This window comes from Allorhizobium sp. DMC15 (genome assembly GCF_056314065.1).
In genome coordinates, this window is record NZ_JBQUZB010000004.1 from 1 (window position 1) to 226,658 (window position 226,658).

At 60.7% G+C, this 226,658-nt stretch carries 211 protein-coding genes, 2 tRNA genes, 1 pseudogene and 3 riboswitches (1 of these 217 running past the window's edge); of the genes and pseudogenes, 105 read left to right on the forward strand and 109 right to left on the reverse strand.

Annotated elements, in window-relative coordinates; translation table 11 throughout:
- The first annotated feature begins 210 nt into the window (after nt 1-210).
- From lhpI to ACT53S_RS17695, 4 genes are all read left to right on the forward strand, one after another.
- Nucleotides 211-1,167 carry a bifunctional Delta(1)-pyrroline-2-carboxylate/Delta(1)-piperideine-2-carboxylate reductase gene (gene lhpI / locus ACT53S_RS17680; RefSeq protein WP_476067949.1) on the forward strand — a complete coding sequence of 319 codons (957 nt, stop codon included), beginning with the start codon at nt 211-213 and terminating at the stop codon, nt 1,165-1,167.
- Nucleotides 1,164-3,635: an ATP-dependent helicase HrpB gene (gene hrpB, locus ACT53S_RS17685; RefSeq protein WP_476067950.1), complete on the forward strand. Its 2,472-nt coding sequence runs from the start codon at nt 1,164-1,166 to the stop codon at nt 3,633-3,635. Before lhpI ends, hrpB begins: the two co-directional genes overlap by 4 nt.
- A 26-nt stretch (nt 3,636-3,661) precedes the next feature.
- Nucleotides 3,662-4,963, forward strand: coding sequence for an ActS/PrrB/RegB family redox-sensitive histidine kinase (locus tag ACT53S_RS17690; RefSeq protein ID WP_113377667.1), 1,302 nt, complete (start codon nt 3,662-3,664; stop codon nt 4,961-4,963).
- 81 nt (nt 4,964-5,044) lie between these two features.
- Nucleotides 5,045-5,641, forward strand: a complete 597-nt coding sequence (locus tag ACT53S_RS17695) for an ActR/PrrA/RegA family redox response regulator transcription factor (protein WP_476067951.1) — start codon at nt 5,045-5,047, stop codon at nt 5,639-5,641.
- A 6-nt stretch (nt 5,642-5,647) separates the two neighbouring features.
- Here ACT53S_RS17695 and ACT53S_RS17700 read toward each other — a convergent pair whose 3' ends face one another.
- Nucleotides 5,648-6,127 carry an MmcB family DNA repair protein gene (locus ACT53S_RS17700; RefSeq protein ID WP_113377669.1) on the reverse strand — a complete coding sequence of 160 codons (480 nt, stop codon included), beginning with the start codon at nt 6,125-6,127 and terminating at the stop codon, nt 5,648-5,650.
- A 176-nt stretch (nt 6,128-6,303) separates the two neighbouring features.
- On the opposite strand from ACT53S_RS17700, the gene ACT53S_RS17705 reads away from it, so the two are divergent.
- Nucleotides 6,304-6,969, forward strand: a complete 666-nt coding sequence (locus ACT53S_RS17705; RefSeq protein ID WP_142072264.1) for a L,D-transpeptidase — start codon at nt 6,304-6,306, stop codon at nt 6,967-6,969.
- An 81-nt stretch (nt 6,970-7,050) separates the two neighbouring features.
- Here the strand turns inward: ACT53S_RS17705 and ACT53S_RS17710 are convergent, their stop codons facing one another.
- The 6 genes from ACT53S_RS17710 to hslV form a co-directional block, all read right to left on the reverse strand.
- Entirely contained in the window at nt 7,051-9,219 is a 2,169-nt protein-coding gene (locus ACT53S_RS17710) for a malate synthase G (protein WP_476067952.1), read from the reverse strand.
- A 103-nt stretch (nt 9,220-9,322) separates the two neighbouring features.
- On the reverse strand, nt 9,323-11,326 hold the full coding sequence (locus tag ACT53S_RS17715; protein ID WP_476067953.1) for a hydantoinase/oxoprolinase N-terminal domain-containing protein: 2,004 nt from the start codon (nt 11,324-11,326) through the stop codon (nt 9,323-9,325).
- Between the two features lie 104 nt (nt 11,327-11,430).
- Entirely contained in the window at nt 11,431-12,828 is a 1,398-nt protein-coding gene (locus ACT53S_RS17720) for a cytochrome P450 (protein WP_476067954.1), read from the reverse strand.
- 39 nt (nt 12,829-12,867) lie between these two features.
- Nucleotides 12,868-13,794 carry a DUF1402 family protein gene (locus tag ACT53S_RS17725; RefSeq protein WP_476068267.1) on the reverse strand — a complete coding sequence of 309 codons (927 nt, stop codon included), beginning with the start codon at nt 13,792-13,794 and terminating at the stop codon, nt 12,868-12,870.
- 188 nt (nt 13,795-13,982) lie between these two features.
- Nucleotides 13,983-15,290, reverse strand: coding sequence for an ATP-dependent protease ATPase subunit HslU (gene hslU / locus ACT53S_RS17730; protein WP_113377672.1), 1,308 nt, complete (start codon nt 15,288-15,290; stop codon nt 13,983-13,985).
- Nucleotides 15,291-15,358: 68 nt separating this feature from the next.
- Entirely contained in the window at nt 15,359-15,886 is a 528-nt protein-coding gene (hslV, locus tag ACT53S_RS17735) for an ATP-dependent protease subunit HslV (protein WP_476067955.1), read from the reverse strand.
- Nucleotides 15,887-16,085: 199 nt separating this feature from the next.
- On the opposite strand from hslV, the gene hisB reads away from it, so the two are divergent.
- From hisB to coaA, 6 genes are all read left to right on the forward strand, one after another.
- Nucleotides 16,086-16,682: an imidazoleglycerol-phosphate dehydratase HisB gene (gene hisB, locus ACT53S_RS17740; protein WP_476067956.1), complete on the forward strand. Its 597-nt coding sequence runs from the start codon at nt 16,086-16,088 to the stop codon at nt 16,680-16,682.
- Between the two features lie 86 nt (nt 16,683-16,768).
- A complete protein-coding gene (gene hisH, locus ACT53S_RS17745) occupies nt 16,769-17,419 on the forward strand; it encodes an imidazole glycerol phosphate synthase subunit HisH (RefSeq protein WP_476067957.1) in 651 nt (216 codons plus the stop codon).
- Nucleotides 17,420-17,436: 17 nt separating this feature from the next.
- The gene (hisA, locus tag ACT53S_RS17750; protein ID WP_476067958.1) at nt 17,437-18,171 is read left to right on the forward strand and encodes a 1-(5-phosphoribosyl)-5-[(5-phosphoribosylamino)methylideneamino]imidazole-4-carboxamide isomerase; all 735 of its coding nucleotides are present in this window, start codon (nt 17,437-17,439) and stop codon (nt 18,169-18,171) included.
- 10 nt (nt 18,172-18,181) lie between these two features.
- Nucleotides 18,182-18,958, forward strand: a complete 777-nt coding sequence (gene hisF / locus ACT53S_RS17755) for an imidazole glycerol phosphate synthase subunit HisF (RefSeq protein ID WP_476067959.1) — start codon at nt 18,182-18,184, stop codon at nt 18,956-18,958.
- Nucleotides 18,959-18,974: 16 nt separating this feature from the next.
- Entirely contained in the window at nt 18,975-19,298 is a 324-nt protein-coding gene (locus ACT53S_RS17760; protein WP_476067960.1) for a phosphoribosyl-ATP diphosphatase, read from the forward strand.
- Nucleotides 19,295-20,290 (forward strand): type I pantothenate kinase, encoded by a 996-nt coding sequence (coaA, locus tag ACT53S_RS17765; RefSeq protein WP_136539070.1) that lies wholly within the window; start codon nt 19,295-19,297, stop codon nt 20,288-20,290. The genes ACT53S_RS17760 and coaA overlap by 4 nt, the downstream gene beginning before the upstream one ends.
- 15 nt (nt 20,291-20,305) lie before the next feature.
- Here coaA and ACT53S_RS17770 read toward each other — a convergent pair whose 3' ends face one another.
- The 3 genes from ACT53S_RS17770 to ACT53S_RS17780 form a co-directional block, all read right to left on the reverse strand.
- Nucleotides 20,306-20,935, reverse strand: coding sequence for an alpha-ketoglutarate-dependent dioxygenase AlkB (locus ACT53S_RS17770; protein ID WP_476067961.1), 630 nt, complete (start codon nt 20,933-20,935; stop codon nt 20,306-20,308).
- A 4-nt stretch (nt 20,936-20,939) separates the two neighbouring features.
- A complete protein-coding gene (arfB, locus tag ACT53S_RS17775) occupies nt 20,940-21,374 on the reverse strand; it encodes an alternative ribosome rescue aminoacyl-tRNA hydrolase ArfB (RefSeq protein WP_113459203.1) in 435 nt (144 codons plus the stop codon).
- A gap of 116 nt (nt 21,375-21,490) precedes the next feature.
- Complete coding sequence (locus ACT53S_RS17780) at nt 21,491-23,101, reverse strand: phosphoenolpyruvate carboxykinase (RefSeq protein WP_476068268.1); 1,611 nt, start codon at nt 23,099-23,101, stop codon at nt 21,491-21,493.
- 344 nt (nt 23,102-23,445) lie between these two features.
- Between ACT53S_RS17780 and ACT53S_RS17785 the strand changes: the two genes are divergently transcribed.
- The 12 genes from ACT53S_RS17785 to trxA (ACT53S_RS17840) all read left to right on the forward strand — a co-directional run bounded on the left by ACT53S_RS17785 (nt 23,446) and on the right by trxA (ACT53S_RS17840) (nt 41,014).
- Nucleotides 23,446-24,174, forward strand: a complete 729-nt coding sequence (locus tag ACT53S_RS17785) for a response regulator transcription factor (RefSeq protein WP_210244125.1) — start codon at nt 23,446-23,448, stop codon at nt 24,172-24,174.
- Nucleotides 24,175-24,223: 49 nt separating this feature from the next.
- Nucleotides 24,224-26,005, forward strand: coding sequence for a stimulus-sensing domain-containing protein (locus ACT53S_RS17790; protein WP_476067962.1), 1,782 nt, complete (start codon nt 24,224-24,226; stop codon nt 26,003-26,005).
- Nucleotides 26,002-26,463, forward strand: a complete 462-nt coding sequence (locus ACT53S_RS17795; RefSeq protein ID WP_476067963.1) for an HPr kinase/phosphorylase — start codon at nt 26,002-26,004, stop codon at nt 26,461-26,463. The genes ACT53S_RS17790 and ACT53S_RS17795 overlap by 4 nt, the downstream gene beginning before the upstream one ends.
- Nucleotides 26,464-26,578: 115 nt before the next feature.
- Nucleotides 26,579-26,980, forward strand: a complete 402-nt coding sequence (locus tag ACT53S_RS17800) for a PTS sugar transporter subunit IIA (RefSeq protein ID WP_113377684.1) — start codon at nt 26,579-26,581, stop codon at nt 26,978-26,980.
- 4 nt (nt 26,981-26,984) lie between these two features.
- Entirely contained in the window at nt 26,985-27,263 is a 279-nt protein-coding gene (locus tag ACT53S_RS17805; protein WP_476067964.1) for an HPr family phosphocarrier protein, read from the forward strand.
- Nucleotides 27,264-27,425: 162 nt separating this feature from the next.
- Entirely contained in the window at nt 27,426-28,823 is a 1,398-nt protein-coding gene (gene ahcY, locus ACT53S_RS17810; RefSeq protein ID WP_476067965.1) for an adenosylhomocysteinase, read from the forward strand.
- 363 nt (nt 28,824-29,186) lie between these two features.
- A complete protein-coding gene (locus ACT53S_RS17815; protein WP_476068269.1) occupies nt 29,187-31,610 on the forward strand; it encodes a PAS domain-containing sensor histidine kinase in 2,424 nt (807 codons plus the stop codon).
- Entirely contained in the window at nt 31,607-33,136 is a 1,530-nt protein-coding gene (gene tsaE / locus ACT53S_RS17820; protein WP_476067966.1) for a tRNA (adenosine(37)-N6)-threonylcarbamoyltransferase complex ATPase subunit type 1 TsaE, read from the forward strand. Before ACT53S_RS17815 ends, tsaE begins: the two co-directional genes overlap by 4 nt.
- A gap of 5 nt (nt 33,137-33,141) precedes the next feature.
- A complete protein-coding gene (locus ACT53S_RS17825; protein WP_476067967.1) occupies nt 33,142-33,876 on the forward strand; it encodes a nucleotidyltransferase family protein in 735 nt (244 codons plus the stop codon).
- Nucleotides 33,877-33,878: 2 nt separating this feature from the next.
- A complete protein-coding gene (gene addB / locus ACT53S_RS17830) occupies nt 33,879-37,064 on the forward strand; it encodes a double-strand break repair protein AddB (protein ID WP_476067968.1) in 3,186 nt (1,061 codons plus the stop codon).
- Nucleotides 37,057-40,620: a double-strand break repair helicase AddA gene (addA, locus tag ACT53S_RS17835; RefSeq protein WP_476067969.1), complete on the forward strand. Its 3,564-nt coding sequence runs from the start codon at nt 37,057-37,059 to the stop codon at nt 40,618-40,620. Before addB ends, addA begins: the two co-directional genes overlap by 8 nt.
- A gap of 73 nt (nt 40,621-40,693) precedes the next feature.
- A complete protein-coding gene (gene trxA, locus ACT53S_RS17840) occupies nt 40,694-41,014 on the forward strand; it encodes a thioredoxin (RefSeq protein ID WP_110791403.1) in 321 nt (106 codons plus the stop codon).
- Nucleotides 41,015-41,066: 52 nt separating this feature from the next.
- On the opposite strand, the gene ACT53S_RS17845 is transcribed toward trxA (ACT53S_RS17840), so the two are convergent.
- The 8 genes from ACT53S_RS17845 to ACT53S_RS17880 all read right to left on the reverse strand — a co-directional run bounded on the left by ACT53S_RS17845 (nt 41,067) and on the right by ACT53S_RS17880 (nt 48,900).
- Complete coding sequence (locus ACT53S_RS17845) at nt 41,067-42,407, reverse strand: bifunctional folylpolyglutamate synthase/dihydrofolate synthase (RefSeq protein WP_476067970.1); 1,341 nt, start codon at nt 42,405-42,407, stop codon at nt 41,067-41,069.
- 39 nt (nt 42,408-42,446) lie between these two features.
- On the reverse strand, nt 42,447-43,343 hold the full coding sequence (accD, locus tag ACT53S_RS17850; RefSeq protein WP_476067971.1) for an acetyl-CoA carboxylase, carboxyltransferase subunit beta: 897 nt from the start codon (nt 43,341-43,343) through the stop codon (nt 42,447-42,449).
- A gap of 38 nt (nt 43,344-43,381) precedes the next feature.
- The gene (gene trpA / locus ACT53S_RS17855) at nt 43,382-44,221 is read right to left on the reverse strand and encodes a tryptophan synthase subunit alpha (protein WP_476067972.1); all 840 of its coding nucleotides are present in this window, start codon (nt 44,219-44,221) and stop codon (nt 43,382-43,384) included.
- A gap of 2 nt (nt 44,222-44,223) precedes the next feature.
- Nucleotides 44,224-45,444, reverse strand: coding sequence for a tryptophan synthase subunit beta (trpB, locus tag ACT53S_RS17860; RefSeq protein WP_476067973.1), 1,221 nt, complete (start codon nt 45,442-45,444; stop codon nt 44,224-44,226).
- The gene (locus ACT53S_RS17865; RefSeq protein ID WP_476067974.1) at nt 45,441-46,115 is read right to left on the reverse strand and encodes a phosphoribosylanthranilate isomerase; all 675 of its coding nucleotides are present in this window, start codon (nt 46,113-46,115) and stop codon (nt 45,441-45,443) included. Before ACT53S_RS17865 ends, trpB begins: the two co-directional genes overlap by 4 nt.
- Before the next feature lie 74 nt (nt 46,116-46,189).
- The gene (locus ACT53S_RS17870; RefSeq protein WP_476067975.1) at nt 46,190-46,948 is read right to left on the reverse strand and encodes a M48 family metallopeptidase; all 759 of its coding nucleotides are present in this window, start codon (nt 46,946-46,948) and stop codon (nt 46,190-46,192) included.
- Between the two features lie 93 nt (nt 46,949-47,041).
- Nucleotides 47,042-47,473, reverse strand: a complete 432-nt coding sequence (locus ACT53S_RS17875) for a DUF2852 domain-containing protein (RefSeq protein WP_476067976.1) — start codon at nt 47,471-47,473, stop codon at nt 47,042-47,044.
- Nucleotides 47,474-47,616: 143 nt separating this feature from the next.
- A complete protein-coding gene (locus tag ACT53S_RS17880) occupies nt 47,617-48,900 on the reverse strand; it encodes a polyhydroxyalkanoate depolymerase (protein WP_476067977.1) in 1,284 nt (427 codons plus the stop codon).
- A gap of 277 nt (nt 48,901-49,177) precedes the next feature.
- Here ACT53S_RS17880 and ACT53S_RS17885 point away from each other — a divergent pair, with 277 nt between their 5' ends.
- Nucleotides 49,178-49,768, forward strand: coding sequence for a nitroreductase family protein (locus ACT53S_RS17885; RefSeq protein ID WP_476067978.1), 591 nt, complete (start codon nt 49,178-49,180; stop codon nt 49,766-49,768).
- 119 nt (nt 49,769-49,887) lie between these two features.
- Here ACT53S_RS17885 and gyrB read toward each other — a convergent pair whose 3' ends face one another.
- From gyrB to ACT53S_RS17910, 5 genes are all read right to left on the reverse strand, one after another.
- The gene (gene gyrB, locus ACT53S_RS17890; RefSeq protein ID WP_476067979.1) at nt 49,888-52,323 is read right to left on the reverse strand and encodes a DNA topoisomerase (ATP-hydrolyzing) subunit B; all 2,436 of its coding nucleotides are present in this window, start codon (nt 52,321-52,323) and stop codon (nt 49,888-49,890) included.
- Nucleotides 52,324-52,463: 140 nt separating this feature from the next.
- A complete protein-coding gene (locus ACT53S_RS17895; RefSeq protein ID WP_142072701.1) occupies nt 52,464-52,829 on the reverse strand; it encodes a helix-turn-helix domain-containing protein in 366 nt (121 codons plus the stop codon).
- Nucleotides 52,826-53,389, reverse strand: coding sequence for a Smr/MutS family protein (locus ACT53S_RS17900; protein ID WP_476067980.1), 564 nt, complete (start codon nt 53,387-53,389; stop codon nt 52,826-52,828). The genes ACT53S_RS17895 and ACT53S_RS17900 overlap by 4 nt, the downstream gene beginning before the upstream one ends.
- A complete protein-coding gene (mltA, locus tag ACT53S_RS17905; RefSeq protein WP_476067981.1) occupies nt 53,390-54,505 on the reverse strand; it encodes a murein transglycosylase A in 1,116 nt (371 codons plus the stop codon). It abuts the gene before it with no gap.
- Nucleotides 54,502-55,200 (reverse strand): Tim44/TimA family putative adaptor protein, encoded by a 699-nt coding sequence (locus ACT53S_RS17910; RefSeq protein ID WP_476068270.1) that lies wholly within the window; start codon nt 55,198-55,200, stop codon nt 54,502-54,504. The genes mltA and ACT53S_RS17910 overlap by 4 nt, the downstream gene beginning before the upstream one ends.
- Nucleotides 55,201-55,348: 148 nt before the next feature.
- Between ACT53S_RS17910 and ACT53S_RS17915 the strand changes: the two genes are divergently transcribed.
- Nucleotides 55,349-55,837, forward strand: a complete 489-nt coding sequence (locus ACT53S_RS17915; protein ID WP_476067982.1) for an FxsA family protein — start codon at nt 55,349-55,351, stop codon at nt 55,835-55,837.
- Between the two features lie 84 nt (nt 55,838-55,921).
- Nucleotides 55,922-56,398: a protein-export chaperone SecB gene (secB, locus tag ACT53S_RS17920; RefSeq protein ID WP_113377705.1), complete on the forward strand. Its 477-nt coding sequence runs from the start codon at nt 55,922-55,924 to the stop codon at nt 56,396-56,398.
- 48 nt (nt 56,399-56,446) lie between these two features.
- Here secB and dnaQ read toward each other — a convergent pair whose 3' ends face one another.
- Genes dnaQ through ACT53S_RS17945 form a run of 5 tightly spaced genes read right to left on the reverse strand, consistent with a single transcriptional unit; the run spans nt 56,447 to nt 60,055 of the window.
- Complete coding sequence (gene dnaQ / locus ACT53S_RS17925; protein ID WP_476067983.1) at nt 56,447-57,148, reverse strand: DNA polymerase III subunit epsilon; 702 nt, start codon at nt 57,146-57,148, stop codon at nt 56,447-56,449.
- Nucleotides 57,141-57,755, reverse strand: coding sequence for a dephospho-CoA kinase (gene coaE, locus ACT53S_RS17930; RefSeq protein WP_476067984.1), 615 nt, complete (start codon nt 57,753-57,755; stop codon nt 57,141-57,143). The genes dnaQ and coaE overlap by 8 nt, the downstream gene beginning before the upstream one ends.
- A complete protein-coding gene (locus ACT53S_RS17935) occupies nt 57,752-58,609 on the reverse strand; it encodes a shikimate dehydrogenase (RefSeq protein WP_476067985.1) in 858 nt (285 codons plus the stop codon). The genes coaE and ACT53S_RS17935 overlap by 4 nt, the downstream gene beginning before the upstream one ends.
- The gene (locus ACT53S_RS17940) at nt 58,602-59,201 is read right to left on the reverse strand and encodes a Maf-like protein (protein ID WP_476067986.1); all 600 of its coding nucleotides are present in this window, start codon (nt 59,199-59,201) and stop codon (nt 58,602-58,604) included. The genes ACT53S_RS17935 and ACT53S_RS17940 overlap by 8 nt, the downstream gene beginning before the upstream one ends.
- Before the next feature lie 32 nt (nt 59,202-59,233).
- Complete coding sequence (locus ACT53S_RS17945) at nt 59,234-60,055, reverse strand: pyruvate, water dikinase regulatory protein (protein WP_142072717.1); 822 nt, start codon at nt 60,053-60,055, stop codon at nt 59,234-59,236.
- A gap of 404 nt (nt 60,056-60,459) precedes the next feature.
- Between ACT53S_RS17945 and hemE the strand changes: the two genes are divergently transcribed.
- From hemE to ACT53S_RS17985, 8 genes are all read left to right on the forward strand, one after another.
- Entirely contained in the window at nt 60,460-61,488 is a 1,029-nt protein-coding gene (gene hemE / locus ACT53S_RS17950; RefSeq protein WP_476067987.1) for a uroporphyrinogen decarboxylase, read from the forward strand.
- Nucleotides 61,481-62,029, forward strand: a complete 549-nt coding sequence (hemJ, locus tag ACT53S_RS17955) for a protoporphyrinogen oxidase HemJ (protein ID WP_476067988.1) — start codon at nt 61,481-61,483, stop codon at nt 62,027-62,029. The genes hemE and hemJ overlap by 8 nt, the downstream gene beginning before the upstream one ends.
- A 192-nt stretch (nt 62,030-62,221) precedes the next feature.
- Complete coding sequence (rho, locus tag ACT53S_RS17960; RefSeq protein ID WP_110791477.1) at nt 62,222-63,487, forward strand: transcription termination factor Rho; 1,266 nt, start codon at nt 62,222-62,224, stop codon at nt 63,485-63,487.
- Between the two features lie 53 nt (nt 63,488-63,540).
- The gene (gene mnmE / locus ACT53S_RS17965; RefSeq protein ID WP_476067989.1) at nt 63,541-64,872 is read left to right on the forward strand and encodes a tRNA uridine-5-carboxymethylaminomethyl(34) synthesis GTPase MnmE; all 1,332 of its coding nucleotides are present in this window, start codon (nt 63,541-63,543) and stop codon (nt 64,870-64,872) included.
- Between the two features lie 30 nt (nt 64,873-64,902).
- Nucleotides 64,903-66,771, forward strand: coding sequence for a tRNA uridine-5-carboxymethylaminomethyl(34) synthesis enzyme MnmG (mnmG, locus tag ACT53S_RS17970; protein ID WP_476067990.1), 1,869 nt, complete (start codon nt 64,903-64,905; stop codon nt 66,769-66,771).
- Nucleotides 66,768-67,394, forward strand: a complete 627-nt coding sequence (gene rsmG / locus ACT53S_RS17975) for a 16S rRNA (guanine(527)-N(7))-methyltransferase RsmG (protein WP_476067991.1) — start codon at nt 66,768-66,770, stop codon at nt 67,392-67,394. The genes mnmG and rsmG overlap by 4 nt, the downstream gene beginning before the upstream one ends.
- A gap of 15 nt (nt 67,395-67,409) precedes the next feature.
- Nucleotides 67,410-68,204, forward strand: a complete 795-nt coding sequence (locus tag ACT53S_RS17980) for a ParA family protein (protein WP_476067992.1) — start codon at nt 67,410-67,412, stop codon at nt 68,202-68,204.
- Between the two features lie 32 nt (nt 68,205-68,236).
- A complete protein-coding gene (locus ACT53S_RS17985) occupies nt 68,237-69,121 on the forward strand; it encodes a ParB/RepB/Spo0J family partition protein (protein ID WP_476068271.1) in 885 nt (294 codons plus the stop codon).
- Here the strand turns inward: ACT53S_RS17985 and holA are convergent.
- From holA to leuS, 3 genes are read right to left on the reverse strand one after another with little or no spacing between them, the layout of a single operon-like run.
- On the reverse strand, nt 69,118-70,164 hold the full coding sequence (holA, locus tag ACT53S_RS17990; RefSeq protein WP_476067993.1) for a DNA polymerase III subunit delta: 1,047 nt from the start codon (nt 70,162-70,164) through the stop codon (nt 69,118-69,120). The two genes, ACT53S_RS17985 and holA, sit on opposite strands and share 4 nt — an antisense overlap.
- Before the next feature lie 9 nt (nt 70,165-70,173).
- Nucleotides 70,174-70,668, reverse strand: coding sequence for a hypothetical protein (locus tag ACT53S_RS17995; RefSeq protein ID WP_476067994.1), 495 nt, complete (start codon nt 70,666-70,668; stop codon nt 70,174-70,176).
- Between the two features lie 16 nt (nt 70,669-70,684).
- Nucleotides 70,685-73,306 carry a leucine--tRNA ligase gene (leuS, locus tag ACT53S_RS18000; protein ID WP_476067995.1) on the reverse strand — a complete coding sequence of 874 codons (2,622 nt, stop codon included), beginning with the start codon at nt 73,304-73,306 and terminating at the stop codon, nt 70,685-70,687.
- A 187-nt stretch (nt 73,307-73,493) separates the two neighbouring features.
- Here leuS and ACT53S_RS18005 point away from each other — a divergent pair, with 187 nt between their 5' ends.
- The gene (locus tag ACT53S_RS18005) at nt 73,494-74,153 is read left to right on the forward strand and encodes a YggS family pyridoxal phosphate-dependent enzyme (protein WP_476067996.1); all 660 of its coding nucleotides are present in this window, start codon (nt 73,494-73,496) and stop codon (nt 74,151-74,153) included.
- A 111-nt stretch (nt 74,154-74,264) separates the two neighbouring features.
- Nucleotides 74,265-76,199 (forward strand): propionyl-CoA synthetase, encoded by a 1,935-nt coding sequence (locus ACT53S_RS18010; RefSeq protein ID WP_476067997.1) that lies wholly within the window; start codon nt 74,265-74,267, stop codon nt 76,197-76,199.
- A gap of 78 nt (nt 76,200-76,277) precedes the next feature.
- On the opposite strand, the gene ACT53S_RS18015 is transcribed toward ACT53S_RS18010, so the two are convergent.
- The gene (locus tag ACT53S_RS18015; protein WP_476067998.1) at nt 76,278-76,985 is read right to left on the reverse strand and encodes a DUF1013 domain-containing protein; all 708 of its coding nucleotides are present in this window, start codon (nt 76,983-76,985) and stop codon (nt 76,278-76,280) included.
- A gap of 232 nt (nt 76,986-77,217) precedes the next feature.
- Here ACT53S_RS18015 and acs point away from each other — a divergent pair, with 232 nt between their 5' ends.
- On the forward strand, nt 77,218-79,170 hold the full coding sequence (gene acs, locus ACT53S_RS18020) for an acetate--CoA ligase (RefSeq protein WP_113377723.1): 1,953 nt from the start codon (nt 77,218-77,220) through the stop codon (nt 79,168-79,170).
- Nucleotides 79,171-79,305: 135 nt separating this feature from the next.
- On the opposite strand, the gene bfr is transcribed toward acs, so the two are convergent.
- From bfr to ACT53S_RS18045, 5 genes are all read right to left on the reverse strand, one after another.
- Nucleotides 79,306-79,791, reverse strand: a complete 486-nt coding sequence (bfr, locus tag ACT53S_RS18025; protein WP_113377724.1) for a bacterioferritin — start codon at nt 79,789-79,791, stop codon at nt 79,306-79,308.
- A 205-nt stretch (nt 79,792-79,996) separates the two neighbouring features.
- A complete protein-coding gene (locus ACT53S_RS18030; protein WP_113377725.1) occupies nt 79,997-80,317 on the reverse strand; it encodes a (2Fe-2S)-binding protein in 321 nt (106 codons plus the stop codon).
- A gap of 99 nt (nt 80,318-80,416) precedes the next feature.
- Nucleotides 80,417-83,794 (reverse strand): error-prone DNA polymerase, encoded by a 3,378-nt coding sequence (locus tag ACT53S_RS18035; RefSeq protein WP_476067999.1) that lies wholly within the window; start codon nt 83,792-83,794, stop codon nt 80,417-80,419.
- Nucleotides 83,791-85,221 (reverse strand): Y-family DNA polymerase, encoded by a 1,431-nt coding sequence (locus tag ACT53S_RS18040; protein ID WP_476068000.1) that lies wholly within the window; start codon nt 85,219-85,221, stop codon nt 83,791-83,793. The genes ACT53S_RS18035 and ACT53S_RS18040 overlap by 4 nt, the downstream gene beginning before the upstream one ends.
- 40 nt (nt 85,222-85,261) lie before the next feature.
- Nucleotides 85,262-86,203: a hypothetical protein gene (locus ACT53S_RS18045; protein WP_476068001.1), complete on the reverse strand. Its 942-nt coding sequence runs from the start codon at nt 86,201-86,203 to the stop codon at nt 85,262-85,264.
- 160 nt (nt 86,204-86,363) lie between these two features.
- Here ACT53S_RS18045 and ACT53S_RS18050 point away from each other — a divergent pair, with 160 nt between their 5' ends.
- On the forward strand, nt 86,364-86,807 hold the full coding sequence (locus ACT53S_RS18050) for a metallopeptidase family protein (RefSeq protein WP_062281683.1): 444 nt from the start codon (nt 86,364-86,366) through the stop codon (nt 86,805-86,807).
- 123 nt (nt 86,808-86,930) lie between these two features.
- Nucleotides 86,931-87,680, forward strand: coding sequence for an SDR family oxidoreductase (locus ACT53S_RS18055; RefSeq protein WP_113377728.1), 750 nt, complete (start codon nt 86,931-86,933; stop codon nt 87,678-87,680).
- 32 nt (nt 87,681-87,712) lie between these two features.
- Here the strand turns inward: ACT53S_RS18055 and ftrA are convergent, their stop codons facing one another.
- Nucleotides 87,713-88,711 (reverse strand): transcriptional regulator FtrA, encoded by a 999-nt coding sequence (ftrA, locus tag ACT53S_RS18060; RefSeq protein ID WP_476068002.1) that lies wholly within the window; start codon nt 88,709-88,711, stop codon nt 87,713-87,715.
- Between the two features lie 92 nt (nt 88,712-88,803).
- Here ftrA and ACT53S_RS18065 point away from each other — a divergent pair, with 92 nt between their 5' ends.
- A complete protein-coding gene (locus tag ACT53S_RS18065) occupies nt 88,804-89,214 on the forward strand; it encodes a rhodanese-like domain-containing protein (RefSeq protein WP_476068003.1) in 411 nt (136 codons plus the stop codon).
- 49 nt (nt 89,215-89,263) lie between these two features.
- On the opposite strand, the gene ACT53S_RS18070 is transcribed toward ACT53S_RS18065, so the two are convergent.
- Together ACT53S_RS18070 and ACT53S_RS18075 are read right to left on the reverse strand one after the other, a co-directional pair.
- On the reverse strand, nt 89,264-89,518 hold the full coding sequence (locus ACT53S_RS18070; protein ID WP_476068004.1) for an Atu4866 domain-containing protein: 255 nt from the start codon (nt 89,516-89,518) through the stop codon (nt 89,264-89,266).
- Nucleotides 89,515-90,093 carry a hypothetical protein gene (locus ACT53S_RS18075; RefSeq protein ID WP_476068005.1) on the reverse strand — a complete coding sequence of 193 codons (579 nt, stop codon included), beginning with the start codon at nt 90,091-90,093 and terminating at the stop codon, nt 89,515-89,517. The genes ACT53S_RS18070 and ACT53S_RS18075 overlap by 4 nt, the downstream gene beginning before the upstream one ends.
- Nucleotides 90,094-90,213: 120 nt before the next feature.
- On the opposite strand from ACT53S_RS18075, the gene ACT53S_RS18080 reads away from it, so the two are divergent.
- Nucleotides 90,214-91,119 (forward strand): LysR family transcriptional regulator, encoded by a 906-nt coding sequence (locus tag ACT53S_RS18080; protein WP_476068006.1) that lies wholly within the window; start codon nt 90,214-90,216, stop codon nt 91,117-91,119.
- 8 nt (nt 91,120-91,127) lie between these two features.
- Here the strand turns inward: ACT53S_RS18080 and ACT53S_RS18085 are convergent, their stop codons facing one another.
- The 10 genes from ACT53S_RS18085 to obgE all read right to left on the reverse strand — a co-directional run bounded on the left by ACT53S_RS18085 (nt 91,128) and on the right by obgE (nt 101,075).
- Nucleotides 91,128-91,661, reverse strand: coding sequence for an RNA pyrophosphohydrolase (locus tag ACT53S_RS18085; RefSeq protein WP_476068007.1), 534 nt, complete (start codon nt 91,659-91,661; stop codon nt 91,128-91,130).
- Between the two features lie 7 nt (nt 91,662-91,668).
- Nucleotides 91,669-92,844 carry a divergent polysaccharide deacetylase family protein gene (locus tag ACT53S_RS18090; protein ID WP_476068008.1) on the reverse strand — a complete coding sequence of 392 codons (1,176 nt, stop codon included), beginning with the start codon at nt 92,842-92,844 and terminating at the stop codon, nt 91,669-91,671.
- A gap of 81 nt (nt 92,845-92,925) precedes the next feature.
- Nucleotides 92,926-94,245, reverse strand: coding sequence for a S41 family peptidase (locus tag ACT53S_RS18095; RefSeq protein WP_142072755.1), 1,320 nt, complete (start codon nt 94,243-94,245; stop codon nt 92,926-92,928).
- Entirely contained in the window at nt 94,235-95,602 is a 1,368-nt protein-coding gene (locus tag ACT53S_RS18100; protein WP_476068272.1) for a murein hydrolase activator EnvC family protein, read from the reverse strand. The genes ACT53S_RS18095 and ACT53S_RS18100 overlap by 11 nt, the downstream gene beginning before the upstream one ends.
- A 184-nt stretch (nt 95,603-95,786) precedes the next feature.
- Nucleotides 95,787-96,269 carry a 23S rRNA (pseudouridine(1915)-N(3))-methyltransferase RlmH gene (gene rlmH, locus ACT53S_RS18105; protein WP_113377736.1) on the reverse strand — a complete coding sequence of 161 codons (483 nt, stop codon included), beginning with the start codon at nt 96,267-96,269 and terminating at the stop codon, nt 95,787-95,789.
- A gap of 104 nt (nt 96,270-96,373) precedes the next feature.
- Nucleotides 96,374-96,805 carry a ribosome silencing factor gene (rsfS, locus tag ACT53S_RS18110; RefSeq protein ID WP_113377737.1) on the reverse strand — a complete coding sequence of 144 codons (432 nt, stop codon included), beginning with the start codon at nt 96,803-96,805 and terminating at the stop codon, nt 96,374-96,376.
- Between the two features lie 114 nt (nt 96,806-96,919).
- Nucleotides 96,920-97,510, reverse strand: a complete 591-nt coding sequence (locus tag ACT53S_RS18115) for a nicotinate-nucleotide adenylyltransferase (RefSeq protein WP_476068273.1) — start codon at nt 97,508-97,510, stop codon at nt 96,920-96,922.
- A gap of 37 nt (nt 97,511-97,547) precedes the next feature.
- Nucleotides 97,548-98,831: a glutamate-5-semialdehyde dehydrogenase gene (locus ACT53S_RS18120; RefSeq protein WP_142072761.1), complete on the reverse strand. Its 1,284-nt coding sequence runs from the start codon at nt 98,829-98,831 to the stop codon at nt 97,548-97,550.
- On the reverse strand, nt 98,824-99,999 hold the full coding sequence (proB, locus tag ACT53S_RS18125; protein WP_476068009.1) for a glutamate 5-kinase: 1,176 nt from the start codon (nt 99,997-99,999) through the stop codon (nt 98,824-98,826). Before proB ends, ACT53S_RS18120 begins: the two co-directional genes overlap by 8 nt.
- Entirely contained in the window at nt 99,999-101,075 is a 1,077-nt protein-coding gene (gene obgE, locus ACT53S_RS18130; protein WP_113377741.1) for a GTPase ObgE, read from the reverse strand. The genes proB and obgE overlap by 1 nt, the downstream gene beginning before the upstream one ends.
- A gap of 85 nt (nt 101,076-101,160) precedes the next feature.
- Here obgE and ACT53S_RS18135 point away from each other — a divergent pair, with 85 nt between their 5' ends.
- Nucleotides 101,161-102,024 (forward strand): endonuclease/exonuclease/phosphatase family protein, encoded by an 864-nt coding sequence (locus ACT53S_RS18135; protein ID WP_476068010.1) that lies wholly within the window; start codon nt 101,161-101,163, stop codon nt 102,022-102,024.
- A gap of 33 nt (nt 102,025-102,057) precedes the next feature.
- Here the strand turns inward: ACT53S_RS18135 and ACT53S_RS18140 are convergent, their stop codons facing one another.
- The 4 genes from ACT53S_RS18140 to rplU form a co-directional block, all read right to left on the reverse strand.
- On the reverse strand, nt 102,058-102,645 hold the full coding sequence (locus ACT53S_RS18140) for a GNAT family N-acetyltransferase (RefSeq protein ID WP_476068011.1): 588 nt from the start codon (nt 102,643-102,645) through the stop codon (nt 102,058-102,060).
- A complete protein-coding gene (locus ACT53S_RS18145) occupies nt 102,642-103,280 on the reverse strand; it encodes a GNAT family N-acetyltransferase (protein ID WP_113459026.1) in 639 nt (212 codons plus the stop codon). The genes ACT53S_RS18140 and ACT53S_RS18145 overlap by 4 nt, the downstream gene beginning before the upstream one ends.
- Before the next feature lie 127 nt (nt 103,281-103,407).
- Entirely contained in the window at nt 103,408-103,677 is a 270-nt protein-coding gene (rpmA, locus tag ACT53S_RS18150) for a 50S ribosomal protein L27 (RefSeq protein WP_110791351.1), read from the reverse strand.
- A gap of 36 nt (nt 103,678-103,713) precedes the next feature.
- Nucleotides 103,714-104,028, reverse strand: coding sequence for a 50S ribosomal protein L21 (rplU, locus tag ACT53S_RS18155; RefSeq protein WP_113377745.1), 315 nt, complete (start codon nt 104,026-104,028; stop codon nt 103,714-103,716).
- 275 nt (nt 104,029-104,303) lie between these two features.
- On the opposite strand from rplU, the gene ACT53S_RS18160 reads away from it, so the two are divergent.
- Nucleotides 104,304-104,393: transfer RNA gene (locus ACT53S_RS18160), tRNA-Ser, on the forward strand.
- 517 nt (nt 104,394-104,910) lie between these two features.
- Here the strand turns inward: ACT53S_RS18160 and ACT53S_RS18165 are convergent.
- From ACT53S_RS18165 to ACT53S_RS18195, 7 genes are read right to left on the reverse strand one after another with little or no spacing between them, the layout of a single operon-like run.
- Nucleotides 104,911-105,600 (reverse strand): response regulator, encoded by a 690-nt coding sequence (locus ACT53S_RS18165; protein ID WP_113377762.1) that lies wholly within the window; start codon nt 105,598-105,600, stop codon nt 104,911-104,913.
- Nucleotides 105,597-108,284: an ATP-binding protein gene (locus tag ACT53S_RS18170; RefSeq protein WP_476068012.1), complete on the reverse strand. Its 2,688-nt coding sequence runs from the start codon at nt 108,282-108,284 to the stop codon at nt 105,597-105,599. The genes ACT53S_RS18165 and ACT53S_RS18170 overlap by 4 nt, the downstream gene beginning before the upstream one ends.
- Nucleotides 108,285-108,291: 7 nt before the next feature.
- Nucleotides 108,292-108,861, reverse strand: a complete 570-nt coding sequence (kdpC, locus tag ACT53S_RS18175) for a potassium-transporting ATPase subunit KdpC (RefSeq protein ID WP_476068013.1) — start codon at nt 108,859-108,861, stop codon at nt 108,292-108,294.
- A 2-nt stretch (nt 108,862-108,863) separates the two neighbouring features.
- Nucleotides 108,864-110,900: a potassium-transporting ATPase subunit KdpB gene (gene kdpB / locus ACT53S_RS18180; protein WP_476068014.1), complete on the reverse strand. Its 2,037-nt coding sequence runs from the start codon at nt 110,898-110,900 to the stop codon at nt 108,864-108,866.
- A 9-nt stretch (nt 110,901-110,909) separates the two neighbouring features.
- A complete protein-coding gene (gene kdpA, locus ACT53S_RS18185; RefSeq protein WP_476068015.1) occupies nt 110,910-112,619 on the reverse strand; it encodes a potassium-transporting ATPase subunit KdpA in 1,710 nt (569 codons plus the stop codon).
- A gap of 14 nt (nt 112,620-112,633) precedes the next feature.
- Entirely contained in the window at nt 112,634-112,720 is an 87-nt protein-coding gene (gene kdpF / locus ACT53S_RS18190; RefSeq protein ID WP_113377767.1) for a K(+)-transporting ATPase subunit F, read from the reverse strand.
- 10 nt (nt 112,721-112,730) lie between these two features.
- Nucleotides 112,731-112,994 (reverse strand): hypothetical protein, encoded by a 264-nt coding sequence (locus tag ACT53S_RS18195; RefSeq protein WP_476068289.1) that lies wholly within the window; start codon nt 112,992-112,994, stop codon nt 112,731-112,733.
- A gap of 200 nt (nt 112,995-113,194) precedes the next feature.
- Between ACT53S_RS18195 and ACT53S_RS18200 the strand changes: the two genes are divergently transcribed.
- Nucleotides 113,195-114,091 carry a helix-turn-helix transcriptional regulator gene (locus tag ACT53S_RS18200; protein ID WP_113377768.1) on the forward strand — a complete coding sequence of 299 codons (897 nt, stop codon included), beginning with the start codon at nt 113,195-113,197 and terminating at the stop codon, nt 114,089-114,091.
- A 43-nt stretch (nt 114,092-114,134) separates the two neighbouring features.
- On the opposite strand, the gene ACT53S_RS18205 is transcribed toward ACT53S_RS18200, so the two are convergent.
- On the reverse strand, nt 114,135-116,276 hold the full coding sequence (locus ACT53S_RS18205; protein ID WP_476068016.1) for a TonB-dependent siderophore receptor: 2,142 nt from the start codon (nt 116,274-116,276) through the stop codon (nt 114,135-114,137).
- A gap of 311 nt (nt 116,277-116,587) precedes the next feature.
- Here ACT53S_RS18205 and ACT53S_RS18210 point away from each other — a divergent pair, with 311 nt between their 5' ends.
- The 5 genes from ACT53S_RS18210 to ACT53S_RS18230 are packed head-to-tail and all read left to right on the forward strand — an operon-like array spanning nt 116,588 to nt 121,554.
- Entirely contained in the window at nt 116,588-117,583 is a 996-nt protein-coding gene (locus ACT53S_RS18210; protein WP_476068017.1) for an iron-siderophore ABC transporter substrate-binding protein, read from the forward strand.
- A gap of 11 nt (nt 117,584-117,594) precedes the next feature.
- Complete coding sequence (locus tag ACT53S_RS18215; protein ID WP_476068274.1) at nt 117,595-118,623, forward strand: FecCD family ABC transporter permease; 1,029 nt, start codon at nt 117,595-117,597, stop codon at nt 118,621-118,623.
- 26 nt (nt 118,624-118,649) lie between these two features.
- A complete protein-coding gene (locus tag ACT53S_RS18220) occupies nt 118,650-119,666 on the forward strand; it encodes a FecCD family ABC transporter permease (protein ID WP_476068018.1) in 1,017 nt (338 codons plus the stop codon).
- Nucleotides 119,663-120,493 carry an ABC transporter ATP-binding protein gene (locus ACT53S_RS18225; protein ID WP_476068019.1) on the forward strand — a complete coding sequence of 277 codons (831 nt, stop codon included), beginning with the start codon at nt 119,663-119,665 and terminating at the stop codon, nt 120,491-120,493. The genes ACT53S_RS18220 and ACT53S_RS18225 overlap by 4 nt, the downstream gene beginning before the upstream one ends.
- Nucleotides 120,490-121,554 (forward strand): DUF2218 domain-containing protein, encoded by a 1,065-nt coding sequence (locus tag ACT53S_RS18230; protein WP_476068020.1) that lies wholly within the window; start codon nt 120,490-120,492, stop codon nt 121,552-121,554. The genes ACT53S_RS18225 and ACT53S_RS18230 overlap by 4 nt, the downstream gene beginning before the upstream one ends.
- Before the next feature lie 125 nt (nt 121,555-121,679).
- Here ACT53S_RS18230 and ACT53S_RS18235 read toward each other — a convergent pair whose 3' ends face one another.
- From ACT53S_RS18235 to ACT53S_RS18260, 6 genes are all read right to left on the reverse strand, one after another.
- Nucleotides 121,680-122,306: an isochorismatase family protein gene (locus tag ACT53S_RS18235; RefSeq protein ID WP_476068021.1), complete on the reverse strand. Its 627-nt coding sequence runs from the start codon at nt 122,304-122,306 to the stop codon at nt 121,680-121,682.
- A 3-nt stretch (nt 122,307-122,309) separates the two neighbouring features.
- Nucleotides 122,310-123,176: an isocitrate lyase/PEP mutase family protein gene (locus tag ACT53S_RS18240; RefSeq protein WP_476068022.1), complete on the reverse strand. Its 867-nt coding sequence runs from the start codon at nt 123,174-123,176 to the stop codon at nt 122,310-122,312.
- 16 nt (nt 123,177-123,192) lie between these two features.
- Complete coding sequence (locus tag ACT53S_RS18245) at nt 123,193-124,494, reverse strand: amidase (protein WP_476068023.1); 1,302 nt, start codon at nt 124,492-124,494, stop codon at nt 123,193-123,195.
- Nucleotides 124,495-124,496: 2 nt separating this feature from the next.
- Nucleotides 124,497-126,056 carry an amidase gene (locus tag ACT53S_RS18250; protein ID WP_476068024.1) on the reverse strand — a complete coding sequence of 520 codons (1,560 nt, stop codon included), beginning with the start codon at nt 126,054-126,056 and terminating at the stop codon, nt 124,497-124,499.
- Nucleotide 126,057: 1 nt separating this feature from the next.
- Nucleotides 126,058-127,140, reverse strand: a complete 1,083-nt coding sequence (gene rutA / locus ACT53S_RS18255; RefSeq protein ID WP_142072804.1) for a pyrimidine utilization protein A — start codon at nt 127,138-127,140, stop codon at nt 126,058-126,060.
- A gap of 267 nt (nt 127,141-127,407) precedes the next feature.
- Nucleotides 127,408-128,166 (reverse strand): GntR family transcriptional regulator, encoded by a 759-nt coding sequence (locus tag ACT53S_RS18260; protein WP_476068025.1) that lies wholly within the window; start codon nt 128,164-128,166, stop codon nt 127,408-127,410.
- 180 nt (nt 128,167-128,346) lie between these two features.
- Between ACT53S_RS18260 and ACT53S_RS18265 the strand changes: the two genes are divergently transcribed.
- From ACT53S_RS18265 to ACT53S_RS18315, 11 genes are all read left to right on the forward strand, one after another.
- Nucleotides 128,347-129,564 carry an MFS transporter gene (locus ACT53S_RS18265; RefSeq protein ID WP_476068026.1) on the forward strand — a complete coding sequence of 406 codons (1,218 nt, stop codon included), beginning with the start codon at nt 128,347-128,349 and terminating at the stop codon, nt 129,562-129,564.
- A 280-nt stretch (nt 129,565-129,844) separates the two neighbouring features.
- Nucleotides 129,845-130,945 (forward strand): sugar ABC transporter substrate-binding protein, encoded by a 1,101-nt coding sequence (locus ACT53S_RS18270; protein ID WP_476068027.1) that lies wholly within the window; start codon nt 129,845-129,847, stop codon nt 130,943-130,945.
- Nucleotides 130,946-130,970: 25 nt separating this feature from the next.
- Nucleotides 130,971-132,518, forward strand: coding sequence for a sugar ABC transporter ATP-binding protein (locus ACT53S_RS18275; RefSeq protein ID WP_476068028.1), 1,548 nt, complete (start codon nt 130,971-130,973; stop codon nt 132,516-132,518).
- Nucleotides 132,515-133,525 (forward strand): ABC transporter permease, encoded by a 1,011-nt coding sequence (locus ACT53S_RS18280; RefSeq protein WP_476068029.1) that lies wholly within the window; start codon nt 132,515-132,517, stop codon nt 133,523-133,525. Before ACT53S_RS18275 ends, ACT53S_RS18280 begins: the two co-directional genes overlap by 4 nt.
- Nucleotides 133,525-133,728, forward strand: coding sequence for a hypothetical protein (locus ACT53S_RS18285; protein WP_113377785.1), 204 nt, complete (start codon nt 133,525-133,527; stop codon nt 133,726-133,728). Before ACT53S_RS18280 ends, ACT53S_RS18285 begins: the two co-directional genes overlap by 1 nt.
- The gene (locus ACT53S_RS18290) at nt 133,725-135,143 is read left to right on the forward strand and encodes an amidase (RefSeq protein ID WP_476068030.1); all 1,419 of its coding nucleotides are present in this window, start codon (nt 133,725-133,727) and stop codon (nt 135,141-135,143) included. Before ACT53S_RS18285 ends, ACT53S_RS18290 begins: the two co-directional genes overlap by 4 nt.
- A gap of 40 nt (nt 135,144-135,183) precedes the next feature.
- On the forward strand, nt 135,184-135,714 hold the full coding sequence (locus tag ACT53S_RS18295) for a flavin reductase (protein ID WP_476068275.1): 531 nt from the start codon (nt 135,184-135,186) through the stop codon (nt 135,712-135,714).
- A gap of 361 nt (nt 135,715-136,075) precedes the next feature.
- A complete protein-coding gene (locus ACT53S_RS18300; protein ID WP_476068031.1) occupies nt 136,076-137,428 on the forward strand; it encodes an LLM class flavin-dependent oxidoreductase in 1,353 nt (450 codons plus the stop codon).
- Between the two features lie 8 nt (nt 137,429-137,436).
- Entirely contained in the window at nt 137,437-138,276 is an 840-nt protein-coding gene (locus ACT53S_RS18305; RefSeq protein WP_476068032.1) for an ABC transporter permease, read from the forward strand.
- Between the two features lie 44 nt (nt 138,277-138,320).
- On the forward strand, nt 138,321-139,298 hold the full coding sequence (locus tag ACT53S_RS18310; RefSeq protein WP_476068033.1) for an ABC transporter substrate-binding protein: 978 nt from the start codon (nt 138,321-138,323) through the stop codon (nt 139,296-139,298).
- Between the two features lie 3 nt (nt 139,299-139,301).
- Nucleotides 139,302-140,075, forward strand: coding sequence for an ABC transporter ATP-binding protein (locus ACT53S_RS18315; protein WP_476068034.1), 774 nt, complete (start codon nt 139,302-139,304; stop codon nt 140,073-140,075).
- 36 nt (nt 140,076-140,111) lie between these two features.
- Here ACT53S_RS18315 and ACT53S_RS18320 read toward each other — a convergent pair whose 3' ends face one another.
- Nucleotides 140,112-140,951: an AAA family ATPase gene (locus tag ACT53S_RS18320; RefSeq protein ID WP_476068035.1), complete on the reverse strand. Its 840-nt coding sequence runs from the start codon at nt 140,949-140,951 to the stop codon at nt 140,112-140,114.
- Nucleotides 140,952-141,125: 174 nt separating this feature from the next.
- Here ACT53S_RS18320 and ACT53S_RS18325 point away from each other — a divergent pair, with 174 nt between their 5' ends.
- Together ACT53S_RS18325 and ACT53S_RS18330 are read left to right on the forward strand one after the other, a co-directional pair.
- Nucleotides 141,126-141,779 carry a thiamine diphosphokinase gene (locus tag ACT53S_RS18325; RefSeq protein WP_476068036.1) on the forward strand — a complete coding sequence of 218 codons (654 nt, stop codon included), beginning with the start codon at nt 141,126-141,128 and terminating at the stop codon, nt 141,777-141,779.
- 4 nt (nt 141,780-141,783) lie between these two features.
- Nucleotides 141,784-143,616, forward strand: coding sequence for an ABC-F family ATP-binding cassette domain-containing protein (locus tag ACT53S_RS18330; protein WP_113377794.1), 1,833 nt, complete (start codon nt 141,784-141,786; stop codon nt 143,614-143,616).
- On the opposite strand, the gene ACT53S_RS18335 is transcribed toward ACT53S_RS18330, so the two are convergent.
- Complete coding sequence (locus ACT53S_RS18335; protein ID WP_476068037.1) at nt 143,613-145,403, reverse strand: ABC transporter ATP-binding protein/permease; 1,791 nt, start codon at nt 145,401-145,403, stop codon at nt 143,613-143,615. The two genes, ACT53S_RS18330 and ACT53S_RS18335, sit on opposite strands and share 4 nt — an antisense overlap.
- A 133-nt stretch (nt 145,404-145,536) precedes the next feature.
- Nucleotides 145,537-145,651: riboswitch (TPP riboswitch) on the forward strand.
- Nucleotides 145,652-145,743: 92 nt separating this feature from the next.
- Here ACT53S_RS18335 and thiB point away from each other — a divergent pair.
- From thiB to ACT53S_RS18355, 4 genes are all read left to right on the forward strand, one after another.
- Nucleotides 145,744-146,721, forward strand: coding sequence for a thiamine ABC transporter substrate binding subunit (gene thiB, locus ACT53S_RS18340; protein WP_476068276.1), 978 nt, complete (start codon nt 145,744-145,746; stop codon nt 146,719-146,721).
- A gap of 7 nt (nt 146,722-146,728) precedes the next feature.
- Nucleotides 146,729-148,387 (forward strand): thiamine/thiamine pyrophosphate ABC transporter permease ThiP, encoded by a 1,659-nt coding sequence (locus ACT53S_RS18345; protein WP_476068038.1) that lies wholly within the window; start codon nt 146,729-146,731, stop codon nt 148,385-148,387.
- A complete protein-coding gene (locus ACT53S_RS18350; protein WP_113377798.1) occupies nt 148,377-149,120 on the forward strand; it encodes an ATP-binding cassette domain-containing protein in 744 nt (247 codons plus the stop codon). Before ACT53S_RS18345 ends, ACT53S_RS18350 begins: the two co-directional genes overlap by 11 nt.
- Nucleotides 149,121-149,367: 247 nt before the next feature.
- Entirely contained in the window at nt 149,368-150,867 is a 1,500-nt protein-coding gene (locus ACT53S_RS18355; protein ID WP_476068039.1) for a M48 family metalloprotease, read from the forward strand.
- A 64-nt stretch (nt 150,868-150,931) separates the two neighbouring features.
- Here the strand turns inward: ACT53S_RS18355 and ACT53S_RS18360 are convergent, their stop codons facing one another.
- Both ACT53S_RS18360 and leuB read right to left on the reverse strand, forming a co-directional pair.
- Nucleotides 150,932-151,804, reverse strand: a complete 873-nt coding sequence (locus tag ACT53S_RS18360; RefSeq protein ID WP_476068040.1) for an RNA polymerase factor sigma-32 — start codon at nt 151,802-151,804, stop codon at nt 150,932-150,934.
- Nucleotides 151,805-152,107: 303 nt separating this feature from the next.
- Nucleotides 152,108-153,220 (reverse strand): 3-isopropylmalate dehydrogenase, encoded by a 1,113-nt coding sequence (leuB, locus tag ACT53S_RS18365; protein ID WP_476068041.1) that lies wholly within the window; start codon nt 153,218-153,220, stop codon nt 152,108-152,110.
- A 181-nt stretch (nt 153,221-153,401) separates the two neighbouring features.
- On the opposite strand from leuB, the gene ACT53S_RS18370 reads away from it, so the two are divergent.
- Entirely contained in the window at nt 153,402-154,334 is a 933-nt protein-coding gene (locus ACT53S_RS18370) for a pyridoxal-phosphate dependent enzyme (protein ID WP_476068042.1), read from the forward strand.
- A 58-nt stretch (nt 154,335-154,392) separates the two neighbouring features.
- On the opposite strand, the gene leuD is transcribed toward ACT53S_RS18370, so the two are convergent.
- Nucleotides 154,393-154,998 carry a 3-isopropylmalate dehydratase small subunit gene (leuD, locus tag ACT53S_RS18375; protein ID WP_476068043.1) on the reverse strand — a complete coding sequence of 202 codons (606 nt, stop codon included), beginning with the start codon at nt 154,996-154,998 and terminating at the stop codon, nt 154,393-154,395.
- A 174-nt stretch (nt 154,999-155,172) separates the two neighbouring features.
- On the reverse strand, nt 155,173-155,403 hold the full coding sequence (locus ACT53S_RS18380; RefSeq protein ID WP_476068044.1) for a hypothetical protein: 231 nt from the start codon (nt 155,401-155,403) through the stop codon (nt 155,173-155,175).
- Between the two features lie 110 nt (nt 155,404-155,513).
- Between ACT53S_RS18380 and ACT53S_RS18385 the strand changes: the two genes are divergently transcribed.
- The 4 genes and pseudogenes from ACT53S_RS18385 (at nt 155,514) to ACT53S_RS18400 (ending at nt 159,248) form a co-directional block, all read left to right on the forward strand.
- The gene (locus ACT53S_RS18385) at nt 155,514-156,434 is read left to right on the forward strand and encodes an HpcH/HpaI aldolase/citrate lyase family protein (protein WP_476068045.1); all 921 of its coding nucleotides are present in this window, start codon (nt 155,514-155,516) and stop codon (nt 156,432-156,434) included.
- Nucleotides 156,431-156,637 carry a DUF1737 domain-containing protein gene (locus ACT53S_RS18390; RefSeq protein WP_113459052.1) on the forward strand — a complete coding sequence of 69 codons (207 nt, stop codon included), beginning with the start codon at nt 156,431-156,433 and terminating at the stop codon, nt 156,635-156,637. The genes ACT53S_RS18385 and ACT53S_RS18390 overlap by 4 nt, the downstream gene beginning before the upstream one ends.
- A gap of 175 nt (nt 156,638-156,812) precedes the next feature.
- Nucleotides 156,813-157,261 (forward strand): annotated as a pseudogene (locus ACT53S_RS18395) (sugar transferase).
- A gap of 130 nt (nt 157,262-157,391) precedes the next feature.
- Entirely contained in the window at nt 157,392-159,248 is a 1,857-nt protein-coding gene (locus ACT53S_RS18400; protein ID WP_476068046.1) for a polysaccharide biosynthesis protein, read from the forward strand.
- Nucleotides 159,249-159,290: 42 nt separating this feature from the next.
- Here ACT53S_RS18400 and ACT53S_RS18405 read toward each other — a convergent pair whose 3' ends face one another.
- From ACT53S_RS18405 to ACT53S_RS18445, 9 genes are all read right to left on the reverse strand, one after another.
- A complete protein-coding gene (locus tag ACT53S_RS18405) occupies nt 159,291-160,184 on the reverse strand; it encodes an intradiol ring-cleavage dioxygenase (protein ID WP_476068047.1) in 894 nt (297 codons plus the stop codon).
- Nucleotides 160,185-160,193: 9 nt separating this feature from the next.
- Complete coding sequence (locus ACT53S_RS18410; RefSeq protein ID WP_113377808.1) at nt 160,194-161,948, reverse strand: FAD-dependent oxidoreductase; 1,755 nt, start codon at nt 161,946-161,948, stop codon at nt 160,194-160,196.
- The gene (locus ACT53S_RS18415; protein ID WP_476068048.1) at nt 161,941-163,056 is read right to left on the reverse strand and encodes a branched-chain amino acid ABC transporter permease; all 1,116 of its coding nucleotides are present in this window, start codon (nt 163,054-163,056) and stop codon (nt 161,941-161,943) included. The genes ACT53S_RS18410 and ACT53S_RS18415 overlap by 8 nt, the downstream gene beginning before the upstream one ends.
- A gap of 7 nt (nt 163,057-163,063) precedes the next feature.
- Complete coding sequence (locus ACT53S_RS18420) at nt 163,064-163,927, reverse strand: branched-chain amino acid ABC transporter permease (protein WP_476068049.1); 864 nt, start codon at nt 163,925-163,927, stop codon at nt 163,064-163,066.
- Nucleotides 163,914-164,633 (reverse strand): ABC transporter ATP-binding protein, encoded by a 720-nt coding sequence (locus ACT53S_RS18425; protein WP_476068050.1) that lies wholly within the window; start codon nt 164,631-164,633, stop codon nt 163,914-163,916. The genes ACT53S_RS18420 and ACT53S_RS18425 overlap by 14 nt, the downstream gene beginning before the upstream one ends.
- 3 nt (nt 164,634-164,636) lie before the next feature.
- Nucleotides 164,637-165,356 carry an ABC transporter ATP-binding protein gene (locus tag ACT53S_RS18430; protein WP_476068277.1) on the reverse strand — a complete coding sequence of 240 codons (720 nt, stop codon included), beginning with the start codon at nt 165,354-165,356 and terminating at the stop codon, nt 164,637-164,639.
- A 219-nt stretch (nt 165,357-165,575) separates the two neighbouring features.
- Nucleotides 165,576-166,856, reverse strand: a complete 1,281-nt coding sequence (locus ACT53S_RS18435; protein ID WP_476068051.1) for an ABC transporter substrate-binding protein — start codon at nt 166,854-166,856, stop codon at nt 165,576-165,578.
- Between the two features lie 61 nt (nt 166,857-166,917).
- Nucleotides 166,918-167,973 (reverse strand): maleylacetate reductase, encoded by a 1,056-nt coding sequence (locus ACT53S_RS18440; protein ID WP_476068052.1) that lies wholly within the window; start codon nt 167,971-167,973, stop codon nt 166,918-166,920.
- Complete coding sequence (locus tag ACT53S_RS18445) at nt 167,970-168,842, reverse strand: dioxygenase family protein (RefSeq protein ID WP_476068053.1); 873 nt, start codon at nt 168,840-168,842, stop codon at nt 167,970-167,972. The genes ACT53S_RS18440 and ACT53S_RS18445 overlap by 4 nt, the downstream gene beginning before the upstream one ends.
- Before the next feature lie 98 nt (nt 168,843-168,940).
- Between ACT53S_RS18445 and ACT53S_RS18450 the strand changes: the two genes are divergently transcribed.
- The 4 genes from ACT53S_RS18450 (at nt 168,941) to ACT53S_RS18465 (ending at nt 173,398) form a co-directional block, all read left to right on the forward strand.
- Nucleotides 168,941-169,891 carry a LysR family transcriptional regulator gene (locus ACT53S_RS18450; protein ID WP_476068054.1) on the forward strand — a complete coding sequence of 317 codons (951 nt, stop codon included), beginning with the start codon at nt 168,941-168,943 and terminating at the stop codon, nt 169,889-169,891.
- An 81-nt stretch (nt 169,892-169,972) separates the two neighbouring features.
- Nucleotides 169,973-170,050: riboswitch (SAM riboswitch) on the forward strand.
- Between the two features lie 90 nt (nt 170,051-170,140).
- Nucleotides 170,141-171,070 (forward strand): homoserine O-acetyltransferase MetA, encoded by a 930-nt coding sequence (gene metA, locus ACT53S_RS18455; protein ID WP_310242627.1) that lies wholly within the window; start codon nt 170,141-170,143, stop codon nt 171,068-171,070.
- A 93-nt stretch (nt 171,071-171,163) separates the two neighbouring features.
- Nucleotides 171,164-172,348, forward strand: a complete 1,185-nt coding sequence (locus ACT53S_RS18460) for a vWA domain-containing protein (RefSeq protein WP_476068055.1) — start codon at nt 171,164-171,166, stop codon at nt 172,346-172,348.
- A gap of 39 nt (nt 172,349-172,387) precedes the next feature.
- Nucleotides 172,388-173,398: an aldose epimerase family protein gene (locus ACT53S_RS18465; RefSeq protein WP_476068056.1), complete on the forward strand. Its 1,011-nt coding sequence runs from the start codon at nt 172,388-172,390 to the stop codon at nt 173,396-173,398.
- A gap of 2 nt (nt 173,399-173,400) precedes the next feature.
- Here ACT53S_RS18465 and ACT53S_RS18470 read toward each other — a convergent pair whose 3' ends face one another.
- Together ACT53S_RS18470 and ACT53S_RS18475 are read right to left on the reverse strand one after the other, a co-directional pair.
- Nucleotides 173,401-174,168 carry an SDR family NAD(P)-dependent oxidoreductase gene (locus tag ACT53S_RS18470; RefSeq protein ID WP_476068057.1) on the reverse strand — a complete coding sequence of 256 codons (768 nt, stop codon included), beginning with the start codon at nt 174,166-174,168 and terminating at the stop codon, nt 173,401-173,403.
- Nucleotides 174,169-174,252: 84 nt separating this feature from the next.
- A tRNA-Gly gene (locus ACT53S_RS18475) sits at nt 174,253-174,327 on the reverse strand.
- Between the two features lie 277 nt (nt 174,328-174,604).
- Between ACT53S_RS18475 and ACT53S_RS18480 the strand changes: the two genes are divergently transcribed.
- The 4 genes from ACT53S_RS18480 to ACT53S_RS18495 all read left to right on the forward strand — a co-directional run bounded on the left by ACT53S_RS18480 (nt 174,605) and on the right by ACT53S_RS18495 (nt 177,114).
- Nucleotides 174,605-175,108: a prolyl-tRNA synthetase associated domain-containing protein gene (locus tag ACT53S_RS18480; RefSeq protein ID WP_142072878.1), complete on the forward strand. Its 504-nt coding sequence runs from the start codon at nt 174,605-174,607 to the stop codon at nt 175,106-175,108.
- Between the two features lie 63 nt (nt 175,109-175,171).
- Nucleotides 175,172-176,146 carry a thioredoxin gene (gene trxA / locus ACT53S_RS18485; protein WP_476068058.1) on the forward strand — a complete coding sequence of 325 codons (975 nt, stop codon included), beginning with the start codon at nt 175,172-175,174 and terminating at the stop codon, nt 176,144-176,146.
- Between the two features lie 85 nt (nt 176,147-176,231).
- Nucleotides 176,232-176,909: an LON peptidase substrate-binding domain-containing protein gene (locus ACT53S_RS18490; protein WP_113377822.1), complete on the forward strand. Its 678-nt coding sequence runs from the start codon at nt 176,232-176,234 to the stop codon at nt 176,907-176,909.
- A gap of 7 nt (nt 176,910-176,916) precedes the next feature.
- Complete coding sequence (locus ACT53S_RS18495; RefSeq protein ID WP_113377823.1) at nt 176,917-177,114, forward strand: Trm112 family protein; 198 nt, start codon at nt 176,917-176,919, stop codon at nt 177,112-177,114.
- Nucleotides 177,115-177,144: 30 nt separating this feature from the next.
- Here ACT53S_RS18495 and ACT53S_RS18500 read toward each other — a convergent pair whose 3' ends face one another.
- A complete protein-coding gene (locus ACT53S_RS18500) occupies nt 177,145-178,437 on the reverse strand; it encodes a ubiquinone biosynthesis hydroxylase (RefSeq protein WP_476068059.1) in 1,293 nt (430 codons plus the stop codon).
- A gap of 5 nt (nt 178,438-178,442) precedes the next feature.
- Between ACT53S_RS18500 and tesB the strand changes: the two genes are divergently transcribed.
- From tesB to ACT53S_RS18530, 6 genes are all read left to right on the forward strand, one after another.
- On the forward strand, nt 178,443-179,327 hold the full coding sequence (gene tesB / locus ACT53S_RS18505; RefSeq protein WP_476068060.1) for an acyl-CoA thioesterase II: 885 nt from the start codon (nt 178,443-178,445) through the stop codon (nt 179,325-179,327).
- Nucleotides 179,328-179,543: 216 nt separating this feature from the next.
- Complete coding sequence (locus tag ACT53S_RS18510; protein ID WP_162750542.1) at nt 179,544-179,894, forward strand: P-II family nitrogen regulator; 351 nt, start codon at nt 179,544-179,546, stop codon at nt 179,892-179,894.
- A gap of 27 nt (nt 179,895-179,921) precedes the next feature.
- Nucleotides 179,922-181,283 carry an ammonium transporter gene (locus ACT53S_RS18515; RefSeq protein WP_476068061.1) on the forward strand — a complete coding sequence of 454 codons (1,362 nt, stop codon included), beginning with the start codon at nt 179,922-179,924 and terminating at the stop codon, nt 181,281-181,283.
- A 198-nt stretch (nt 181,284-181,481) separates the two neighbouring features.
- Nucleotides 181,482-184,133, forward strand: coding sequence for an FtsK/SpoIIIE family DNA translocase (locus ACT53S_RS18520; protein ID WP_476068062.1), 2,652 nt, complete (start codon nt 181,482-181,484; stop codon nt 184,131-184,133).
- A 129-nt stretch (nt 184,134-184,262) separates the two neighbouring features.
- On the forward strand, nt 184,263-184,919 hold the full coding sequence (locus ACT53S_RS18525) for an outer membrane lipoprotein carrier protein LolA (protein WP_476068063.1): 657 nt from the start codon (nt 184,263-184,265) through the stop codon (nt 184,917-184,919).
- Nucleotides 184,920-185,041: 122 nt separating this feature from the next.
- Nucleotides 185,042-185,860 (forward strand): exodeoxyribonuclease III, encoded by an 819-nt coding sequence (locus tag ACT53S_RS18530; protein ID WP_113377829.1) that lies wholly within the window; start codon nt 185,042-185,044, stop codon nt 185,858-185,860.
- Here the strand turns inward: ACT53S_RS18530 and ACT53S_RS18535 are convergent.
- On the reverse strand, nt 185,854-186,312 hold the full coding sequence (locus tag ACT53S_RS18535) for a cyclic nucleotide-binding domain-containing protein (protein WP_142072892.1): 459 nt from the start codon (nt 186,310-186,312) through the stop codon (nt 185,854-185,856). The two genes, ACT53S_RS18530 and ACT53S_RS18535, sit on opposite strands and share 7 nt — an antisense overlap.
- Before the next feature lie 127 nt (nt 186,313-186,439).
- Complete coding sequence (locus ACT53S_RS18540) at nt 186,440-187,123, reverse strand: response regulator transcription factor (protein ID WP_113377831.1); 684 nt, start codon at nt 187,121-187,123, stop codon at nt 186,440-186,442.
- A 216-nt stretch (nt 187,124-187,339) separates the two neighbouring features.
- Here ACT53S_RS18540 and ACT53S_RS18545 point away from each other — a divergent pair, with 216 nt between their 5' ends.
- Both ACT53S_RS18545 and ACT53S_RS18550 read left to right on the forward strand, forming a co-directional pair.
- On the forward strand, nt 187,340-187,804 hold the full coding sequence (locus tag ACT53S_RS18545; protein ID WP_476068278.1) for a L,D-transpeptidase family protein: 465 nt from the start codon (nt 187,340-187,342) through the stop codon (nt 187,802-187,804).
- A gap of 144 nt (nt 187,805-187,948) precedes the next feature.
- Nucleotides 187,949-188,779 carry an aldo/keto reductase gene (locus ACT53S_RS18550; RefSeq protein ID WP_142072894.1) on the forward strand — a complete coding sequence of 277 codons (831 nt, stop codon included), beginning with the start codon at nt 187,949-187,951 and terminating at the stop codon, nt 188,777-188,779.
- A gap of 59 nt (nt 188,780-188,838) precedes the next feature.
- On the opposite strand, the gene ACT53S_RS18555 is transcribed toward ACT53S_RS18550, so the two are convergent.
- Complete coding sequence (locus ACT53S_RS18555) at nt 188,839-189,345, reverse strand: nuclear transport factor 2 family protein (RefSeq protein ID WP_476068064.1); 507 nt, start codon at nt 189,343-189,345, stop codon at nt 188,839-188,841.
- A gap of 219 nt (nt 189,346-189,564) precedes the next feature.
- Here ACT53S_RS18555 and ACT53S_RS18560 point away from each other — a divergent pair, with 219 nt between their 5' ends.
- Complete coding sequence (locus ACT53S_RS18560; RefSeq protein WP_113377834.1) at nt 189,565-190,362, forward strand: basic amino acid ABC transporter substrate-binding protein; 798 nt, start codon at nt 189,565-189,567, stop codon at nt 190,360-190,362.
- A 37-nt stretch (nt 190,363-190,399) separates the two neighbouring features.
- A complete protein-coding gene (locus tag ACT53S_RS18565; RefSeq protein ID WP_113377835.1) occupies nt 190,400-191,224 on the forward strand; it encodes an amino acid ABC transporter permease in 825 nt (274 codons plus the stop codon).
- A 4-nt stretch (nt 191,225-191,228) separates the two neighbouring features.
- On the opposite strand, the gene ppk2 is transcribed toward ACT53S_RS18565, so the two are convergent.
- On the reverse strand, nt 191,229-192,122 hold the full coding sequence (gene ppk2, locus ACT53S_RS18570) for a polyphosphate kinase 2 (RefSeq protein WP_113377971.1): 894 nt from the start codon (nt 192,120-192,122) through the stop codon (nt 191,229-191,231).
- A 332-nt stretch (nt 192,123-192,454) separates the two neighbouring features.
- On the opposite strand from ppk2, the gene leuC reads away from it, so the two are divergent.
- Nucleotides 192,455-193,864 carry a 3-isopropylmalate dehydratase large subunit gene (leuC, locus tag ACT53S_RS18575; RefSeq protein WP_476068065.1) on the forward strand — a complete coding sequence of 470 codons (1,410 nt, stop codon included), beginning with the start codon at nt 192,455-192,457 and terminating at the stop codon, nt 193,862-193,864.
- A gap of 183 nt (nt 193,865-194,047) precedes the next feature.
- The gene (locus ACT53S_RS18580; RefSeq protein WP_476068066.1) at nt 194,048-194,878 is read left to right on the forward strand and encodes an EamA family transporter; all 831 of its coding nucleotides are present in this window, start codon (nt 194,048-194,050) and stop codon (nt 194,876-194,878) included.
- A gap of 83 nt (nt 194,879-194,961) precedes the next feature.
- Here the strand turns inward: ACT53S_RS18580 and rplS are convergent, their stop codons facing one another.
- Nucleotides 194,962-195,498 carry a 50S ribosomal protein L19 gene (rplS, locus tag ACT53S_RS18585; RefSeq protein WP_476068067.1) on the reverse strand — a complete coding sequence of 179 codons (537 nt, stop codon included), beginning with the start codon at nt 195,496-195,498 and terminating at the stop codon, nt 194,962-194,964.
- 278 nt (nt 195,499-195,776) lie between these two features.
- Here rplS and ACT53S_RS18590 point away from each other — a divergent pair, with 278 nt between their 5' ends.
- Nucleotides 195,777-196,523 (forward strand): sulfite exporter TauE/SafE family protein, encoded by a 747-nt coding sequence (locus ACT53S_RS18590; RefSeq protein WP_476068068.1) that lies wholly within the window; start codon nt 195,777-195,779, stop codon nt 196,521-196,523.
- Here the strand turns inward: ACT53S_RS18590 and trmD are convergent.
- From trmD to ffh, 5 genes are all read right to left on the reverse strand, one after another.
- Complete coding sequence (gene trmD / locus ACT53S_RS18595) at nt 196,505-197,197, reverse strand: tRNA (guanosine(37)-N1)-methyltransferase TrmD (protein ID WP_476068279.1); 693 nt, start codon at nt 197,195-197,197, stop codon at nt 196,505-196,507. The two genes, ACT53S_RS18590 and trmD, sit on opposite strands and share 19 nt — an antisense overlap.
- Nucleotides 197,198-197,203: 6 nt before the next feature.
- On the reverse strand, nt 197,204-197,782 hold the full coding sequence (gene rimM / locus ACT53S_RS18600; protein ID WP_113377841.1) for a ribosome maturation factor RimM: 579 nt from the start codon (nt 197,780-197,782) through the stop codon (nt 197,204-197,206).
- A 123-nt stretch (nt 197,783-197,905) separates the two neighbouring features.
- Nucleotides 197,906-198,280: a 30S ribosomal protein S16 gene (gene rpsP / locus ACT53S_RS18605; protein WP_476068069.1), complete on the reverse strand. Its 375-nt coding sequence runs from the start codon at nt 198,278-198,280 to the stop codon at nt 197,906-197,908.
- 65 nt (nt 198,281-198,345) lie between these two features.
- Nucleotides 198,346-198,666, reverse strand: coding sequence for a chorismate mutase (locus ACT53S_RS18610; protein ID WP_153763279.1), 321 nt, complete (start codon nt 198,664-198,666; stop codon nt 198,346-198,348).
- A gap of 10 nt (nt 198,667-198,676) precedes the next feature.
- On the reverse strand, nt 198,677-200,248 hold the full coding sequence (ffh, locus tag ACT53S_RS18615) for a signal recognition particle protein (protein ID WP_476068070.1): 1,572 nt from the start codon (nt 200,246-200,248) through the stop codon (nt 198,677-198,679).
- 307 nt (nt 200,249-200,555) lie between these two features.
- Between ffh and ACT53S_RS18620 the strand changes: the two genes are divergently transcribed.
- From ACT53S_RS18620 to ACT53S_RS18670, 11 genes are all read left to right on the forward strand, one after another.
- Nucleotides 200,556-201,641 (forward strand): MBL fold metallo-hydrolase, encoded by a 1,086-nt coding sequence (locus ACT53S_RS18620; RefSeq protein WP_476068071.1) that lies wholly within the window; start codon nt 200,556-200,558, stop codon nt 201,639-201,641.
- Between the two features lie 61 nt (nt 201,642-201,702).
- Nucleotides 201,703-201,823: riboswitch (TPP riboswitch) on the forward strand.
- 90 nt (nt 201,824-201,913) lie between these two features.
- Nucleotides 201,914-203,752, forward strand: coding sequence for a phosphomethylpyrimidine synthase ThiC (gene thiC / locus ACT53S_RS18625; protein WP_476068072.1), 1,839 nt, complete (start codon nt 201,914-201,916; stop codon nt 203,750-203,752).
- On the forward strand, nt 203,749-204,732 hold the full coding sequence (gene thiO, locus ACT53S_RS18630; RefSeq protein ID WP_476068073.1) for a glycine oxidase ThiO: 984 nt from the start codon (nt 203,749-203,751) through the stop codon (nt 204,730-204,732). The genes thiC and thiO overlap by 4 nt, the downstream gene beginning before the upstream one ends.
- Entirely contained in the window at nt 204,729-204,926 is a 198-nt protein-coding gene (gene thiS / locus ACT53S_RS18635; protein ID WP_476068074.1) for a sulfur carrier protein ThiS, read from the forward strand. The genes thiO and thiS overlap by 4 nt, the downstream gene beginning before the upstream one ends.
- 1 nt (nt 204,927) lies before the next feature.
- A complete protein-coding gene (locus ACT53S_RS18640) occupies nt 204,928-205,704 on the forward strand; it encodes a thiazole synthase (protein WP_476068075.1) in 777 nt (258 codons plus the stop codon).
- Nucleotides 205,701-206,306, forward strand: coding sequence for a thiamine phosphate synthase (locus ACT53S_RS18645; protein WP_476068076.1), 606 nt, complete (start codon nt 205,701-205,703; stop codon nt 206,304-206,306). Before ACT53S_RS18640 ends, ACT53S_RS18645 begins: the two co-directional genes overlap by 4 nt.
- Nucleotides 206,307-206,393: 87 nt before the next feature.
- Complete coding sequence (gene dapF / locus ACT53S_RS18650; protein ID WP_476068077.1) at nt 206,394-207,302, forward strand: diaminopimelate epimerase; 909 nt, start codon at nt 206,394-206,396, stop codon at nt 207,300-207,302.
- Nucleotides 207,302-208,591, forward strand: a complete 1,290-nt coding sequence (gene mtaB / locus ACT53S_RS18655; RefSeq protein WP_476068280.1) for a tRNA (N(6)-L-threonylcarbamoyladenosine(37)-C(2))-methylthiotransferase MtaB — start codon at nt 207,302-207,304, stop codon at nt 208,589-208,591. Before dapF ends, mtaB begins: the two co-directional genes overlap by 1 nt.
- A gap of 19 nt (nt 208,592-208,610) precedes the next feature.
- Nucleotides 208,611-209,963: a signal recognition particle-docking protein FtsY gene (gene ftsY / locus ACT53S_RS18660; protein ID WP_476068078.1), complete on the forward strand. Its 1,353-nt coding sequence runs from the start codon at nt 208,611-208,613 to the stop codon at nt 209,961-209,963.
- 27 nt (nt 209,964-209,990) lie between these two features.
- Nucleotides 209,991-210,632, forward strand: coding sequence for a septation protein A (locus ACT53S_RS18665; protein WP_476068079.1), 642 nt, complete (start codon nt 209,991-209,993; stop codon nt 210,630-210,632).
- Nucleotides 210,629-211,219, forward strand: coding sequence for a DUF2585 domain-containing protein (locus tag ACT53S_RS18670; RefSeq protein WP_476068080.1), 591 nt, complete (start codon nt 210,629-210,631; stop codon nt 211,217-211,219). The genes ACT53S_RS18665 and ACT53S_RS18670 overlap by 4 nt, the downstream gene beginning before the upstream one ends.
- A gap of 6 nt (nt 211,220-211,225) precedes the next feature.
- On the opposite strand, the gene ACT53S_RS18675 is transcribed toward ACT53S_RS18670, so the two are convergent.
- From ACT53S_RS18675 to ccmA, 5 genes are read right to left on the reverse strand one after another with little or no spacing between them, the layout of a single operon-like run.
- Nucleotides 211,226-211,816 carry a DsbE family thiol:disulfide interchange protein gene (locus ACT53S_RS18675; RefSeq protein ID WP_476068081.1) on the reverse strand — a complete coding sequence of 197 codons (591 nt, stop codon included), beginning with the start codon at nt 211,814-211,816 and terminating at the stop codon, nt 211,226-211,228.
- Entirely contained in the window at nt 211,813-211,986 is a 174-nt protein-coding gene (ccmD, locus tag ACT53S_RS18680) for a heme exporter protein CcmD (RefSeq protein ID WP_476068082.1), read from the reverse strand. The genes ACT53S_RS18675 and ccmD overlap by 4 nt, the downstream gene beginning before the upstream one ends.
- Complete coding sequence (locus tag ACT53S_RS18685; protein WP_113459088.1) at nt 211,983-212,750, reverse strand: heme ABC transporter permease; 768 nt, start codon at nt 212,748-212,750, stop codon at nt 211,983-211,985. Before ACT53S_RS18685 ends, ccmD begins: the two co-directional genes overlap by 4 nt.
- Nucleotides 212,751-212,809: 59 nt before the next feature.
- Nucleotides 212,810-213,469 carry a heme exporter protein CcmB gene (gene ccmB / locus ACT53S_RS18690; protein ID WP_113377858.1) on the reverse strand — a complete coding sequence of 220 codons (660 nt, stop codon included), beginning with the start codon at nt 213,467-213,469 and terminating at the stop codon, nt 212,810-212,812.
- On the reverse strand, nt 213,466-214,113 hold the full coding sequence (gene ccmA / locus ACT53S_RS18695) for a heme ABC exporter ATP-binding protein CcmA (protein WP_476068281.1): 648 nt from the start codon (nt 214,111-214,113) through the stop codon (nt 213,466-213,468). The genes ccmB and ccmA overlap by 4 nt, the downstream gene beginning before the upstream one ends.
- A 273-nt stretch (nt 214,114-214,386) precedes the next feature.
- Between ccmA and acnA the strand changes: the two genes are divergently transcribed.
- Complete coding sequence (acnA, locus tag ACT53S_RS18700) at nt 214,387-217,080, forward strand: aconitate hydratase AcnA (RefSeq protein WP_476068083.1); 2,694 nt, start codon at nt 214,387-214,389, stop codon at nt 217,078-217,080.
- Nucleotides 217,081-217,260: 180 nt separating this feature from the next.
- On the forward strand, nt 217,261-218,034 hold the full coding sequence (locus ACT53S_RS18705; RefSeq protein WP_476068084.1) for a DUF1223 domain-containing protein: 774 nt from the start codon (nt 217,261-217,263) through the stop codon (nt 218,032-218,034).
- Between the two features lie 266 nt (nt 218,035-218,300).
- On the opposite strand, the gene ACT53S_RS18710 is transcribed toward ACT53S_RS18705, so the two are convergent.
- The 8 genes in view from ACT53S_RS18710 to mmsA are tightly spaced (at most 50 nt apart) and all read right to left on the reverse strand, a layout consistent with a single transcriptional unit that may run on beyond the window.
- Nucleotides 218,301-218,933, reverse strand: a complete 633-nt coding sequence (locus tag ACT53S_RS18710; protein WP_113377860.1) for a 2-dehydro-3-deoxy-6-phosphogalactonate aldolase — start codon at nt 218,931-218,933, stop codon at nt 218,301-218,303.
- A 4-nt stretch (nt 218,934-218,937) separates the two neighbouring features.
- Complete coding sequence (locus ACT53S_RS18715; protein WP_476068085.1) at nt 218,938-219,867, reverse strand: 2-dehydro-3-deoxygalactonokinase; 930 nt, start codon at nt 219,865-219,867, stop codon at nt 218,938-218,940.
- Between the two features lie 10 nt (nt 219,868-219,877).
- A complete protein-coding gene (locus tag ACT53S_RS18720; RefSeq protein WP_476068086.1) occupies nt 219,878-221,392 on the reverse strand; it encodes an aldehyde dehydrogenase (NADP(+)) in 1,515 nt (504 codons plus the stop codon).
- Nucleotides 221,393-221,413: 21 nt separating this feature from the next.
- Nucleotides 221,414-222,343 carry a Gfo/Idh/MocA family protein gene (locus ACT53S_RS18725; protein WP_476068087.1) on the reverse strand — a complete coding sequence of 310 codons (930 nt, stop codon included), beginning with the start codon at nt 222,341-222,343 and terminating at the stop codon, nt 221,414-221,416.
- 11 nt (nt 222,344-222,354) lie between these two features.
- Nucleotides 222,355-224,100 (reverse strand): L-arabinonate dehydratase, encoded by a 1,746-nt coding sequence (araD, locus tag ACT53S_RS18730; RefSeq protein ID WP_113377864.1) that lies wholly within the window; start codon nt 224,098-224,100, stop codon nt 222,355-222,357.
- A 50-nt stretch (nt 224,101-224,150) separates the two neighbouring features.
- A complete protein-coding gene (gene araD1 / locus ACT53S_RS18735; RefSeq protein ID WP_476068088.1) occupies nt 224,151-225,116 on the reverse strand; it encodes an AraD1 family protein in 966 nt (321 codons plus the stop codon).
- A gap of 10 nt (nt 225,117-225,126) precedes the next feature.
- Nucleotides 225,127-226,338: a multiple monosaccharide ABC transporter permease gene (gene mmsB / locus ACT53S_RS18740; protein ID WP_113377866.1), complete on the reverse strand. Its 1,212-nt coding sequence runs from the start codon at nt 226,336-226,338 to the stop codon at nt 225,127-225,129.
- Nucleotides 226,338-226,658: the 3' end of a multiple monosaccharide ABC transporter ATP-binding protein gene (gene mmsA, locus ACT53S_RS18745; RefSeq protein ID WP_113377975.1), read on the reverse strand. Its footprint extends 1,215 nt past the window's final position; the window shows 321 of its 1,536 coding nt (coding positions 1,216-1,536); its start codon lies beyond the right edge, outside the window; it ends in the stop codon at nt 226,338-226,340. Before mmsA ends, mmsB begins: the two co-directional genes overlap by 1 nt.

Here is a 226,658-nt window from a genome sequence, read left to right on the forward strand (position 1 = left end):
CCAACACGTCAACAACCAATCGCAACAAAAATACAAAAATCTAACATCTAACTGTTTTTAAAGGATAATTTCGTGAGAGAGCCGGCGCGACGCCATTTTGGGGCCCTTCGAGTTCTCCAAAGCGATCCAGGACCGCCTCTTGCGGCTCGGCGTTTGCAAGGGTGCTCCGGCTTGCTAGTGTCCGCTCCTGTTCTGGAGGTTGCTGATACCATGCTTATTCTCGATCGGGCCGCTACGGCCAAGTCTCTTGCCTTCCCCTCACTGATCGACGCGGTCGCACACATGTTCGCGGGCGCCTGTATCATGCCGGTGCGGCACCATCATTCTGTGGAGGTGCCCGGAGAGCGGCCTGCCACGCTTTTGCTGATGCCGGCCTGGCAGCCGGGGCGCTATATCGGCGTCAAACTGGTGTCTGTCTTTCCCGACAATCATAGACGCGGTTTGCCGGCCATTCACGGCAGCTATCTCCTGTCGTCGGGGGAGACCGGCGAGATGCTCGCCGTCATTGACGGGGGCGAACTGACGGCACGACGCACCGCCGCGACTTCAGCCCTTGCTGCACGATATCTGGCGCGGGACGACGCCTCGAGCCTTCTGGTCGTCGGAACAGGTCGCCTCTCACTCAACCTGATCGAAGCCCATAGTCACGTACGCCCGATCACCTCGGTCCTGATCTGGGGACGCGACATTGCAAAAGCTCAAGCCGTGGCTGCGGAGGCCAAGGCGCTCGGTTATCCCGCGGAGGCGGTCAGCGATCTGGAGACCGCAGCCCGTTCGGCGGACATTATCTCCTGTGCGACGCTGTCCACTGCGCCGCTGATCAAGGGTGCCTGGCTGAAAGCCGGCAGTCATCTCGATCTGGTGGGTGCCTTCAACAAGGATATGCGCGAAAGCGATGATGAAGCCGTGCAGCGAGCGAGCCTCTTCGTTGATACGCGCGCCGGCGCCTTTGCTGAAGCCGGTGATCTGCTCCAGCCGCTTGCGGCCGGGCTGATCACGCGGGAAGATATCGCCGCGGAGCTGACTGAACTCGTAACAGGTGCGCGATCGGGGCGGCAGTCCGCAGACGAGATCACGCTTTTCAAATCGGTGGGAGCGGCACTCGAGGATCTTGCGGGAGCGATCCTCGCTTATGAAACCATGTCGGGCGGTCACGCCCGGACATGAGCCAGCGTCCGCTTCCCTCTCTACCGATCACGCCACAGCTCGAGCCCGTCGGCCGGCATCTGGCGACCGAGAACCGATTGGTGCTGTCAGCACCGCCGGGCGCGGGCAAGACGACGCTGGTGCCGCTGTACCTGCTCGACCAGCCCTGGCGAGGTGACGGGCGGATCATCCTTCTGGAGCCGCGGCGACTTGCAGCACGAGCGGCTGCGGCCCGCATGGCCGACATCATCGGCGAAAGCGTGGGCGCGACCGTCGGATATCGCATGCGGCTCGACAACAAGATCTCGGCAAAAACCCGGATCGAGGTGGTAACCGAAGGCGTCTTCGTCCGGATGATCCTGGAGGATCCCGAACTCTCCGGTATTCGTGCGGTGATCTTCGATGAATTTCACGAGCGATCGCTTGATGCCGATTTCGGTCTGGCGCTCGCACTCGATGTACAATCAGCGCTGCGGCCGGATCTGAAGATCGTCGTGATGTCGGCGACGCTGGATGTGGAGCGGATCTTGGATCTGCTGGACCAGAAGCACGCGGTGGTCAGCGAAGGGCGCAGCTTTCCCGTGGATGTCCGCTATCGCGATCGGTCCGGCGACGAAAGGATCGAGGACGCGGTGACCTCGGCCATTTTGTCCGCACTCTCCAATGAGCCGGGCTCAATCCTCGCCTTTCTTCCCGGGCAGGCAGAAATCCGGCGCGTAGCGGAACGACTGGACGGGCGTGTGGCCGCGGATGTGATGGTGACACCGCTTTACGGCAATCTCAGCCAGACCGAACAGGATGCCGCCATCCGCCCGGCCGCGGCCGGCAAGCGCAAAGTGGTTTTATCGACCTCCATTGCCGAGACCTCCATTACAATCGATGGCGTACGTGTCGTGATCGACAGCGGATTTCAGCGGTTGCCGGTTCATGAAGCGTCAACCGGGATCACACGGCTCGAAACAGTCCGGGTTTCACGCGCGTCCGCGGATCAAAGAGCCGGCCGTGCGGGGCGCACGGAGCCTGGGGTCGCCGTCCGGCTCTGGCATACAGGCCAGACGGCTGCCCTTCCCGCCTTCACGCCGCCGGAGATCCTCGCGACAGACCTTTCCGGACTTGCACTCGACATGGCGCATTGGGGCGTGAGTGATCCGACCCAGCTTTCGCTGCTCGACCAGCCTCCGGCTGCGGCACTCGGCGAAGCCCGACGGTTGCTCATCCAACTCGGGGCATTGGACACGTCCCTGCAGTTAACCCCACGGGGCCGGCAGATGCGGGACTTCGGCCTGCCTGCCCGGCTCGCCGCCATGGTCTTGGCTGCCGCAGAAATGGGTTCAGTGCGGCCCGCAGCGGATCTTGCGGTCATGCTTACCGAGCAGGGTCTGGGCGGGAGCGATGTCGACGTCGAGGAGAGGATGCGCCGGTTCCAGCGGGATAGGGGCGAAAGAGCCACAAGCGCGCGTTCGCTCGCCGGGCGGCTCGTTGCTGCTTTGGGGAAGCAGGCCGTGCAGCGTGACGACCGCGCCGTCACCGCAGGCACTCTTCTTCTGCATGCATTTCCCGATCGCATCGCCAAGCGACGCGGTGGACGCGGTCGCTTTGTCATGGCGAACGGGCGTGGGGCCGAGCTGCCGGAGACCGAGCGGCTCGCCGGGGCTGACATGCTGGTCATTGCCGACCTCACCGGCAAGGCAGCCCAAGCAAGAATTCTCTCCGCCGCAGAGATTACTCGCGCACAGATCGAGGAAAGCCTGCCTGATGTGATCCAGACGCTCGATGAAAGCGGCTTCGACGTGGCGAGCCGTCAGGCGCGGGCGCGGCGGGTGACCCGCATCGGGTCCATCGTGCTGGAGGAGACCCCTTTGCCGAAGCCGAAGGGAGAAGCGGCAGCGCGCGCCCTTGCCGACGGGGCGCGACTGCTCGGACCTTCGGTCCTGCCGTTCTCGAAAGCCAGCGAGCAATTGCGCCAGAGGTTGGGCTTCCTTTTCCGGCTGCATGGCGAGCCATGGCCGGACACCAGCGACGAAGGCCTCGTTGCGCGGCTGGAAGACTGGTTCGTTCCATTCCAGTCCGGCGTCACCGGATTGCAGGACGTGTCGGCGTCTAGCCTCTATGACGGCTTGATGAGCCTTGTTCCGCCTGGGCTTCAGCGTGATCTCGAGCGGGAGGTTCCCACACATTTTACCGCCCCGACGGGGCATGCGCATCCTATTCGGTATGACGGCGCAGAGCCCGTGCTGCAGATCCGCGTCCAGGAACTCTTCGGGCTGCGCACCCATCCGTCGATTGGCGGCGGCAAATTGCCACTGCTCCTGGAGTTGACGTCACCCGCCCATCGACCCATTCAGACGACACGGGATCTGCCTGGTTTCTGGGCAGGGTCGTGGCGGGATGTGCGGGCGGAGATGAGGGGGCGCTATCCCAAACATCCCTGGCCCGAGGACCCGGCATCGGCCGAGCCGACCAGCCGCGCGAAGCCACGCGGCACCTGAATGGTGAAAGAGAGAGGCAGTCACGAATGAACATGGATCTTGCGACCAAATTCGGTCCCTCCAGCCGGCGGCTACGACTGGAGACACTGGTCCGACTGCGCTGGGTCGCTGTTGCCGGGCAATTGCTGACCGTGGTTCTTGTTGCCTATTGGTTCGAATTCTCCCTACCGCTCATGACTTGCCTGGGATTGATTGCGGCCCTGGCCGCGGCCAATGCCCTGTTGTCCGTCACCTTTCCTGCGACCTACCGGCTTGAGCCAGCGGCGGCATTTGCGGTGCTGTCGCTCGATCTTTTCCAGATGGGCGCGCTGCTTTTCATCACCGGCGGACTGAGCAATCCGTTCGCGCCGCTGATCTGCATTCCCGTCATTATTTCGTTTGCTTCGCAACCGAACCGTCATTCCATCGCGCTCTTCGTCACCGCGCTCGCCTTCATCACGCTCCTCGCGTTCACCCCTTTTCCCCTGCCCTGGTTCGAAGGACGGACGCCGGAGGTGCATCCGCTGCTGCAGCTCGGCATGTGGAGTTCAATCGTATCGATGATGGCCTTCGCCGCATTTTATGCTTATCGGGTCTCGCAGGAAGCGACGCTTCTCGCCGACGCGCTGACCGCAACGGAGCTTATCCTGCAGCGAGAAAAACATCTGCATCAACTGGATGGCCTTGCGGCTGCGGCCGCGCATGAACTCGGCACGCCGCTTGCGACCATCAGCGTGGTGGCGAAAGAGATGGAGCGGGAATTGGGCGAGGACGAGCGCTACCGCGAGGATGTGCAGCTCCTTCGCAGTCAAAGTGAGCGATGCCGGGATATTCTGCGACGGCTGACGACACTGGCATCGGAAGGCGAGGCGCATATCCGCGAAATGCCCCTTTCCTCGCTGATAGAGGAGGTGATCGCTCCACATAGGGACTTCGGCATTAAGGTCGAGTTGGTCGAGCCCTCGGGTCGCCTCGGCGAGCCGGTGGGCACGCGTAACCCCGCCATCCTTTACGGACTTGGCAATCTTCTCGAAAATGCCGTCGATTATGCCCGCTCGAAGGTCACCGTTACCGTCGACCACTCCCCGACGTTGGTGACAGTTACCATAGAAGATGACGGAAGCGGTTTTTCGCCCGGGGTGTTGCAAAGGATTGGCGAGCCCTATGTTACCAGCAGGCAGAGCGAGACCAGAGCCGGAGGGCTCGGTCTTGGCCTGTTCATTGCCAAGACCTTGCTGGAACGGTCCGGCGCGAGCCTGCAGTTCCAGAACAGCCAGACGTCGGGTTCCGGAGCGCGGGTCGTCGTGCAATGGCCTCGCGAGTTCATGGAGGCGGACACGCCCTTATGAACACATATGACTTTACCCCCTCGGCTCTCCTCGCCATAACATCGCGAGCAGGGGCCAATAACAGTCTCAAGGTTGTCGAACATGACTGATGCAGCATCTACAATCGCCAAGGCGACCCCGCAGAGTCCGCAGAACGCGGCTTCGGATCTGGGTCCGAACCCAACGCTGCTGATCGTTGATGACGATGCTCCTTTCCTGCGGCGACTGGCACGCGCAATGGAGGGCCGCGGGTTTGCAGTCGAACTTGCAGGATCGGTTGCCGAGGGGATCGCCAAGGCCAAGGAAGCACCGCCGAGCTACGCGGTTGTCGACCTCAGGCTCGGCGACGGGACCGGCCTGGATGTGATCGAAGCAATCCGGGAACGTCGCTCCGATACGCGCATCATCGTGCTGACGGGGTATGGAAACATTGCAACGGCAGTCACCGCCGTGAAACTCGGTGCGCTCGATTATCTGGCCAAGCCGGCCGATGCTGATGACATCTTCCTCGCTTTGACTCAACGTCCCGGCGAGAAGGCAGAGATCCCGGAAAACCCCATGTCGGCCGACAGGGTGCGCTGGGAGCATATCCAGCGGGTATACGAAAGTTGCGAGCGCAACGTGTCAGAGACGGCACGCCGTCTCAACATGCACCGTCGGACGCTGCAGCGGATTCTGGCAAAACGAGCACCGAAGTAAGGCGCGTCACAGGGGCGTGCGCGCCGCCCATTCGGCCAACATCAGCCGCTGTGCCGCAGTTCGGGAAAACTCCAGGGTGACGGACTTTCGGGTGGCCGGAGCAAGTCGGTGTTCCGGTGCTTCCCTGTGCATGTGGCCCGCATAGCCATCCGACAGCAGCAGTCCGCAATCTTCCGGAAAAATCTCCAGCGGCACGCCGGGATGCGTGGCGAAAAATAGCCGATCGCAGTAGCGGCGGTATTCCGGCCACTTCCGGTCGACGCGGAAATCCTCAATCGACGATTTGATCTCGATGATCCAGATATCGCCCTTGTCCGACAAGGCGACCAAATCGGCGCGCCGCCCATTCGACAAGGTCAGTTCCGGCAGGAGCGCGAAGCGCAATTCCGCCAGCAAAACCTGTATGCCGCGTCGCACCATCAAGGCGCGATCGGACTGCCGTCCATCAATTAACGGATTGTTAGTGGAAACAGAAAGTAAAGTCATGAATAGGTCCTGCCGGGGCGATCGTCATGTTGCAAAAAAACAATGACACGTCATTTTGCACCGCCGAAGACATTCGACGGTTACGTGGCCCTTGCATGGGCGACATTAATCCAAAATAAACCATAATCACAGATGGTCACGACACCATCTTCCAGCCAACACTGATGAGCCCCTCAATGCGCCTCCGTACACTCTCGATCGCGATCGGCCTCCTGACATCTGTCGGCCTCGCGAGCTGCACGACGACATCCGGCGAGACCGACAAGGTTGCCGAAACCACCAAGGTCCAGATCTTCAGTGATGCCTATGGGAACGTGACCGACGCCGGCTTCGCATTGCCCGCGATTCCGATCCAGAAGGTCGACAAGAAATTTCACCGCCAGATCGTCGATTACAAGACGAGCGAAAAACCCGGCACCATCGTCGTGAACACCCGCGAACGTTTCCTGTATTATGTGCTGCCCCGCGGCCAAGCCGTTCGTTACGGCATCGGCGTCGGCAAGCAGGGTTTTGCCTGGGAAGGCGAAGCCTATATCGCCTGGAAACAGGAATGGCCGACCTGGCATCCGCCGAAGGAAATGGCTGAGCGCAAGCCTGAAGTCGCCAAGTATGTCGAGAAGGGCATGGATCCCGGCCTGCGCAACCCGCTCGGTGCCCGCGCCATGTATCTTTTCAACGAAAAGGGCCAGGACACGCTGTTCCGCCTGCACGGCACGCCGGAATGGGCTTCGATCGGTACGGCTGCGTCTTCGGGCTGCATCCGTCTGATGAACCAGGACGTGATCGACCTCTACAATCGCGTGAAGCCGGGCCGCAACGCCAAGGTCGTTGTGCAGCAGTAAGCTTCCGATACTACAGTCCACAAAGAGGCCCGCCGGATCGCTCCGGCGGGCCTCTTTGTTATAGGTTTCAGTCGCCGGCGATCAGGCCGCCGACTTCGCCTTCAGCTCGATGCGGCGACGGTGGAGCACCGGCTCGGTATAGCCATTGGGTTGCTCCCTGCCTTTCAGAACCAGATCGAGAGCGGCCTGGAAGGCGACCGATCCGTCGTAATCTTTCGCCATCGGGGTGTAAGCCGCATCGCCGGCATTCTGGCCGTCGACAACGACGGCCATGCGCTTCAGCGTTTCGATGACCTGCTCTTCCCTCACCACGCCATGATGCAGCCAGTTGGCCATGTGCTGGGCGGAGATGCGCAGTGTCGCGCGATCTTCCATCAGGCCGACATTGTTGATGTCCGGAACCTTGGAGCACCCGACGCCCTGATCGATCCAGCGGACGACGTAACCGAGGATGCCTTGCGCGTTGTTGTCGAGCTCGCGCTGGATTTCTTCCGGTGTCCAATTCGGACGCGTTGCGACCGGAACGGAAAGAATGTCCGAGAGCTTGGCTCGCGCGCGGGACTTCAGGCTGTTCTGAACATCCGCGACATTGATGCTGTGGTAATGCGTAGCATGCAGCGTGGCCGCCGTCGGTGACGGAACCCAGGCCGTGTTGGCGCCGGCCTTCGGATGGGCGATCTTCTGCTCCAGCATCGCCGCCATCAGATCCGGCATGGCCCACATGCCCTTGCCGATCTGAGCGTGACCGGAGAGGCCACATTCCAGCCCGATATCGACATTCCAGTTCTCGTAGGCCGAGATCCAGGCCGCCTGCTTCATGTCGCCCTTGCGGATCATGGGGCCGGCTTCCATCGAGGTGTGGATCTCGTCGCCGGTGCGGTCAAGGAAACCGGTGTTGATGAAGACGACGCGCTGGCGGGCAGCACGGATGCATTCCTTGAGGTTGACCGTGGTGCGGCGCTCTTCGTCCATGATGCCCATCTTGATCGTGTTGGGCGCCATTTCGATCAGCTGCTCGACCGCCGAGAAGATTTCGCAGGCGAAGGCCACTTCTTCCGGCCCATGCATCTTGGGCTTCACGACGTACATGGAGCCGGCGCGCGAATTCTTGCGGCGACCGTTCGGGCCGATGTCATGCAAAGCGATTAGTGCGGTGATCGCCGCATCCATGATGCCTTCCGGCACTTCGTTGCCGTCCTTGTCGGTGATTGCAGGATTGGTCATGAGGTGACCGACATTGCGAACGAGCATCAGGGATCGGCCCGGAAGCGTCACCTTGTCGCCGTCAACGCCGGTCAGTTCGACGTCCTTGCTCAACGCACGGGTGAAGGTCTTGCCAGCCTTCGTGACTTCCTCGGTCAGATCGCCCTTCATCAGGCCGAGCCAGTTGGAATAGACGGTGACCTTGTCCTCTGCGTCGACGGCGGCAACCGAATCCTCGCAGTCCATGATCGTCGTCAAGGCTGATTCAAGCCCGACATCGGCGATGCCGGCGGGATCGTCCTTGCCGATCAGGCTGTCCGGATCAACGAAGACCAGGGTGTGCAGGCCGTTGGTGCGGAAGTAGAGGCGGTATGCCTTTTCATTTTCGCGCTTGAAACCGACATATTGGTCGGGGCTGGACAGGCCGGTCCGTCCGTTGGCGGTTTCGACAAACAGCGCTCCGTTTTCGAAATCGAAGCCGGTGACATCCGCCCAGCTGCCGCCTGCGAGCGGCAGGCTCCGGTCGAGGAAGGCTTTCGCCCAGTCGACCACCTTGCCGCCGCGAACCGGATTGTAGCCCTTGCCCTTCTCCGCACCGTCGGCTTCGGAAATCGCGTCGGTGCCATAAAGCGCATCGTAAAGCGAACCCCACCGGGCATTGGCAGCGTTCAAGGCGTAACGCGCGTTCATGACCGGAACCACGAGCTGCGGCCCAGCGATCGACGAGATCTCCGGATCAACATTGGCCGTCTCGATCTTGAAGTCGGGGCCTTCCTGCAAAAGATAACCGATGTCGCGGAGGAAGCTTTCATAGGCCCCGAGATCGGAAGGGGCCCCGTTCTTGCGATACCAGGCGTCGATCTGAGCCTGCAGGTCGTCACGCTTGGCCAGCAGGGAACGGTTCTTCGGTGCCAGCTCGTGCACGATCTTGGAAAAGCCGGCGAAGAAGGCTTCAGCCTCAACTTCCGTGCCCGGGATGACCTCATTGACGATGAAATCGTAGAGGCGTTTGTCGATCGAAAGACCATGGGCGGAAACGGATGTCATGACGTCACTCCTCATACTGATGTCGCTGTTGACCACAGGATCGCTGAAATGCATTCTCAGTCAATCTTGCATAAATTAGAAATATTGTTTCCGTTTTGGAAAGTCAGTTGCGAGCCGTTCTGGGCCGGCCCGTTGCCGTGGCGATGATGCGGGCTTCGACGAGCTTCCGCCGCCCCTCGATCTCGGGTGCATCGAGCTCTTCTTTCAAAAGCAGCACGACATCGACCGCGCCACTGGCTTCCGCTCTTCTGCGCGCGATGTCACTGGCACGGGCGCGTGCCTTCTCCAGCGCGAGCGCTTCGTCCGTGACCCGCTCTCCCTCGCCGGCACCGGTGATGATGAAGAGACCTTCCTCCGGCGAACTGACGGTGACGGAGACACTGCTTCGGACCTGGCCGACGACCGCACCAACCGCATTGGCGACGTCGGCGTCTGCCGGAACAGCACAATCAGATGCCAGCATCTCAGCGATGGCGGGATAGTAGACGCCGGCGGAGGCTCCAAGACCGATGAGCGGCCGATCCAGGGAGAGATTAAAGCGCGCAATGCCTGCCTGGCGACGAAGCGCCCGGTCGATCAGCACGGACCGGGCGGGATCGACATCGGTCAGACCATCCTCGGCAAGAGCCGCAGACAGGATGACTTCCGCAGACTGGCGCGTCAGACGATCGACGACCATCTGGCTCAGCATCTCGATCGTCTGGGCGATCGGCTGACCCGCGCCATCCTTCTGACGAAGAGCGAGCGTCATGCCGAGCTCGGCGGCTTTCCTGTCCCATTGTCCCTGCCGGTCCAGGACATGCATGGCATCGGAAGGGGTCAGCCCGCAGATATGGACGAGGCCCCGGGCGACAAGACGGTCGAGCGTTGCCTTCTGCTGGGTGAAGCTGATCAGCTGGTCGAGCGGCAGCGGCACCGGACCGATCTTCTGGAAAAGAGCTGCCTCCTGGGGCTGCAGACCGGCTGCCAGGTGATCCGGAACGCCCGTGCGGACGGCGAAGCGGCCGTCATGGCGCCCGAGATGCGGCGCGCGCAGCTGGCGCTCGAGCACATCGGTGATGGCCGCTCCATGGAGGGCGGCTGCGAGGCTCAAGGGGACGAGACGGCGGGGGCCGAGGTCGATCTTCGCCGCGAGGCCCCGATCGTCGAAGCGGACTTCCGAATCGCCGCCGAGGCCGAAAGTGCGCATGGCGACCGCCTCCACCATGGTGCGGTAACCGCCGACGACTGCGCCATCCTGGTCGAGGCGCGGCTGGCCGGCCTCCATGACGGCGACGTCGGTCGTCGTGCCGCCGATATCTGAGACGACGGCATCATCGAGACCGGTGAGGTGACGCGCACCGACAAGGCTTGCCGCCGGGCCCGACAGGATGGTTTCGATAGGCCGCAGACGTGCTTCGGCCGCGGAGATCAGGGCACCATCGCCCCGGACGACCATCAGCGGCGCATGAATGCCGCGCTCAATGAGGTAGCGTTCGGCGGATCCGATCAGGCGGTCGATCATGGCGACCAGCCGGGCATTGAGCAATGTGGTCAGCGCTCGGCGCGGCCCACCCAGCTTGGAGGAAAGCTCGTGACTGCAGGTCACCGGCAGGCCGGAATGGCAGCGGATGATGTCGCGCGCCCGCTGCTCATGGGCGGGATTGCGGACGGCGAAATAGCCGGCAATGGCAAAGGAGGAGACATCGGCCGACAGCTCCGGCAAGGCGGCTTCCAGCGCGGCCGCATCGAAGGGCGTCTCGTTGCCATGGACATCGTGGCCGCCGGCGATGAAGAGGACGGGGTCCTTGCCCAGGGCTTCGGCCAGACCATCGCGCTTGAGGTCTTCCGGCCCGAAGCCGATCATGATCAGACCGGCACGACCGCCCTGCCCTTCGACGAGGGCATTGGTCGCGAGCGTGGTGGAGAGAGAGACCAGTCCGATGGCTGAGGGATCGATGGCCGAGGCCGAAAGGACGCTCTCCAGCGCTCCCGATATCCCGATCGAGAGATTATGCCGGGTCGTCAGCGATTTCGCCTTGGCCAGGATCCCATGGGCCTCGCTGTAGATCACTGCGTCGGTGTAGGTGCCGCCGGTATCGATGCCTAGCATGTAATCGGATGTCACGCAGTCTTCCCCATGGTGCCCGCCGGAATGGCGCGGCATCCCTTATGGCACAGGGCCTGTTACCAATTCCAGCGGGACAGCGGCAGGATCACGCCGCTTTACGGCTAGCGCGGCGTGACCCGCATCGGCAGGCCGCCGGCCGGCTGGGTCGTCAGCTTCTGGACGGGCCAGGGCCTGGTCTGCGGTGTGGTCGCAAACCTGTATTTCTGCATCAGAACGGCCAGTGCGATAACCGCTTCCTGCAGCGCGAAGGTTGCGCCGATACAGACGCGGGGACCGGCACCGAAGGGCAGGTACTGGAACCGGCCAATCTTTTCCCGCGCGCCGGGCAAGAAGCGGGAGGGATCGAAGAGACGTGGCTTTTCCCAGTAGAGTTCGTGGCGATGAAGCGTCCATGGCATGACCAGCACCGTTGTGCCTTTTGCGATCTCGACGACTTCGCCGTTCGGCGCCGTGTACCGATCGTCTGCAATGGCATCCCGGTTGATGGAAGGAGCTGGCGGGTAGAGCCGCATCGCCTCCTCGAAGGAGGCGCGGACATGCGGCATGCGATCGAGCCATTCCACGGGATCGACACCGGAGGCGATCACCTCGTCGATCTCCCGCTCCATGGCATCCCGGACATCCGGACAATGAGCCACACAGTAGAGCGTCCAGGCCAGAGCACGCGCGGTGGTCTCGTGGCCGGCACCGATGAAGGTCAGAATATTGTCCTCGATCTCTTCCGAAGTCAGCCCCTCCGGACCTTCGAGTTCGAGCAGAAGGGTGAGGAAATCATCCGGCGCCTCGCTGCGGTTGGTCTGGATGAGCAAACGGCGGTGATCCATGGTTCGGCGCACGAGTTCGCGGAACTTGCGCAACACGCCCAGCCCCCGAATGCGGGTCAGGCGCGGGATCCATTTGGGAGCCTTCAGCAGATCGAGCGGATCGACGCGACCCATGCTGTGGAGGAGATCGTCGACATCTCTCGCAAAATCGCCCTGCTCCGAGATGATCCCGCCCGAAAACAGGGTCTCGGACAGGATCGCATAGGTGAGTTCGGTCATGTCGACCGCAATGTCGCGCACGACACCCTCACCGTCCGAATGATAGCGATTAAGAAAAAGCTCGCTCTGTTCACGCATCTGCCGCGCGAAACCGCGCGCATGACGCGGCGTGAAGACTGGCGCCATGGCCTTGCGGGAGCGTTTCCAGACGGGGCCCTCTGCCGTCAGCAATCCATCACGCAGGATGGGCCGCAGCACGAGTTGCCGGATCTCCGACATCTCGTAATTCGACGCATTGTCGACGAGCACATGGCGGATGAGACCGGGATCATTGGCGATGATCGTTGTCTGGCCGAAGAAGCGTGTGACGATCCAGGGCCAGGTGTAGGACGGCTGTCCCCAGAGCTCGAGCGGGTTCTTCAGGACCGTGCGAATGATTTCCAGCCGGCTGGGCGGGACCGTCCGCGGCACGGGTGCCGGCGGCTCGAAGGTCGATTTGCGCAGACTGGCGTCCATGTGATGCTCCCTCGAAGGGTTGGAGCCCCCCTCAATGAGTTAGAGCAGCGCTTCCAACTCGTCCAGCCGATCGTTGATCAGCCAGCCGTAATAGTTCTCTTCCGGCCAATTCGCCGCACCACTGGCGCGCTTGGACGCAAGCGCCCGCGCCCGTTGCTGCGATCCACCGATGTTGAAGAGCGTGGCCGTGACACCCGGATTGCCCGAGATATCGACATCGGCAATCTGACGGTAGTCGTCGATCGACTTGCGGATCACGGCGGCCATGAAGGCGAGCGAGATATCGGGATCCATGATCGCCTTGTAGACGCCGGCCGCATCGTTCTCGTCGAGCTTGGCATAGCCGGACTTCTCATGCACGAGATCCGACAGCATCAGGGCCGTCAGCGGATTGATCTGCCCGAGGCCGAAGGTCTGGCCGGCATAGAAGGGCTGGAAGAAAACCGCGCTGAACCGGTTGTTGGGATAGGATTTGCCGCCCACGGTCTTGCCGCGGAAGCGATCCTGCCAGACGTCTTCGCGGCAGGTCCACAGACGATAGGAATCCGAATAGCCGTTGCATTCAGCAAATTCAGGCCGGCTGACGAATTCGCCGATGCTCTCGTCCTTGTAGCCGAAGCGGAAGCTGTTGCCGGCGTAGGAGGCCGCCTTCACGTAGTAGCTCTGCAGGCTGTCATAGGCATCGACATTGTAGGTGTGCTCGCCGACGATCGCGCCGACCATGTGAATCGGCGCAATGCCATAGGCCGCTGCCGTCTTCTTGATCTTGCCGACCAGCTTGGAGTCGGTCTTCAGGAGATCGCGGACCTTTTCATATTTCAGATCGAAGCTGGTCTTGCCCGCCTTCGTGCGGCGCACGGACGCGCCGGGTATCGCCGGCTGCTCAGCATTGCGATTTCCCGAGGGGACCTTGTCGTCAGCAAGCGACACGGCGGGCACAAGCCCAACGAGCGTAAAGGCGACGATGAGATTTCTGGCAATGTTCAGCACGATGGGCGGCCCCTGGACATTTGTCCTTCAACGGATTGGCGACGCAGGGCGACCGTCATCCGACAGCGGCACTCCTTACATAAGGGGCACCTGTATTGTCGATATGGGTCGCTTTCACTTTCCCGGCACGCCGGGGGCGAAAGCGACCCATAGATGCACAAAGATCACAGGATGTAGCGGCTCAGATCGGCATTGGCCGCGAGATCACCGACGTGCTCCTGCACGTAGCTCGAATCGATCATGACCTCCGAGCCGCTGCGATCCGGTGCATGGAAGGAGATCTCGTCGAGCACCCGTTCCATGACCGTCTGCAGGCGGCGCGCACCGATATTCTCGACCGTCTCGTTGAGCTGAACGGCGACATCGGCGAGCGCGTCGATCGCGTCTTCGGTGAAGTCGAGGTTCAGCTCTTCGGTCGCCATCAGCGCCTTGTACTGGCGGATCAGGCTCGCCTCCGTTTCCGTCAGGATGCGGCGGAAGTCTTCCTTGGTCAGCGGCTTCAGCTCCACACGGATCGGCAGGCGGCCCTGGAGCTCCGGCAGGAGGTCGGACGGCTTGGACACGTGGAAGGCGCCCGAGGCGATGAAGAGGATATGGTCGGTCTTGACCGGGCCATACTTGGTGGCAACGGTCGTGCCTTCGACGAGCGGAAGCAAATCGCGCTGCACGCCTTCACGCGAAACGCCAGCGCCCATCGCGCCTTCGCGCGCGGCGATCTTGTCGATTTCGTCCAGGAAGACAATGCCGTCATTCTCGACCGAACGCAGAGCTTCCCGCTGGATCACCTCGTTGTCGATCAGCTTGTCGGACTCGTCGCGGATCAGATCGCCGTAAGAGGCTTTGACCGTGGTGCGGACCTTCTTCGTCCGGTTGCCCATGGCCTTGCCGAACATTTCGGAGATGTTGAGGATGCCGATATTGGCCCCCGGCATGCCCGGAACCTCGAAGCCCGGCATGCCGGCCCCGCTGTCGGCAACCTCGATGTCGATTTCCTTGTCGTCGAGCTCGCCATTGCGCAGCTTCTTGCGGAAGCTGTCGCGGGTGGCGGGAGACGCGGTCGCGCCGACCAGGGCATCGAGCACGCGCTCTTCAGCCAGCTGATGCGCCTTGGCCTGCACCTCCTGCCGCTTCTTGTCGCGCACCAGGGCGATGCCGACCTCGACGAGGTCACGGATGATCTGCTCGACGTCACGGCCGACGTAGCCGACTTCGGTAAACTTGGTGGCCTCCACCTTGATGAAGGGGGCGCCGGCGAGTTTAGCCAGGCGACGGGAGATTTCCGTCTTGCCGACACCGGTCGGGCCAATCATCAGGATGTTTTTCGGCATGACTTCGTCGCGCAGGTCTTCCGAGAGCTGCTGGCGGCGCCAGCGGTTGCGCAAAGCGATGGCGACCGCCCGCTTGGCTTCATGCTGGCCGATGATATGGCGATCGAGCTCGGAGACGATCTCGCGCGGAGAAAAATTGGTCATTCAGTCTGCTCCTCACGATGCCGCGAACCCGCGCATCGTCGCTTGCGGTGGCACAGTCCCGGCAGCCGTCACTCGGCGTCGAGGGTCTCAACCACCATGTTGTTGTTGGTGTAGACGCAGATCTCGCCGGCGATCGTCAGAGCACGTCGGGCGATGTCCTCGGCCGAACGATCGGTATCCATCAGGGCGCGAGCGGCGGCGAAGGCATAGTTGCCACCGGAGCCGATCGCGATCGTGCCGTGTTCGGGCTCCAGCACGTCACCATTGCCGGTGATTGCGAGCGTGATCGACTTATCGGCCACCAGCATCATGGCTTCGAGATTGCGCAGATACTTGTCGGTCCGCCAGTCCTTGGCGAGCTCGACGGCGGCGCGCATCAGCTGGCCGGGATACTGCTCGAGCTTCTTTTCGAGACGGTCGAGCAGTGTGAAGGCATCGGCCGTTGCGCCGGCAAAGCCTGCAATCACATCGCCGCCCTTGCCGATGCGGCGGACCTTGCGGGCATTGCCCTTCATCACGGTCTGGCCGAGGCTGACCTGTCCGTCACCGGCCATCACCACCTTGCCGTCCTTGCGTACGGTAATAATCGTTGTCATCAGTCACCTGTCACCCGCTCTGCGGGCCTTGTGGAGCGGGCTGTCGGGCCCGGATTGTCGGTTCCTATGTAAGTGGGCTTTCGACGATTGCAATCTGCGGCAAAAGCGCTGACGCCGCATTGCGGCAGCGCAATGTAACTTCTGGATATTTCACCGCCCTGCTGTTATGGGAGGGCCGAGATCCTCATGGAGCAGCCAAATGGCAGAGCGTAAAGGCGAAGTTTCCCGCAAGACCAACGAAACCTCGGTCTCGGTTTCCGTCCATATCGACGGCACCGGCACGGGCAAGATTTCGACGGGCGTGGGCTTCTTTGATCATATGCTCGACCAGCTCTGCCGCCACTCGCTGATCGACATGGACATCGACGTGAAGGGTGACCTGCATATCGACGATCACCACACCGTCGAGGACACGGGTATTGCGCTCGGCCAGGCGATTTCCAAGGCGCTCGGCGACCGCAAGGGCATCACGCGCTATGCCTCGATCGATCTGGCCATGGACGAAACGATGACCAAGGCGGCCATCGACGTCTCCGGCCGTCCGTTCCTGGTCTGGAACGTTGATTTCAGCGCGCCGAAGATCGGCACGTTCGACACCGAACTGGTGCGCGAATTCTTCCAGGCGTTTGCGCAGAATGCCGGGATCACGCTGCATGTGCTGAACCATTACGGCGCGAACAACCATCATATCGCCGAGACCTGCTTCAAGGCAGTCGCGCGCGCGCTTCGCACGGCAACCGAAGTGGATCCGCGACAGGCAAACCGTATCCCCTCCACCAAGGGCACCCTGGTTTAAGGGGCGTCTTCCCCCACGGGGGAAATGCGACCTTGCTCCGGTTCGGGCGTTGAACCCGGACCGTCGAGCAGAAAGGACTGGACATTATGCGAGTAGCTATCATCGATTACGGCTCGGGCAATCTGCGCTCTGCCACCAAGGCATTCGAACGGGCCGCCCGCGAGGCTGGCCTTGATGCCGAAATCGAACTGACCGACAAGGCAGACCGGGTCGCCACTGCCGATCGGATCGTGCTTCCGGGTGTCGGCGCATACGCCGACTGCCGCAAGGGGCTCGACGCCGTACCCGGCATGCATGACGCAATCACCGAGGTCGTCGAGAACAAGGGCCGTCCCTTCTTCGGCATCTGCGTCGGCATGCAGCTGATGTCGTCGCGTGGTCTCGAGAAGACCGTGACCGAGGGCTTCGGCTGGATCGAAGGTGATGTCGTCGAGATGACGCCCTCCGATCCGTCCCTCAAGATCCCGCAGATCGGCTGGAATACGCTGACGCTCAACCGGCCGCATTCCCTGTTTGACGGCATTCCGACAGGGCCGGACGGGCTGCACGCCTATTTCGTGCATTCCTATCACCTTGCCGCGCGCAGGCCGGAAGATGTCATCGCGACGACCGATTATGGTGGCGCGATGACCGCCTTTGTCGGGCGCGACAACATGGTGGGTGCGCAATTCCATCCCGAGAAAAGCCAGGCACTCGGCCTGAAGCTCATCGCCAATTTTCTGACCTGGACGCCCTGAAGGGCACGGATACACTCATGATCCTCTTTCCCGCCATCGACCTCAAGGACGGCCAGTGCGTTCGCCTCAAGCTGGGCGATATGGACCAGGCGACCGTCTACAATCCCGATCCGGCAGCCCAGGCGCGCGCCTTCGAAGACCAGGGCTTCGAATGGCTGCATGTCGTCGACTTGAACGGCGCCTTTGCCGGTGAAAGCGTCAATGGCGCTGCTGTCGATGCGATCCTGAAATCCACGAAGAACCCGGTGCAACTCGGCGGCGGCATTCGCATGCTCGAGCATATCGAGAGCTGGCTGTCGCGCGGGCTGTCGCGCGTGATCCTCGGTACGGTTGCCGTGCGTGATCCGGCGCTTGTCATCGAAGCCTGCAAGCGCTTCCCCGGCAAGGTCGCCGTCGGTATCGACGCCAAGGGCGGCAAGGTTGCCGTCGAGGGCTGGGCGGAAGCCTCCGAACTCGGTGTGATCGAACTCGCTCAGCGTTTCGAAGGCGCAGGGGTCGCCGCAATCATCTATACCGATATCGACCGCGACGGGATCCTGACCGGCATCAACTGGGCCTCGACGCTGGAACTGGCCGCTGCCGTTTCGATCCCCGTGATTGCATCGGGTGGCCTCGCCTCGATCGAGGATATCAAGCGCATGCTGGAACCAGATGCTAGGAAGCTCGAAGGTGCGATTTCCGGTCGCGCGCTTTATGATGGGCGTATCGACCCCGCAGAGGCGCTGGCGCTGATCAAGGCTGCGAGAGGCTGAGGACAAGACAATGACACTCAAGGCCCGCGTGATCCCCTGCCTCGACGTCAAGGACGGCCGTGTCGTCAAGGGCGTGAACTTTGTCGACCTGATCGATGCCGGTGATCCGGTCCAAGCGGCAAAGGCCTATGACGCCGCCGGTGCAGACGAACTCTGTTTCCTCGACATCACCGCATCCTCGGACAACCGCGACACGATTTTCGACGTTGTCGCCCAGACGGCCGACCATTGTTTCATGCCGTTGACGGTCGGCGGTGGTGTTCGCGCCGTCGCCGATATCCGCAAGCTCCTGCTCTGCGGCGCCGACAAGGTGTCGATCAATTCGGCGGCGGTGAAGAACCCCGATTTTGTCGCGGAAGCCGCCGATAAGTTCGGCAACCAGTGCATCGTCGTGTCGATCGATGCGAAGAAGGTTTCAGCCGCGGGCGAAACGGATCGCTGGGAGATCTTCACCCATGGCGGACGCCAGCCGACCGGGATCGATGCAGTCAAATTCGCGGTGAAGATGGTCGAGCGGGGCGCCGGCGAACTGCTGGTCACGTCCATGGACCGCGACGGCACGAAGAGCGGCTATGACATCGGCCTCACCCGTACGATCGCCGACAGTGTCCGCGTGCCCGTCATCGCCTCCGGCGGCGTCGGCAATCTGGACGATCTGGTCGCGGGCATTCGTGACGGGCATGCGACGGCGGTCCTTGCCGCCTCGATCTTTCATTTCGGCACCTATTCGATCGCAGAGGCCAAGGCCCACATGGCTGCAGCCGGCATCGCCATGCGTCTCGACTGACGCGGAAGGACACGTGATGAGCAGTTTCACCCTCGCCGATCTGGAAGCCATCGTTGCCAGCCGCGCTCAAGCAGATCCGAGCCAATCCTGGACGGCAAAGCTTGTTGCAGGCGGTCAGGGCAAGGCGGCGAAGAAACTGGGTGAAGAGGCGATCGAAGCTGTTATGGCGGCCGTCAAGGACGACCGTGACAACCTCATCTATGAGAGCGCTGACCTGCTCTATCACCTGATGGTCGTATTGAAAATCGCTGACATCCCTTTACAAGCAGTGATGCAGGAACTCGAGCGTAGGACCGCTCAGACGGGCCTGAGTGAAAAGGCCAGTCGGCAGGATCCATGACCATAGCTATGCGGGACTCCGAAACGCCAGACGTCCTCGACCATTTCCAGGCGAACGGCTATTCCCCCTACCATTTCTTCGACAGCGAGGAATGGGCGCATTTCCGCGCCGATACGCCTCTGACGCTGACAGCCGACGAAGTGAAACGGCTTCGCTCGATCGACGACCCGATCGATCTCGATGAGGTCCGGCGGATCTATCTGTCGCTGTCGCGCCTCCTGTCGTCGCATGTCGAGTCCTCGCAGCTTTTGTTCGAGCAGCGCAACCGCTTCCTCAGCCTCTCCGACGTTTTCAAGACGCCCTTCGTGATCGGCATCGCAGGTTCCGTTGCCGTGGGCAAATCGACGACGGCCCGTGTCCTGAAGGAGCTTCTGGCGCGCTGGCCTTCAAGCCCGAAGGTCGATCTCGTCACGACCGACGGCTTTCTCTATCCCAACGCGCATCTGGTGAAGAACGGCATCCTGAACCGCAAGGGCTTTCCGGAGAGCTACGACATCGGCGCGCTCCTGCGCTTCCTGTCGGCGATCAAGGCCGGGCTGCCGAACGTCAAGGCGCCAAGCTACTCGCACCTGACCTATGACGTGCTGCCGAACGAGCACCGGATCATCGACCGCCCCGACATCCTGATCTTCGAGGGCATCAATGTCCTGCAGTCACGCAATCTGCCGGTTGACGGCAAGATCGTGCCGATGGTCTCGGATTTCTTCGACTTCTCGATCTATATCGACGCGGACGAGAACGCGATCCATCGCTGGTATGTCGACCGCTTCATGAAGCTCAGGCAGACCGCCTTCCGCGACCCCAATTCCTACTTCCACCGCTATGCCACGATCAGCGTAGACGAGGCGACGGAGATTGCCGAAGGGCTCTGGGCGAATATCAACCTCAAGAACCTGCGCGAAAACATCCTGCCGACCCGTCCGCGCGCCGATCTTATCCTGCGCAAGGGTGACAATCATCTAGTCGAAACGGTCGCCTTGAGAAAACTGTAGGCGATCGATCACCGGCTATGGATTGACCCGGCGGAGGGTCAGATTGATGCGGCCGCCGGACTTCAACAGGGTCGACGTTCCCGGATAGATCCGGTCGACGCCGTGGAAACAGAGGCGTCCCTCCCCTCCCAGCAGAAACACGTCACCGCTCTCCAGCTTCAGTGATTTGGTGCGATCGGTCCGTGCCAGACCTCCGATCCGAAAGAGGCAGGTATTGCCCAGCGAAATCGAGAGCACCGGGGCAGAAAGATCGGCCTCGTCGCGGTCCTGATGCAGCCCCATCTTGGCGTCGTCGGCGTAGAAATTGACCAGGCAGGCCTCGGGATCCTTCGGGTGACCCGAGATGTCCCGCCAGAGGTCCAGCAGCACTTGCGGGATGGCAGGCCAAGGGAGACCCGTCACCGGATGCGTCGCCTGATAGCGGTAGCCGCGCTCTTTGTCCGTCACCCAGCCGAGCGGACCGCAATTCGTCATGCGCACCGACATGGGTCGACCCGACCCCGGCATCACCGGGACGTAGAGCGGCGCTTCGGCCACGACCTGACGGATGATTTCGACGAGATCTTCCTGCTCCGGTCGTGAGAGACGGCCCGGCAGATATCGCAGGCCGGATTGCAGGCTGATTTCGGCTTTTGCTCCGGCCACCTTCTCAATCCCCCGTCGGCTTGCTGCGCATCTTCTTCACATCCGAGCGCCCGGATTTTTCCTTCAGGCGCCGCTCGATCGAGCCCTTGGTCGGTTTCGTCTTCTTGCGTGGCGGCGGTGGTGGCTTGGCAGCCTCGAGCAGCAGCTCCTTCAACCGCTCGCGCGCATCCTCGCGATTGCGATCCTGGCTGCGAAAGCGGCTCGCCTCGATCATCAACACGCCTTCCTTCGACAGGCGCTTGCCGGCGAGCTTGGCGGCATTCTGCTTGACGCGGTCGTTCAGCGAGGGCGATCCGAGCAGGTTGAAGAAAAGCTGGACGGCGGTCGAGACCTTGTTGACGTTCTGGCCACCCGGGCCGCCGGCCAGGACGAACTGTTCCGTCAGCTCCCAGCCTGCAATCGTGATGCGGTTGTTGATCTCTAGGGGTTCGCTTGCCATGTCTTCGGTCTCTTTCTCCGATCCCATATCGGCCGCGACGGCGGCAAAGGCAAGCACCAAGCAAAAGAGGCCCGGCAAAGCTGCCAGGCCTCTCTCCATCTCAGGAAAGCAGTGTCTTATTCAGCGGCCAGACGGATGCCAGGGGCTGCGTCCCGAACCTTGCCGTCGACATGGGCTTCGAACTTGGCGAAGTTGTCGATGAACATGCCGACCAGTTTCTTGGCCTGGGCGTCATAGGCGACACCATCGGCCCAGGTCGAACGCGGATCGAGGATCTTCGTGTCGACGCCGGCGACAGCGACCGGAACGGCGAAGCCGAAGTTCGCATCCGTGCGCATGTCGACCTTCTTCAGCTCGCCGGTCAGAGCGGCCGTCAGAAGCGCGCGCGTCGCCTTGATCGGCATGCGGTTGCCGGTGCCGTAGGCGCCACCGGTCCAGCCGGTGTTGACCAGCCAGCAATCGACCTTGTGGCGTGCGATTAGGTCGCGAAGCAGGTTGCCGTATTCGGTCGGATGACGCGGCATGAAGGGTGCGCCGAAGCAGGTGGAGAAGGTTGCTTCCGGTTCCGTCACGCCCTTTTCCGTGCCGGCGACCTTTGCCGTGTAGCCGGAGAGGAAGTGGTACATGGCCTGTTCCGGCGTCAGCTTGGCGATCGGCGGCAAGACACCGAAGGCATCGGCGGTCAGCATGATGATCGTCTTCGGATGCGGCGCGATACCGGTCTCCGATGCATTCGGAATGAAATGCAGCGGGTAGGCGCAACGGGTGTTTTCCGTCAGCGAACCATCGTTGAAGTCGGGTACCCGGTTCTCATCGAGAACGACGTTTTCAAGCACGGTGCCGAAGCGTTTGGTCGTTGCGTAGATCTCCGGCTCGGCTTCTGCCGAAAGACGGATTGTCTTGGCGTAGCAGCCACCCTCGAAGTTGAAGATGCCGTTTTCACCCCAGCCGTGTTCATCATCACCGATCAGCGTGCGGCTCGGATCGGCCGACAGCGTGGTCTTGCCGGTGCCGGACAGACCGAAGAAGACGGCGGCGTCACCCTCGGGACCGACATTGGCCGAGCAATGCATCGGCATGACGCCCTTGGACGGCAGCAGGTAGTTGAGCACGGTGAAGACCGACTTCTTCATCTCGCCGGCATAGGAGGTGCCGCCGATTAGAACGATGCCATTGGTCAGGTCGCAGGCGATGACCGTTTCGGTGCGGCAGCCGTGACGGACAGGATCTGCGCGGAAGCTCGGCAGATCGATGATCGTCAGCTTCGGCTGGAAACCTTCGAGAGCATCACGCTCCGGACGGATCAGCAGGTTGCGGATGAACAGCGAGTGCCAGGCGAACTCGGTCACGACCCGGGTCGGCAGGGCGTTGTCAGCATCGGCACCGCCGATCAGATCCTGGACGAAGAGATCCTTGCCTGCGGCATGGGCCAGCATGTCCTGATGCAGCACGGCAAAATGCTCCGGCGACATCGGCTTGTTGTTGTCCCACCAGATCTGGTCGTCGGTCTTGCTGTCGCGGACGACGAACTTGTCCTTGGCGGAGCGGCCGGTGTGCTGACCGGTCAGCGCACGCAAAGCACCATCAGCCGTCAGTTCGGCTTCGCCCCGGCGGACGGCTTCCTCATAAAGGGCAGCTTCCAAGAGATTATAGCGAACACTCGCAGCTTTGCCCAAGCCAGCTTCTGCGAGACCCGTTGCCGGGTTCCTGATGCCGAATTCCTCCATCATGCGCCGTCCTCTCGTATTGGCCACAACTCTCCGATGGCGCAAACGTAGCGGGATTACCGCTTCTGCGCAAGGCGGGAAATTCGAAATAATCAATGATATCAATAATTTAATCGATTTAAAACCGAAAGTGTCCGTTTTAAATCGTTTAGTTCCGGTTCCATTCCACGGAATTCGAGCGAGGGCGTCACCGAACGATTTGCTCAAAAGCGCCGATACACGCCCGGAGATTGCCTTTGCCACAATTTGTTCCACCTTTATACTCATGAAGCACTGTGACTGAACCGAAGCTGGGCTGGGGTAAAGCCAGGAGCAGCGCAAGCAAGATGACGGAGACTTATATTATGCAGACGATCGCCCTGGTGGATGACGACCGCAACATCCTGACATCGGTCTCGATCGCCCTCGAAGCCGAAGGATATAAGGTCGAGACCTATACCGACGGTGCATCCGCGCTGGATGGCTTGCTGGCTCGCCCGCCGCAGCTGGCGATCTTCGACATCAAGATGCCACGCATGGACGGCATGGAACTTCTGCGTCGTTTGCGCCAGAAATCGGACCTGCCGGTGATCTTCCTCACGTCCAAGGACGAGGAGATCGACGAATTGTTCGGCCTTAAGATGGGCGCCGACGACTTCATCACAAAGCCCTTCTCGCAGCGGCTCCTGGTCGAACGGGTGAAGGCCATCCTGCGTCGTGCCGCAAGCCGTGAGAGCCTAGCGGCAACGGGCGGTGGTGCAGCAAAACCCGGCAGCGAGCAACAGGCCCGCACATTGGAACGCGGACAGCTCGTCATGGATCAGGAGCGCCACACCTGCACCTGGAAGGGCGATCCCGTCACCCTCACCGTGACCGAGTTTCTCATTCTTCAGTCTCTGGCACAGCGACCAGGCGTGGTGAAAAGCCGCGATGCGCTGATGGACGCGGCCTATGACGAACAGGTCTATGTCGACGACCGCACCATCGACAGCCATATCAAACGCTTGCGCAAGAAGTTCAAAATGGTCGACACCGACTTCGACATGATTGAAACCCTCTACGGTGTGGGCTACCGCTTCCGCGAAGCGGCTTGAGGTCCCGGCTTCTCCGGGATCCGACCGGAGGCGGGCGAAAGGTTGAGGTTTGACCAGACAGGTGGATGACGGGAATCTGGAGGAGCTGGAGGGCGGCTCCGAGCAGCGGCGGCTGTTTTCCCATCCCTTCATCCTCATCCGGCGGATCTTTGGTCACGCCCTGTTTTCAAGCCTGACGCGACGGATAGTCTTCTTCAACCTTGCCGCGCTGATCGTTCTGGTCGGCGGAATCATGTATCTCAACCAGTTCCGAGAGGGCCTAATCGACGCGCGCGTCGAAAGCCTTCTCACCCAGGGAGAGATTATCGCTGCTGCGGTGTCGGCGTCCGCCTCCGTCGACACGAATTCGATCACGATCGATCCGGAAAAGCTGCTCGAATTACAAGCTGGCCAGAGCATCACGCCGGTCCCCAATGACGAAGATCTCGAGTTTCCGATCAATCCGGAGCGTGTCGCCCCTGTCCTGCGCCGCCTGATCTCACCGACCCGGATCCGCGCCCGTCTCTTCGACGCGGATGCAAACCTGCTGCTCGATTCGCGCCATTTGTATTCCCGAGGACAGGTGCTGCGCTTCGACCTGCCCCCGGTCGACAACGACACCTCGAGCTTCACGGACTGGATCACCCGTCTGTTCAACACGATCCTTCAGCCCGGCAACCTGCCGATCTACAAGGAAGCACCCGGCGGCGATGGCTCGATCTATCCAGAGGTGATGAACGCTTTGACGGGCGTGCGCGGAGCGGTCGTGCGTGTCACGGATCAAGGGGAACTGATTGTATCGGTGGCGGTCCCCGTGCAGCGTTCGCGGGCTGTGCTCGGGGTTCTGCTCCTGTCGACCCAGGCCGGTGATATCGACAAGATCGTTCACGCCGAACGTCTGGCGATCCTGCGCGTCTTTGGCGTGGCTACCCTTGTGAACATCGTCGTGTCGCTGCTTCTGTCCTCCACGATCGCAAATCCGCTGCGCAGGCTATCCGCTGCTGCGGTCCGAGTTCGTCGTGGGGCCAAGGAACGTGAAGAAATTCCGGATTTTTCGATCCGTCAGGATGAAATCGGCAATCTTTCCATTGCGCTGCGGGAAATGACGACAGCTCTTTACGACCGCATCGATGCGATCGAGAGCTTTGCCGCGGATGTGAGCCATGAACTGAAGAACCCGCTAACCTCGCTCCGGTCGGCGGTCGAAACTCTTCCGCTCGCGAAAACGGCGGAGTCTCGACAGCGTCTGATGGACATCATCCAGCATGACGTCAGGCGACTGGATCGCCTCATCAGCGACATCTCTGATGCTTCTCGCTTGGATGCTGAATTGGCACGCTCCGATGCCAAGCCGGTGGATCTCGAGATCCTGCTGTCCAGCCTGGTCGATATTTCCCGCGAGATCCGTCATGGCAAGAAAGCCGTGCAGATCGACTATGTGATCGACCAGAAGCCCGGATCCAAGCAAGGCTTCGTCGTCAATGGCCACGATCTTCGGCTCGGCCAAATCGTGACCAACCTGATCGAAAATGCCCGCTCTTTCGTGCCCGAAGAAGGCGGCTGCATCACGGTTCGCCTGTCACGCACCCGCACCCGCTGCCTCATCCAGGTGGAAGACAATGGACCCGGCATCCAGGCCGAAAACATCGACAGGATTTTCGAGCGATTCTACACCGATCGGCCCGAGGGCGAGAGTTTTGGCCAGAATTCCGGCCTTGGGCTGTCGATCAGCCGACAGATCGCAGAGGCGCATGGCGGGACGCTACGTGCCGAAAACGTGCTCGACAGCACGCGCGGCCGGGTCACTGGCGCCCGTTTTGTCCTTTCGCTTCCCGTCGAGGCCGGTACGTGAGCGGGCAGCCCGTCAATCGACATGCCACTGCCATCATTGTCGATGGGACCGGTCTCTTGTTCTTTGGTCCTTCAGGGTGCGGAAAGTCGGCACTTGCTTTCGATTGTCTGGCCGAAGCGGGCCTGCGTGGTCTCTCCCATGCGCTGATCGCCGACGATCAGGTAATGGTTTCGAAGCGAGACGGCGCTGTGATCGCCCGCCGACCTGAAGCGATCCGTGGCCTTCTCGAACTGCGTTACAGTGGGATCGTCACATTAGACAGCATCGAGGAAGGACAACTCCATTACGCGATCGCACCTGTCGCAGCCGATGAGAGCCAGCGTCTGCCACCGGACGACGAGCGTCTCTCACTTGCTCCGGACATCTCTCTCCCTGTCATCAGGGTGCCATTTTGGAGCCGATTTCCTCTTGCTCTCATCTTCGCACAAATCGTCACGAAGCAAGCAAAGCATTCGTAAGCACGCGGTTTTGGCTTGCACTTCCCGTTTTGATGGACAAGATGGCGTCGGATTGGTGGACGAGCCACCAGTGTTGCGCTATCTGGCGATTTTTTCCGCTAAGGGGCAGTAGAGAATGATCGGACTTGTGCTTGTCACACATGGCAAGCTGGCTGAAGAGTTTCATCATGCGGTGGAACATGTCGTCGGCCCCCAGAAATGCATCGAAACCGTTTCGATTGGCCCCGAAGATGACATGGACCAGCGTCGTCAGGATATTCTGGATGCTGTGCTGCGCGCCGATGACGGACATGGTGTGATCATTCTGACCGACATGTTTGGAGGCACCCCGTCCAACCTTGCCATCTCTGTGATGAACACTGGTCGGATCGAGGTGATTGCCGGGGTCAACCTTCCGATGCTGATCAAGCTTGCCGGTATCCGTGGCGACAACGACATGGACCGCGCATTGATCGAAGCTTCGGAAGCCGGCCGCAAATACATCAACGTTGCCAGCCGCGTGCTCAGTGGAAAGTAATGGAATGACCACCCCGCTTGCCCGTGACCTGCTGATTGTCAACAAGCGCGGTCTGCACGCACGCGCCTCTGCCAAATTCGTCCAGACCGTCAGCGGTTTTGACGCGACCGTCACCGTCTCAAAGGATGGAACGACCGTCGGTGGCACATCGATCATGGGATTGATGATGCTCGCAGCGAGCCCCGGTTGCTCGATCAGCGTCACGGCGTCTGGGAACGACGCTGGAGCCGTCCTTGATGCTTTGGCCGCTCTTGTCGCCGACCGCTTCGGTGAGGAGATGTAAAGCATCTCCACATAAGGACATAAAGACTTCTTTATGTCACGTTGCCTTCTCTTGCGATCCCTGCTAGGAACACTTCAATCGCCGCGATATGCATTCGCGGGTCGAGCGTTCCTCGGTTCTGCACCAAGCAGAGACCGGGCCCAGATCCAGCCGGAGACTCTCATGAGCAAACATGACTATGTCATCGCCGATATCGGTCTTGCCGATTTCGGCCGCAAGGAAATCAGCATCGCGGAAACCGAAATGCCCGGCCTGATGGCCTGCCGCGACGAATTCGGCGCGAGCAAGCCGCTGAAGGGTGCACGGATCACCGGTTCGCTGCACATGACGATCCAGACCGCTGTTTTGATCGAGACTCTCGTCGCGCTCGGCGCCGATGTGCGCTGGGCTTCGTGCAATATCTTCTCCACCCAGGACCATGCGGCAGCGGCCATCGCAGCTGCCGGTATCCCCGTCTTCGCGATCAAGGGTGAATCTCTGACGGATTACTGGGACTACACCGACCGCATCTTCCAATGGACCGACGGCGGCGTGTCCAACATGATCCTCGATGATGGCGGCGATGCGACCATGTACATCCTGCTCGGCGCCCGCGCTGAAGCCGGCGAGGACGTTCTCTCCAACCCGCAGTCGGAAGAAGAAGAAATCCTGGTCGCCCAGATCAAGAAGCGACTGGCCGCTTCGCCGGGCTGGTTCACCAAGCAGCGCGATGCCATCAAGGGCGTCACCGAAGAAACGACGACAGGCGTTCATCGCCTCTACGAACTGGCCAAGAAGGGCCTTCTCCCCTTCCCGGCCATCAACGTCAACGATTCTGTTACCAAGTCGAAGTTCGACAACAAGTACGGCTGCAAGGAATCGCTGGTCGACGGCATTCGCCGCGGCACCGACGTGATGATGGCCGGCAAGGTCGCGGTCGTCTGCGGTTATGGCGATGTCGGCAAGGGTTCGGCCGCTTCGCTGCGCGGCGCTGGCGCCCGCGTCAAGGTCACGGAGATCGACCCGATCTGCGCGCTCCAGGCTGCCATGGATGGCTTCGAAGTCGTGACTCTCGAGGACGTCGTGTCTTCGGCCGACATCTTCATCACCACCACCGGCAACAAGGACGTCATCCGCATCGAGCACATGCGCGAGATGAAGGACATGGCGATCGTCGGCAACATCGGTCACTTCGACAACGAAATCCAGGTTGCGGCTCTGCGAAACCTCAAGTGGACGAACATCAAGCCGCAGGTCGACATGGTGGAGTTCCCGAAGGGCAACCGCATGATCCTTCTGTCGGAAGGTCGCCTGCTGAACCTCGGCAACGCTACCGGTCATCCGTCTTTCGTCATGTCGGCCTCGTTCACGAACCAGGTTCTCGGCCAGATCGAGCTCTTTACCAAGACGGATGAGTACAAGCCGGGCGTTTACGTCCTGCCGAAGCACCTCGACGAAAAGGTCGCTCGTCTGCATCTCGAAAAGCTCGGCGTGAAGCTCACGACGCTTTCGGACGAACAGGCAGCCTATATCGGCGTTACGGCACAGGGTCCGTTCAAGGCAGAACACTATCGCTATTAAAATATAGCTGGATAATATCTACATCTAGTGGGCGGCGCCTTGACAAAGGCGCCGCTTTCTTTTTTGGCGCCCGGCCTTCCCGCTCCAATCCATCAGCGGTATTGTTTTGGGACATGATTCGTGGACTGCACGAGCGGTCCGCGAACACGGATGTCTTGTCGACGATGCGGCACATAATAAGACGGAGACAGACCGAGAATGTCGGTAGATCAACGCACCCCGCGTTTGCGGGATACGGCTATGACGGCCGGTATTTCCAGCCTCTTGCGGCATACTTCACGACGGACGATGTTCTGCGGAAACACGGCAACCGCGCGGCGAAGCCTTGTGAATTCCCTGCAGCGATTGCTTGCCTGCGGCAGCATGCTGGCCGGCATGGTGACGCCGGTTCTGGCCCAGGGTGAACCAGGGCATTCGATCATCGGCAGCTTCAATCGCGTCGATCTTGCCGGCTACGCGCTTCTGCTCGGCGCCCTCTCGGCTGCACTGGTCTCTGCCGGCTGGCTTGCACGACAGCGGAACCGCCTGGAAACCGAGCGCCTAGACCTGCGTTCGGAACTGTCCGTCAGCCAGCACAAGATTTCGCGCTATCAGGCTTTCATCGCCGACAAGAACCGCCGTGTCGTGATCTGGGATGGCCAGAACGGTAAGGCCGAGTTTCTGGGGCAACTGCCAGGTGAAACCGGCGCACCTCAAAGCGATAGCGACTTCCTGGCGTTCGGCCGATGGTTGACCCCTCATTCGGCGAGCGAAGTGGAACGCGCCATCGAGGCCTTGCGCTCCCATGCCAGCACGTTCGATCTGGTCGTGGAAACCGTTCGTGGCGAAGTCATCGAGGTGCAAGGTCGTCTCTATGGCGGCCGTGCCTACGCACTGTTTCTCGCACTCAACAATCTTCGAGCCGAACTCGCCGAATTGAAGATCGAGCGCAATCGCCTGCGCAATTCCATCGCTTCATTCGAGTCGCTGCTCGATTCGATCGAACAACCGGTCTGGCAGCGGGATCGAGACGGTCGCTTGACCTGGGTTAACCATGCCTATTGCGAGGCGGTGGAAGCCAGTTCTCCCGCCCAAGCCATACAGGAAGGCCGGGAAATTCTTGGCACACTGACCCGCGAGAAGATCAAGGCGACCACAACCCCGGAGTCGCCGTTCCGGGACACGGTTTCGACAGCGGTTCGGGGCGGCCGAAGCTTCTTCGAAGTGGTCGACGTGCGGGGGCCAGACGGATCCTGCGGCATGGCAATCGATGTATCATCGGCCGAAACGCTGCGCGAAGAACTCGTGCGCACGCTGAAGAGCCATGCGGAAACGCTCGATCATCTGGCGACACCTGTCGCCATTTTCGACGCCGATCGACGACTGCAATTCTACAATCAGGCCTTTGTTCAATTGTGGGGTCTCGATACGCCGTTCCTGGAATCGCGACCTGACCATGCCGAACTCCTCGACCGTCTCCGTTCGGCGCACAAGCTGCCGGAGCAGTTGAGCTGGAAAGCCTGGAAGGAAAGCTGCCTCTCCGTCTATCGCGCATTGGAGACGCAGACGGATCTTTGGCATCTGCCGAACGGCCAGACATTGCGCGTCATCGCCTCCGCACACCCGCAGGGCGGGGTAACCTGGATGTTCGAAAACCTGACCGAGCAGGTCAGTCTCGAAACACGGTACAACACGCTGCTCCAGGTTCAGGGTGAGACGATCGATCATCTGTCCGAAGGCGTTGCCGTTTTTGGACCGGACGGCCGTATCCAGCTGTCAAACCCCGCCTTCCGGGCGCTTTGGGGTATCACTGAAGCCCAGGCTGCCGTCGGAACGCATATCCGTCTGCTGGAAGCCGCCTGCAAATCTTCCTATGACAAGGCGGATGGCTGGAGAGCCTTCGGCAAGATGATCACCAGTTTCGAGGATGAACGTCCCTCGAGCCAGGGCACGCTGGAACTCTATTCCGGGTTGGTGCTCGACTATGCCGTCACCCCCCTGCCGAACGCTCAAACGATGCTGACATTCGTCAACATGACGGACAGTGTGAGAGCGGAGCGGGCGCTCAAGGAAAAGAACGAGGCGCTGCGCAAAGCAGACGAGCTGAAGAATGATTTCGTCCAGCACGTCTCTTACGAGCTGCGTTCTCCGCTGACCAATATCATTGGCTTCACCGATCTTCTGAAGACGCATGCGATCGGACCGCTGAATGAACGCCAGGCGGAATACATCGATCACATCTCCACGTCCTCCTCGGTCCTGCTGACGATCGTCAATGATATTCTGGATCTCGCGACGGTCGATGCCGGCATCATGCAGCTCGATTACTCCGAGATTGATCTGAGCGATCTTCTCGACGATGTCTCGATGCAGATGACAGATCGGCTGCAGGAAGGTGGCGTGACGCTGGAGATTTCGGCTCCCGCACAACTCGGCCACATCATCGCCGACCGTCAGCGTCTGAAGCAGATCCTCATCAAGATCCTGACGAATGCCGTCAATTTCGCGCCCGAGGGGACAGCCGTCAAAATGAAGTGCTGGCGCGAGGGGGCCGACTTCGTATTCTCGGTGGCCGACCGCGGATGTGGAATGGAAGCCGAGATGCTGTCCTCCGCCTTCGATCGCTTCTCCACAAATCCAAAGGGTGGCAAACGCAGCGGTCCAGGTCTCGGACTTTCGATCGTGCATAGCTTCGTCAATTTACATCACGGCCATGTCTCCATCGATAGCGCACCGGGAGAAGGAACCACGGTCAACTGCCGCATTCCCTCGGCCAGCATTCCCCAAGTCATCGCTGCAGCCGAATGACGGATCACTCGGACTTGGTCGAGCTCAGCCTGCCGGATGAGGCCGCAACGGTCGAATTCGGGCAGGATCTCGCGCTTCTGCTCCAGGCCGGAGACTGCATTGCCCTTTGGGGCGATCTGGGGGCTGGAAAATCGACACTGTGCCGCGCCCTGTTGCGCGCCTTGGCGGATGACCCCGATCTCGAAGTCCCAAGCCCGACCTTCACGCTGGTCCAAACTTATGAGCTCCGGCTACCGGTCTCTCATTTCGATCTGTATCGCCTCGCAGACCTCAGCGAACTCGACGAACTGGGCTTCGATGAAGCGCTGTCGAATGGGATCTGCCTGGTCGAATGGCCCGAGAGGGCCGGTAACGCGCTGCCAAAGGCCAGGCTCGACATCCGGTTTCAGTTTTCAAAAGACGGTGGCAGATCTGTCTCCGTCTCGGGCACCAGTCCCAAGATCGCACGCTTGCGACGGATCCTTGAGATTCGGCGCTTTCTCGATGAGAACGGCCTTCCCCATGCGGCAAGACGCCACCTGACCGGGGACGCCTCAAGCCGCGCCTATGAACATGTCTATCCGTCAAACGGGGACGCACGGCTGGTGCTGATGGACGCCCCGGCGCGGCCCAACGGACCGCCGATCCGTGACGGAAAGCCCTATTCCCAGATCGTGCATCTCGCCGAAGACGTCTATCCGTTCATCGCGATCGACCAGGAGCTGCGGGCGCGTGGATTTGCGGCGCCGGCCATTCTGGCGGCAGATGGGGATGCTGGCATTCTTCTTCTGGAAGACCTCGGCTTGGAAGGGGTTCTCGATCCCGACGGGAAGCCGATTGCGGATCGCTACCGCGCAAGCGCGGCCTGCCTCGCCGCCATTCACGACTCAGGCGTTCGTCGAGACATCGCTCTGGCAGACGGACGGGTGCATGTGATCCCGGATTTCGACCGGCCGGCAATGAAGATGGAAGTGGAGCTGCTGCTCGACTGGCACCTGCCCTGGAAACGAGAGGGAGCGCCCGTCACGGGAGCCGAGCGAGATGCCTATCTCGCGATCTGGGATCGCCTCATCGACGAGTTGGCGACGGTTGAAAAATCCATTGTGCTGCGTGACTTCCACTCTCCCAACATCCTGTGGCGCGACGAACAGAGCGGTCATGCCCGGATCGGGCTCATCGATTTCCAGGACGCGATGATCGGGCCTTCGGCCTATGATCTCGTGTCCCTTGCACAAGATGCTCGCGTCACGATCCCGCGCCCGTTGATGGACCAGCTGATTGCTGACTATCTCAGCCTTCGGCACCGCAAAGCAGAATTTGACGAGGCGGGGTTCCTCAAGAGCTGGGCGATCATGGCCGCCCAACGCGCTTGCAAGCTGAACGGACTGTGGGTTCGGCTGATGAAACGGGACGGTAAGCCCGGCTACATGCGCCATATGCCGAGGACACTCTGGCATTTATCCGTCGCATTCGAACATCCTGTGCTCGCCCCCTTGCGCAGCTGGTGCGTAGAGGCTGGAATCGAACTTCCCGAATCAGCGGCGTAGGCCACATGCCCATCACCCAAGCCATGGTACTCGCGGCCGGCCTCGGCACGCGGATGCGACCCATCACCGAGACGACACCGAAGCCGCTGGTACAGATCGGTGGCAAGGCGATGATCGATTATGCACTCGACGCGCTGCGGGAAGCCGGGGTGACCACTGTGGTGGTCAATGTCCACCATCACGCAGACCAGATGGAGCGGCATCTTGCAACGGTCGAAGGACTGGATGTCATCATTTCCGACGAGCGCGAGCGCCTGATGGATTCGGGGGGCGGACTTGCCCGCGGGCTCCGCTACCTCAATTCCGAAGCGCCGGCCCTGGTGATGAATGCCGATCTTTTCTGGATCGGCGAACCTAAAGACCATCCCTCCAATCTCGTCCGATTGGGCAGGCGTTTCAACGCCGCCACGATGGACATGGCGATGCTTTGCGTCGAAGAGAGCCGAACGACCGGACACAACGGCAAGAACGATTTTTCCATGGCGGCTGACGGTGCGCTCACGCGCTTTCGTGCAGGCGATCCCGATCCCGTTGTCTATGCCGGCGCGCTCGTGATGATGCCGACGCTTCTGTCAGATGCACCCGAAGAGCCCTTCAACCTGAATATCTATTTCGATCGGGCGATTGCGGCACGGCGTCTCTTCGGCGAGCGGCTGAACGGGCATTGGTTGACGGTCGGCACCCCGGATGCGATCGCACCGGCAGAGGCAATGATCCGTCGCGCTTTGCGGGAGGGCTGAGCGTGGCTGCGGAGCTTCCCCGCGTTTTCACCATCCCGCCAGGGCGGCCCTTCCTCAAGACGCTGACGCAAGCGCTGCTCGACGGGCGCTTGGTGGACGGTTATCGCTACAATCCGGAAGATCCACTCTCCCTGGCCAAGGTAACGATTCTTGTGCCGACACGACGGGCGGCCCGTGTGCTCCGATCGGAGTTCGTCGATCTTCTCGGTGGCCGTTCCGCGATCCTGCCCCATATCCGGCCGCTCGGCGAAACCGACGATGACAGTGGCTTTTTCGATCGCGACGCGCCCCTGCTGATGGACCTTGCACCGCCCGTCAGCGGAACGGTGATGCTGCTTGAACTGGCACGGCTCATCCTGGCGTGGCGCAATCAATTGCCGGAGATCGTGCGCTCGATCCATAGCGACACGCCGCTTGTCGCACCCGCAAGCCCGGCCGATGCGGTCTGGCTAGCACGCGCGCTGGTCGAACTCATCGAGGCGGCCGAGACGGAAGGCTGCGACTGGGAGAACCTGAACAATCTGCAATCGGCGGATTTCGGATCGTGGTGGCAACTGACGCTCGCATTCCTGAAGATTGCCACGACTTTCTGGCCCGAGCGCCTGAAGGAACTGATGCGGTCGTCACCTGCGCGCCATCGCGATGCGGTGTTGCGGGCGGAGGCCGAGCGCATCCGGCGGACTGGATCGACGGGGCCGATCATCGTGGCCGGCTCGACGGGTTCCATCCCTGCAGCGGCCGAGCTGATTGCGGCCATTGCCGAGCGCGAGAATGGTGTGGTCGTGCTGCCGGGACTTGATCAGCAGATGCCGGACGAGGATTGGCAGAAGCTGCATGACCGCGGCTCTTCCTTGATCGCACCGAACCCTGCCCTTCGGGGGCATCCGCAATACGGCCTCGCGCAATTGCTCCGGCACATGGCGCTGGAGCGTGCCGATATCGTCTCACTCGCGCATGCCGAACCTGTTCTCGAAGATCGCGCGGAGATATTGTCGCGCGCCATGGCGCCGGCGGAAGCGACCGATACCTGGAAATCCTGGCGCGACGATTTTGCGACCGAGCGCGTGCTCTCCGCTTTTCAAGACGTTGCCCTGATCGAGGCGGCGAACGAGCGTGAAGAAGCCACCGCCATCGCGATTGCGCTCCGTCTCGGACTGGAGGAGGCCGACAACCCCGAGAGCCGCGTTGCGCTGATCACGCCGGATCGCGCTTTGGCCCGTCGCGTCATGTCGGAGCTTGCCCGCTTCGGGATCGAGGCGGATGATTCGGCGGGTACGCCCCTGACCGGGACGCTGGCCGCCACCCTCACACAGATCGTCGCCGAAGCCTGCCTGAGACCGGGCGATCCCGTCCCGATCGTTTCGCTGATCAAGCATCCGCTAGCTCGGTTCGGCCTTTCGGAAACTGACATGCGCAGGGCGGCAGACGCACTCGAAGTCATCGCCCTGCGCGGGGGCAGCCGAGTGCTCGATCTGGCCGAGATGAAGATCCTTTTCGAGCAAGGACTGGCGGAGCACCTGACGGATCGGCATAAGCCGCAATGGCGACTCTCGGTTTCACCCGAAGACATTGAACTGGCACGGGTGTTGGCACACAACATTACGGCTGCTGCAGAACCCCTCGTGTCCGCTGTCATTCGTTCTGTCGACGGAACGGCGCTGACGCAGAGTTTCACGCTGACTGACTGGGCTGAAAGAACCGGGCGTGTCCTGGAAGCCGTCTGCATTGATGACCGGCAGGATCTTGCCGCACTCTGGGGCAATGAGGGCGGCGACACATTGGCGCAATTGCTGGGCCAGGTGATGGAGGCCGACGGGCAGATCGAGGCCGATGGATCGCAATGGGTGGACATCCTCACGGCACTGATGGCCGGCCAGGCGGTCAAACCGCGGGCGATGCGGCATCCACGGGTCTTCATCTTCGGTACGCTTGAAGCACGCCTACAGAATGTGGACATGATGGTGATCGGCGGTATGAACGAGGGGAGCTGGCCGGGCCAGACGCAGAACAACCCCTTCCTGTCGCGCATGATGAAGACCGACATCGGCCTGGAACCGCCCGAGCGACAGACCGGTCAAGTCGCTCATGACTTCCAAATGGCGTGCGGCACACGGAAACTCATTTTCAGCCGCGCGCTTCGGCAGGGCTCTGCGCCGACGGTGGCCTCGCGCTGGCTCCAGCGCCTAAAGGCGCTTGGCGGGCCTGCACTTGAGGAAGCCATGAGGCGTCGTGGCCAGATCTTTCGGCGCTACGCCGATCTCATCGACCAGGGAGAGAGCCAGGCGCCGGCCCAACGCCCCTCCCCCCGCCCGCGACTGGAGCTTCAGCCCCGCTCCTTCAGTTTCTCCGAGGTCGGTCGCTTTCGGCGCGATCCCTATGCGACTTATGCCCGGCGGATCCTGCGGCTCGATGCCGTCGAGACGTTCAACCAGGATCCGGGTGCCGCTGAGCGCGGCACGCTCTATCACCGCATCGTGGATCGGTTCGTGCGGGAGAACCACGATCCCCTCCGCCTGGATGCCATTGATATCCTTCGCGGCATCACCGATGAGGAATTCCTGAAAGAGGCCCTGCCATTGCATCTCGACGTCGTGTGGCGGCAGCGATTCTATTCCGTTGCAGCCGAGTTCGTCGCCTGGGAACGGCGGCGGCGACCGGAGTTGAAGCGCATCCTCACGGAAGTGCGGGGAAATGTGGTACTGGAGCCGGTGGGTATCACCATCAGCGGCATTGCCGACCGGATCGACCTGAAAGGCGCCGGTCATGCCGACATCATCGATTACAAGACCGGACTGGCACCGAGCGTCGCGCAGGCACGCAGCCTGCTCGACCCACAGCTGGCCCTCGAAGCCGCCGCTCTGCTCGAAGGCGCCTTCAAACCTGCTGGGCAGATACGGCCCGACAATCTGATCTATGTTCGCCTGAGACCCGGCGATCGGTTTAGCGTCGATCAGATCAACAATGAGCTCAACGGGCGCGGCGACAACAAGAAATCGGCGGCCGACTTGGCCACGCAGGCCGTGGAGGAACTCGGACGTTTCGTGGCCGCACTTCATAGCGGCGAGCGGGGTTATGTCTCGCGGCTTATTCCGGCTGAACAGAACAGTTATGGCGGCGAGTATGATCACCTCGCGCGCGTTGCAGAATGGTCGACGGCCGATACCGAGGAAACAAGTGCCGATGACTGACACGAGTCTCGACATCGGTGCGCTTCCGAGCAGCAGCGATCCGGCGGTCTGGCTGGACTGGACAACGCTTGCGCAATCACGCGCCTCGCATCCGGGCCAGTCGGCTTGGGTGTCTGCCAATGCCGGCTCAGGGAAAACACATGTCTTGACGCAGCGGGTTATCCGACTGCTGCTGGCCGGTGCCCGCCCGTCTTCGATCCTCTGCCTGACCTATACCAAGGCGGCCGCTTCGGAGATGTCGAACCGAGTGTTCCAGCGCCTCGCCGAGTGGGCGACGCTCGACGACGCGGAACTCTCGAAGCGGATCGCCCGGATCGAGCAGAAGCAGCCGGATCGTGCCACACTCGCGGCGGCGCGCCGGTTGTTTGCCAAGGCGCTCGAAACCCCCGGTGGGCTGAAGATCCAGACCATTCACGCCTTCTGCGAAGCGCTTCTGCATCAGTTTCCGCTGGAGGCGAACGTTGCCGGGCATTTCAACGTGCTGGATGACCGCGCTGCCGTGACAGTGTTGTCGGAAGCGAGACGGTCTTTGCTCACGGCGACCTCGACGGAAAACGATGCCTCTCTTGCAGAGGCTTTCGCTCGGGTACTCAGTATTGCTGACGAGAGCGGTTTGGAAAGTCTGATCGGGGATATCGTGGCAAACCGCCATGCGATCCGCGAGTTCCGCCGCCTCGCAAGCAAATTGGGGGGGCTGGAGCAAGCCCTCCGGCAGCGCTTCGGCATTTTAACGACAGAGACTGAACTTAGCCGAGCTGAGGATTACTGGCCCCTCGACGGACTTTCGGGTCCGAGCTTTACCCATTACATCCGCCTTGCGCTGGAGAAGGGCGGGGAGAAGGTCCGAGCCGTTGCCGAGACCCTCGAACGGGCGCTCTTAGAAACCGATCCGTTGGTGCGGGTCAGCCTTATCGACAGTGCTTTTCTGACGGGAACAGAAAGCCCCAAAGCGGACAGTTCGCTGATTGCCGCCGCCATGACGAAAGCGGCACCGGAGCTTCGCGATGCCGTCATTGCCGCGCGAGAGCACGTCATCGCCAAGCGCGATCGGTTGCGGATCTTTCGCATGTACGAGGCCACCAAGGCGGCGCTAACCTTGGGCTTCCGGCTGGACGCCGACTATGAAGAGCTGAAGAAGCGGCGGTCGCAACTCGACTTCGAAGACCTGATTGTCAGAACCGCTCAGCTTCTGACCCGCAGTGACGTCGGTGCGTGGGTCCACTACAAGCTGGACCAAGGGATCGATCATATTCTCGTCGACGAAGCGCAAGACACGAGTCCGATCCAGTGGGCCGTGATCCGCTCGCTGCGCGAGGATTTCTTCAGCGGCGCCAGCGCGAAATCCGGTATCCGGACATTTTTCGCCGTGGGTGACGAGAAACAGTCGATCTACTCCTTCCAGGGGGCCCGGCCAGAACAGTTTTCGGCCGAGGCGAAGCAGACACAGGCGGCAGTGTCCCAAAGCGGCCAGACATTCAACGCCGTGCGGCTGCCCTTGTCCTTCCGCTCCACCGAATCGGTCCTGCAAGCTGTGGATCACGTCTTTCAACCCGCCGAAAACCGTCGTGGCCTGAGCGCGGCAGGCGACGATGTCGTCCACCGTTCGAGCCGGATCGGGCAGCCCGGAATTGTCGATGTCTGGGATATGATCGCGGCGGAAAAACAGGAGAAGACCGAGGACTGGACAGCGCCCTTCGATGCGACTCCGGAAAGTGCTCCGTCGGCCGTGCTCGCGCGTCGAATTGCCCACCAGATCCGAGACATGGTCGGGCGGCAGACGATCATCGAGGACGGAGAAGCGCGCCTCATTCGTCCGGGCGACATCCTCGTGCTCGTGCGCAAGCGCGACAGTTTCGTCAACTCGCTTACCCGTGCCCTTAAGCGCCCCTACAATATTCCGGTGGCCGGGGCAGACCGCTTGAAGCTGACGAGCCATATTGCGGTTCAGGACATGCTGGCCCTGGGCCGCTTCATGCTGCTACCGAATGACGACCTTTCCCTTGCAGCTCTCTTGAAGTGCCCGCTCTTCAACCACGGAGAGGACGATCTCCTGATGCTCGCTGCAGAGCGGCCCGAGGGCGAGAGCCTTTGGCATCGGTTGAAGAAGCAGGCGGAGCCGGAAGATTCGCCCTGGCGGCGGACCTTCGACCGTCTCAGCGCGCTCTTCGAGCAGTCGCGGGCATTTTCAGTGCACGATTTCTTTGCCCGAGTGCTCGGGCACCATCAGGGCCGGAAAGCCTATCTCGCGCGGCTTGGCTCCGAGGTCAGCGACATCCTGGACGAGTTCCTGAGTTTCGCATTGGCTTTCGAGACCGCCGGATTGCCTGGTCTGCAATCCTTCGTTTCGACGCTAGAAATGGAAGCACCGGAGGTGAAGCGGGAGCAGGACAAGGAGCGGAATGAGGTCCGCATCATGACGGTTCACGCCTCTAAAGGACTCGAGGCGCCAGTCGTCTTCCTCGTCGACGGGGGTTCCAAGCCGTTCAACAGCAATCACCTGGCAAAGTTTCGCCTGCTGGAAGCGGAAGACGGTGTCGCGACACCCTTCTGGATCCCGGGCAAGACGTTGACGAACTCCCTGACACAGCGAGACACCGAAAGGCTGAGGATGCTGGCGGAGGAGGAATATCGTCGGTTGCTCTATGTGGCGATGACACGGGCCGCCGACCGGTTGATCATCGCCGGGTACCGGGGAGTGAACGATCCCGGAGATATCTGGCACCGGATGATCCTCGACGCCCTCAAGACGGATGAATCCCGCTGCGTCCCGATGGAGTATCAGGGACCGGATGGCACATGGAGCGGTATACGCTGGAGCGTGCCGGACGCAGGTCGCGAATTTCCCCAGGCGCCGGAGCTCAACGAAGAACAGGCTGATATCGATCTGCCGCCGTCCCTTTGGCGGCCCCTTCCCCCGCCCGTTCAACTCCCCAGACCCTTGAGCCCTTCGACTGCGGGTAGCATTCTGGTCGATGATGACGGCGAAGACATGATCACCGCCTCGGCGCTCTTCGTGTCGGACGAAAAACCGGACATCGCGCTGCAGCGTGGCCGTCTCATCCATCGCATGCTGCAAAACCTTCCCGAGGTGCCGCAAGCAGAATGGGCCGATGCAGCGGAGCGTTATGCCAATCGTGCAGCTCGTTTCTGGCCGGCTCACGAACGCGAAAGGCTGGTCTCGACAGTCTTGTCGGTCCTCGAAAATCCGCACCTCGCCCCGCTCTTCGGCGACAAAAGCCAGCCAGAAGTTTCCGTGATGGGGACGCTGGTGCTGCGCGGTGAACAGCGCGCCGTTTCGGGTCGCCTCGACCGAATGGCTGTGCTTTCCGACAAGGTCGTAATTGCGGATTACAAGACCAATCGCAAACCACCGCGGGATGCAGCCGGCACCCCTCTTTCGCATCGCGCCCAGCTGGCTATCTACCGCGAGATCCTGCAACCCCTATATCCCAGCAAGGCGATCGAATGCTGGCTCATCTACACGGAAACCGGGGCCGTCATCGCCCTTGGGGATGAGCTGCTCGCACGGTCCCTTGCCGACCTCCAAACATCGTGAGATACCGCATATTGAAATAGTCGCAACGCGGCATCACATATCTAGTCAATTCAAGTTCTATAAGGAGAGCCCCATGGCTACCGTGAAAGTCGACAAATCCAATTTCCAGGCAGAGGTTCTCAACGCGTCCGAACCGGTCGTCGTCGATTTCTGGGCGGAATGGTGCGGCCCCTGCAAGATGATCGCGCCGAGCCTCGAGGAAATTTCCAACGAAATGGCCGGCAAGGTGAAGATCGCCAAGCTCAACATTGATGAGAACCCGGAACTGGCTGCCCAGTTCGGCGTTCGCTCGATCCCCACCCTTGCCGTCTTCAAGGGCGGCGAAGTGGCCGACATCAAGGTGGGTGCAGCGCCCAAGACTGCCCTTACCAGCTGGATTGCCGGCGCCGCCTGAGCTTCGCGACTGATTGTGAAGACAAAAAAGCCCGGTTTTGCCCGGGCTTTTTTCATGTGGGAATGGAGCCGTTTTCGGCCAAGACATTGCCTGCCAGATACAATGAGCCGCCGATCATGATGCGCGGCGGGATCGAATCGGCACTGCGGGCACATATGGCATCCAGTGCCTGAGCCACAGAACTCATCGGCAGGGCTTTAAGTCCGGCTTCTGCCGCGGACTGCGCCAGAGCAACAGGATCGAGGCCAACATCGGAGCCCTGGATCGGCACCGTATAGACATCGTGGGCAATGTCGATGAAGGCGCGGAAGTAGCCGATCGGGTCCTTGGTGTTGATCATGCCGACGATCAGATGCAACGGACGCGCCTGTTTTTCTTCCATGGCGGCCATGGCTTCGGCGATCACCTCGCCTGCTCCGGGATTGTGTCCGCCATCCAGCCAGATCTCCGCCCCTACAGGTGCGTGGTCAACGAGCGCACCGTCCGTCAGGCGCTGCAAACGTCCCGGCCACTCGACCGACAGCATCGCTTTTTCCGCAATCTGATCCGTCACGGCGAAACCTGCCGCCTTTACCGCACGAATGGCCGTTGCCGCATTTCCGATCTGGTGTCTGCCGGGAAGGCGGGGAAGTGGCAGATCCATCAAGCCGAATTCGTCCTGATAGACGAGGCGACCGAACTCTTCATAGCCGAGAAAATCCTGACTGAAGACCGTGAGCGGGCAGCCGAGGCGCTCGGCAGTGCTGATCAGAACATCCTTTGCACCGTCGAACTCCTGGTGACCGATGACCACCGGGACACCGCGCTTCATGATCCCGGCCTTTTCCGCTGCGATCAGTTCGACGCGATCACCGAGATAGGCCTGGTGATCAAGGGAGATCGGCTGGATGATCGATACGGCCGGCTTATCGATGACATTGGTCGCATCGAAGCGCCCGCCGAGCCCCACCTCGATCACCGCGACATCGGCGGGCTGTTCGGAGAACAGAATGAAGGTCACGGCCGTCAGAATCTCGAAGACGGTGATCGGTTTGCCCTCATTGGCATCGGCGACGCGCCGCAAGGCATCGGCGAAGAGTGCGTCATCGACAAACTTGCCGGGACCGCCCTTCACTCCCAAGCGATAGCGCTCGTGCCAGCGTACGAGATGCGGCGACGTATGCACGTGGACCGAAAGGCCCTGTGCTTCCAGAAGGGCCCGGCAGAAGGCCGTCGCCGACCCCTTGCCATTGGTGCCGGCCACATGAATTGCGGGCGGCAGCTTTGTTTGCGGATTGCCCAGCACGTCGAGCAGACGGCGGATACGGTCGAGCGAGAGATCGTATCCCTTGGGGTGCAACCCCAGGAGCTTTTCGATCTCTGCATCGGCCAGGCTGACGATGGGGGCTGTCATCACGTTTGTCCCGCTGCCGCGGCCTCGACGCTATTAAATTCAGGCCGATGCCTTGGTGGCCGGCACCGCGACTGCGGTGTCATTGGCTGGACGCTTGGTCATGATTTTTAGGACGCGCGCCAGCGTGTCCGGGATATCGTGACGCTTGACGACCATGTCGACCATGCCGTGTTCCAAGAGGTATTCCGAGGTCTGGAAGCCTTCGGGAAGCTTTTCGCGGATCGTCTGCTCGATAACGCGCTTGCCGGCAAAGCAGATCTCGGCACCGGGTTCTGCAATGTGGAGATCGCCCAGCATGGCGTAGGAGGCCGTGACGCCGCCCGTGGTCGGGTTGGTGAGGACCACGATATAGGGTTGGCCAGCTTCCTTCAGCATGTCGACGGCAACCGTCGTGCGCGGCAGCTGCATGAGGGAAAGAATACCCTCCTGCATGCGGGCGCCGCCCGAAGCCGGGAACATGACCAACGGGCACTTTTCCTTAATGGCGCGTTCGAATGCCTTCACGATCGCTTCGCCGGCGGCGATGCCGAGCGAGCCACCCATGAAGTTGAATTCGTGGACGACGGCGACGAGCTTCAGGCCCTGTACCATGCCGACGCCGGCGACGATCGTGTCTTCCTGGTCGGTCTTCAGACGGCTGTCCTTGAGACGATCCGTGTATTTCTTGGAATCTCGGAACTTCAGCGGATCCTGCGCGACCTTCGGCTGCGGCAGGGCCTCGTATTGGCCACCGTCAAAGAGGTCGGTCAGGCGGGCCTTGGCCGGCATCTTCATGTGGTAGCCCGAAGCCGGGATCACCCACTTGTTCTCTTCCAGGTCCTTGTGGAAGACCATCTCGCCCGTTTCCGGGCACTTGATCCAGAGGTTTTCCGGAACTTCGCGGCGACCCAGCATGGAATTGATGCGCGGGCGCACATAGTTGGTGATCCAGTTCACGCGGCTTACTCCTGATGTTTAAAGCCCATATGGGGTGCTTATTCGGCAGCAGCAAGGCGGGCGGAACGCACGCCGCTTGCCAGTCCGCGCACCAGCGTGGCGACGGCCTGAACCGTATCCGCCGTCGCTTTTCCATCGGCTGTGAGGTTGGTGGCAACCTGATTGACGATCGCCGTGCCGACCACGACACCATCGGCATTGGCACCGATGAGGCGCGCATGCTCGGCGGTCTTGACGCCGAAGCCGACACAGATCGGCAGGTCCGTATGCGCCTTGATGCGCTGGACGGCGCCGGCAACACGCGAAGGATCGGGCAGCGACGAACCGGTGATGCCGTTCATCGAGACATAGTAGACGAAGCCAGAGGTGTTCTTGAGAACCGTCGGCAGACGCTTGTCGTCGGTGGTCGGGGTCGCCAGACGGATGAAGTTGATATCGCGGCTTCGGGCCGGGATGCAGAGTTCGTCATCCATTTCAGGCGGCAGATCGACGACGATCAGGCCGTCGATGCCGGCTGCGAGTGCATCATCGAGAAAGCGTTCGACGCCATAGACGTAGATCGGGTTGTAATAGCCCATCATGACGATCGGCGTCTCATTGTCGGTCTTGCGGAATTCGCGGGCCAGATCGAGCGTACGCACGAGGGTCTGGCCGGCCTTCAAAGCCCGCTGACCGGCAAGCTGGATCGCCGGGCCGTCGGCCATTGGATCCGAGAAGGGCATGCCGAGTTCGATGACGTCGGCGCCGGCATCCGGCAGGGCCTTCATGATCGCAAGCGACGTGTCGTAGTCCGGATCGCCACCCATGAAATAGGTGACGAGAGCCGGGCGGCCTTCTGCCTTCAAGGCAGCGAAACGTTGGTCCATACGCGCAGTCATGATCAGAGCCCCATACCGAGAATCTTGCCGACAGTGAAGATGTCCTTGTCGCCGCGGCCGCAGAGGTTCATCACGATGATCTGGTCCTTGTCCATGCCAGGCGCGCGCTTGATGACTTCGGCGAGCGCGTGGCTCGGCTCGAGCGCCGGGATGATGCCTTCGGTGCGTGTCAGGAGTTGGAACGCGGCAAGCGCTTCGTCGTCCTTGATCGGGACATATTCGACGCGGCCCATATCCTTGAGCCAGGAGTGCTCCGGACCGATGCCGGGATAATCGAGACCGGCGGAGATCGAGTGACCTTCCTTGATCTGGCCGTCGCCATCCTGCAGCAGATAGGTGCGATTGCCATGCAGGACGCCCGGCGTGCCCGCGGTCAGCGAAGCGCAATGCTCCTCGCCTTCGAGGCCCTTGCCACCGGCTTCGACGCCGACGATGCGCACGCTCTCGTCATCCAGGAAGGGATGGAAGAGACCGATCGCGTTCGAACCGCCGCCGACGGCGGCAACCAGCATGTCCGGCAGGCGGCCTTCGGCAGCGAGCATCTGCTCGCGGGTCTCGCGGCCGATGACAGACTGGAATTCGCGGACCATTTCCGGATAGGGGTGCGGGCCGGCAGCGGTGCCGATCATGTAATAGGTGTCGTCAACATTGGTGACCCAGTCACGCAGCGCTTCGTTCATGGCATCCTTCAGCGTGCCATGGCCGGCGGTGACCGGCTTCACTTCGGCACCGAGAAGCTTCATGCGGAAAACGTTCGGCGCCTGGCGCTCGACGTCGGTTGCGCCCATATAGACGACGCAGGGAATGCCGAAGCGGGCCGCAACCGTGGCCGAGGCGACGCCGTGCTGGCCCGCACCCGTTTCTGCGATGATGCGGGTCTTGCCCATGCGCTTGGCCAGCAGGATCTGGCCGAGGCAGTTGTTGATCTTGTGCGAACCGGTGTGGTTGAGCTCGTCGCGCTTGAAGTAGATCTTCGCGCCACCGAGTTCTTCCGTCAGGCGTTCGGCGAAATAAAGCGGGCTCGGACGACCGGTGTAATGGGTGTTGAGATGCGCCAGCTCCGCCTGGAATTCCGGATCCGTCTTTGCCTTTTTCCACTCCGCCTGCAGGTCGAGGATCAGCGGCATCAGCGTTTCGGCAACGAAGCGGCCACCGAAGATGCCGAAACGGCCGTCTTCGTCGGGACCTTCACGGAAGGAATTGGGCTTGGGTGACTGGTTCACTTGACACTCCCTGAAACCGGCTGTGCACGACTTGCCTCGGCAACGGCCGCAAAAAACTCGTCCATCATCTGCAGATCCTTGACGCCCGGGGCGGACTCCACGCCGGACGAGATATCGATCGCCCGCGCCCCGGTCTCTCGCAGGGCTTCTGCGATGTTGGCCTTGTTGAGACCTCCGGAAAGCATGTAATCGACGCTGTCGTCAAGCGACCGCAGGAGACGCCAATCGAAGGTGACGCCGTTGCCACCGGGAAGATCGGATCCCGCAGGCGGCTTTGCGTCGAAGAGAAAACGATCGGCAATCCCGATATAGGGCTCGATCCGCCTCAGGTCATCGGCATCGCGGATGGAAAATGCCTTCATGATCGGGAGACCGGTCACGGCCTTGACCGTCAGCAGGCGTTCCGGGCTTTCGTGGCCATGGAACTGCAGGATATCCGGACGCATCAAGGCGATGATCTCGTCGAGATCGTCATTGTCGGCATCGACCGTCACCGCCACGCTTTTCACCCGGCCGCGAACGCGATCGGCCAGCGTACCTGCAATGTCGGGCTCGATGTTGCGCGGGCTCTTCTCAAAGAAGATAAAGCCGATATGGCTCGCGCCGCGGTCAGCCGCACGATCGACCGCCTCCGGCGTCTTCAGTCCGCATATCTTGATATCGGGTCTCATGGCAGCGAAGTCGCACGAAAACAAAAAAGAGTCGAGCCAATTTGCGACAAAGGCTGAAAGGTCTCAGGGTTCCCTCAGTCGAAGTCGATGGCATGCAGGGCCGAGCCGTGCCGCTTCAGCCAAGCCTTGGCCTCATCCATATCAGGGCAGAGCTTGCGGCAGAGTGCCCAGAAGGCCGGACCATGGTTCATCTCGCGCAGATGCGCGACTTCATGGGCCGCGAGATAGTCGATGACGAGCGGCGGGGCCATGACGATGCGCCAGGAAAAGCTGAGCTTGCCGTCCCAGGAACAGGATCCCCAGCGGCTGCGCGTGTCCTTCAGGGTCATGCTCTTGACCGGCTTCCCAACCGTCTTTGAATGAAGCGCCACAAGTTGCTCCAGATCGCGGCGCGCTTCCTTTTTCAGAAAGTCGGCGACACGCCTCGGCAGGTGATCCTCAAGACCGCTGACGCTCAGGACGTGGCCGATCTCGCTATCGATCGATTGGGTCAATCCGCGCAGCTGTCCCGTATGAACGATGCGATGCGGAATGCCCCGGACGAGAATCTCACCGCCATCCTCGATGCTTCCTGCGCTCTTCTGGCGCTTGAGCTTGGTGCTGAGCCAGCCCTGGTGCCGGTCGAGGAAGTCGTCGATATCGCGTTCGCGCAGTCCCGGTGGAATGGTCATTTTCAGCGCGCGTCCGCCGGGCTCGATCCTGAGGGTGATGCGTGTCGCGCGGCTGTTCTTGCGGATGGTGAGCGGGATGAACCTGCCGTCAACGGCGATCGCCCGCTCCAGCTGGATCGCCGGTGCTCTCTGCGGTGTCAGCTTTTTCAGCAGGGGGAACATGATTCGTGTTCTAGCCGATTCTGGGTCTTGTACAGCAACAAAAAAGGTCGGCGCGATGGCGCCGACCTCGTCTTTTCAGACCTATGTGCCGGATCAGTTGCCGGTGAAACCCTGGGTCGGACCGGACTGGTCCGCGGTCTTCACCTGCTGGCGATCGCGCATGAAGCGATCGAACTCTTCCTGGTCCTTGGCCCGACGCAGTTCGCGGGCATAAGTGTCGAATTCGGCGCGCATCTCGTCCAGACGGCGACGCTCTTCGTCGAGACGCTCGAGTTCGGCTTTACGCCAATCATCGAAGGCGACATTGCCGGTCGACGCGGAGGCACTGTAGGTGTTGGTGCGGCACCAGGCAAAGGCAGTGTCCGCCTTGCGGTTGGCTTCCCGCTTGAAACTCTGGAATTTCTCGCCGAACAGAATGTAGGCAAGCATGGCCAGACCGAGCGGCCAGAAGACCACGAAGCCCAGCACCATCAGGGCGACGGTTGCCGGAGTCCAATCCGGCCGAAGCAGTGCTGACTGGTTCATCATCGATAACCTCGTTCACGCGAAGGACGGAATGCCCTCCGATGGTTTCGATGTGGGAAATGACAGCCTGCCCTTCAAGAAAGAAGCGGACCCAATCGGAGAACCGACTGAATCCGCTTCTTAAATTCGAAATGACGAAAATGTCAGAGGGACTTGCCACCCTTGATGACGCGCTTGACCGGCGTTGTGGCCTTGGCCTTCTTGCCATGGGTCTGGGCGAACTGGATGATCCGCGGCGCGATTTCGCGACGGAAGCGCGAGCCGTTGAAGACCCCGTAGTGACCGACATCGGGCTGCATGTAATGCAGGCGCATATGGTCGGGGATGTTCGTGCAGATGGTCTGCGCGGCCTTCGTCTGACCGACGCCGGAGATGTCGTCGTTTTCGCCTTCGACGGTCAGCAGCGCCACGTTGCGGATGGCCGTCGTGTCGACCGGCTTCGTGCGGTGCATCATTTCACCCTTGGGCAGGGAGTGCTTGATGAAGACGGTGTCGACGGTCTGCAGATAGAACTCCGCCGTCAGGTCCATGACGGCCAGGTATTCGTCGTAGAAATCACGATGCTTTTCAGCCGAGTCCCCGTCATTCTTGACGAGGTGCATGTAGAAGTCCTTGTGGGCGATCATGTGCCGGTCGAGGTTCATCGACATGAAGCCCGAGAGCTGCAGGAAGCCCGGATAGACCTGGCGCATGAAACCGGGCTGCGGCCACGGCACCTGCATGATGACGTTGTCACGGAACCATTCCAGCGGCTTGTCCTGGGCCAACTGGTTGACCGCGGTCGGGTTGATGCGGGTGTCGATCGGTCCGCCCATCAGTGTCATCGAGGAGGGCGCACAGCTGTCCTGGTCCCCTTCCATTACCGCAACAGCGGCCAGAACCGGAACCGAGGGCTGACAGACCGCGACTACATGGGTATCCGGACCCAGGTGATGAAGGATGTCGATGACGTAGTCGATGTAATCATCGAGGTCGAAATCGCCCTCGGTGACCGGCACCATGCGGGCATCGATCCAGTCGGTGATGTACACGTCGGCGCTTTGGATCAGCGCTTCGACCGTTCCACGCAGGAGCGTGGCATAGTGTCCGGACATCGGCGCGACGATCAGGATTCTTGGTCCCTTATCCGCCCCTGCCGGCAGGTGACGGTTGAAATGGATCAAGTCGCAGAAGGGTTTGCGCCAGACGATTTCTTCTTCGACCGACACGCTTTCGCCGGCCACCGTCGTCGTCGGAAGGCCGAAGGCGGGCTTGCCGTAGCGGCGTGTGACGCGTTCAAACACTTCAAATCCCGCGGAGAACGACCGCCCGAGTGCCGTATGCGACCAGGGATTCAGGGGGTTGCGCCAGGCAAGGTTCATCGCATCGGCGGTGGCCCGAAACGGGGCCATGAAAGCATGATTGAGTTCGTAGAGCTGATAGAACATGGGTTCTGTACCTTTGTCCCGGACCGGCTGAGATCCGCGTTCATTCGCTACACTAACAGACTTTGTGCAATGCAAAAGCCCGGATTTTCCGTCGTTTTGCGATGCACCCAAATCCTTCGACACCAGATGATGCGCCAAGAGGCTTAAGGTTCCCTTCCCGTCGGAAGCAGGATCAAGACCACAGTGTTCAACGGAATTTGCTGAACGTGGCCTTTCCGAGCCTTGCGAATTGATGTTTGTTCCCTCGGTCATCCCAAGACACGAGTGAAGGAACAACATGACCTCGAGCAATCACCGCACATCCGAATACAATGTCGACCCGATCTTCCTCGATCGCTGGTCTCCCCGCGCGTTCGACGGAAGTACCATGCCGAAGGACGATCTACTGACGATCCTCGACGCCGCTCATTGGGCGCCGTCCGCGTTCAATTATCAGCCTTGGCGTTTCGTTTATGCGCTCAAGGGAACTGCCCAGTTCGACAAGTTTCTCGACATCCTCATCGAGTTCAACCAGGGTTGGGCGAAGAACGCCTCTGCTCTCGTCTTTATCTTTTCGGACACGCTGAGCCGCCCGGCCGATGGTTCGGAGCCGAAGTCCTATCGCAGCCACAGCTTCGACGCAGGTGCCGCCTGGGGTCTCCTCTCGCTGCAGGCGATCAAGTCCGGCTACTTCGCCCATGCCATGACCGGCTTCAGCTTCGATCGCGCCCTGGCGGAGCTGGGTGCACCGGAAGGTTTCCACATCAATGCGGTTGTTGCGATTGGCAAACCTGGCGACAAAGACGCCCTGCCCGAGAGTCTGCGCTCGCGCGAAACGCCGAACGATCGCAAGCCGCTGGCCGAGGTCGCATTCGAAGGCCATTTCTGAGTAATCCCGGTAATGGTTTCACGTGAATTACGTTAACCATGACCGGACTTGAATCGGCTCTTAAAGAAATGGCCGCGTCTTGTGACGCGGCCATTGTCATTTTCAGCTTCTCAATTGCCTCAAATATCGAGGTTCGCCACGTTCAGCGCGTTCTCCTGGATAAAGTCGCGGCGCGGTTCGACTTCGTCTCCCATGAGGCGAGAGAACAATCCATCGGCATCGGTCGCATCGTTGACCTTCACCTGAAGCAGCGAACGAACATTGGGATCGAGCGTGGTTTCCCACAACTGTTCCGCGTTCATTTCGCCCAGACCTTTATAACGCTGCATGGACAGCCCCTTGCGGCCGGTCGCGAAGATCGAGTCGAGCAAAGCACGGGGACCCGACATTTCCGTTCGGCCCTCTTTGCGCATCAGCACCGGCGGAGCAGCATAGATATCGCGCAGGCGGGAAGACATCTGGTCCATATGACGGGCGTCGGCCGATCCGATCAGGGCGACATCGACAGCGGCGACTTCCTTGACGCCGCGCACCATGCGTTCGAAGCGCAAGCCGCCTTCGTCTGTCACGAAACCCTGCCAGCCGCGTTCGGTCTCTTCGGCGATCATGTCCAGGCGACGGGCCACTTCGGCTGCCGTTGCTTCTGCCTGCTGGCGGTTACCGGTCAGTTCCGGATTCAGCGCACCGGCAATCGCGGCCTGCTCGATGACGTTGCGATTGTAACGCGAATGCAGGCCATCAATCAGAGAGCGGATGCGAAGCGCATCCTGAATCACATCCCTCAGATCCTGCCCTGCCCTCACCTCACCATTCGAAAGCGTCAACGTCGCTTCTTCGAGGCCCATGGTAATCAGGTAGTCTTCGAGCGCCTTTTCGTCCTTCAGATACTGAACCGACTTGCCCCGGGCGACCTTATAAAGCGGCGGCTGGGCGATATAGAGATGGCCACGCTCGATGAGCGCCGGCATCTGACGGAAGAAGAAGGTCAAGAGAAGTGTACGGATATGGGCGCCGTCGACGTCGGCATCCGTCATGATGATGATCTTGTGGTAGCGCAGCTTGTCCGCGTTGAATTCGTCCTTGCCGATCGAGGTGCCGAGCGCCGTAATCAGCGTGCCGATTTCCTGGCTGGACAGCATCTTGTCGAAGCGTGCCCGCTCGACATTCAGGATCTTACCGCGCAGCGGAAGGATTGCCTGGCTTTCACGCGACCGGCCCTGCTTGGCCGAACCACCTGCGGAGTCACCCTCGACGAGGAAAAGTTCGGATTTCGCCGGATCACGTTCTGAGCAGTCTGCGAGCTTGCCCGGCAAAGACGCGATGTCGAGGGCCCCCTTGCGGCGGGTCAGTTCGCGCGCCTTGCGGGCGGCTTCACGAGCAACTGCGGCCTCCACGACCTTGCCGACAAGGATCTTTGCTTCTGTGGGGTGTTCTTCAAACCAGGTGCTGAGCGCCTCATTGACCAGGTTCTCGACCACGGGACGCACCTCGGACGAAACCAGCTTGTCCTTGGTTTGCGACGAAAACTTCGGATCGGGAACCTTGACCGAGAGCACAGCCGTCAGGCCTTCACGGCAGTCTTCCCCTTGCAGGGAGACCTTTTCCTTCTTGGTGATGCCGGAGGAATCGGCATAGGACGTGACCTGACGCGTCAGAGCGCCACGAAAGCCGGCCATGTGCGTGCCGCCATCGCGCTGCGGGATGTTGTTGGTGAAGCACAGCACGTTTTCGTGGTAGCTGTCGTTCCACCACATCGCGACTTCGACGGTGATGCCGTCCTTCTCGCCCTTGATGGCAACGGGCTTTTCAACGAGGGGCTTTTTCGAGCGATCGAGGTAACGGACAAAGGCTTCCAGGCCGCCGTCGTAGAGCATCTCTTCCTGGCGGATGTCAGATTTGCGCTTGTCGGTCAGGAGAATGCGCACGCCGGAATTCAAGAAGGCGAGCTCGCGCAGGCGGTGCTCAAGCGTCGCGTAATCGAATTCGGTCTTGGTAAAGGTTTCGCTGCTCGGGAGGAAGGTGACCTCGGTACCCGAACGGCCTTCATAATCACCGATCACCTTCAACGGGCCATCTGCCACGCCATGGGTGAAGCTGATTTCGTGCAGCTTGTTGTTGCGGCGGATCTTGAGATTGAGCTTGACCGAAAGCGCGTTAACAACGGAAACGCCGACGCCGTGTAGACCGCCAGAGACCTTGTAGGAGTTCTGGTCGAACTTACCGCCAGCATGCAGCTGGGTCATGATGACCTCGGCTGCGGAAACGCCTTCGCCGGAATGGATGTCGGTCGGGATGCCGCGGCCGTTATCCGTCACGGTGACGGAGCCGTCTGCGTTCAGGGTCACCGTGACGATATCCGCATGGCCGGCAAGAGCCTCGTCGATTGCATTGTCGACGACCTCATAGACCATATGATGCAGGCCCGAGCCGTCATCCGTGTCGCCGATATACATGCCGGGGCGCTTTCGAACGGCGTCGAGCCCTTTCAGCACCTTGATCGAATCCGCGCCATATTCGGCCGGTCCGCCATTTTCCTCGATCGGCAAGTCGGTCATCAGCAATCTTTCCAGTCATTTCTCAAAGGTTCCGCTGAACCGAATCAGCGGCTTCAAGCGCCTCGACTATAGGGGTTTTAGCAGGAGTTCCAAAGGCGAGAGCGTCGTTTCCCGTGGATAGCGCGGGGAATCGGACCCGTTCACGGCCGTTTTTTGGCACCATCAACAATATCCTGCAGATTTCTTAGCATGTCTGGCGGCAGGTGGCGAATCACTCGGGCAAGATCGTTGGCAAAGGCGGTGTATTCTGGAGGCATGCCTGATGTATCGACGACTACGCGCGGGTGCGAAACGGATGCGACCGTGAAGAGTTCTTCCGCTTCATCCCAGATGATGTTGAAGTACCCGGCCACTCGTTGGAGGAAGTCGAAATTGGGAACCCCGCGCTTGCCGTGCTCCAGAGCCGAGAGATAGGCGGGAGATACGCCGATTGCAGAGGCCATTTCCTTCTGCGACACGCCCTTGCGCTTGCGCAGCTCTCTAACCGCGCGGCCGAACGGCGTCATCGCCGGCCCTGCCCCTGGCGCGACAGACGCACATACATGGCGCCTTCACCACCATGCTGGCGCGCAGCAGGTTCGTAGGACGATATCAGGAAGCGGAACTCCGGCAACGCGAACCACAGAGGCACCGCACGCTTCAATGCGCCGTCGCTGCCAAGCGAACTGCCCTTGCCGGTGATCACCAGAACGTGGCGAAGGCCGCGCTCGTGCGCACGGATCAGGAAGTCGAGCAGCATGCCATGAGCTTCACTCTGAATGAGCCCATGCAGGTCGATGCGGGCCTCGAGCGCCAAATGACCTCGCGACAGCTTCCGCTTCACTGGTTTTTCCAGCGGATGGTGGTGACGAACAGAGGTGTTTTTGTTGGAGCCAGAAGACTGCACATCTTCATTCTGACCGACCGACGCACGCGACAGCGGCGCCGGTTGCTCTTCGGGCATCGGCTCCAGTTCCCGCTCAAAGGCGACAAGATCCTCCATCCGACCGGGCATGGGTCGCGTCGAGCGCGCCACCTTGGCCCACAGAATTCGATCCTCCGGATTGAGCTTGGTCCCGCCCGTCACTCAGACAAACCTCTCCGCCGCCTGCTTCGGAACCAGCATATAGAAGTCTGCGGCGTTGCGCACGGCTCCAGCCATCTCACCGGCTTCAAAGCCCGATCCCGTGAAGATATCGCCTCTTGCCGGACCGATAATGGCCGAGCCGGTGTCGAGTGCCAGCATGAGCCGGCTGAAGTTGTGGCCCGCGTCCAGTCGCGTGAGGCCCGGCGCGTGGACGAAGAAAGGAAAGCCGAATGTGTGGATGTTGCGGTCGACGGCCAGCGAACGACCCGCAATCAGCGGCACTTTGGCCGCCGCGATGGGTCCCCGAGACAAATCGGCAACCTCCGCGGCCCGGAAGAAAATATAGGAGCGATTGTGCCAAAGGATCTCGTCGACACGCTCCGGGTGATCTGCAAGCCAGGCACGGATCGACTGCATGGAAATATCCTGCTCTGCGATCTCTCCGAGCTCGATGAGGCGTCGCCCAATGCCAGAGAACGGGTGACCGGCCTTGGCCGCATAGGTGATGCGGGCGATGCGCCCATCCGGATATCGCAGACGCGCGGCACCCTGCACATGGACGAAGAAGACGTCGACGCGGGATTTGGCCCAGGCGAGTTCCAGTCCACGATTTTCGAGGTAACCACGATCGATCGCCTCGCGGTCCGGATAGAGTGTCAACCCCTCTGCATCTTTCAGCGCGAAAGCATAACTCGGATCCATTCCAGTCGGTCGGTTTGCATCTGTGACATCGACGAGATCATCGGGACGGGCGTAGAAGGGATATCGATAAACTTCATCCTGCTGCGCACTAACCTCAATCTCGGGTTCGTAAAAGGCAGTCACCAGACCCGATCCCTCTTTCGGGCTTATATGAAACACCCTGCAATTGGCTTCGAAAAACCCGCGAGCTTCAGATGGACTTTTCGGAACAAACCGGCCCGCAGCCTCGAGCAGCGGGATAAGGTCGGCGGCGGACAAACCGAGCGCGCCACTGCGATATGGCTTGGAGTTTTGCAGATGTTTCAGGCAATCCGCCATTGCCGGCCACACAGGCGACGGATCGTCCCGCCCCCAGCCGGGAAGCTCCTCGAAGCCGACCGCCTTCAATCGGTATCCTTCCGGCGCGGCGCTCATTGTTCGGCTTCGGTCGCGATCAACTTCCAGTTCGGATCCCGTGAGCGCACGTCACGAGCAAATGTCCAGACGTCGTTGACGTCGGCCACGGCCTCGGCATCGCCATCAATCAAGGCACCGGCCTTGTCATAGGTGGCAGTGATCAGCTGACTGAGGATCCGGACCGTGACCTGCTCTTCGTTGTCCTTTGCCGAGGCTTGGGTAATTTCGGCTTTTTCGATCCCCACAAAAGTCGACTTCATCGTCTCGCCGCGCCCTTCACGGTCCGCGATGGCGCTTTCGAAGCCTTCAAACACCTCGCGCGAGAGGAGGCCCTTCAACGTTTTCCTGTCGCCGTCTGCATAAGCCAGAACGATCATCTCGTAGGCGATCTTTGCACCATTCAGGAATTCCTTGGGTGAGAAGCTTGCGTCATGGCGCAACAATTCCCGAAGCTGATCGTTCAACGGCGTTCCCACTGGAGCATAGGCGTCAACAGCAGAGAAGCGGTCTTCAGGATTTCCTTCGTCACGTCGCTGCAATGTCACGACCTTGCCGTCATCGGCGCCCTGCGGTTTGGCGGCTTCACGCTGGGCCAAGGTCTCGAACGGCGATTTTTCGTTTCCTGTCCGGCGGCCGAGAACGCTGCGCAGCTGAATAAAGATCAGCACTGCGGCGACCAGGAAGAACAAAGTGACAAAATCGCTAGATCCCATGAATACCGCCAGGCTTGATTGAATTCGCTTTTTCGAACTCCCATATAGTCTTGCGCGCCCCATGATTCAAATGGCGTGACGCATTCTTTGCAGCGAGTGTGCGCCAACTCATGCGGAATAACGATCACGATGGCGTTTGGAGTTCGCAATGCGCCTTCCGTTGGTGCTTTTCATCCTCGCACCACTTCTGGAAATCGCCAGCCTGATCCTGGTCGGGCAGGCCATCGGCGTTCTGTCGACCCTGGGCCTCGTGATCTTCTCGGCGGCACTCGGCCTGTTCCTGCTCAAACGACAAGGCCGAGGGATCCTGCAGCGCTTGCAGGAAGAAACCCGTCGTGGGGTGGATCCGGGCCGGGAGCTGGTACATGCGGCACTTTTGGTGGTTGCCGCCTTCCTCTTGATCGTGCCTGGTATTGTCGGCGACATCATCGGCCTTCTCTTGTTCATCCCGAAATTGCGGGATTGGTTCTGGCGGATGCTTAAACCGAGGATCGTGGTGACAGGGCAGTTCCGAACGCCCAATGGTGGAGGCAGCGGGTTCGGAGAAGAGACGGTAGTAGACCTTGACGAGGGCGAATTCTCCCGGGAACCTCGCGCCGACAGTCCTTGGAACGGGCCCAGAATCAGCCGCGACTGACACGCTACCGGGCTGATGCGAGGGTTGTAAGGACAGGGTTCAAATGTTAGATGGCCATAGCAATTCAATTCAAGGACATGGCCTATGGCTGACAACATTCAGGGAAATGCTTCTCCTTCCCTCAACATTCTCGCCCAGTATATCAAAGACTTTTCGTTCGAGAATCCGGGTGCGCCGCGTTCGCTTCAGGCCCGTGACAAGGCTCCGGCCATCAATATCAACGTGAATGTCAACGCCAACCCGCTGTCTGATACCGATTTCGACGTGGTTCTGTCGCTTAACGCAGAAGCCAAGGATGGCGACAAGGTCGTGTTCGTCACCGAACTGATCTATGGTGGCGTTTTCCGGATCTCCGGCTTTCCGCAGGAGCACATGCTGCCGGTGCTGTTCATCGAATGCCCCCGCTTGCTGTTTCCCTTCGCGCGCCAGATCATCGCGGACGCTACCCGCAATGGCGGCTTCCCTCCGCTGATGATCGACCCGATCGATTTTACCCAGATGTTTGCGCAGCGCGTTGCCGAAGAACAGTCTCGCGCCCAGGCACAGTCGGCACCCAACTGAGCCGACCAACATCCGAGACGTCAAAAAAGGGCCCAAGTGGGCCCTTTTTCAATTGGCGTATTTCGACCAGATCGCTTTTGATCCGAGGCCAGCCACGAGCTTGGCGTGTCCCTCCACTTCCTCTGGCGACAGGCGGTTGGCGAGCGGTCGCGGTCGATCGTAGGAAATATCGAGAACCTCGGTGACCTCCACGACCTCGCTACGTCGGGTATCAACCGAGGTCAGGCCGAGTGCCGCCTGACGCCCGCCCAGCATTTCGATGTAAACTTCTGCCAGCAATTCCGAGTCCAGCAAAGCGCCGTGCTTGGTGCGGTGGGAGTTGTCGATGCCGTAACGACGGCATAGCGCATCGAGCGAGTTGGGACCCATGGGATGTTTGCGTCGCGCAAGTGAAAGCGTGTCGATCACCAGGTCAGGTGAAACAGGCGGAAGACCAAGCCTTTCAAATTCTGCGTTGATAAAACCCATGTCGAAGTTTGCGTTGTGAGCAACCCATTTTGCGCCATCGAAAAACTCCTGCAGCTCGGACACTATGTCCGCGAAACTCGGCTTGTCCTGCAGGAATGCGTCGGTGATGCCGTGCACGGCCAGAGCATCCGGATGAACTTTGCGGTCCCCCGGATTGATGTAGACGTGGAAGGTACGCCCCGTCGGGAAATGGTTGAGAAGTTCGACGCCGCCAATTTCGATGACGCGATCAAACTTGTTTTCCAGACCAGTGGTTTCCGTATCGAAAACGATCTCACGCATTGTCGGTCTTTCCCGCTTCAAAATTACGAGCGCGCAGTGTTGCAAGAATGGACCTGACCTGTCTTCTGGCATCGTCGATGCCGCGACCGGTGTCCACGATGAAATCGGCCCTCGCGCGTTTCTCAGCGTCGGGGGTTTGGCGCGAAAGGATCAGCTCCAGTTTGTCCGGCGTCATTCCGGGGCGGGCCAGAACCCGGCGGCGCTGAATGTCTGGTGCACAACTTGCAACCACGATCTCGTCCACTCTGTTTTCTGCACCCGTTTCGAAGAGCAGAGGAATGTCGAAAAGCACAATCGGCTGTCCAGCACCCCTTTGTTCATTGAGAAACGCCCGTTCGCGCTTTTGGACAAGGGGATGGACGATTGCTTCCAGACGGCTGAAATTAGCCGGATTCTTTGCCAGATTCTCAGATAGCTTGGTGCGGTCGACCTGCCCCTCGACAACGGTTCCAGGAAAGGCCGCTCCGATGGCTTCCACCGCCTCACCGCGATAAAGCTCATGAACGGTACGATCCGCATCGTGAACTGGAACACCTTCAGCCGCAAACAATTCCGCGGTCGTGGTCTTTCCCATGCCGATGGAACCGGTCAGCCCTACGACGATCATCTGACTTCCTCGATATCTTCAAGGATGACACGGCGAAGCTCCGCAGTGACGTCGGGTCGTTTGCCGAACCATTTCTCGAAGCCAGGCACCGCCTGATGGAGGAGCATTCCGAGACCATCTACAGTCGCCAGACCCGCTCGTTCAGCTTTTTCCAGGAAAGGCGTCTTCAAGGGTACATAGACGATATCTGTGACGAGGGAGCCAGAGGGCATCCTTTCGAAGGGAAGATCTGGTGCTTCGCTGCCGTCCATTCCGAGTGACGTTGTGTTTACGAAGAGGCCAGCGTCTCGCATCAACTCGGGTAAGGCCGCCATTGGATGAGCACTGAGCCTCGGTCCGAAGCGGTCAACGAGCTCTTGTGCCCTTTCCACTGTTCGGTTGACCACACGGATTTCCCGCAGGCCTCGGTCACGTAGGGATTGCAAGATGGCGCGACTGGCTCCGCCCGCACCGAGGACTACTGCAACTTCCGTTCGATCCCACCCCGGCTTCTCCGAATCGAGATTGCTGACGAAACCGATACCGTCGGTGTTTGTGCCATGGACTTCTCCGTCATAAACCCAGAGGGTATTGGCGGCGCCGAGTTCTTCGGCCAAGGGCTCGATACGATCCGCCAAGCGACATGCGACTTCCTTGTGTGGGATCGTGATGTTTCCACCGACATAGCCGGAAACACCCTTCTTGAGATCGGTGATGAAAGCGGGAAAATCCTCTGGGCTGATTGCGAGCTTCTCGTAGGAACCCCGCAAGCCCAATCGTTCCAGCCAGAAACCGTGGATCAACGGTGACCGCGAATGTTTGATCGGGTAGCCGGCGACGAATGCCCTTGGATGTGTTTCACGTGAATCATGCATGGTTAATACCGAGTTTACGCAGCTCTTCGAGGAGCGGCAGCAGGGGCAATCCGAGAATGGTGAAATAGTCACCGTCGATGGCTTCGAAGAGCTGAATCCCCTCGCCTTCCAGCTGATAGCAGCCAACGCTTCCCAGAACCTTTTCTCCGTTGCGATCTAGGTAGGAGTCCAAGAACTGGTCGCTGAATGGACGCATGCGCATGGCTGCCACAGAAACGTGGCTCCACATCACCTCGCTGTCACGAACCAGACAGACGGCACTGTTCAGATGGTGGGACTTGCCCCTAAGCCTCGACAGCGTGGCCTTAGCCGCCATCTTATCCGCTGCCTTGTGAAAAAGGTTCGAGCCCAAAGACATCGTCTGATCACAGCCAATGACCGTCGCGCCGGGATGCCGCGCCGAAACTGAACGCGCCTTTGCCATTGCAAGATGCATCGCAACCGCTGACGGCGAGCGATCTTCCTCCGGCATGCCTTGCTCAAGCAGCCGCTCATCGACATCTGCCGCTTCGGCTTCAAAGGTCAGCCCGGCATTGGCAAGCAGATTTTTCCGGGTACTGCTGGCTGATGCCAGTATCAGGGAATGTGTCATCCTTACCTTTCCCACTCGTCCACCCTCGGCGCTTAACGCAGCTTTGGTCGCAGAGCAACGATGGCTGCGGCCGTCTCTTCGATCGAACGGCGTGTCACATCAATGACCGGCCAATTGTTTCGCGCGCACAGGGCCCTGGCATATTTGAGCTCCTCTGTAATGGAGGCACGATCCACATAGTCACTCCGGTCGTAGCCGGGCGTGTTTCCGAGCACCCTGTTTTCCCGCACCTGTGATATCCGGTCCGACGTGGCGATCAAACCGACCACGAGAGGTCGAGTGGCCGTCAGAAGGCTTTCCGGCAAGGGAACACCGGGAACGACCGGCAGATTTGCAGTCTTGATGCCGCGATTTGCTAGGTAGATGGAGGTCGGTGTCTTGGATGTCCTGCTGATACCGATAATGACAACGTCGGCCTGATCGTAGTCCTCCTGCGCCTGGCCATCGTCATGGTCCATCGTGAAATTCAGCGCCTCGATCCGAGCGAAGTAATCCGCATTGAGGACGTGCTGCGCGCCCACCCTCCCCCGAGACGGCGCACCAAGATACGACTGGAATGTCTCGATGATCGGCGCCAGCACATTGACGCAGGGCAGGCCGAGTTCATGACAGCCGGTCTCGACGAGTGCCGCGAGCTGATGATCCACGATCGTGTACAGCACGATGCCGGGTTCCCGGTCGATCGCTTCAATAAGGGCCTTCACCTGTTTGCGGCTGCGGATCAGCGGATAAACATGCTCGATGGCATTCGAGCTGCGGAACTGCGCGGCAGCCGCGCGGCCAGCGGAGATGAGCGTTTCCCCGGTCGAGTCAGAAATCAGGTGGAGATGGAAGAAGTTTTTCCTGTTCTCCACGCTCTTCTCCTCGGCCTGTTGATAGTTCGGGATAAACACAGGTAGCGGCGAGGCCGGGGTCAGGACAAGCGGAAAACTGCCTCTTTATCCACAAAGCGAAAAGGGGAAGGGTCGTTATAAGCGGATCTGTGGATTGTGGTGAAAGCGCGCAGTTATGAAATTTCTTAGACAGGTTCTGCAGGTTGCCGATAAGATTTGGACTCAGACCAAGCCATTGTTACCATTGACATAAATTTGGTTTTCCCCGCAGTTCACAGGATCGTGGTTCCATCTTTCGACCATGTTGAGCGGCCAGGCCTTGAGGCTCGAATTTCTGTGCACGGCCTTTAATCCTTGATAGTCACCGACTCTTAGAAATAGAAGAAGATTCAATATCTCTTTTCTTTATTGAAGGGGCGTGTGCCTTGAGCCAGAACCGCAAAGTCCTCGACGTGCTTGACGGCAAAACAGTCACTCCTCCGCCAATCTGGCTGATGAGACAGGCGGGGCGGTATCTGCCCGAGTATCGGGAAACTCGGCAACAGGCCGGAAGTTTCCTGGATCTGTGCTATAACCCGGAACTGGCGGCAGAGGTCACGCTACAGCCGATACGGCGCTACGGCTTTGATGCCGCAATCCTGTTCTCCGACATTCTGGTGATTCCGGACGCCTTGCATCGCAATGTGCGTTTTACGGAGGGGCATGGGCCGCAGATGGATCCTATCGATGAGGATGGGATATCAAAGCTCAACACGGAGAATGTTGATCGGCATCTTCAACCGGTTATCGAGACCGTGCGCCGTTTGCGCCGCGACCTTCCCGCAGAGACGACATTGCTTGGTTTTTGCGGTGCGCCCTGGACTGTGGCGACTTACATGATTGCCGGTCATGGGACCCCCGATCAGGCCCCTGCCCGCTTGTTCGCCTACCGACATCCTGAAGCTTTTGGGCGTCTTCTCGATTTCCTGGCTGATGTCTCCGCTGATTACCTGGTCGCACAGATTGATGCCGGCGCCGACGCGGTTCAGATTTTCGATTCCTGGGCTGGGGTGCTCGGGGAAGCCGAATTCGAGAAGTTTGCCATTGCTCCGGTTAGGAGAATGATCCAATCGGTGAAGCATCGGAGACCGTCAACCAAGGTGATCGCGTTCGCCAAGGGTGCTGGAATTCTTCTCAAAAACTATCGTCAGGCAACCGGTGCGGATGCCATCGGCCTCGACTGGTCGGTCCCCTTAAGCTTCGCTGCCGAACTGCAGAAAGATGGGCCCGTTCAGGGGAATCTCGATCCAATGCGTGTCGTGGCTGGCGGCTCTGCTCTGTCTGAAGGGATCGACGCAGTGCTTCAGGCTCTGGGTCAGGGCCCGCTGATCTTCAACCTCGGTCATGGGATTACTCCGCAGGCAGATCCGAACCATGTGACCGATCTCGTCAACCAGGTGAGACGCTTTGGCTGAACCACAGGTTAAACAGATAGATCAGAAGTCCGGACAGGGTGCTGCAAGGCGTGCGGCGCTGGCATTGATCTTCTTTGCTATCATCGGTCTTGGGGTGATGGTGGCGGGTCCGGATACGGCCTATCCATGGATCAAAGCGCTGCATGTGATTGCGATCATCTCCTGGATGGCTGGCATGCTGTATCTGCCTCGGCTGTTCATCTATCACAGCGATTCAGTGCCAGGGTCAGAGCAGGCGCGTACCTTTTCAGTCATGGAGCATCGACTGGTGACGGTCATCATGACGCCTGCGATGGTCGTGTCATGGGTGTTGGGGCTCTATCTTGCCTGGTCTGTTTTCGGCTTCCAGGGTGGATGGCTCCACGCGAAGCTTGCGGCGGTCGTGGCCCTCTCGGGCGTACATGGCTATTTCGCGAGGTCGGCCAAGCTGTTTGGCCAAGGCCGCTATGTCAGGACCCCGCGTTTTTGGCGTATGATGAATGAGGGTCCGACTTTGTTGATGATTGTGATTGTCGTGCTCGCAATCGTCAAACCCTTCTAGCGAATCGACGTCTACGCATTATTTTCGAGACATTCGGCTTTTCGCTTGCGGTCAAATGCGTGAATCGCTATTTTCGCGCCACTTCTCCTTTATGGCTTGCGTAACATTCAGTCATTTGCGGCCCTCGCATTCGTACCGAATTCCACCAGCTCGCCGCTCTCCTCAAAATTCCAGAATGACGTGGTCCTCTTCATGGCTGAAATGAAGCTACAAGAACTCAAGAGCAAATCTCCGACCGATCTCCTGACTTTTGCTGAATCGCTCGAAGTCGAAAATGCCAGCACGATGCGCAAGCAGGAGCTGATGTTCGCGATCTTGAAGATGCTCGCAAGCCAGGACGTTGAGATCATCGGCGAAGGGGTTGTAGAGGTTCTCCAAGATGGATTCGGGTTCCTGCGGTCGGCCAACGCAAATTACCTCCCCGGTCCTGATGATATCTACATTTCGCCTTCGCAGATCCGTCGTTTTTCGCTCAAGACCGGAGATACGGTTGAGGGTCCGATCCGCGGGCCGAAGGAAGGCGAGCGTTATTTTGCGCTGCTCAAGGTCAACACCATCAATTTCGAGGATCCCGAAAAGATCCGGCACAAGGTTCACTTCGACAACCTGACACCGCTTTATCCGAATGAACGGTTCAAGATGGAACTGGACGTTCCCACGTCAAAGGATCTTTCGGCCCGGGTGATCGATCTGGTGGCGCCTCTCGGAAAGGGGCAGCGCGGTTTGATCGTTGCTCCTCCGCGTACCGGTAAGACGGTCCTTCTTCAAAACATCGCCCATTCGATCACTGCCAACCATCCGGAATGCTATCTGATCGTTCTCTTGATCGATGAACGGCCGGAAGAAGTTACGGACATGCAACGCTCGGTGAAGGGCGAAGTCGTGTCTTCGACATTCGACGAGCCGGCCGTTCGCCACGTTCAAGTCGCGGAGATGGTCATCGAGAAGGCCAAGCGCTTGGTCGAGCACGGACGCGATGTGGTCATCCTGCTCGATTCGATCACCCGCCTCGGCCGCGCATACAACACCGTTGTCCCCTCCTCGGGTAAGGTCTTGACCGGCGGTGTGGATGCCAACGCCCTTCAGCGTCCCAAGCGTTTCTTCGGCGCCGCGCGTAACATCGAAGAAGGCGGCTCGCTGACCATCATTGCGACGGCTCTGATCGATACGGGCAGCCGCATGGACGAGGTCATTTTCGAAGAGTTCAAGGGTACGGGTAACTCCGAAATCGTGCTTGATCGCAAGGTGGCCGACAAGCGCATCTTCCCGTCGATGGATATTCTCAAGTCCGGCACGCGCAAGGAAGACCTCCTTGTTCCTCGTCAGGACCTGCAGAAGATATTCGTGCTGCGTCGTATTCTCGCTCCGATGGGCACCACTGACGCGATCGAATTCCTGATCGACAAGCTCAAACAGACGAAGAATAACGGTGACTTCTTCGATTCGATGAACACCTAAGTACGGGTGGCCCGCCTGGCGGTCCCCGCGCATGATCGACGAGGAGCGGTGTCTTGGCGGCTTTGTCGGATACGATCTATGCCCTGTCCTCTGGCGGGCTTCCCTCTGGTGTTGCCGTCGTTCGATTGAGCGGACGTCGTGCGATCGAGGTCCTCGAAACCCTCTGCGAAGGCCAACTGCCGCCGACGCGTGTCGCAGGGCTTAGAACACTCCGCTTGGCCGACGGCAGTTTTCTTGACGAAGCACTCGTGCTGATCTTTCGTGGGCCGAATTCTTTCACGGGCGAGGATTGCGCCGAGATCCATCTTCACGGAAGCCGGGCGGTCGTGGCCGCCACGCTTGGTTACTTAGCCGGATTCTCGACCGTTCGGATGGCCGAAGCTGGTGAGTTCTCTCGACGCGCATTCCAGAACGGGAAGCTCGATCTCGTCGAAGTCGAAGGCCTTTCCGATCTACTTGCCGCTGACACGGAAATGCAGCGGCGTCTCGCGGTTGAACAGTCGAGCGGTCACTTTTCATCTGTCTATGAGGGTTGGAGGGAGAAGCTCATCTTCGCGAGGGCGATGATAGAAGCTGAACTCGATTTCAGCGATGAGGGAGATATCCCGGGTTCGATCTCGGATCAGATATGGACGGACGTTTCCGGTTTGATCCGAGAAATGGAAGCGGTAGCCAATAGCCAGAAGTCGGGTGAGATCATTCGAGATGGCTTCAAGGTTGCGCTGGCTGGCCGTCCGAATGCCGGGAAATCGAGCTTGATGAATGCCCTGGTGCAGCGGGATGTGGCCATTGTCACTGATGTCGCTGGCACGACCAGGGACATTATCCGCTGTGAGCTCGATCTCGATGGCTACAAAGTCAATCTCTTCGATACGGCGGGATTGCGGGACACGGAAGAAATTGTTGAAAGAGAAGGCATTCGACGGGCTCATGAAGCTATCGCAGATGCGGATCTTGTCCTTCATCTTGTGGACCTGACTGACCTCGAGGCTGTTGAGGAAATCAGCGGGGTCTCCGTTTGGCGCGTGGGTACGAAAACGGACCTCTCTCCAGTAACTTCTGACTTCAACGCTAGCAATTTTGATGCTCTGGTTTCAGCTGTTACCGGAAGCGGACTTGTGGACCTTCGGGAGGCTTTGACTGCGGAGGTCAGGAGGCGGACCGCTGTGTCGAGCGTTGCGGTTCCCAGCCGTTTACGGCAGACGCAGAATATTGTATCAGCAGCGTCTTATCTCCGCGCTGCGCTTGAGCATAGGCACAAGCCATTGGAACTGCGTGCGGAGGATCTTCGCCTCGCTTCGGATGAACTCTATCGGCTGACTGGTCGTATCGATACCGAAATGCTTTTGGGCAAGATCTTCTCTGAGTTCTGTGTGGGGAAGTGATTCACGTGAAACAAATGCGCGAGGCCACTCATGGCAGCAAGTGAGTTCGACGTTATCGTCGTTGGCGGTGGACATGCCGGAACCGAGGCAGCCGCGGCTGCCGCGCGGATGGGAGCTTCGACCGCGCTCGTGACGCATAAACAGCACACGATCGGAATGATGTCATGCAATCCTGCGATTGGCGGTCTGGGCAAGGGCCACTTGGTGCGCGAAATCGATGCGCTTGATGGGATTATGGGGCGTGCTGCCGATCTCGGTGGAATTCAGTTCCGCATGTTGAATCGGAAGAAGGGTCCGGCTGTCTGGGGGCCAAGAACTCAGGCTGACCGCAAGCTCTACCGCAGTGCGGTCCAGGAATTGCTCTCAGAATATGAAAATCTGGCGATCCAAGAAGGTGCGGTCGAAAAATTTCTTCGAGTCGGTTCCGAAATAAAAGGGGTTGTGCTCTCCTCCGGGCAGGTTCTGCGTTCCAAAGCTGTTGTGCTGACAACAGGCACCTTTCTTCGAGGGCTCATTCACATTGGTGACAAGCGTTATTCCGCTGGACGGATGGGGGACGCACCCAGCCTTGGACTAAGCGACGACTTGGCAGCCCTGGATCTCAAACTCGGGCGGCTGAAAACCGGAACCCCAGCCCGGCTGGACAGGGCAACAATTGCTTGGGAACAGTTGGAAATGCAGGAGGCGGATGAAAACCCCATTCCTTTCTCCTTTCTGACCGACCGTATCTCCGTGCCGCAGATTGCTTGTGGTATCACCCGAACGACCGCCGAAACACATCGGGTGATCCGGGAGAACATTCATCGCTCGGCCATGTATTCCGGTCAAATCGAGGGTGTTGGACCCCGCTATTGTCCCTCAATCGAGGACAAAATTAATCGCTTCGGTGATCGCGACGGCCACCAGATTTTCCTGGAGCCAGAAGGATTGGACGATGACGCCGTCTATCCGAACGGAATTTCAACATCGTTGCCGGAAGACGTGCAAGATGCGTTGATTCATTCTATCCCCGGATTGGAAGAGGCACGCATCCTCCAATATGGCTACGCCATTGAATATGATTATGTCGACCCAACCCAATTGGATCTCTCGCTTGCGGTAAAGAAGGCTGACGGCCTGTTTCTCGCCGGCCAGATCAATGGAACGACGGGATATGAAGAAGCCGGAGCGCAAGGCGTCGTAGCTGGTATCAATGCAGCCCGTTATGCCGCCGGACACGAAGCGGTTCAGTTCCATAGGACGGATTCTTACATCGGCGTGATGATTGATGACCTGACAACGCGTGGCGTGACCGAGCCATATCGAATGTTTACATCCCGAGCCGAGTATCGCTTGTCTCTCCGGGCGGACAACGCCGATATGCGGCTGACACGCAAAGGTATTGAGATCGGCTGTGTGAGGGCGGAACGCGCGGAGCGATTTTCCCGGTATGCAGAGCAAGTTAGTGCCCTATCACAGCAGATACAGTTGCTTACCGCATCTCCAAAAGAGATGGAGAGTCGAGGTATTTCAGTAAATCAGGATGGGCGGCGACGGACAGCTGCCGAGGTATTGTCTTATCCGGACCGGACTTGGGACGACGTTGCCCGCATATGGCCCGAGCTTGCTGCGGTCGAACCGCGCATTGCGGAGGCGGTTTCCATTGACGCCCTTTATGCAGTCTACCTGGACAGGCAGATCGCAGACATCGCCAGCGTCCGGTCGGAAGAGGCGAGATCAATTCCTGCTGATTTCGACTATGACGGCTTGTCCGGTTTGTCCAATGAGCTGAAACTGAAACTCGGCCGCCACCGGCCGCAGAATGTCGCACAGGCGGCGCGCATCGAAGGAATGACGCCAGCGGCCGTTGCCTTATTGATTACCCTGCTCCGCAGAACGAACGAACGGCTTGCATCTTGACCAGATGGACATACGAAGAACTGAATGTTTCACGTGAAACGCGAAAAAGACTGGATGATTTTGCCGACTTATTTCTGAAGTGGGCCGCAAAAATCAATCTCGTTGCGCCCTCGACGAAAGATGCCTTGTGGAGTCGACATATCCAGGACTCGTTGCAACTCCGTAACATAATTTCTTCTCCATCCCGATGGATAGATCTGGGCAGTGGCGGTGGCTTTCCGGGTGTCGTGACCGCGATTCTCTTGGCGGAAGCGGGAGGAGGATGGGTCGATCTCGTTGAGAGCAACAACAAGAAGTGTGCGTTTCTCCGAATGGCCCTGCTCCAGACAAACGCGCGTGGTGCGGTGCACCCTCTTCGGATCGAGGACGCGCACAAGACGCTTCCGGCACCGGACGTCATATCTGCGCGTGCTCTTGCAGATCTCGACCGTTTGATGGACTTCAGCTATCCATGGGCCGTCCAGAACGCCACTATGAAGATGCTTTTCCATAAAGGACGGGATTATCAAACAGAGATCGATAAAGCGCGTGGTCGTTGGGCCTTCGATCTGGTAATACACGAGAGCGTCGTTGAGGCAGATTCCGTAATCCTGGAGATCGCCTCGCTGGAGCGTAGGGCCTAACAATTCAGGTGCCAGATGAGTCTCGCGAAGAACCGTATCATCACGATTGCCAACCAAAAGGGCGGAGTTGGCAAGACCACCACCGCCATCAATCTGGCGACTGCGCTTGCTGCGATCGGAGAGCGAGTTCTGATCGTCGACCTGGATCCCCAAGGCAATGCCAGCACCGGTCTGGGCATTGATCGTCGCGACCGTGTGCTCTCATCATACGATGTGCTGATCGGAAGCCATTCCGTGGCTGACGCTGTGCTTGAAACGGCCGTGCCTAATTTGTCCATCATACCGTCGACCATGGACCTGCTCGGCTTCGAGATGGAGATCGCTCAAAAGGCGGATCGCGTGTTCCGCCTGCGCCAGGCGCTGAGCCTGGATGACGCGAGGGCCTACAGCTATATCCTTCTCGATTGCCCGCCCTCGTTTAATCTCCTGACGATGAACGCAATGGCCGCCGCTAATTCCGTCCTAGTTCCTTTGCAGTGCGAGTTTTTTGCGCTGGAGGGCTTGAGCCAGCTTCTCGAGACCATCAATCAGGTCAGGCAGACCGTGAATCCCTCGCTCGATATCCAGGGTATCGTGCTGACCATGTTCGATTCGCGGAATAACCTGGCGCAGCAGGTGGTCAACGATGTTCGCGAGCATCTGGGAGAGAAGGTCTATACCACACTCATTCCCCGGAATGTTCGCGTCTCCGAAGCGCCGTCCTATGGAAAGCCGGCCATACTCTATGATTTGAAATGCGCGGGAAGTCAGGCTTATCTGCAGCTTGCCTCCGAGGTCATTCAGCGCGAACGATTGCGCAAGGCTGCGTAATTCGGCAGGTTTTTGAGACGAGGGTACGAGTAATGAGTGAAGACGTATCAAAGAGACGCCTGGGGCGTGGTCTCGCGGCTCTAATCGGAGAGATGGATCAACCCGTTCCGGTTGGAGAGACGCGGCCAAGCGTCAGTCCTGATCGCACGCTGCCTATCGAATTCGTTTCGCGCAGCCCGAAGAATCCTCGTCGCCACTTCGACGAAGCAGAATTGCAGGATCTTGCCGGTTCAATCCGTCAGCACGGCATTGTTCAGCCCGTTGTCGTCCGCACGATTGCCGGCGGCAACAGGTTCGAGATTATTGCGGGCGAACGCCGTTGGCGTGCTGCACAATTGGCAGGCCTAGTGGAAATCCCCGTCATCATCAGGGATGTCGATGATAGAACGGCTCTGGAGCTCGCGATCGTCGAAAACGTCCAGCGTGCGGATCTCAATCCGCTTGAAGAAGCATTGGGTTACGATCAACTGATCGCAGAACATGGCTACACGCAAAATGACCTCGGCGAGATCATCGGAAAGAGCCGTAGTCATGTCGCGAACAGTCTGCGTTTGCTGAAGTTGCCCGAGCCTGTCCGAGACATGCTGGCGGAGGGCAGCCTGTCAGCCGGTCACGCCCGGGCGCTGGTGTCCACGCCTGATCCGGTCGCTCTTGCCAAGGTTATTGCGACGAAGGGCATGTCGGTTCGTGATGCAGAGCGGCTGGCGCAGAACCATATCAAGTCTCAGGGAGCTTCACAGCCGGCAGAAGCCCGTGAGCCCAAGGATTCCGACACGATTGCTCTTGAGCGCAGCCTGTCCGATAGACTTGGACTTCAGGTTTCGATCAATCACAAAGGCGGCGGTGGCCAGCTGAAGATCAATTATACGTCCCTGGAGCAGCTGGAGGATATTTGTCGCCTGCTGGAAGCCCGCTAGGCGCGTCTGTTGCGCCTGGCTGCTTGCAGTGTCGTCGCAAGCAACGTCTGCACTGCGGCATTCTCCTCGAGCGAGGCGCGCTGTCGGCTTACGAGGATGGCTGCTTGTAAGCGCGACGCTTCGCGCCCCAGGTCTCCACTGTTCCAGTTCCGTAACGTTTTCTCGATGACGGGCTTTCGGCGAAAATGAATGCCTCGCCCCAGTGTCTGCATGACCTGCGAGGCTTGCTGTTGGCGTTCATCCATCTCCAACCGCATGTTTTCCAGCAGATGAAACTGTTTCATTGTCGACTGCAGAACCAGGAAGATAGCGGTCTTGGATGAAATCACTTTTTGAATGGCGTGCAGAAACCCATCGAGGTCCCCGTTCAGGACCGCATCGACCACCTCATCGGTCGAGGTACCACTCGCATCGCCGACAATGTCGATGACATCTTGCTCATCGATCAGCTCCGTATGGAGGCAGTAAAGAACGAGCTTGCGGATTTCATTCCGGGACGCGATGCGGTCGCCGCCAATGGAGTTCAACAACAGCTCTCGCGCGGCCGGTGTGATCCTAAGATTCGCAGACGCCAGTTCCTGGTCAATCAGTCCGCTCAAAGCGCGGGCGTCGTCCTGATAGCAGGCAATGGATGCCACCGTTCGGTGCGCCTCACCAATCTTGCGCAGGGCTGATCCCTTCTTCAGGTCACCAGCCTCAATGATGACGTGGCTTCCGGTCGGTGGGTTTGCGCCCAGGTGCTGCAGTGCGTCCACCAACGGCTTTTCATTCGCCGCGCCACGGACCCAGACCAGCTTTTCCCCACCGAACAGTCCGTAAGAATTGACCTCATCAAGAAGCCGACCCGGATCATTCTGAATGTCAGCGACGTCGAGACGAATCAGGGCGAAGCCATCCGATTGGTCTACACCGGTCTGTTCAGCGATCGCCTTGGCTCTTTCCGCCACGAGGCCCTTGTCGGGCCCATAGACGATGAAGATGCGATAATGCTTCGCCTGTTTCTGGAGAAAGCCGTCTACTTCGTGTGACTTGATCTCGACCATGACCGCCTTTTAGCGGCCTAATGCCATGGAGAGATCCGCATAAATCAGCTCTGCCAGTTCCCGTGCGGCTCTCGTCTCGGCATCGCGAACGGACCGCAGTTTTGCAAATTCCTGGCGCGGATAGTCGAACAAGGCCACGGCCTGCCGACGGCCGGCCTTTAGTATGGTGTCGTCCGATATGCGTTTGAGGGTGTATGTACCGGTCGCGACCGCCCTGCCCGAGTTTGGCGTGTCAGCGCCGCGTTCCAACAAGACCCCCTGCACAGCGGTGGAGACGCTCAACTCCACGCGATATTGCGGCGTCGAAGATTCAACGCCACCTGTTGTCAGAAAAATCAGCCGATTTCGCGTTTCCAAGCCGACACGGCTGTCTGCGGGCGAATAGGCGATTGCTGCCAGTGAACCACGGGTTCCACCATCGCCATCCATACTCTGGTAGAGAGGGCGCGCCTGGCATCCCGCCAAGAGCAAAGCTGCGGCAACCAACATCGTCCGACGAAGCATTTGTGATTTCCGAGGTTCAGAGAACAATGTTTACGATCCTTCCCGGAACGACGATGACCTTTTTCGGTGCTTGGCCGTTCAATGTGTTGCGCACCGCGTCGAGTGCAAAGACGGCTTCGGTTACGGCAGTTTGATCCGCGTCACGGCTGATTGTCAATTCCGCACGCTTCTTGCCGTTGATCTGAACCGGCAGCGTGACTTCATTCTCAGCGACCAGCGCGTCATCATAGCTCGGCCACGGTGTCTGGGCCACGAGCCCCTCATTTCCCAGCACCTTCCAGCATTCCTCTGCCAGATGGGGGGTCATGGGAGCTATCAGGTGCACGAGGATTTCAGCGGCATTGCGAAGCGCTTGTTTCAGAGAGGATTCCGCATTGCCAGTGGCAACCTGGGTCAGCGGCGAGGCCAGCGTGTTTACCAGTTCGTAGATCCGCGCGATCGCCTTGTTGAACGCAAGCTTGTCCAGATCAGCCTGGACCGCCTTCAGCGTTCTGTGAGCTGCGCGGCAGACTTCAAGGGCAGCGCCATCCTTAGCCGGATTCGGTACTACTGGACGCAATTCGTCGGCGGCCTCAGAGATCAGACGCCAGACCCGCTGAACAAAGCGGTGTGCTCCCTCTACGCCGGCTTCTGACCAGATCACATCGCGATCCGGCGGCGAGTCAGACAGAACAAAGAAGCGTGCCGTGTCGGCGCCATAAGACGAGATGATATCGTCGGGATCGACGACGTTCTTCTTCGACTTCGACATCTTTTCAATCGAGCCGATCCGGGCTTCCTGACCATTGGTCAGGAGGTATGCTCGCCGGTTGCCATCAACCTCTTCGATGCGCAGATCGGCGGGAGCCACCCACTCGCGCTCCAAACCCTCGCCGATGCTGTAGGTTTCGTGGACGACCATGCCTTGTGTGAACAACCCCTTGAAGGGTTCCTTGATGTCGACATGACCCGTCTCGCGCATCGCGCGGGTGAAGAAGCGCGAGTAGAGAAGATGAAGGATCGCGTGCTCGATCCCGCCAATGTACTGGTCGACAGGCAGCCACTTGTTGGCAGCCGCGACATCCGTCGGATTGTCTTCCCAGGGCGCAGTGAAGCGGGCGTAATACCAGCTGGAGTCGACAAACGTGTCCATCGTGTCCGTCTCGCGACGGGCATCCTTGCCGCAGCATGGGCAGGCGACATGGCGCCAGGTCGGATGGCGGTCGAGCGGGTTGCCCGGCTTGTCGAAGGTCACGTCATCGGGTAGGCGGACCGGGAGATCTTTTTTGGGGACCGGAACCACGCCACAGTCGTCGCAATGGATCACCGGAATCGGGCAACCCCAGTAGCGCTGACGGGAGATACCCCAGTCGCGCAGGCGGAAATTCACCTTACGCTCGCCCTGTGGAGCGTTCCCTAGCGACTGAGCCGACAGGCGATTGGCTACCTCTTCGAAAGCTTCTGTGGTCGACAGGCCATCGAGGAAGCGCGAATTGATCATCACGCCGTCGTCGGTGAAGGCGGTGTCGCCGACGGCGAAAGTGGCCGCGTCGCCGTCCTTCGGCATGACTACGGGAACGACGGGCAGATTATATTTGCGGGCGAAATCGAGGTCGCGCTGGTCGCCGGAAGGGCAGCCGAAAATGGCGCCCGTGCCGTATTCCATCAGCACGAAATTCGCGACGTAAACCGGCAGTTCCCAGTTGGGATCGAGCGGATGCTTGACGCGAATGCCGGTGTCGATCCCCTTCTTCTCAGCGGTTTCAAGCGCAGCAAGAGAGGTGCCGGCATGGCGGCATTCCTGGCAGAAGGCGTCGACGTCCGGATTGGTCGCCGAAACCTCCCGCGCCATCGGATGGTCTGCTGCAATTGCCAGGAAGGACGCACCGAACAGTGTGTCGGGGCGCGTCGTGTAAACGGTCACTTCCGTCTCGGTGCTGCCTGAAGCGACCTCCCAACGGACCAGCATGCCTTCCGAGCGACCGATCCAGTTCTTCTGCATCAGGCGGACCTTTTCGGGCCACTGGTCGAGTTCATCGAGTGCGTCGAGAAGGTCCTGGCTGAAGTCGGTGATCTTGAAGAACCACTGTGTCAACTCGCGCTGCTCGACCAGCGCGCCGGAGCGCCAGCCGCGGCCGTCAATCACCTGCTCGTTTGCGAGCACCGTCATGTCTTCCGGATCCCAGTTGACCTTGGAATTTTTGCGGTAGACCAGGCCCTTTTCAAGGAAATCCAGGAAGAGGTGCTGCTGGCGATGGTAATAGTCGACATCACAGGTCGCGAATTCGCGCGACCAGTCGAGCGACAGGCCCATGGATTTCAGCTGGCCGCGCATGGTGGCGATGTTTTCATAAGTCCAGGCTTTCGGGTGGACCTTGTTCTTCATCGCAGCATTTTCTGCCGGCATGCCGAAGGCATCCCAGCCCATCGGATGCAGCACGTTGTAGCCGCGCGCACGCTTGTAGCGGGCCACCACATCACCCATGGCATAATTGCGGACATGGCCCATGTGGATGCGTCCTGACGGATAGGGGAACATCTCGAGCACGTAGTACTTCTCGCGCGGATCCGCGTTGTCGGTCTCGAAGACTTTTTCCTCGGCCCATTTGGCTTGCCAACGGGGCTCGGCGTCGCGCGGGTTGTAACGTTCGGTGGCCATGGATTGCAGTTCCGGAAATAGCGTCAAAAGGGAGGGCTGACCTTCATCATGAAACCGACCAAGCGTCAAGTTTTTGAGGTGCTTCCCTGATCCGCGGTGGTGATGTCTTGTCAGGCTGCACAGAGACCCTTAACCCATTGCGCATGGACCCGCGCTCCAGTCGCGGGAATGCTGATAAGGAGCAGTCATGTCTGTCGAACAGAGGCTGGGCGAGGTTCGCTCGAAGATCATCATGGCAGCGCGGGAGGCCGGTCGTGAGCCGGATTCCATTACTCTTGTTGCCGTCTCGAAGACCTTTGATGCGCCGGATATTCAGCCAGCCATTGATGCTGGCCAAAGGGTCTTCGGTGAAAACCGGGTCCAGGAGGCTCAAGGCAAGTGGCCGGGGCTGAAAGCCAAGGCGCCCGATATCGAACTGCATCTGATCGGTCCCCTGCAGTCGAACAAGGCGGCCGACGCGGTCGCGCTGTTCGATGTGATCGAAAGCGTCGATCGCGAAAAGATTGCACGGGCGCTCGCTGCCGAGATGGCGGCGCAAGAGCGTTCGCTGCGCGTCTATATCCAGGTCAACACCGGGATGGAGCCGCAAAAGGCTGGTATTGCGCCGGATGATGTAGCGCAATTCGTGACACTATGCCGCGACCAACTGGGCCTGCAGGTGGACGGGCTGATGTGCATTCCTCCGGTCGATGAAAATCCCGGTCCCCACTTCGCGCTGCTTGCCAAGCTCGCCTTCGAAAACGGCCTGGCGAAGCTGTCTATGGGCATGTCCGGAGACTTCGAAACAGCCATCGGGTTCGGAGCGACCAGTGTTCGCGTCGGCTCGGCCATTTTCGGCAGCCGCTGATCGGGTGTTAGACCTTCGGCATAGCGCTTTGGTCTGGCTTCCCAGAATATGCCGGCAATCCTAATATTCCGATAGAGGCCGGGAGGTCTTCACTACCTCGGGAGGGTTGCCATGCAAAACAGTTATCAGGACATCTATGCCGCCTGGCAAGCGGCTCCGGACGCATTCTGGGCACGGGCCGCCGAAGACATCCACTGGTTCAGCCCGCCCGAGAAGATCTTCGACGGCGACCTGGGAGCCTACGGACGCTGGTTCGCCGGCGGTCAAACCAATACCTGCTACAACTGTATCGACCGTCATGTGGTCGCCGGTCGAGGGGCAGAGACCGCGATTATTTATGACAGCCCCATGACCGGGCAGACGGCGCGTTACAGCTATGACGCAGTCCTGAGCGAGGTATCGGCGCTTGCCGGCGTCCTCCGGAATCATGGCGTCGTGAAGGGTGATCGAGTGATCATCTATATGCCGATGATTCCTGAGGCCGTTTTCGCCATGTTGGCCTGTGCCCGGATCGGAGCCGTGCATTCCGTCGTATTTGGTGGTTTTGCCGCCCACGAACTCGCCACGCGTATCGATGATTCCGGTGCCAAGGTGGTGATCGGTGCCAGCTGCGGGCTGGAGCCAGGCCGCATCGTTCCCTACAAGCCGCTTCTTGATCAGGCGATCGACATGGCAAAGGTCAAGCCGGACTATTGCCTCGTGTTGCAACGCGACCAGTATCATGCGCCGTTGCGCTACGAGCATGGCGATGTGGATCTCGCCCAGGCGATCGAGCAGGAAAAGCTGACCGGAACCACCGTCGACTGCGTAGGGGTTTCTTCGACCGATCCTCTCTATATCCTCTACACTTCCGGAACGACGGGTCAGCCAAAGGGGGTCGTCCGGGACACGGGCGGTCACATGGTGGCGCTCAACTGGACGATGCGCAACATATACGGGGTGAAGCCGGGGGAAGTGTTCTGGGCGGCATCCGACATCGGCTGGGTCGTCGGTCATTCCTATATCGTCTACGGTCCCTTGCTCGCCGGCAACGCCACCGTCATCTTCGAAGGAAAACCCGTGGGGACGCCGGATGCCGGAACGTTCTGGCGGGTCGTCAATGATCATGATGTCAAAGTGCTCTTTACCGCTCCAACGGCCTTCCGTGCCATCCGGCGTGACGATCCCGACGGGGAGCATATGGGGCGCTATGACCTGTCGGGTCTGCGTGCGCTGTTTCTGGCGGGGGAGCGGGCGGATCCAGAAACGCTCAAATGGGCGGAGGCCAAGCTGAAAATCCCTGTCATCGATCATTGGTGGCAGACTGAAACCGGCTGGGCAATTGCCGCCAACCCGGCGGGGCTCGGTCTGCTTCCCGTGAAGCATGGCTCACCAACCAAGCCGATGCCTGGTTACGCGCTTGACGTGCTTGATGACGCGGGGCACCCCGTGGCGCGTGGCACGCTTGGGAACATTGCCGCCAAACTGCCTTTGCCGCCCGGCTGCCTCGTGTCTTTCTGGAATGCGGAAGAGCGGTTTCGATCTGCCTGCCTTGAGGAGTTCCCGGGCTATTACAAGACGGCCGATGCTGGCATCATTGATGAAGACGGCTATGTCTTCGTCATGGCAAGGACCGACGATATCATCAACTGCGCGGGGCACCGCCTCTCGACCGGTGGCATGGAGGAGGTATGTGCCATGCACCCGGATGTTGCCGAGTGCGCCGTGATCGGGATTGCCGATGCGCTCAAGGGACAGATCCCCTGCGGCTTTCTGGTGCTGAAGAAGAATGTTCACCGTGATCACGCGGTCATTGCCAAGGAGGTCGTGCAACTCGTCCGCGACGAAATTGGCCCTGTGGCGGCCTTCAAGATGGTGTTGATGGTCGATCGATTGCCCAAAACGCGCTCGGGAAAGATCTTGCGCGGAACCATGCAGAAGATCGCCGACGGTCTTCCCTGGAAGATGCCTGCGACAATCGATGACCCTGCCATCCTTGATGAGATCACTGCGGTGCTGCAGGCACATGGCCAAGTGCCGGCCCCGGCCAAAGTCGCCACCGGTTGACAGAAAATCCGTTCGGGCAAAAGAAAACCCCGGTCACCGCAAGGGGCCGGGGTTCTGTTTTTCGCCTGGTTTACAGGATCAGTACTGGTCGTCTTCTTCGTCGTTGCGGCGGTCTGACCTGAGAGACTGAAGCTTGGCAAAGACGGCGTTTGCGTCGATCTCTTTTTCCTTCTCTTCCTCGCGGTCATAGCCGAAGGGAAGATTTTCCGTCTCAAGGGTCGACTGGAGTGTGGCGCCGAGTTCAGCGGCGGTCGGCAGCGGCCGGCCCTTCGATGCCTTCTCCACTTCCAGGTCGAGGTCGATCTGGCTGCAAAGGCCGAGCGTCACCGGATCCATCGGTGCGAGGTTCGTCGAGTTCCAGTGGGTGCGCTCGCGGATCTGCTCGATCGTCGACTTGGTCGTGCCGACGAGACGCGAAATCTGTGCGTCCTTCAGTTCGGGATGGTTGCGTACCAGCCAGAGAATGGCGTTCGGGCGATCCTGGCGCTTGGATACCGGAGTGTAACGCGGGCCGCGACGCTTGGAATCCGGCACGCGGACCTTCGGTTCGGAAAGCTTGAGTTTGTGGTTCGGATCCTTCTCCGCCCTGACGATTTCGTCGCGCGACAGCTGACCCGTCGCGATCGGATCCAGACCCTTGATGCCCTGAGCTGCTTCGCCGTCTGCAATCGCCTTGACCTCGAGCGGATGCAGTTTGCAGAACTGCGCGATCTGGTCGAATGACAGCGCGGTATTGTCGACGAGCCAAACGGCAGTCGCCTTCGGCATGAGCAGTGTCTGGGCCATGGATACAATCCTTCTGAGGGTCCGCGCCGGTTGTCGCGGGCCGTGGGTTTAAACCACTATTTCCGGGAATTCGGCGTCCTTATAGCGAGAATGTAACGAAATTGCAATTCTCCAAGACGCGAATGACCTTTGTCTAATTGCTGGCTGAATTTCTCCTGATATGAATAGCCGCGATAGGCCGGGGAGGACGGTCCTGGTCGCCAGTTGTGGCCCGTCAACATGGGAGGAATTCATGTCAGCCAAAACCTATCCGGTGCTGAAGTCGGCAAAAGCTCAGGCGCTGATCGATGAGGACAAGTACCTCAAGTGGTACGAAGAAAGCATCGAGGACCCCGAGAAGTTCTGGGGCAAGCACGGCAAACGTATCGACTGGTTCAAGCCCTATACCAAGGTCAAAAACACCTCGTTTAAGGGCAAGGTGCCGATCAAATGGTTCGAGGATGGTCTGACGAACGTCTCCTACAACTGCATCGACCGTCATCTGAAGACGCATGGCGAACGGGTGGCCATCATCTGGGAAGGCGACAACCCGTATATCGACAAGAAGATCACCTATAACGAGCTTTACGAGCATGTTTGCCGGATGGCGAACGTGCTGAAGAAGCATGGTGTGAAGAAGGGCGATCGCGTTACCATCTATATGCCGATGATCCCCGAGGCGACCTATGCCATGCTGGCTTGCGCGCGCATCGGTGCCATCCATTCGGTCGTGTTCGGTGGCTTTTCGCCGGAAGCGCTCGCGGGGCGCATCGTCGACTGTGAATCCACTTTTGTGATCACTTGCGACGAAGGCGTACGAGGCGGAAAGCCGGTGCCGCTCAAGGAAAATACCGACATCGCCATCGACATCGCCGCCAAGCAGTATGTCATCGTCAACAAGGTGCTCGTCGTTCGCCGCACCGGCGGCAAGATCGGCTGGGCTCCGGGCCGCGACCTCTGGCATCACCAGGAAGTCCACACGGTGAAGCCTGATTGCCCGCCGGTGAAGATGAAAGCGGAAGATCCGCTGTTCATCCTCTACACGTCCGGTTCGACGGGCAAGCCAAAGGGGGTCATGCATACGACAGGCGGTTATCTCGTCTACGCGTCGATGACCCATGAATACGTCTTCGACTATCATGACGGTGATATCTACTGGTGCACGGCCGATGTGGGCTGGGTCACGGGACATTCCTACATCGTCTACGGACCGCTCGCGAATTGCGCGACGACGCTGATGTTCGAAGGGGTGCCGACCTTCCCCGACCAGGGACGTTTCTGGGAGGTGGTCGAGAAGCACAAGGTGAATATCTTTTACACGGCGCCGACCGCAATCCGGTCGCTGATGGGCGCCGGCGACGACTTCGTCAAACGCTCCAACAGATCGTCTCTTCGTCTGCTGGGTTCGGTGGGCGAGCCGATCAATCCCGAAGCCTGGGAATGGTATTACAATGTTGTCGGTGAGCAGAAGTCGCCGGTGGTCGATACCTGGTGGCAGACGGAGACAGGCGGGATCATGATTACTCCCCTGCCCGGCGCCACGCCGCTCAAACCCGGCTCTGCGACCCGCCCCTTCTTCGGGGTGAAGCCGGAACTGGTCGACAATGAAGGCAAGGTTCTGGAAGGAGCCACCGACGGCAATCTCTGCATCACGGACAGCTGGCCCGGTCAGGCGCGCTCTGTCTATGGCGATCATGAGCGGTTTGTGCAGACCTACTTCTCGACCTACAAGGGCAAGTATTTTACCGGGGACGGCTGCCGTCGCGATGAGGATGGCTACTACTGGATCACGGGTCGCGTCGATGACGTTCTCAACGTTTCGGGGCATCGTCTCGGGACAGCGGAAGTCGAATCGGCGCTGGTATCCCACCACCTGGTGTCGGAAGCCGCTGTCGTCGGGTACCCGCACAGCATCAAGGGTCAGGGCATTTATTGCTACGTCACGCTGATGTCCGGCCACGAAGGCAATGAGGCCTTGCGCGCTGATCTCGTCAAACATGTGCGTTCGGAAATCGGGCCGATCGCCAGCCCGGACAAGATCCAGTTTGCCCCAGGGCTGCCAAAGACGCGTTCGGGCAAGATCATGCGACGTATTCTGCGCAAGATCGCCGAGGACGACTTCGGTGCTCTTGGCGATACGTCGACGCTGGCCGATCCCGGTGTCGTCGACGACCTGATCGCGAACCGGCAGAACCGGGGCAGTTGAAACTGCATCACTCGCTGGCATTGCCGCCGCTGGAGTTTCTGGCGAAATTGCAAAACGAAAAGCCCGAAGGCAGGACCTTCGGGCTTTTCGTTTGTGCTCATGGTCGTGCTGGGCATAGTCCAGCGTTACCGTGCATTACTCGGCGGAATCGGCCGATTCGGCATTGAGTAGGCCGTATTTCTCTTCGCCGATCTTGGCGAGCAGATCCAGTTGGGTTTCCAGGAAGTCGATATGGCCCTCTTCGTCCATGAGGAGCGCTTCGAAAAGCTTCATCGAGACGTAGTCCCCGGCAGCATGACAGATGTCGCGCGAGGCCTTATAGGCGGTCCGGGCGTCGTATTCGCCGGCGAGATCTGCTTCCAGCACTTCCTTGACGTTCTGGCCGATGCGCAGCGGCGCGACGGTCTGCAGGTTCGGGTGACCTTCGAGGAAGATGATGCGGTCGATGATCTTGTCGGCGTGCTGCATTTCCTCGATCGACTCGGCCCGCTCCTTCTTTGCGAGCTTTGTGTAGCCCCAATCGTTGAGCAGGCGGTAGTGCAACCAGTACTGATTGACCGCGCCCAGCTCGAGAAACAGCGCTTCGTTGAGCTGCTCAATGACCTTGGGATCACCCTTCATCGTCGTCGTCCTTTATGAGATTGGAATTGCGAAACACTAGCGGCGGCGACTTGATCTGTCGAGATGCCTTTTTAGAAGAATTCTAATTTCTGAGCAGGTCATGATCGACCCGTCCCCGGGAAGGTATTCGAACCAGGGAGTTCCGGGGAGTAACAGTGCCGATGTGTCATCGGCAGCACGATCATGAAGAGATTGGAGGAAAGACTCAGCCCGCGCGGCGCGCTGCGAGCATGGCCTGGCGACGCTCTGCGAGTGCTGCCTTCTGTTCTTCATGGAAGAGCTTCAGCCGTTCCATGAAATTGACGACCTTGGTTTCTTCGGTCTTGCGTGCCGCATGATATTCGGCAGTCGTCTTGATGATCAGGTCCACCACGTTCGGAAAACAACCGCAGCAGCGACCGCGCTTGCCCATGGCATGATAAACCTTGCCGGGAACGATCAGCTGCCAACAGTCTTCATCCAGCAGCTCATTGATAACAGCCTGGATGTCCTTGTCGGTGATGTAATTGCAGCTGCAGACCAGCATGGGATCGGAGACCGTCAAACATGACACTTACTCTCTCCTTTCTGGTAAACCTTATGCTCTTTGTCAAGAAAATTTGCGGACGCGTCTTTCTCCGCCAACTTAGTGAAAATTGCGTCCCTTGGGCAGGAGATCGGCCATTGCACTTCGCCGAGGGTGGCCCGGTGGCGGGGCTGCGCCAACCCTAGGGGGCTGTTTTTCCTGAAGGACCTGGCGGTGATCGACACCTGGTCTTCGAACTTCGTCGGCATGAGCCAGCGTATTGAAGCTCGCCAAATCCTTCTGCAGCAGGCCGAGGCGTTGTGTCGCATCGACCAGATGGTCGGCAACCACATGGATCACGCCGTGGGCCTTCTGTAAACGGCCGCGAAGGCAAACGAGCCGAGCGCCCATGACGACAGGCCTGTAGCGTTCGAAGATCTTCGGCCAGACAATGACATTGGTTGTTCCGGTCTCATCCTCCAGTGTCATGAAAATCACACCCTTGGCCGAGCCCGGTCGCTGACGCACCAGGACAAGGCCGGCCACGGTGACCTGGGCCCCATGGGCAAGGATTTCCAACTCCGATGCCGATTTCAGTCCCGCTTTGCGCATATCGGGACGCAGGAAGGAAATGGGGTGAGCCTTCAGAGAGAAAGTCAGCGTTCGATAGTCGCTGAGAACCTCTTCCCCCGGCAGCATGCGGGGCAGCGCGACCTCGGCCTCTTGTTGCAGGTTTTCCAAGGGAGCCGTCTCGAAAAGAGGGAGCACCTCGACCGCCGCTTCCGCATCGAGCGCCTGGGCCGCCCAGAGCGCATCGCGGCGCGACAGGCCGAGAGAGGAAAAGGCATCGGCATCAGCGAGCTTTTCGATGACGCTGCGGGGAAGTCGGGTGCGCAGCCAAAGATCCCGCACGGAATCGTAGCCCCCGGCCCTGCATGACACGAGACGGTCCAGATCCGGTTGGGACAGGCCTTTGATCTGGCGAAAGCCGAGGCGTACAGCCTTTCTGGTCTTGATCACCGAAGCCATGGAGCGATGGCGCGCTGCAAGCCGGTTCGGATCAAAAGCGGATATCCCGTCGGGATCGGATTCCAGTCCGCAGTCCCAGGTGGAATAATTGACATCGACCGGTCGCATGTCGACGCCATGTTCGCGGGCGTCCCGCACCAATTGGGCCGGCGCATAAAAGCCCATGGGCTGGGAGTTCAGGATCGCGGCGCAGAAAACGTCGGGATAATAGGCCTTGAACCAGCAGGACACGTAAACCAGCAGGGCAAAAGAGGCCGCATGACTTTCGGGAAATCCGTATTCGCCGAAACCTTCGATCTGGCTGAAGCAGCGGGCGGCAAATTCAGGATCGTAATCGCGGGCAACCATGCCTTCGATCATGCGTTTCTGGAAACTCGAGACCTGGCCGGTGCGGCGAAACGTGGCCATGGCCCGTCGAAGCTTATCGGCCTCGGCCGGCGTGAAGCCGGCGGCGGTGATGGCGATCTGCATCGCCTGTTCCTGGAAGAGGGGAACGCCCAATGTGCGTTCCAGGACGGTTTTCAATTCGGGACTCGGATACTCGATCGGCCGGCCTGCCAGTTTATCCTCCCGACGCTTGAGATAGGGGTGCACCATGTTGCCCTGGATTGGGCCGGGGCGGACAATGGCGACTTCGATAACGAGATCGTAGAATTTTCGCGGCTTGAGCCGCGGCAGCATGCTCATCTGGGCACGGCTTTCGATCTGGAAGACACCGAGTGTATCGGCCCGGCAGATCATGTCGTAGACCTCAGGCCGCTGGTCCGCGTTGATCGAAGCAAGGCTCTCATGGCGCTCATAATGCTGCGATAGCAGAGCAAAGGCTTTGGCGAGACAGGTCAGCATGCCAAGCGCCAAGACGTCGATCTTGAGGATCTTCAACGTGTCCAGATCATCCTTGTCCCACTCCACCATGTAGCGACCATCGGCCGTGTTCATAATCGGTACGACCTCGTCCAGCCGGTCGCGGGTGATGACGAAGCCACCGACATGCTGGGAAAGGTGGCGCGGAAAACCCTGGAGAGCCTGGGCGTAGGAAAGGACGCGGCGCGTTGTCGGGTCCTTGAGGTTCAGTCCGGCCGCATTGGCTTGTTCTTCGGTGAAGTCGCTCGTCCACCAGCCCCAGATCGAGCCGGCCAGTGCCGATTGTACATCCTCCGATAGGCCAAAGGCCTTTGCCACTTCGCGGCCGGCCGAACGGGCGCGGTAGCTGATGACGGCGGCGGTCAGTGCCGCATGTTCCCGGCCATAGGTCTGATAGATGAACCTGATTACGTCCTCGCGTTTTTCATGCTCGAAATCCACGTCGATATCGGGCGGTTCGTCACGCTCGGTGGAAATGAAGCGGTCGAACAGAAGCGTCGTCTTCTGCGGATCCACCTCGGTGATGCCGAGGCAGAAACAAACGGCGGAGTTGGCTGCCGACCCGCGCCCCTGGCAGAGGATGTTGCTCTCGCGGGCGTGGCAGACGATGCGGTAGACGGTGAGAAAATAGGGCTCGTAGCGTTTCTCGGCGATGAGCTTCAGTTCGTAATCGAGCAGACCCAGAACCTTTTCAGGAATTTTTTCGGGATAACGTTTCCTGGCTCCCTCATAGGTCAGTCGACGCAGGGCCAGTGCCGGCGATTCTCCTTCGAAGCTTTCGTCAGGATATTGATGTGCCAGTTCATCGAGCGAAAAATTGAGCCGACTAAAGAATTTAACGTTATTGGCGATGGATTCAGGATATCCTCGAAGGAGACGGGCCATTTCCCGACCGCTCTTCAGGTGACGTTCGGCATGGGCATGAAGCCTGAACCCGGCTTCCGCGATACCGACATGCTCACGGATGGCGACAACCACATCTGCGAGAGGCTTCCGCTCCGGTGCATGATAGATGGCGTCATTGGTGGCGACCAATGGCAGGCGGAGGCTTCGCCCTATCAATTCCAGTTCGGCAAAGGTCTTGCGGTCCAGGCCGTCATGACGCGGGGTAAGTGCCAAATAGAGCTTATCCTTCAAAGCCGGCAGAAGGCATTGCAGACGTAGTGCAAAGGCTTTGCTGTCAGCGACCTCCGGTAAACATGGTGGAATCGCGATAAAAAGGAGATTGCCGGACCAGTCCAAGAGGTCAGTCTCGTAAAGCGTGCAGACGCCTTTTTGCGAACGCAGGTTTCCGGCACTCAAAAGACGACAGAGATTGCCCCAGCCTTTGCGATCGATGGGGTAGGCGAGCAGTTCGGGTGTGTCGTCGGCAAAGACAAGACGCGCTCCAGGTCGAAACGCAAGACCTTTCTGCTTTGCCGAGGCGTGCAGGCGAACAACGCCCGATACCGTATTCACGTCGGCAAGGCCGATGCCGTCCAGGCCCAGGGCGAGCGCCTGCTCGACCAATTCCTCGGCATGCGAGGCCCCGTCGAGAAAGGAAAAATTACTCTTCAGTCCTATCTCGTAAAATGGGGGGCCATTGTTGGAAGCGGCGGATGTCACGAAAACATCCCCTGCAGAAACCAGGTCGGACGGTTCGCCGTCTCCCGCTCGTAAAGTCCCTTGCGGTATAGCCAGTACCGCTGTCCCATCGTGTCTTCGATGCGAAAATAGTCACGGGGTTCCTCATTCTCGCCATCGATCCACCATTCAGGGGCAAGACGTTCGGGCCCTTCTGCGCGGGTGATGCGGCGTTGAACCCGTCGCCAGCGAAAGCTTGCAGGCGGTCCATCGGGTACGGCGGACATGACCTCCACCTCTTCGGGCTGACTGAGCAGACGCAAGGGGCGCTCGCCACGCATAGGTGGCTTCACGGACTGCTCGGTCGCCTGCCGACTTCCCAGTGTCTTCAATCCGTCGGCGATGGGCGCATGATTTGACGCGCGATCCGGCCAATGACTGGCAAGAGACACCGGCAGTCGGAGCGCCCTCTCTCCAAGGCGTGCAAATACCTGGTCAAGGAACCTGGTCAGATGTTCGCTCTCATCCTCTTCTTCAACGAGGCCTGACTGGCGGTTTTCAAAGGATTCGCTCCAGAGCACGTTGAGACGCAGCAGTTCGAAGCCGAAACCAGCTTCCAGCTCGTCCCTGAGAACAGAAAGCCGTTCCTTGAACAGGGCCTTGATACGAAGAGGATCGCGCAAAGGAGCCGAGGCGCCGACTTCGATCCGAAAGACGCGGCCGTCGACGCGAAAGATCAACAGTTCAAACAGGCGCCCGCCTTCATTTCTGGCTTCGAGAGCCGTTTTCAGGCCTGTGGCCAGACGCCCCGCGAGGTCTAGGATATGGTCTTCAACGACAATCGGTTCGGCTAGCCGTCGTTCGGCCGAAAGCAGTGCCGGCATGCGGCGCGGGGAGATGGCCTCCCCTTCTCGACCCAGCGCCTGATCGAGCCTCAGCAGAGGGGCGCGTCCAAAACGGCGGGTAATCGGTGCGCGGGCGGCAGCGAGGAGATCGCCGACGGTTTTCAGGCCGACCCGGGCCAGATCCATGATGGTCTGCGGTTCAAGTCGAAGGGCCGAGACCGGCAGCGGGGCGAGAACATCCTGAGCCTCGGGACCGGCAATTACTCGTGGCCCTCCAAACCGACTGATGGCGCGGGCGAGGCCCGGTGTCGGGGCGACCGAAACCTCTACGGCAAGGCCGAAGCCCGCCAGCCGTCCGGCAAGATCCTCTACGAGGGAGGCCTCACCCCCGAACAGGTGGGCGCAACCGGTGATGTCGAGGGCAAGACCGTCTTCTCCATCCAGTGCCACCAGCGGTGTGTAGCGGTCACACCAATCGGCGATGGCCTCGAGAAAGGCCCGATCCGCTGCCGGATCGGCTTCGACCACATCCAAGGCAGCACAGATGGCGCGGGCCTCTGCCAGACCTTGGCCGATGCGCAGACCTAAGCTTTCGGCGGCTTCATCAAGCGCCGTCAATCGCATGGCATTGGCGGCACGGGCGGCACAGACGAGAGGTGCCCGTTCAGGATGCCCGCTCGAGGATGGGGCCGAACGCCACGACAGACCCCAGCGCCGGCGGGCGATGCGATCGGTCGCGAGCCGTGGAAAGTAGAGGCAGAGAATCCGGCGATTCGGCGCTGGTTGATCCTGCGTGAGCAAGGGGGCAAAGGCGGCGGTCATAGGGGTTCCACTCCAGGATAAACTCCGTCAGTCCCGGAAAGCGGGACTTCTCGGCAAGGATAGAAAAAGCAGGAAGCCCGATGCTGCCGCCCAGCAGGGTTCCATCGGCGAGAATGCGCGCCGCCGCCGGCGCGGTCTTGACGGACAGACGAAGCGAGGCGCTTGATGCCTCTTCCTCTCCTGCCTGTCGCAGTACATACAGTCTGCCCCCGCAGCCGCGGACCCTGAGGCTCAGGCGTCGGCTCTCGGTCAGACCGAATTTTTTGGGATTGCCACGTATTTCGAGCACGACGCTAGAGAAGGCTCGTGATGCCAATGCTGCTTCCGCCAGCCAAAGGGCATCTTCGATCCTGCGCGGTAGTGCGTGTACCAGTTCGGCTGGATGCAGTCCGAAATCCACGAGGCCCGGCGCGTAGATCAGGCCCGAATCCCGCACGACATCAGGATCCGCGATGAAAAGCATGCGCTTGGGTCTTCCGGTTGTTGCCTGGTCTGCGCCGATGATTGCCAGGGCCAGCGCAAAACCGGTGGTGGCACCGGCTTGCTGCAACCGCTCCCCACGCAGTTCCACCATCAGACCTGGCATAACCAGTTCTGCCATGAGGCTTTCGAACCGGAAGGCCGACATGCTGGAGGCAGAGCTCTCCTTGTCCTGCATTTCGGCGTGGCTCTTCTCGTCAAGTCCTGCTGCCAGACGGGCGGCATGATCCGGCTTTCCTTCGATGCGGGCGATGGCCTGCCGAAGGGAAAAAAGCTCTTCATGCGCCAGAGGGCTCACGCCCATGACGGTCTCTCCCAGATCATTTGTTCTCTATATGTTCTTAGAGATTCCAGAGCCGAACAAAAGAGTCAACTGGATTCCAATAAGAATTTATTCCTCTTCGGGATTTGCTCTCGAAATGGGCGGGCAAAACGCCTATATCTTCAACCAGTAAGGAGTAATCATGGCCCGCATTGACCAGAGCGAGGATTGGCGCGAACGCCATGCCCCGACGATCAGCACGTTCGAGTCGCTGGCGATCGAGGCCTATGGCCACTTGCCGCAGGAATTCCGCGACCTGACCAAGGATCTCATCATCGAGATCACTGATTTTCCAACGGATGAAGTGTTCGAGGATATGGCGCTGGAAACGCCCTTTGATCTGCTCGGCCTCTTCGAAGGGCGTGGCATTTCCGAACGTTTCACGATGGAAACGGGCATGATGCCCAACCGCATCACGCTTTATCGTCGTCCTATCCTGGATTATTGGGCCGAAAACGAGGAGGCGCTGGGGGATATCATAACCCATGTGCTGATCCACGAGATCGGTCATCACTTCGGTCTCTCCGATGACGACATGGAACGGATCGAGGAAAGCGCGGAAGAGGCCGCAGCGACGGATCGTTAGTCCTCTCTCTCACATCCCTTGTAAGCCGCATCTGCAACGACGGATGTGGTTGCGCAAGAAACGGGTGGGCTAGGCCAGCAGTCGACCCCTATCACCGATCTCCCAACCCAGGAGATCATCATCATGAACAGTCTTCACGGCAAAGTGGCCATCATTACCGGCGCGTCCTCAGGCATCGGGCGTGCAACTGCGCATCTCTTCGCCCAACATGGCGCTGCCGTCATCCTGAACGCTCGTGGTTCTGAGGCCCTCGACAAGGTGGCTTCGGAAATCCGACAGTCCGGCGGTCGCGCCGCAGTCGTTCCGGGAGACGTGGCTCAAACCGAGACACAGGCCAAAATGGTGCAGGCTGCGCTTGACCATTTTGGTCGTCTCGACATGGCGATCAACAATGCCGGTATGGTCGGACAGATTGCTCCACTCGCCGAGCTCGATACGCAAACATGGAGCGACGTAATGAGTGTCAATCTCACCTCCGCCTTTCTGGCATCGCGGGAACAGATCCCGGCAATGTTAAAGACCGGTGGTGGCGCTCTTGTCTTCGTCTCCAGCTTCGTTGGCACGAGCGTCGGTCTGCCGGGTATGGCGGCCTATGGTGCGGCCAAAGCCGGATTGATGGGGCTGGTGAAAGGGATCACCGCAGATTATGGGGCCAAGGGCATCCGCGCCAATGCGCTGCTTCCCGGCGGAACCGACACTTCCATGGCGGGAAACCAGGCGCAGAAGGACTGGGCGGCCTCGCTGCACGCCCTCAAACGGATCGCGCAACCGGAGGAAATCGCTGCCGCCGCGCTTTTTCTCGCTGGACCCATGGGAAGTTTCGTCGCCGGCTCGGCGCTCTATGCGGATGGTGGCAATGCTGCCGTGAAGTAGCAAGGCCCTCTCTCCCCTCGCCTCGGTCTGTCTCAGTCGACATGTCGAAAACGGGATCGATAAGCCGCCGGACTGGTCGACAGGCGGCTGCGGAAATGGTGGCGCAATGTCGCCGGTGTACCGAAACCTGCGGCGAGTGCTACATCATCCACCGATATCGCTGCCTGTCGTTCCAAAAGATCACAGGCGCGGCGCAGCCGACGGGCGAGAAGAAATTCGCCGGGGCTGCTGCCTGTGAGGTCGCGGAAACGGCGCTGGAATGTCCTCGTGCTCATGCCTGCGCGTGCGGCCATGTCCGCAAGGGTCAATTCGTGCTGCAGGTTCGCGTCGATCCAGTCGATCAGAGGACCGAGCCGCTGACCCTCGCGCTCTTTGGGGACCGGAGCCACGATGAACTGTGCCTGGCCACCCTCGCGATGGGGTGGCACGACAAGACGTCGGGCCACGCTATTGGCCGCTTCTGCGCCGAAATCGCGGCGCACGACATGCAGACAGAGATCGATGCCGGCGGCACTTCCAGCAGCGGTCAGCATATCGCCCTCATCGACATAAAGGACATCCGGGTCGAGGTGGATCTGCGGATGTCGTGCCGCCATTGCATCGGCATAACGCCAATGAGTCGTGGCGCGTCGCCCATTGAGCAGGCCGGTGGCCGCAAGCACCATCACACCCGAACACAGCGACATCAGACGAGCGCCTCTCAAATGGGCGGCGCGCAATGCGTCGAGCAAGGTGTCTGGTACAGGTTCATCGATTCCCCGCCAGCCCGGAACGACGATCAGATCCGCTTCCTGCAGGAGTTCCAGTCCGCCTGCGGCTGTGGCCGTAAGGCCGCCTGCGGCACGCAGAGGGCCTTGTTCTATGGCCGCAGTGGCATGACGGTACCAGCCTCTTCCCATCTCCGGCCGAGCAAGGCCGAAGACTTCCACGGCTACTCCGAATTCAAAGGTGCAAAGTCCATCATAGGCGAGCGTCACAACGCGTGGCCCGTCGAGCCGGGATGTCGAAAAGGGTGACGTGTTCCATGTCATTGGCGAGATCTTTACGTCTATTGTCTTCCAGGCCAGTTTCGTGAAATGCGGCAAGAAGGCAAGGTCCGATCGTCCAACCGAGAGGAAACCCGATGCCCAGCCTCGTTACTGAAATTCCTGCTGCAGAGTCCGCGCTTGTTGAAGCGCATTATTCCAAGCGCCTGGCCTTCGAGACGGATTGCTGGGATGTCCATGCAGCCCTGGAAAAGGGAGACCCTGATTTTGTGCTTCTCGATGTACGCGGGCCTTCCCTTTTCGAGCTCTCCCATGTGCCCGGCGCTATCAACTTGCCGCATGGCAAGATGACTGAACGCAAAATGGCGGAATGGCCTGCCGATGTGCTCTTCGTCGTCTATTGCGCCGGGCCACATTGTAACGGCACCGACCGTGCGGCCCTTCGGCTGGCCAGACTCGGTCGAAAGGTCAAGGTGATGATCGGCGGCATAACCGGCTGGGCGGATGAAGGGTTTGCTTTGGAAACAGGTGGCATCGCCGCTGCCTGATGTCGTCTCAGAAGGGCGGCCCGGATGAGCCGCCCTGTCAGGGGCGGGATCAGCCTTCCCGGCGCAAGACCATGCCGGCATGGTAGAGGACGCCATCACGAAAATCACCATCAGCGGTAAAGCCCGTATCGTCCTGGTATTCGATATGGGTACCGGTTATCTCGTAACGGCCTAGATAGGCCCGCTCGCGATCGCCGCGGGCTTCGACGTAGCGGTTGTCGGGCAGAAGTTCGTGGCGGATATACCGGTCCTCCGTCACCCACAGGCCCACATAGGGATGGCCTGTCCGACTTTCCTTTATCATGGTGCCAGCACTCCCTTCCCGAGCAGACCGGCAATGGTTTCCGGCTCGACGACCCAGGCATAATTCAGTTCCTGGCGGATCTTCCAGGCGCCGTCCTTGCAGATCCATCCGAGTTGCGAACGGCCGTCGAAGGCGAGAACCTCTCCGTTCAGCCGCTCGAGGCGACCGACAAAGCCAAGAGTCGTCGAGGCAACATTGCCGTCGGCCAACTGGTCATGGCCGGTGCTCAGGCCATGGTGGACGGAGCGCGCGGCATTCTGCAGATCCTCCCAATTGGCACCGTACCGGCTGGAATCGCCGAAGAGCTGCGTCTTCCCGGGGGCGAAATTGTCAAAGAAGACACCCTGCGTGTTCTGCAGGTCGTAATAGCGTTGCATCTTCTTAGCGAAGACAAAGGCGGGGTCGCCCTCGCGTCGTTCCCATCCATCCATGATCCAGTCGCGATGCAGTGCAAGCGGGCTTTCCGCACCGGTTATGGCGCAAGCTGCGCCCGCCGCTGACGCTTGGGTCAAGAAAGCGGGGAGCATGGAAAAGGTGAGCGCACCGGCCAAGACCGATTTGAAAATTTTGGCCATCGAATTTCCTTTCGTGTTGGGTTGAACGCAATCGCTGCGCCAATGCCAAGGACCCTAGACGGACCACATTGTCGCCGGTATCCAGCTCACAGTGATCAAATTGGTGAGCCAAACTTTACAATGACGATGGATCTGAACCTGCTACCGCTGTTTCTCGCTGTGGCTGAAGAACAGAGTTTTGCCGCCGCCGCCCGGCGTCTCGGTGTCACCCGTTCGGCTGTCAGCCAAGGGGTGCAGCGGCTCGAAAATGCCTGCGGGATCGCACTCGTGGTGCGCACGACACGCAGCGTAAGGCTGACGGAATCAGGAGAGAAACTGCTGGCAACGCTTGGCCGTCCGATGGCGGAGATCGAGGCTGCTTTGGAGGATCTGGGCGGAGACTCCAGACCCGCGGGGCATCTCAAGATTGCTGTCTCATCGATAGCAGATGCCTTTCTCTCCGGTCCCTTGCTCGGTAGTTTTGCGGAAGCGCATCCGGAAATCACCATTGATGTGACGGTGACCGACGAGACAGCTGATATCGTATCCCGTGGTTTTGATGCCGGGGTGCGCCTGGGTGAGGTGATCGAGAAGGATATGGTGGCGATTGCGCTGACGGGCGATCAATGCGAGGCGGTGGTCGCCTCGCCCTCCTATCTCGCAAGGCATGGCGTGCCGCAGCATCCGACTGAACTTGTCAGGCATCGCTGCATTGCCTGGCGGCCGGCTCCTGATGAGGTTCCGGCACCTTGGGAGTTCGATGAAAAGGGACGCAGCTTCGCCGTGGCAATCAGCCCGCAAATCAGCACCAACGACCTCAGACTGATGCTGCGCATGGCGCTGGCCGGGGCGGGGCTGACCTATGCGGTGCGCGAAACCTTCGCGCCCTATCTCGAAAGCGGCGAACTCGTTTCCGTTCTCGATGCCTATCTGAAACCCTATCCGGGCTTTTATCTCTACTTTCCCAATCGCCGCAACATGGCGCCCAAGCTGCGGGCCCTCGTTGATCACGTTCAGCGGTATCGGCGCGGCCAACGAAGCAACTGAGATAAGCCTCAGCCGGCGAGGTGCGCGAATTCCGCAACGACCTCTTCATAGACCCGACGCTTGAAAGGTACGATCAAGTCCGGAAGATCTCGCATAGGCTTCCACTCCCATGCGTCAAATTCCGGCTCATGGCCTCCTGGTGGCGGGTTGATGGCGATTTCGCTTTCGTCACCCTCGAACCGAAACGCAAACCAGCGCTGGGTCTGGCCACGATACTTGCCTTTCAGTCCGATGCCGATCAAATCGGACGGCAGGTCATAATTGATCCAGCGGCCCGCCTCTGCGAGCAAACAGACGGACTTCATACCCGTTTCCTCGTAAAGCTCGCGCATGGCGGCCGGCAAGGGATCTTCACCAGGGTCAATACCCCCTTGCGGCATCTGCCAGAGCTGGGGGGAGCCGTCATATTCGGAATTGCCGATGGGAATTCGGCGGCCGGACCATACGAACCCCGCCTTGTTCAAGACCATGATCCCGACACAGGGACGATAGGGCAGGTCTTCTGCCTTAACCTTACGGCTGGAAGTCTCGTTCTTGTTCATGGTGTCCTCAGGGTTTGTTTTCATTGGCGAGTGCCGATACGCCGACGAACTCTATGCCTCTGGCCACCGCTTCGTTGCGCCATTCGGCAACAGCTGCAATCGTTTCGTCAAAGGCGGCACCCACGCCGATCGCCTGCCCGTTGCGACGGGCAATTCGTTCCAGTTCGTCCAGCTTCGCAAGGATTGCCGGGCGGTCGACCTGACCGTCGATGACCAAGTCCGCAAAGGCATGGGGGAAGCCGACGGCTTTGGCAAAGTCTCCGGACAGCGACCGTGCGGTCGAGCCGTCGTCCAAAAACATCAGACCGCGTTTTCCAATGTCGCGCATCACCGGATCCAGTGCCTTGTCATCCGCCAGAAAGCGAGCGCCCATATAATTCATGATCCCGGTGTAGTTGGTGATCTCAGCCATCGCCCGATGCAGATTGGCAAGGTTCCCGGCCCCGTCCTTCTCCACTAGAAGCGTGTCTCGTCCGGGATTATTCGCCGGGTAATCGAAAGGCTCCATGGGCACCTGCAGCACAATCTCGTGACCCTTGCGTCTGGCTTCCTGCATCCAGCGCTGCAGGCTGTTGCCCGTCGCTGCAAAGGCGAGCGTGATGTCTTCGGGTAGATCCCGGATTGCCTTCTGGCTCCCCGTCTGACTGAGCCCGATGCCGCCGATGACGATCGCGATGCGTGTGCCCCGCGCCCCGGACCAGGGACGAGCGTAGAAATCAAAGGGCCTGAGGCCCGTCGACGACACCGTTGGTAGATCGCCTTCGGACGTTCTTTCGAGCAGGTCCTCGTTCGGTTGGCCAGCCAGACGCGGATCCTGGGTCGTATTCGCGCCGATAATGACAGGCCCTTCGCGACCAGCCGGCGTAAAGGTCGTAACCACATTGCCGTCCGGCGTTGTGGTGCGGCGGACGTTTGCACCGTCCTGGGGACCGCTGGTTTGAATGCTTGCCTCGCCGTCTGCCGGTGCCACAGCCGCCTCGGCGACCGAACCGGGATCGGCCGGCGCCGACGTCAGGCTCACGGGCGGGTCTTCCCGCAGCATCACCGGTGAAAGGGCCGTCCATCCGGAAAGGCCGAGCAGCACAACAACTGCAACGCCCGAGAACAACGTCGAAAGGCGGAGGTACCGCTTTCTGCGGCCTCCGCCTTTTCGTTCAAGACCTAGCGGTCCATGCAGATCCATACGAGACTTCCAAGATCCTGACGGCTCTCGGACCCGACGTCTGCGCAATAGGGTATCTGCGCAGACAGTGGCTCCAGACGTTTACTGCAGCGATGCCTTCTGGGGATCGGCCGGGAAGGCCGGGTCCGTCTTATTGCCACGCAGCAGGTCCAGCGCATAGTTCAACTGAATATCGTCCTTGGCTTCCGGGGGCACATAGGCGACCGAACCCGAACCTTCTTCTGTCTCCGCATTGCCCTTGATATGGCCCGGGAGAGAGGATTCGCCTTCGGTGCGGACCTTGCCCTGCAGGTCTTCCGGCAGCGGCTGTTCGACCTTGATGTCAGGCTCGATGCCGGTGCCCTGGATAGAACGTCCCGACGGCGTGTAGTAGAGCGCTGTCGTCAGGCGAAGCGCGCCCTTGTCGCCCATCGGGATGATCGTCTGGACGGAGCCCTTGCCGAAGGAGCGGGTCCCCAACACAGTTGCGCGCTTCAGATCCTGAAGGGCGCCCGCGACGATTTCCGATGCCGAAGCCGAGCCGCCATTGACGAGCACGATGACCGGCTTGCCGTCGGTCAAGTCACCGGCGGTCGCGTTGAAACGGCGGGTGTCCTGCGGATCGCGGGAGCGGGTCGAGACCACTTCACCACGCTCCAGGAAGGCGTCGGAGACGTAGATCGCCTGATCGAGCAGACCGCCTGGGTTCAGGCGCAAATCAAGAACATAGCCCTTCAGCTTGTCGGCCGGGACTTCCTTCTTGATCTTCTCGATGGCGGCTTCCAGGTCATCATAGGTCTTCTCGGTGAAGGAGATGACGCGGAGATAACCCACATCGCCTTCGACGCGCGACTTGACGGCGCGGATCGGGATGATTTCGCGGGTGACGGTGATGTCGAGCGGCTTGTCTGCGCCCTTGCGCAGGATCGTCAGCTTGATCGGCGTGTTGACCGCGCCGCGCATCTTTTCGACAGCCTCTTCCAACTTCAGGCCGCGCACGCTTTCACCGTTGATTTCGGAGATGAAGTCACCGGCCAGGATGCCGGCCTTGGCGCCAGGCGTGTCGTCGATCGGGGTGATGACCTTGACCAGTTCCTCTTCCATGGTGACTTCGATCCCAATGCCACCGAACTCGCCGCGCGTCTGGGTCTGCATGTCTGCCGCATCCTTGGCGTTCATGTAGACCGAATGCGGGTCCAGCGAGGTGAGCATGCCGTTGATGGCGCTCTCCACCAGCTTGTTCTCATCCGGCGGCGTGACGTATTGCGCGCGGATGCGCTCGAAAACGTCGCCGAAAATCGACAGTTCCTTGTAGGTGGAATTGCCCGCGGCCTGCGCCGGAATCCCTGCGGAGTAGATGAGGCTCATCGCGGTAGCGCCCATCAGGGCGCCGACGAGGAGAAGAGAGACTCTACGAATCATTCTGTGCCTTTCCAGAATTGCCTCCGAGCCACCAGGGGCGGGAATCAACCGGTTTACCGTCTTTTCGAAGTTCAATGTAAAGTGTCGGACGATCTGTTTCCAGCGCCAATCCAGCGGCGCTTGCCACTCTTTTTTCTCCCATGGTCGCCAATGGCTCCCCTGACAGCACAAACTTGCCTTGGCTCGTGCTGATCCGGTCCATGCCCGATAGCACCATGTGATAGCCGTCGCCCGCGTTCAGGATGATCATCTGACCGTAGCTCCGGAAATTTCCTGCAAAAACAACCCATGCATCGGCCGGTGCCGTGACGATCGAGCCGGGTTGAGAGGCGATCACCACGCCCTGCGCCTGATGGCCGGTCCCGTCCGGATCGCCGAATTGCCTCAATGTTTCCCCGGCAACCGGAAGTTCCAGTTTCTGCTTCAGTTCGGAGAAAGGATATGCTGGCGCAATACGGTTTTTATCGGGCAATTCGGAGCGTGCGATCTCCAGCGCGCGGGCCTTCTGATCCTCGCTCATCTGGTCACGTTTCGCCTCTTCAGCCTTGGCGAGTTCTGCCGCCTGACGGACCGAAGAGATCTCGTTTTCCAGAGAACGGATGAGAGCTTCCATCGTGGTGGCGCGCTCGGCAAGTGCTTCGGATTGCTTGCGTTCCGCCTGCAACTGGAGCGAATTGGTGCGCGCAAGGCGATCGTTTTCCGCAATGAGGAGGTCCATACGGCGCTCTTCCTCCTGGCGCCGTGCCATGGCCGCCACAAGTCCCTCCATCTCCTGCTTTCCGCTGTCTCTCAGTGCAATCAACTCTTTGAGATCGGCAGCCAGTTTTTCCGTTTCGTGGCGAATGCCAGGAACCACCGCGCCAAGCAGAATGGCTGTGCGGACCGAGCCGAGCGCATCTTCGGGGCTCACCAACAAAGCGGGAGGCGGATTACGCCCCATGCGTTGTAGGGCCGCGAGAACCTCGGCGAGCACCGATCGACGCTCACGAAACGATTTACGGATCGCATCCTCGCGAAGACCAATCGATGCGAGTTTTTGCTCGCCCTCACTCATCTGCTTTTCGATGTCCTTTCGGCGCTTTGCCGAATCGATCAATGCCGTCTTCAGGCTTTCGGTGGTCTTCCCCAGTTCCGCTATGCTTTTTTCGAGCTCTGCAGCCTTTTCGCTCGAGAGCTGCATGGTTCGGGCGATTTCCTGCAGTTCGCCGCTCACCTGATCGCGCTTGGCTCTCAATTCGAGCGTCGCGTCCGTTGCTGTTCCACTGTCAGCAGTGGCTGCAATCGCAGCCGAAGCCGGTGGCACCGAACCCGTTGACGTTCCCGGTTCTGATGGCGTGGACGCTTCCTGGGCTCTGATCGGGGCTGCCTGTATCGTTGTCAGCCCACAAACCAGCACTAGTGCGCGCAAATGCGACAGGCGCGAAAGGCGCCAGTACAACTTGGTGGCATTTTCGATGTTAAAGGCGCGCAAGGACGTTTCCCGTTTCGGCCGGAAAATACGCTGATTTGCGTTGAAGGCAAAGTAGCTTGGGCGCGGAACCTCAGACCCGGTGATAAGGGTGACCGGTTAGGATCGTCACCGCCCGGTAAAGCTGTTCGGCAATCAGGATCCGCACCAATTGGTGTGGCCATGTCAGCCGCCCTAGGTTAAGCACGAGGCGCGCTCTGTCACGAAGGTCGGGATCGATACCGTCGGCACCGCCTATGACGAAAGCCATGTCCTTCTGACCGTTGTCTGCGGCATCGCCCACGAACCTCGCAAATTCCGCACTGTCGAAAGCCTTGCCGCGTTCATCGAGGACCACGATCAAAGCACCGTCCGGTATCTGGCGGGACAGCTCTGCAGCTTCCTCGCGCTTTCTCGTCTCGGCATTGCCGGCGCGGCTTTCGTTCAGTTCGACGGAACGGGTGAATTCCAGGCCGCATTGCGGTCCGGCCTTGGCGAAGCGGTCCAGATAGCGGGACGCGAGTTCCTTCTCCGGTCCAGCCTTCAGCCGGCCCACGGCATAGATGCCAATTTTCATGCGGCGTCCTACTTAATACGGTCACAAAACCAGTTCTATCGGCAGGATCGCACCTGCCGTGTCAATCCGGCATCGAAACCGCCCCTCAGGACGACCGGCCGTTTTCAGTGCAGGCGATCCTCGATATCCGGGGCCGACCACATCTTTTCGATGTTGTAGAACTCACGGATCTCGGGTCGAAACACATGCACGATGATGTCTCCGGTGTCGATCAGAACCCAATCGCCGGTCTCCAGACCTTCGACGCGGGCGGAACCCAGGCCTTCGTCCTTCAAGTCGGAAATGAGGTGTTCGCTGATCGCCGACACATGCCTGTTCGAGCGTCCGGATACGACCACCATGTAGTCGCCCAGCGCCGATTTACCGGCAATGTCGATGGAGACAATGTCTTCTGCTTTCGAGTCCTCGAGACTTGCGAGGACCAGCTCAAGCGCACGGGCTGCGGCATCGGCGCCACGTTCCGGGCGTTTCGGGACGGCGACGGGCGCGCGTCCACGGGTGTGTACTGTTGTCAGAGTTCGTCCTTTCTTTGGCAAAACAGAACAGCACGTCTGCGATTCCCTTCGGGGTTCGCACTTGAGAAGGTGGCATCGATCCGCCGTTCTTTCAAGAGATCCGGTTGTTTTGCCGCATGATGATGCAATCCAGCCTCAAGTCGCGTCGACGGCCGCCCTGATTGCCGTCGAGCTGAGGGGGGAGCGCGGACCGTGAATGAATGTCCATGCGGGGGCCTTCTTGCGCCACAACACCGCTGCATCCTCCTCGTCCACCCGGGCATAATCGAAGGTTCTTGCCATCTTCGAGGAGAGGTAGGCGAGCGTGGAGCCTGGACGGTCGATGACAGCGATAGGGAAGGTGGTCGTGATCTTGCGCCAATGCTGCCAGCGGTGAAAACTGGCGAGATTGTCCGCTCCCATGATCCAGACAAAACGCACGTCCGGGTGCCGCGACTGAACGAATTCGAGGGTTTTTGCCGTGTAGTTCGTCCCGATTGCCTGTTCGAAGGCGGTCACCTTGATCCGGGGATCTTCGGCTAAAGCTTCACAGGCTTCAAGACGCTCGACCAACGGTGCAAGCTGACTTCGGCTTTTCAGCGGGTTGCCCGGCGTCACCATCCACCAGAGCTGATCAAGTCCCAGTCGCCGCAAAGCGATTTCGGCCACGAGCAGATGACCCTGATGGGGCGGATTGAAGGAGCCACCGAAGAGACCAACGACCATCCCCCGCTCGACATGCGGCATAACCCTATGACGATGGGGTATGGCCGCCTCTTCCACGTCAGGGACGAACCTGGCCGGTGCCGCGGACGCGGTACTTGAACGATGTCAGCTGTTCGACACCCACCGGGCCGCGCGCATGCATCTTGCCGGTGGCAATCCCGATTTCGGCACCCATCCCGAACTCGCCGCCATCGGCGAACTGGGTCGAGGCGTTGTGCAGCAGGATCGCAGAGTCGATCTCGTTGAAGAAACGTTCGACCACTTCAGGATCTTCAGCGACAACCGCTTCGGTGTGGTTCGACGAATAGCGCGCTATATGATCGATAGCGCCGCCAATGCCGTCGACCACGGCAACCGAAATGATGGAATCAAGATATTCGGTGCGCCAGTCTTCTTCCGTCGCCGGTTTCAGGCCAGGGATAACCCGCAACACGGTGGCGGAGGCCCGGACCTCGCAGCCGGCTTCACTCAGCGCCTCGATCAGGGGCTGGAGATGGGTGCCAATCGCAGCGCTATCGACCAGCAGGGTTTCGGCCGAACCGCAGACGCCGGTGCGGCGCATCTTGGCGTTCACGACGATCCTCTTTGCCATCTCCAGGTCGGCAGAACCGTCGACATAGACATGGCAGAGCCCTTCGAGATGGGCGAAGACGGGGACGCGGGCTTCCTGCTGTACGCGCGCGACTAGGCTCTTGCCGCCACGGGGCACGATCACGTCGACCGATCCTTCGAGGCCCGACAGAAGCGCGCCGACGGCTGCGCGGTCGGTTGTCGGCACCAGTTGGATCGCATCGCTGGGCAGACCGGCCGCCTCGAGACCCTTGACCAGGCAGGCATGGATGGTGCGCGAGGAATTGGCCGAGTCCGAGCCGCCACGCAGGATAACGGCATTACCAGCCTTCAAGCAGAGCGCGCCCGCATCGGCTGTCACGTTCGGCCGGCTCTCATAGATCACGCCGATGACGCCAAGCGGCGTGCGGACGCGTTCGATATGCAGGCCGTTGGGGCGGTCCCATTCAGACATGACGGTGCCGACGGGATCCGGCAGTTCGGCAATCTCGCGCATCGACTGGGCAATGGCCGTGACCCGTGCGGGATTCAAGGTCAGGCGGTCAATGAAGGATGGGGCAACACCCGATTCCGCGGCATTCTTCAGGTCGATCGTATTGGCAGCGAGGATCTCGGCCTCGGCTTCCATCACGGCATCGGCCATAGCCAGGAGCGCCCGGTTCTTCGCTTCGGTCGACGCCATTGCAAGTGGGCGAGCCGCGGCACGCGCGCGGCGGCCGATGTCGAGCATCATGCCTTCGACGGAATTCTGGTTCGACACGGTATCAAGCATGGGCAGCATCCTTGCGGTCACCGGCTGCGGCTTCCCGCTGGCCGAGGTCGGTCATGACGAGATCGTCGCGATGGATCATTGCCGCGCGACCGGGATAGCCGAGGATCTTTTCGATCTCGTTGGATTTGCGTCCGCAGATGCGGCGGGCCTCGTCGGCATCGTAACCGGCCAGGCCACGGGCGATCTCACGGCCTTCGGTCGTGACGATCGAGACGGTATCGCCGCGATGAAAGGCGCCGGAGACGGATCGCACGCCTGCCGGCAGCAGGCTTTTGCCGGAGCGCAGCGCGCCTTCAGCGCCGTTGTCGACCTGAAGTGTCCCGGCCGGCTGAAGCTGACCGGCGATCCAGGTCTTTCGCGCTGTCACCGGCGACTTGGACGCGGCAAACCAGGAATGGCGGGCGCCATTCTCGATGGCCGAAAGCGGATTCATCGTCTTGCCCGAGGCGATGATCATGGCGCAGCCGGCGCTGGTTGCGATCTTACCGGCATCGATCTTGGTGCGCATGCCGCCGCGCGATAGTTCCGATGCTGCACCGCCGGCCATTGCTTCGATGGCGGGGGTGATTTCGTCGATGGTTTCGAGGAACCTGGCCTCCGGATCGAGATGCGGCGGAGCCGTGTAGAGACCGTCAATGTCGGACAGTAGGACGAGCAGATCGGCGCCCGCCATCGTTGCGACACGAGCCGCCAGCCGATCGTTGTCACCGTAGCGGATTTCGGTCGTCGCCACCGTATCGTTCTCGTTGATGATCGGTACGGCGCCGATCTTCAGCAGCTGATTGAGGGTAGCGCGGGCGTTGAGATAGCGCCGACGCTCCTCCGTGTCGCCGAGCGTCAGCAGGATCTGGCCGGCGACGATCTGGTGGCGTGACAGGCTTTCCGCCCAGTGGCGGGCGAGCGCAATCTGGCCAACGGCGGCACAGGCCTGACTCTCTTCGAGCTTCAGGGCGCCCGAGGGCATGTCGAGCACGGTGCGACCGAGCGCTATGGCACCCGAGGACACGACGAGCACGTCGGTGCCGCGCGCCTTCAAGGCGGCGATATCATCACAGATCGCGTCGAGCCAAGCTTTGCGGATACCGGTCGCCCGATCCACGAGCAGGGCCGAGCCGATCTTGATGACAACGCGCTTGACGCGGGACAGCGAGCGTATCCGGCTAGACATCACTCCTCGCCTTCCTCGCCAAGATGATCCTCGATGTCACGGTTCTTCCGGTTCTTGTCGCGTTTGGCCGGAAGCGGTGCATTGCCCTGGGCCGCAACGATGACATCCCGAAGTGCCCGCAAGGCGTCCGTCATGCCCCTGCCCGTGATGGCAGACAAAAGCAGCGGCGTCTGGCCACAGGCCTTCTTCAATTCGGTCGCCTTCTTTTTCAGCTCCGCTTCGTCGAGCACATCGATCTGCGACAGGGCGACGATCTCCGGCTTGTCTTCCAATCCGCCGCCATAGGCATCAAGCTCGTGGCGCACCGTCTTGTAGGCTTTACCGACCTTTTCTTCCTGGGCGGAGACGAGGTGCAGCAGCACGCGGGTGCGCTCGACGTGGCCGAGGAAACGGTCGCCAATGCCAACCCCTTCATGGGCGCCTTCGATGAGGCCCGGAATGTCCGCCAGAATGAACTCGCGTTCGTCCACGGTTGCCACACCGAGATTCGGATGGAGAGTGGTGAAAGGATAGTTCGCAATTTTGGGACGTGCGCGTGTCACAGCCGCGAGGAAGGTGGACTTGCCGGCGTTCGGCAGGCCCACGAGACCGGCGTCGGCAATCAGCTTGAGCCGCAGCCAGACAGTCTTCTCTTCTCCCTCGAGACCCGGATTAGCCCAATCGGGCGCCTGATTGGTTGCCGACTTGAAATGGGCGTTGCCAAAGCCGCCATTGCCGCCCTTGGCGATGCGGAAGCGCTGGCCCTCGGCTGTCAGGTCGACAATCAGGGTTTCCGCGTCCTCCTCAAAGATCTGAGTGCCGACGGGGACTTTCAGCGTCACGTCCTCTCCATTGGCACCGGTGCGATTGCGCCCCATGCCGTGGGTGCCTGTCTTGGCCTTGAAATGCTGCTGGAAGCGGAAGTCGATGAGCGTGTTGAGGCCGTTGACCGCTTCAACCCATACGTCGCCGCCCCGGCCGCCGTCGCCGCCATCCGGTCCGCCAAATTCGATGAACTTTTCGCGCCGGAACGACACAGCGCCGGCGCCACCGTCGCCCGAGCGAATGTATACCTTTGCCTCGTCGAGAAATTTCATCTTGCTGCCGTCAATTCTTCTGTCAGGTTCTGATGGAGATTGCGGCCATCGATATAGCCGCTTTGCGCGGAGGTCAAAGAGTATCGTGAAGTTCGTGAGCTACAACATCCAGTACGGCTTCGGTCAGGACGGGCGTTTCGACCCTGACCGCATTGCCGCCAGCATTCGCGATGCGGATGTGATTGCTTTGCAGGAAGTGACCCGGGGCTACAGCCGAAACGACTATGCCGATCTGGTGGACATCTTTTCTGCCCAGTTTCCGAATTACTTCGCGGCCTTCGGTGCCGCCTGCGACGTGCTGGTGGATCACTCTGTCGTCGATGGCCAGCTGTGCGAACGACGCTTCCAGTTCGGCAACATGGTTCTGTCGCGCTATCCGATCCGTGCCGTCCGAAACCTGCTTCTGCCGCGTCATCGAACCTACGATAAGCTCAATCTCCAGCGCGGTGCACTGGAGACCGTCATCGAGACACCTGCGGGCGCCTTGCGCGTCTATTCCGTCCATCTCGACCATGTCTCTCCGGACGAACGAATTGCACAGATTGGGTTTCTCAAAGAGCGCGCTTGCAGCTACCTGTCCGAAGGTGGCGCACTGACGGGTGCGATCGAATTCGCTGTTGCCGATCCGCCGCTGCCGGAGGACTTTCTCATGATGGGCGACTTCAACATGGAGCCGGAAAGCCCCGAATATATCGCCATGGTCGGCCGCAACGACGCCTATTACGGGCGCGCGCCGCGTTCCGGGTTTCCGACGGATGCGGAGGCATACCTCAAGGCCCGGCCGGCGGACGGATATAGCTGGATCAGCGAGGACGGGGCGCGGCGCATGCATCTCGATTACTGTTTCGTCAGTGGCGGCCTTGCGGGTCGCCTTGAGGCCTGTCGGGTGGATACTTCCGCCCGTGGTTCCGACCATCTGCCGGTCTGGGTCGAACTGGCGGAAGGGTGAGCCCCGGGCGGCTGGCGCCCGGAGCATTGTCGGCTATGCACGTCTCCTGCGGCCGGCGAAGTCCGGCTGGGACAAACGGAATTCGACCAGCGGCGCCATGGTATTGCGCGCCTTGGAGAATACGTCCTCAACGCCGACCGTGCGAAAACCGCGGGCTTCCAGCAGGCGAAGCGATGCCGGATTGTCGGCAAAGGCGCCGCCGAAAATCTCGGCTTGCGGCATGCGCTGAAAGAAGCGGTCGAGGGCTGCCTCGACAGCTTCGGACATGATGCCCTTGCCCCAGTAGAAGCGGTTCAGCCAGTAGCCGATGTGCCAAAGGCCGTGGCGGAGCTCCAGGGACACAACCCCGATATGGACGCCATCGAGCGTGATCGCAAAGTGCCAGTCGGGCTTGAGGCCCGACGTCACCATGTTCAGCCAGTCGCGTCCATCCTCGCGGTCGTAAGGGACCGGCACGCGCGTCAGCATGCGGGCAACGGCGAAATCGCTGAGCGAGTTCGCAATCGCATCCGCATCCTGCATGCGGTGAGGGCGCAGCACCAGGCGTGCCGTTTCGATGACCGGGCAGGCGCCCGGCATCAGCGGCATTGTGTCGGGTCTTTCGGCCAGCATCGGGCTCATCGCATTTCCCCCCAGCTCTTCAGGGACAGCCAGGTCTTGCGGTCGAGCCTGTACCATTCGACGGGGACTGGCCCGCCCATGGCAAGGTTGCCGACCATGCCGGTGCCCTGGAACTGGAAGCCGGACTTCTGGATGACGCGGCGCGAGGCGATGTTGGTGACTCGGCAGCGTGCATCGATGCGGCTAACCCATTCACGGGTGCGGAAGGCCATGTCGATCAAGGCATGGGCTGCCTCGGTGGCATAACCCTTGTTCCAGTAGGGTTCGCCCAGCCAGTATCCCATTTCCAGGATGGTGTCGTCGGCCGGATTGGGCTCCAGCGCGCAGCAACCGAGGAACTCGCCATTGTCCGCTTTTGTGATGGCATAGACGCACTTGCCGATCTCGCCGATATTCGTGCGTCGCACGAAGTCGGCCGCGTCTTTCGCCGTATAGGGATGCGGCATGCGTGCCACCATGGTGGCAATGGCGGCGTTGTTGGCGAGATGGGCAAGGGCGTCGATGTCTTCGGTGTGGGGTGCGCGCAGGACCAGCCTTTGCGACAATAAGACAGGGCAATCGCTCCTCGGCCGATCGGGCCTTGGCCGTTCTTCGGGCGACCGTGATTGGTCGTCCCTCAACATCAGACTTTGCATGGTTCAGTCTCCTTCGTTGGACAAGAAAAAAAGGGGAGATGGCGCCCCATCTCCCCTTTTTGTCTGACTGAACCTGGTGCGGTCAGCCGGGTCGATGAGACGCCGGCTGTTTTAGAGCGCTACCGGCTTATTCCGCTGCTTCGGCTTTCGGCATTACAGACACGAAGACTCGACCGTTCGACTTCGTACGGTAGTCCACATTGCCGGCCGTAAGTGCAAAGAGGGTATGGTCCTTGCCCATGCCGACGTTCGCGCCCGGATGCCACTGGGTGCCGCGCTGACGCACGATAATGTTGCCCGGAATGACGACTTCGCCACCGAACTTCTTCACGCCGAGGCGCTTGGAATTGGAATCGCGACCGTTGCGCGAGGAACCGCCAGCTTTTTTGTGTGCCATGGGAGTTCTCCTTTAAACCTTGTAGTTAGACGCGCTTCAGGCGGCGACGATGTCGGTGATACGCACCACGGTGTGGTGCTGACGATGGCCGCGCGAACGCTTCGAGTTCTGACGACGACGCTTCTTGAAGGCGATGACCTTCTTGCCGCGGGTCTGTTCGACAACTTCGGCCGTAACCTTGGCGCCAGCCACGAAGGGCGCGCCGATGGTTGCAGATTCGCCTTCGCCGACGACGAGAACTTCGTTGAATTCGATGGTTGCGCCAGCTTCGGCTTCCAGCTTTTCGATGGTCAGCACGTCGTTGGCGTTAACGCGGTACTGCTTACCGCCGGTCTTGATGACTGCGAACATTTTTTATCCTTTCATGTTCGTTCCGGCTCTCCCCTTGCGAGGGGCCGTCTTTTTGCCAGTCGGAGGAGCGGGACTTTTGGTCCCGCCGGTTCAGCTTCGCGGATCGCGAAGAACACAAGGCGCAGTTCGCCCACGCTTTAAGTCGAGCGTCGCATACGTGAGGGCAGGCAGGGTGTCAAGACAAAACCCGGAAAAACCGTCACATTCGCTCTTGCATGGGGGGTGAGTTGCCGCTATGAGACAGCCCGCGCCATGAAGCGCCGACCAATGTGACCGGAGAGGTGGCTGAGTGGTCGAAAGCACCGCACTCGAAATGCGGCATACTCGCAAGGGTATCGTGGGTTCGAATCCCACCCTCTCCGCCATCAATCTTGAAGTATGATTGAATTTACTGGTGTTTCTACGACGCTAGGTGGCTAATTTACCAGTTGAGCAATCGCGGTATTCTGTCAGGGACGCGACGGTATTTTTACCCTGCATGTTCCTGTGTCTGATTTGTTCGCGCTACATGCACCACTTAGTTGAACTTGACGGCTTGGCGACAGCCGGGCAATGCGCGAGACGTGCTGCTACTTCAAATCCGCGAAGCGGAAAAAGCGTGTAGCTCTGTCTTGCCAAGAGCCGAAGCACTGCGCGATCTGTTCAACTGCGTCGGTAACAATCGTTATGCCGAAGCAAAATCAACGTCCTTTGATCTCGATGAGCGCCGTATAGCGTTCCGAAAATGATGCCGAGACTTCGGGCGCGAGAACAACGCTAAAGTCTTGAGATTTCCCCGGTGGTGATGCGCCAGTTTCCTGGGATGAGCTTGTGACAAACCGGGCAGTCGGCAAACCTCTCCAGGTGCAGAAGCGGACTGTCTGGCGATAGGCCAGGTTGGCGTCATTCCTGCTCGGCCATCCTATAACCCACGCCCGGTTCCGTGCGCACGATCCGGGGCTGGGTCGGATCCCGTTCGATCTTCTGGCGGAGCTGGCCGATGAAGACGCGCAGGTAATGCAGGTCGTCGCCGTGGGCGGGGCCCCAGACGGATGTCAGCAATGTGCGGTGCGTGACAACCCGACCGGCATGACGGGCGAGCAGCAGGAGCAGGTCGTATTCCTTCGGTGTCAGATGCACCATCTCACCACCGCGCGAGACGAGGCGTTTGACGGGATCGATCGTCAGGCCATCGATTTCCATGATGGTCGGGATGGCGTCTTTGCGACCTCGATGTCTTAGTGCTGTCCGGATGCGGGCGGTCAGTTCACCCACCCCGAATGGCTTCTCGATGTAATCGTCGGCGCCCAGATCGAGTGCCGCGATCTTCTCGCTCTCACGATCCCTGGCCGAGAGAATGACGATCGGAATGTCCGACCAGCCGCGCAGGCTGGCGATGACTTCCTTGCCGTCCATGTCCGGCAGGCCAAGATCGAGGATGACGAGATCGGGCGCCTGGGTGGCGACGGCCTTCAACGCCTCGGCCCCAGTGGCCGCTTCGACGACTTCGTAACCGGCAGCGGACAACGATGGCTTCAGGAAGCGCTGGATCTGCGGTTCGTCATCGACCACCAGGATACGGGACTGGTTCACTTGATCTGGTCCCTCTCTTCACTTCCGGGAAACCGCATGACGATGCGCGTGCCGCGCTTCTTGAGCGCCGGGCTTTCCGCATGGATCCTGCCGCCCATCGCCTCGACGAAGCCGCGGGCAATGGAAAGGCCGAGCCCGGTGCCCGGCGAGCGACCGTCCGGCTTGCCCCTGCGATAGAATTTTTCGAAGATCCGGTCCAGATCCTCAGGCGGAATGCCCTTGCCGAGGTCGGTGACTGAAATCAGCACATCCTTGCCGTCTCGGCGGGCATAGACGTTGACCGGCTCTTCGCCCCCGTATTTGACGGCATTGTCCAAAAGGTTGAACAGCACCTGACCGATCAGCACGCTATCACCTCGGATTAGCGGCAGATCCGCCGCGATGCCAGTCTCGATGATGCGACCGGTCGCGTGTTTGCGGGTGCGCTCGACGGCCGACTGGACGACGTCGGCGACATCCACCCAATCCTGCTTGGGCTTCAGCGTGCCAGCTTCGATCCGGGTCATGTCGAGAAGATTGGCGACGAAGCGGCTCATGCGGCTGCTTTCTTCCTCGATCGACTGCAGGAGATCGTCGCGGTTCTCAGGTGTCATCCGCTCGCCAAGCTGGCGCAGACCGGTGACAGCGCCGGTGATGGTCGCAAGCGGCGTGCGCAGATCATGCGAAATCGAAGAGAGAAGTGCTTCGCGGTAGCGCTCTCCCTCCAACCTTGCGGCCTGCTCGACGGTTTCATCGGCAAGGCGCGCGCGGTCGAGCGCAATCGCCGTCTGATCGAGGATGGCGGTGAGCGAGCGCTCGGCGTTCTGGTCGAGCCTCTCTCCTGATTGCTCAATGCCGCAGACCCCGACGATGCCGTGCGGCCCGAGCAAGGGCCGGAACTCGAAGCGGCTGTTCGGCAGCGTGCCAGTGCCATACCCGGCGGGTTCTCGCTTGTCATGCGTCCAGCGGGCGGCCGTTAAGTCCGTGACGTCAAGTTCGGTGTCCGGCGGCCAGGCGGCGGCCACGCTGAGATCGCCCTTGCGCGGAACAAGCAGCACGACCTTGCGCTTGAGGCTCGCCTGCAATTGCGAAACGGCGAGCCAGATCGCATCCTCGCCTCTGGCCGTGCTCGCGAGCTTGCGGGAGAAATCATAGAGAGACTGGAGGGCCGTCGCCCTCACCCGCGCAATCTCCGCCTGTTCCCGGATGCGCGAGGCGAAGCCCCCGGCAATCAGGGCCACCGCGAAGAAGATCAAGAGCGCGAAGACCTCGTGGGGCGCGGCAATCGTGAAGGTGTGGATCGGATCGATGAAAAAGAAATTGTAAGCCAGCGCCGACATTGCAGCGGCCAGGAAGGCGGCCATGTAGCCGCCGACGACGGAGGCTCCTAAAACCGCAAGCAGGAACAGCAGCGAGATGTTCGGCAGTTCGACGAACACATCAATGCCTTTGCCAATCATAGCCGTGATCGCCACGAAGCCGAAGGCTGAAAGCGCGGACTGGCGCAAGGCCGTCGCTCTGGGCATGCGAAAGACTGGGCGTCGCATCTCCTCGGTCGAGGTATCGGGCGTGACGATGTGCACACCGAGACCCGAGGCACGACGGGACAGGGCATCCGGCAGCGAACGTGTGACATATCTTTGCCAGCGGCTGCGCTTGCGCGTGCCGATGACGATCTGGGTTGCATGCTCGCGCCGGGCGAGCTTCAGGATCTCCTCGACGAAATCATTGCCGATGACGCGGCGTGTTTCGGCGCCGAGCTGTTCGGCGAGCCGAAACAGTGTCTCTATCCGCTGCAGGCGTTCCGGCGTCTCCACTTCCCGGTCGGCACGCTCGATCGAGACGACCAGCCAGGGCGCGTTGAGCCCCGAGGCCAGCCGGCTAGCGACCCTCACGACCTTTTCCGACAGCGGATCGGAGCCGACGCAGACCAGCAGGCGCTCACCCGTGGCCCAGGGACCATCGATGGCATTCTGCTTGAGATAATCGACCATCTGATCATCGACGCGGTCGGCGGTGCGGCGCAGTGCCAGTTCGCGCAGCGCCGTCAGATTGCCGAGGCGGAAGAAGCGGTCGACGGCGCGGTTGGCGCTTTCGGGCAGATAGACCTTGCCCTCCTTCAGGCGCTCGATCAGTTCGGATGGGGCGAGGTCAACGAGCAGCACCTCGTCTGCACGCTTGAGGACGACATCGGGAACCCGTTCGCGCACGGTGACACCGGTGATCTGGGCAACGAGATCGGCAAGACTTTCGAGGTGCTGGATGTTGAGCGCCGTCCAGACATCGATCCCGGCTGCAATCAGCTCCTCGATGTCCTGGTGGCGCTTTGGATGGCGGCTGTCTTCCGGGTTGGAATGGGCGAGCTCGTCGACGATGACGATCCGGGGACGCCGTTGAAGCGCCGCATCAAGGTCGAACTCTTCGAGCATCCGGCCGCGATGAGCCACCCTGCGTCGAGGCAGGATCTCGAGGCCGTCGAGCAGGGCTGCGGTTTCGCCGCGACCGTGGGTCTCGACCAGCCCGATGACGACGTCGATGCCATCAGCCTTGAGGCGTCGGGCGCGCGACAGCATCGCATAGGTCTTGCCGACGCCGGGGGCGGCCCCCAGAAAAACGGTAAGCTTGCCCCGGCGGTCTTTCTCCGCCAGGGCAAGCAGGGCATCGGGATCGGGACGTCGTTCGTCCCTGCGGTCGTCGTCCGCCATCAAGTTCTCATCTGTTCAGGGCATCAAGGGCCAGGTTGAGCTCTAGCACATTGACCCTTGCTTCGCCGATAACGCCGAAGTCGGGTTTTTCGATCGTCTGCTCGACGAGGCTTGCAACGGCTGCCGGTTGGAGCCCCCTCGCCTGCGCCACGCGCGTCACCTGTGCCTCGGCAAAGGCGGGCGAGATATGCGGGTCGAGGCCGGAGCCGGAGGTGGCGACGGCATCGCCCGGTACCGGCTGCGCCATGCCGGTTGCGGTCAGCCGTGCAACATCGGCCGCCACGCGCTCCTTTAGCTTGACCGAGGTCGTGCCGAGGTTGGAGCCCGACGAGGCTGCCGCGTTATAGGGGTCTGGACCCGTTGCCGAAGGACGCGGCCAGAAATAGCGGTCGGAGGCGAAATTCTGGCCGATCAGGCTTGAGCCGATGACCTTGCCGTCGCGTTCGATCAGGCTGCCATTGGCTTTTTCAGGCATGACAGCCTGAGCGACGCCGTTGATCGCTAGGGGATAGGCGAGACCGGTGAGTGCGGTCATGGCGACAACGAGGGTGAGTGCGGGTCTGAGATGGTTGAGCATGATTACACCAGATGAAGGGCGCTGACGGCGATGTCGATGACCTTGATCCCGGCGAAGGGAAGGATCAGGCCACCGACGCCGTAGACCAGCAGGTTGCGACGCAGCAGTGCCGCTGCACCGGACGGACGGTAAGCCACGCCTTTCAATGCCAGCGGGATCAGCGCCACGATGATCAGCGCGTTGAAGATGACGGCGGACAGAATAGCCGACTGCGGCGACGTCAGCCCCATGATGTTGAGGGCTTCGAGCGCCGGATAGGTGGCCACGAACAGCGCCGGTATGATGGCGAAGTATTTGGCCACATCATTGGCGATCGAAAACGTCGTCAGCGATCCCCGCGTCATCAGCAGCTGCTTGCCGATCTCAACGATCTCGATGAGCTTGGTCGGGCTGGAATCCAGATCCACCATGTTGGCGGCCTCGCGGGCGGCCTGCGTGCCGGTCTGCATCGCGACCCCGACATCGGCCTGGGCAAGCGCCGGAGCATCATTGGTGCCGTCGCCGCACATGGCGATCAGGCGGCCACCCTGCTGCTCGCGGCGGATATAAGCGAGCTTATCTTCCGGCGTTGCCTGGGCGAGGAAATCGTCGACGCCGGCTTCCGAGGCAATGGCGGCGGCAGTCACCGGGTTGTCGCCTGTCACCATGACCGTGCGGATGCCCATGGCGCGCAGGGCCGCGAAGCGTTCCTTGATGCCGGGTTTGACGACGTCCTTGAGGTGGATGACGCCGAGCAGGCGGTCTCCGTCGGCGACGCCGAGCGGCGTGCCTCCGGTTCGCGCGACCTGATCGACGGCGCGGCGGAATTCGGCCGGTGCATCCTGATCGGTCAGGCCGGCAAACTTCAGGACCGCGTCGACCGCGCCCTTGCGAAGGCGACGCTCACCGATGTCGACGCCGGAGAGGCGTGTTTCAGCAGTGAAGCCAATCACGGCATCGAACTCGGCCTTCGGCATGGGCACACCGAACTCACCTGTCGCCAGCGCCACGACCGAGCGGCCCTCGGGCGTTTGATCAGACAGTGAGGCGATGAGGGCGGCTTCGGCGAGCTCCGCCGGGGTGACGCCTGGGGCGGCCAGAAAGTCGCTGGCCATACGGTTGCCGAAGGTGATCGTGCCTGTCTTGTCGAGAAGCAGCGTGTCGACATCGCCCGCAGCCTCCACCGCGCGGCCGGAGGTGGCGATCACGTTGAAGCGCACGAGGCGATCCATGCCGGCGATGCCGATGGCCGAGAGCAGGCCACCGATCGTGGTGGGGATAAGGGTGACGAGCAGGGCCGCCAGCACCGTCACCGAAAGCACCGTGCCGGAATAGCCGGCCAGGCCCCAGATCGCGACGCAGACAAGCAAGAAGATCAGAGTCAGGCCCGAGAGCAGGATCGACAGCGCGATCTCGTTCGGCGTCTTCTGGCGCTGAGCGCCTTCGATCAGCGCGATCATGCGATCGACGAAGGAGGAGCCCGGCTGGACGGTGATCTTGATCTTGATCTCGTCGGACAGAACCTGCGTGCCGCCTGTCACCGCCGAGCGGTCGCCACCGGATTCGCGGATGACGGGGGCGGATTCGCCGGTGATGGCGCTTTCGTTGACCGAGGCGACACCCTCGATCACTTCGCCATCGCCGGGGATCAGCTCGCCGGCTGCGACCAGTACGATGTCACCGACTTTGAGGCTGCTGGCCGCAATCGTCTCCGTCTTGCCGTTGGCGGCGAGCCGGCGGGCGACGAGTTCGGATTTGGTCTTCTTCAGGCTGTCGGCCTGGGCGCGGCCGCGGCCCTCCGCCACAGCTTCAGCAAAAGTGGCAAAGAGTACAGTGAACCAGAGCCAGGCAGCGATCTGGCCGGAAAAGCCGGCCTCGCCCGGATTTTGGGCGAGGTCGCGGATGAAGAGGATCGTCACGACGACGGCGACGATTTCGGTCACGAAGATGACCGGGTTGCGCAGCAGCTTACGCGGATCGAGCTTGACGAACGCATCGCGGATCGCCGGAAACAGGATCGACGGGTCGAGAAGACCGGGAGCTTTATGGTCTTTTGACATGTTGGTTCCTTAGAAGGTCTGGCCGGCGAGCATGGCGAAGTGTTCCACTATGGGGCCGAGCACCAGTGCGGGTAAGAATTGCAGGCCGCCGAGAATGAGGATGATGCCGATCAGCAAGCCGACGAACAGCGGGCCGTCGGTCGGGAAGGTGCCGGCAGAGGCCGGCGACTTCACCTTGGCGGCGAGCGATCCGGCAATCGCCATGACCGGCACGACATAGGCGAAGCGGCCAAGCAGCATCGCGATCCCGAGCGTGGTGTTGTACCAGACCGTGTTGCCGGTGAGACCGCCAAAGGCCGAGCCGTTGTTGCCGGCAGCCGAGGTGTAGGCATAGAGGATTTCCGACAGACCATGCGGGCCGGCCGTACCAACGCTTGCCACCGCGAAGGGCAGCATGGCCGAAACTGCGGTGAAGCCGAGGATGACCAGCGGCAGGATGAGCACGGCGAGCATGGCGAACTTCATCTCGCGGCCCTCGATCTTCTTGCCGAGGAATTCCGGCGTGCGGCCGACCATCAGACCCGCGACGAAGACGGACAGAATTGCGAAGACGAGCATTCCATAGAGACCGGAGCCGACGCCGCCTGGCAGCACTTCGCCGAGCTGGATCAGGAACATCGGCACCAGGCCGCCCAGGCCTGTGAACGAGCCGTGCATGCCGTTGACGCCACCATCCGAGAGACCCGTCGTAACGGCTGCGTAGAGCGCGGTCATGGCTTGGCCGAAGCGGGCTTCCTTGCCTTCCATATTGCCGAGTGCTGGATCGACACCGATCGCCGTCAGGATGGTGTTGCCCTGGGCCTCGGCCCAGTAGGTGACGGCCACGCCTGTAATCAGCAGGAACGCCATGGCCGAGATCAGCGCCCAGCCCTGCCTGCGGTTTCCGACCATCTGGCCGAAGGTGTAGGCCATGGCGGCAGAGATCGACAGCATGGCGAAGATATTGAGATAGTTCGACCAGACGGTGGGGTTCTCGAAGGGATGGGCGGCATTGACGTTGAAGAAGCCGCCGCCATTGGTGCCAAGTTGCTTGATCGCTTCCTGGGAGGCGACGGGGCCAAGCGAAATCACCTGGTTGGCGCCTTCAAGCGTCGTGGCCGTGACCGAGCCGTCGAGCGTCTGGGGCAAGCCCATGGCGACGAAGGCGAGGGCGACGAGGATCGCGAGCGGCAGCAGCACGTAGAGCGTAGCCCTGGTCATATCGACCCAGAAATTGCCGAGCGTCGAGACCTTGGAGCGGGCAAGTGCGCGAGTGACGGCGACTGCAAGGGCCATGCCTGTCGCGGCGGAGAGGAAGTTCTGCACGGTGAGGCCGGCCATCTGGGAGAAGTGGCTCATCGTCGTCTCGCCGGCATAGTTCTGCCAGTTGGTGTTGGTGACGAAGGAGACAGCCGTGTTGAAGGCGAGATCGGCGGGCACGCCCGGAAAGCCTTGCGGGTTGAGCGGCAGATAGGCCTGCAGCCGCAGCATGGCGTAAAGAACGAGAAAGCCAGCGAGCGAGAAGGCGAGCATGGCAAGCGTATAGCCGAACCAGCTCTGCTCCTTTTCGGGGTTGATGCCGCTCACGCGATAAAGATCACGCTCGAGCCGGCCGAGTACGGGGGAAAAAAAGGTCCGCTCGCCGGAAAACACTCGCGCCATGTAAAGGCCGAGTGGTTTGATGACGAGGAGGACGGCGAGGAAGAGGAGGCTGATCTGCAGCCAACCGACAAGGGTCATGGATCTGCTCCCGATCAGAAACGCTCGGGACGCAGCAGCGTCACGACAAGATAGATGCCAAGCGCAATGGCGACGAAAAGGCCGAAGAGGGGTTCAAGCATCTGCGTGCCCTCAGAGCCGGTCGAGCGCGCGGGCGTACAATGCGAGCACGAGAAGCGTGCCACCGCCAAGCGCGATAAAGATGAGGTCGGACATGTCCGGGTCTCCTGTTGATACAGGTGGAGAATTAAGGGCGCTTCGGGTCAGGCTTCGATTGGGAAGAGGCGCGATGAGAATAAAGAAAAGATAAGGGCAGACACTGCCTATGAGCAGATTGGTCGCCTCGTTGCCGAATATGGAGCGCGTGTCGAGCTGTCGCTGCTTCGTTTTCCGCAAGGCATAGCTTTGAGACGAGGATATGCCGCGGGGAGAGGGGTAGCTGTTAACCCAACCGCGCAGCGCGCTGTAAAGTGTAGGTTCGATGTGATAAGATGATTATGATTATCATGTTTCCAGCGTTCACCAGAAGCCTTTCCCAAAGATGATGGGCATATTCGGTGACACACGCCAGCCGTTGAGATCAGGAGGCGGTCGGTTTGACCTATCTTCATTCCATGCAGACCAAAATAGAGGGCATCCAAGCGCTCCGACCGCCAACATGGCGATCAATGAACGGTATCGTCGGCGTCCATTGGGAAGCCGAAGGGCAGGCCGGAGCGAGCGGCTATTACCTCTCACCAGATCCCCGCATCGTTTTCTTCTTCGACGATGTCAGTCCCCACATTCGGGTGTCCCATACTCCGGATCTGCAGCGCAGCGAACGCGGCATGGCACGGGTCATCTACGTCCCGGCAGGCACGCCGCTTTGGACCAGCTTCACCAGCCGCCACCGCTTTTCCCATCTGGACCTGCATCTGCATCGGGACCGCGTGCTGCGCTATATCGCGCCCGCGATCGGATCCTCTGCTGCACGCACCGCCTTGAAACAACCCGTTGAGATACAGGATCCCGGACCTCTGGCCGCTCTTGCAGGCCTAGTCGTGAACGAATTGTCGACTGATGTGCGCCACACCGCCTTTGCAGAGAATCTGGTCGGCAGCATCGTTACAGGGCTGCTCGACCTCAAGGGAGATCCAGACAAGAATTCTGCCGGCTTGGGCAGGCTGACCCAAGCCCACCTGAATCGTCTATCCGCCCATTTTGCCAATTGCGGCGGGCGACCGCTCAGCATCCGGGAGATGGCTGATGTTGTCGGCCTGTCCGAGAGCTGGTTTGCCACGGTGTTCCGGCAGACAACGGACATGACGCCGCTGCAGTGGCAGTTGTCTCGCCGCATCGAGATGGCCAGAGCACTGATGGTCGAAACAGAGATGAGCATCGCGGAGATCAGCGCCCAACTCGGCTTTTCCGACCAGGCCCACCTCACCAAGGTCTTTCGCAGGTTTGCCGGCGAAACCCCTGCCGTCTGGCGTCGCAAGCATACTTCAGAATGAAGCCTGGATCCCGCGCCATGTCGGACGCGGGATTTCGGAGCCTTTACCAGCTCTGCCGGATCGTCGCATAGATCGTGCGTCCGGGGTTGTAGTAGAGGGCGCCGCCGTCGTTGTTGGCGACATGCTTCTCGTCGAACAGATTGCTGACGTTAAGCTGGAAGCTGGTGTTTTCCTTGATCGCGTAAGTGAAGGAGGCATCGAAGATCACGGCTCCGTCCGACTTACGCGTGTTTGCGTTGTCGAAATAATAGGATCCGATGAAGCGCGCTCCGGCGCCGAACGTCATTTCGCCCCGGTCACCCTGGCCTTCGAGCGTGTACGTGCCCCAGAGCGATGCCATGTGTTCCGGCACCTGCGCAAAACGCTTGCCGTCGTAGGTTGCCCCTGAGTCGACGATTTCAGAGTCGATGTAGGAATAGGCGCCGATCAAGTTGAAGTTCGACGTCATCTCGACTTTCGCTTCCAGATCAAGGCCGCGATGATGAACCTCTTCCACCGTGCTCGGCAGATAGACGGGCGCCTCGTAAGCGGTAATGTTCTCAAGCGTCAGATCATAGATTGATGCCGTGATCATCCCAGGGAAGGCATCGGGTCGGTACTTGATTCCCGCCTCGTACTGCTTGCCATAGGTTGGCTGATTGCCAGTGCTTGGAGGCGCGACTGATTCTGCATAGCTCACATAGGTCGCCAGTTCCTCGGTGATTTTGTAGCTCAGGCCGACGCGTTTGCTGAACTCGCTGTAGTCGCGCGAGGTGGAGACCGAGGTTCCCAGATCGGTCTCTTCCAGATCAAGCCAGTCATTGCGAAGGCCGACGCTTGCCGTCATGCGGTCAGAGAAGATCAGATCCTGCTGCAGATAGACAGCACGGGTGCTGCGGTCGTTGCTGTTGCGGGTCGAGAGCGGGATCGCCGGCGGCGGTCCGGCGTAGACGGGATTTTGCCAATCGATCGAAGGCGTGCCTGCCCCCCAGAGGTAACCGGACTCGTTGGTGGATTCGATGCTGTTGTAGTCGACACCCGCCAGGGTTCGGCTTTCCACCTGATCGAAGCTTGCCTCGTATAGCAGATGGGCATCGACGTTGATCTGTTCGCTCGAACCGGAGCCCAAAGAATAGATGCGGTCTGCGCTGGTGTCCGACGGATCGGCAGCACCGCTGGAATCATAGATAAAAGCAAAGCCCGTCTCTCGGCTGGAATTGCTGTAGCGCGCGCTGGAGTTAACGCTCAGGCCGTTGCCGAAATCGTGGTCGAACAGCATGGTGTAGGTGTTGCGGTTCGTCGCATCGTAGTTGAAATCCGGCTCTCCGAAGAAGCGGTCCCGGTCAAAGTCGGTGTAGAGCGGATGGCCACCACCACTCGGCGTACCATCACGGTCAAGGTGATCGAAGACGAAGGTCAAATTCGTCATGTCGGTCGGACGCCATGTCAGTCCACCCATGATGAAGTTCTCGTCATTCTCCGAGAAATCATACTCGCCATCGGCACGCTGAACCTTGCCGGTCAGGCGATAGGACAGGGTATCATCTTGCGTCAGATTGTCGCCGAAGTCGAAGCCCGTCTCCTTGTGGGCGAAGGATCCGACCGTGCCATAGATCTCTCCAAAACGCTCACTGCGCGGGGTCTTCGTCACATAATTGATGGCGCCACCCGGATCGGAAACGCCGAAGCCGGTTGAATTTGCGCCCTTCAGTATTTCGAGCCTCTCGAAGGCATAGGGTTCCTCTTTCACGCCTAGCCAGGTTCGTCCGATGGCCAGGCCGTCGCGGTATGTGAAGGGCGAGAAGCCGCGAATCGTTACATAGTCGAATCTGTCGTCCGATCCATAGTAGTCGGTCGTCACGCCGGCCGAGTACTGCACTACCTTCTCGATGCTGTCAGCCGCGCGTTGCTCGATTTCCTTCGAGGTTACAACGGACACCGTCGCAGGCGTGGTCAAGATTTCGCCCGGCATCTTGCCGACAGCACTCGACCGATTGGCGACAATCGATTTGGAATCCGCGTCGCCCTGGGTGGCCCCTTCCACCGTTATCGTCTGCAAGACTGTCGCATCATCCTCCGCCGTCCCGGCATCCTGAGCGCCGGCAAGGGCTGGCATCAGCGAGATGAAGGCCGTGCAGCTTAAGAGAAGAGTGGCGCGAGGGCGAAGGTGAGCGCGCGTCGTGGCAGCGGACATGTTCCTGATCATCGTCTATCCAGAGTTTGACGTTCCGACGAGCTCTCTCGATGATCCCAAAGGACCAATCTCGACAGCCGCCCCGCCTCGGTGGTCGATCCGCAATCGCCGACCTTATCCCCCGGCCGCCGCACCGCAGATCAACGTTCGAGCGGTCAATCGGCCATTAACTGGATAATTTTCATCCAGTATTGTAGATTTTTCTCTTTTTGTAAAATTCTCCGGAAATCAAGAGGCAATGATGCCCTCCGTTCCCAATTGGCTTGACCCGCGAGCCTGAAGCTGAAAGTGAAAGTCAACTTAATCAGCGAGCGATTGACACGATGCGGATGAAGTTGCGTAACCTGGCGCCCCTGGCAGCACTGCTTTTCGGCATCGCAAGCATGCCCGCCAACGCAGACGAGGACGCTCGTTTTCCTTTGATGATCACCCATGCACTTGGCCAGACGAATCTCCCGAAAAAACCCGGCCGGGTGGCCACCGTAGCCTGGGCCAATCACGAAGTGCCCCTGGCGCTGGGGATTGTGCCGGTGGGGATGGCAGCTGCAAATTTCGGCGATGATGATGGTGACGGCCTGTTGCCCTGGGTCGCGGAGCGCCTCCGGGAGCTGGGTGCAGAACCACCTTCGCTCTTCGACGAAGGCGACGGCATCGATTTCGAAGCGGTGGCGGGCACCGAACCGGATGTCATCCTTGCGGCCTATTCCGGCCTGAGCCAGTCCGACTATGACACCCTCAGCCAGATCGCGCCGGTCATCGCCTATCCGCAGGCTCCCTGGTCAACCGACTGGCGGGAAACGATCCGCCTCGACAGTGCCGGCATGGGTTTGGCGAAAGAAGGCGAGGCACTGATCGACGATATCGAACGAAAGATCGCTGCAGAAGTCGCAAAATACCCCGAGCTGAAGGGCAAGCGGGCGATGTTCGTCACCCATCTCGACGAAACCGACCTCAGCGTTGTGAACTTCTATACGACCCAGGATACCCGCGTGCGGTTTTTCAGCGACCTTGGTCTTTCCATGCCGAAAAGCGTCATCGAAGCCTCGTCGAACGGCAGCTTTGCCGGTTCAATTAGCGCCGAACAGATCGACCTGTTCGACGATGTGGACATACTGGTCACCTATGGTGATCGTGCTTTGATCGACGCTATGAAGGCCAATCCGCTGCTCGCCCACATGCCGGCCGTCAGGCATGACGCAATCGTAACGCTCGGCCGGGATCCGATCGGCACTGCAGCCAATCCGACGCCCTTGTCGATTAGCTGGGTTCTGCCGGCCTATGTGGCGAAGCTCGCGGATGCGGCGCGAAAGACCGAATGACGACCAAACAAATGCTTTCCATCCCAAGGCGGGCGGTTGAGTTTTCGCCGAGCGGCAATCGGCTGCTCGCTGTCTGCGCCATCGCGGCACTTGCGATTGCTGTTGCCGCATTGTCATTGGTGGTCGGTACACGCGACGTCCCATTGACGGATGTCGTCGCGGCGCTTTCCGGTGATACATCAACGCTCGATCGCGCAGCGGCGGCGGCTCGGCTGCCGCGCACACTTTTGGCTTTGCTTGCCGGCGCGGCACTCGGAATGTCGGGTGCCGTCATGCAGGGTGTGACGCGGAATCCGCTGGCGGATCCCGGCATCCTCGGCATCAACACCGGTGCATCACTGGCGGTGGTGGTCGGAGTTGCCTGGTTCGGCATCAGCTCGGGCCATGCCTTCATCTGGATCGCCATCGCTGGCGCGGCGTCAACCGCCGTCTTTGTGTACGGCATCGGCTCGCTTGGGCGCGGGGGCGCCACCCCGCTGAGGCTTGCATTGGCAGGAACGGCGACCGCGATCGCCTTCTCGTCGCTGGTTGTTGCTGTCGTCCTGCCGCGCGCCGACATCGCCGGGGGCGTTCGCTCTTGGCAGATTGGCGGGGTTGGCGGCGCAACGTTCGACCGACTGGCGCCAATCTCCATCTTTCTGGCGGCAGGATTTGCCTTGTGCCTGCTTTCCGCCAGACGATTGAATGCGCTTGCACTTGGTGACGAGCTTGCCGCTGGCCTCGGCGAACGCGTAGCCGTGGCCCGCGCTGTCGCAACTCTCGGCGCGGTCATGCTCTGTGGTGCGACAACAGCGGTCTGTGGCCCGATCGGCTTCGTCGGCCTTGTGGTCCCGCATGCATGCCGGTTGCTGATCGGGGTAGACCATCGGTGGCTGCTGCCGATTTCGGCCCTCTGCGGCGCCATACTGTTGACCGGTAGCGACGTTCTCGGACGTCTGGCCGCCCGTCCATCAGAGTTGGATGTGGGCGTCGTCACCGCTCTTATCGGGGCTCCTTTCTTCATTTATGTCGTTCGCCGGCAAAAGGTCAGAGACCTGTGAGCGCTTGTGAACGTCTAGAGCATCAGATGATGATTGCTGCGACCCATCGGCGGCACCTCCACCGACGGCGGACCCTGCTCGCGCTTGCCGTGCTCTTCGTCATAAGCGGCTTCCTTCTGACGTTGATGGCAGGGCAGACATTCACACCCCTTGATGACGTCTTGCGCGTTTTGGCAGGTGAAACGGTGCCTGGCGCCAGCTTTACCGTGGGTCAGTTGCGTCTTCCTCGTGCGGTCCTTGCCGTCGCCGCCGGGATGAGCTTCGGCCTTGGCGGGGCAGCTTTCCAAACGCTGTTGCGCAACCCGCTCGCGAGCCCCGACATCATAGGCATCACCTCGGGCGCAAGTGCCGCGGCGGTGTTCGCGATCGTGATTCTCGGGTTGAACGGGACTCCGGTCTCTTTGCTGGCTATTGGCGTCGGCCTTCTGGTGGCGCTCCTTGTTCACGGACTGGCCGCAAAGAACGGCGTGGCAGGTCCCCGGTTGATCCTGGTGGGGATTGGCGTTTCCGCCATGCTGGAGAGCATGATTGCCTATATCCTGTTGCGCGCGCCCGCCTTTACGTTGCAGGAGGCCATGCGTTGGCTGACGGGCAGTCTTAACGGGGCAAAACTCGACCAGGCGCTTCCCCTTCTGGCAGCACTCGTTCTGTTTGGTGCCCCGCTCCTGACGTGGGCCCGGGATTTGGAAGTTTTGCGCTTGGGTGACGAGACCGCAACGGCGCTCGGCGTCAAGGTCTCCTCCACGCGTCTCCTCGTCATCGTCTGCGCCGTCGGTCTGATTGCCACGGCAACAGCCGTGACGGGCCCAATCGCCTTTGTGGCCTTCCTCGCAGGTCCGATCGCGAGTGGCATCTTTGGGAAGCGAGGCTCCACCTTGCTGCCTGCGGCCATCGGTGGGGCACTTCTTGTCTTGTTGGCCGATTTCGTCGGCCAATTCCTCCTGCCAAGCCGTTATCCGGTTGGTGTCGTGACCGGTGCTCTCGGGGCGCCTTATCTCATCAGCCTGATCATCAGAAGCAATCGACAGGGAGCCGGATCGTGACCAACTACCGCGTCGAAGCGAAGGAACTCTTCGCCGGCTACGGCGAAAGTGTCGTTCTGAAGGATATCGACCTCGTCATTCCCACCGGGAAGATCACCTCCATCGTTGGAGCCAATGCCTGTGGCAAGTCCACCCTGCTCAAGGCGCTGTCGCGCCTGATCGCGCCGTTGAAAGGCGACGTCCTGCTTGACGGTCGCTCTATTCACAAACTGCCGACGCGTGAGCTTGCCCGACGGCTCGGTCTGTTGCCGCAGTCCCCGATCGCGCCGGAGGGAATCACGGTCCTCGACCTGGTCAGCCGGGGAAGACATCCTCATCACAGTCTCTTTGCCTCTTGGTCCCCCAAAGACGACCAAGCGGTCGCGGACGCCCTTGAGGCGACACAAACGGCTGAGCTTGCCGAGCGGTCTGTGGAAGAGTTATCCGGGGGACAGAGGCAAAGGGTCTGGATTGCCATGGCGCTCGCCCAGGAAACCGAGATCCTGCTTCTCGACGAACCCACGACCTTCCTGGACATCAGTCACCAGATCGATGTGCTTGACCTCCTGACAGACCTTAATCGCAAGCGGGGCACGACAATCGTGATGGTGCTGCACGATCTGAATCTTGCGGCGCGCTACAGTGATCATTTGATCGCAATGCTTGAGGGACGTCCCTTTCGGGCAGGCTCGCCGCAATCGGTGCTTACCGAAGAAATGGTCCGCGAGGTCTTCAGTCTCGACGCGCAGATCCTTACCGATCCGACTTCCGGTCAACCCATGATGCTTCCGATCGGACGGCATCATATGCGACCGTTTTCCCCGTCATCCATGCAGGCAAGTTCATGAGCGATATTCACTCCGCAACTCTTTCTGGCACAGCGCACCCGGTCGATGTGCGCGCCATGCTCAATGCGATCTGTGAGCATTTCGTCGAACATTCCGATGTCCTTCGCGAGGAAGGAAGAGCCGTACTGATGTCCAGGGACTGGACGATCAATCTCACCAGTGTCGACGATCGGCTGGAGATAGTGATCGCCACCGCCAGCGATGCATCGCTGCCCGTGACGTGTACAATGTTTGCAGAGCACCTTTTCTATTTTGCGGGTGACGAGCCTTTGTCGCTCGAATGGTCGGAGCCGGCGCCGAAGGGGCGGCCACCGGGTTTTCACGAAGCAACTGTCGTTTCTGCAAGGAACGTCACGTCGCGGATGCGGCGAGTCGTGCTGTCTGTTGAGAACGTCACCTCGTTTATCGGCGGCAACATGCATGTGCGCCTGCTTATACCTCCGAAGGGACGAGCACCTGTCTGGCCAATCGTCCAGCAAAACGGCCGGATCGGCTGGCCTGAGGGCGAGGATGAACTGCTTATGCGGGTCTATACTATCCGCTCGGTCGACGCTGGAACCAATCAGGTTTCGGTCGATGTCTTTCAGCATTCGGCCGAAGGTATCGCGACGCCGGGAAGCGACTTCGCGCGTGACGCTCAGCCGGGGGATCGTCTGGCGATCATGGGACCCGGCGGCGGGGGCCTGCCGGATGCACAAACGATTCTCTTTGCCGGCGACGAAAGCGCGCTTCCCGCGATTGCGCGGATGGTGGAGGAAGCAGCGCCGGGAACCTTGATGAAAGCGATCATAGAAGTAGAAGACGGAAGCGAGCAGCAGGATCTCGAAGAGAGGCTCATCGGATTGGAGTGGCTGCATCGGTCTTCTTATTCGTCTGACGACAGGACATCGCTGGTCGATCGTGTGAAAGCCGAAGTCCAAACCACCAGCGCCGACACCTTCGTGTGGTTTGCGGGCGAAAAGAGCGACTGCCGAGAGATCAAGCGCTTTCTTGCCGACCTGAAACGCGATCGCAAAAATCAATATGTCGCCTGGTACTGGGAGAGAAACCGGTCGGCCTGAAGACGGTTGGTTTGGCTCAGACCGGGTGCTTCGGTCGCCGCGTGCACCGGCGCACCACATTGTGACGCCGCCAGGGTAATCATCGGCAATGCGGCTGCGCTCGGAATCAGACCAACGTAAGGGTCTCAGAGCGACGCTATGAAATCGAGGACCTCCACCTCGGAGACCACATCGGCATATTTGGCATTCATGTCGAACAGATTGGCCTCGTGCGGAGATGAATGTCGATCGCCACACGCATCCCTGACCACGGTTGTGATGAAGCCATGCGACATCGCATCGACACAGGTTGCACGCACACAGCCACTCGTGGTCAGCCCGGTCAGGATAACGTTGTCGACCCTCATGGATGTCAACAAAGGGGCAAGCGAAGTCCCGAAGAAGGCACTGGGATACTGTTTTGCGATAACGAATTCGTCCGGAAAAGGCTGAAGTCCCTTAGGCCAGCCACCGAGCGGGTTGCCGGCGGTGAAACAGGCGAGAGGCTTGGCCTTCTGGAAGAAGCGTCCACCGTCGAGGCCGCTTGGATGCAGCACAACGCCTGTGAGGATGATTGGGATCCCCTTCTCTCGCGCCTTTTCGCGGATGCGCAGGGCACTTTCAAGTGCGGCGTCCACGCCGGCATAGAGCGGGCTGTTTGGCTCGAAATAGGCCTGGACAAAATCCACAAGAACGAGTGCCGGCTTCTTTCCGAAGCCAATACGATTGTCATAGGCCTTGGCATAGTTTGCTGCGAGATCGGCGTTTGTCATGCGTCAGTCCTCGGTTTCGGCAAATCGTTTTTCGAAGGCCCAGACATCTTCGAAGCCAAGCAGGCTGTTGAAGTCTTTGAAGGGGTAGAGCGGCACTGCGTCGCTGGTGATTCCGTGGTCGAGCAGGTCCTGATAGGCATGGCGTACCGCATGACCATGGGCGAGGAAGCCGAGCGCCGGGTAGATCGCGATCCGGTAGCCCAGCGCCTTGAGATCGGACGCCGGCAGGAGCGGTGTACGCCCGCCATTGACCATGTTGGCAAGCAGTGGCCGATCGATGGCCTCGGCGATCGCCCTCACCTCGTCGGTATTTTCGGGCGACTCGACGAAGAGCACGTCCGCACCGGCCGCGGCATAGGCTTTTGCACGACGGATCGCCTCCTCAAGGCCAAGGCTGGTACGGGCATCCGTGCGGGCGATGATGAGCATGTCGTCGCTGCGCCGGCTGTCGACAGCAACCTCGATCTTCTTGACCATATCCCCCATGGGCACGACGCGCCGGTTGGGAGTGTGGCCGCATTTCTTCGGAAATTCCTGATCTTCCAGCTGGATCGCCGAAACCCCGGCATCCTCGTAACCGCGTACCGTGTGGCGCACATTGAGGAGCCCGCCATAGCCGGTATCTGCATCTGCAATGACGGGCGTATTCGTGAGTTTCACCATCTGCGCAATGCGCTCGACCATGTCTCGATAGGTGGCGATACCGGCATCGGGAATGCCGAGCGTCGAGGCGACGGTCCCGTAACCGGTGACATAGAGGGCTTTGAAACCCATCCGATCGGCAATCAGCGCCGAGATCATGTCGTATATGCCGGGGGCAAGGACGAAGTCGCCGCCAATAAGTGCCTTTTTCAATGCGGGATCGGGCATGTCGTCTGTGCTGCTTTCATGTCGGATTGAGAACGGGCTCGAGGTGCCGGGCCACATCGAGCAGATGTTTGTCCGCCAATCGCCGGGCAATTAGCGTCACGCCAATCGGCAAGGCTGAAGACCCGAGCGGAATGGGAATATTGAGACAGGGCACGCCAAGGAGCGTCCAGGAGGCATTGAACACCGGATCGCCTGGCCCACGTCCGATCGGCGCAAAGCCGGGCGCACTCGGCGCGATTAGGATATCGAAATCACCCATAAAGGTATCGAACGCGATGCGCGCCGAACCCATGGCATCATAGGCGCGGGCGAGATCAGCAAGGCTGGAGCCATCACGGTTTTCCACCCTGTGATGGAAATCGTCATGCAGGCTCGATGAATGCCGTCGTGCCAGATTTCGGAACGAGGCCTGCCCTTCCCGATGCAGGATCACACGGTGGTGACGGTCGACGGGCTCGAACTCGGGTGGGAGGTCGAGCACCTGCACGCGGTGCCCGGCGCCTTCCAGCCGCTCCCTTGCGACCGTCAGCGCCATCAGGCTTTCCGGCGACAGGCGGTCTTTGTACGGTCCTAACGTGAGGGCGATGCGGGGGTTTCTGGAGAAGCCTGCCGCTGGGAATTCCTCGTCCAGACCGAGAACTGAGGCAAGCAGGGCCACGTCATCCACGGATCGTCCGTACCAACCGACGGTGTCGAAGCTCTGGGCATAGATCTTTACCCCTTCTCGGCTGACACGCCCGAAGCTTGGCTTGAAGCCGACCACGCCGCAAAACGAGGCCGGTCGGATGGTTGAGCCTCCGGTCTGGGTCGCAAGCGCCAGGGGGACATGGAAATCGGCGACGGCTGCTGCAGATCCGGCAGATGAACCGCCCGGCGTCCGCGACAAATCATGCGGGTTGGCGGTTGCCGCATTGCGGCCGGCTGCCGCGAATTCGGTGGTATCGGTCTTGCCGAGGATGATGGCGCCTTCGCTGCGCAAAAGATCGACCACGGCTGCGTCTGCCGCAGGTCGAAAACCTTCATAGAGCGGCGAGTTGTGCGTCGTCGGCAGATCGAAGGTATCGAACACGTCCTTCACCCCGATCGGCAGGCCGTGAAGCCTGCCGCGCCGTGCCGCGGGAACGGCATCGCATTCCTCCGCCTGCTCGCGGGCCGTCTCGCTCAGCGCAAGCCAGGCCCGCACGTCAGGATCGCGCAGCGAAATCCGCGCGAGCAAGGCATCGACCAGTGCGCGTGAGGTAAGCCGTCCCTCCGCGATTTGGGCGACTGCGGCCGTCGCCGAAAGCTGGGTGACATCGCGTTCCCGAAAACCATCCATGCTCAGATCTCCTCTCCGACAGGCCTCATCCGGTGAAAATCGGTCACAGCCTGGAAAGCACGCCCAAGCCTCAGGCACAGAACGTCGTCTCCCGGACGCCCGACGATCTGGATCCCTGTCGGCAGACCTGTTCGTCCTTGACCCGAGGGCAGCATCAGCGCCGGTAGGCCCGTGACATCGAAGATCATGGTGTTGCGCGAAATGATCGACTGGAATGGGTGGCTTTCACGGTCGACGTCGACGGTCAGCGCGTCGAGCTGGCCTGCCTCGCCGCCAAGACCCGGCGTCACCAGCACGTCGACCTTTTCCATAACGCTAAGGAATTGCTCGAGCGCTTCGCCCCGCTGTTGCAGGGCATTCCCATAGTCCCTTGCCGAATAGCCAAGTCCGTTCTTCAGTCGGTGCAGCAGCCCGGGATCGAAGAGTTCGGCCCGATCGAGCCGCTCGGCATGCAGGCTGGCAAGCTCGCTCTGCAGGATGACCCAGCCAGCGGCATGGAAACGTTCGACCTCGATGGGGGGCAATTCCACGAGCCGGCAGCCGAACGCCTCAAACTGTTGCAGGGCGCGATGCCAGTTTGCAAGCACCCGCTCGTCCACCAACTCGTTGAACCAGTTGGAGGGGATGCCGATCGTAAGCCCCTTGACCGAGGTCTCGCCCAGAACATCCGCCACCTGCTGCGCAATTGCCGGCCCCGACGTCTCCGCTATGTAAGGCAGCACATGGAGCAGGTCTTCGGCAGAACGCGCCATCGGACCGATATGATCGAGCGTCCAGGAGAGCGGCGCCACCCCGTGCCGCGACACGAGCTCCCGGCTCGGTTTCAGACCGGTCGTACCGCACCAGCAGGACGGCACGCGGATCGAACCGCCGGTATCGGTTCCGAGCGCAAGGGGCATGAGGCGCACAGCGAGGGCAGCACCCGATCCCGTCGAGGACCCGCCGGTCCATCGTGCGCGATCATGCGGGTTCCTGACGGTCCCGAAGCGCGGATTATGCGGCGACCCGGTTGCGAACTCCGTGGTTGCCGTCATGGCAAAGGGAATGGCTCCGGCCGCCCGCAAGCGGGAAACGACGGAGGCGTCCCTCGGTGCTACCCGGTCGCCGGTGAAATAGGAGCCGGAGGTAACGATTGCGCCGGAGACATCAATGATGTCCTTCACGCCGAAGGGAATGCCTTCGAGTGGCCGCGCCGTCCCCTCCCTGTAATGACGATCGCTTTCCTGCGCGAGAGCATCGGCATCGGGAACGAAGCGAAGGATCGCCTCTCGACCGGTCGGCGATCGCGCGATGGAGGCCGTGAGTTCCGAAAGCACATCACTCGGCCGTATGGATTGCGCCGCAAAGGCACCAAGCAGATCGGCAACGCCGGCCTCCCGCAGCGCCCCCGCAACTGGCCGAGGTTCAATAGCGAGGCGGAAGTGTGCCGGTTCGGATGCAGCTTGATGTATGGATTGATAAAGCCTGTCGACGTGCCCGGGATCAACAAGCCTTGTCGGGTCAAGCTCGATCCCCGTGCCTTGACGGGGATCGTCGTTGATCGCAGCGGCTAAGCGCGTCACGTCATTCAGCCGCGATGGAGGTCGCCGTGCGGCTCGCCATCAGCGGCTGGATACGCTCGCCGAACTGATCGAGACCGACGAGGAAGTCGTCGAAGGTGAGCATGATACCCTTTGTACCCGGCACGCTGCCGGCTTCGTCGAGCATGCGGGCAACCTTTGCATAGGAGCCAACCAGGGTTCCCATGTTGAAGTTTACGGCACCTTCCGGAAGGTTGATGTGCTTGGCGGTCGAATTCGCATCCGCCGTTGCGTCCTTGCTGCCTTGGTCAGCCATCCAGGCCAGCGCATCGACATCGGCACCCTCACGATACTTCTGCCACTTGGCCTCCGCCAACTCGTCCGTCTCGTCGGCGATGACCATGAACAGAACATAGGCGCCAACGTCGCGGCCCGTCTTGGCAGCGGCATCGAGCAGTTTCTGATTGTTCGGCGCATAGGCGGTCGGCGTGTTGATGCCCGAAGCCATCACGAAGTTGTAGTCGGCATATTCGGCGGCAAATTCCATGCCGCGTGGGCTCTGTCCAGCCGCAACGATCTCGATCTTGTTCTTCGGCATCGGCTTCATCATGCAATCCTTCATGGTGAAGTGTTTGCCTTCGAAGCTGCAACTGCCGTTCGCCCAGAGCTCCTTCATGATGTGGACGTACTCAGTCGAGTAGTCGTAGCGATAGCCGAAGTAATCGTTGCCCGGCCAGATGCCCATCTGGTCATACTCGGCCATCTGCCAGCCGGACACGATGTTCACGCCGAAACGCCCCGGCGCCACGTTGTCGATGGTCGTTGCCATGCGCGCCACGATCGCGGGCGGAAGCGTCAGAACCGCCGTCGATGCGAAGAGCTTGATACGCTCGGTGACGGCCGCAAGGCTCGCCATCAGCGTAAAGCTCTCAAGATTGTAGTCCCAGAACTCCGCCTTGCCGCCGAAGCCACGCAGCTTGATCATCGAGAGGGCGAAGTCGAGACCGTACTTCTCTGCCTTCTGCACGATCTGCTTGTTGAGCTCGAAGCTCGGCATGTATTGCGGCGACGTCGTCGAGATCAGCCAGCCATTGTTTCCGATTGGAATGAAGACACCGATATCCATGTGGTTCCCCTTTTTTGTGACCTACAGGCAAGCAGTATGTACGAACTAATGCAAAATTTCGAAAGCCTGTCCAGCCAAAAATGCCACAAGTTTAGGCTTGCCTATTTTATCACCATTCGCCGGAAATGCGCGCAGCCGTGATTGCCGATCAACCGTTCAAACGGTCGATCTCTGTGCAGAGGGAGAAGATTGGGAGTGAGACGCGGAGGCCCCTGAAGTTCTGAGACTCAGTCAGAACCGCGATGGACGCATGCGGGTTGGCGCGCGTCAGCCTTCGGCGCGGAGTGTGGTCGTAAAGGTGAACCGCTCGGCCGGCAGCACCTGGAAGGCATATTCGAGCAGCCTGCGGCCGGAGCCGAAATAGCGGCGCGTAACAACGAGCGCCAGATCGCCCGCCTTGACATCGAGCTTGGCCGCAATTTCCGCATCGAGAACCATGGGCCGGATATCCTGCTGGATCTCCTGAATCTTCTCGCCGGTAAACTGCTCGATGTAATGGAAGATCGCGCTACGGGCGACCGTGATTTCTTTTACCGCCGCCGCGAGCTTCGAATCGACATAAACCTCGTTCCAGGAGAACGGACGGCTTCTGTTGCCGGGGTAACGGATACCCGCCATATGGAAGAACTTTCGGCCCGGCCGGCAGCCGAGCTCGACCGCAAGCTTACCCTGGGCCGAGATCTCCTCCTTCGTGTCGATCACGAATTCGGTTTCTGCGGCAATTTCGAAGAGCTCCGATCGGGAATGCGCGATGAAGCGCTTCTTCTCCGGATCGAAGCCAGCCTCGACCCGCGTGCCAACGCCTTTTCGGGCTGAAAGGCGCCCCTTGTTGCGCAAGGTCGCGATCGCCTGGCGAACTGTCTGGCGACTGACGCCAAGCGCGGACGCGATTTCGTTTTCCGTCGGAAGGAGCGATCCGACCGGAAACTCGCCGTCGCTGATCCGGCCCTCCAGATGATGGGCGACCTGCAGGTAGAGCGGCGCCGTGTCGACTTCCGGCTTCCAGTCCATGCGCTTCTGATCCAAGTGTCCGAACTCCACCCGGCACAACGCCGAGCTCCTCTCGTCCGTGTTTCAACCTGCTTTCCCAAGAAAACGCAAATGGTTTCAGGACCAGAGGTCACCGCAAGCTCTCTCACTTGCAGTCTGAACTCAAATCAATTAGTACGTACATATTCCAGAAACTCTCCCGGGATATTCGAACCCATGTCGGATTTTATCGCCGAAGAGGCGCCGCCCGCGCGACGCGCCTCCTCGCTGACACAGACGCTGATTGCCGCAACCCTGATCCAGATTGTCGCCACCGCGAGCGTCCTTGCGCTGACGGCAATTGCGCCGACTGTGGCCGCCGATCTCGGGATCGGCGCCTATTGGATCGGCTATCAGATCAGCCTGATCTACTTCTCCGGCATGTTTTCATCGGCGGTGGCCGGAACGCTCGTCCAGCGCTTCGGCCCGATTAAAATCGAACAGGCAGCGCTTGCCTGTTTTGCCCTTGGCTTCGCCGGGATCGCGAGCGCCAGCATTCCGCTGATCGTCGTCGCCTCCCTGTTCATCGGCATCGGCTACGGCCTCAACAACCCCGCCTCCTCGGAGATGCTGAGCCGCGTAACGCCCTACCGGCGCCGCAACATTGTCTTCTCGCTGAAACAATCCGGCGTTCCGCTTGGCGGCATCCTCGCAAGCTTTGCCTTCCCCTTCCTCACCCGCTTCTTCGACTGGCATCTCGCGCTGCTGCTCGGCGCGGTCGCGCCACTCTTGATGATGGGTCTTCTGGCGACCACCCACGCCGCAGACCCGGTTAATCGCAGCCCGAGACGCTCTCTTTTCGGTGGCTTGGTGGAGGAGCAGTCGACGATCTGGAAAAATCCGAAACTGAGAGCCCTTTCTGCACTCGGCTTCGCCTATTCCGCCATGCAACTGTCCGTCTCGGCCTTTGCCGTCGTCACCCTGGTGCATGATGCGGGATGGTCGCTGTTGTCGGCGGGCTCCGTCGCCGCTGCCATGCAGCTTGCGGGCGCCATCGGTCGCATCTTCTGGGGTGTCGTGGCCGACAGGATAGGCGGCGGCCTGAAGACGCTGGCCTTGCTCGGCTTCCTTGGCGGAGCGGGCTACGCCCTGTTGTTCTTCCTCACCGATCTTCCCGTTTACGCACAGGTCGCCGTGTTCGTGGCCATGGGCTTTGTCACAATTGGTTGGAATGGCGTACTTCTGGCCGAGGTCGCCCACAACGCGCCCGAGGGGCGGGTGGGCTCGACCACCGGTGGCGTGCTCGTCTACACTTTCATCGGCGTCATTGTCGGCCCCTCGACCTTCGGCAGCATCTACGCACTGACCGAGCACTACGGCGCGAGCTTCCTAGCCTTCTCGCTTTTCGGCTTTGCAGGCCTGCTGATCGCTTGGCGCGCCCATCGCACGACCTGAAATCGTCCAGCTTTGTACAGACATAATGTCCGGACTTCCGAGCAGCGGCCACTGCGCGTTCGCAGCATCACGCCCGCTCGAATGGCTGCACTGATCACGTTTCGTGCGCTTCTGTGAAAGGCTTTTCGGCAATCGCCACTTTTATGTGCAGCGCAAAAAAATAGGCAAAACGCAGTTGACGTTCGCCTGACTATGTACGTACATTACCTAGCGTCGGCTCCGGGAAGCCGCAGCGAAGGACACCGGGAACACCCGGGTCTAAGACAGGGGAACGTCGATCATGCGCCGCATTCTTGCCAGTTCATTTCTTGCCGCATCCGCCCTTGCGGCTGCCTCCATGCCAGCCGCAGCCGATCCGATGGCCGATGCCAAGGCCATTATCGAGGCCCATCGTGCCATGCCGGTTTTTGCACCGCCGGGCGAACCCTTCGACGCCAAGGCCTGCATGGCCGACAAGAAGGTCCTGTCGATCCCGATTTCGATGACGATCCCTTTCAATGTCGAGCTCCAGAAGGCGATGGCGTCTGCCGCCGAGGAAGTCGGCTTTACGTACACGACCTGGGACAACCAGCTAAAGCTTGACCAGTGGGTCCAGGGCATCTCGCAGGCCATCAGCCAGAAATACGATGTCGTCGATCTCGCCGGCGGCCTGAATCCGGAAGTGCTGGGACCGCAGCTCGCCGAAGCGCGCGGCGCGGGCCTGAAGATCAGCACGACGCATTTCTATGACGTGACACAGCCGGCGGTCGAAAGTGTCGATTATTCGGGCAAGGTCGACTTCACCGGTGCAGGAAAGCTTCTCGCCGCCTGGGCCTATGTGCAGACAGAAGGCAAGCCGAACGTCCTGATCATCGGCTCCTCGGACGTCCTGCCCTCAATCCCTTTCGTTCAGTCGATTCAGGATCAGCTCAAGGCGCTGTGCCCGGATTGCAAGCAGACCCATCTCGACGTGCCGGTGTCCGAATGGGCAACCAAGATCCAGTCCGGAACCCAGTCCGCTCTGCTGGCTGATCCCTCGATCAACTACATCCTGCCGATCTACGACTCCATGTCGCAGTTCGTCGTTCCAGCACTCCGCATCACCGGCTCTGAAGGTGCGGTGAAGCTTGCAAGCTTCAACGGCACACCCTTCGTACTGGACATGGTGCGCGAGGGGCAGGTCGAGATGGATATCGGCGAAAGCCTAGGCTGGGCAGGGTATGCGGCGATCGACAACATTATGCGCATGCTCTGCGGCAAGCCTGAGGTGGCCAAGCTCAACGTTCCCCTGCTGGTCTTCGACAAGAACAACATCGAGACGGCCGGCGTGCCTGCCAACTTCAACGACGGCTATGGCGACGCCCATCTCGAAGGTTTCCGTAAGCTCTGGATGCTGAAGTAAATCAACCGGAACTGGGAGCCGCGCAATGACCGAGAATGCCGTGCTCAGGATGAACAATATCCGCATGCGGTTCGGAAGCTACTACGCTCTGAAAGGTGTGTCGCTTTCGATCCGCCGCGGTGAGGTCTTCGGCCTGCTCGGCCAGAACGGCTCCGGCAAGTCGACGATGATCAAGGTCCTCGCCGGCTTCCATCAGCCTGAAGAGGGAAGCGAAGTCGTGCTGTGGGGGCAGACCCTGCCCCTTCCGCTTGATCCGATGGAGATCAAGAAGCGTGGCGTCGCCTTCGTCCATCAGCACCTGGGCCTCGTGCCCTCGCTCACCGTGATCGAGAACATGCGGGTCACGGCTCTTCGCCAGAAGACGCCGTGGCTGGTGAACTGGAAGAAGGAAGCCCAGGCAATCTCGGCCCTCTTCGCGGAATTCGGCCTGGACGTCGACCCCTTCGCGACGGTCGCGAGCCTTCCCCCGGTCGAGCGGGCCTTCGTGGCCATCATCAGGGCCTTCGAGGATCTCAGAGCGTCCGATGCAGGACATGGCGGAGAGGGCATTCTCGTCCTTGACGAACCCACACCCTTCCTGCCCGCCGAGGATGTCCAGCGACTGTTCACGCTGATCCGCTCGATCGTCAAAACGGGTGCTTCGGTGGTGATCGTCACGCACGACATTGACGAGGTGCGCGACATCACCGATCGCGTGGCCGTGCTCCGCGACGGCGAACTCATCGACATCCTCGACACGCGCAGCACCGAGCGGCAATCGATCCTCGACACGATTGTCGGCACGCGCATCGACCATTTCGCCAAGAGCCGGATGCCATCCGAAGGTATTCCTGACGCAGTCATCGTCAAAGATTTAAGCGACGGAAAGACACCCGGCTTCGGCTTCGTCATTCGTGAGGGCGAAACCCTGGGCGTGACGGGTCTGATCGGCTCAGGCTTTGCGACCCTGCCCTATCTCCTCTATGGCGCCTTGCGCGGCAGCGGGACGCTGACCATCGCTGGCGAAACGATCGACCTTTCCCTAATCAGTCCGCTGATGGCGCAGAAGCTGGGTATTGCCTTCCTGCCCGGGGATCGGCTGGGGGCCGCCGGCATCGGCAGCCTTTCCGTCACAGACAACATCACCCTCCCCGTGCTTGACAGACTGCTGGGTCCCGCCGGACTGGATCGACACGGTATGGTCGTGGAAGCGGGCCGCCTGGGGCAAATCTACGACGTTCGCCCGCAGAACCCGCAATTGCCGCTGGGCTCACTTTCCGGCGGCAACCAGCAAAAGGTGCTGCTGGCGAAGTGGCTGCAGATCAAACCGAAGCTGCTGATGCTCGACGAACCGACCCAGGGCGTGGACTTCGGCGCCCGCCAGCAGATCTTCAAGGCGCTCGATCGCGCTGCCGGTGACGGCACGGCGATCCTCTGTGCCTCTACCGACAATGAACAGCTCGAGCAGATCTGCGACCGCATCATCGTCTTCTCCCGCGGTCGCCCGGTCATCGAGCTCAAGGGATCCGAGATCTCCCGCAAATCCATCACCGAAGCCTGTTTCCACGGCCATCAAGCGGAGGCTGCAGAATGACGACGCTCGACATGCCCACCGTCAAACCCATGTCCAAACCTGCCAGCCGCTTCACGTTGAAGACGGAAGCCGAGCGCTTCGCTCTCGTCGCGGCCTGGCTTTTGCTGATCGTGATCTTCGGCATCCTGATGCCGGATTCTTTCCTGAGTTGGCGCAGCTTCTCGACACTGTTCGGCTCGCAGGCCGTGCTCGTCGTTCTGACGCTCGCCATCATCATCCCGCTGACATCGGGAGATTTCGATCTCTCCGGGGCCTCGACACTCACCATGAGCTGCATGTTGATCGCCGTCCTGAACGTCAAGCTCGGTTGGCCGATCGTGCCGGTCGTGCTCGTCGCGCTGGCAAGCGGCGTGATTATCGGCGCCGTCAATGCCCTCTTCGTTCTCTACTTCCGCATCCATTCTCTCATCGTGACCCTCGGCGTCGGCACCTTCGTCAACGGCCTGATCCTCTGGGTCAGCAACAGCCAGACGATCTCCGGCGTTTCGATGGGCCTTGTCGAATGGGTGATCATCAACCGCTTCCTCGGCATCCCCCTGGCGTTCTTCTATGCCCTGATCCTTGCAGCCGTGATCTGGTACGCGCTCGAATACACGATCCCCGGCCGCAAGCTGCTGTTCGTCGGTCGCGGCCGTGAAGTGTCCCGGCTGAACGGGATCAATGTCGACCGCGTCCGCGCCACCTCCTTCGTGTTGTCGGGCCTCATCTCCGCCTTGGCCGGCGTGCTCTATGCCGGCATGACAGGCTCGGCCGATCCGCTGTCCGGCCTCAACCTGCTGCTGCCTGCCTTCGCAGCAGCATTCCTAGGCGCGACGACCATTTCGCCCGGCCGGTTCAATGCCTTCGGCGCGGTGATCAGCGTCTACTTCCTGGTCACCGGGATAACCGGCCTCACCATGCTTGGCGCCGATGCCTATGTGCAGAACCTCTTCTATGGCGGTGCGCTCGTCATCGCTGTTTCGCTCAGCCAGCTGGTTCGGAACCGGCAACCCCAGGATTTCAGCTGATGGCCCTCGAAGACGTCATGAAGACGCTTGCGCAAACTTATTGGGGGCGTTCCGCAACTGATCCGGAGCTCTTGGCGATGGTCGCGGAAATGCGTCGAGACAGCACGGCGATTGCCGCCATCGCGGAGGCTCAAGACGGCGCCCTCTTCTCCGTAGAACCGGCAGCTTTCGACCGCATCCTGAGACAGGAGGTCGGCCGATGAGCGCCGATGAACCTCGCTCGCTGTCCGAGGCAGCCGATGCGGTCAAGGCGGGTCTGATCAGCGCAGTGGAATTAACTGAGGCCGCGCTGGACCGCGCCAGGAAAAGCCAACACCAACTGAACGCCTTCATCGAGATTGAGGAAGAGCAAGCCCTGCGCGCTGCCCGGCAGGCAGACGACGCTCTGGCTCGTGGGGAGGCAACTGGCGTTCTCCACGGTGTGCCGCTTGCCCATAAGGACATGTATGATCGAGCTGGCTTCGTGACCGGATGCGGCTCGAAGATCCGTGCCACGCACCGTGCCACCCAGACTTCTACGGTGATGCAGAGACTGGAAACCGCGGGCGCAATCTCGATCGGGCGTCTCAATATGAGCGAGTTCGCCATGGGCCCGACCGGCTACAACCATCACCACGGCAGGGCGTTGAACCCCATCGATCCGGCGCGCATCACGGGAGGCTCGTCGTCCGGAAGCGGCTCGGCCGTCGGCGCAGGGGTCGTTCTTGCCGCGCTCGGATCTGATACGGGCGGCTCCATCCGGCTGCCGGCCGCATGCTGCGGCATCGTCGGCATCAAGCCGACTCAGGGCCGCGTCAGCCGGCATGGCGTCATGCCGCTGTCTTTCTCCCAAGACTGCGTTGGTCCTCTCGCCCGAAGCGTCGAGGATGCCTATCGCATCCTCCAGATCATCGCAGGACCTGACGGTGAGGACACCACCTGTGTCGCAGCACCACAGCTCGAACCGCTCACCGAAGACGTCTCGCATCTGCGTGTCGGGCTGCTCGGGGGCATGTTCGAGCAAGGTCTGGACGATGTCGTGACCTCCGCACTCGAAACCTGCGCCTTGGTACTGGCGAAGGAGGTCAAGTGGTTGGGGAAAGCTGCAACTGTGGAGATGCCTGACATTGCCGAACTGGCCAATGTTGTTGCCATGGCCGAGGCCGGCACCGTGCATTTCAACTGGATGCAGAAATGCCCTGAAGACTACGGCCCTCAGATCCGCATGCGACTGTCGCAGTCGCTGGCGATCCCCGCACCGATCTACCTGCGCGCGCTGCAAATGCGCTCTGTCCTGCTGGAGAGCTTTCTGACGGTGGCCTTCGGCAGTGCCGATGTGCTGATCGCACCCGTCATGCCGTTTCTCCCGCCCCTGTCGAGCGAGGTCGATGTTGGCACAAGCGCCAGGATGAATACGGTCGTCAGCGCGATGACATCGTTCACGAGACCCTTCAGTTTCCTCGGTCTTCCTGTGGTCACACTTCCTGTCGCAGCTTCCGCCACCGATCTCCCTATCGCGATCCAGGTTATTGCGCGGCCCTGGCGTGAAGATCTTGCGGCAAGTGTCGCGCGGCGCCTTGAGCGATGTCTTGCCCTTCCTGCTTTCGCCTCGCTATCCACACCTCGTTCCGCGGCGTGATGACACCGAGAACAGCTCAAACTCCCAGCCTAAAAGGATGATAGAGATGAACAGCATCCCGAGCCTCAATGGCCCCCTTGAAACTGTTTCTCAGGTTACGCGCGAGATCTTCCGTGATGGAATGGCCAAGATGGGTGCAGCGGTCAACATCATCACAACAGACGGCCCGGCCGGTCGCGCAGGCTTTGCCGCGACGGCCGTCTGCAGCGTCACAGACAGCCCGGCCACGCTGCTGATCTGCCTCAATCGTTCCGCATCAGTCTTCGACGCGGTCACAGCGAATGGCGTGGTGTGCGTCAATGTTCTGGCCTCCCGCCATGAAGGTCTTTCGAACCTCTTCGGCGGCAAAACACCGGTCGACGAGCGTTTTGCGGCGGCGGAATGGATCGAAGGGGTCACCGGCGTGCCCGTGTTGAGGGATGCGCTTGTCTCCTTCGAGTGCCGCATCAGTCACCAATCAGACATGGGGACGCATCGCGTCTTCTACTGCACCGTTGAAGCGGTGCACGACGGGGAAGCTGCGGATGCTTTGATCTACTACCGCCGCGCTTATCGGCACGTTTCGGGTTGAGCAAGAACAGTCGGCGAATTTGTCGTGCCCGACGTTAGAGCGCTGCGGTGCCATTATCGCGGCGATCCATCTCTCCAATTGGCTCATCTTGTTTGAATCAGGCGCGATCATAGGTCGAACGCCCTAGACGTCGACGGCAGCCGGGGTGATCGTCGGACAATGCCGCTGCCTCGCCTGATGTTGTCAACCAGCAGCGGGTTCATCTTCCAGTGGCCGGCGACGACCGAAAACACAAAGTGATCTGACGCTCTTTTGGGAAAGTGTTCTCCGAAGAGCCCCAATTTCAGCAGGTTCCTTTCTATATTAATTTTGTCGATAATATAGATTTGTGTCATCCGTTCTGCTTAACAGAGAGAGAGCCATGACACGCAAAATCAGACTAGGGGCATTTCTTCCCGGCGGTGGGCAGCACATCGCCTCCTGGCGTCACCCGGACCAGCCTGTCGATGGTGCGGTCAGTCTCGAGTTCCACAAGCAGCTTGCCCTCACGGCGGAGCGCGGTCTGTTCGATGCCTATTTTCTGGCAGATGGTCTCGCCGTCGGGTTCGGCGGCGCGCGTGAAGGAGGCAATGCCCGTGTTGCCGGTTTCGAACCGGTGACGCTGTTCTCGGCGCTCGCTCCTTTTACGACCCATCTCGGCTTCATAGCCACAGCCTCGACGACCTATGAGGAGCCCTATACGACTGCCCGCAAATTCGCCTCGCTCGATCTCATCAGCGACGGTCGGGCCGGCTGGAATGTCGTCACGACGACGGGCGATGCAACGGCCCAGAATTTCAACAGAGATACGCAGCTTCCGCATGCGGATCGCTACAAGCGCGCAGCCGAGCACGTCGACGTCGTCAAGAAGCTCTGGGACAGTTTTGAGGACGATGCCTTCATTCGCGACAAGGAGACGGGGGTTTTCTTCGATCCTGCCAAATTGCATGACGCCGATCACCATGGCGAGCATTTCAAGGTCAAGGGACCGCTCAATGTCTCCCGCTCTCCTCAGGGGCATCCGGTCATCGTTCAGGCCGGCCAGTCCGACGATGGTCGTGGCTTGGCCGCCGCAACCGCAGAGGTGATCTTTACCGCTCACCAGCACATCGGGACTGCCCAGGAATTTTATCGGGACATCAAGGACCGTGCGCGCGGTCTGGGCCGCAATCCGCATCACGTGTTGATTATGCCCGGCGTCTCTCCCTTTGTCGGACGAACAGCAGAAGAAGCCCGCGAGAAGTATGACCGCCTGACCTCACTGATCCTGGAGGAAGACGGCATCGGCCTGTTGAACGGTCTGACGGGCGGCACCCTCGACCTCAGAGGTTATGATCTTGACGGGCCGCTGCCGCCGGCGCCCCCCACCGAGGGCATGAAAAGCCGTCAGGCACTGATCCGTCAGATCGCCGACGAACACAATTTCTCGATCCGACAACTTTACCAATGGGTCGCTTCCGCGCGTGGTCACTTCACCATCGTTGGAACGCCCGTACAGATCGCCGATACGCTGCAAGAGTGGTTCGAGAACGAAGCGGCCGACGGCTTCAACATCCTCCCGCCGTGGCTGCCCACGGGTCTTGATGACTTTGTTGAACTCGTCATTCCCGAACTGCAGCGTCGCGGCCTGTTCCGGACTGCCTATGAAGGCAGAACGTTGCGCGAAAACCTGGGTCTGCCCTTTCCGATCAATCGCTACGCGACCGGGCGTTCCGTCGTGCAGGCTGCTGAGTGAGGTGGGTCATGTCCTATGAAGATATCCAACACCGTCCCGCTTTCGGTCTCGGCGTCTCGCAAGGTTCAGTGCGCCCGGCGCCCTGGCTGAGGCAGCTGGCGGCGGCCACTGCGCCGTTCTTCGCCCGCTACGGTCTCGTGGTCGCCTTCCTCGTTCTGTGGCAGGCATCTTCCACCTTCGGATGGGTCAACGCCTCCGTCTTCCCGCCTCTCAACGAGATCGTCAGTGCCCTTTGGACGGCCCTCTCGAGAGGCGCGATCGTCGATGACATTGCGATCAGCCTGCAGCGGTCCGGCATTGCCTTCGTCGCCGCTGTCGGTCTTGGCATCCCGCTTGGCCTCTTTATGGGACAGGTCAGGGCCGTGGAGCAGGCGCTCGACCCGCTCTTGCAATTTTTCCGCCAGACCTCGGCTCTCGCGCTCTATCCCGTCTTCATCCTGCTCCTTGGGCTCGGGGAAACCTCCAAGGTCTTCGTGATCTTCTGGGCGACGCTCTTCCCGATCCTCTTGTCCACCATTGGCGGCGTGAAGGAGGTCGACCAGAAGCTCATCGAGATGGCGCGGACATATGGCGCGGGCTCCTTGCAGATTTTCCGTCGTGTCGTGCTTCCGGCCTCCGTTCCAGCAATCTTCGTTGGGCTGCGCCTTTCAGCCACGACGGCGCTCCTGCTGCTGATTGCCGCTGAAATGATCGGCGCCAACAAGGGCCTCGGCTTCCAGGTCATGAATGCCCAATACAACTTCCAGATCCCGCTGATGTTCGCAGCGATCCTTCTCCTCGCCCTGTTTGGCCTGGCCGCGAACGCTGCGCTCGTTCACTTGCAGCGGCGTCTCTGCCGCTGGGCCTGATCCATTCCACTGATCCCGTCACTTCATCATTCAAGGAATCTCCGATGACATTCCACTCTCGCAAGCTCCTCCTCTCTGCAGCCCTGTCCCTGGCGCTGTCTGGCACGGCCTTCTCCGCCGAAGAGGTAAAGTTCCGCTATCTTGCAAGCCAGGGCGGTCTCTCGGCATATGAGCTGGCCGCAGAACTCGGCTACTTCGAAGGCACGGGCATCACCATCGAGAATGTCGGTTATGCCACCGGTGGCCCGGCCTCTCTGATCGCGCTGGCTTCAGGCGACGTCGAGATCGGCAGTGCGGCGACCTCTGCCGTGCTGAACTCGATTACCGGTGGCAACGACTTTGTCGCCGCCTATCCTTCGAACGGCATCAACAACGAGGTCCAGTCGATCTTCTACGTGCTGGAAGACAGCCCGATCCGAGACATCAAGGACATCGCCGGCAAGACCATTGCCGTCAACACGCTTGGCGCTCACCTCGATTATACGATCCGCGAGGCCCTGCATTCCGTCGGGTTGCCGTCTGATGCGGCCAACCAGATCGTCGTACCCGGGCCGCAGCTCGAACAGGTCCTGCGTTCGGGCCAGGTCGACGTTTCGGCCTTCGGCTACTGGCAGACGACCTTCGAAGGTGCGGCCAAGAAGAACGGAGGCCTGCGCGCGATTTTCGATGACACCGACATCCTCGGTGAGATTGCCGGTGGTTTCATCGTGCTGCGGCGCGACTTCATCGAGAAGCACCCGGAGACCGCGAAAATCTTCGTCGAGCAGTCCGAACGCGCGCTGGACTACGCTCGCGAACATCCCGAGGAGACCAAGAAGATCTTTGCGAAAGCCCTGGCCGAACGTGGTGAAAATGCCGACATTGCCCAGTTCTTCCGTGGTTACGGAGTCCGCCCAGGTGGTAAGGCCATCGAGCGTGATCTGCAGTTCTGGATCGACGTCCTTGTCCGTGAGGGCAAGATCAAGGAAGGCCAGCTCTCGGCCGAGAAGATCCTCTATTCCTCCGATACCGCGAGCAACTGACCCATGGCGCTCGCTCAGTCCAACAGCATTCGAGGAGAGGTGGTAATCCGTCACCTCTCCAAGGCCTTCACCCTCAACGGGAAACCGCTCCCGGTCCTCAAGGACCTGAACCTCACGATCCGGTCAGGCGAGAGCCTCGCCATCGTCGGCGCCAGCGGTTCCGGCAAAACGACGCTCCTTCGCATCCTCGCCGGCCTCGAACAGGCCGATGGTGGCGAGGTGTTGATCGATGGCCGGCGTGTGTCGGGCGTCGGAGCCGAGCGGGCTGTCATCTTTCAGGAGCCGCGCTTGCTGCCCTGGCTGACCGTCATCGACAATATCGGCTTCGGTCTGGAGACCAGGGGGCTCTCCCGCGAGGAAGCCCGCTTCATCTCGCAGCGCTATGTCGATCTGGTCGGTCTGAAAGGGTTTGAAACCGCCTATCCGCGGCAGCTTTCTGGAGGCATGGCTCAGCGTGTTGGTATTGCGCGGGCGCTCGCCGTCCAGCCGGAAATCCTGCTGCTCGACGAACCGCTCGGTGCGCTCGATGCCATGACGAAGATCGGAATGCAGCAGGAACTGGCGCGGATCTGGAAGGAAGAGGACGTGACAACGGTGCTCGTCACCCACGATCTCGAAGAGGCGATCTTTCTGGCGGATCGGATCCTCATCCTTCCGCGGGAAAAAGGTGCCGAGCCCAAGCTGGTCGACGTCGACCTTCCTCGTCCGCGCGACCGCAGCAATCCCCGCTTTGTGCGCCAAAGAGAGGAACTGCTCGGATTGTTCGGGTTGCACTGAACGAGCAGGACTCATCGAGCGCGTGGACCGGCTCACCTAACGATCGCGGCGGGCCATGAAGGCGAGACGCTCAAACAGGTGGATGTCCTGCTCGTTCTTCAGCAAAGCACCGTGCAGTTTGGGTAGCGCATGTTTGGGATCGGCGCGCAATTCGGCCGGGTCCATGTCCTCTGATACCAGAAGCCGGATCCAGTCGAGCGCCTCTGAGGTCGAGGGCTTCTTCTTCAATCCTGGGGTTTCCCGGATTTCGAAAAACTGGCTGAGCGCGTTGCGGAGAAGGCTCTTCTTGATGCCGGGATAATGAACCTCGACGATGCGTTCGAGCGTCTCCACATCCGGGAAACGAATGTAGTGAAAGAAGCAGCGGCGCAGAAAGGCGTCCGGCAGCTCCTTCTCGTTGTTCGAGGTGATGATGACGATCGGCCTGACCCGAGCCGCTATGGTCTCACCTGTTTCGTAGACATGGAACTCCATCCGGTCGAGCTCCTGCAACAGATCGTTGGGGAACTCGATGTCCGCCTTGTCGATCTCGTCGATCAGCAGCACGATCTTCTTTTCTGCAGCAAAGGCCTGCCAAAGCTTGCCTCGACGAATGTAGTTCTTCACGTCGTTCACTCTGGCATCGCCCAGCTGGCTGTCGCGCAGGCGAGATACCGCATCATATTCGTAAAGGCCCTGCTGGGCCTTGGTCGTGGACTTGATATTCCACTCCAGGATGTCCAGACCGAGGGCCGAGGCGACCTGACGCGCCAGTTCCGTTTTGCCTGTGCCCGGCTCCCCCTTGACCAGAAGTGGTCGCTCAAGTCGGATTGCAGCATTTACAGCGATCATCAGATCCTTGTCCGCTATGTAGTCCGCGGTGCCGGTAAATTGCATCGGTCGGTTTTCCTTTGTATTCGCCTTTCAATTCGTCCCTAGAGGCTAGCGACGCGAGCGCTGCGGAGCAAGTTGAAGCCGTGCAACGCCGTTGCCGCCGTCGGATCAGGTTGCGTGACCCCGCCAACGCTTTCGCCTTTCCCTTTTCGGCCAAGATGCGATATGGGCAGGCACATGAAAAATGCGTGCTTCACCATCCTTCTCGGCGGTCATCTGACCGTCACGGATCGCCTTAAAGCGTTGACCGAAGGCAGCCGTGCGATTGCTGCCGACAGCGGGATGCGGCATGCATCCGCATTGGGGATCGTTCCGGAACTTTGGGCAGGTGACTTCGACAGCAGTGAGGCAAGCCTCATTTCGGCATGGCCTGGCGTCGAGCGTCGGACGTATCCTGCGGCCAAGGCCGCAACAGACGGCGAAATTGCGGTTGCCGAGGCCATTTCCCGCGGTGCCACGCGGTTGATCTTTGCCGGGGCCCTCGGCGGAGAGCGGTCCGACCACGCCCTGCAGCACTATCTGAATGCGCTCGGCCTGGTGGAAGACGGTTTCGAGGTGGTGCTGACCTCGGGTGATGAGGAGGCCTACCCGTTTGCCGATGAGAGCCAGCTCGAGCTGGAATTGCCCAAGGGAGCTCTGTTTTCGGTTCTGGGCTTCACCGCGCTCGAAGGGCTGACCATTCGCAACGCACGCTATCCGCTCACCGATTTCTCTCTGGCTTTCGGGTCGTCCCGCACCATTTCCAATGTCGCCGAAGGTCCCGTTTCGGTGTCGCTCACCCGTGGCCGCGCGGTTCTGCTGGCGCGCCCCTACGATCTTTCTGGAGCCTGAAGCCTTGGCGCCTCCCATACTTAAACTCGACGATATCTTCCTCTCCTTCGGCGGAACGCCGCTCTTGAATGGCGCCGGACTGCAGGTGGAACCTGGTGACAGGATCTGTCTGGTCGGCCGCAACGGATCGGGCAAATCGACGTTGATGAAGATCGCGGCCGGTCTGGTCGAGCCGCAATCGGGGGAGGTCTTTCGTCACCCGGCCTCGACGATCCGCTACCTTGAACAGGCACCAGACTTTGCCGGCTATGCAACCGTGCAGGCCTATGCCGAGGCAGGACTTGGACCGGGAGACGATCCTTATCGTGTGACCTATCTCTTGGAGCATCTGGGTTTGACGGGCCAGGAAGACCCGACACGGCTTTCTGGCGGCGAAGCGCGGCGGGCGGCACTTGCCCGCGTACTGGCGCCTGAACCCGATATCCTCATGCTTGACGAGCCGACGAACCATCTCGACCTGCCGACCATCGAATGGCTTGAAGGTGAACTGCAGAAGACCCGCAGCGCGCTCGTTCTCATTTCCCACGACAGGCGCTTCCTGGAAAAGATCTCGACCGCCACCGTCTGGCTTGATCGCGGTCTGTCCCGGCGACTCGCCCGGGGCTTTGGCCATTTCGAAGAATGGCGCGACAAGGTGCTGGAAGAAGAAGAAATAGAGCAGCACAAGCTTGGCCGTCAGATTGAACGCGAAGAGCACTGGCTGCGCTACGGGGTTACCGCCCGGCGCAAGCGCAACATGCGGCGGCTGGGAAATCTGCAGGCCCTGCGCGCGGATTACCGTGGGCACAAGGGACCACAGGGCACAATTCAGGCTGCGGTCAGCGAAGGCCGGGAAAGCGGCAAGCTGGTCGTCGAGGCGGAAAAGATCACCAAGGCCTATGGCGATCGAACCATCGTTGCGCCTTTTTCGATCCGCGTGCATCGTGGAGACTGCATCGGTTTGATCGGACCGAACGGGGCTGGCAAGACGACGCTTCTGAAGATGCTCACGGGTCAGTTGCAGCCTGATGAGGGCGTGATCAAGCTCGGCACCAATCTTGAGATTGCGGTGCTCGACCAGAAGCGTGAAGACCTTAACCCCGATGATTCGCTTGCCCATTATCTGACCGACGGGCGTGGCGAGAACCTGTTGGTCAACGGGGAGCAGAAGCACGTCACCGGCTATATGAAGGACTTTCTGTTTCAGCCCGAACAGGCTCGCACGCCGATCCGCAACCTGTCCGGTGGGGAGCGCGCCCGGTTGATGCTGGCGCGGATCATGGCCAAGCCTTCGAACCTGCTGATCCTCGATGAGCCAACGAATGATCTCGATATCGAGACCCTCGACCTATTGCAGGAAATTGTCGCGGGATACTCGGGTACAGTCATTCTGGTGAGCCATGACCGCGATTTTCTCGACCGCACGGTGACCTCGACCATCGCTCCGGCCAATCCGGACGCGCCGGATGGTCGCTGGATCGAATATGCGGGGGGCTATTCGGATATGCTTGCGCAGCGCAAGGGTGTCGAAGACGAGCGCAAACGAGCGGAGAAAGCCGAAAAAGCAAAGACCCAGGAGAGTGCAGGCGCCAAACCGGCCGATAGCGGCTCAAAGAACAAGGGCAAGCTCTCTTTCAAGCAGAAATTTGCCCTGGAGAACCTGCCGAAGGATATGGAAAAGGCAGAGAAGGAGATCGCCGCGCGCGAGGCTAAGATGGCCGACCCCAACCTCTTTGCCAAGGATCCCGCAACCTTCAACAGGCTTGCTGCCGAGATGGAGAAGCTCCGCGCCGATATTACGCGCTGGGAAGAGGAATGGCTGGAACTCGAAATGCTGCGCGAGGAACTTGAAGGTTAAGCAGGCTTCTCTGGCGCGTTATTCATCACGCGCTCAAGATGCACCAGCCTTGCCCCGGTGGCCTGCGCGAAAGCGGCGGAACGACCGATGTAAAGCAGGGTGGTGTCGGTCATTTCGCCCAGCAGAGCTGCCAAACGAGCCTCGGTCTCCGGTTCCAAGCCTTCCAGCACATCGAAGAATACGACCCAGCGGGGCTTGCGCAGGAGAATGTTGGCAAATGCGAGGGCCATCTGCTCATCCTTGTCGAGAAGCCTTTCCCAGCGCGCGCGCTCCTCAAGTCGCGTGCCGAGATGCCGCAAGCCCACCCTTTCCAGGGCGGATCTCAAGTCCTCGTCTGTAAACTTTGCGGAGGGCACCGGATAAGCGAGAAGGCTGCGCAGCTTGCCTTCGGGCAAGTAGGCAATCTGTGGGACAAAGAGGATTTCGGCACCGGCCGGAAGCAGAATTCGTCCCTTGCCGAAAGGCCACAAGCCCGCAAGGGCATTGAAAAAGAGCTTGCGATTGACGCCCTGGTCACCGTTGACCATCACATGTTCGCCTGGCGCGATCTCCATGTCGCGTTCCGCGAGGCGAAATGCGCTGCCGTTATTGTCTGCTGACGCGGCCACGCCAATTTCGAGGGCTTTCAGGCGCAACACCCCGTCCTCGGACATCGAGATCTCTATATTGCCGGAATTTGTGTCCGTTTGGTCCATGGTATCGAGGGCAGCGCGAAACACGGTGACCCTCAGCAGTGCGGCTCGCCAGTCGGCGATCTGGCCGAAGTTGTCGACATACCAGCGGAGCGCGGAATACACCTGAGTGAAAGCCGCTGCCGCCATCATCAGGCCGCCGAAGGTAATCGTCCCCGCAAAGTAGGCGGGTGAGGCAATCAGGATTGGGACGATAATCGCCAGCCAACCGAAACCTGCCGTGACCCAAGTGAGATTGGTCAGCGCGAGCGCCAGATTGCGGATGGAGCCCAAGACGCTGTCCAGCGTTTGATGGATGTGCCGCTTTTCGGTGTCCTCTCCCCGCGCAACGGCGATCGCTTCAAGATTCTCATTGGCGCGCATCAGCGAAAAACGCAGGTCCGCCTCGCGCGCATATCGCTCGGCGTTCAGGGTCGACAGCCGTCTGCCGACAAGACGGCTGAGGAGGGAAGCGGCAAGGGCATACAGGATCGCGCCCCAGACCATGTAGCCTGGGATTCGGAAGCTCCAGTCTCCGAGCTTGAAGACGAAGTCGCTCGACAGACCCCAAAGCACCCCTATGAAGCTCACCAGAAGGATCGTCGCGTTGAACAGGCCGATCGACAAAGAAGTCGTCATTTCTGCCAGCTTGCGTGCGTCTTCATGCAGTCGTTGGTCCGGGTTGACCCCGAGCGGGCTCGTCATTGACAGACGAAACGCCCGGCGTCCTGCCAGCCACTGGTCGATTACGTCGCGGGTCAAGCCCTCGCGCATGTGCAGTGCCGTCATCTGGTTCAGCCAGGCCTGAACGACGTTCAGGACGAGAAGTGCGCCGGCAATCACAGCGAAATTTCGCAGTTCCTGGAGAAATGCCGGCAAATTGCGCTGTTCCAACGCGTTGTAGAAGGGCGCGTTCCAGTGGTTGAGCAGAACGGTCCCGTAGGCAGTGGCGAGGATGACCACGACCAATGCGAGCGCGAAGGCAAGGATACGGTTGCGGATGGCTGAATGCCAGAAGCTGTGAAGCGCGATGGCCATCTGCTTGCGGAAACTCGCTTCAACTGAGGCGATGGCCTGCTCAGCAGAGGCCGGCTTTCCGCTCATGTCACTCGTCATGCCTCTTCTTGCCCCGGAATATTCAGCACAGTCTGATTGTCTGCGTACCATGGCTGCATTGCGTTTCAATTACCAATCGAGCGCGCCTGGCCCAGCCATCTTGCACTCGCAGGAGCGGCGCGCTATCTCCTTGTTTGCTCTAACGGGGTGCCTTCCGATCTGACTTTACCGGAATGCTGAGAGGCGTCAGCCAACCCGCGGAACCTGATCCGGCTAACACCGGCGGAGGGATTAGACGCGTCGATCGCAAACGCCCTATCCCGATATCAATGATTTTTTGGAGGAGGGCGTCATGCCGTCATATCTCGCTACCTGTTTCCGCTCCGGCCTCGCGGCTGCCATGTTGACTGTCGGCTTCACCTTGCCTGTCCGGGCGGACGACAAGGTCCTCACCGTCTATACCTACGAAAGCTTCATTTCCGAATGGGGCCCCGGACCGAAGGTCAAGGAAGCTTTCGAGAAGACTTGCGACTGCAGCGTGAACTTTGTCGGTGTCGCGGATGGGGTGGCTCTTCTGACGCGGCTTAAGCTCGAAGGCGAGGGGTCGAAGGCCGACGTCGTTCTTGGCCTCGATACGAATCTCGTTGATGAAGCCAAACAGACCGGTTTGTTCGAAAATGCAGGGATCGACGCATCGAAGGTCAGTGTTCCCGGAGGCTTCCGTGACGACGTCTTCGTCCCCTATGACTACGGCCACTTTGCCGTGATCTACGATACCCAGACCATCAAGACGCCACCCAAGAGCCTCAAGGATCTGGTCGAGGGTGACCCGAGCCAGAAGATTGTCATTCAGGATCCTCGCACGTCCACGCCCGGGCTTGGCCTGTTGCTCTGGGTGAAGTCGGTCTATGGCGACAAGTCGGCAGAGGCCTGGACAAAGCTGAAGGGTCGCATTCTCACCGTGACCCCCGGCTGGTCGGAAGCCTATGGCCTGTTCACCAAGGGCGAGGCGCCGATGGTGTTGTCTTATACGACGTCTCCGGCCTATCACATGGTTGCAGAAAACACTGACCGCTATCAGGCGGCCGACTTCTCCGAAGGGCATTACATTCAGATCGAGGTTGCCGGCATCCTGAAGAATGCGCCGGAGAAGGATCTCGCGCGACAGTTCCTGGCCTTCATGCTTGAGCCTGGTTTCCAGGACACGATCCCAACGAACAACTGGATGATGCCGGTTGCAGCCACTTCCGAGCCGCTCCCCTCTGCCTTCGAAACGCTCGTCCAGCCGAAGACGACCTTCCTCATGACTCCGGCCGAAGTTGCGGCCAACCGTCAGGCCTGGATCGACGAATGGCTGAAAGCCATGACACTCGACTGAACCGCTGATGCTGCGTCCGCTGCACCAGTCCCGCCGACAGAGGCTGCCTGCGCTCGCGGGCGGCCTTCTCGTCCTCGGCCTTACTTCAGCCTTTGTCGGCGTGGCTCTCATTTTCCTGCTTTCGGGCCGGGCAGGTGGCTTGTGGCAAGCTTTTTCCGACCCGGTGGTCCAAGCCGTGCTCGGGTTCACGTTGTGGCAAGCTCTGCTTTCCACATTGATCGCCGTCGGTCTCGCGGTCCCCGTTGCCAGTGCGCTGGCGCGCCAACCGTCTTTTCCCGGCCGGCAATGGCTGATCCGGCTCATGGCAGTGCCCATGGGTTTGCCGGTCCTGATCGGCGCGCTTGGCCTGATCGGCATCTTCGGCCGCAACGGCTTGGTCAATGATGCGCTTGCAGCGCTCGGGTTCTCGCAACCGATTTCAATCTATGGGTTGTCCGGTATCTTGATTGCCCACGTGTTCTTCAATTTGCCGCTTGCGACCCGGCTGATGCTCTCGGCCCTGGAACGCGTGCCTGCGGAATACTGGCGAACGACGGCCAGTCTTGGTCTTTCGCCTCTCTCCAGCTTCCGCTTTGTGGAATGGCCGGTGCTTGCGCGTGTCATCCCGGGTGCTGCCGGGCTGATCTTTATGCTCTGTGTCACCAGCTTCACGCTCGTCCTCATCTTCGGTGGTGGGCCGGCTGCGACCACGATCGAGGTGGCGATATATCATGCACTCCGTTTCGATTTCGATCCGGCGCGGGCGGTGTCGCTGGCCTTCGTCCAGATCACGGTGACGGCCTGCGTTCTGGCGGGTCTCAGCTTTCTACCGGCAGTGTCCGATACCGGCGCGACAAGCGGCCGGACGGCTATCCGCTACGATGGCCGTCGCCCCGTCGTCCTGCTCCTGGATGCCATTGTTCTGGCGTGTGCGGGACTCTTTCTCGCACTGCCGCTTGGCCAGATCGTGGCGTCGGGCCTGAAGGCCGATCTCATGGGTCTCATAGGGCAACCGGCTTTTCGACAGGCAGCAACAACCAGCCTTATCGTCGCGACCGTTGCGGGCCTCCTTGCCACAGGAGGGGCTTATGCCGCCATTGCCGCGCGGGGCGTGCTATCTACCGGTCCATCGGCAAAGACATGGCCTGCGCGCTTTTATTCCGCGTGCCTCGTGGGGGTTTCGTCGCTGGTCTTGCTGATCCCCACCAGTGTGCTCGCCACAGGCTGGTTCCTGGCACTCAGGCCGCATGGGGATATTGTTGAATTTGCGCCCGTCGTCGTCGTGGGTATCAACGCGCTGATGGCTTTGCCGTTCGCCGTTCGCGTTCTCGAACCCGCCGTTTTCGAACACCGCACGCGCACGGCGCGCCTGTCGGAAAGCCTGGGCTTGTCCGTCGGCCAGCGACTTCGTCTTGTCGACTGGCCGGTCCTGAGGGGACCGCTCATGACAGCCTTCGCCTTCACCATGGCTCTTTCGCTCGGCGATCTCGGCGCGGTCGCGCTGTTCGGCTCGGAGAATATCTCAACGCTGCCGACCCTGATCTATGCCAGAATGGGCAGCTACCGCAGCCATGATGCGGATGGTCTCGCGTTGATCCTGGGCGTCATTTGCCTGACCCTGGCCCTTGTTGGCGCATCCGGTTCTCCCCGCGGCGATTCACAGAAGGAGCGGGCCCATGCCCCCTAAAGCTTCCGCTTCCATCCGGCTCGATCACGCCCGGCTTACGCTCGGACAAAACCAGTTCCTGTTCGACTGCGACTTCGCGCCCGGCGTCATCACCGCTGTCGTCGGGCCATCGGGCGCGGGAAAATCAACTCTGCTCAATCTGGTTTCCGGTTTTGAACGCGCCGAAAGTGGCGCGGTTCTGATCGGCGGACAGGATGTCACCCAGCTTGCTCCGGCGGATCGGCCCGTTTCTCTGGTCTTTCAGGACAACAACCTGTTCTCCCATCTCGATCTGTTCACCAATATCGGCCTTGGAATTCACCCTGGCCTGAGGCTGCAGCCGGCCGACCGCATGGCCATATCCGAAGCGCTCGATCGCGTCGGGCTTTCCGGATATGAGCGGCGCTTGCCGGGGTCTTTGTCGGGCGGAGAGCGTCAACGGGTCGCGTTTGCACGTGCGCTCGTGCGTCGGCGTCCGGTCTTGTTGCTGGATGAGCCATTCGCGGCGCTCGATCCGGGACTTCGGGCCTCCATGGTTGATCTGCTTGCCACGCTGCACCGCGAGACCGGCGCCACAGTGCTTCTCGTGACGCATGATCCACGCGATCTCGCTCGCCTGGCCAGCCACGTCGTTTTCATTGATGGCGGCAGCGTGCTGATCGATGCACCGACGGGGCAATTTCTCGAACGAATCGATCTTCCCCCCGTCCGCGACTTTCTCGGCATAGATCTTTCCGGGGAACCTTCGCCTTAATTTGGTCGTTCGCTGCTGTCATGCGGCCAGAGAATGGTTGCCCAGCGCGGCAGGGGCTTGGTCAATGCGGTTGCGGCCACTATGGTCTAGAGCATGCGACAGTTTCGCATTATGGAATGAGCCGATGGATCGCGATTGAACGATTCTGGTGCCGGGTAACGGATACTCCTCCCGGGCTGACCGAAAGGTCAGACGATCGGGCACAGGGTGAAGGGGCAGGATGCAGTTTTTCAGCCGGAACAGCGTGATGGCTGCCGATGTTGATCGGCGGCGCCGGCCTGTAAGGCTTGCGTCGACGGTGGCAGCGTTCGTCGTGAGCGGCCTGGTCTTGTCGTCCTGTCAGTCGCTTTTCGAGCAGGCCTATGAGCCGTCGGTCTCGCCGTCCAGCAATCCGCAGATCGTTGAGGAAGTGCAGAAGGGTGACCCTCGTGCGCAGATGGGTGCACGCGAGCATCCCCGCATTGTCGCCTCCTATGGGGGCGAATATTCCGACGCGAAGACCGAACGTCTCGTCGCCCGTATCGCCGGAGCACTGACGGCGGTATCGGAGAACCCGAACCAGTCCTACCGCATCACGATTCTGAATTCGCCGGCGATCAATGCGTTTGCGCTGCCCGGTGGCTATCTCTACGTGACACGTGGATTGCTGGCCTTGGCCAATGACGCATCCGAGGTCGCCGCCGTCCTCAGCCATGAAATGGCTCACGTCACGGCCAATCACGGCATCGAACGTCAGCGCCGTGAAGAAGCGGAAGTCATTGCAAGCCGCGTCGTCGCGGAAGTTCTGTCCAGCGATCTCGCTGGCAAACAGGCGCTCGCCCGCGGCAAGCTGCGCCTCGCCGCTTTCTCTCGCCAGCAGGAACTTCAGGCGGACGTCATCGGCGTGCGCACACTCGGCGAGGCCGGCTACGATCCTTATGCGGCTGCCCGTTTCCTCGATTCCATGGCGCGCTACAGTCAGTTCACCTCGGTCGATCCCGATGCCGACCAAAGCCTGGACTTCCTCTCAAGCCATCCGAATGCACCGCAACGTGTCGAACTTGCCAAGCGGCATGCTCGCGCCTTCGGTCCTGAGGGTACGCATGGAGAGACCGGTCGCGACTATTACCTGAACGGCATCGACGGACTGCTTTATGGCGACAGCCCGCAAGAGGGTTTTGTGCGCGGCCAGACCTTCCTGCATGGCCAGCTTGGTATCCGGTTCGATGTACCGGTCGGCTTCCAGATCGACAATAAAGTCGAGGCTGTGCTCGCCACCGGACCCGGCGACGTCGCCATCCGCTTCGATGGCGTTGCCGACAACCAGAAGATCAGCCTGCCGAATTACATTTCGAGCGGCTGGGTCACCGGGCTTTTGCCGGATACGATCCAGACGATTTCGGTCAATGGTCTGGAAGCCGCGACCGCCAGGGCTTCTGCGGATCGCTGGGACTTCGATATTACCGTCATCCGGATTGGCCCGCAGATATTCCGGTTCTTGACTGCCGTCCCCAAAGGGAGCCCGGCTCTCGAAACGACCGCGGCACAGCTACGCGCTTCCTTCCGTCGGATCACGGCACAGGAAGCCGCATCGCTCAAGCCTCTGCGCGTGCGCGTCATCACGGTCGGGCCGGGTGATACCGTCGGTACGCTTTCGGCGCGCATGCTGGGGACGGATCGCAAACTTGAACTCTTCCGGCTGATCAATGCGCTCGGACCCACGTCTACCGTCTCGCCGGGGATGCGCGTGAAGATCATTTCCGAGTAAAATCGGCATTCCTTCAGCAAAAAGCCGGCGTCTCCGCCGGCTCCGCACGTCACACTGTAGCTGTTCAATAAGCCATTTCGTAGCGTGCCGTGTTGGGGGCCCTGTCCGTGAGTGCAAGTTTCAGTTTTTCGAGTGCTCGCGTCTCGATCTGCCGGACACGTTCCTTGGAAATGCCCAGTTCCTCGCCCAGCTCTTCCAGTGTCGCGCCGTCTTCCGTCAAACGCCGCGCCTTGATGATACGGCTTTCACGTTCGTTCAGCCGATTGAGTGCGTCCTTCAGCCACCCGTTCCACCGCTCGCCGTCAATGATCGATGTCACCTGCTCGTCCGGCAGCGCCTCGTTGCTTTCCAGCATATCCAGCTGCTCCGTCCCCTCTCCGTGGCGACCGGCGACCGGAGTCTGAAGCGAGGCATCGTTTCCGGACAGGCGTGCATCCATCGACTGAACATCAGCGAGGCTTACGCCGAGGGCCGAGGCGATTTCCTGGTGGATCGCCTGATCGGAAAGGCGGTTGTCTCCCTGCGCCAATTTTGCGCGCAAGCGCCGGAGGTTGAAGAAAAGTGCCTTCTGACTCGAACTGGTGCCACCGCGCACGATCGACCAGTTGCGCAAGATGTAATCCTGCATCGAGGCCCGGATCCACCAGCCGGCATAGGTGGAGAAACGGACTTCTCGACCGGGATCGAAACGGGCTGCGGCTTCCAGAAGCCCGATATAGCCTTCCTGGATCAAATCATTCAGCGGCAAGCCGAAACCGCGAAACTTGGAGGCCATGGCGATCACGAGCCTCATATGCGCCTGGGCGATCCTGTTGCGGGCGCCCTGATCATCCTGTTCCTTCCACCGGATGGCCAGATCCAGTTCTTCTTCCCGTTCAAGATAGGGCTGCGACATCGCGTATCTGATGATGTGTCTGTCAGCGGATATTGCCTTCATCGAAACATCTCCCTGGGTCTGGGGGACCGCACGCCGGCAGCCCGTTTTCCGGCATTTGCTGTTGAACGGCTCAAGGCCCCTCATGTTCCACCCACTCCCCTGAAGGTGTGGTCGCATCTGCCGTAGATTGCCTTTCGGTGATGTTTACGCAGGCAGTGGCGTTTCGGATTGCCGATGGGACCGTCTCTTTCTCCTCAGAAGGCTTCATCACGGAGAAGTGACCCTCTGCGTGCCGGATAGGGCGCCAATGAAAAACGGCGCGGGTTGCCCCGCGCCGTCGGATCAAAATTCAGATGGTCTGGCTCAGGCCGAGAGCGCCTTGAACTCGGCAAGGATCGCGTCGCCCATTTCGACCGTTCCGACCTGGCGGCAGCCATCGGCCATGATGTCGCCGGTGCGGATGCCCTGGTCGAGCACATTGGCGATTGCCTTCTCGAGTCGATCGGCTTCCGTAACCATGTTGAACGAGTAGCGCAGGCACATGGCAAACGAGGCGATCATGGCGATCGGGTTGGCAATGCCCTTGCCGGCGATGTCGGGGGCAGAACCATGCACCGGCTCGTAAAGCGCCTTGCGCTTGCCGGTCTTGGCATCCGGAGCGCCGAGCGAAGCCGACGGCAACATGCCGAGCGAGCCGGTGAGCATGGCAGCGACGTCGGAGAGCATGTCGCCGAACAGGTTGTCGGTGACGATGACGTCGAACTGCTTCGGTGCGCGCACCAGCTGCATGCCGCCGGCATCGGCCAGCATGTGGTCGAGCTTGACGTCGGAGAACTTCTCCTTGTGGGTCGCGGTGACGACCTGGTTCCACAAGACGCCCGACTTCATGACGTTGCGCTTCTCCATCGAGCAGACGGCATTCTTGCGGGTGCGTGCAAGTTCGAAGGCGACGGCGGCGATGCGCTCGATTTCGTAGGTGTCATAGACCTGCGTGTCGACGGCGCGCTTCTGGCCATTGCCGAGATCGGTGATGGTCTTCGGCTCGCCGAAGTATACGCCGCCGGTCAGCTCGCGGACGATCAGGATATCGAGACCCTCGACCAGCTCGGGCTTCAGCGAAGAAGCGTTGGCAAGGGCCGGATAGCAGATCGCCGGACGCAGGTTGGCGAAGAGTTCGAGATCCTTGCGCAGACGAAGCAGGCCAGCTTCCGGGCGCACTTCATAAGGCACGTCGTCCCACTTCGGACCGCCGACGGCACCGAAGAGAACGGCGTCGGCGGCGAGCGCCTTGGCCATGTCTTCTTCCGAAATGGCCGCGCCATGGGCATCGTAAGCGGAACCGCCGACGAGACCTTCGTCGGTGACGAAGCCGGCACCCTGCGCCTCGTTCATATAGGCGATGATCTTGCGAACTTCGGCCATGGCCTCGGGGCCGATGCCGTCACCGGGCAGCAGGAGAAGATTGCGAGCCGTCATGGAAACCCTCCACTCGAAAAAGAAGTCGCGGTGTCTTACGCGCGGGGCAGGGGCATTTCAAGCGAGATAGGCCGGAAACGGTACGGTTCGCGGCGTCTTGCGCCCGGGTTTTGCCGGTTGACCCATGCGGTTGCGGGGTCCAAAAGATGCACGTCCCTCCAGCATCTTCGAGTCCCCCTCCATGCCCCTTTCTCCCCTGCATATTGAAACACCGCTCCTGCGGGCGGCTGCCGACTATAGCGCAAGCGGCCTGCCGCTCTGGCTGAAGCTCGACGCCCTGCAGCCTTCCGGCAGCTTCAAGCTGCGCGGCGTCGGCCTGCTTTGCCAGCACGAGGTGGCCAAAGGCGCGCGCGAGATTTTCTGCGCCTCCGGCGGCAATGCCGGCATTGCCGCTGCTGTTGCGGGCAGATCGCTCGGTGTGCCCGTCACCATCGTCGTGCCGGAAACGACATCGCCCGAAGTCCGCACCCGCATCGCCGCTACCGGTGCCAGCGTTCTCGTGCATGGATCGGTCTTCGACGAAGCCAATGCCCATGCCGTCGCACTCGCCGCCGAACGCAAGGCGGCCTATGTCCATCCCTATGATCATCCGCTGCTCTGGGAAGGTCATGCGACCCTGATCGATGAAGTGGTGAAGGCCGGTGCAGAGTTCGACTGCGTCGTCACCAGCGTTGGCGGTGGCGGGCTGCTCGCCGGGATCGTCGAGGGTCTGCGGCGCAACGGGCTGCGCGACATTCCCGTCATAGCCGTCGAGACGGACGGTGCCGCATCGTTGAATGCAGCCGTCGCGGCAAAGGAGCGCGTGACGCTGCCGGCCATCACTTCGATTGCTGTTTCGCTGGGCGCGCGGCAGGTCGCGCAACATGTCTTCGATCTTCTGGAGACGCATCCGATCGAAAGCGTCACGGTGACCGATGCCGAGGCGGTTGCCGCCTGCCTGAAATTTGCCGACGCGCATCGGGTGCTCGTCGAGCCGGCCTGTGGTGCGGCACTCGCCGTCGCGGATGTGCATGCCGATCGGCTCTCCCGTTACAAGGCGCCGCTCATCGAGGTCTGCGGCGGCATCGGCGTGTCGCTCGCCGCACTCGAGGCCTGGCGCGCCCGCTTCCTCTGAGGCCAAAGAAAAAGCCGGGCGCGAGCCCGGCTTCAACCTGTCAGCGCTTGAGCAGGACTCAGGCCCAGGGGCGCTGGGCCGCGTTGGACTGCTCGAAGGTCGAGATGCTCGAGGACTTTTCAAGCGTCAGGCCGATGTCGTCGAGACCGTTCAGAAGGCAGTGGCGCTTGAAGGCGTCGATTTCGAAGGAGATCTTGCCGCCATCGGGACCAGTGATTTCCTGGGCTTCCAGGTCGACCGTCAGCACGGCATTCGAACCGCGGCTGGCATCGTCCATCAGCTTGTCCAGATTGTCCTGGCTGACGATGATCGGCAGGATGCCGTTCTTAAAGCAGTTGTTGTAGAAAATGTCGGCGAACGAGGTGGAGATCACGCAGCGGATGCCGAAGTCGAGAAGCGCCCATGGCGCATGCTCGCGCGAGGAGCCGCAGCCGAAATTGTCGCCGGCAACGAGGATCTGCGCGTTGCGATAGGCCGGCTTGTTCAGAACGAAGTCAGGGTTTTCCGAACCATCTTCCTTGTAGCGCGCCTCGGCGAAAAGACCGGTGCCGAGACCGGTGCGCTTGATGGTCTTCAGATAGTCCTTGGGGATGATCATGTCCGTGTCGACATTGACGACCGGAAGCGGTGCCGCGACACCGGTGAGCTTTACGAACTTGTCCATCAGTCTGCCTTCGATCTGGCTAATGCGCGTGTGATGCCCCGCCCTTAGAGCAAAATCGGAAGAATTTGAAGGAGAATCTTGTGACGCCCGCAGCGGCATGTCTGGTGGCGCGATACGCAGCCACAGGAACTCACCCGCCATGCGGGTGAGTGAGAGGGTCTTTGGTCCGACCGATCAGAGGTCGATGATCGTACCCTTGCCGTCATTCCAGACGCGCACGTCTTGGCGACGCTTCGCCTTGACGTAGACGGGCGCGCGCTTTGTCTTGCCCATCAGCATGCGGGCACCGAGCGTCACGGTCAGGAGCGCACCGACCACCAGCGTCAGCGAAACCGCGAAAGCGGCAGCGAGACCGACAAAGGCGAGGCCGGCAAGGGCGTAAACGGCGGATCGAAGATTCTGCATGATCATGTCCTTTCTCGTTGACCAAGGTGGTCCTTATTCCAGGGCAATGCAAGGGCCTTTCACCCAATTGTCATCTTGCGTGGCGGGGCAAAGCTTGCCAGAACTCGGCCATGACATCTGACGTCTCCTCCTTCCGCGCGCACCACCCCTCCCGTGTCCGCCGTTCCGTGCTGACCGTCCCGGCCATCAACGACCGGGCGCTCGAAAAGCTCACGAGCCTGGACTGCGATGCGGTGATCTTCGATCTCGAGGATTCCGTCGCCGAGAACCGCAAGGGGGAGGCTCGCACCAACCTTCTGAATTTCCTCAGAGATCGCGATCTCGGTCACCGCGAGCGGATCATCCGGATCAATGCCGCGGACACCGCGTTCTATCGCGAGGACATGGAACTCGTCATCGAAGCCGCACCCGACGCCGTGCTCATCCCAAAGGTCGAGGAGCCGGTGGCCGTCCAGGACGTGGCCGACATTCTGGGCGAGAGCGATGCGACGGAAGGTCTCAGGATCTGGGCGATGATCGAAACGCCGCGTGGCGTGCTGAATGCCGCAGCGATTGCCTCGTCGGGGCGCACCAGCGACAGCCGGCTCGATGCCTTCGTCGTCGGGCTGAACGATCTGCGCAAGGCAACGGGCATCCCGGCAGCCCCCGGGCGGACCTATCTGGTGCCCTATCTCATGCAGGTCGTGCTCGCCGCCCGCGCCTATGGGCTCGATGTCATCGACAGCGTGTCGAATGATTTCCGCGACATGGACGCCTTTTCGGAAGAATGCGCCCAGGGCCGCGCCATGGGTTTCGACGGCAAAATGCTGATCCATCCGGCCCAGGTGGAGCCGGCCAACCACCATTTCGGTCCGTCGGAGGCAGCCATCACGGAGGCCCGTCTGGTCGCCTCCGCCTTCGCCGACCCCGCCCATGCGGGCTTCAACGTCATCAACATCGATGGGCGCATGATCGAGAGACTGCATGCCGAGGAGGCCGCCCGCCTTCTCGACAAGGTCGCCACGATCGCCGCCAGAAAGGACAAGCCATGAAAGTCTATCGTTTCCTCACCGGCCCAGATGATTCCAGCTTCTGCCACCGCGTCACCGACGCGTTGAACAAGGGATGGGAACTGCACGGTTCGCCGAGCCACACCTTCAACGCCGCTGAAAACCGCTTGTATTGCGGCCAGGCCGTGGTGAAGACGGTGCATGGCAAGGACTATGATCCCTCGATGAAACTCGGCGAGCAGTGAGCCTGCTTTTTAAACCTCACGAAAGGGCGCTCAACCCTGCTGCTCTTGCTGTTCACCCTGACTTCTGCGGTGGCGCCGAGTGGTGTTTCCTCTGAAGTGACGTTTGTGGATTTATTAGCTATTCAAAACGGAATACAGATGGGCTCGTGCGATGGATGGTTTCGGGGGGGCTGTCATGAAACGTATGTTCGACATTCTGGCCGCCCTGATCGTTTTCGCCGTTCGGATGCTTGCAATAGCCCTTGCAGTCCGACTTACGTCCAAGGGTCCCGTTCTTTACTGGTCTCACCCGGTTGGACGTCTTAATCAGCTGTATCTGATGCCAAATTCCGTACCATGCGGATCGAGACGCCGGTTGTTGCCGCCCACCTTCTATCTGATCCGTCCCGGCATGTTACCCCGATTGGTGGCTTCCTGCGCAAGAGAAGCCTCGACGAATTGTCTCAATTCTGGTCGATTTTGCGAGGGGACAGGGCCATCGTTAACGAACGTGACGAGCTGGAGATTCCCTTGAAAGTTGTCTCTGACGCCGAGTGTTTGCTCAAGCGGACCTTTTGGTTTGACTTACGTGTCCTCGCTCTGGCTGGCGCTAGGGTTCTCGGTGCGCGAGGTGTTGCGCATTGAACGGGAGTGCACTAATGCCCGCAGTGATTGCCAACGACGAGGTGGTGAGTTGGGCGTGACCGCAGATAGGCTAGTTATCACCATCCGAGAACGTCTCATCAGGACGCCTCGGGTGTGGAAGCGCATCCTGATGATCTCGATGGACGCGTTTGCCCTTTTGGTTGCGCTGTGGGGTGCCTATGCGCTCCGCCTGTCTGACTGGACGCCGGGACTGACATCCGAGCGGTTGATTCTGGCGGGTTTCGCTCCCCTCGTCGCGATCCCGGTCTTCGTCAGGTTGGGGCTCTATCGTTCGGTGATCCGATATCTTCCCGAGGCGGCGATATGGACCATCTTGCGTGCCATGCTCATTGCCACGATGAGTTGGGTCATCATCATATTCCTCGTGGAGATGGCCGGTCGGGGGATCGTTCCCCGATCGGTGCCATTCCTTTACTTCGTTTTGGGGACGCTGCTCATCGGCAGTCTCCGCTTCGTCGCGAAGTGGATCCTCAGTTTTGGCACGGGGTTGAGGCGTAACGAGCAGCCCGTTCTCATTTATGGGGCCGGACCAACGTCGGCTCGACTTGCGCGTGCCTTGACGGGCCAGGGCAATCGTTACGTGGTCGGCTTGATCGATGACGATCCGTCGAATGTCGGGCGGGATATCGGGGGCTACAGAATATACCCGTCGCGTGACCTGCCCTCGTTGGTCGACCGTTACGGGATCCAGCAGATCATTCTGAGCATGTCGGCGATACCTTCTGACTCTCGTCAGTCCGTCATTGCTCGAGTGTCAGGCTTGGGTGTTCAGGTGCGCAGCCTTCCTGATATCTCCGATCTTGTCGACGGACGTTACATCGTCAATCAGGTCCGCGAGATCGAGATCGACGAGTTGTTGGGGCGCTCCTGCGTGCCGCCGGACAAGAGCCTTCTGGCTGCCGCGATTACCGACAAGATCGTCATGGTGACCGGAGCAGGTGGTTCTATCGGATCGGAACTCTGTCGTCTGATTATGCGCTGGAAGCCTCGAAAACTCATTCTGCTCGAAGCCAGCGAATATGCGCTCTACAATATCGAACAGGAGCTGATCTCGGTTGGAGATTGCGTGGTGGTTCCGGTTTTGGGATCAGTTACGGATTCGGCGACCATGCGTCGAGCCATTCGACAGCATCAGGTACAGGTTCTTTACCATGCCGCCGCTCATAAACATGTGCCGTTGGTAGAGGCGAATGTGCTGGAAGGTATTCGCAACAACGTTTTCGGCACTTTGACCGCAGCTACCGTGGCCGCAGAGGAAGGTTTAGATAGGTTCGTTCTCATCTCGTCGGACAAAGCGGTTCGCCCGACCAACGTCATGGGAGCGACGAAGAGATGGGCGGAGTTGATCGTCCGGTCCATTGCTTTTGATCCCAGATTCGCGACAAACGGCCGGGCTTTTTGCGCTGTTCGATTTGGCAATGTGATCGGATCGAACGGTTCGGTCGTCCCCCTGTTCAAGCGACAAATAGCCCAAGGAGGACCCGTCACGGTTACGGACCCCGATATGACACGCTATTTCATGTCAATCCCGGAGGCGGCAGAACTAATTGTGCAGGCCGGAGCGTTATCGGGTGGTGGTGATGTTTTTCTCCTGGACATGGGCGAACCAGTCAGGATCGGTGATCTCGCCGAAAACATGATCCGGCTGGCGGGATTTCAGGTTCGCAGCGATGAAAACCCGCGAGGCGGTGCGCCAAATGATATCGCAATCCAGGTCATAGGGAAAAGGCCGGGAGAAAAGCTCTTTGAAGAGCTTTTCTACGATCGGGATAATGCCACATCGACTTCGCATCCCAAAATTCTTCGGGCTTATTCCTCAGGCATTGCAAACCACGAGGTAGCCCAAGCTTTGGAACGCCTCAAAGCTGCAACAGCGTCGGAAGACGAACAATTGGCGCGCGCCGTTCTGTTCGAATTTATTGGCGTGGCTGGAGCCGCTCCGGTCGCGCGCGGTGAACGCAACTAGGGCCTCTTCAGTATGTGCAAAGCTCTCGATCTGGGCGGCACGTTAATTCCTCGGAAGTGACGTACTCACCAGCACGAAATCGTGCTTCACCTCCCAGAATTCCTCGGTGAAGCCGAAGTCCGACGCCCGGGCGGCATCCTTCCGGCGATCGAATTTCGCGAGCAGGCTCTCCTTCACGCCGAAGACCGCATCGGAATGGATGTAGGGATCATCGGGATCGAAGATATGCGTGACGAGCGTCTCGTATCCCTCTGCCTCGATGATGTAGTGCAGATGGGCCGGGCGGTAGGGGTGGCGACCGAGCTTGCCGAGCAGTTGGCCAACCGGCCCGTCGTCGGGGATCGGGTAGAATTTTGGCTTTACCGCCCGGAACCAGTAATGTCCGTCCGGCCCGGTGCGGAAGATGCCGCGCAGGTTGAAGTCGGGCTGGATGCCCTTCTGCTGGACATCGTAGAAGCCCTCGTCATTGGCCTGCCAGACATCGATCACGGCATCGGCGATCGGCTTGCCCTCGGTGTCGAGGATGCGGCCCTCGATGACCATGTCCTCGCCCTTGGCATCAAGGCAGATATTGGCGCCCATTGGCAGTTCGGGAGCGTCGGCCACATGGAAGGGGCCGAGAACGGTGCTTTCCGAGGCGCCCGAGGGTTTGCGGTTGTTGACCGCATCGACCAGCATCGAGACGCCGAGCACGTCTGACAGCAGGATGAATTCCTGCCGCCATTCGTTGCACATTTGGCCGGTGCGGGTGAGGAAGAGGATCGCCTCCATCCACTCGTCCTGGGTCGGCTCCAATTCCTTGACCGCCTCGTGCAGCTTGCGGGTAATGACCTCCATTACCTGCTTGAGACGCTCATCCTTGGCGTTGGCATTCCGACCTGTGACGACCTCGACGGAGGTCTCCTCAGTGAAGTAGCCCTTTTCGTGCGCTTCCATATTCGCTCCTCACCGGTCCAGGATGGATTTCAGAACGCGCCGCAGCTCGCCTTCGGGATCTGAGACCGCTGCTTCCGCGCGCCAGGCGACGTGATGGTCCGGACGGACGAGGAGCGCACCGGAATCGCGGATATCGCGGGCGCGGGCCCAGTCGCCGGAGAAGTCCTGCCAGGTCTGGCGGGGGCCGATCTTGTGGACCGTGATCGGGAGGCCAAACTCCTTCGACAGGGACTTTGCGGCCGCGACCCAGCCATCGCCGCCGATGCCGGTGAGAACAGTGAAGACGCCATGGCCGGTCAGATCAAGGCTGGAGACCTTCTCGCCCTCCGGCCCGAAGAGCCAGACATGCGGCAGGCGAGCGCCAGGCCAGGTGGTCGGCTGGTAGTGCAGTTCGGCATCTTTCTCGAAGGCCGGTTCCGGCTGGCCATCGGTGACGATCGCGCCCGACTTGTAGCGCTGGTTCATCTCGACGCCGTGCGCGTCGAACTCGTAGACCTTGTGCGCAATCGCCTGGCGGATCGCCTCACGCTGCTTTTCCGCATCGGCGGTGTCGTCGCAGCGGGCGTCCATGTTTTCCTGCATCTTCACCGGATCGACGGAATCGAGCAGGCCGAGGGCCTTGAAGATCGGGCCGAATTCCTCGATCGACTTGTTGGCGCGGGTGACGATCTGTTTGGCCACCGGCGCGCGTTCGGCCTGGTAGCTGTCGAGCAGGCCCATGCCGGCCTGGCCGCGGATGACAGCGGCGAGCTTCCAGGCGAGGTTGAAAGCATCCTGGATCGAGGTGTTGGATCCGAGACCGTTCGACGGCGGATGGCGGTGTGTGGCATCGCCCATGCAGAAGACCCGGCCGTTCGACATCGTGGTCGCGTACATGTTGTTGACGGTCCAGGTGGAGACCGACTTGATCTTCGGCTGCAGGTCCTGAACGCCGACGAGATCGCGCACGACCTTGGTGGCGAAGGCATCATCGACGGCCGGTGCCGGCTGGTTGATGTCGTAGCCCCAGACGATCAGCCACTCGTTCCACGGGCGGACCATGCGGACGAGGCCCATGCCGATACCGCCGACATCGGCGCCCGGCTGCAGCACCCAGTAGAGCACCGAGGGGCGGTGAGCGACGTAGCGGGAAAGGTCGCATTCGAAGAGGATGTTCATCGAACCGGCGACGCCCATTTTGCCTTCGAAGGTGAGGCCGGCATGTTCGGCGACCTTGGAGTTGCCGCCGTCGGCGCCGACCAGGAATTTCGAGCGGATCGTGATGTCCTTGCCCGTCAGTCGATCACGGCAGGTGGTGGTGACGCCGTCCGCATCCTGCACATGGCTCAGATATTCCGTCGACATGCGCGACTGCGCACCGCGCGAACAGGCCGTCTTGAAGAGCAGGGGCTCCATATAGGTCTGTGGCAGGTCGTTCATTCGGCCGGGTGAGGACAGGAGATGTTCGGCGCGCGAGAGCGGATGGTTGCCCCAGCTTTGCATGCGGCCGATTTCTTCGCCGGCGACCGCCGTGCAGAAGACGTTCTGGCCCATCAGGTCCTGTTCGGTTGCGAACATGTAGGCTTCGTCCTCGACGTCGCGGCCGAGATCGCGCAGAACCTCCATCGTGCGCTGGTTGGTGATGTGGGCACGTGGCGTGTTGGCGAGCCAGCGGTAGCGGTTGATGACCATGGGCTCGAGGCCATAGCTCGCGAGCAATGCGGCCGTTGCCGAGCCGGCCGGCCCGGTGCCGATGATCAGGACGTCGGTGGTAATGTCAGCCATGTGGCCCTCCCTTTGTCGTTTGTTCAAGCGGTCCGCCCCTCAAGGTGCGGCGGACCGGAAAGAGTTCGATGCCGGTGCGGTCGGTGATCAGGCCCCAGATCCCGCGTGGCGCAAACAGCATGGTGATGATGGCGATGGCACCGAGCAGGAGCAGGTACCAGGACCCATAGCTCGACAGCGCATTCTGCATCAGGAAGAAGATGATGACGCCGACGATCGGCCCCTCGATGGTTCCAATGCCGCCGATGATGACGATGAACAGCACATAGGCCGTCCAGTCGGTGAGCGAGAAGGCGGCATCCGGGGAGATGCGAGCCTTCTGCAGGTAGATGAGGGCGCCGACGACTCCGGTGATGAAGGCGGTGGAGAGGTAGATCACCAGCTTCAGGCGGCGCGCATCGACCCCGAGCGCACGGGCGGCCGTCTCGTTGTCGCGGACGGCAGCAAGGCCCAGGCCCTGTTTGGAGCGCAGCAAGCGGTAGACGAACCAGATCGTCAGAACGAGCACGACCAGTGCCAGCCAGAAGGCGACGGCATCTGCGGCGGCTGCGGCCCGCATGCCGAACCAGTCTTCCAGCAGGGCGACGCCGAACATGTCACGGGTTGCCTCGCGCGGCAGCGAGGTGCCGGTGCCACCGCCGAGCGCCTTCCACTGGGCGAAGAGCAGTCGGCCCACTTCGGCGATGACCCAGGTGCCGATGGCGAAATAGGGGCCGTAGAGGCGAAAGGCGAAGAAGGCTGTGGGTATCGAGACCAGCACCGCGAAGAAGCCGGCGAGAGGGATGGCCAGGATCGGGTCGAGACCGAGCAGGATGACGAAACCGAAGAGCGCATAGGCGCCACAGCCGACGAAAAGCTGCTGGCCGACAGAGATCAGGCCTGCATATCCAGCGAGCAGGTTCCAGCTCTGGGCGAGCGCCAGCATGGTGAGGATGAAGAACAGATCCTGCACCACGCCGCGCGAGACGACGAATGGGGCGGCTGCCAGGAGCAACACGAAGACGACGGCTGCAAGCGAGAACAGCGTGGAGAGGCGCGTGCAGGTTTCGACCCGCCAGGAGGGACGAGGGCGCATGACGTTCGACAGGATTTCTCTGTTGGCGTTCATCGTCACCTCAATCGACAGCGCGCGGGAAGAGACCCCGCGGACGGAACAGCAGGACCAGCAGGAAGGCGATATGGCCGGAGAGGATTTGCCATTCCGGGTTGATCGCGGCTCCGAGCGTTTGTGCGACGCCCAGAATGATGCCGCCGGCAAGCGTGCCCCAGAGTGAGCCGAGACCGCCGATGATGACCGCTTCGAAGGCGTAGATCAGGCGTGCCGGACCGGCGGTCGGGTCGAAATTGGCGCGGGTGCCGAGGTAAAGCGCGGCGATGGTGACGATCACCATGGCAAGGCCTGTTGCGATGGCAAAGATCTGGTTCGGGCGAATGCCCATCAGGCCGGCCGTCACGACATCGTCGGAGGTTGCGCGGAAGGCACGGCCCAGCGCCGTCTTGTAGATCAGCTGGTTGAGGCCAACGATGACCAGGATCGCGGAGGCGAAGGTCAGGAGCGGCATTACGCCGGCATTGATGCCGCCCAGCGAGAGCGATGCCTGTTCCAGCGCGCCTGCGGGGATGCGCTGGCTGTCGGCGGTGAAGGCCTCGAGAAGCCCGTTCTGGATGACGATCGACAAGCCGAAGGTGACGAGCAGCGGCGGCAGGATGTCCTTGCCGAGTGTGCGGTTCAGCAGGTGATATTGCAGCAGGTAGCCGATCGCGAACATCAGCGGCCCGGCGATCAGGGCCGCCAGGAATGGATTGAGCCCGAGCGTCGAAACGAGAAGCAGGACCAGGAAGGCCGAGAAGACGATGAGATCGCCATGGGCAAGATTGACGAGCCGCATGATGCCGAAGACGAGCGAGAGGCCTGCCGCGAAGAGAGCATAGAGCCCGCCGAGCAGAATGCCCTGGAAAATGGTATCAAGCCAGTTCATGGGGCTCCGCTCCGAAATAGGCCGCGTGGATATCGGCGCGGTCGAGCTCTGCCGGGCGTCCCTCGAGCGTGACCCGGCCTTCCATCATGCAATAGACGCGGTCCGCGACCTTCAGCGCCTGGGCAATGTCCTGCTCGACGATGACGATGGCCGCACCCGTTTCCCGGATGCGCGGGAAGGCGGCGTAGATGTCCTTGATGACGACGGGGGCAAGGCCGAGGCTCAACTCGTCGCAGAGCAGCACTTCGGGATTGGACATCAGCGCGCGGCCGATCGCGACCATCTGCTGCTGCCCGCCGGACAGTGCCGTCGAGGGATTGCGGCGCCGCTCCTTCAGGATCGGGAAGAGCTCGTATACGGTTTCAAGCGACCAGGGCCCATCAACCTTTCTGCCGTGGCGACCGACCAGCAGGTTTTCCTCGACCGTGAGCGACGGGAAAAGCCGGCGGCCTTCCGGCACCAGCGCAATGCCGCGGGCCATGACATCCGGGGAACCAAGCGCGCCGATCGGCTGGCCCCGATGCAAGATGGCTGCGGGTTCGTTGCGCAACACGCCTGCTATCGAGCGCATTAGCGTCGATTTGCCGGCGCCGTTTGCGCCTATGACCGCGATCGTCTCGCCGGGATTGAGAACGAGATCGACGCCGAACAGGGCCTGGAAGTCGCCATAGAAGGCGGTGAGGTTCTTCGTTTCGATGAGGCTCATCTGTCAGACCTCCATGCCCAGATAGATTTCGCGCACCTCGCGCGAATTCATGATGGTCTGCGGATCGCCATGGCCGATGACGCGTCCAAAGTTCAGGACGAGGATCTTCTCGGCGACTGCGTTCAAGGCATGCAACACGTGCTCGATCCAGATGGTCGCCATGCCGCGCTGATGCACGCGCTTGATCGTGGTGACCAGCTGACGGCATTCGCCCTCGGTCAGCCCGCCGGCGATCTCGTCGAGCAGCAGAAGCTTGGGCTTGGTGGCGAGCGCGCGGGCGAGTTCCAGCCGTTTGCGCTCGAGCAAAGTGAGGCTGCCGGCCGGGCGGTTGGCCTTGGCGATCAGGCCCGTTTCGACCAGGATTTCGGCGCAGAACTCTGCGACGTCCGCTTCGCTGCTTTCGCTGCCGAAGGCGCCGGCGACGAGCAGGTTCTCATAAACCGTCAGCCGCTCGAAAGGCTGCGGGATCTGGAAAGTGCGGCCCATGCCGGCAAAGCAGCGCTGCATGGGCGGGACATTGGTCACGTCTCGGCCATCGAAATGAACCGTGCCTTTGGCGACGGAGAGGTTGCCGGTGATCAGGTTGAACAGCGTCGATTTGCCGGCGCCGTTCGGTCCGATGATACCCAGCGCCTCGCCGGGTTCGACGGAAAAGCCGATATCCTCGGCGACCACGAGGGCCCCGAAGGATTTCGACACACCATTCAGTTCCAGGATCGGCATGGACACTGCTTTCTTGGAAAAATCTGCCGTTCTCATCTGGGTTACCCCCCCCTCTGGTCTGCCGACCATCTCCCCCTCAAGGGGGGAGATCGGATAGCGGCGCCAACTTCCCGCATTTTCGACGTCTGTTTGCTTGGCGCAGGCCTAGCCTCTTCGTGATCTCCCCCCTTGAGGGGGAGATGTCCGGCAGGACAGAGGGGGGTGTCGCATCCGCTGCAATCACCCCAACGCTTCCATCTTGCCGCCGAGCGGGATGTTCGGTGCCTGGCCGTTCTCGACGACCACGAGGTCGTAACCGCCGCCGGTTTTGAGGCGCCACTGGCCGCCGACAAGCGGCGTCTTGGCGACGTTCTTCTGGGCGAAGGGCGGCAGGTTGGCGTTGTTCCAGGCGATCGGCCCGACCAGCGTGTCCAGCTTAGTTTCGCCGATCGCCTTGGCTACCGCATCGCCATCCGTCACGTCTTCCGCACGCTTCATGACGTCGACCGCCAGTTCGAAGAGCGCATGGGCAAAGCCGATCGGCTGTGTCCAGGGGCGACCGGTCGCGGTGGTAAAGGCAGTTGCCACATCGGCAGCCGTCTCGCCTGTCAGCGAGGACTTGAAGGGATGAGTCGGCGTCCACCAGACTTCGGTCGAGAGGTTGTGGCCGGCATCGCCCAGGGCTTCGACGGTCTGCGGGAAAAGCAGCGCCTTGCCGATCGAGGCGATCTTGGGTTTGAGGCCCTGCTGCTTGGCCTGGTTCCAGAACGTGGTGAGGTCAGGCGGGATCATCACGCCGGTGAGGATCTCTGTCTCGGCTTGCTTGAAGGCGTTGATCTGGGCAGAGAAATCGTCGGTCAGGTTCTGGTAGCGGCCGGTATCGGTCAGGCCATAGCCGAGCTTTTCGAGCACCGGCGGGAAGCCGACGACCTTGTCACCCCAGGCATTGCCGTCGCCGTCATTCGGGAAGAGACCGCCAACCTTCTTGTTGGTCTCGATCTGGCCCCACATGCCGGTGAAGACGGCGATGATGTCCTCAAGACCCCAGAAGAAGTGATAAGCGTAGTTGAAAGGCTTCCAACTTGCCGGGTCGCCGGGATTGCCCTGCTGCCCGATGAACCAGGGCTGCCAGGGGGCAACCGTCGACAGGCAGGGGATCTGCTCGGCTTCGCAGGTGGTCGAGACCGGATTGGTGGTTTCCGGCGTCGAGGAGACGAGCATCAGGTTGATCTCGTTGTCGACGATCAGTTCCTTGGCGACTTCCGCCGCGCGGTTCGGGTTTGACTGGCTGTCCTTGACGATCACCTCGTAGTTCAGACCCATCTTCTTCGTCGTGGCGAGGAAGCTGTCGATGACGAACTTGTCGGCTTCACCGAAGCCCGCGAGCGGTCCGGTCTGCGGACTGACATAACCAAGCTTAACCGCCGCTGACTGCGCAATCGCAGGGGCCGCGAGGCCCGAGGTCGCCAGTACGGCGCCGCCCGCTGCCGTCGTCTGCAGGAATTTGCGTCGCGTAATCATGTTTCCTCCCATCATCGTCTCTCCTCCCAAAGAGCGCGCAGCGCGCGAGATGTCTCATCGGTCAGTCGGGCCTGACGCCCTCCCAGGCCTGTTGCAGAAGTGTGCGGATCGACGTCCGATCAATCGGACGCGGGTTCCAGTAGGGGTTTTCCGTGGCGATATCGGCGGCACGATCGAGATCGGCTTCAGTGAGCCCGAAATCCTTGAGCGACAGCGGCGCGCCGATCGACTTGGCAAAGTCCCAGAGACCAGCGCCAATCGAACCGCCGAAGAGTTCGGCGGCGCCTGAGAGTTCCGCTTGCGCCGCCTCGGCGTTGAAGGCGGCCGTGTGCGGCAGCATGACTGCATGGGTTTCGGCATGCGGCGTATCGAACGAGCCGCCCAGCGTGTGGCAGATCTTGTGGTGCAGTGCCATGCCGACGGTGCCGAGCACGGTCCCGCAAAGCCAGGCGCCATAGAGCGCTTCCGCCCGCGCATCAGGATCACGAGGGCTTCTCACCAGAACCGGGAGGCTGTCCCGGAATGCCCGCAAACCGTCGAGCGCCATCAGCGTCGAGACCGGGTTGCGATCCTGGGCATAGAGACCTTCGACGGCATGGGCCATGGCGTTGAGGCCGCTCGTGACGCTCATGCCGACGGGCAGGCCGAGCGTAAGTTCCGGATCGTAGATGACGACTTCCGGCAGGATGCTCGCGTTTCGGACCGTGGTCTTTCGGCCGCCTTCGGTCTGGCCGAGGATCGGGGTAACTTCGGAGCCGGCATAGGTCGTGGGGATGACGACCTGTGGCAGATCGCTGCGGTAGGCAATTGCCTTGCCGAGCCCAGTGGTGGAGCCGCCGCCGAGGGAGACGACGCAGTCGGCGTCCGCGTCACGGACGACCTTCAGGGCGGTCTCCGTGGCATCGATGGGGGTATGCATGACGGCACCTGAGAAGACGCCGACGGAGAGGGGACCCAGGCGCTCCGACAGGGCTTCGGCATCCGCCTTCTGGTGAGGCGTCGACAGGACCAGCGCGCGGCGGCAGCCCAGCGCCTCAACGGCGCTACCGACCTCTGCGCTGCGGCCGGAACCAAAGAGAATGCGGGCTGGGTTGCCGGCATAGGTGAAGCTCTTCATTTGCTCCTCCCGGGACGGGCGCGGACCATGACGAAACGGATGTTGACGCGTGAGGCCGGCTTGCCGTCGATCAGGGTCTGCTCGAACGAATGCACCAATTCCGGCCGAACACCGAACAGCGCGTCTTCGCCAAGCCTTGGATCGTCCGCGTCGTAGATGTGGGTGGTGATCGTCTCGAAACCCGGGGCGCGGACGACGAAATGCAGATGGGCCGGACGGTGCAGCGGATAACCCGCCTGGGCGAATAGCCGCCCCACAGGACCGTCACCGGGGACGCCGTAGCCCGCCGGACGGACCGTACGGTAGTGGAACCTGCCGTCCTGATCTGGATGGAACAGGCCCCGCAGATTGAATTCCGGCTGGAGATCCGGCTGCTGGTTTTCGTAGTAGCCTTCGGCATTCGCCTGCCAGGTGATGATTTCGGCGGTGGTGACCGGCAGGCCGTCCAGATCTTCGACGCGGCCCTCGACCAGCAGCGGCTCGCCTGCGCCGTCGAGCGAGATGGAACTGCCGAGTGCGCGCTCCGGTGTGTCAGTCCGGAAGAAGGGGCCGCGGATCGTGTTGGGGGTAGCACCCGGGGGACGGCGGGAATTGATCTCTTCGACAAGCGCAGAGGCGCCGACGAGATCGGAAAATAGCACCCATTCCTGACGACGTTCGTCCGAGGCGTGGCCGACTTCGGTCAGGAAGTCGAGGACCTTGCGCCATTGGTCCGGTGTCGGACGAAATTCCTTGATGACATCATGCACATGACAGACCACGGCGGAGAGCAGACGTGCGGTCGCGTCATCGGGCATGCCGAAGCGGCTGGTGAACGCCTCTGATGAGGTCGCTTCGTCAAAGGTGATGAGGTCTGCGGCCCGCGACATGCATCTCCTCCCAAATCCGCATTGCTGGTCGAGAGGAAGCTAGCAGTGCTTTCAGGCAGGATTGATGATTTGTTTAGGTGCCAATATAACAATCCGTTATGAAGTTTGACGAGCGACATCTGATCCAGCTGGCTGCCGTGGTCAAAACGGGCGGCGTGACGGAAGGTGCGGCCCTCCTGGGGCTCGCGCAGCCGGCGGTGTCGCGCACCTTGTCGATGCTGGAAAAGCGCGTGGGCGAACCGCTCTTCATCAAGGGTCGGCGCCCGCTACAGCCGACACCGCTCGGGATTGCGTTGGCGGAACATGGGCTTACGATGTTGGCGGCTTCGCGAAAGGCCTCCGATCTGATGGAGAGTTTCAGGGTTGGCAAGAGCGGCGTGGTGCGCGTCGCCGGCAGCCCCTTCTTCATGGACTCGCTGATTGCCGGCATGTGCGCCGAGTTCCAGGCGACGCATCCGGACGTCCGGATCGACCAGTCCTATGGCTATTTTCCCGATCTGCGTGCTGCCCTCAAGGCGGACCAGATCGATCTTGCGATCTGCCCGATCGATATTCTCGATGAAGGCTCGGGGCTGGCTTTCCAGCAGATCCTGCCCGGCCGCAACGTGATTGCCTGCCGTGTCACCCATCCCCTCCTCCTCAAGCGCCGACTGCAGCCGTTTCACCTTCTGGATTACGCCTGGGTGGCTCCGCCGCCGGGAAGCCCGCTGCTTGCGGATCTGAGAGCTCTGCTCCTGTCCTTCGGGGCAACGGAAATCCGAATCCGCTATTCGGGTGGTTCGCTCGCCAGCGTGGTGAACTACCTGAAGGCTGCAGATGCGCTCACAGTCATGCCACACAGTGTGGTCTTCGCCCAGCGCAAGGAAAAGACAATCACCGCCCTGCCAATCAACATTCCGCATCCCGACAGGGCGCTGGCCATCTTGCGCCGTGTTGATGCGGCCCGGTCTCCCGCCGTCGAGCAGTTTGCAAGCTTCGTGCGGTCCAGCTTCAATGACCTCAAGCACCTCATCAAGAGGCATGAGGAAGCCGTGGTCTGGGGCAACTGACGGCATGGCGGTGAGTTGCTGCCGACAATAGCGCAGGGAAGATCTGCCCATTGATTCGCACTGGAGACAGGCGTAAAGAACACTTCGTCCCGTGGTGATTTGGCCGGTCGGCTTGCAGCCACGTAAAATAAGTCGCTAAAGGGCCGAGGCAAGTCGAGACTTTCCGAGGACCGGTGGCGATATCGAAGCTGCCGGTATTTTTGTTTCCGCGGTCTCGAACCGCCGTGACAAAGGAAAGTCGAGAGTAAGATGCCGATCCGAATTCCCGATACGCTGCCCGCCTTTGAAACCCTCGTGCATGAGGGCGTGCGGGTCATGACCGAAACCGTGGCCATTCGCCAGGACATTCGCCCGCTGCAGATCGGCCTGCTTAACCTCATGCCCAACAAGATCAAGACCGAGGTGCAATTTGCCCGACTGATCGGTGCTTCGCCTCTGCAGGTGGAACTGACGCTGGTGCGTGTCGGTGGCCACAAGGCCAAGAACACGCCGGAAGAGCATCTCCTCTCCTTCTACCAGACCTGGGACGAGGTGAAGGATCGCAAGTTCGACGGCTTCATCATCACCGGTGCGCCGGTCGAGACGCTGCCCTTCGAGGAAGTCACCTACTGGCCGGAACTGCAGGAAATCCTGGACTGGACCGAGACCAATGTGCATTCGACCATGAATGTCTGCTGGGGCGGCATGGCGGCGATCTACCACTTCCACAAGGTGCCGAAGCATCCGCTGAAGGAAAAGGCCTTCGGCGTCTATCGCCACCGCAACCTCGCGCCGTCCTCCGTCTATCTCAACGGCTTCTCCGACGATTTCCAGGTGCCGGTGTCGCGCTGGACGGAAGTGCGTCGCGAAGACATCGAGAAGGTGCCGGAGCTGAAGATCCTGCTTGAATCCGAGGAGATGGGTGTGTGCCTGGTGCAGGAGAAGCGGGCAAACCGGCTCTACATGTTCAACCATGTCGAATACGATTCCACTTCGTTGGGCGACGAATATTTCCGCGACAAGACGGCCGGAATCCCGATCAAGCTGCCGCACAACTATTTCCCGCACAATGACGACACGCTGACGCCGCTCAATCGCTGGCGCGGCCATGCGCATCTCTTGTTCGGCAATTGGATCAACGAGATCTACCAGATGACGCCCTATGATCTGAACGAGATCGGCAAGGATCTGGCAGGCTGACGGGTAATGAGAACCGGCAGCGGATTTTGATGGGACAGGCGGCGTCCTCTGTGACAGGATGCCGCCGCCTGTAAACTGAGCCGTCTTCGTCCGATGTTTTTGCCCTTTTTCCTGCGCCTGAAAGAAGAGAAGGTTCCCGTGACTTTGCGGGAATACCTGGCGCTGCTCGAGGGACTGGAAGCGGGTCTCGTCGATTTCGACCCGGAAGGCTTCTATTACCTCGCCCGCACCACCCTGGTGAAGGACGAGCGCTTCATCGATCGCTTCGACCGGGTCTTTTCCGAGATCTTTGGCGGTATCCTGGGCGAGGCGGCCGCGGATGGTGTCGATCAGCACGCGATCCCCGATGACTGGCTGCGCAAGCTGGCGGAAAAGCACCTCTCGGACGAGGACAAGAAGCTGATTGAGAGCCTCGGCGGCTTCGACACGCTGATGGAAACGCTTAAGAAACGGCTCGCCGAACAGAAGGAGCGCCATCAGGGCGGCAACAAATGGATCGGCACGGCCGGCAGCTCGCCCTTCGGCGCCTATGGCTACAATCCGGAAGGCGTGCGCATCGGCCAGGAGGAAAGCCGCCATCGACGCGCGGTGAAGGTCTGGGACAGCAGAGAATTCCGCAATCTCGATGACCGCGTCGAGCTCGGCACGCGCAACATCAAGGTGGCGCTGCGACGCCTGCGCCGCTTCGTGCGTGAAGGGGCGGCAGAGGAACTCGATCTCGCCGGCACGATCCGCTCCACCGCCGAGCACGGCTATCTGGATGTGAAGACACAAGCCGAGCGGCGTAATGCCGTGAAGCTTCTGATGTTTTTCGATATCGGCGGCTCGATGGACGACCATGTGCGCGAGGTGGAGGAGCTGTTTTCGGCGGCCCGCTCCGAATTCCGGCACATGGAGTATTTCTACTTCCATAATTGCCCCTATGAGCGCGTCTGGAAGGACAACCAGCGCCGCCATGCCGATACCATTCCGACAGCTGATGTCATCAGGACCTTCGGCTCGGATTACCGGCTGATCTTCGTCGGCGATGCGGCCATGAGCCCCTACGAAATCACCCATCCCGGCGGCTCGGTGGAGCACTGGAACAGCGAAAGCGGTGCGGCCTGGCTCACACGATTGACCGACCACTTTCGCCGGTATCTCTGGATCAACCCGATGCCGCAGGCGAATTGGGACTATACGATGTCCGTCGGCCTGATTCGGCGGCTTATCGGTGACCGGATGTATCCGCTGACACTGCGCGGCCTGGAGACTGCTGCGCGTGAACTGGCGCGATAGTGCGGAAAAGACTTTAAGATACGAGGCGAGGAGAAAAACATGACAAAAACGGTGTTCGGCACGATGCCCGGCGGCGAGGTGGTCGAAAAGGTTGTGCTGAAGGGCGGTGGCCTGACGGCCTCGATCATCACCTTCGGCGCGGTCCTGCAGGATCTGCGGCTGGAGGGACACGATGCGCCGCTGGTTCTCGGGTTCGAGGATCTTGCCAGCTATCTCGACCATTCGCCCTATTTCGGCGCAACGCCCGGCCGCTGCGCCAACCGCATCGGTGACGGCCGCTTCTCCATAGATGGCGTTCACTACCAGCTGGAACTGAACGAAAAGGGGCTCACCCATCTTCACGGCGGCTCGGGCGGGATGGCGCGTCAGAACTGGACGATTTTGGACCAGGGATCCGACTTTGTCGTCATGGAGGCCGTCGACCGCGATGGCCGGGCTGGATATCCGGGAACCACACGGACCAGGGCAAGCTTTGCGTTAAAGGAAGGCGGAGTTTTCGCAGCCGTCTATGAGACGATCACCGACAAACCGACGATCGCGAATGTCTGCCATCATGCCTATTTCAATCTTGATGGCCGGTCCGACATACTGGGCCACGATCTTATGATCGCCGCCGATCATTACACACCGGTCGACGACAAGCTCATCCCAACCGGCGAAATTCGATCCGTCGAGAACACGGCCTTCGACTTCCGCGAGATGCGGCCGATCCGGTTCAAGTCAGAGGCAGGGCAGTTCGGATATGATCACAATTTCTGCCTTTCAAACCATCGTACCGGTAAACGCAGCGTGGCACTGGCGCGCAGCGTCAACTCCGGGGTTGCCATGGAGGTTCTGACCACAGAGCCTGGCATCCAGTTCTATGCCGGTGTCTATCTCGATGTTGCCGTTCCCGGCCTCCGAGGGCGCCGCTATGGTCCCTATGCCGGTTTCTGCCTGGAAACACAGATCTGGCCGGATGCAGTGAACCATGCAGGTTTTCCAAGCGCGATTCTGCGACCCGGCGAGGTGCTTCGCCAGGAAACGGATTATGTGTTTTCAAAAAACTGAGGTCAGATGGCGGTGAAGCCGTTGTCGACGAACAGGTGCACGCCGTTGACGAACTGCGAGTCGTCACTGGCAAGATATAGAGCGGCCCGCGCGACGTCCTCGGGTTCGCCGATTCGTCCCTGCTGAGCGGCAATCGCGGCTTCGGAGACGTCGACACCGTGCGCCGTCAGTTCCGCTACCTCCCGCAGCCCGTGGGGTGTGCGGATGAACCCGGGACAGACGGCATTGCAGCGAATGTTGCGATCGCGGAACTCAACTGCGATCGCCCGCGCAAACATGTGCACCGCACCCTTGGTGGTGTCATAGAGAACCTCCATCGGGGTCGCGGCGACGGCCGAAATCGAGGAGGTGCAGACGATCGAGCCGCCCCCTGCCGCGATCATGCCCGGCAAAACGGCACGTGTCATGAGAAACATCGAGCGGACATTGACCGCATGCAGCCAGTCCCATTCCTCCAGAGTCGTTTCAAGGAATGGTTTGATGACGATGGTCCCGGCGTGGTTGAAAAGCACGGTAGCAGGCCCAAGCGCCCCCTCTACCGCCCTGACCGCCGCATTCACCTGATGCTCATCCGACACATCAGCTTGGAAAACCTCAGCAACGCCACCCGCTAAACGAATGATGTGTGCTGTTTCCTCGGCTGCAGATTTGTTGCGATCGATGATGGCGACCTTGGCACCTTCGCTCGCAAACAGCCTAGATGATGCGCCGCCCATCCCGGTCGCTCCGCCCGAAATGATCGCCACTTTTCCTGCCAGACGTCCTGCCATGCCATATCTCCCGATGTTTCGGCAGAATAGACAACGCGACGCCCTGAGGTGTCCAGCCAATCTTGCAATCACTTCCGGAGAAAATGGAGCGGGTGAGGCGATTCGAACGCCCGACCCCAACCTTGGCAAGGTTGTGCTCTACCCCTGAGCTACACCCGCTCATCAACCGCGATCCTGGGGTAGTGTCTGGATCGTGGGCCGTCCGTCTTGCGGCGACGGGCGCTATATGGCCCAACCGATTTTCAAATGCAACAGGGAAATGACGGATCGGCGCGAAAAAAAATCCAAAACCAGACAACGCTCTGACAAAGCTCAGGTTTTCCGGGCTTTTCGAGCACTGAAAAGATTGCGCGAGGTCGGTCCTGGACCTATTGCTGTGGAGAAAATCTGATAGTCGCACTGTCGGTGCCCCCGACAATTCACAGTGAGGACAAACATGACGACAACCAGAACCGCCGCTGATCTCTTCCGTTTCCTCGACGAACTCGGAATCGGGTACACCACCAAGACGCACCCGCCCGTCTTCACGGTCGCTGAGTCGGTTTCCCTGCGCGACGAGATCCCCGGAGGTCATACGAAGAACCTTTTCGTCAAGGACAAGAAGGACAACTTCTTCCTGCTGACCGTCGAGGAGAACGCCTCCGTTGATCTGAAGACTGTGCATACGATTATCGGTGCGGCCAGCAAGGTGTCCTTCGGCAAGCCTGAGAAGCTGATGGAGTATCTCGGTGTCGCTCCGGGTTCCGTGACGGCATTCGGCGCGATCAACGATACGGGTAAGAACGTCACCTTCATCCTCGACAGCGAGTTGATGGAGCATGAGGTCATCAACTGCCATCCTCTTTCCAACGATGCGACCACATCGATTGCGCGGGACGATCTGATCCGCTTCATGGAGGCCACCGGGCACACGCCGCTTGTCTTGAAAGTAACGGCCTGACATACGATCTTAACGGCAAGCATGGCGGCTTATCGAGGTCGCAACACAGGCGGGAGATAGACGATGAGTGAGTACGGCAATCCATATGGCGGATATGGCAACCAGACCATGACGGCCAAGGCACAGTTCGGTGACGCTCCTCAGGCCAACTCCCCCTCAGGCGATCTGATCAAGGACACGACGACGGCAAACTTTGCCCGCGACGTCATGGACGAATCGCGCAACCAGCCGGTTCTCGTCGATTTCTGGGCGCCCTGGTGCGGGCCCTGCAAGCAACTGACGCCTGTGATCGAAAAGGCCGTCAAGGAAGCCGGCGGACGCGTCAAGCTGGTCAAGATGAACATCGACGACCATCCCTCGGTCGCCGGACAGCTCGGCATCCAGTCAATCCCCGCCGTCGTCGCTTTTGTCAACGGCCGCCCTGCCGACGGCTTCATGGGAGCGTTGCCCGAGAGCCAGGTGAAAGCATTCATCGACAAGATCGCCGGCCCGGCGGGCGCTGATCAGGCTGCCGAAATCGCGGCTGTTCTCGACGAAGCTGCCGGCCTTCTCACGGCAGGTGACATCGACGGTGCCGCCCAGCTGTTTGCTGCCGTCCTGCAGGCAGACCCTGACAACATACAGGCGATCGCCGGTATGGCCGATTGCATGATCGGCGCCAATCAGCACCAGCGTGCGCGCGAGCTTCTGACCCAGTTGCCTGAGGAGCTCTCGAAAGCGCCGGAGGTTCAGGCTCTTCTGAAGCGGCTCGATCAGATCGAGGAGGCGCGCAAACTTGGCGATCCCGTCGCGCTCGAACACACTTTGTCGCTCCATCCCGATGACCACGCGGCGCGGATGAAGCTCGCCAAAATTCGCAATGTGGAGGGACGCCGCGAGGAAGCGGCAGAACACCTCCTCCTCATCATGAAGCGCGACCGGTCCTTTGAGGACGACGGTGCACGCAAGCAGCTTCTGCAGTTCTTCGAAGTCTGGGGGCCGAAGGACCCGGCGACCGTGATGGCGCGGCGCAAGCTCTCGTCGATCCTGTTTTCGTGAGCAGCTCCCGGCCTTGAGTTTTGGCCGAAGCGAACCAGATAGAAGCAGGAATGAACGCCGGCTCTTCCGGACAGGATGTGCTTCGATGCAAGTGGGAAATGCCAGATATTTAACCGCAGAGGATCTCCCGGAAACGGTGCCTGTCTTTCCGATTTCGGGCGCCCTGCTCCTTCCGGGCGGGCAGTTGCCGCTCAATATTTTCGAGCCGCGATATCTCGCCATGCTCGATGCGGCTATGGCGGGGAACCGTCTCATCGGCATGATTCAGCCGGCACTCACCGAAGTGCAGGCGGATATTCTGCCGGAGCGTCCGGCACTGGCGCCCGTCGGCTGCATTGGCCGTATCACCTCCTTCACCGAGACGGGGGATGGACGCTATATCGTGTCGCTTGCCGGCGTTTGCCGGTTCCGGCTGTTGGACGAGGTAGCAAGCTCCAAGCCGTATCGCAGCTTTCACATCGCGCCGTTCGTTGCCGATCTTACGCATTCCGAGGATGAGGCGCAGGTCGACCGGTCCGGCCTTCTTTCGGCATTTCGGGCTTATCTTGAAGCCAACAAGCTGGAAGCCGACTGGGAAAGTGTCGAGCGTGCATCCAACATTACGTTGGTGAACTCGCTGTCCATGATGTCGCCTTTCGGACCGGCGGAAAAGCAGGCATTGCTGGAGGCGCCGGATCTCAAGACCCGTGCCGAGACGCTGATTGCCATCACCGAAATCGTACTTGCCCGCACCTTCGGCGAGGGCGATACCATGCTTCAGTAGGCTCGTGATGGAAGAAAAGACGACCAGTCTGGTCGATCCGAAGATGCTCGAACTCCTCGTTTGCCCCCTGACGCAGGGCATACTCAAGTACGACCGAGAAAAGAACGAACTCGTGTCGGAAAAGGCGAGGCTCGCCTATCCGATCCGTGACGGAATTCCCATCATGCTGGTTTCCGAAGCGCGAAAGCTCGAGATGCCGATCTAAGCGGAGATAGCGGACGGCGAACCGACCTGCTCAGATCTGCTGGCCGCCAAGCAGGCGCGGACGATTGTGCGCGGCAGATCCTGCTGCTTCCCGGATGAAATAGTTCTTCAATGCCGGAAGTCCCTCGACAATGCCCAGCCCGAAATCCCGCAGCACCCTGATTGGCGTTATGTCGTTTGAAAACAGGCGATTGAGAACGTCTGTCGTCACCCCCATGCGGAAGGTGTCGAACCGTCGCCAGATCTGGTAGCGTTCCAAGACGTTGACGGAGCCGATATCCAGCCCCAATCGATCGGCTTCGACCACCGTCTCCGCCAAAGCGGCGACATCCTTGAAGCCCAGGTTGAGGCCCTGGCCGGAAATCGGATGAATGCCGTGGGCGGCATCGCCGGCCAGCGCCAGCCGCGGTGCGATGAAGGCGCGCGCCAGCGTCAGTCCGAGCGGGAAGGCGCGACGGTCCTGCGTGGCGCGGATGGTGCCGAGCTTGTGGCCGAAGCGTCGTTCCAACTCCGCTTCGAAGAGCAGGTCATCCGATGCAACCAGGCGATCTGCGTCCTGCGTGCGTTCGGTCCAGACCAGAGAGGAGCGGTTGCCCTTGAGCGGCAGGATGGCGAAGGGGCCGGCGGGCAGGAAGTGCTCCTCCGCAACACCTTCATGCGGCCGCTCGTGTTCAACGGTCGTGACAATGCCCGACTGCCCGTATTGCCAGGTTACCGTCTTGATGCCGGCGAGGTCGCGCAGCTTCGAGCGTACCCCGTCGCATGCGACGACAAGTCTGGCGTCCATCTTGCTGCCGTCGGAAAGGGTGAGTTCCGCGAACGGACCGGTGTTTCTGAAGTCGGTCGCCCTCAAACCGTGACGGATCGTGATGCCCCGGTCTGCGCAGGCATCGCGCAGGGCTGCGACCATGCTGGTATTGGGAATCATGTGGGCAAACGGACGCCCGTCATCGACGGCGCCGTCGAACGTTAGGAAGACAGGGCGGACGGGATCGGACGTCTTCGAATCAGTCACGATCATTTTGTTGATGGGTTGTGCATCCGGCTCTATGCGATCCCATAGGCCGAAAACGTCGAGCATCTTCGTCGCCGCCGCTATAATGGCGGAGGCTCTGGGATCCTTCTTCCAAGCGTCCTCCGGCGCGGCTTCGATCACTTCCACGGCGAGATGCGGCGCGGCCTGCTTGATCGAAACAGCTACGGAAAGACCGACATAGCCACCGCCGACGACAACCACATCCAGCATGGCGCATTCCTTTACTCTTGTGGACCTTGAGCCCCCTATATAGATCAGGCTTGAACGGGTGCCTATAAGCGGAGCCATGCATTATGTCGCAGCCAGCTGAACAGACTAAGCCAATGCGGGATCTGATCGAGCGCCTCGATCTGGAAAAGCTGGAAGAAAATCTGTTTCGCGGCAGCAGTCCGCAGAATGGCTGGCAGCGCGTCTTCGGCGGGTTGGTGATCGCGCAAGCCCTGATGGCCGCGCAAAGGACCGTGGATATCGATCGGATCGTGCATTCCCTGCACGCGTATTTCATGCGCCCGGGCGATCCTTCCATTCCGATCGTCTACCAGGTCGAGCGCATCCGCGATGGCGCTTCCTTCACGACGCGACGAGTCGTCGCAATCCAGCACGGCAAGGCGATTTTCTCGATGTCGGCCTCCTTCCAGGTGGAGGAACCGGGCTTCGATCATCAGATCTTAATGCCCGCTGTGCCCCAGCCGGAGCAGTTGATGGGAGAGGCGGAGTTTCGAGCGGCGTTCCTCGCTCAGGCGCCAGAGACGGTGAAGAAATACTGGGGCCGCGAACGTCCGATCGAGATCCGGCCGACATCGCTCGTGCATTATCTGTCGAAGGAAAAGCTTGAGCCGGAGGCACATATCTGGGTCCGCGCTTCCGGAAGCGTCCCGGCAGACCGGCACTATCAGGCGGCGATCCTCGCCTACCTCTCGGACATGACGCTTCTCGACACATCGCTTTATGCCCATGGTACGTCGATTTTCGATCCGGAACTTCAGGTGGCCAGTCTCGACCATGCTATGTGGTTCCATCGTCCCTGCAGCCTGGAGGACTGGCTGCTCTATACGCAGGACAGTCCGAGTGCTGCCGGTGCTCGCGGTATGACCCGCGGCAGTATCTTCAGCCGTGACGGACACCTTGTCGCATCCGTTGCTCAGGAAGGCCTGATCCGCAAACGGGCAAATGACTAAAACGACATCAATTTTCTAAACTTGCATAATTTTTGTGCGCACATTGCGCGCTCATCTGCTCGTTTATTGGCTTCCATTTACAAAACCTTTACATTTCAAAGGCTTGTGAGTCGTCACGAAACTGGCACACCATTTGAATGTCCCTCCTCGGTCGCTAGCGAAACAGTTCCTGCCAGCGGCAAGGAGAGTCGGCTCCGCGCCGAGGACAAGCAAAGGATGGGAAACCAGATGAAGATTGTGATGGCTATCATCAAGCCGTTCAAACTGGACGAGGTGCGCGAAGCCCTGACGGCTGTGGGGATCCAGGGCCTGACCGTGACTGAGGTCAAGGGTTACGGCCGCCAGAAGGGGCACACCGAGATCTACCGCGGCACCGAATACGCCGTGAGCTTTCTGCCGAAACTGAAGATCGAGATCGCCGTCTCGACCGAACTCGCGGACAAGGCTGTCGAAGCGATCGCTTCGTCTGCGAAGACCGGACAGATCGGCGACGGCAAGATCTTTGTCTACTCGATCGATCAGGCCGTGCGCATCCGCACCGGCGAAACCAATACCGAAGCTCTGTAAGAACGGCTTTTAGGGGAGTTGTTACTGATGTCATTTGCCAAGTTGAATTCCAATCTCGTGCGCCTTGGCGCCGCGTCGGCAGCCCTGCTGGCGCCGGCCATTGCCTTCGCGCAAGAAGCTGCCCCGGCAGCCGCCGAAGCCGTCGCTGCCGCTCCGGTGCCGAACAAGGGCGATACCGCCTTCATGTTCCTTTGCACCATTCTCGTCCTCTTCATGCTCATCCCCGGACTAGCCCTGTTTTATGGCGGTCTCGTTCGAGCCAAGAATATGCTGTCGGTGCTGATGCAGTGCACGGTCATCGGCTCCGCCATCATGCTTGTCTGGGTTATCTACGGTTACTCATTCGCATTTGGTGGCTCTACGAACGCCTTCTTCGGCGGCTTTGGCAAGCTGTTCCTGGCTGGCGTAACGCCGGACAGCACGGCTGCAACCTTCTCGGATGCCGTCATTCCGGAATACATCTTCATGTTGTTCCAGATGACCTTCGCGGCGATCACGCCGGCCCTCATCGTCGGTGCTTTCGCCGAACGCATCAAGTTCTCGGCTTCGGTGCTCTTCTGCCTGCTCTGGGTCACCTTCGTCTACTTCCCCATCGCCCATATGGTCTGGGATGCCAATGGTCTGATCTTCGGCTGGGGCGCGCTTGACTTCGCCGGCGGCACCGTCGTCCACATCAATGCCGGTGTTGCCGGTCTGATCGGCGCAATCATGGTCGGCAAGCGTACCGGCTACGGTAAGGACATGATGGCTCCGCATTCCATGACTCTGACGCTTGTTGGTGCAGCGATGCTCTGGGTCGGCTGGTTTGGCTTCAATGCCGGCTCGAACCTCGAAGCTTCGGGCGGCGCGATGCTGGCCACGGTCAACACCTTCATCGCTACTGCCGCTGCCGTCGTGTCCTGGGTTCTCGTCGAAGCCTTCACGCGTGGTAAGGCTTCCATGCTGGGTGCGGCTTCCGGCATGATTGCAGGTCTCGTTGCAATCACCCCGGCCGCTGGCATCGCCGGCCCGATGGGTGCGATCGTCATGGGTCTGATCGTTTCGCCGCTGTGCTACTTCTTCGTCGCGGTTGTGAAGAACAAGTTCGGTTACGACGATACCGCTGACGTCTTCGGCGTTCACGGCATCGGCGGCCTGTTCGGCGCACTTGCAACCGGCATCTTCGCTTCCGCTTCGCTCGGTGGCATCGGTTATGCCGAAGGTGTGACCATGGCCGGCCAGTTCATGACCCAGCTCAAGGCCGTTGTCGTCACCTTGCTGTGGTGCGGTATTGGCTCAATCGTTCTCTACAAGATCGTCGACGTCGTCATCGGTCTGCGTGTTCCGGTCGAAGCCGAGCGCGAAGGTCTCGACCTCGCCTCGCACGGCGAAGCTGCCTACCACAACTGATAGCCAGATCTTCTCTAACTTCGCATGCTGCGCCCGGGCCTTGTGCCCGGGCGTTTGTTTTTCAGCAACTCCGCATCCATGTCGCACATGGTTAATGCGACATTAACCGTCGGTGCCTTAGGGTGAGGACTGGCCATAGGATGCTCGCATGCCTGCAGTATCCCGGCACACACGCCAACAGGACGGATTGCGAGACCCATGAGCAGAGGCCAATCGACAGTGCTTCCCGATCATCCCACCCGTTTTGCGTTCACCGCGTTCGTGTTTCGGCAACTCTCGGCCCTTCTCGGTTTTTCTCTCTTCCTTGCTCTGGTCATGGCGGTCGCGGCGCTTGCGACCTGGAACGTGTCCGACCCCAGTCTCTCCTATGCGACTGAAAATCCGCCGACCAATGTGCTGGGGTTGTCCGGCGCCGTATTTGCCGATCTGATGATGCAGTTCTTCGGGCTCGGCAGCCTGCTCGCGCTTCTGCCGGTGCTGGCCTGGTCATTCGCCCTTATTGGCGGTCGGCGCCTGCATCGCATCCCTGCGCGGATTGCCGCCTGGTTGGCCGGGGCGCTGGTGGCGGCCGCTGCCGTGGGTTGTTTTCCCCCGCCGACGACCTGGCCCTTGCCGAGCGGCACCGGCGGCGTTCTCGGTGACCTGATTCTGCGCTTCCCGGCGCTGTTTATCGGCGCTTATCCCACTTCGACCTTTGCGATGGTGCTCGGCGCCATTCTGGCATTGCCGGCCGCCTGGCTTCTGCTGTTTGCCGCCGGTATCGTCGGAAAGGCCCCGGAAAGCTCAGACGAGGATATCGCGCTGACGAAGCCGTCACCGAAGGCCAAGGTTCATGCTGGACCGCTGGACGAGGACGAAGAAGAGGAAGATCAGGGTTTCCTTTCGCTCTATCTCGGCGCCTTTACGCACAACTGGTATCTGGTCCGCGCCCGCACGCGCCGGCTCTTCGGCATCAAATCGGCAGATCGCCATGCGCGTGAATTCGATCAGCCCTATGATTTCAACGATGATGAATTTGGAACGCTGAACGAGCCGATGCGGGCCAAAGCACCGGCACTTGGCAAGCGGGTCGAGCCGGTGCTCGACGGCGCGCCGTCTCGTCCGTCTGGTCGATCGATCGTCTCGCCACCGCCCATGTCCAGTGCATCGTTCGATGACGAAGACGAGGATTTCGATCTCGACGATCTGCCGCGTCCGGCGGGCATTCTGCCAGATGAACGCGGACGTGCTGCGGCTCCTGCCCGGGGTGTTTCGAGCTCTCCGCGTGTTGCGGCTCCTGCCGCCCGACCAAAGGCGGGTGCGCGTCTGGACCGCGATGCGCAGGGGTCTCTTCTCAAGCCGGATGGTTTCCAGCTTCCGTCGGTGCATTTGCTGGCGGAGCCGCGCGCGGTCACGCGCGATGCGACGCTTTCGGCAGAGGCGCTGGAGCATAATGCCCGTTTGCTCGAAGGCGTCCTCGACGACTTCGGCGTGAAGGGTGAGATCATTCATGTGCGCCCGGGTCCGGTCGTGACGCTTTACGAACTGGAGCCAGCACCTGGCATCAAGTCGTCGCGGGTTATCGGCCTTGCCGATGACATCGCCCGGTCGATGAGCGCGATCGCCGCCCGTGTCGCTGTCGTCCCGGGACGCAATGCGATCGGCATCGAACTGCCCAATCAGACCCGCGAAACCGTCTATCTGCGCGAACTCATCGCCTCGCGCGACTTCGACGGCAACAAGGCGAAGCTCGCGATGGCGCTCGGCAAGACCATTGGCGGCGAGCCTGTTGTCGCCGATCTGGCCAAGATGCCACATCTGCTCGTTGCCGGTACCACCGGATCGGGCAAGTCGGTCGCGATCAACACGATGATCCTGTCGCTTCTCTACAAGATGACGCCGGAACAGTGCCGCCTGATCATGATCGACCCCAAGATGCTCGAGCTCTCGGTTTATGACGGCATCCCGCATCTCCTGTCGCCCGTGGTGACCGATCCGAAGAAGGCCGTGGTGGCGCTCAAGTGGACCGTCCGCGAAATGGAAGAGCGCTACAAGAAGATGTCCAAGATCGGTGTTCGCAACATCGACGGCTTCAATGCGCGCGTTGCGCAGGCGCAGGAGAAGGGCGAGGTGCTGACTCGTACCGTCCAGACGGGGTTCGATCGCCAGACGGGCGAGGCGATCTACGAGACGGAAGAATTCGACCTGCAGCCGATCCCCTATATCGTCGTGATCATCGACGAAATGGCCGACCTGATGATGGTCGCAGGCAAGGATATAGAAGGTGCTGTGCAGCGGCTTGCCCAGATGGCGCGCGCCGCCGGGATCCACGTCATCATGGCAACGCAACGCCCGTCAGTGGACGTCATCACCGGAACGATCAAGGCGAACTTCCCGACACGCATTTCCTTCCAGGTCACCTCGAAAATCGACAGCCGCACCATTCTCGGTGAACAGGGGGCAGAACAGCTGCTCGGCATGGGCGACATGCTCTACATGGCTGGCGGCGGTCGGATCCAGCGCGTTCATGGTCCCTTTGTTTCCGACCATGAGGTCGAGGAGATCGTTGCCTACCTCAAAACCCAGGGTTCGCCGCAGTATCTTGAAGCGATCACCATCGATGACGAAGACGACGAGGATGGTGGAGGTCCGTCGGGTACCGGCAATCTCGCCGACTCGGACGATCCCTATGATCAGGCCGTGGCCATCGTGCTTCGGGATGGCAAGGCTTCGACGTCCTATGTCCAGCGCCGCTTGGGTATCGGCTACAACCGCGCCGCGTCGCTGATCGAACGCATGGAGAAAGAGGGGATCATCGGCCCCGCCAACCACGCCGGAAAGCGTGAAATTCTGGTTCCGACGGAAGAGTGATCTTCCGCAGCACCGTTCCTGCATGGAACAACGAGCGGTCTGGACGAGTTGCCGCAGCGGCACAGGCGAACATGGCCATGAAGCCGCCGCCTTTTTCGGCAAGACCGTGAGCATATGAAGGAGTATCGCATGATTGACAAAACCGAAGGCGATGCCGGGATGCCGGTGCTGGCGAACCGTCGCCAGTTCGTGCTGGGAACCGCCGCATTCATGGCATGCGCGGCTTTGCCGTTCAACGGTTTCGCGGCAACGAATGCAGCCCAGCAGATCGCCGACCACTTTTCGAGCGTGAAGACCATGATGGGCGAATTCGTTCAGTTCGGCCCGCGCGGGGAGCAGACGGGTGGCAAGTTCTTCATCGAACGCCCGGGCAAGCTTCGCTTCAATTACGAAAAACCCTCGCCGATGCGCGTGATTTCGGATGGGAAGAACGTTGTCATCGGCAATACCAAGCTGAAGACCTGGGATCTCTATCCGCTTTCCAAGACCCCGCTCAGCCTGCTTCTGGCCGACAAGATCGATCTTGGAAACAAGCTGGTGCGGGACGTCAAGGAAGAGGCGGACCTGACGACGATCGTGCTTGGCGACCGGACGATCTTCGGCGATTCAACGATCACGCTGATGTTTGACCCGAAGAATTTCGAGCTTCGCCAGTGGACGATCACCGATGTGCAGAAGAAGGACACCTCGGTGATGATCTTCAACGTCCAGAACGGTGTCCAGCTCGATCCCTCGGTGTTCGAGATTCCCTATGCCGAAGTGCATGGGCAAAAGCGCGGCGGTTGAGACCGGGCTCCGGTTCGAGTTGTGGAGAAGGCGGTGCGGGGAGAAGCCTGCGCCGCCTTTTTCTGTTCAGGTCTGCGCTTTTGCCATAAGAGGCAAGGGTAACCGTCGCAAACAGGCGCCCCATGACCCTATCGATCACCACCTGGAACATCAATTCCGTGCGGCTGCGCCTGCCGATTGTCGAGGATTTTCTCCGCCAGACCAACCCGGATATTCTGTGTCTGCAGGAGATCAAGTGTCAGAACGATCAGTTCCCGGTCGAGCAGATTGCAGCCCTGGGTTACTCCCACATCGTGATCCACGGTCAGAAGGGCTATCACGGGGTGGCGATCTGCTCGAAACTGCCGCTCACCGAAGATCATCGGCAGGACTACTGCGGTGTAGGCGACAGCCGGCACATTTCTGCGATCTTCGAATGGGCAGGCCGGCGTATCCGGCTGCATAACTTCTACGTCCCTGCCGGTGGCGACGAGCCGAACCGCGAGATCAATCCCAAGTTCGGCCACAAGCTGGATTTTGTCGAAGAAATGAAGTCCCTTTCTGCCGAGGCTGAAAGCAACACGGCATCCATTCTCGTCGGGGACCTCAACATCGCTCCTCTCGAACATGACGTCTGGTCGCACAAGCAGATGCTGAAAATCGTCAGCCACACACCTGTCGAGACGGACGGCCTGTTGGAGGTGATGCGACAGGGAAAATGGGTGGATCTCATGCGCCAGCACGTGCCCGCCAGCGACAAGCTCTATACCTGGTGGAGCTACAGGGCAAAGGATTGGGCTGCCGCCGATCGCGGCCGTCGCCTCGACCATATCTGGTCTTCATCGGATCTTGCGCCGCTTCTGTCTCGCGTCGACATCCTGAAGGAAGCGCGGGGATGGAATCAGCCTTCCGATCACGTGCCTGTCACGGCCTATTTCGATACCGCGTCGCTGGCTCACTGACCGAATTTGGGGGCCAGCGCGGCGGATCCATCCATCAGGTCCCCGAGGGATTTGCGGATCCGCGCTTCGACATGCCGAGCCATCGTGGGATATTCCTCCAGCAGCCGGTGGAAGAGTGACCTTGTCACGCGGATGACGTCGGTTTCTTCTGAGGCGACTGCGGTAAACTTGCGCTCCACCATGGTAACGAGCGCCAGTTCCGACAACATAACGCCGGGGCCGACACTTGCCTCGAGTTTCGGCTTGCCATCGCGTGCGATGACGAAGAGATCGAGCTTGCCACGCACCACCACATAGGCGCATTCGGCAGGTGCCTTTTCCCGGAAGAGCGCCTGTCCCGTTGCGACCTGGCGATGCTCTGCGCCGAAAGCGATCAGGCGGATCTGATCGGTATCGAGACCGGAAAACAGCGGCACGGCCGAAAGAAGCTCGATATCATCGCTGAGAGCCATCTAGGTCCCCTGTTGTCACCCAAGCGCGTCTGCGGCTTGCGGGTGACTTGTAACGCAAAACGGGAACGGACACGACCCTTCGGCCGGCCTCATCCCCGTTTGTCGTCATTGTGCTTTGCAATCCTTCTCAGGGAACGATCTTGTACCCACCGTTCTCTGTCACCAAAATCTCGGCATTCGACGGATCGCGCTCTATCTTCTGGCGAAGGCGGTAGACGTGCGTTTCGAGTGTATGGGTCGTCACGCCGGAGTTGTAGCCCCAGACCTCTTCCAGTAGGACGTCGCGGGTAACGACCTTCTGGCCGGCGCGATAGAGGTATCGGATGATGGCGGATTCTTTTTCCGTCAGGCGGATCTTCTTGCCATCCTCGGTCGTCAGCAACTTCTGGCTCGGCTTGAACAGATAGGGGCCAACCCCAAAGGTGGCATCCTCGCTCTGCTCGTACTGACGCAGTTGCGCGCGAATGCGTGCCAGCAGGACGGCGAACCGGAAGGGCTTGGTTACATAGTCGTTGGCGCCGGCCTCCAGACCCAGAATCGTATCGGAATCGGTGTCGTGGCCGGTCAGCATGATCACCGGCGATTTGAACCCGCCCTTGCGGAGCAGTTTGACGGCTTCACGACCATCCATGTCCGGCAGCCCGACGTCCATGATCATCAGGTCGACTTGTGCCGTTTTGGCCGTCTGCATGGCGCGCGTGGCGTTGCTTTCCTGGATCAGCGAGAACTCGTCATATAGTGAAAGCTGCTCGACCAGAATCTGCCTCAGGTCGTCGTCGTCATCCACCAGCAGAATGGTCCGCGTCGTCATTCGTCATCCTTCCAGTCTGGTCCATCGCGGGCGCTTGCTGCGCCATGGAGGGCCATGTAAGCCTAGGCCAAAGGCATTGAAGTGCTATGAATACAACATTCTTCACGAACAAGGCAAAATCTCGTGAGTGGCCGGTCCAAAGCTTCGACGAAACACCCGAAGAAACTGTCTCATCTGGTGGTGCGTGCCGCGCCGCGTGATGGAAGGCGTGCGATTGTGCAGGCGGGGAGCCTGCGGTTTCCGGCCGCACTCGGGCGCAGTGGCAGAACGAGCCGCAAGCGGGAAGGGGACGGCGCAACCCCGATCGCAACGATGCCCTTGCGCTTTGCCTATCTTCGGGGCGACCGGATGCGCTTTGCCGCGACCGGCTTGCCTCTGGTCCGCGTGAAGGAGACAATGTTATGGTGCGATGCGCCGAGCGACCCGAATTACAACAGAGCGGTCAAGTTTCCTTTTCGGGCAAGCCATGAAAGGCTGATGCGGACGGATCGCCTCTATGACCTCTGTATCGTGATGGACTGGAACATCCGGATGCGAAAGCGCTGTTGCGGCTCGGCGATCTTCTTTCATATCGCGCATCCAAATTACGCGCCGACAGAAGGGTGTGTCGCGATCAGTCCGCGCGACATGCAGCGCCTTCTGCCGCATCTGAGTTCAAGGACCCGACTGAGGGTTCTTTGATCGACCGACCTAAAATCCGTCGGTGTGGTCTTTCAATGCGGATCATCCTGCCTACCTTAACGGCAGGTATCTGCCACTTTGCTTCCCGCAGAGACCTGGGATCCAAACCCGCTGGCGACCCGTTTTCATGCTTCGGAGATTCTCATGACCGACCAATCTTTCATCACCCTCAATGACGGCAAGACGATCCCACAGGTAGGTCTGGGTGTCTGGCAGACGCCTAACGAGGATGCGGCTCCTGCTGTGAAGGCCGCGCTCGAGGCAGGCTACCGGCATATCGACACGGCCGCGGTCTACGAGAACGAAGAAGGCGTGGGCGAGGGTATCCGGGGATCGGGCATCCCCCGTCGCGAGGTCTTTCTCACGACCAAGCTCTGGAACAACGACCAGGGCTATGATCAGGCGCTGAAGGCCTTTGATGCCAGCCTGAAGCGGCTCGGCACCGATTATGTCGATCTTTACCTCATCCACTGGCCATCCGCGCATCGCGGCCTCTTCGTCGAGACATGGAAGGCTCTGGTGAAGCTCCGGGAGGAGGGGAGGGCAAAGTCGATCGGGGTGTCGAACTTTTATCCAGACCATATCGACCGGATCGTTGCCGAAACGGGCGTGGTGCCTGCCATCAACCAGATCGAACTGCATCCGGATTTTCAGCAGCGTGAGAGCCGTGCATTCCACGAAAAACATCAGATCGCCACACAGTCCTGGAGCCCGCTCGGTCAGGGCAAGCTGCTCAACCATCCGGAGATCGGCAAAATTGCAGAGCGCTTGGGCCGCACGCCGGCGCAGGTCATCATTCGCTGGCATATCGACACTGGTTTGGTCGTTATCCCGAAATCGGTAACGCCCTCGCGTATCGTCGAGAATTTCAAGGTCTTCGACTTCAAGCTCGCCGCTGAGGATCTGGACGTTATCGGCAAACTCGACAATGCCGATGCGCGCATCGGGCCTGATCCGAAGACCGCGACTTTCTGAGTTTTTGGAGACGAGTGGAAGAGGCTGCGCGCGCAGTGTCGACGCAGCCTCACTTGTCTCTACTGCTTGACTGCGGCATCCCAGTGTTCGTCTGCCTTGCCGTCAACGATCCGCCAGGTATCGTACCAGGTCGTTGTATAGGTCTTGTCTGGGTCCTGCGGATCCTTCTCTTCCCGTACCGTTGCGACCGTCACCAGGTCACCTTCCGCCGTCACGAAGACGACCGGAGTGGTGAGCTTGTCCGGAATCGGCTTTTTCTCGACCTTTAATACCTGAGTAAAGAAGTTGACCACGGTGTCGCGGCCAGAGGGCACCATGGGATTGTGCTGCAGGTAACGTTCGGTGAGGAATTGATCAGCCTTATCCCAATGGCCGGCTTCCAAGAGGTCGCGCATAATGTGATAGACCACCTGCTTGTTGGCGTTGAGCACCGGGTCGAGGCTTTCGAAAAGGGCCTCTTTGTCCGCTGCAGCGACGACCGCTTCCTGTGCCCGCGCTGCTGGAAATGCGGCAAATGACACGAGCAGGCCAAGCGAAATCAGGATGGATGCTGTTCTGCCAATCATGGAGCGCCCTTTCTGTGCTGTGGACCACACATATGTTCCAAGCGCGACCCAGCAAAGAGGGCAGATTTTTCTGTGATGGTCTGGAATACAGAACTATGTCGCAGCTCAACTCTGTTAAAATCCGTCTCGGAGGGGTGGAACGCAACCGGCCCGGCTGGTCCCTTGCCAGCAAGGAACAAGATGTGACACTCTGAACCGCCACAATTTTTGGAGACTTCCATGCTGTTTCGCCGCGCTGTGCTCGCCGGTCTGTCCACCCTTGCCCTCCTCCCCTTTACCGCCAATGCCGACACTTTGCCTGATCTGGGAGGAAAGTCGGTCGTCGTGGTGACCGAGAACGCCTATCCGCCCCTGCAATTTGTCGATCCCAAGTCGGGCCAGCAGATCGGCTGGGAATATGACGCGATGAACGAGATCGCCAAGCGGTTGAACTTCAAGGTCGAATACCAGAACACCTCCTGGGACGCGATGATCCAGGCGGTTTCGGACAATCAGTACAACATCGGCATGACCGGCATCACCATCAAGGACGACCGCAAGGAGAAGGTGGATTTCTCTGATCCTTATATGCGTTCGCAGCAGCTGATGCTGGTCCGCGGCGACGAAAGCCGGTTCACGGATGCCAAGAGTTTTGCTGCGCTGGAAAGCGGCCTTGTCGGTGCCCAGCCGGGCACGAGCCCCTTCTACACGGCTGTCTACGAAGTGCTTGATGGCAACGAGCAGAACCCGCGCATCAAGCTGTTCGAGACCTTCGGTGCAACCGTGCAGGCATTGAAGGCCGGTGACGTCGATCTGGTGCTCACCGATAGCACCGCCGGAAACGGATATGTCGCCGCCTCGAACGGCAGCCTTAAGATCGTCGGCGAACCACTCGGCACCGAAGATTTCGGCTTCATCTTCCCCAAGGGTTCCGATCTCGTTGCGCCGGTCAATGCGGCGATTGCAGCCTTGAAGGCGGATGGCACCTTGGATGCACTGAACAAGAAGTGGTTCCTCGATTACAAGATGGGCGAATGAGTCCGCTTGCTGCTCCTGTCCCGAAGGTCAGCGGCTGATGGCGTTCCAGACTTTGCCCCAGGGTGATCCGAAGGGCGACCGGCCATGGTGGCTGGTCGCCTTCGTCGTGTTGGCGGTTGCGCTCGGCGCCGTCATCTTCGTCAGCGATCTCTACGCTCAGGTCTTCAACACGATCGTGAAAGGTCTCGGTGTCACGGTCTTCGTGACGCTGGCCGGGTTTTTGCTCGCCACAGCGCTGGGCCTGCTGGTCGCTCTTCTCGGAATGTCCGATCATCTGGTCCTCCGCCAGATCGCACGCTTCTATGTCGAGGTCGTGCGCGGAATCCCGATACTCGTTCTGTTGTTTTACATCGCTTTTGTTGGTGCCCCTGCGATCGTCACCCTGTTCAATCTGGTCGCCACACCTTTGATCAATGCCGGGTTCGTCGAGCCACTGGTCGTGCGCGACGTGTCGCTGATGTGGAGGGCGATCATCGCCCTGATGATCGGCTATTCCGCCTTCATCGCCGAGATCTTCCGGGCTGGCATACAGTCGATCGACAAGGGGCAGATCGAAGCCGCTAAGGCGCTTGGGTTGAGCCGGAGCCAGCGCTTCCGGCTGGTGGTCTTCCCGCAGGCGATCCGGGTGATCTTCCCGCCCCTGTCGAACGACTTCGTCGCGATGGTAAAGGATTCTTCCCTGGTCTCGGTGCTGGGCGTCGCCGACATCACCCAGATGGGCAAGGTCTACGCCTCTGGCTCGTTCCGCTTCTTTGAGACCTATTCGATCGTCGCCTATGTCTATCTGATCCTGACGATCGGGCTTTCAATCCTGCTGCGTGATTTCGAGAAGCGGATGCGTTCGCGCAATCGAAGCGAATAATCGCTCAGTACTTTTCCGGCACGTACATTTCGGGCGGGACGGGATGGCGGATATAGTCGGCGTTGCGCACGCGCGCCGGAAGTTCGACGGCTTCCTTCGGAACATGCTCGTACGGCACCTGCGACAGGAGATGGGCGATCATGTTGAGACGCGCCTTCTTCTTGTCCACGGCTTGGACCACCCACCAGGGGGCTTCCGGAATGTGAGTGCGCTCCAGCATTTCCTCCTTGGCCCGGGTGTAGCTCTCCCAGTGCACCCGGCTTTCGAGGTCCATGGGCGAGAGCTTCCACTGTTTCAGCGGATCATTGATGCGCATCTGGAAGCGGAATTCCTGCTCCTCGTCGGTGATCGAGAACCAGTATTTGACGAGGATGATGCCGGAGCGCACCAGCATGCGCTCGAATTCGGGCACGGAGCGGAAGAACTCTTCGAGTTCGTCCGGCGTGCAGAAACCCATGACCCGCTCGACGCCGGCGCGGTTGTACCAGGAGCGGTCGAAAAGAACCATTTCGCCCGCCGTCGGCAGGTGCTGCACATAGCGCTGGAAATACCACTGGCTGCGCTCGCGCTCGGTGGGTGCCGGCAGGGCCACGACCCGGCAGACACGCGGGTTGAGCCGCTGGGTGACCCGCTTGATCGCCCCACCCTTGCCGGCCGAATCGCGGCCCTCGAACAGCACCACCATCTTCAGCTTCTTGTACTGCACCCAGTCCTGCAGGCGCACCAGCTCGTGCTGCAACCGGAAAAGCTCGCGGAAGTAGATCTTCCGGTCGATGGTCGGCTCCGCCATGCCGTCTGCAACCAGTTGGTCGAGGCGTTCCTCGTCGAGCTGTTGCTCCAGTTCCTCGTCGAAGCTATCGAGGATTTCGGTCTTGATGCGATGGATGTCTTCGTTCATGGCGCGGGTTCCGGCGGGGCGAGCGTTTACTGACGAAGATCAAGCATGCTTGCACGACTGCTTCATGACAGACCGATGTCAGAGGCCGTGCGAAGCAATTGCCGACATCTGCGAAAACTGGTATGACGCCGCCCATGGGATCGAAATTCGGATGCCTCGCGAACCAGTTTATCGTGCTGCAGGACCACAAGCGTCTGCCGGCACGCTTTTTCGCGCGCGTTCAGGGGGCCCTGGCGAGCCTTCGCGGCTGATCGCCTTTGGCCGACAATCCGGCCCTTCTGCATCCTCGAAGATCCAAATCCCTTTTTCCTCAGTCTGGATGGAATTTACCCATGAGCGCACCTCGCACCCTTTACGACAAGATCTGGGACGACCACGTCGTCGATCGCCAGGACGACGGCACCTGTCTCCTCTACATCGATCGTCACCTCGTTCACGAAGTGACGAGCCCGCAGGCCTTCGAAGGTCTGCGCATGGCCGGCCGCAAGGTCCGCGCACCGCAGAAGACGCTGGCCGTTGTTGACCACAACGTGCCGACCTCGCCGGACCGCCATCTCGGCATCAAGAACGAGGAAAGCCGCATCCAGGTCGAGGCGCTTGCCAACAACGCGGCCGAATTCGGCGTCGAATACTACTCGGCCTCGGACAAGCGCCAGGGCATCGTGCACATCGTCGGCCCGGAACAGGGCTTCACCCTGCCCGGCATGACCATCGTCTGCGGTGACAGCCACACCTCGACGCATGGCGCCTTCGGCGCGCTCGCTCACGGCATCGGCACGTCCGAGGTCGAGCACGTGCTCGCGACCCAGACGCTGATCCAGAAGAAGGCGAAGAACATGCTGGTGCGCGTCGACGGGAAACTGCCCGAAGGCGTGACGGCGAAGGACATCATCCTCGCCATCATCGGCGAGATCGGCACCGCCGGCGGCACCGGCCATGTCATCGAATTCGCCGGCGAAGCGATCGAATCGCTCTCGATGGAAGGCCGCATGACCATCTGCAACATGACGATCGAAGGCGGCGCCCGCGCTGGCCTGATCGCGCCGGACGAGAAGACCTTCGAATACATCAAGGACAAGCCGCGTGCGCCCAAGGGTGAAGCGCTCGAGCAGGCGATTGCCTACTGGAAGACGCTGAAGTCCGATGAAGGTGCACATTTCGACCGCGTCGTCGTTCTCGACGCTGCCAACCTGCCGCCGATCGTGTCCTGGGGCTCTTCCCCGGAAGACGTCGTCTCGGTTCAGGGCATCGTGCCCAATCCTGACGATATCCAGGACGAAACGAAGCGCGCTTCCAAGTGGCGTGCGCTCGACTATATGGGCCTGAAGCCGGGCACGAAGATCACCGATATCGCGATCGACCGCGTCTTCATCGGCTCCTGCACCAATGGCCGCATTGAAGACCTGCGCGCCGTCGCCAAGGTCGTCGAAGGCAAGAAGGTCGCCTCCACCGTTTCCGCCATGATCGTTCCGGGCTCCGGCCTTGTGAAGGAACAGGCGGAAGCAGAAGGTCTCGACAAGATCTTCAAGGAAGCCGGCTTCGATTGGCGCGAGCCGGGCTGCTCGATGTGCCTGGCGATGAACGACGACCGTCTGAAGCCTGGCGAGCGTTGCGCGTCTACCTCGAACCGCAACTTCGAAGGCCGTCAGGGCTTCAAGGGCCGCACGCATCTCGTGTCGCCTGCCATGGCCGCGGCAGCAGCCGTTACTGGCCACTTCGTGGATATCCGCGACTTCCACTAAGCGCGCCGAAGACTGAGTTTATCTCTGCCGCCCGCTCAGAAAGCGGGCGGTTTCTTTTGTGCCACCCCGTTGCAAAGACAGGTGAAGCCGCTATCGTCGCACTGTCACGAAACTGTCACATACCGCCCGCGGGTCTCCCATGAACATCAGAGAATTCCTCCTCATGCACCGCAAGGCGCGGTCGTGAGTGCCGTCGCCGTTGGGCTGGCGCTCGTGGCAGCGATCCTGCATGCGAGCTGGAATGCCTTCCTGCGAACGGGGGCGGACCGGCTCTGGTCGATCACCGTGATGAGCCTGACCGGCAGCATCATCACGCTTCCCCTGCTCTTCCTTGTTCCCGTTCCCGGTGCGGCCGCCTGGCCCTACATCCTGCTCTCATCCGGTCTGCAGGTCGGCTACAGCCTGTTTCTGGTCGCAGCCTATCGGCAGGGTCAACTCGGCCAGGTCTATCCGATCGTGCGCGGCACCGTGCCTTTGCTGGTGACGCTGGGCGGCTTCCTCTTCTTCGGCGAGGTCTTGGGCCCCTGGCAGACGCTGGGCGTGCTGCTGATTGCTACAGGCATCATGAGCTTGTCGCTCGGCAAGACCCGTGCGGCGACGTCGTCGATCCTCTTTGCCCTGACGACCGGTCTCATCATCGCCTGCTATTCGACGGTGGACTCGCGTGGAGTGAAGCTCGTCGAGCTTCCGGTCGCCTATGCGCTCTGGGTGCTTTTTCTCTTCGGCATCATGATCACCATCGCCTTTGCGATCACGCGCAAAGGTCTTGCCATCGACCTCAAGTCACCGCTCACCTGGAAGGCCGCGGGTGGCGGCGTGGTCGCCATGCTCGCCTATGGGCTGGTGGTCGTGGCCTATGCCTATGCGCCGGCGGGCCTGGTCACGGCAGTGCGCGAAACCAGCGTGGTCTTCGCCGTACTCATTGGTGCGTTGATGCTGGGCGAGCCGCTGACGGTCCGGCGACTTCTCGCCTGCGTGATCGTCGCGGGCGGGGCGATCAGCGTCAGCCTCTGATCTGCCAAGAAGCTACTCGTAGCCTCAACGAAAAAAGGCTCCGGAAACCGGAGCCTTTCGTCATTTGATACGCTTGCAGCTGCTTATTCGGCAGACGCTTCGGCAGCGGCAGCAGCTTCAGCAGCAGCGGCCTTTTCAGCGGCTTCGGCTGCAGCCTTTTCAGCGGCCAGAGCCTGTGCTGCTGCAACCTTTTCGGCTTCCAGACGTGCCTTTTCTTCGGCAACAGCGGCGCGCTCGGCGTCGTTGAGCTTGCGGGCGCGCGTGCCGGTGTTCTCGACGATACGAGCCGACTTGCCGCGACGATCGCGCAGGTAGTAGAGCTTAGCGCGACGGACCTTACCGCGGCGAACGATTTCGACGCTTTCGACCAGCGGCGAGTAGACCGGGAATACGCGCTCGACGCCTTCGCCGTAGGAGATCTTGCGAACGGTGAAGCTCTCGTTGATGCCGGCGCCCGAACGAGCGATGCAAACGCCTTCATAGGCCTGCACGCGGGTACGGTTGCCTTCCTTGACGGTGACGTTGACGCGGAGCGTGTCGCCCGGGGAGAATTCCGGGAGCTTGCGCTTGGCTTCGATCTTGGCGGCCTGTTCGGCTTCCAGCTGCTGAATGATGTTCATGTCTAACCTCGGTTTCTTCTGAAACAGCCAGAGCGCTCGACGATGATCCCTTGGAACGATGCCTGAGGATATTGACCCTGACGGGCCGGAGCGAATTCGCAGTTCTTTGTTGTGGCAGACGGGCGAAACGCCCATTTCCGAGGCGGCCAATACACCAAGACGGCCCGCTTGTCACCCCTGGGGCGGCGAAATTTTGCATGGCCGATCCGGCGCGAAGCCTTGCGGCACAGGAACTCTCCTCCTATCACGGTCCATCATTCCGGAGGAGATGGTTTTTGATGTCGATGGCTCTGATCGCCCTGCTCTTTGTGGCAGGCTTCCTGTCTGGCGCCGTGAACGCGATCGCCGGCGGCGGCACTTTCCTGACTTTCGGCGCCCTCACGCTTGCCGGCGTTCCGCCGATCAGCGCCAACGCGACCTCTTCGATCATCCAGTTTCCCGGCTACATCACCTCGACGCTCGCCTATGGCAAGGAGCTGAAAGCCATGGGCCGTGGCGCCTGGATCCTTGCGGCTGTCTCGGCTGTCGGTGCCCTGGGCGGCGCACTCTTCCTGATCTCGCTTTCCAACCCGGCCTTTCGCGCCATGGTGCCTTGGCTGCTCTTGGGCGCGACCGTGATCTTCGCAGCCGGGCCGAAGCTCCGGCCAAAGACCAAGGGAGAAAGCCATCCGGCCACCCCGCTCGGCCTGACGCTCCAGGGTGCAACCTCCTTTTATGGCGGCTTCTTCGGTGCCGGCATGGGCATCATGATGCTCGCGTCTCTGGGGCTCGCAAGCGGTGGCGATTATCACCGCCTCAACGCGCTCAAGAACTTCCTGTCGATCGTGATTGCTGCCGTGGCGATCGTCGTCTTTGTCGGCGCGGGCGCGCTGTCCTGGCTGCATGCTGCGATCATGATCCCGGCCGTAGCAGCCGGCGGCTATGCCGGTGTTGCCGTGGCAAAGAAGGTGCCGCAGTCCATCCTGCGCTGGATCGTGGTGGCTGCCGGTCTGGCGCTTGCCGCCTATTACTTCTTTACAGGCTGAACAGGCAGGAGATCGGGGCGCCGTTCGCGGGTGAGCGCAACAGCCTGCTCACGGCGCCATTTTTCGATCGCCGCATGATTGCCGGACGTCAGCACGTCCGGGATCTCCCTGTTCTCGAAGACCTGCGGGCGGGTGTATTGCGGGTGTTCCAGCAGACCGCCCTCGAAGCTTTCATGCACGCCGGAAAGCTGGTTGCCCATGACGCCGGGGAGAATGCGGACCACGGCATCGAGCAATGTCAGCGCAGCCGGCTCGCCACCGGACAGAATATAGTCGCCGATGGAAACCTCTTCGAGCTGCCGGGCATCGATCACCCGCTGGTCGACGCCTTCGAAACGACCGCAGACAATCACCACGCCCTCACCTTCCGCCAGTGCGCGCACCCGCTCCTGGGTCAGCGGCCGGCCACGTGGGCTCATCAAAAGGCGCGGTCGTCCATCGTCAGCTATGGAATCGATGGCCCGCGCCAGGACATCGGGACGCAGCACCATGCCGGCACCGCCGCCCGAGGGCGTATCATCAACGCTGCGATGTTTGTCCTCTGCAAAATCGCGGATCTGGACCGCTTCGATCGACCAGTCGCCGCGCTCCAGCGCGCGTCCGGCAAGCGCCAGGCCGAGATGCCCCGGAAACATGTCGGGATAGAGCGTCAGGATGGAAGCCTTGAAGGGCATGGGCATTCAGCGACCGTTGTTCGGCCGCGGCTTGCCGCCGGCATTGCCGTAAGGCTTTTCCTCGCCGTCGTCCTTCAGGCCGGCGGCGATCGGATCGACGAGAATGCGCCCGCCCTCGAGATCGATCTCCAGCACGGCGGCCTCGGAGAAGGGAATGAGCACGGGCCGCTTGCCTGGGCCCTTGAGCTCCAGCAGATCGCCGGCGCCGAAATCATAGACGGCGGTCACCGCGCCATAGTGATTGTTCTCGGCGTCATAGACCTCGAGCCCCTCGAGGTCTGCATAGTAGAATTCGTCTTCGTCCAGATCATCGTCCGGCAGCGCATCACGGTCGACGAAAAGCTCGGTACCGTTCAGCGCTTCGGCAGCATTGCGGTCGTTGATGCCGCGGAAGCGGACGATGGCGACCGTCTTGCCGTCGCGGATTTCGAGGATCTCGAACTTGCGGCCATCGGCGGCATACAGGAACCCGTAGTCGCCGAGACCCAGCGGATCCTCGGTAAAGGTCTTGACCCGCACCTCGCCCCGGAGCCCCTGGGCGGCACCGATCACGGCCATCAGTATCGGGTTTTCAAGCTTGCTCATCGGTGAGAACGGTCCTGCAGATGCATCGGTTCGACATTCCTTTTAGGCGGAACGGCGGGGAAAGAAAACGCAAAAACGGGCGGTGGGTCACCCCACCGCCCGCTGAAAACGGCTTTTTGCCGATTATTCTGCAGCGGCTTCCGCAGCGGCGGCAGCAGCGTCGGCTGCCTTCTGTGCCTTCTCGGCAGCGCGCTCCTGGGCCTTCTTGCCCGGCTTCGCCTTGTCTGGGTTGCTGCGGGCAGCGCGCTCGGCGATGCCGGCTTCTGCCATGAAGCGCAGAACGCGGTCGGTCGGCTGTGCGCCCTTGGCAACCCAGGCCTTGATGGCGTCTACGTCAAGCTCGACGCGCTTTTCGTTGTCCTTGCCGAGCATCGGGTTCCAGGAACCGACCTTGTCGAGGAAGCGGCCATCGCGCGGAGCGCGGGCGTCGGCAACGACGATCTGGTAGTACGGGCGCTTCTTGGAACCACCGCGGGCGAGACGAATCTTGAGGGACATGTGAATACTCCTTGGGTTTTGAGTCCGGGCCGCCGGAGCGAACCCTGTTCTTGTTGAGGCCGCCGTCAGGCGGTCTTTTCGGTGACACCGCCATGTTCGGCGGCAATGGCTTCATGATGCCGGATGACTTCCTTGATGATGAAGTTCAGGAACTTCTCGGCGAAATCCGGGTCCAGATTGGCATCCTGGGCCAGACGGCGCAGGCGGGTGATCTGGTATTCCTCGCGCGCCGGATCGGCGGGCGGCAATTCGTGTGTGGCCTTCAGCACGCCGACGGCCTTGGTGCAGCGGAAGCGTTCCGCCAGCATGTGGACCAGCGCCGCGTCGATGTTGTCGATCGACTGGCGATAGCCGGAAAGCTGCTCCTTGACGGACGGATCAATCATCGGCGCCCTCTCACTTCTTCTTCGGCAAACCGGGAAGGCCCGGGAAACCACCACCACCGAGGCCGGGAAGCTTGGGGGGCCCGAGACCCGGCAGGCCACCAGCGCCCAGACCGGGCAAACCGCCCGGCTTGATGCCAGCGGCTTCGGCCTGCTTGGCGAGCGCTTCGAGCTGCTTCGGGTCCATCTTCGACAGATCCGGCATGCCCATGCCGCCACCCATGCCGCCGAGGCCCATTTTCGAGGCAAGGCCGCCCATCATCTGCTTCATCATGCCGCCTTTGCCCTTGCCGCCCATGGCCTTCATCATGTCGGCCATCTGGCGATGCATCTTCAGAAGCTTGTTGATGTCGGACGCATCCGTGCCGGAGCCGGCCGCGATGCGCTTCTTGCGGGAATGCTTGAGCAGGTCGGGATTGGCGCGCTCGGCCTTGGTCATCGAGGAGATGATGGCGAGCTGGCGCTTGAAGATGCGGTCGTCGAGGCCGGCAGCGGCCATCTTGTCCTTCATGCCGGACATGCCCGGCATCATGCCCATGATCCCGCCCATGCCGCCCATGGCCTGCATCTGCTTGATCTGCTCGGCGAGGTCGTTGAGGTCGAACTTGCCCTTGGCCATCTTCTCGGCCATGGCGCGGGCTTTTTCCGCATCGATGTTCTCGGCGGCCTTTTCGACCAGCGAAACGATATCGCCCATGCCGAGGATACGGTCGGCGATACGGCGCGGGTGGAACTCGTCGAGTTCCGTCATCTTTTCGCCGACACCGATCAGCTTGATCGGCTTGCCGGTGACGGCACGCATCGAGAGCGCTGCACCGCCACGGCCGTCGCCGTCCATGCGGGTCAAAACGAGGCCGGTGATTCCGACGCGTTCGTCGAAATTGCGCGCGAGATTGACCGCGTCCTGGCCGGTCAGCGAGTCGGCGACGAGCAGGATTTCATGCGGCTTGGCGCGAGACTTGATCTCGGCCATCTCGATCATCAGAGGCTCGTCGATATGCGTGCGGCCGGCGGTGTCGAGGATCACCACGTCATGGCCGCCGAGCTTGGCCGCCTGCACAGCACGCGATGCAATATCGGTGGGCGATTGGCCGGCGATGATCGGCAGGGTATCGATGCCGGTCTGCACGCCGAGCTGGCGAAGCTGTTCCTGGGCAGCCGGTCGACGCGTGTCGAGCGAGGCCATCAGGACCTTCTTCTTCTCGCGATCGGTCAGGCGCTTGGCGATCTTGCCGGTGGTGGTCGTCTTACCCGATCCCTGCAGACCGACCATCATGATGACGACGGGGGCTGCGGCATTGAGGTCGATGGAAACCCCTTCCGTGCCAAGCATCTCCACCAGCTCGTCATGGACGATCTTGACGACCATCTGCCCGGGCTTGATCGACTTCAGAACCGCCGCACCGACGGCCTTTTCGCGGACCTTGTCGGTGAAGGCGCGGACCACTTCCAGCGCCACGTCGGCTTCCAGAAGGGCACGACGGACCTCGCGCAGAGCGGCCGAGACATCCGCCTCGGACAGTGCGCCACGGCCGGTCAGTCCATTCAGAATGGATCCAAGACGGTCCTGGAGGTTCTCAAACATCGGCTCTTCCTTGCATGGTTCGGGGAAACCCAAACCTCGGTCTTCTCTACGCGGAAAACAAGACGCAAAGCCAAAAAGCACCCGAGGGCGCAACGCGCTGTCGGGTGTTGACCTCCGGGATCTCTTTATACCTTCTCGGGTCCCGGTCGGCGGCTCGGAGTTCTCGTCTCTTCGCAGATTGCGGCGGATAAACAGGAAAACGCCCGGGAAGTCAAGCGAAGTCCCGATTTTCGGGGATTCCGCCACAGCCGGCGATCTGCCAGGAGCCTATTGCCGTAGAATTGACGAAACCACATATGGGTGAGCCATGAACAGACGCAGCTTTCTCAAATGGTCGGGCTTCGGCCTTGTTGCCGCAACGCTGGGAGGTCTCGGCATGCGCGAAGCGCAGGCGGGCAACCGCTATTATACCGGGCCCCTGTCGGATCATTTCGACGGCAAGGTGTTCTTCAACCCGGGCGGCGAAGAGCCTCGCGGCTTTACCGATCTCCTACGCTGGCAGTTCGAAGGCGGCAAGATCGCCTGGCCCAAGGCGGTGACAGCTGCGGATTTCGTCACGACCAAGCCTGAGCCGCGTGTCGAAGGAAGCCGGCTTGTCGTCACCATGGTCGGTCATGCGACCCTGCTCATCCAGACGGCAGGGCTGAACATCCTGACCGACCCGGTCTGGTCGGAACGCGCAAGCCCGGTCTCCTTTGCCGGGCCGAAGCGCAACAATCCGCCGGGTGTCGATTTCGATGATCTGCCGAAGATCGACATCGTCATCGTGACGCACAACCACTACGACCATCTCGACATCGCCACGCTGAAACGCCTTGTCGAACGGGACAAGCCACGGATCGTGACCCCGCTCGGCAATGACACCATCATCCGCGACGACGTACCTGAGATCGTGGCTAATGTGATGGACTGGGGTGATCGCCTAGAAGTCAACAACGGTGTCGTCATCCATTGCGAGCCCTGCCATCACTGGTCGGCGCGCGGCATGGGCGACCGGCGCATGGCGCTCTGGGCCGCCTTTGTCATCGAAACTCCAGGCGGGAAGATCTACCATATCGGTGACACCGGCTATGCCGAGGGCAAGCATTACCGCGAAATCAGGGCGAAACATGGTGACATCCGGGTCGCCATCATGCCGATCGGCGCCTATGAGCCGCGCTGGTTCATGAAGGCGCAGCATCAGAACCCGGAAGAAGCGATCGCAGGGTTCCGCTTGAGCGGTGCAGCCTTCGGCATCGGCCACCATTTCGGCACCTTCCAGCTGACCAATGAAGGCATCGACGATCCGCCGAAGGCGCTTGTGACGGCCATGTCTGCGGCCGGTATCGGCAATGAGCGTTTCAAGGGCCTGCGACCCGGCCAGCAGTTCGAGGTGCCTCTCACAAACGCTTGAGGGGCAAGACCCAAGAGACACGAGCCGCGTTGACACGGCTCTCCCTTTTGACCACACTTCACGCATTCACCAGGGGTGTCCCGACAAGGGGCTGAGATATCGCTACGCCGAACAGGCAGCGCGGTGACCCGTTGAACCTGATCCAGTTCATACTGGCGTAGGGACGGTGCGAGCGCTGCAAAACGACGATTCGAAACCCGAATCCCGTGGCGTCTTTCCATCATTCCGGCTGACATGACTGGGTCTCCAACCTGAACACTTGGAGCTCCATGATGAACATTGCCCCTAACTTCCCAAAGCCCGACGTCACCACCGGGCCGCTTCCCGCTTCGACCAAGATCTTCCTGGCAGGCGGCATGCACCCGGACATCCGCGTGCCCCTGCGCCAGATCGCGCTGCATCCGACCTCCGGCGAACCGCCTGTGAATGTCTATGACGCTTCGGGTGCCTATACCGACCCACAGGCGACCATCGCCATCGATCAGGGACTTGCCCGGCACCGGACAGCCTGGGTTAGGGCACGCGGCGATGTCGAGGCCTATGACGGCCGTGCCGTGAAGCCCGAGGACAACGGCTTCGTCTCTGCCGAGAAAATGACGCCTGTGTTTCCCGTGAATCATCGCCCGCTGCGCGCAACGGGCGGCAAGGCGGTGACGCAGCTTGCCTATGCCCGCGCCGGAATCATCACGCCGGAAATGGAATATGTAGCGATCCGCGAAAACCTCGGCCGCAAAGCCGCGAAGGAAGCGCTCGTCCGTGACGGCGAAAGCTTTGGCGCCGCAATCCCGGATCACGTCACGCCGGAATTCGTCCGCCAGGAGATCGCCTCCGGCCGGGCGATCATCCCGGCCAACATCAACCACCCGGAACTGGAGCCGATGATCATCGGCCGGAATTTCCTGGTGAAGATCAACGCCAATATCGGCAACTCGGCTGTCACCTCTTCCATGGCCGAGGAAGTCGAGAAGATGGTCTGGGCGATCCGCTGGGGCGCCGACACGGTCATGGATCTCTCGACCGGCCGCAACATTCACAACATCCGCGACTGGATCATCCGCAATTCGCCCGTGCCGATCGGCACCGTTCCGCTTTACCAGGCGCTGGAAAAGGTCGGCGGTATCGCCGAGGACCTGACCTGGGAGGTCTATCGCGACACGCTGATCGAGCAGGCCGAGCAGGGCGTCGACTACTTCACCATCCATGCCGGCGTCCGGCTGCATTACATCCCGCTCACAGTCAACCGCGTCACCGGCATCGTTTCGCGCGGCGGTTCGATCATGGCCAAGTGGTGCCTGCATCATCACAAGGAGAGCTTCCTCTACGAGCATTTCGAAGAGATCTGCGACATCTGCCGCGCCTACGACGTCTCCTTCTCGCTGGGCGATGGACTGCGCCCCGGCTCGATTGCCGATGCCAATGATGCCGCCCAGTTTGCCGAACTGGAGACGCTGGGTGAGCTGACGCAGATCGCTTGGGGCAAGGATTGCCAGGTGATGATCGAGGGACCCGGCCATGTTCCCATGCACAAGATCAAGGAGAACATGGACAAGCAGCTGAAGACCTGCGGCGAGGCCCCCTTCTATACGCTGGGGCCGCTGACGACGGATATTGCACCCGGCTACGACCACATCACCTCCGGCATTGGTGCCGCGATGATCGGCTGGTTCGGCACGGCCATGCTCTGCTATGTCACGCCGAAGGAGCATCTGGGACTGCCCGACCGCGACGACGTAAAAACCGGTGTCATCACCTACAAGATCGCGGCCCATGCTGCCGATCTCGCCAAGGGGCACCCGGCGGCGCAGCTGCGCGACGATGCACTCAGCCGTGCCCGTTTCGAGTTCCGCTGGGAAGACCAGTTCAACCTGTCGCTCGACCCGGAGACGGCGCGCTCGATGCATGACGAGACCCTGCCGAAGGAGGCGCACAAGGTCGCGCATTTCTGCTCGATGTGCGGGCCGAAATTCTGCTCGATGCGCATCTCGCATGACATCCGAGCAGAGGCCCAGAAGGAGGGGCTGACCGCCATGGCGGAGAAATACCGGGCCGGCGGCGATCTCTACATGACGGCGGACGAGGTCGCGGCGCTCGAAACGGGAGAGCGGCCATGACCGTTCTCGTGAAGGGCGCCGGTGTCGCGGGGCTCGCGACGGCGCTGGAACTGGCACGTAGAGGTATCCCTGTCGAGGTGGTGGAGCGCCGGGCCGATATCGGGCTTGGCGCCTCCCATCGGGCGGGCGGCATGCTCGCCCCCTATTGCGAGCGGGAGGCGGCGGAAGAGATCGTGCTGACATCAGGCCTTTCCGCTGTTGACTGGTGGAACGAGGCCGTGCCAGGTCTCGTCCAACGCCGAGGCACGCTCGTGCTGGCCAATCCCCGCGATCTCGCCGACCTCAAACGCTTTGCGACCCGCACGCGCGGCCATCGCTGGCTGGGCGAGGACGAGATCGTAGAGCTCGAGCCGGATCTCGCTGAGCGCTTCAGCAACGGCCTCTTCTTTTCAGAGGAGGCTCATCTCGATCCCAGCAAGGCTCTCCGGGGTCTGTATCAGGCGGCGCGGCAGCTCGGTGTCTCCTTCCGCTTCGGGGAGGAGGCCGGTGATGCGGCAGACTATGCGAGCGTCGTGGATTGCCGGGGACCACAGGCGATCGGAGAGATCGACGGATTGCGCGGCGTACGCGGGGAGATGCTCTATCTGGAGACGGGTGACGTCACGCTCTCGCGTCCCGTGCGCCTCCTGCATCCCCGCCACCCCCTCTACATCGTGCCGCGCGGCAACGGGCTGTTCATGCTGGGCGCGACCATGATCGAGGCTGAGGATGACGGGCCGATCACGGCGCGTTCGATGATGGAGTTGCTCAACACCGCCTATGCGCTGCACCCGGCCTTTGCCGAGGCGCGCATCGTGGAAACCGGCACCGGCATCCGCCCGGCCTTCCCGGACAATGTGCCCCGCCTCATCGAAACCTCCGAAGGCCTGGCGGTCGCCGGCATGCACCGCCACGGCTTTCTGCTAGCCCCGGCACTGGCACGAGAGGCGGCGGACAGGCTCACGACCACACACGCATCTGAGAGAAGGAGGAGCGCATGAAGCTCACCGTCAACGGAGAAGCCCTGGAGCTTGATGCAGGCAGTCTCGCCGATCTGCTCTTGAAGCTAGACTACGAGGGCGACTGGCTGGCAACCGCCGTCAATGGCGACCTGGTCCATCGCCAGGAACGGTCGTCGCATGCGTTGAAGGAGGGCGACCGGATCGAGATCCTTTCGCCCATGCAGGGAGGTTGAGATGACACTCGAACTCTACGGCAAGACCGTCTCCTCACGCCTCCTGCTCGGCACCGCGCGCTACCCCTCGCCGGCGATCCTGGCGGAGGCCGTGCGGCGATCGAAAACCGAGATCGTCACCGTTTCGCTGCGCCGGGAGACAGCAGGCGGCAAGGCGGGTGGCGCTTTCTTCCAGCTGATCCGCGATCTTGGCGTCCATGTCCTGCCCAACACCGCCGGCTGCCACAGCGCCCGCGAGGCGGTGCTGACGGCAAAGATGGCGCGGGAGGTCTTCGGCACCAGCTGGATCAAGCTTGAGGTCATCGGCCATCACGACACGCTGCAGCCCGACGTTTTCGAACTCGTGGAAGCGGCGAAGATCCTCGGTTCCGAGGGCTTCGAGGTTTTCCCCTATACCACGGACGATCTGGTGGTCGGGGAGAAGCTGCTCGCCGCCGGCTGTCGCGTGCTGATGCCTTGGTGCGCGCCGATCGGCAGCGCCATGGGGGCGCAGAATCTGCCGGCACTCAGATCCATGCGGGCAGAGTTCCCCGACGTGCCGCTGATCGTCGATGCCGGTATCGGTCGTCCGTCCCATGCGACTGAAGTGATGGAGCTCGGCTATGACGCCGTGCTGCTCAACACCGCCGTTGCCTCGGCCGGCGATCCGCCTGATATGGCCGAGGCTTTTGCCAAGGCGATCGAGGCAGGACATGCTGCGCATCACGCTGGCATGCTGGGGCCGCGCGACATGGCGGTACCGTCAACACCCGTCATCGGAAAGGGGGTCTTCGCATGAAGCTCGATCCCTTCTACCTGATCGTCGACAGTGCCGACTGGATCGAGCGGCTGGTGCCGCTAGGCGTCAAGCTGGTGCAGTTGCGGATGAAGGACGCCGAGGAAAGCGTGCTTCGCCAGCACATCCGCCGCGCCAAGCAATGCTGTGCCGACCACGGCTGCCAACTCATCGTCAACGACTTCTGGCAGATCGCCATCGACGAGGCCTGCGACTTCGTCCATCTCGGCCAGGAGGATCTGGCAACGGCCGATCTCGCAGCGATCCGCAGCGCGGGCCTGAAGCTTGGCCTCTCGACCCATGAGGAGGCCGAACTCGAAACGGCGCTGGCCGCCGAGCCTGACTATGTCGCCCTCGGCCCCGTCTATCCGACGATCCTGAAGAAGATGCCCTGGGCGCCGCAGGGTCTGGAACGGCTAACGGTGTGGAAGGAAAAGATCGCTCCCGTGCCCCTGGTTGCGATCGGCGGACTTCGTCCCGACCGGCTGCCCGGCGTCTTCTCAGCAGGGGCAGACAGTGCGGCCGTCGTCACCGACATCACCTTGCATGCCGAACCCGAGGCGCGAACCCGGGAATGGCTTGAGGTAACCGCGCGTTGGCGTTGACCATGCATGTGCGGTTTTGGCCGCTCTACTGGTAATTCGGCTGCTTTTCCGCCATATAGGCTGAAAACGCAGCTTTCTGGAGTGACGATGTCGGATCGGGTCGAATTCGCGAGGATGAACGGGCTTGGCAACAAGATCCTGGTCGTCGACATGCGCGGTCGCACCGACCGGGTGACGCCGGCTGCCGCAATTGCGCTCGCTGCGGACCCGGCGACCGCCTTCGACCAGATCATGGCGATCCATGATCCCAAGCTCGACGGCACCGACGCCTATATCGACATCCTGAATTGCGACGGCTCGAAGGCCCAGGCCTGCGGCAATGGCACGCGCTGCGTGGTGCAGGCCCTTGCCAGCGAAACCGGCCGCAAGAGCTTCACCTTCCAGACCATTGCCGGCATCCTGAACGCCGTCGAACATGCGGATGGGACGATCTCGGTCGACATGGGCAAGCCGGTCTTTGCCTGGGACAAGATCCCGCTCTCGGAAGAATTTCACGACACGAGCCGCATCGAGCTGCAGATCGGCCCGATCGACGCACCGATCCTGCATTCGCCCTCGGCCATGTCGATGGGCAATCCCCATGCCGTCTTCTGGGTCGATCGCGATCCGATGACCTATGATCTGGAACGCTTTGGTCCGCTCCTGGAAAACCATCCGATCTTCCCGGAGAAGGCCAATATCACGCTCGCCCAAGTCACCTCGAAGACATCAATGGTAACGCGGACCTGGGAACGCGGCGCCGGCCTGACGCTTGCCTGCGGTTCGGCTGCCTGCGCCGCCGGCGTGTCTGCGGCTCGCACCGGTCGCACCGAACGCAAGGTCACGATCACGGTGGCCTCGAGCCCCAATCGCGGTACGCTGACCATCGACTGGCGCGCCGACGACAAGGTCGTCATGACCGGCCCCGCCGAGTGGGAGTGGTCCGGCACGGTCGATCCGGCAACCGGGGATTGGGAACGTGACGAGAGCGGGCATGCAGAGGCCGCGACCCCGTGATCTCCGAACAGAAAGGTGCCGTCGAAGTCATCACCTTCGGCTGTCGCCTCAACACTTACGAATCCGAAGTCATCAAGGTTGAAGCCGCGAAGGCCGGCCTCGACAACGCGATCCTGGTCAACACCTGTGCGGTCACCTCGGAGGCCGTGCGTCAGGCCCGCCAGGCGATCCGCCGGGCGCGCCGGGAAAACCCGGAAGCCCGCATCATCGTCACGGGTTGCGCTGCCCAGACGGAAGCGCAAAACTTCGCGGATATGCCTGAGGTCGATGCCGTCCTGGGCAACGAGGAAAAGCTGAAGGCAGTGCACTATCGCCGCCTGCCGGATTTCGGCGTCTCGGCTGAAGAAAAGGTTGCAGTCAACGACATCATGAGCGTGACCGAGACGGCACCGCAGATGGTCGCTCACATCGACGGCCATGTGCGCGGTTTCCTGCAGGTGCAGAACGGCTGCGACCATCGCTGCACCTTCTGCATCATCCCCTATGGCCGTGGCAATTCACGCTCCGTGCCGATGGGCGCCGTCGTCGAACAGGCACGCAAGCTCGTCGAAAACGGCTATCGCGAAGTGGTGCTGACCGGGGTGGACGCGACGAGCTATGGCGCGGACCTGCCCGGCAATCCGACGCTCGGTCTGCTTGCCAAGACGCTGCTGAAACAGGTGCCGGAGATCCTGCGCCTGCGCCTCTCTTCGATCGACAGCATCGAGGCGGACAGCCATCTCTTCGACCTGATTGCAGACGAGCCGCGTTTCATGCCGCATCTGCATCTGTCTCTCCAGCATGGCGACGACATGATCCTGAAGCGCATGAAGCGCCGGCATTCCCGCGCCGATGCGATTGCCTTTGCCGAACAGGTCCGGCGCCTGCGCCCAGGATTTGCCTTCGGCGCCGATTTGATCGCCGGTTTCCCGACGGAGACCGAGGAGATGGCGGCAAACTCGGCGCGTCTCGCCGAAGAAATCGGCATCGCGCATCTGCATGTCTTTCCCTACAGCCCCCGCCCCGGCACGCCGGCAGCCCGCATGCCGCAGCTCGACCGGGCGCTCGTCAAGGCACGCGCGGCAGAGCTTCGGACCGTCGCAGACAGATTGCAGGCTGTGCATCTCGCCTCGCATGTCGGCACCCGGCAGAAGCTGCTGGTCGAGCGCAACGAAATGGCGCATACGGAAGACTTCACGCTCGTTGCAGCGCCCGGTATGACACCCGGCGGCCTCATCGAGGTCTCGATTGGCGGCCATACCGGCCGCCATCTGACGATTGCATCGGCAGCGGCAAGCGCGGCTGCCTGACAGACGGAATAGAGTGACCATGGCCCTCGGCTTCATCAAGAAAGTCTTCACCTTCGGCAAGGAGAAGCCGGCAGAAACGCCGGCGGCGCCGGCGGAGCTGACAGCCGAGGAAAAGGCTGCGATCTCGGCCGAAAGCGAGCCGAAGGGTCGCGACGAAGATTTGCCAATTGCCGAGGATCCGGTTCTCGCAGAAGAAATGGAAACGGCCGGCGGACCGGCGGATGACCTGTCGCCTGAAGATCTCTCCATGGTGCCGCTTGAGCTGCTCGAGGCGGAAGCCGAGGAAGAGACGGCCGAAGTTCAGGTAGTGACGCCTGACGAGCCGAAAACAGAAATTGAAGCTGCGGCCGTCTCGGATGCTGCATCGGAGCCCGTGGTCCCCGTGCTGCCCAAAGGTTTCGCCACCGCTGAGGCAAGGGCGCCGGAGCCTGAGGCCCCTGCCCCGGCAGAGAAACTGAGCTGGTTCCAGCGCCTCAAGGCCGGTCTCTTCCGCACGTCCTCGCAGCTGACCAGCCAGATCACGGCGCTCTTTACCAAGCGCAAGCTGGACGACGAGACGCTGGAGGAACTGGAAGACCTGTTGATCCAGGCCGACCTCGGCGTAGAAACGGCACTCCGCGTCACCGACACGCTGGCCTCGGAGCGCTATGGCAAGGATGTGACCGGCGAGGACGTCACTAAGATCATGGCCTCCGAGATCGTCAAGGTGCTGAAGCCGGTCGCCAAGCCGCTGGCCCTTGATCTCAGCCACAAGCCGCATGTCATCCTCGTCGTCGGAGTGAACGGCACCGGCAAGACGACGACCATCGGCAAGCTCGCCGCCAAGCTTTCGGGCTCGGGGCTGACGGTGATGCTCGCGGCCGGCGATACCTTCCGTGCGGCGGCCATCGAACAGCTGAAGATCTGGGCCGACCGCACCGGTTCGACCTTCCTCGGCACCAAGCTCGGCGCCGATGCTGCAGGCCTCGCCTACGAAGCCTTCGAGAAGGCCAAGGCCGACAAGGCCGACGTCCTGATCATCGACACCGCCGGTCGCCTGCAGAACAAGGCGGAGCTGATGGCGGAACTCGAAAAGATCGTCCGCGTTCTCGGCAAGCTCGATCCGGATGCGCCGCACACGGTGCTGCAGACGCTCGATGCGACGACGGGCCAGAATGCTCTGCAGCAGGTCGAGATCTTCCGCAACGTCGCGGGCGTCAACGGCCTGATCATGACAAAGCTCGACGGCACGGCGCGCGGCGGCATCCTCGTTGCCATCGCCGCCAAGCACAAGCTGCCCGTCTATTTCATCGGCGTCGGCGAAGGCATCGACGACCTCGAACCCTTCGAGGCGGAAGACTTCGCCAGCGCCATTGCCGGCATCGCGCGCTGAGCGCCGGAAACACTAGGAAACGACACCATGTCGGACACATCCACCGATACCCACGCGACCAAGGCTGAAAAGCAGAACCCTCTGCTGAAGATGGCGCTCGAACTCGGACCGTTGTTGATCTTCTTCTTCGGCAACCTGCGCGGCGAGTGGCTGGCGAAAACCTTTCCGGAGCTGACCGCGATCGGCGGACCGCTCCTGATCGCGACCGCCCTCTTCATGGTCGCAACGGTCATCTCACTGATCATCTCCAAGATCGTCTTCAAGCACCTGCCGGTCATGCCTTTTGTGTCCGGCATCGTTGTCCTGGTCTTCGGCGGGTTGTCGATCTGGCTGCAGGACGAAACCTTCATCAAGATGAAGCCGACGATCGTCAACACGCTCTTCGGCGTGGTCCTGCTGGGTGGCCTCGCCTTCGGCACTTCGCTTTTGGGCTATGTCTTCAACGCCGCCTTCCAGCTCGATGCGGAAGGCTGGAAGAAGCTAACGCTGCGCTGGGGCATCTTCTTCCTCTTCCTTGCCGTGCTGAACGAGGTCGTCTGGCGCAACTTCTCCGATGATGTCTGGGTGAGCTTCAAGGTCTGGGGCACGATGCCGATCACCATCCTCTTCACGCTGGCCCAGATGCCGCTGATCATGAAGCATTCGCTGGAAGACAAGGAAGAGCAATGACCGAGACGACCAGCCAGAGCGGCGACAATTCCACGACGCGTTTCTGGCTGGCGGTGACCTTCGTCATCATCCTGGTCCAGATCGTCTCCCAGTATCTGATGGGCCGCATCTGGATCTGCGAATGCGGCTACGTGAAGCTCTTCGAAGCGGGCGTGAACACGCCTGGCAATTCCCAGCACATCTTCGACTGGTACACGCCCTCGCACATCATCCATGGCTTTCTCTTCTATGGCCTCGGCTGGCTGGTGCTGCGCAGGAAGCCGATCACCGCCAAGCTTGCGCTTGCGGCGCTCATCGAGGCTGCGTGGGAGATCCTGGAAAACTCGCCAATCGTGATCGATCGCTATCGAGCCGCGACCATGGCGGTCGGCTATACCGGCGACAGCATTCTGAATTCCGGAATGGACATGGTTGCCATGATCGCCGGCTTCTTCTTTGCGGCCCGTATGCCAATCTGGCTGACGGTCGTCATTGCGCTGGGCTTCGAAGTTCTGACCGCTATCGTCATCAGAGACAACCTGACCCTCAACGTTCTGATGCTGGTTTGGCCGATCGAAGCGGTGAAGGCCTGGCAGGGCGCGCTCTAAGGTCTCTCAGAGACCGGCAAGCGCCTTTTCGATCGCCGGCATCAGCTGCGTCTGGAAGGTCTCGGGATCGAACGGACCCACCTTCTTGTAGAGGATCGTGCCGTCGGGGCCGACGAGATAGCTTTCCGGAATGCCGTAGACACCCCAGTCGATCGCAGCCTTGCCGTTCGGATCAACGCCGATCGCGGCATAAGGATTGCCGAGTTCGCCGAGGAAGCGCAGCGCATTGTCGTTGCGGTCCTTGTAGTTGATCCCGACGACATTGACGCGCGGATCTTTGGAGAGCTCCAGCAGCATCGGATGCTCCTGGCGGCAGGGCACGCACCAGGACGCAAACACATTGACCAGCGTCAGCTTTCCGGTGATCGCTGCGGTGGTCAGTGCCGGCCGCTCTGAGCCATCGAGTGCTGCGAGCTCAAGAGCAGGTGCCTTCGTGCCGAGGAGGGCCGAGGGGATTTCCGAGACGTCGCGGCCGGACTGGAGCTGCGTCATGAACACCGCGGCAAGCCCGCCAAACAGCACGAGCGGCAGGGCTGCGATCAGATAGCGTGCACGCCCCTTGGCCGCCGGCACGTCATGTTCGCCCTGCTGCGTCATGTCTTTGCATCCTGGGAGGGTGATGCCGATCGGCGGCGGACGCCCTGCGCTTCGAGCGTCTTCAACTCCGCCTGACGCGCCCGACCATCGAGATAGACCCAGGCGGATAGGCCAAGACAGATCCCCGCCGTCAGCAGATAGGAACCGATGACGTAAAAGGCGTGGGTCATGCCTGATGCTCCCGGCCGGCCTGACGAGCGGCCATGCGGCGCTGTGCCCCGACGCGACGTCGCCAGATCTCGTTGCGCATCGCCATCATATGCAGCGTGAAGAAGAGGAGGGTGAAGGCCAGCGCCATGATGAGAAGCGGCCAGAGAAACTCCGGATGGATCGTCGGACCATCGAGCCGCATGACGCTGGCCGGCTGATGCAGCGTGTTCCACCAGTCGACCGAGAACTTGATGATCGGGATGTTGACGAAGCCGACCAGGATGAGAACGGCGCTGACGCGCGCCGCCTTGGACGGATCATCCATGGAGCGGTTGAGTGCGATCAGGCCGAGATACATCAGAAACAGCACGAAGACCGAGGTGAGGCGGGCATCCCAGACCCACCAGGTGCCCCACATCGGCTTGCCCCAGAGCGAACCGGTGACCAGCGCAATCAGGGTGAAGGCCGCGCCGAGCGGAGCGGCCGCCTTGTGGCTGACATCGGCCAGCGGATGACGCCAGACCAGCGTGCCGATCGCCGAGAGCGCCATCACGGAGTAACACATCATCGAGAGCCAGGCGGCCGGCACATGCACATACATGATGCGCACGGTGTCGCCCTGCTGGTAATCCGTTTCGGAGGTGAAGCCGAGATACAGGCCTACCACGAAGAGCGCGAGGGTCAGCCCGACGAACCACGGCAGGACCCGCTCGACAAAAGCGAGGAATCGCGTCGGGTTGGCGAGGTCGATGATCTTGGTCACGGCAAGGCTGTTGTCGGTCATAGCACGTTCTAGCCTGTCTCAAGCGGCCCTGCAATTGATCCTGGTCAAGCCGAAATGTCTCAGTCGGCCGAACTGCGAAGCGCTGCAGCCGCGCCCACCGGTCCGATCACGGCAAAGAGAAGGGTAATCGCCGTCAGGAAGAGGAAAGGCGGCAGGAAGGGCGCCGGATCCTCGACCGCCGCATAGGAGGCGCTGACACCGAAGATCAGCACCGGGACGGCAAGCGGCAGAACGAGGATGGACACCAGAAGACCACCGCGCGGGAGGGCCACAGCGACAGCGGCACCGGCTGCACCGATGAAGGTGATCGCCGGCGAACCGACCAGGAGCGTCAGCATCACGGCGCCGATCGCAACCTCGTCCATATTCATGAAGAGCCCGAGCAGCGGCGAGGCAATCACGAGCGGCAGGCCGGTCGCCACCCAATGCGCCAGGCATTTGACGAGCACCGTCAGCACGAGCGGTGTTTCCTGCATCAGCAGGATGTCGAGCGACCCGTCGTCGCGTTCGGCCTGGAACAGGCGATCGAGCCCGAGCAGGGCAGAGAGCAGCGCGCCGATCCAGACGATGGCAGGTCCGATCCGCGAAAGAAGGTTGAGATCGGGCCCAACACCGAAGGGAATGACGGCGACCACGGTGGTGAAGAAGAGCACACCGATCAGCGCGCCGCCACCGGCGCGGACAGAGAGTTTCAGGTCCCGGAGAAACAGCGCCATCATGCGGAATACTCCAGATCGACACCCTCGAAGCCCAGCATCTCCAGCGTCTGGGCGCCCTCCATCCCGAGCGGCTGATGGGTCGCGGCCAGAGCGATGCCTCCCGACTGTCGGTGCCGACGCACGAGCTCTTCGAACATCGCGTCCGCCTTGCGGTCGAGGGCGGCCGTCGGCTCGTCGAGAATCCAGATCGGGCGGTAAGCGACCAGGAGCCGCGCCATGGCGAACCGCCGCTGCTGCCCCGCAGAAAGATAGCCATAGGGCAGGTGGGTGATCCCCGAGAGCCCCACCTCGGCGGCGGCCTCCTCGACGCTCGCGCCGATCCCGCCTGCGGCATCACCCAGGAAGGACTTCCAGAAGGCGAGGTTTTCCGCCACGGTCAATTCGCGCTTCATACCGTTTCGATGACCGAGGTAGTGGCTGAATTCCCCGGCCGGACGCGGCTCACCGACGGCATCGGACACGCAGATCGCCTGCCCCGTTTCCGGGCGAAGCAGACCGGCGACGACGCGCAGAAGCGTCGATTTTCCAGACCCGTTTCGGCCTGTCAGAACCAGCGCCTCTCCGGCATTCAACCTAAAGGAAACATTAACGAAAATCAGATCCTCGCCACGACGCGCTGAGAGATTTTCGGCTTCAAGCCTGATCATGGTCGCCTTCTGGCAGGATGAGGCCTGCCTCATAAAAAAATCCGATTTCGCCCTTCGTCGGTCTGGCGCCTTTCTTAGAAATTATCTATAAGACCTGCAACCACGCCAGCGGCCGGCGTGAAGTTCATCCTTGTGCCGAACTTGAACATCGCAAGCAGCGGTTTTCACGTGCGGACAGCGGAAATGGTCGTACCCGCATCCTGATGTGCATGAAGTGCATAGGCGTCCGCACGAATGTGTTGGCTATCAGTCTAAGCGGGGTTTCTATCCGTGGCTAAATCTCTCGACAGCTTCAATTGCCGGTCGGTCCTGACCGTCGACGGCAAGGACTATGTCTACTACAGCATTCCCAAGGCCGAAGCGAACGGTCTCGCCGGGGTTTCGAAGCTCCCCTATTCGATGAAGGTGCTCCTCGAAAACCTTCTGCGCAACGAAGACGGCCGTTCCGTCACCAAGGCCGATATCGAGGCCTGTGCCGCCTGGCTCGTCAACAAGGGCCTGACCGAAGCTGAAATCGCCTACCGCCCGGCCCGCGTGCTGATGCAGGACTTCACCGGCGTTCCCGCCGTGGTCGACCTCGCCGCCATGCGTGACGGCATTAAGAACCTCGGCGGCGATCCGGAAAAGATCAACCCGCTCGTTCCGGTCGACCTCGTCATCGACCACTCCGTCATCGTCGACGAATTCGGCACGCCCCAGGCCTTCGCCCGCAACGTTGAGCTGGAGTACCAGCGCAACGGCGAGCGCTACCGCTTCCTGAAGTGGGGCCAGCAGGCATTCAAGAACTTCCGCGTCGTTCCCCCGGGCACCGGCATCTGTCACCAGGTGAACTTCGAATATCTCGGCCAGACCGTCTGGACGAAGGACGAGGACGGCGAGACCATCGCCTATCCCGACACCTGCGTCGGCACGGACAGCCACACCACGATGATCAACGGTCTCGGCGTTCTCGGCTGGGGTGTGGGCGGTATCGAAGCCGAAGCTGCCATGCTCGGCCAGCCCGTCTCCATGCTGCTGCCGGAAGTCATCGGCTTCAAGCTGACCGGTACGCTGAAAGAAGGCGTCACCGCGACCGACCTCGTTCTGACCGTCGTGCAGATGCTGCGCAAGAAGGGCGTTGTCTCCAAGTTCGTCGAATTCTACGGCTCGGGCCTCGACACGCTGCCGGTTGCCGACCGCGCAACGATCGGCAATATGGGTCCGGAATACGGCGCGACCTGCGGCTTCTTCCCGGTCGATTCGGCCACCGTCGGCTATCTCGACATGTCGGGCCGCACCAAGGACCGCATCGCACTCGTCGAAGCCTATTCGAAGGCTCAAGGCATGTGGCGTGACAATGACGGCTCGCAGCTCGTCTTCACTGACACGCTCGAACTCGACCTCGGCGACGTCGTACCGTCGATGGCCGGCCCGAAGCGTCCGGAAGGCCGCCTCCCGCTCGAAACCATCGCACCAAACTTCGCGACCGCTCTCGAAGCCGACTACAAGAAGCCGGGCCAGCTCTCCCAGCGTTGGGATGTCGAAGGCACCGACTACGATCTCGGCCATGGCGACGTGGCGATCGCCGCCATCACGTCGTGCACCAACACCTCGAACCCGAGCGTGCTCATTGCAGCCGGTCTGCTGGCTCGCAACGCCGTTGCCAAGGGCCTGAAGACCAAGCCATGGGTGAAGACCTCGCTCGCACCTGGATCCCAGGTCGTTGGCGAATATCTCGAAAAGTCGGGCCTGCAGAAGGAGCTCGACGCGCTGGGCTTCAACCTCGTCGGCTTCGGCTGCACGACCTGCATCGGCAATTCCGGCCCGCTGCCGGGTCCGATCTCGAAGACGATCAACGACAAGGGCATCATCGCCGCCGGCGTTCTCTCGGGCAACCGTAACTTCGAAGGCCGTATCTCGCCTGACGTCCAGGCGAACTACCTCGCCTCCCCGCCGCTCGTCGTCGCCTATGCGCTCGCCGGCACGGTCCAGAAGGACCTGACCAAGGAGCCGATCGGTGAAGACCAGAACGGCAACCCGGTCTACCTCAAGGACATCTGGCCGACCTCTGCCGAAGTGCAGGAGTTCATCCAGAAATACGTCACCCGTGCTCTCTTCGAATCGAAGTATGCCGACGTGTTCAAGGGCGACGAAAACTGGCAGGCCGTCCAGGTTCCCGAAGGCCAGACCTATGCCTGGGATGACAAGTCGACCTATGTCCAGAACCCGCCCTACTTCGTGGGCATGGGCAAGACCGGCTCGGGCCTGAAGGACATCAAGGGCGCCCGCGTCCTCGGTCTCTTCGGCGACAAGATCACCACCGACCACATCTCCCCGGCCGGTTCGATCAAGGCCGCATCGCCCGCAGGCGCCTACCTCACGGGTAACGGCGTAGCAGTCGCAGACTTCAACCAGTACGGCACCCGTCGTGGCAACCACGAAGTCATGATGCGCGGCACCTTCGCCAACATCCGCATCCGCAACCACATGCTCGGCCCGAACGGCAAGGAAGGTGGCTACACCATCCACTATCCGTCCAAGGAAGAGCTGTCGATCTACGATGCAGCCATGAAGTACAAGGAAGAGGGCGTTCCGCTCGTCATCTTCGCCGGCGTCGAATACGGCAACGGTTCGTCGCGTGACTGGGCTGCCAAGGGCACCAACCTGCTCGGCGTCAAGGCTGTGATCGCGCAGTCCTTCGAGCGTATCCACCGCTCGAACCTCGTCGGCATGGGCGTCGTGCCCTTCACCTTCGAGGAAGGTACCACCTGGGCTTCGCTGAACCTGAAGGGCGACGAGATCGTGACGATCGAGGGTCTGGAAGGCGAGATCAAGCCGCGCGAGAAGAAGATCGCCAAGATCACCTACTCCGACGGCACCGTGAAGGACGTACCGCTGCTCTGCCGCATCGATACGCTCGACGAGGTCACCTACATGAACAATGGCGGCATTCTGCAGACCGTTCTGCGCGACCTCGCCGCCTGATATTTTCTCATCGAATACGTGAGGTCGCCGGGCAACAGGCGGCCTTTTTTGTATCTGGGGGTCTGTACGCGGCACTGACGAAAGTTTCACCCCATCGTGACTTTGCGCTTGGGGGTTAAGGAGCTATCAAGTGCACCACACAGGTTGAAGGCCAAAGTCAGACGAATGCTGCAGGTGAAAATGCAACCCGTTCCAAAGCGCCAGGGGATCTATCGGGTCGCCACTTTCCTAGCGTTACTGTTCGCAGTATCGCCGTACCAGGCGCATGCTGGGACCTTCGTTCAGCCGAAGGGTGTGATCGAACTCTTCACCTCCCAAGGCTGTCGCTCCTGCCCGCCTGCCGACCGGGCTTTCGAGCAGTTGGTGCGCCAGGGCGATGTCGTCGCGCTCTCCTATCATGTCGACTATTGGAATTATCTTGGTTGGGCCGACACATTGGGAACGGCCGAGAATACCGATCGGCAGTATGCCTATGCCAAGACATTTGGCCGTAGCGGGGTTTACACGCCCCAAGCGGTTCTGAATGGACGTGACCACCTCAAGGGGACGGATGCCGGTGAGGTGAACCGGCGACTGGATGGGATGAAGGCTTCCGGTCACGGATTGGTGGTGCCGGTCAAGGCCGTGCAGAACGGTGACCAGCTGTCGATATCGGTCGGCAGCGGGGCCGGAAAGGCCAATGTCGTCGTCGTCTATTTTCGTGAGCATCAGACGGTTGAAATGCTGAAGGGCGAAAACGTCGGCCAAAGCATGGACTACTGGCACAGCGTAACCGATGTGCAGACTGTCGGTGTCTGGAACGGTCAGGCGATCGACATCACCCTGCCGGCACGCGTGATCAGTTCTGACAAGAGCGATGGATGTGCCGTGCTCCTGCAGAGCGCCGACGCCGAAGGCAATCCGGCTGGCATTGTCGGGGCCACCGTCATGAAGGGGCGGACGACGAGCTTCTGATTCGGGGGGAACTTGGTGTGGTCCGGCCCGAAGCACTGGGGGGCTGGGGGTAAGGGGTCAATGCACCTGACCGGACCGTTTTGGCGCGTCGCGCCAACCAAGTTAGTTATACTTTATCGCAAAAAACGGCGGGCGTTTGTCCAAAATGCGGCCTACGGAAAATATCCGGTTCGGTGCGTGACAAATGTCACAGTGCGCGGCGAAGGCCAAACAACAAAAAGCCGCCGGGAGGCCCGGCGGCGCACGTCACATCTTGAAGAGTGTAGTCAGCCCAACAGTGCGTCGTAAGCTGCAACCGCCTTGACCGCTCTCTCGCCAATCGCATGAGCGGAATCACCCGGCTTGTAAAGGCTGGAACCGAGACCGAATGCACGAACGCCAACCTTCCAGTAGTCGGCGAAATTGCTTTCCGAGACGCCGCCAACGGCGCCCAACGGCAGATGCGGGGGAAGGATGGCCTTGATGGCCGAGATCCCGCCTGGGCCGAGGGCACTGGCTGGAAAGAACTTCAATGCCGCTGCACCGCTTTTGGCAGCGAGCAGCGCTTCGGTGGCTGTAAAGACTCCCGGCATGGTCACCATGCCGTGGCCGACGGCGCGCCGGATCACATCGGGTTCCACATTCGGCGTCACGAGCAGATTGCCGCCGACCCCATGCAGCCGGTCGACCTGCGCCACTTCCAGCACAGTGCCGGCGCCGATCAGCACATTCTCCGGTGCCAGTCTTCGCGCCTTCTCGATCGATAGAAAGGGATCGGGAGAGTTGAGAGGCACTTCGATCGCTTCAAAGCCAGCTTCGATAAGGGCGTCGACAGCGGCTTCGATCTCTTCCGGCTTGATGCCGCGCAAGATGGCCACCAAATTGCGGCGAAGGGACGGCCAGGTGACGGAGGAGGTCATTGATCTATTCCTTGAACTCGTGGTCGAACAGCGAAAGGGCACTGGCGAGCAGACCCCGGCGAACCAGGAGCCCGCCATCAAGCATCACCGCTTCGCTTCCCGTGCGTGCAATGGCGCGCGCGTAAAGCCGGGTCAGTCTTCCCGTACCGATCAGATAGGCTTTTCCGTAACGGGCAAGGTCAGGCTTAATCGCGGCAAGTTCGGCTCCGATGAGCAGGCCCGACAGGCGCGCGGCTGCGTTGATGCGGGTGCCTTGTGACAGCAGGCCTTCTGCTCGGATCGAGAAGAGGGTCGACGTCAGCGCGAATCCCGGCGCCAGAGCGGCGTCGACTGCCGCATCGAAGATGTCTGGATCGGCCTCGGCGTCCGCATCCTCCGGAACCGAAAGTCGCAGGATGGATTGCCGGCTGATCAGGTGAAACAGTTCACCCGTCATGACCGTAGAAAAGCGGCGGATGTGACCGGCCTCGACCAGAGCCCACTTCGAATGTGTTCCTGGCAAGCAAAACAGCGCGTCGTCGAGACCTTGTTCCAGAGCTCCAGCCAGCTGTGTCTCTTCACCCCGCATCACGTCGTAGCGGCCTTCCTCGCGCTGGCAGACGCCAGGTAGGATGTAGACCGGACGGTCAGTGCCTTCGGGGATCACGGCGTGCTGGAAGAGGCCGACGAGCGGGGCTGGCGTTTCCACATAAGGCGCTTCCCGCCAGCCTGTGCGCGCGCCGGCCATTCCGGCAATCACCACCGGCAGGTCGGATGCCGCCCCGAGAGCCGACAGATGGCCCTCGAGAACAGCGGGATAGGCCGAGCGGTCAAGGCTACCCATACCTTCCGCCGATTGCCGTTCGGCGAGGACACCGCCCTGGCTGTCGACCAGCCAGAGGCGGAGGTTGCTGGTTCCCCAGTCGACCAGGGCGGCAAACGGCTTCTCGGTCACTGCTTCTGCCTCAGGTCAGATCGATCGGCAGAAGAGCCGTCGGGATGTCCTGGAAGCAGACCGGCCGCAGGAAGCGGCGGATCGACAGCGTACCGACAGACGTCGCGCCGAAGTTTGTGGACGCCGGGTAGGGGCCACCGTGAACCATGGAATCGGCAACTTCGACCCCCGTCGGGAAGCCATTGGCCAGAACACGACCAGCCTTGCGCTCCAGGATCGGCATCAGGCGCTTTCCGAGGGCTTCATCGCCTTCTGCAAGATGGATCGACGCCGTCAACTGACCGGAGAGGCTGCGGGCCATGGCAACCATCTCGTCTTCGCTTTCCGCGATCACGATCAGGCCGAGCGGTCCGAAGACTTCCTCGCCGAGCACGTGGTTGTCGAGCCAGTCCTTGGCCGTCGTCTGGAACAGGTAGGGCGTAGCATTGCGCAGGTCGCAGGTCGAGGTCAGGACCGAACGGACACCTTCCGTGCCGGCAATCCGGGTCGCGCCCTTGCGGTAGGCGTCGGCGATGCCGTCGGTCAGCATGGTCTGCGGGCCAACGGCAGAGAGGGCTTCGGTTGCGGTCTCGACATACTTGTCGGCGTCAGCGCCCTTCAGCAGGACGACGATGCCCGGATTGGTGCAGAACTGACCGGCACCCATGGTCAGCGATCCGACCCAGCCCTTGGCAATCGTTTCGCCACGGGTGGCGACGGCCTTGGGCAGCATGAACATCGGATTGACCGAGCCGAGCTCGCCGAAGAACGGGATCGGTTCCGGACGCTGGGCGCAGAGGTCGAACAATGCACGACCGCCACCCAGCGAACCGGTGAAGCCGACGGCCTTGATCAGCGGATGCTGGACCAGCGCCTGGCCAACGTCACGGCTGCCGCCGTGAACCAGCGAGAAGACGCCCGGATGGACGCCGGTGCGCTTGATGGCCGCATCGATGGCCGAAGCGACAATTTCGCCTGTGCCAGGATGGGCATCATGCGCCTTGACCACGACCGGGCAGCCGGCTGCGAGGGCAGCTGCGGTGTCGCCACCGGCCGTCGAAAAGGCCAGCGGGAAGTTCGAGGCACCGAAGACGGCGACCGGTCCGATCGGGCGCTGAACCATCTTCAGGTCCGGACGCGGAAGCGGCTTGCGGTCGGGCAGCGCTTCGTCGTGGCGACGGTCGAGATAGTCGCCCTTACGGATATGCGAGGCAAACAGGCGGAGCTGGCCAACTGTACGGCCGCGTTCGCCGATCAGGCGGGCTTCCGGCAGGCCGGTTTCCTGGCTGCCGATCTCGGTGATGGCATCACCACGTGCATCGATTTCCTCGGCAATCGCGTCAAGGAAAGCGGCGCGTTCTTCGCGCGTCGAATAGGCGTAGGTCTCGAACGCCTCTTCGGCGGCCTTCACCGCCTGGTCGACCAGGGCAGGGGTGCCCTTGGAGAAGGAGTGGGAGGGGCCCGTGGCAGGCGACGAGGCAAAGGTATCCGTGCTGGCAACCCAGTTGCCGGCGATCAGGTGTTTTCCAGTCGGTGTATAGGCCATGGGATGGGCCTCCTTTTCATGTCAGTCTTCGAAGGGAGCGACGACTTTCCGTTCCCCGCAGAGGAAGGAATCCGCTACGATGCGCAGCGGCTGATAGTCGGTGTCGCTCTGGCGGGAGCGGATGAGTTTGGCAAAACGTTCGTAGATGCCCGCATATTCGCGATCCGGGCCGGACGCCTGTTGGGTCCCCTTAATATAGAGTTCCGAACCGCCCTTTGAAAGGCGCAGCTCGCCATCATTTGTCTGAACGGTGATATCCCAGGTCTGAGGACCTTCCTGACGCCAGTCGAACTCGGCCGTGACAGGCGCGCCTTCGACGGTCCGCATGGCGATGGAAGCCGCAATGGGTTGCTTCTTGTTTTCCGGGAACTCGAGAGTCGATTTTTGCACCATGATATGGCCGGGAACGATCTCGGTCAGGATCGACAGAGCGTTGATGCCGGGATCGAAGACGCCGAAGCCGCCCGGTTCCCAGATCCAGGCCTGGCCGGGATGCCAGCGGCGGACATCTTCCTTCCAGACGATCGAGATCGACTGGATGACCTTGTCCGCCAGCCATTGCTTGGCCGGCTCGACGCCAAGGGCGAACCGCGAGTGCCAGGTGGCGAAGAGCGTGACGCCGGCCTTGGCAGCGATTTCGCTCAGCGCTTCTGCTTCCCCCAGCGTGGTCGCTGGCGGCTTTTCCATCAACACGTGGCGGCCGGCTGCAATCGCAGCCTTTGCCATGTCGAAGCGGACTTCCGGCGGTGTGCAGAGCGATACGACCTTGATGTCCGGGCGGGCAGCCAGGAAGGCATCGAAGTCTGTGAAGTTTTCCGCACCTTCGACCTTGCCGTGACGGCTGACACCGGCGGCAACGACAAAGTCGTTACCACCAGCGATCGACGGAATATGCTGGTCGCGGGCAATCTTGCCGATGCCGACAAGAGCGAGCGGGATACGATCTGTCATCGTCAAGGTCCTCAGTGCGCGTCCTTGCCGACCGGCGAGCCGCGGCAGCCCTTCAGGAAGTCGAAGTCGGCACCAGTATCGGCACCCTCGACATGGTCGTGGAAGAGTTTTGCATAGCCGCTTGCAGGTGCTTCGACCGAAGGCCGCCAGTCCGCCAGGCGGTGCTGCATCTCTTCTTCCGAGATATCGAGATGAACCTTGCGGGCATCGACGTCGATCTCGATGAAGTCGCCGTCACGAACGATCGCAAGCGGACCACCGCGGGCGGCTTCCGGCGAGGTGTGCAGGAGCACGGTGCCGTAGGCGGTTCCGGACATGCGGGCATCCGAAATACGGACCATGTCGGTGATGCCCTTGCGGAGAACCTTGGGCGGAAGACCCATGTTGCCGACCTCAGCCATGCCCGGATAGCCGCGTGGGCCACAGTTCTTCAGGACCATGACGCAGGTTTCGTCGATGTCGAGTGCCTCGTCGTTGATCTTGGCCTTGTAGTCGTCGATGTCTTCGAAGACCACGGCACGACCACGATGCTTCATCAGGTGCGGGGAAGCGGCAGACGGCTTCAGCACGCATCCCTTCGGCGCGAGATTACCGCGCAGAACGACGATGCCGCCCTGCTGCGTCAGTGCCTTTTCGACCGGAAGGATAACGTCCTCGTTCCAGTTGCGGACATCCTTGACTTCGTCCCAGATGCTGACGCCGGAAACCGTGAGCGCATCCTTGTGCAGCTTGCCGGCTTCGCCGAGGCGCTTGATGACGACGGGAAGGCCGCCGGCATAGAAGAACTCTTCCATCAGGTACTTGCCCGATGGCATCAGGTTGACGATCGTCGGGATGTCGCGACCGAGGCGATCCCAATCGTCGAGCGTCAGGTCAATGCCGACACGGCCGGCCATGGCGAGCAGGTGCACGACAGCGTTGGTCGAGCCGCCGATGGCACCGTTGACGCGGATGGCGTTCTCGAAGGCTTCCTTGGTCATGATGTCGGAGGGCTTCAGGTCATCCTTAACCATCTGCACGATCCGGCGACCGGAAAGTTGTGCCATCACCTTGCGACGGCTGTCGACAGCCGGGATCGCGGCATTGCCGGACAGCGCCATGCCGAGCGCTTCGACCATAGAGGCCATGGTGGAAGCCGTGCCCATGGTGTTGCAGGTGCCGCTCGAGCGCGACATCGAAGCTTCGGCTTCGACGAACTCTTCCTGGGTCATCTCACCCGCCTTCACGGCCTCCGAAAACTTCCAGAGATGCGTGCCGGAGCCGACGCGCTCGCCACGGAAGTATCCGTTCAGCATCGGGCCGCCCGTAACGACGATCGATGGAAGGTCCGTCGAGGCAGCGGCCATCACCAGCGACGGGGTGGTCTTGTCGCAGCCGACGAGCAGGACCGCGCCGTCGATCGGCTGGCCGCGCATGGCTTCTTCAACGGCGAGAGCCGCGAGGTTGCGGTACATCATCGCTGTTGGGCGGAAGGTGTTTTCCGACGCCGAGAAGACCGGGATTTCGACCGGGAAGCCACCGGCCTCCCAAACCCCTGCCTTCACCTTCTCAGCAAGTTCGCGCAGGTGACCGTTGCAGGGGGTGAGGTCGGACCACGTGTTGAGGATGCCGATAACCGGGCGTCCGTCGAACAGGTCGTGCGGGTGTCCCTGGTTCTTCATCCAGCCACGATGGTAGATGGTGTCGCGGGAGGTTCCGCCATACCAGTGCTGGGATCTCAGTTGGCGCGGCCAAGCCGCCGGTTTGAACTTGCTCATGGCTTTTGTCCTGTCTCTGGAAAAATGGGCGGGTCAGGTGACCGATCCGCTCAGAGCATCTTCACCTGGACGGTCTCTGCGGCAGCCTTTGCGAGGCGGTTGCGCAGCGGAAGACCGAATTGCGGGGACACGATTTCGAAGACATCGCCTTCTTCTGTGACGAAACCGTCTGCGACCGAGAGCGTGGCCGTGCCATACATGTGCACGTGGAGGTCGCCGGGCTGGCAGAACAGCGCGTATTTGAAGTGGTGGTATTCCAGGTTCGCGATCGTGTGGGACATATTGGCCTCACCCGACAGGAACGGCTTTTCCCATACGGTCTTCCCGCCACGGAGAATGCGCGAGGTGCCTTCGACGTGATCCGGCAGGGCGCCGATCCGCAGTTCTGGGCCGAAGGAGGCCGGACGCAGTTTCGAATGGGCAAGGAAGAGGTAGTTTATCTTTTCCGTCACGTGATCGGAAAATTCGTTGGCGATCGAGAAGCCCAGGCGATGGGCCGTGCCGTCTTCGCCGATAATGTAGTAACCGGCCATTTCCGGCTCTTCGCCACCGTCCAGCGCGAACGAGGGCGAGACAAGGTCTTCGCCGGGAGCGACAGCATTGAAGCCGTTGCCCTTGTAAAACCACTCCGGCTGAACGCCGATTTCGCCCGGCTTCGGCTTGCCGCCTTCGATGCCCATGCGGAACATTTTCATCGAGTCGCTCATGCCGGCGGTGTCCGCATGCATGCTGTCGCGTGCTGAAGCGGAACCTGTGTGGGTCAGACCCGTACCGGTCAGATACATATGGGCCGGGTCCGGATGGCGGACCGGGCAATCCAGTTTGCCTTCGCCGGCAAGTGCCAGCAGGTCAACCGTATCGCCTGCGCCCTGCTTTTCGATCAGGGCTGCGACGGTCGTTCCGGCAGCAATGGCCGCCTTGGCGAGGTCGTAAGTGGTGTTGTAGCCGGGGACAAGGCGCGCGGCCTCACCCTGGCGGCAAATGACGCCGCCAGTCTTCAATTGCGAGAGAAACATAAGCCTATCCTCAGACTGCTTTGTTCTTGTTGTAAACGTCGAAGAAGACAGCAGCCAAAAGCACGAGGCCCTTGATGAGCTGCTGGTAGTCGATGCCGATACCCATGATCGACATGCCGTTGTTCATGACACCCATGATGAAGGCGCCGATGACTGCACCGGTGATCTTGCCCACGCCGCCGGATGCCGAGGCACCACCGATGAAGCAGGCCGCGATCACGTCGAGCTCGAAGCCGACACCGGCCTTCGGGGTCGCAGAATTCAGGCGCGCCGCGATGATCATGCCGGCAAGTGCGGCAAGCACACCCATGTTCACGAAGGTCAGGAACACCAGACGTTCGGTGTTGATGCCCGAAAGCTTAGCAGCCTTTTCGTTGCCGCCCAGCGCATAGATGCGGCGGCCAATGGTCGTGCGAGACGTGACGAAGGAGTAGAGCGCGATCAGGATGCCCATTACGACGAGGACGTTCGGCAGACCGCGATAGGTAGCAAGCTGGTAGCCGAGGAAGATGGCGACCGCGCTGATGATGCCCATCTGAGCGACGAAGAAGACGAAGGGCTCGTTCTCGCTGCCGTGCTCATCGTTCAGGCGACGGTTCTTCATGCCCGAATAGATAGCGAGAGCGACAAGAGCGACGACTGCGATAATCGCGACGTGGTTTGCGATCCCCGTCACCGTCGTGTCGGTCAGTGGCAGGAAGTCCGGGATGAAGCCGGTGGAGAGAAGGGTGAATTCCTTCGGGAACGGACCGATCGGGCGGCCACCGAGCGCAACATAGGTCAGGCCGCGGAATACGAGCATGCCGGCAAGGGTCACGATGAAGGACGGGATCTTCTGATAGGCGACCCAATAGCCCTGGGCGGCACCCATCGCGGCGCCGAGCACCAGACACAGCGGCACGACCAAGGCGAAATGCCAGCCCCATTTGACCAGCATGATCGCCGAAATGCCACCAATGAACGCGACGATCGAACCCACAGAAAGGTCGATATGGCCTGCGACGATGATCAGTAGCATGCCCAAGGCCATGATGACGATGAACGAGTTCTGCAGGACGAGGTTGGTGATGTTGACCGGCCGGAACAGGACGCCGCCGGTCAGAACCTGGAACAGCACCATGATGACGACGAGCGCGAGCAGAAGGCCGTATTCGCGGATGTTCTTGCGCAGGTAGTCACCCACGGAGACCTTTGGGGTTTCGGTTCTTGTATCAATGGCCATTAGTTTTTCTCCCCAGAGCGCATGATGGCACGCATGATGGACTCTTGGCTTGCTTCTTCCTTAGACAATTCGGCCACGATGCGCCCCTCGTTCATGACGTAGATGCGATCGCAGGTTCCGAGCAGTTCGGGCATCTCCGAGGAGATCATCAGGATGCCCTTACCTTCGGCGGCAAGCTGGTTGATGATTGTATAAATTTCGAACTTGGCGCCAACATCGATGCCGCGCGTCGGTTCGTCGAGAATGAGCACTTCCGGATTGGTAAACAGCCACTTGGACAGAACGACCTTCTGCTGGTTGCCGCCCGACAGATTGACCGC

Excerpts from the sequence above, each read along its gene's own strand:
- lhpI (WP_476067949.1), top strand. The coding sequence starts at position 211 with ATGCTTATTCTCGATCGGGCCGCTACGGCCAAGTCTCTTGCCTTCCCC.
- hrpB (WP_476067950.1), top strand. The coding sequence starts at position 1,164 with ATGAGCCAGCGTCCGCTTCCCTCTCTACCGATCACGCCACAGCTCGAG.
- ACT53S_RS17690 (WP_113377667.1), top strand. The coding sequence starts at position 3,662 with ATGAACATGGATCTTGCGACCAAATTCGGTCCCTCCAGCCGGCGGCTA.
- ACT53S_RS17695 (WP_476067951.1), top strand. The coding sequence starts at position 5,045 with ATGACTGATGCAGCATCTACAATCGCCAAGGCGACCCCGCAGAGTCCG.
- ACT53S_RS17700 (WP_113377669.1), bottom strand. The coding sequence starts at position 6,127 with ATGACTTTACTTTCTGTTTCCACTAACAATCCGTTAATTGATGGACGG.
- ACT53S_RS17705 (WP_142072264.1), top strand. The coding sequence starts at position 6,304 with ATGCGCCTCCGTACACTCTCGATCGCGATCGGCCTCCTGACATCTGTC.
- ACT53S_RS17710 (WP_476067952.1), bottom strand. The coding sequence starts at position 9,219 with ATGACATCCGTTTCCGCCCATGGTCTTTCGATCGACAAACGCCTCTAC.
- ACT53S_RS17720 (WP_476067954.1), bottom strand. The coding sequence starts at position 12,828 with ATGGACGCCAGTCTGCGCAAATCGACCTTCGAGCCGCCGGCACCCGTG.
- hslU (WP_113377672.1), bottom strand. The coding sequence starts at position 15,290 with ATGACCAATTTTTCTCCGCGCGAGATCGTCTCCGAGCTCGATCGCCAT.
- hslV (WP_476067955.1), bottom strand. The coding sequence starts at position 15,886 with ATGACAACGATTATTACCGTACGCAAGGACGGCAAGGTGGTGATGGCC.
- hisB (WP_476067956.1), top strand. The coding sequence starts at position 16,086 with ATGGCAGAGCGTAAAGGCGAAGTTTCCCGCAAGACCAACGAAACCTCG.
- hisH (WP_476067957.1), top strand. The coding sequence starts at position 16,769 with ATGCGAGTAGCTATCATCGATTACGGCTCGGGCAATCTGCGCTCTGCC.
- hisA (WP_476067958.1), top strand. The coding sequence starts at position 17,437 with ATGATCCTCTTTCCCGCCATCGACCTCAAGGACGGCCAGTGCGTTCGC.
- hisF (WP_476067959.1), top strand. The coding sequence starts at position 18,182 with ATGACACTCAAGGCCCGCGTGATCCCCTGCCTCGACGTCAAGGACGGC.
- ACT53S_RS17760 (WP_476067960.1), top strand. The coding sequence starts at position 18,975 with ATGAGCAGTTTCACCCTCGCCGATCTGGAAGCCATCGTTGCCAGCCGC.
- coaA (WP_136539070.1), top strand. The coding sequence starts at position 19,295 with ATGACCATAGCTATGCGGGACTCCGAAACGCCAGACGTCCTCGACCAT.
- arfB (WP_113459203.1), bottom strand. The coding sequence starts at position 21,374 with ATGGCAAGCGAACCCCTAGAGATCAACAACCGCATCACGATTGCAGGC.
- ACT53S_RS17780 (WP_476068268.1), bottom strand. The coding sequence starts at position 23,101 with ATGGAGGAATTCGGCATCAGGAACCCGGCAACGGGTCTCGCAGAAGCT.
- ACT53S_RS17785 (WP_210244125.1), top strand. The coding sequence starts at position 23,446 with ATGCAGACGATCGCCCTGGTGGATGACGACCGCAACATCCTGACATCG.
- ACT53S_RS17800 (WP_113377684.1), top strand. The coding sequence starts at position 26,579 with ATGATCGGACTTGTGCTTGTCACACATGGCAAGCTGGCTGAAGAGTTT.
- ACT53S_RS17805 (WP_476067964.1), top strand. The coding sequence starts at position 26,985 with ATGACCACCCCGCTTGCCCGTGACCTGCTGATTGTCAACAAGCGCGGT.
- ahcY (WP_476067965.1), top strand. The coding sequence starts at position 27,426 with ATGAGCAAACATGACTATGTCATCGCCGATATCGGTCTTGCCGATTTC.
- ACT53S_RS17815 (WP_476068269.1), top strand. The coding sequence starts at position 29,187 with ATGCTGGCCGGCATGGTGACGCCGGTTCTGGCCCAGGGTGAACCAGGG.
- tsaE (WP_476067966.1), top strand. The coding sequence starts at position 31,607 with ATGACGGATCACTCGGACTTGGTCGAGCTCAGCCTGCCGGATGAGGCC.
- ACT53S_RS17825 (WP_476067967.1), top strand. The coding sequence starts at position 33,142 with ATGCCCATCACCCAAGCCATGGTACTCGCGGCCGGCCTCGGCACGCGG.
- addA (WP_476067969.1), top strand. The coding sequence starts at position 37,057 with ATGACTGACACGAGTCTCGACATCGGTGCGCTTCCGAGCAGCAGCGAT.
- trxA (WP_110791403.1), top strand. The coding sequence starts at position 40,694 with ATGGCTACCGTGAAAGTCGACAAATCCAATTTCCAGGCAGAGGTTCTC.
- ACT53S_RS17845 (WP_476067970.1), bottom strand. The coding sequence starts at position 42,407 with ATGACAGCCCCCATCGTCAGCCTGGCCGATGCAGAGATCGAAAAGCTC.
- trpA (WP_476067972.1), bottom strand. The coding sequence starts at position 44,221 with ATGACTGCGCGTATGGACCAACGTTTCGCTGCCTTGAAGGCAGAAGGC.
- ACT53S_RS17865 (WP_476067974.1), bottom strand. The coding sequence starts at position 46,115 with ATGAGACCCGATATCAAGATATGCGGACTGAAGACGCCGGAGGCGGTC.
- ACT53S_RS17870 (WP_476067975.1), bottom strand. The coding sequence starts at position 46,948 with ATGTTCCCCCTGCTGAAAAAGCTGACACCGCAGAGAGCACCGGCGATC.
- ACT53S_RS17875 (WP_476067976.1), bottom strand. The coding sequence starts at position 47,473 with ATGAACCAGTCAGCACTGCTTCGGCCGGATTGGACTCCGGCAACCGTC.
- ACT53S_RS17880 (WP_476067977.1), bottom strand. The coding sequence starts at position 48,900 with ATGTTCTATCAGCTCTACGAACTCAATCATGCTTTCATGGCCCCGTTT.
- ACT53S_RS17885 (WP_476067978.1), top strand. The coding sequence starts at position 49,178 with ATGACCTCGAGCAATCACCGCACATCCGAATACAATGTCGACCCGATC.
- gyrB (WP_476067979.1), bottom strand. The coding sequence starts at position 52,323 with ATGACCGACTTGCCGATCGAGGAAAATGGCGGACCGGCCGAATATGGC.
- ACT53S_RS17895 (WP_142072701.1), bottom strand. The coding sequence starts at position 52,829 with ATGACGCCGTTCGGCCGCGCGGTTAGAGAGCTGCGCAAGCGCAAGGGC.
- mltA (WP_476067981.1), bottom strand. The coding sequence starts at position 54,505 with ATGAGCGCCGCGCCGGAAGGATACCGATTGAAGGCGGTCGGCTTCGAG.
- ACT53S_RS17910 (WP_476068270.1), bottom strand. The coding sequence starts at position 55,200 with ATGGGATCTAGCGATTTTGTCACTTTGTTCTTCCTGGTCGCCGCAGTG.
- ACT53S_RS17915 (WP_476067982.1), top strand. The coding sequence starts at position 55,349 with ATGCGCCTTCCGTTGGTGCTTTTCATCCTCGCACCACTTCTGGAAATC.
- secB (WP_113377705.1), top strand. The coding sequence starts at position 55,922 with ATGGCTGACAACATTCAGGGAAATGCTTCTCCTTCCCTCAACATTCTC.
- dnaQ (WP_476067983.1), bottom strand. The coding sequence starts at position 57,148 with ATGCGTGAGATCGTTTTCGATACGGAAACCACTGGTCTGGAAAACAAG.
- coaE (WP_476067984.1), bottom strand. The coding sequence starts at position 57,755 with ATGATCGTCGTAGGGCTGACCGGTTCCATCGGCATGGGAAAGACCACG.
- ACT53S_RS17935 (WP_476067985.1), bottom strand. The coding sequence starts at position 58,609 with ATGCATGATTCACGTGAAACACATCCAAGGGCATTCGTCGCCGGCTAC.
- ACT53S_RS17940 (WP_476067986.1), bottom strand. The coding sequence starts at position 59,201 with ATGACACATTCCCTGATACTGGCATCAGCCAGCAGTACCCGGAAAAAT.
- rho (WP_110791477.1), top strand. The coding sequence starts at position 62,222 with ATGGCTGAAATGAAGCTACAAGAACTCAAGAGCAAATCTCCGACCGAT.
- mnmG (WP_476067990.1), top strand. The coding sequence starts at position 64,903 with ATGGCAGCAAGTGAGTTCGACGTTATCGTCGTTGGCGGTGGACATGCC.
- ACT53S_RS17980 (WP_476067992.1), top strand. The coding sequence starts at position 67,410 with ATGAGTCTCGCGAAGAACCGTATCATCACGATTGCCAACCAAAAGGGC.
- ACT53S_RS17985 (WP_476068271.1), top strand. The coding sequence starts at position 68,237 with ATGAGTGAAGACGTATCAAAGAGACGCCTGGGGCGTGGTCTCGCGGCT.
- holA (WP_476067993.1), bottom strand. The coding sequence starts at position 70,164 with ATGGTCGAGATCAAGTCACACGAAGTAGACGGCTTTCTCCAGAAACAG.
- ACT53S_RS17995 (WP_476067994.1), bottom strand. The coding sequence starts at position 70,668 with ATGCTTCGTCGGACGATGTTGGTTGCCGCAGCTTTGCTCTTGGCGGGA.
- leuS (WP_476067995.1), bottom strand. The coding sequence starts at position 73,306 with ATGGCCACCGAACGTTACAACCCGCGCGACGCCGAGCCCCGTTGGCAA.
- ACT53S_RS18005 (WP_476067996.1), top strand. The coding sequence starts at position 73,494 with ATGTCTGTCGAACAGAGGCTGGGCGAGGTTCGCTCGAAGATCATCATG.
- ACT53S_RS18010 (WP_476067997.1), top strand. The coding sequence starts at position 74,265 with ATGCAAAACAGTTATCAGGACATCTATGCCGCCTGGCAAGCGGCTCCG.
- ACT53S_RS18015 (WP_476067998.1), bottom strand. The coding sequence starts at position 76,985 with ATGGCCCAGACACTGCTCATGCCGAAGGCGACTGCCGTTTGGCTCGTC.
- acs (WP_113377723.1), top strand. The coding sequence starts at position 77,218 with ATGTCAGCCAAAACCTATCCGGTGCTGAAGTCGGCAAAAGCTCAGGCG.
- bfr (WP_113377724.1), bottom strand. The coding sequence starts at position 79,791 with ATGAAGGGTGATCCCAAGGTCATTGAGCAGCTCAACGAAGCGCTGTTT.
- ACT53S_RS18030 (WP_113377725.1), bottom strand. The coding sequence starts at position 80,317 with ATGCTGGTCTGCAGCTGCAATTACATCACCGACAAGGACATCCAGGCT.
- ACT53S_RS18040 (WP_476068000.1), bottom strand. The coding sequence starts at position 85,221 with ATGCGATTGACGGCGCTTGATGAAGCCGCCGAAAGCTTAGGTCTGCGC.
- ACT53S_RS18045 (WP_476068001.1), bottom strand. The coding sequence starts at position 86,203 with ATGGGCGTGAGCCCTCTGGCGCATGAAGAGCTTTTTTCCCTTCGGCAG.
- ACT53S_RS18050 (WP_062281683.1), top strand. The coding sequence starts at position 86,364 with ATGGCCCGCATTGACCAGAGCGAGGATTGGCGCGAACGCCATGCCCCG.
- ACT53S_RS18055 (WP_113377728.1), top strand. The coding sequence starts at position 86,931 with ATGAACAGTCTTCACGGCAAAGTGGCCATCATTACCGGCGCGTCCTCA.
- ftrA (WP_476068002.1), bottom strand. The coding sequence starts at position 88,711 with ATGACATGGAACACGTCACCCTTTTCGACATCCCGGCTCGACGGGCCA.
- ACT53S_RS18065 (WP_476068003.1), top strand. The coding sequence starts at position 88,804 with ATGCCCAGCCTCGTTACTGAAATTCCTGCTGCAGAGTCCGCGCTTGTT.
- ACT53S_RS18070 (WP_476068004.1), bottom strand. The coding sequence starts at position 89,518 with ATGATAAAGGAAAGTCGGACAGGCCATCCCTATGTGGGCCTGTGGGTG.
- ACT53S_RS18075 (WP_476068005.1), bottom strand. The coding sequence starts at position 90,093 with ATGGCCAAAATTTTCAAATCGGTCTTGGCCGGTGCGCTCACCTTTTCC.
- ACT53S_RS18080 (WP_476068006.1), top strand. The coding sequence starts at position 90,214 with ATGACGATGGATCTGAACCTGCTACCGCTGTTTCTCGCTGTGGCTGAA.
- ACT53S_RS18085 (WP_476068007.1), bottom strand. The coding sequence starts at position 91,661 with ATGAACAAGAACGAGACTTCCAGCCGTAAGGTTAAGGCAGAAGACCTG.
- ACT53S_RS18090 (WP_476068008.1), bottom strand. The coding sequence starts at position 92,844 with ATGGATCTGCATGGACCGCTAGGTCTTGAACGAAAAGGCGGAGGCCGC.
- ACT53S_RS18095 (WP_142072755.1), bottom strand. The coding sequence starts at position 94,245 with ATGATTCGTAGAGTCTCTCTTCTCCTCGTCGGCGCCCTGATGGGCGCT.
- rlmH (WP_113377736.1), bottom strand. The coding sequence starts at position 96,269 with ATGAAAATTGGCATCTATGCCGTGGGCCGGCTGAAGGCTGGACCGGAG.
- ACT53S_RS18115 (WP_476068273.1), bottom strand. The coding sequence starts at position 97,510 with ATGCCGCATGTCGAGCGGGGGATGGTCGTTGGTCTCTTCGGTGGCTCC.
- ACT53S_RS18120 (WP_142072761.1), bottom strand. The coding sequence starts at position 98,831 with ATGCTTGATACCGTGTCGAACCAGAATTCCGTCGAAGGCATGATGCTC.
- proB (WP_476068009.1), bottom strand. The coding sequence starts at position 99,999 with ATGTCTAGCCGGATACGCTCGCTGTCCCGCGTCAAGCGCGTTGTCATC.
- obgE (WP_113377741.1), bottom strand. The coding sequence starts at position 101,075 with ATGAAATTTCTCGACGAGGCAAAGGTATACATTCGCTCGGGCGACGGT.
- ACT53S_RS18140 (WP_476068011.1), bottom strand. The coding sequence starts at position 102,645 with ATGAGCCCGATGCTGGCCGAAAGACCCGACACAATGCCGCTGATGCCG.
- ACT53S_RS18145 (WP_113459026.1), bottom strand. The coding sequence starts at position 103,280 with ATGCAAAGTCTGATGTTGAGGGACGACCAATCACGGTCGCCCGAAGAA.
- rpmA (WP_110791351.1), bottom strand. The coding sequence starts at position 103,677 with ATGGCACACAAAAAAGCTGGCGGTTCCTCGCGCAACGGTCGCGATTCC.
- rplU (WP_113377745.1), bottom strand. The coding sequence starts at position 104,028 with ATGTTCGCAGTCATCAAGACCGGCGGTAAGCAGTACCGCGTTAACGCC.
- ACT53S_RS18170 (WP_476068012.1), bottom strand. The coding sequence starts at position 108,284 with ATGGCGGACGACGACCGCAGGGACGAACGACGTCCCGATCCCGATGCC.
- kdpC (WP_476068013.1), bottom strand. The coding sequence starts at position 108,861 with ATGCTCAACCATCTCAGACCCGCACTCACCCTCGTTGTCGCCATGACC.
- kdpB (WP_476068014.1), bottom strand. The coding sequence starts at position 110,900 with ATGTCAAAAGACCATAAAGCTCCCGGTCTTCTCGACCCGTCGATCCTG.
- kdpA (WP_476068015.1), bottom strand. The coding sequence starts at position 112,619 with ATGACCCTTGTCGGTTGGCTGCAGATCAGCCTCCTCTTCCTCGCCGTC.
- kdpF (WP_113377767.1), bottom strand. The coding sequence starts at position 112,720 with ATGCTTGAACCCCTCTTCGGCCTTTTCGTCGCCATTGCGCTTGGCATC.
- ACT53S_RS18205 (WP_476068016.1), bottom strand. The coding sequence starts at position 116,276 with ATGATCAGGAACATGTCCGCTGCCACGACGCGCGCTCACCTTCGCCCT.
- ACT53S_RS18210 (WP_476068017.1), top strand. The coding sequence starts at position 116,588 with ATGCGGATGAAGTTGCGTAACCTGGCGCCCCTGGCAGCACTGCTTTTC.
- ACT53S_RS18215 (WP_476068274.1), top strand. The coding sequence starts at position 117,595 with ATGCTTTCCATCCCAAGGCGGGCGGTTGAGTTTTCGCCGAGCGGCAAT.
- ACT53S_RS18220 (WP_476068018.1), top strand. The coding sequence starts at position 118,650 with ATGATGATTGCTGCGACCCATCGGCGGCACCTCCACCGACGGCGGACC.
- ACT53S_RS18230 (WP_476068020.1), top strand. The coding sequence starts at position 120,490 with ATGAGCGATATTCACTCCGCAACTCTTTCTGGCACAGCGCACCCGGTC.
- ACT53S_RS18235 (WP_476068021.1), bottom strand. The coding sequence starts at position 122,306 with ATGACAAACGCCGATCTCGCAGCAAACTATGCCAAGGCCTATGACAAT.
- ACT53S_RS18240 (WP_476068022.1), bottom strand. The coding sequence starts at position 123,176 with ATGCCCGATCCCGCATTGAAAAAGGCACTTATTGGCGGCGACTTCGTC.
- ACT53S_RS18245 (WP_476068023.1), bottom strand. The coding sequence starts at position 124,494 with ATGGATGGTTTTCGGGAACGCGATGTCACCCAGCTTTCGGCGACGGCC.
- rutA (WP_142072804.1), bottom strand. The coding sequence starts at position 127,140 with ATGGATATCGGTGTCTTCATTCCAATCGGAAACAATGGCTGGCTGATC.
- ACT53S_RS18265 (WP_476068026.1), top strand. The coding sequence starts at position 128,347 with ATGTCGGATTTTATCGCCGAAGAGGCGCCGCCCGCGCGACGCGCCTCC.
- ACT53S_RS18270 (WP_476068027.1), top strand. The coding sequence starts at position 129,845 with ATGCGCCGCATTCTTGCCAGTTCATTTCTTGCCGCATCCGCCCTTGCG.
- ACT53S_RS18275 (WP_476068028.1), top strand. The coding sequence starts at position 130,971 with ATGACCGAGAATGCCGTGCTCAGGATGAACAATATCCGCATGCGGTTC.
- ACT53S_RS18280 (WP_476068029.1), top strand. The coding sequence starts at position 132,515 with ATGACGACGCTCGACATGCCCACCGTCAAACCCATGTCCAAACCTGCC.
- ACT53S_RS18285 (WP_113377785.1), top strand. The coding sequence starts at position 133,525 with ATGGCCCTCGAAGACGTCATGAAGACGCTTGCGCAAACTTATTGGGGG.
- ACT53S_RS18290 (WP_476068030.1), top strand. The coding sequence starts at position 133,725 with ATGAGCGCCGATGAACCTCGCTCGCTGTCCGAGGCAGCCGATGCGGTC.
- ACT53S_RS18300 (WP_476068031.1), top strand. The coding sequence starts at position 136,076 with ATGACACGCAAAATCAGACTAGGGGCATTTCTTCCCGGCGGTGGGCAG.
- ACT53S_RS18305 (WP_476068032.1), top strand. The coding sequence starts at position 137,437 with ATGTCCTATGAAGATATCCAACACCGTCCCGCTTTCGGTCTCGGCGTC.
- ACT53S_RS18310 (WP_476068033.1), top strand. The coding sequence starts at position 138,321 with ATGACATTCCACTCTCGCAAGCTCCTCCTCTCTGCAGCCCTGTCCCTG.
- ACT53S_RS18315 (WP_476068034.1), top strand. The coding sequence starts at position 139,302 with ATGGCGCTCGCTCAGTCCAACAGCATTCGAGGAGAGGTGGTAATCCGT.
- ACT53S_RS18320 (WP_476068035.1), bottom strand. The coding sequence starts at position 140,951 with ATGCAATTTACCGGCACCGCGGACTACATAGCGGACAAGGATCTGATG.
- ACT53S_RS18325 (WP_476068036.1), top strand. The coding sequence starts at position 141,126 with ATGAAAAATGCGTGCTTCACCATCCTTCTCGGCGGTCATCTGACCGTC.
- ACT53S_RS18335 (WP_476068037.1), bottom strand. The coding sequence starts at position 145,403 with ATGACGAGTGACATGAGCGGAAAGCCGGCCTCTGCTGAGCAGGCCATC.
- thiB (WP_476068276.1), top strand. The coding sequence starts at position 145,744 with ATGTTGACTGTCGGCTTCACCTTGCCTGTCCGGGCGGACGACAAGGTC.
- ACT53S_RS18345 (WP_476068038.1), top strand. The coding sequence starts at position 146,729 with ATGCTGCGTCCGCTGCACCAGTCCCGCCGACAGAGGCTGCCTGCGCTC.
- ACT53S_RS18350 (WP_113377798.1), top strand. The coding sequence starts at position 148,377 with ATGCCCCCTAAAGCTTCCGCTTCCATCCGGCTCGATCACGCCCGGCTT.
- ACT53S_RS18355 (WP_476068039.1), top strand. The coding sequence starts at position 149,368 with ATGGCTGCCGATGTTGATCGGCGGCGCCGGCCTGTAAGGCTTGCGTCG.
- ACT53S_RS18360 (WP_476068040.1), bottom strand. The coding sequence starts at position 151,804 with ATGAAGGCAATATCCGCTGACAGACACATCATCAGATACGCGATGTCG.
- leuB (WP_476068041.1), bottom strand. The coding sequence starts at position 153,220 with ATGACGGCTCGCAATCTTCTCCTGCTGCCCGGTGACGGCATCGGCCCC.
- ACT53S_RS18370 (WP_476068042.1), top strand. The coding sequence starts at position 153,402 with ATGCCCCTTTCTCCCCTGCATATTGAAACACCGCTCCTGCGGGCGGCT.
- leuD (WP_476068043.1), bottom strand. The coding sequence starts at position 154,998 with ATGGACAAGTTCGTAAAGCTCACCGGTGTCGCGGCACCGCTTCCGGTC.
- ACT53S_RS18380 (WP_476068044.1), bottom strand. The coding sequence starts at position 155,403 with ATGCAGAATCTTCGATCCGCCGTTTACGCCCTTGCCGGCCTCGCCTTT.
- ACT53S_RS18385 (WP_476068045.1), top strand. The coding sequence starts at position 155,514 with ATGACATCTGACGTCTCCTCCTTCCGCGCGCACCACCCCTCCCGTGTC.
- ACT53S_RS18390 (WP_113459052.1), top strand. The coding sequence starts at position 156,431 with ATGAAAGTCTATCGTTTCCTCACCGGCCCAGATGATTCCAGCTTCTGC.
- ACT53S_RS18400 (WP_476068046.1), top strand. The coding sequence starts at position 157,392 with ATGATCTCGATGGACGCGTTTGCCCTTTTGGTTGCGCTGTGGGGTGCC.
- ACT53S_RS18405 (WP_476068047.1), bottom strand. The coding sequence starts at position 160,184 with ATGGAAGCGCACGAAAAGGGCTACTTCACTGAGGAGACCTCCGTCGAG.
- ACT53S_RS18410 (WP_113377808.1), bottom strand. The coding sequence starts at position 161,948 with ATGGCTGACATTACCACCGACGTCCTGATCATCGGCACCGGGCCGGCC.
- ACT53S_RS18415 (WP_476068048.1), bottom strand. The coding sequence starts at position 163,056 with ATGAACGCCAACAGAGAAATCCTGTCGAACGTCATGCGCCCTCGTCCC.
- ACT53S_RS18420 (WP_476068049.1), bottom strand. The coding sequence starts at position 163,927 with ATGAACTGGCTTGATACCATTTTCCAGGGCATTCTGCTCGGCGGGCTC.
- ACT53S_RS18425 (WP_476068050.1), bottom strand. The coding sequence starts at position 164,633 with ATGAGCCTCATCGAAACGAAGAACCTCACCGCCTTCTATGGCGACTTC.
- ACT53S_RS18430 (WP_476068277.1), bottom strand. The coding sequence starts at position 165,356 with ATGCCGATCCTGGAACTGAATGGTGTGTCGAAATCCTTCGGGGCCCTC.
- ACT53S_RS18435 (WP_476068051.1), bottom strand. The coding sequence starts at position 166,856 with ATGATTACGCGACGCAAATTCCTGCAGACGACGGCAGCGGGCGGCGCC.
- ACT53S_RS18440 (WP_476068052.1), bottom strand. The coding sequence starts at position 167,973 with ATGAAGAGCTTCACCTATGCCGGCAACCCAGCCCGCATTCTCTTTGGT.
- ACT53S_RS18445 (WP_476068053.1), bottom strand. The coding sequence starts at position 168,842 with ATGTCGCGGGCCGCAGACCTCATCACCTTTGACGAAGCGACCTCATCA.
- ACT53S_RS18450 (WP_476068054.1), top strand. The coding sequence starts at position 168,941 with ATGAAGTTTGACGAGCGACATCTGATCCAGCTGGCTGCCGTGGTCAAA.
- metA (WP_310242627.1), top strand. The coding sequence starts at position 170,141 with ATGCCGATCCGAATTCCCGATACGCTGCCCGCCTTTGAAACCCTCGTG.
- ACT53S_RS18460 (WP_476068055.1), top strand. The coding sequence starts at position 171,164 with ATGTTTTTGCCCTTTTTCCTGCGCCTGAAAGAAGAGAAGGTTCCCGTG.
- ACT53S_RS18465 (WP_476068056.1), top strand. The coding sequence starts at position 172,388 with ATGACAAAAACGGTGTTCGGCACGATGCCCGGCGGCGAGGTGGTCGAA.
- ACT53S_RS18470 (WP_476068057.1), bottom strand. The coding sequence starts at position 174,168 with ATGGCAGGACGTCTGGCAGGAAAAGTGGCGATCATTTCGGGCGGAGCG.
- ACT53S_RS18480 (WP_142072878.1), top strand. The coding sequence starts at position 174,605 with ATGACGACAACCAGAACCGCCGCTGATCTCTTCCGTTTCCTCGACGAA.
- trxA (WP_476068058.1), top strand. The coding sequence starts at position 175,172 with ATGAGTGAGTACGGCAATCCATATGGCGGATATGGCAACCAGACCATG.
- ACT53S_RS18490 (WP_113377822.1), top strand. The coding sequence starts at position 176,232 with ATGCAAGTGGGAAATGCCAGATATTTAACCGCAGAGGATCTCCCGGAA.
- ACT53S_RS18495 (WP_113377823.1), top strand. The coding sequence starts at position 176,917 with ATGGAAGAAAAGACGACCAGTCTGGTCGATCCGAAGATGCTCGAACTC.
- ACT53S_RS18500 (WP_476068059.1), bottom strand. The coding sequence starts at position 178,437 with ATGGCTCCGCTTATAGGCACCCGTTCAAGCCTGATCTATATAGGGGGC.
- tesB (WP_476068060.1), top strand. The coding sequence starts at position 178,443 with ATGTCGCAGCCAGCTGAACAGACTAAGCCAATGCGGGATCTGATCGAG.
- ACT53S_RS18510 (WP_162750542.1), top strand. The coding sequence starts at position 179,544 with ATGGGAAACCAGATGAAGATTGTGATGGCTATCATCAAGCCGTTCAAA.
- ACT53S_RS18515 (WP_476068061.1), top strand. The coding sequence starts at position 179,922 with ATGTCATTTGCCAAGTTGAATTCCAATCTCGTGCGCCTTGGCGCCGCG.
- ACT53S_RS18520 (WP_476068062.1), top strand. The coding sequence starts at position 181,482 with ATGAGCAGAGGCCAATCGACAGTGCTTCCCGATCATCCCACCCGTTTT.
- ACT53S_RS18525 (WP_476068063.1), top strand. The coding sequence starts at position 184,263 with ATGATTGACAAAACCGAAGGCGATGCCGGGATGCCGGTGCTGGCGAAC.
- ACT53S_RS18530 (WP_113377829.1), top strand. The coding sequence starts at position 185,042 with ATGACCCTATCGATCACCACCTGGAACATCAATTCCGTGCGGCTGCGC.
- ACT53S_RS18535 (WP_142072892.1), bottom strand. The coding sequence starts at position 186,312 with ATGGCTCTCAGCGATGATATCGAGCTTCTTTCGGCCGTGCCGCTGTTT.
- ACT53S_RS18540 (WP_113377831.1), bottom strand. The coding sequence starts at position 187,123 with ATGACGACGCGGACCATTCTGCTGGTGGATGACGACGACGACCTGAGG.
- ACT53S_RS18550 (WP_142072894.1), top strand. The coding sequence starts at position 187,949 with ATGACCGACCAATCTTTCATCACCCTCAATGACGGCAAGACGATCCCA.
- ACT53S_RS18555 (WP_476068064.1), bottom strand. The coding sequence starts at position 189,345 with ATGATTGGCAGAACAGCATCCATCCTGATTTCGCTTGGCCTGCTCGTG.
- ACT53S_RS18560 (WP_113377834.1), top strand. The coding sequence starts at position 189,565 with ATGCTGTTTCGCCGCGCTGTGCTCGCCGGTCTGTCCACCCTTGCCCTC.
- ACT53S_RS18565 (WP_113377835.1), top strand. The coding sequence starts at position 190,400 with ATGGCGTTCCAGACTTTGCCCCAGGGTGATCCGAAGGGCGACCGGCCA.
- ppk2 (WP_113377971.1), bottom strand. The coding sequence starts at position 192,122 with ATGAACGAAGACATCCATCGCATCAAGACCGAAATCCTCGATAGCTTC.
- leuC (WP_476068065.1), top strand. The coding sequence starts at position 192,455 with ATGAGCGCACCTCGCACCCTTTACGACAAGATCTGGGACGACCACGTC.
- rplS (WP_476068067.1), bottom strand. The coding sequence starts at position 195,498 with ATGAACATCATTCAGCAGCTGGAAGCCGAACAGGCCGCCAAGATCGAA.
- ACT53S_RS18590 (WP_476068068.1), top strand. The coding sequence starts at position 195,777 with ATGTCGATGGCTCTGATCGCCCTGCTCTTTGTGGCAGGCTTCCTGTCT.
- trmD (WP_476068279.1), bottom strand. The coding sequence starts at position 197,197 with ATGCCCTTCAAGGCTTCCATCCTGACGCTCTATCCCGACATGTTTCCG.
- rimM (WP_113377841.1), bottom strand. The coding sequence starts at position 197,782 with ATGAGCAAGCTTGAAAACCCGATACTGATGGCCGTGATCGGTGCCGCC.
- rpsP (WP_476068069.1), bottom strand. The coding sequence starts at position 198,280 with ATGTCCCTCAAGATTCGTCTCGCCCGCGGTGGTTCCAAGAAGCGCCCG.
- ACT53S_RS18610 (WP_153763279.1), bottom strand. The coding sequence starts at position 198,666 with ATGATTGATCCGTCCGTCAAGGAGCAGCTTTCCGGCTATCGCCAGTCG.
- ffh (WP_476068070.1), bottom strand. The coding sequence starts at position 200,248 with ATGTTTGAGAACCTCCAGGACCGTCTTGGATCCATTCTGAATGGACTG.
- ACT53S_RS18620 (WP_476068071.1), top strand. The coding sequence starts at position 200,556 with ATGAACAGACGCAGCTTTCTCAAATGGTCGGGCTTCGGCCTTGTTGCC.
- thiC (WP_476068072.1), top strand. The coding sequence starts at position 201,914 with ATGAACATTGCCCCTAACTTCCCAAAGCCCGACGTCACCACCGGGCCG.
- thiO (WP_476068073.1), top strand. The coding sequence starts at position 203,749 with ATGACCGTTCTCGTGAAGGGCGCCGGTGTCGCGGGGCTCGCGACGGCG.
- thiS (WP_476068074.1), top strand. The coding sequence starts at position 204,729 with ATGAAGCTCACCGTCAACGGAGAAGCCCTGGAGCTTGATGCAGGCAGT.
- ACT53S_RS18640 (WP_476068075.1), top strand. The coding sequence starts at position 204,928 with ATGACACTCGAACTCTACGGCAAGACCGTCTCCTCACGCCTCCTGCTC.
- ACT53S_RS18645 (WP_476068076.1), top strand. The coding sequence starts at position 205,701 with ATGAAGCTCGATCCCTTCTACCTGATCGTCGACAGTGCCGACTGGATC.
- dapF (WP_476068077.1), top strand. The coding sequence starts at position 206,394 with ATGTCGGATCGGGTCGAATTCGCGAGGATGAACGGGCTTGGCAACAAG.
- ftsY (WP_476068078.1), top strand. The coding sequence starts at position 208,611 with ATGGCCCTCGGCTTCATCAAGAAAGTCTTCACCTTCGGCAAGGAGAAG.
- ACT53S_RS18665 (WP_476068079.1), top strand. The coding sequence starts at position 209,991 with ATGTCGGACACATCCACCGATACCCACGCGACCAAGGCTGAAAAGCAG.
- ACT53S_RS18670 (WP_476068080.1), top strand. The coding sequence starts at position 210,629 with ATGACCGAGACGACCAGCCAGAGCGGCGACAATTCCACGACGCGTTTC.
- ACT53S_RS18675 (WP_476068081.1), bottom strand. The coding sequence starts at position 211,816 with ATGACGCAGCAGGGCGAACATGACGTGCCGGCGGCCAAGGGGCGTGCA.
- ccmD (WP_476068082.1), bottom strand. The coding sequence starts at position 211,986 with ATGACCCACGCCTTTTACGTCATCGGTTCCTATCTGCTGACGGCGGGG.
- ACT53S_RS18685 (WP_113459088.1), bottom strand. The coding sequence starts at position 212,750 with ATGACCGACAACAGCCTTGCCGTGACCAAGATCATCGACCTCGCCAAC.
- ccmB (WP_113377858.1), bottom strand. The coding sequence starts at position 213,469 with ATGATGGCGCTGTTTCTCCGGGACCTGAAACTCTCTGTCCGCGCCGGT.
- ACT53S_RS18705 (WP_476068084.1), top strand. The coding sequence starts at position 217,261 with ATGCAACCCGTTCCAAAGCGCCAGGGGATCTATCGGGTCGCCACTTTC.
- ACT53S_RS18710 (WP_113377860.1), bottom strand. The coding sequence starts at position 218,933 with ATGACCTCCTCCGTCACCTGGCCGTCCCTTCGCCGCAATTTGGTGGCC.
- ACT53S_RS18720 (WP_476068086.1), bottom strand. The coding sequence starts at position 221,392 with ATGGCCTATACACCGACTGGAAAACACCTGATCGCCGGCAACTGGGTT.
- ACT53S_RS18725 (WP_476068087.1), bottom strand. The coding sequence starts at position 222,343 with ATGACAGATCGTATCCCGCTCGCTCTTGTCGGCATCGGCAAGATTGCC.
- araD (WP_113377864.1), bottom strand. The coding sequence starts at position 224,100 with ATGAGCAAGTTCAAACCGGCGGCTTGGCCGCGCCAACTGAGATCCCAG.
- araD1 (WP_476068088.1), bottom strand. The coding sequence starts at position 225,116 with ATGTTTCTCTCGCAATTGAAGACTGGCGGCGTCATTTGCCGCCAGGGT.
- mmsB (WP_113377866.1), bottom strand. The coding sequence starts at position 226,338 with ATGGCCATTGATACAAGAACCGAAACCCCAAAGGTCTCCGTGGGTGAC.